The sequence below is a fragment of the Pseudomonas sp. PDM15 genome (genome assembly GCF_014851565.1).
In the GTDB taxonomy this organism is placed as follows: Bacteria; Pseudomonadota; Gammaproteobacteria; order Pseudomonadales; family Pseudomonadaceae; genus Aquipseudomonas.
This window is the reverse complement of sequence record NZ_JACVAA010000004.1, coordinates 167,094-392,558: the sequence shown is the minus strand read 5'-3', so window position 1 is coordinate 392,558 and position 225,465 is coordinate 167,094. Positions and strand designations below refer to the sequence as shown.

Here is a 225,465-nt window from a genome sequence, read left to right as displayed (position 1 = left end):
CCCCTATGCAGAAGTGCTGCGCCTGTCCGACATCGCCGCGATGGAGCCCGCCAGCGGCCCCCACGAAGAAGTGATCCCCTGCGATCTGGCCGACAAGGCTGCCGTGCATGCCCTGGTCAAGGGCGTGGATGCCATCCTGCATTTCGGCGGCGTCTCGGTGGAGCGGCCGTTCGAAGAGATTCTCGGCGCCAATATCGCCGGCACCTTCCACATCTACGAAGCGGCGCGCCTGCATGGCGTGAAGCGCATAGTCTTCGCCAGCTCCAACCACGTGATCGGCTTCTACAAGCAGGACCAGCACATCGACGCCGCTGCCGCGCGCCGTCCGGATGGCTATTACGGCCTCTCCAAGTCCTACGGCGAAGACATGGCCAGCTTCTATTACGACCGCTACGGCATCGAGACCGTGAGCATCCGTATCGGCTCGTCCTTCCCCGAGCCGGCCAATCGCCGAATGATGCACACCTGGCTCAGCTACGACGACCTCACCCAGCTGATCGAGCGCTGCCTGTTCACCCCGAACGTCGGCCACACCGTGGTCTACGGCGCCTCGGCCAACCGCGACGTCTGGTGGGACAACCACCTGGCCGCCCATCTGGGCTTCCAGCCCAAGGACAGCTCCGAAGTGTTCCGCGCCAAGGTCGAGGCCCAGCCGCCGGTGGCGCCGGATGATCCGGCCGCTGTGTACCAGGGCGGCGCCTTCTGTGCCCAGGGCCCATTCGACTGAAACCTCCTGTTCTTGCAGCCAAGCGAACAACAACAAGAGAGATCGCCATGCAAGCCGAACTGATTTTCGATGCCCGCAACGGCGTCGGCGAGAGCCCGGTGTGGAGCGCCAGCGAACAGGCGCTGTACTGGGTCGATATTCCCGCAGGCCGCCTGCATCGCTGGAGCGCCCCCGACAGCCGCGTGGACAGCTGGCAGAGCGACGAGATGATCGGTTGCGTCGCCCGCCGCGCAGACGGCCAGGGTTGGATCGCCGGTCAGGAGAGCGGCATCTTCCAGTTGCTGCCCCAGGCCGACGGCCGCCTCGCCGGCACCCGGCTGGCCGCGGTCGAGCACCGCGCCGAGGGCATGCGCTTCAACGATGGCCGTTGCGACCGCCAGGGTCGCCTGTGGCTGGGCAGCATGCTCATGGACATGGCCGCCGGCGCAGCCCTCGGGCGCCTCTATCGCTTCGGCGACGGCCAGCTGGAAGCCCAGCTCGGTGGGCTGATCGTGCCCAACGGCCTGGCCTTCAGCCCGGACGGCCGCACCCTGTATCTGTCCGACTCACACCCCGACGTGCAGGCCATCTGGGCCTTCGATTACGACATCGACTCCGGCACGCCCCACCATCGCCGGTTGTTCGTCGACATGCGCCAGCATGCCGGCCGACCCGACGGTGCAGCCGTCGACGCTGATGGCTGCTACTGGATCTGCGGCAACGACGCCGGCCTGATCCACCGCTTCACCCCGGACGGTCGCCTCGACCGCTCCCTGGCCGTACCGGTAAAGAAACCGGCCATGTGCGCCTTCGGCGGACCGGGCCTGGACACCCTGTTCGTCACCTCCATTCGCCCCGCCGGCGATCTCTCCGACCAGCCACTGGCTGGCGGCGTGTTCGCCTTGCAACCGGGTGTGCGAGGTATCGAGGAGCCGTTATTCAACGGCTGATCGTCAGCCATCGCTTCACGCTGTTCGCAGTACTGCACTCCAACAAAAACAAAACCGGAGAACCGTCATGAACTTCAAACGCAAATTGCTCGCCGCCGCCCTGCCCTTGGCCTTCTGCCTGTCAGGCACCGCCCACGCCCTGAACATCAAGTTCGCAGAAGTGCATCCCGCCGGCTACCCGCCGGTGGTGGCCGAGCAAGCCATGGGCAAGAAGCTGGAAGAGCAGACCAAGGGCGAAATCACCTTCAAGATGTTCGCCGGCGGCGTGCTCGGCTCGGAAAAGGAAGTGGTGGAGCAGGTTCAGCTCGGCGCCATCCAGATGACCCGCGTCAGCCTGGGCATCGTCGGTCCGGTCGTGCCGGACGTTAACGTGTTCAACATGCCGTTCATCTTCCGCGACCAGCAGCACATGCGCGCCGTGATCGACGGCCCGATCGGCCAGGAGATCCTCGACAAGATCACCAACTCCGACTTCAACCTGGTGGCCCTGGCGTGGATGGATGGCGGCACCCGCAACCTCTACACCAAGGCCCCGGTGCGCAACATGGCGGATCTCAAGGGCATGAAGATTCGCGTGCAGGGCAACCCGCTGTTCATCGACACCATCAACGCCATGGGCGGTAACGGCATCGCCATGGCCACGGGTGAGATCTTCAGCGCCCTGCAGACCGGCGTGATCGACGGCGCGGAAAACAACCCGCCGACCATGCTCGAACACAACCATTACCAGAACGCCAAGTTCTACACCCTGACCGGCCACCTGATCCTGCCGGAGCCGGTGGTGATGTCGAAAACCACCTGGGAAAAACTCACCCCCGGGCAGCAGGCCCTGGTGCAGAAGCTCGCCCGCGAGGCGCAGTTCGAAGAGCGCAAACTGTGGGATGAAAAATCCGCCAGCGCCGAAGCCAAACTCAAGGAAGGCGGCGTGGAGTTCATCGCCCTGAGCGATGCCGAGAAGAAGGAGTTCGTCGACGCCACGGCCCCGGTCCGGGCCCAGTACGGCGCGCCCTACGCCGACCTGATCAAGCGCATCGAAGCCGTCCAATAAGCCCGTCATTCTGATAGCGCCGCAGCACGGGACCACCCTGCTGCTGTGGCCGTGGTGAGTCCCATGAGAAATACGCTGTTGCTGATCAATGACCAGATCTACCGCGCCTGCATCGGCATTGCCGGCCTGTCGATTCTGGTCATGACCCTGATCATTCCCTGGGGCATTTTTGCCCGTTACGTGCTCGGCAGCGGTTCCAGCTGGCCCGAGCCCATCGCCATTCTGCTGATGGTGGTGTTCACCTTCTTCGGTGCCGCCGCCAGCTACCGTGCCGGCGCCCATATGGCCGTCACCATGGCGACCGATCGTATGCCGCCGGCCGTGCGCAAGGTGCTGGCAATCGTGGTGCAACTGCTGATGGCGCTGATCTGCGTGTTCATGATCATCAAGGGCGCCAAGCTCTGCGCCGGCACCTGGAACCAGTTCCTCGGTGAGCTGCCGTCGCTGCGGGTGGGCATCTCGTACCTGCCGATTCCCATCGGTGGCGTGATCACCCTGATCTTCGTGCTGGAAAAACTGCTCCTCGGCGACCAGAGCAAGCGCCGCGTCATGAGCTATGACGTCGAAGAAGCCATGGAGGCCAAATAAATGGATGCGCTGATACTGTTGGGCAGCTTCATCGTGCTGATCCTGATCGGCATGCCAGTGGCCTATGCCCTGGGCCTGTCGGCGCTGATCGGTGCCTTCTGGATCGATATCCCCTTCGATGCCCTGATGATTCAGGTGGCAGGCGGGGTCAACAAGTTCTCACTGCTGGCCATCCCCTTCTTCGTGTTGGCCGGCGCGATCATGGCCGAAGGCGGCATGTCCCGGCGCCTGGTGGCCCTGGCTGCGGTGTGCGTGGGTTTCGTGCGCGGCGGTCTGTCGCTGGTGAACATCATGGCCTCGACCTTCTTCGGCGCCATCTCCGGCTCGTCGGTGGCGGATACCGCCTCGGTGGGCTCGGTGCTGATTCCGGAAATGCAGAAGGCCGGTTATCCGCGCGACTACTCCACCGCCGTCACCGTTAGCGGCTCGGTACAGGCGCTGCTGACGCCGCCCAGCCACAACTCGGTGCTCTACTCGCTGGCCGCCGGCGGCACCGTGTCGATCGCCTCGCTGTTCATGGCCGGTATCGGCCCCGGGCTGCTGCTGAGCGCGGTGATGATGGCGCTGTGCATGGTCTTCGCGCGCAAGCGCAATTACCCCAAGGGCGAAGTGATCCCGCTGCGCCAGGCGCTGAAGATCGCCGGCGAAGCCCTGTGGGGCCTGATGGCCATGGTGATCATTCTCGGCGGCATTCTTTCCGGCGTGTTCACCGCCACCGAGTCGGCGGCGATTGCCGTGGTGTGGTCGTTCTTCGTCACCATGTTCATCTACCGCGACTACAAGTGGCGCGACCTGCCCAAGCTGATGCACCGCGCGGGACGAACCATCTCCATCGTGATGATCCTGATCGGCTTTGCCGCCAGCTTCGGCTACATCCTCACCCTGATGGAGATTCCGACCAAGATCACCGGCGTCTTCCTGACCCTGTCGGACAACCGCTACGTGATCCTGATGTGCATCAACGTGATGCTGCTGATGCTCGGCACGGTGATGGACATGGCGCCGCTGATCCTGATCCTCACGCCGATCCTGCTGCCGGTGATCACCGGCCTGGGTATCGACCCGGTGCACTTCGGCATGATCATGCTGGTCAACCTGGGCATCGGCCTGATCACCCCACCGGTGGGCGCAGTGCTGTTCGTCGGCTCGGCGGTGGGCAAGGTCACGATCGAAGCCACCGTCAAAGCCCTGCTGCCGTTCTACGTGGCGCTGTTTGCGGTGCTGATGGCCGTGACCTACATCCCTGCCATCTCCCTCTGGCTGCCGAGCGTCGTGCTCTGAGGCCACAACAGCTGCAAGCCGGTGCCGCCCTCGGGCGGCGTCGGCGTTGGCGCAGCGAGAGCTAGTGCATGTCGCAACCCTTTCCCCGTCTGCTGGCGGTGCTGATCCTGGTATTCACCTCGAGCAGCTTCGCCGCCAACCATATCGCCGCGCGCATCGCCTTCGATCAGGGCACCGGCCTGCTGCTGGCGATCCTGTTCCGTTCCGGGCTGACCCTGCTGGTGCTGCTCGGCCTGCTGCTGATCCGCCGCGAGTCGCTGCGCCTGCCCAGTGGCACCGGCGGCTGGCAGCTGCTGCTCGGCCTGCTGATCGCCGCGCAGAGCTTCTGCGTCTACTCTGCCGTGGCGCGCATCCCGGTGGCGGTGGCGCTGCTGGTGGTCAACCTGGCCCCGCTGTTCCTCGTGCTGCTCAGCTGGGCCCTCGGCGGGCCGCGTCCGACGCCCCGCACTGCCGCACTGATGGGCGTGATCCTGGTCGGCCTGACCCTGGTGCTGGATGTGCCGGCACGCCTGGCCGGTGGCGACGATGCGGCCTGGGGCCCGGGCATCGCCTTCGGCGTGACGGCGGCAGCGGTGTTCGCCGTGGCGTTGTGGATCACCGAACACAAGCTGTCCAAGGTACCCGGCACCCTACGGAGCATGCTGACTATCGGCGTGGTGTTTCTCGCCGCGGCGGCGGCCGGCTTCGGCGCCGTGCCGGGCGGCATCACGCCACCGACGCAGACCAGCGGCTGGGTCGCCCTGGGCTGCCTGGCCCTGCTCTACGGCACGGCGTTCTCGGTGCTGTTCATCTGCATGCCGCGCCTGAACCTGGCCCGCAATGCGCCGGTGATGAACGTCGAGCCGGTGGCCAGTCTGCTGTTCGCCTGGGCCATCCTCGGCCAGGCGCTCGGCGCCCTGCAGCTGCTCGGCGGCGCGGTGGTGGTCAGCGGCATCGTGCTGCTGGCCCTGCGCCGCGGCTGAGACCTCAGCCTTGCTGCTGCTCCGCTTCCTCGTGGGCCTGGCGCAGCCGCTCGCGGCTGTTGGTCAGGTGCAGGCGCATGGCAGCACGCGCGGCGTCCGCATCCTGGCGGGCAATCGCTTCGTAGATATCCTCGTGCTCGCGGCTCAGGCGCGCCAGGTAGCGCTTCTCGTCGTCATGGGCCAGGCGTGCCGAATTCAGCCGCGTGCGCGGAATGATGCTGGTACCCAGGTGGGTCATGATGTCGGTGAAGTAGCGGTTGCCGGTGGCGATCGCGATCTGCAGGTGGAACTGGAAGTCCGAGGCCACCGCATCGCTGCGGTGCGCCGCACTGAGGAAGCTATCCAGCGCCGCACGCATCGCCGCCAACTGCTCCGGGGTACGCCGCGCCGCGGCCAGGCCGGAGGACTCCACCTCGAGGCTGATGCGCAGCTCGAGCAGGGAAATCACCTCGCGCAGGGTCACCACGGTGGCCGGGTCGATGCGGAAGCCCGGCGTCGGCGTGTCCAACACGAAGGTGCCGATGCCGTGACGGGTCTCGACCAGACCGGCGGCCTGCAGCCGCGAGATGGCTTCGCGCACCACGGTACGGCTGACGCCCTGCGCCTCCATGATCGCCGACTCGGTCGGCAGCTTCTCGCCGCGCTTGAACACCCCGTCGCTGATCTGTTGCGACAGTTCGCTGACCAGTTCCTGGGCCAGGCTGCGCTGCTTGCGGCGCGCACGCGGGGGAGTAGTGATCGGTTCCATTTGTCGAGTCGGTCTCTGCTGGCAACCGCGCCATCATATCCCAGGCAGTTGTACGATGACACTTCCCGGAGTTTTCCATGCTGATCCTGCAGGATGCCCTCAGCCACCTCGAAATTTGCCCCGAACTCGGGGGCGCCATCGCCAACTGGCGCCTGCGCAGCAGCGGCCTACCGCTGCTGCGTCATGCCGACAGCCAGGCCCTGGCCGCCGGCAGTGCCCGCCGCCTGGGCTGCTTCCCGCTGCTGCCGTGGTCCAACCGCATCGGCGCCGGCGGCTTCGCCAATCCGCACGGCTGGCTGCCACTGGCGGCCAATTGCGAGGACCCGCTGCCGATCCACGGCAGCGCCTGGCAGCAGCCCTGGCGCGTGGCCGAGCAGGATGTACAGGGCGCACTGCTGACTCTGGAGAGCGAGCTGCCGTTCGCCTACAGCGCGCGCCAGCGCTTCGATCTGCGCGACGGCCAGTTGAGCATCACCCTGGAAGTCACTCACCGCGGCGACAGTCCCGCCTGGTATGGCCTCGGTCTGCACCCGTACTTCCCACGCACCGCCAACACCAGCCTGCAGGTAGCCGCCGAGGCCGCGTGGTTGTGCGACGAGCAGCGCCTGTCCCGCGAACTGGTGCCGTTGCCGACCGAGTGGGACTTCGCCGCAGCGCGACCGTTGCCGGCAACCTGCATCGACCACGCCTTCGCCGGCTGGAATGGCCGCGCCTGTATCCACCAGCCGGACCTCGGCTACCGCCTCGACTGCGTGGCCAGTCACTGCAGCCACTACCTGCTGTTCACCCCGCAGGAGCGCGGCTTCTTCTGCATCGAGCCGGTCAGCCACCCGGTCAACGCCCATCATCTGCCGGGCCGTCCCGGCCTGCGCCTGCTGGCCAACGGCACCAGCGCGCGCCTGGGCTGGAGCATGCGCTGCCAGCCGACCTGCTGAGCCGCCGACCCGCTGCAGGAGAAAAGGAGTCGAACTACCCGAGGCTTCGCGCCTTCCAACGCTCAGGCCATCTCGACAGGAGCCAGCCATGCGACTCTCCACTCCCTGCACCCTCCTCGCCCTGCTCTGCGCCTCCGGCCCGGTCATGGCGGACGCCGACTTCTGGCGCGACGTTCTCTCCTCCGGTGCCACCACCGCCTCCACCTACGTGACCTTCAAGGACGACAAGCAGCTGCTGGCCGCCCGCGACGACGCCAGCGCTTTCGTCGCCAGTGGCGGGCAGATCCGTGGCGCCCACCTGGAAGCGGCACTGCAGCGCGTGCGCAGCGAGCACCCGCAGCTGCAGGCCAGCGACGCGGAACTGGCCCAGGCCCTGCTGATGCGGCCGACGCTGCACCAGCCCGCACGGTAGAAGCGCAGCGGCTAAACTCCAGCCCTACATCAGGGCTGGAGAACAGGGATGTCGAAGTCATTACTGCTATTGGCGCTGGCCAGCTTGCTCGGCGGTTGCCAGCTGTTGGCGCTGGACCGGCAGATGCAGCAGGCCCAGCACACCCAGGTGCTGATCCCCGGCAGCCTGGATGCAAGCGCCGGCCAGGAGGCGCTGGTCGCACTTTTCTCCGGCGAGCGGCTGGTGGGTTATCGCAGCGTGCAGCCCGGTGGGCTGTTCTACTTCAGCATGGCGGTCGGCGACTATCAGCTGCTGGCCTTCGAGGATCGCAACGGCAATTTCCGCCTGGACGCCGACGAACCACGCCACTGGCTGCCCCAGCCACGCACCGCACCCTTCCAGCTGCAGCCGACGGCCGAGCAACGCGCAGAACTGGGCCAACTCAATCTGTTGCAACCGGCAGCTGCCGACGGCACGCCGCTTCCCGCTTTGGACCTGAGCCTGGAAAGGCTGCTGCGTGATCTGCCGCGGGTGCGCCACAACTACCTGCGGGAGGTGAATTTCGACGACCCGCGCTTCTCCGCCCAGCGCACCGCACAGGGCGCCTGGCAACCCCTGGATTTCCTCAGCGAGGTCGGTTACGGCCTGTATCTGCTGCAGCCCTGGGACCCGGACAAGGAGCCGATCTTTCTGGTCCACGGCATCAACAGTTCGCCCGACGTGTGGCGCGAACTGGCCGCCAGCATCGACCAGGAGCGCTACCAGCTGGTGCTGTTCCACTACCCCAGCGGCCTGCCGCTGAACAACAGCGCCTACCTGCTCAGCGAGGCGATCCGTGATGTGCGCCTGCGCCTGCGCCCCGCTCGCTTTCACCTGTTCGCCCACAGCATGGGCGGCCTGGTGGCGCGGCGCACCGTACAGCTGCTGGAGCCGGGCGGCGGTGATCAGGAGCTGTGCCTGTTCCTGACCCTGGCAACGCCCTGGGGCGGGCACCCTTCGGCGGCGTCCGGGGTGAAGAACGCCCCGGTCAACGTGCCGGTCTGGCGTGACATGGCACCGGGCAGCCCCTACCTGCGCAGCCTGTTCGCCGCGCCACTGCCGGAGCACCTGCGCCAGTGGCAGCTGGTGGCCTACACCGGCAACAGCCGGATGATCGCCGAACCCAACGACGGCACCGTGCCGCTGGCCAGCGAGCTGCTGCCGGCCGCCCAGGACGAGGCCGAGCGTCTGTATCTGATCGAGGCGAATCACACCGGCATCCTGCACAACGCACGCAGCGTGGCGCTGTTGCAGCGGGCGCTGGACTCGCTGCCGGCGAAAGGCTGCGCGCCCGAGGAATGATCCACCCTGAAAACAAAAAGGCCGCCCATCGGGCGGCCTCTTTTTAGCGCGATGAACTACTCGCGGTAGTCGTCCATCGGCACGCAGGCGCAGAACAGGTTGCGGTCGCCGTAGACGTTGTCCACGCGGTTCACCGCCGGCCAGTACTTGTGCGCGCGGGTGTGGGCGGACGGGGTCACCGCTTCCTCAATGCTGTACGGACGCTCCCACACGCCGATCACGTCGGCCAGGGTGTGCGGGGCACGCTTGAGCGGGTTGTCCTCGGCCGGCCACTCGCCGGCGGCGACCTTGGCGATCTCGGCGCGGATGCTCAGCATCGCCTCGATGAAGCGATCCAGCTCTTCCTTCGACTCGCTCTCGGTCGGCTCGATCATCAGCGTGCCTGGCACCGGGAAGCTCATGGTCGGCGCGTGGAAGCCGTAGTCCATCAGACGCTTGGCCACGTCTTCCTCGCTGATGCCGGTCTCGGCCTTGAGCGGGCGCAGGTCGAGGATGCATTCGTGGGCGACGCGGTCGTTGCGGCCGCTGTACAGCACCGGGAAGGCACCGGCCAGCTGGCTGGCCAGGTAGTTGGCGTTGAGGATCGCCACTTCGGTGGCGGTGGCCAGCTGCGGGCCCATCATGGCGATGTACATCCAGCTGATCGGCAGGATGCTGGCGCTGCCCCAGGGCGCGGCGCTGACCGCGGTGTTCTGCGGGTTCGGGCCCTGCAGCTCGACCACCGGGTGGTTGGCGACGAAGGGTGCCAGGTGTGCGCGCACACCGATCGGGCCCATGCCAGGGCCGCCACCGCCGTGCGGGATGCAAAAGGTCTTGTGCAGGTTCATGTGCGACACGTCGGCACCGATATCGGCAGGACGTGCCAGGCCGACCTGGGCGTTCAGGTTGGCGCCGTCCATGTAGACCTGGCCGCCGAAGCCGTGGACCACCTCGCAGATCTCGCGGATGCCTTCCTCGTACACGCCGTGGGTCGACGGGTAGGTGATCATCAGGCACGACAGCTTGTCGCCGGCCTCGGCGGCCTTGGCCTTGAGGTCGTCCATGTCGACGTTGCCGGCGGCGTCGCACTCCACCACCACCACGCGCATGTTGAGCATCTGCGCCGAGGCCGGGTTGGTGCCGTGGGCCGAGGCCGGGATCAGGCAGATGTCACGGTGACCGTCGTTGCGGCTCTCATGGTACTTGCGGATCGCCAGCAGGCCGGCGTACTCGCCTTGGGCGCCGGAGTTGGGCTGCATGCAGATGGCGTCGAAGCCGGTGATGGCGCGCAGCCAGGCTTCCAGCTCGTCGATCATCAGCTTGTAGCCGGCGGCCTGCTCGCGCGGGGCGAAGGGGTGCAGAGCGCCGAACTCCGGCCAGGTGACCGGGATCATCTCGCTGGTGGCGTTGAGCTTCATGGTGCAGGAACCGAGCGGGATCATGGCCTGGTTCAGGGCCAGGTCCTTATTCTCCAGGCGCTTGAGGTAGCGCAGCATGTCGGTTTCGCTGTGGTGGCTGTTGAATACCGGGTGGGTCAGGTAGGCCGAGGTGCGGCGCAGGTCGGCCGGGATACCTTCCGGCACGCTGCCGGCGTCCAGCTCGGCCACGCTCAGACCGTGGTCGGCGCCGAGGAAGATCGACAGCAGCTGCTCGACGGTCTGCGCGCTGCTGGTCTCGTCCAGGCTGACGCCCAGCTTGCCGCGACCGAGGATGCGCAGGTTGATGCGCGCGGCCTTGGCCGACTCGAGGATGGCGGTCTGCATGCCGCCGACATCCAGGGTCAGGGTATCGAAGAAGAACTGGTTGTCGCGCTTCAGGCCTTTCTGCTCCAGGCCGGCGGCCAGTACGCAGGTCAGGCGGTGCACGCGCTGGGCGATGCGCTTGAGGCCTTCCGGACCATGGTACACGGCGTAGCAGCTGGCCATGTTGGCCAGCAGCACCTGCGAGGTGCAGATGTTGGAGTTGGCCTTTTCGCGGCGGATGTGCTGCTCGCGGGTCTGCAGGGCCATGCGCAGCGCGGTGTTGCCACGGGCATCCTTGGACACGCCGATGATGCGGCCAGGCATGGCGCGCTTGAAGGCGTCGCGGGTGGCGAAGAAGGCTGCGTGCGGGCCGCCGTAGCCCATCGGCACGCCGAAGCGCTGGGCCGAGCCGAGCACCACGTCGGCACCGAGCTCGCCGGGCGGGGTCAGCAGCAGCAGGCTGAGCAGGTCGGTGGCGACGCAGGCCAGAGCGTTCTTGGCGTGCAGCTGTTCGATCAGCGGCTTGATGTCACGAATCTCGCCGTGGGTGTCCGGGTACTGCAGCAGCGCGCCGAACACGTCGAGGCCGGCCAGCTGGTCCAGCGCGCCGACCTGGACTTCGATGCCGAAGCCTTCTGCACGGGTCTGCACCACCGAGATGGTCTGCGGGTGGCAGTTCTCGTCGACGAAGAACACATTGCTCTTCGACTTGGCCACGCGCTTGGCCAGGCCCATGGCCTCGCCGGCGGCGGTGGCTTCGTCGAGCAGCGAGGCGCTGGCCAGGTCCAGACCGGTCAGGTCGATGGTCAGCTGCTGGAAGTTCAGCAGCGACTCCAGACGACCCTGGGCGATTTCCGGCTGGTAGGGGGTGTAGGCGGTGTACCAGCCCGGGTTTTCCAGCAGGTTACGCAGGATCACGGTCGGGGTGATGGTGCCGTGGTAGCCCATGCCGATCAGGTTGGTCCACAGCTGGTTCTGCTCGGCATAGCCGCGCAGCTTGGCCAGGGCGCCCTGCTCGTCCAGCGCCGCCGGCAGGTCCAGCGGGCGGTTGAGGCGGATGGCCGGCGGCACGGTCTGCACGATCAGCTCTTCGCGGCTGGCGACGCCGAGGGCGTCGAGCATGGCCTGTTCTTCACGGGCGTCCGGGCCGAGGTGGCGGCGGAGGAAGGCATCGGGCTGTTGCAGTTGATCGAGACGGGGCGTGGACATAGCAGGGCTCTCGGAAAATGACAGAGCCTCGACGGATCGAGGCTCGACAGCGGGAATCGTGATTCTTGATGGCGGGCCGCGTGCTAGACGCGGCCATCAGCCTCAGGCGTCGGCGGAGCAGACGGCTTCGTAGCCGGCGGCGTCGAGCAGCTCTTCCAGCTCGGCCGGGTTGCTCGGCTGCAGCTTGAAGAACCAGGCGGCGTAGGGGTCGCCGTTGACCTGCTCGGGAGCGTCGGCCAGGGCCTCGTTGACGGCGAGGACTTCGCCGGCGAGCGGGGCGTAGATGTCCGAGGCGGCCTTCACCGACTCGACCACACCGGCTTCCTGGCCGTTGGCCAGCTGCTTGCCGACTTCCGGCAGCTCGACGTAGACCACGTCGCCCAGGGCTTCCTGCGCGTGGTCGGTGATGCCCACGGTGACCGAGCCATCGGCCTCCAGGCGGATCCACTCGTGGCTGGCAACGTAACGCAGGTCGGCGGGGATATTGCTCATGTCGGTACCCTCGAAATCAGTGGGGGCGGAAGACCCGCCCGGAAAATTTAGCAGTCTTAAAAAGGCAAGCTTGAGCGAGCTAGAGCCAGGCTAGGCGAAAGCGGGCGAAGAAGCGCAGTTTACTTGTGTAAATGAGCATTCTGAGCCCGCTTTCAACAACGCCTGGCCGACGCGCAGCCAAGCGATTTTCAAATCACAGCCTTGCCGTTGCGGACGAAGTTGGCCTGCACGACGCGTACCGGGTACCACTTGCCGCGAATCTCCACCTCGGCGCGATCGCTGGTGGCGGCCGGCACGCGGGCCAGGGCGATGGACTTGTTGAGGGTCGGCGAGAAGCTGCCGCTGGTGATCTCACCCTCCCCCACGCCTTCCACCCGCACCACCTGGTGGGCACGCAGCACGCCGCGCTCTTCCAGCACCAGACCGACCAGCTTCTGCTGATCACCGGCGGCACGCTGGGTTTCCAGGGCGCTGCGGCCGACGAACTGGCGCTCGGCCGGTTCCCAGGCGATGGTCCAGCCCATGTTGGCGGCCAACGGTGAAGTCTCTTCGTCCATGTCCTGGCCGTACAGGTTCATGCCGGCTTCCAGACGCAGGGTGTCGCGGGCGCCCAGGCCGATCGGGGCGATGCCGGCGCCGACCAGTTCGTTGAGGAAATCGGCAGCCTGGGCGGCCGGCAGCATGATCTCCAGGCCGTCCTCACCGGTATAGCCGGTGCGGGCGATGAACCAGTCGCCTTCCGGCAGGCCCTGGAACACCTTGAGCTCATGGATCAGCGCGGCGCGGGCGGGGGACACCAGCTCGGCGGTCTTGGCGCGGGCGTTGGGGCCCTGGATAGCGAGCATGGCCAGCTCGGCGCGCTCGTTCAGCTTGACCTCGAAACCGGCGGTCTGTGCCTGCATCCAGGCCAGGTCCTTGTCGCGGGTGGCGGCGTTGACCACCACGCGGTAGCCCCAGTCGGTGAGGTAGACGATGAGATCGTCGATCACCCCGCCACGCGGGTTGAGCATGCCGCTGTACAGCGCCTTGCCAGGCGTCTTCAGGCGATCAACATCGTTGGCCAGCAGGTGCTGCAGCCAGGCCTTGGCCTGGGCGCCGGTGACGTCGACCACGGTCATGTGGGAGACGTCGAACACGCCGCAGTCGCGGCGCACCTGATGGTGCTCCTCGACTTGCGAGCCGTAGTGCAACGGCATGTCCCAGCCGCCGAAATCGACCATCTTGGCGCCGAGCGCCAGATGTTGTTCATACAGAGGTGTACGCTGTCCCATGGAAAACTCCTCAAACGGGCCCCGCCCTGGTGGGCGCGAGCTCATGGACGGCTGCGTCAGCAGGCGCGCATTGTAGCCCCGACGCGTCGCCCGGTCACCTCGATAGCCGACCGACCAGTCAATGTCGAGCGGATCGCGCCAGCCAGAGCCTGGCAGCCTGCTCTAGTGCCCCGGCTGGCGGGCGGAACGGCGGATCAGACCGATCACCGGCAGCAGGCCGACCAGCACCAGGGTCAGCGCCGGCAGCGCGGCGCGGGCCCACTCGCCCTCGCTGGTCATCTCGAAGATGCGCACCGACAGGGTGTCCCAGCCAAAGGGGCGCATCAGCAGGGTGGCCGGCATTTCCTTGAGCACATCGACGAACACCAGTAGCGCGGCGGACAGTGCGCCCGGCACCAGCAGCGGCAGGTAGACGCGCAGGAACAGTGCCGGCCCGCCGACACCCAGGCTGCGCGCGGCCTGCGGCAGCGACGGGCGGATGCGCGCCAGGCCGCTTTCCAGCGGGCCATAGGCAACCGCCATGAAACGCACCAGGTAGGCCAGCAGCAGCGCCGCCAGGCTGCCCAGCAGCAGGGGCTTGCCGGCACCGCCGAGCCAGGTGGATAGAGGGATCATCAGCTCGCGGTCGAGGAAGCTGAAGGCCAACATGATCGACACCGCCAGCACCGAGCCGGGCAACGCGTAGCCGAGATTGGCCAGGCTCACCGCGCTGCGGATCGGCCGGGTCGGTGCCTGGCGGCGAGCGAAGGCCAGTAGCAGCGCTACGGCCACGGTGATCAGCGCCGCCAGGGCGCCGAGGGACAGGGTGTGCAGAATCAGGCCGGCATAGCGCTCGTCCAGGTCGAAGCGGCCTCGCTGCCAGAACCACACCAGCAACTGCAGCAACGGCACGACAAAGGCGCAGACGAATACCAGACCGCACCAGGTGCAGGCGGCGAGCGCCTTCCAGCCATGCAGGCGGTACAGCGCCTTGCCCCGTGGCCGTTCGCTGGCCGGGCGGCTGGCGCCGCGGGCGCGACGCTCGCCATAGAGCACCAGCATCACCGCCAGCAGCAGCAGGCTGGCCAGCTGGGTAGCGCCGGACAGGCTGTAGAAGCCGTACCAGGTCTTGTAGATGGCGGTGGTGAAGGTGTCGAAGTTGAACACCGCCACCGCGCCGAAGTCGGCCAGGGTTTCCATGATCGCCAGCGCCAACCCGGCGCCGATGGCCGGCCAGGCCATCGGCAGGGCCACGCGCCAGAATGCCTGCCAGGGCGACTGGCCGAGCACCCGCGCCGCCTCCAGTAGCCCCCGGCCCTGGGCCAGGAAGGCACTGCGCGCGAGCAGGTAGACGTAGGGGTAGAACACCAGCACCAGCACGGTGATCACCCCGCCGGTGGAGCGCACGCGGGGCAAACGGATACCCGTGCCGAACCACTCGCGCAGCAGGCTCTGCACCGGCCCCGAAAAATCAAATAAACCGATGAAGACGAAGGCCAGCACGTAAGCGGGAATGGCGAAAGGCAGCATCAGCGCCCAGTCCAGCCAGCGCCGTCCGGGGAACTCGCAGAGGCTGGTGAGCCAGGCCAGGCTGACACCGAGCAACGTCACGCCGACGCCGACGCCGAACACCAGCACCAGGGTGTTGCCCAGCAGGCGCGGCATCTGGGTATCCCACAGATGGCGCCAGATCTCGCCATCGATCTCGTGCCAGGACAGCACCAGCACCGACAGCGGCAGCAGCACCAGGGCGGCGATGGCAAAGGCGATGGGATACCAGCGGCGCTGGACGGGATGACTCACGCGAACTCCTGGCGGGCGGAAACGATACGCCCCGGGCGGGCCGGGGCGTCGAGTATAACGATTGGCGTAGAACGGGGCTTGGTAGGGTGGAAAACCGCACGGCGTTTTCCACCAGGCGGCCACTCTGCCGTCAGTCGGTGGATGGGAAAAGCGCCATCCACCCTAAGTCCGCTTTAATTCCAGCCGACTCGATCCATCATCCTGATCGCCTCAGCCTGACGCTTGCCGGCCACTTCCACCGGGATGCTGTCGGCCTTGAACTCACCCCAGGCCGCCACTTCCGCCGACGGCTTGACCGCCGGGTTGGCCGGGAACTCCTGGTTGATTTCGGCAAACAGGCCCTGAGCCTCCGGCGTGGTCATCCACTCGACCAGCTTCTTCGCCGCTTCCGGATTCGGCGCGTGCTTGGTAAGGCCGACGCCGGACAGGTTGACGTGCACGCCGCGATCACTCTGATTGGGCCAGAACAGCTTGGCGCGCAGTTGCGGGTTTTCCTTGTGCAGGCGGCCGTAGTAGTAAGTATTGACGATGCCAACATCGCACTGGCCGGCATCCACGGCGAGGATCACTGCGTTGTCGTCGGCGAACACGTCGGTGGCCAGGTTGTTCACCCAACCCTGCAGGATCTGCTCGGTCTTCTCGGCGCCATGGGTTTCGATCAGGGTGCCGGTGAGCGACTGGTTGTAGACCTTCTTGCTGGTACGCAGGCACAGACGACCTTCCCACTCGGGGCCGGCCAGCGCTTCGTAGGTGGTCAGCTCGGCGGGCTGCACGCGCTCGGTGGAGTAGACGATGGTCCGCGCACGCAGCGACAGGCCGGTCCAGGCATGGTTGCTGGAGCGGTACTGGGCCGGGATGTTGGCGTCGATCACCGGCGAGGTGAAGGGTTGCAGGATGCCCATCTGCTCGGCCTGCCACAGGTTGCCGGCATCCACGGTGATCAGCAGGTCGGCCACGCCATTCTCGCCCTCGGCCTTGATGCGCTGCATCAGTGGCGCTTCCTTGTCGGTGATGAACTTGATGTTCACCCCGGTCTTGGCGGTGTAGGCGTCGAAGACCGGCTTGATCAGCTCGTCGATGCGCGAGGAATAGACCACCACTTCCTCGGCGGCCGTGGCGGAACCGGCGGCGGCGCTCAGAGCCAGGACGGCGAGCAGGCGTTTGGACAGCGACATGGCGAAGGCTCTCGTGACTGCGGAAAGATCACAAATGATAGTGACTCGCAGCTGAGAGCTGTAGCGTTTTTATGTCGCAGTGTTTCGCCAGCTGCAGCCACGGCCGGCGCTGGAGTCTCAGGCGCTGGCCAGTTCGGGCAGATCGCCGACCAGGCCGAGGGCGCGGCGGACGAACAGCGCCTTGGCATCCGGCAACTCGTCGATCCAGTTGAGGCCGCTGTTGCGCAGCAGGCGGATCGGCAGCGGGTCGGCCTGGAACAGACGCTCGAAACCTTCCATGGCCGCCATCATCGCCAGGTTGTGCGGCATACGCCGACGCTCGTAGCGACTGAGTACACGCACATCGTTGGGCTGCTCGCCACGCTGCAGCGCATGTTGCAGCACCTCGGCCAGCACCGCGGCGTCGAGGAAACCGAGATTGACGCCCTGGCCGGCCAGCGGGTGGATGCTGTGGGCGGCGTCGCCGATCAGCGCCAGGCCGCTCTCCACGTAGCGCTTGGCGTGACGCTGGCGCAGCGGAATACAGACGCGCGGATCGACCGCGGTCACCGGGCCCAGGCGCCACTCGAAGGCCTTGCCCAGCTCGTGGCGGAAGGCCTCGTCGTCCAGCGCCATCAGGCGCTCGGCCTCGGCAGGCACGGTGGACCAGACGATCGAGCACCAGTGTTCGTCGCCCTGGCGATTGAGCGGCAGGAAGGCCAGCGGGCCATCGTCGGTGAAGCGCTGCCAGGCGGTGAGCCGGTGCGGCCGCTCGCAGCGCACGCTGGTGACGATGGCGTGGTGCAGGTAATTCCATTCGCGGGTGGCGCAACCGGCCAGACGGCGTACCGCCGAATTGGCGCCGTCGGCGGCCACCAGCAGCGGCGCGCGCAGCTCGCGGCCGTCGGCCAGGGTCAGCAGCCAGCCGTCACCGGAGCGGCGCAGCTGCTCCAGGCGGGCGTTGCCGAGCAGGCCGATCTGGCTGTCGTGCAGGCGCTCGAGCAGGGCGTCCTGGACCACACGGTTCTCGACGATATGACCGAGCACCTCGGCATGCACGCTGGCCGCCGAAAAGTGCACGCTGCCGGTGCCGGAACCGTCCCACACCTGCATGTCGCGGTAGGGCGAGGCGCGCCGGGCGGCGATGCCGTCCCACACGCCGAGGCGTTCGAGAATGCGCTGGCTGGCGGCGGACAGGGCGCTGACCCGTGGCTCGAAGGCACCCTGCGCATCGAACGGCTTGACGCTGAGCGGGCTGCCATCGACCACCAGGATTTCCAGGCCGCTGTGTTCCAGGGCCAGGGCCAGTGCACTGCCGACCATGCCGGCGCCAACGATGATCAGGTCCGCTTGCATCTCGCTTCCTTAGGCCGCAGCCGGCCGCGCACGCGGCTTGAGACGGATATAGAGGGTCTTGTGGGCGGTGGCGACCAGGGTGCCTTCGCCGTCGCGAATCTCGACTTGCAGCTGCGGCAGGTACTTGTCGCCGCCCGCCGTGTGCTCGCGAATGTCGGCGAGCAGGGCGTCGTCGATACGGAAATCGGCATACACCGGGCCCTTGCCGGGGCTGACGAAGTCGATGCTGGCAGCCTTGTCCCAGACGATGTAGTTGTCGCCCAGCAGCGGCATCAGCAACAGCATGAAGAAGGGATCGACCATGCTGTACAGCGAGCCGCCGAACTGGGTGCCGACGAAGTTGCGGTTGTACCAGCGCAGAGCCAACTTCACCCGCGCATGACGGCAGTCCGGGCTGATCTGCTGCACTCGGATGCCGGCGCCGAGGTAGGGCGGGTAGCAGTTGAGGCCAATGCGCAGCAGGCGCGCTCGACGCGCCAGTTTACGGTCACTCATGTACAGCTCTCATAAGGATCGGGTGCCCAGGCCCATGGCCTGGCGGGCGAACCAGCGCTTGGCTGGCGGCAACAGATCGAGACCGAGCAGGCCGAGGGTACGCCCGGCCACCAGCAGCGACTCGTCGCGGCCGAACAGGCGGGTGACGCGGTCGGAGAAGCCGACGGTCAGCGCCTGGTCCTGGCTCTGCCGCGCCAGGTAGCGCTGCAGGCCGGCGAAATCGCCGGGTTGCTCGCCGCCTGCCAGCAGGGTCTCGGCCAGGGCCTGGGCGTCGCGCAGGGACAGGTTGAAGCCCTGCCCCGCCACCGGATGCAGGCTGTGGGCGGCGTTGCCAAGGATCACCAAGTGCGGGCGCACCTGCTCGGTGGCCTCCACCAGCGCCAGCGGGTAGACATGCCGCGCGCCGACCTGGCGCAGGCTGCCCAGACGGTAGCCGAAGGCCTGCTGTAGCTCGGCGAGGAATTCGCGGTCGGGCAGTTGCTGCAGGCGCTCGGCGTCCACCGGCGGGCGGGTCCAGACCAGTGCGCAGCGCTTGTCCGGCAACGGCAGCAGGGCCAGCGGCCCCTGCTCGGTGAAACGCTCGAAGGCCTGTCCGGCATGCGGTTCGGCCGGGCTGATATTGGCGATCAGCGCGCACTGGTCGTAGGGCGTGTGGCGCACGGCGATGCCGAGCTGCTCGCGCAGGCCGGAGCGGCCGCCGTCGGCCAGCACGGCCAGGTCGCAATCGAGGCTGGAGTCATCGCTGAGGAACAGGCGGTAGCCGTCGTCCAGCGCCTCCATGCGGGTCACTTCCGCCGGGCAGCGCCACTCGACTACTTCGGGGTCCAGCGCACGCCACAGGCAATGTCCCATCCAGGCGTTTTCCAGCACGTAGCCCAGGGCCGGCACGCCTTCATCGGCTGCAGACAGGCGGGTAGCGCCGAAGCGGCCCTGGTCGGACACCTGGATCTGGGTGATGGCCTCGGCCCGCTCGGCCAGCGCCGGCCACAGGCCGAGGCGCTCGAAGATCTGCCGGCTGCCGTAGGACAGCGCACTGGACCGCGCGTCGTAGCTCGGCTGCCAGGCATTGCCCGGGGCGAAGGGCTCGACCAGCACGATGCGCCAGCCGCGCGCCCGCGCCCCGGCCTGCAGGGCCAGGGCCAGGCTGGCACCAACCAGGCCACCACCGACGATGGCCAATTGCACACGACTCAACTCAGGCAGCCTGCTCGCGGGCGGCGGCCATCAGCGCCTCGATCTCGGCGACAGTCTTGGGCACGCCGTTGGTGATGACTTCACAGCCGGTCTTGGTCACCAGCACGTCATCCTCGATGCGCACGCCGATGCCGCGCCACTTCTTCGCCACCTTGTCGTTGTCGGTGGCGATATAAATGCCCGGTTCCACCGTCATGCTCATGCCTGGCTCGAGCACGCGCCACTCGCCGCCGACCTTGTAGTCGCCGACATCGTGCACGTCCATGCCCAGCCAGTGGCCGGCGCGGTGCATGTAGAAGGGCTTGTAGGCCTCGGCGGCGATCAGCTCGTCGACGTCGCCTTCGAGCAGGCCCAGCTCCACCAGGCCGGCGGTGATCACCCGCACGGTGGCCTCGTGGGCCTCGTTCCAGTGCTTGCCGGGCGCGATGTGCTTGAACGCCTCCTCGTTGGCCTTGAGCACCAGCTCGTAGATGGCCTTCTGCTCGGGCGAGAACTTGCCGTTGACCGGGAAGGTGCGGGTGATGTCGCTGGCGTAGCAGTCGATCTCGCAGCCGGCGTCGATCAGCACCAGGTCGCCATCCTTCAGCGGCGCGTCGTTCTCGCGGTAGTGCAGGATGCAGGCGTTCTTGCCGGCGGCGACGATGGAGCCGTAGGCCGGCATCTTCGCCCCGCCCTTGCGGAACTCGTAATCCAGCTCGGCTTCCAGATGGTATTCGTAGAGCCCGGCGCGGCTGGTCTGCATGGCGCGCACATGGGCGCGCGCGCTGATCTCGGCGGCCTCCTTCATCACCTTGGCCTCGGCCGCGCTCTTGTACAGGCGCATGTCGTGCAGCAGGTGATCGAGGGCGACGAACTCGTTGGGCGGCGTCGCGCCCTGACGTGCCTTGGAGCGGATCACGTTGATCCAGTCCATCAGCCGGTGATCGAACTCCTGGTTGGTACCGATCGCGTAATAGACGCGCTCGCGGCCTTCGATCAGGCCGGGCAGGATGTCGTCGATATCGCCGATGGGGAAGGCGTCGTCGGCACCGAACTGCGTCACGGCGCCATCCTGGCCGGCGCGCAGTCCGTCCCACAGCTCGCGCTCGGGATCACGCTCGCGGCAGAACAGCACGTACTCGCCGTGCTCGCGACCGGGAATCAGCGCCAGCACCGCCTCCGGCTCGGGGAAGCCGGTGAGGTACTGGAAGTCGCTGTCCTGGCGGTAGACGTGCTCGACGTCGCGGTTGCGGATATACACCGGCGCCGCCGGCAGGATGGCGATGCTGTTGGGTTCCATCTGCTCCATCAGCGCCTTGCGCCGACGGGCGTATTCCGCGCGGGGGATGCTGACCATGGCTGAACCTCAGTGCAGAGAAGGTTTGGGGGCGGGCGACGCGGCCTTGCCGCACTCGGCGAACAGCAGCAGCGGGGCCACGCGCAGGTATTCCATCACTTCCATATAGTCACTTTCGCCGTCCTCGGATTCCTCCAGCGCGCTCTGCACCTGAGCGATGGCGGAAAGATCCTGCAGCACTTCCATGGCCTCGGCGCTCAGCGCAGCATTGCCGAGAATCATGCCGAAACCGTCGAGGAAGCCCTGGCACCACTGGCCGAGAGCCTTGGCGCGCTCACCCAGCGGCGCATCGTCGCCGGGCAGCAGCAGGACCACGGTGACGTCACTGCCGCCGAGTTCGCCCTTGACCATATCCTGCAGGCCGACCAGGGCCTGGCGCACGTTGTCGGCCGGCTCGGCACCGAGCAGTTCGACGGCGTCGGCGATCCAGGCATCGGCCTCGAAACCGGCCCCGGCGCAGCTGCGACCGAGCAGCAGGCCGTGCAGCTCGGCAGGGGAAACGGGTTTGCCAGTGCTCGCCAGGAGAGCGGCGAAGGCGGCGTAGGGGGAATTCGAAATGGACATGGCAACTAGGCGCTGAATCGCGCAATCTCTAGAATGGAGGCCTCGTATCGTAGGGCCTGCGCGCCACGGTTTCCACCGCCTCGTTGCCGCACAGCGCTTGCCGCCCCCTCCCCGCAATCCTTTATAGTGCTGAGATCACTGCCCAGGTATGGAGCCGATGGAAGACGCCGAACTGCAAGCCCTCACACGCAAGCTGGAACTGCTGATCCAGCGCGTCGAGCAGCTGAAGATGCAGAATCGCTCCCTGCTGGCCAGCGAGAAGGCCTGGCGCGAGGAGCGCGCCCATCTGATCGAAAAGAACGAAATGGCCCGGCACAAGGTCGAAGCGATGATTTCGCGCCTGAAAGCCCTGGAGCAGGACTCATGACCCAGTCGAACACCGTAACCGTGCATATTCTCGACAAGGAATATTGCATCGCCTGCCCGGCGGACGAACGTGCCAACCTGGAGAGCGCTGCGCGCTATCTGGACGGCAAGATGCGCGAGATCCGCTCCGGCGGCAAAGTCATAGGCGCCGACCGCATCGCCGTGATGGCCGCGCTGAACATCACCCATGATCTGCTGCACAAGCAGCAGCGCCTGGATCAGGAAGCCAACTCCACCCGCGAGCGCGTGCGTGACCTGCTGGATCGGGTCGACACTGCCCTGGCCGCCGATCCGGATGGCCAGACACTCTGATTGCAGAGCGGTCGAATGGGGTATACTCGCCCCGAGCTCCCTGGTGTGTTGGCCAGTCGGTGATGTCCCTGAGCCGATACGCACAACCACGGGGGTTGCCAGCGGGGCCGGTGTGCATGTCCGCCTGACGGAAAGCCTTAACGCCTCCTGCAATCTCCACCTTGAACTTTCGGGTTCAAGGGCTAACCCGACAGCGGCATGACCGGGGAGTCCAGAATTCCATGATCCTGGCTGGTGATCTATCCCGCGCGGCGCTACGCCGCCAGCTCCGCCAGGCTCGCCGCAACCTCTCCCCTCAGCAACAACAGCGCGCCGCCCACGCGCTGTACCGGCAATTGGCCCAGCATCCGCTGTTCCGCCGCGCCCGCCACATTGCCCTGTACCTGCCCAGTGACGGCGAGATCGACCCGCGCCCGTTGCTGCGCGAGGCCCAGCGCCGTGGCAAGGCGACCTATCTGCCAGTGCTCAGCGACTGGCCACGCACCAAGATGAATTTCCAGCGCGTGCGCGCGCACGAGGCGCTGGCACGCAATCGTTTCCGCATCGAGGAACCGCCGGCCCGGCGCGCGCGGCAGCGCAAGGTCTGGGCACTGGACCTGGTGCTTTTGCCGCTGGTGGGATTCGATCTGTATGGCGGGCGCCTGGGCATGGGCGGCGGTTTTTACGACCGCAGCCTGGCCTATCGGCAACTGCGCAAAAATTGGCACAAGCCGACGCTTTTAGGAGTGGCGCATGAGTGTCAGCAGGTGGACAGGCTGGCCCTGGCCAGCTGGGATATTCGCCTCGGCGCGGTGGTCACCGACCGCCGCTGGCATGGCTGAGACCGCCGCGCTCCCTGCGGCGATGTCAGTCGGTCATTGCTGAATCTGGCTGGAAGACGAGTCACCCTGACGATCCCAGAGACCCTGGGTGTAACCCGTGGTAACCATGCCCAGGCTGAATAGAATGACCAGGACCCACAATATATCTGGCTTGCGCTTCATCGAGTTGCCTCCCCCTTTCGGCACACTACTGTTCTCTACCGGTGGCGGTGTTGTTATTGGCCGTTACGGCGGCGCCTAGCCTGGGCCATCGGCCGCCAGGAAGCGGTGAAGACCCACACATTTTTTGACGCCATCCGGCAGTCATCCGCGGGAACGATTTTCAGTCCCGCGCAAAGACCGGCAGACAGGAGCAAAGTTCATGCCTTATTGGCTGATGAAATCGGAACCCGACGAACTGTCCATCCAGCACCTGCGGCAGCTCGGTCGGGCGCGCTGGGACGGGGTGCGCAACTACCAGGCGCGCAACTTCATGCGCAGCATGCAGATCGGTGACGAGTTCTTCTTCTATCACTCCAGCTGCCCGGAAGCGGGCATCGCCGGCATCGCACGCATCGCCGGACCGGTCTACCCGGACCCCACCGCCCTGGACCCGAACAGCCATTACTTCGATGCCAAGGCCAGCGCCGAGAAGAATCCCTGGAGCGCCCTCGACGTGGAGTTCGTCGAGGCCTTCCCGCGCGTGCTGCCGCTGGCCAGCCTGCGCGACCAGCAGGCACTGGCCGAACTGGCCCTGGTGCAGCGCGGCAGCCGCCTGTCGGTGATGCCGGTGAGCGCAGAACAGTGGCAGGCCATTCTCGCCATGCGTTGAGTCGCCACCGGCGCTGTGCTATCACCACGGCATAGCCTCGCGGAGCCGATAATGCGCGCACGCCCCGTCTGGCCCGCGCGCCTGGCGCTGGCCTTCCTTTTCCTGGTGCTGTGCCTGGCCAGCCTCATGCTCTGGCGCCAGCTGGAGCAGGACCAGCAGGAGCGCGTTAAGGAACGGGTCGACTACCAGGCGCGCAGCCTGGCGCGCCAGCTGGAAGGCACGCTGCACTCCGAAGTCGAGAGCCTGGGCCGCATCGCCCGCCTGTGGAACAACCTGGGTCGCCTGTCGCGCGACGACTGGGAGCAGGAAGCCGAACTGGCGCTGACCGACTTCCCCGCCTACCAGTCGGTGCAGTGGATCGGCCCCGACCTGCAGATGCGCTGGCTGCTGCCGTTGCGCGGCAACGAGGCCGCCGCCAACTTCCGCCTCACCGCCGACCACCCCAACTATCCGCTGGCCATGCAGGCCAAGCAGACCGGCGAGCAGCGCTTCTCCAACAGCTTCCAGCTGGTCCAGGGCGGTCGCGGCTTCGTGCTCTATACCCCGCTGTACCTGGAAGTGGGCCCGGACCAGAATCGCTTCGACGGTTTCCTGCAGGGCGTGTTCCGCGTCGAGCCGCTGATGGACGAGCTGCTCGCCCAGCTCGACAGCGACAGCTTCAGCGTGCGCCTGCGGGAAAAAGGCCAGAGCCTATACAGCCGCGAGCGCCCGGGCACGCTGCCGCAGATGGCCAGCGAAGTGCCGCTGCGACTGCTCAACAACGACGCCTTCAGCCTGCAGCTGAGCCCCACCGCCAAGTTGCTGCAGAGCCTGGCCACGCCGCTGCCACAGGTGGTACTGGGCGCCGGGCTGGCCATCAGCCTGCTGCTGGTGGCGGCCCTGGCCCTGGCCCTGGAGAACACCCACCGCGCCGGCGCCCTGCAGCGCACCAATCGCAGCCTGAAGGTGGAAGCCACCCGCCGCGAAGAGATCGAGCGCCACCTGCGCGACAGTCGCGAGCGCCTGCAGCTGGTGCTCGACCTCACCGACTCCAGCCACGACAGCCTGTTCATCTTCGATACCCGCAGCCGCGAACTGCTGCACATGAACCAGGCCACCTATGCCGGCCTCGGCTACCGCGCCGAGCAGTTCGCCCAGCTCCTGCGCGACGCCCCCGAACAGTTGCTGCCAGGCTTCCATACTTGGCTGGAAGAGGTACGCACGGCCCAGCGGGACAACCAGTCACGGATCTTCCAGCGCGAGCTGTGCCGCCGTGATGGCAGCCGCCAGCCGGCGGAAATCAATACCCAGCTGGTGCAACTGGGCGAGCGCGAGTACGTGATCGCCGTGTCCCGCGACAACAGCGAGCGCCTGGAGCTGGAGGCGCGCCTGCAGCGCCTGTCGCAGCTGGACGGGCTGACCGGCATCTACAACCGGCGCTTCTTCGACCAGCAGCTGCACAGCGAATGGCGCCGCCTGCGCCGGATCGACGCGCCGCTGGCCCTGCTGATGCTGGATATCGACCACTTCAAGGCGTTCAACGACAACCTAGGCCACCTGGCCGGCGACGACGCCCTGCGCAAGGTCGGCGAGGTCCTGCAGAACAGTCTGCAACGCGAGGGCGACGTGGCCTGTCGCTACGGCGGCGAGGAATTCGCCATCATCCTGGCCAACACCGGTCTCGAGGGTGGAGAGCATGTGGCGGCGCGGGTCCACGACCTGGTCGCAGGGCTGGCCATCGCCCACCCGGGCAGCCCGCAGGGCCGTTTGACCCTGAGCATCGGCCTGGCGGTGGCGGAGCCGGTCAGCGAGGAACAACCGGGCGGGCTGGTGGCGCGCAGCGACCAGGCCCTGTATCGGGCCAAGCACGAGGGGCGCAATCGCACCTGCGTGTGGAGCGCGGCCATGGCCGGCGAAGGGCGCGAGCGGCAGGCGCCGCCCGCCTGAATTACTGAATGATCAGGTTATTGAACAGCAGGTCCTCGACGATAGGCTTGCCCTCCTCCTGATTCAGCACATCCTGCACCTGCTTAAGCGCCTCCTGACGCAGCTTCTCCTTGGCTGCCTCGTCGGCCATGCCGGCCTCGGTCTGCTGGGCGAACAGCATCACCAGCTGGTTGCGGATCAGCGGCTCGTGGTGCTCGACCTTCTCCTCGGCCTCGGTACCGGTGACCCGCAGGGCGATGTCGGCCTTGAAGAACTTCAGCTTGGGCCCGGCGCCGAAGTTGCCCACCAGGGCTGGCACCAGACTGACGTAGGCGACCTTGGGCGCGGCGTTCTCTTCCTCGCCGCCGCCACTGGCCAGGGCGGTGCAAGGCAGGATCAGGGCCAGCAGCAGAGCGATGCGGTTTTTCACGGACGATTCCTCAATGAAATATGCCGCCTAGCATAGCCATAGCGGCCCGCGCGCCCAAGCCCGACGCTTATAGGCCGCCATCAGATGCGGGCATGCTCGTTGACCCACCGGGCGCGCCTCCTACACTGCCGGACAGTCACGAACCCGAGGAAAGTGCGATGAAAGCCCTGCTCTGCAAAGCCTTCGGCCCGGCCTCCAGCCTGGTCCTGGAAGACCTGCCCAGCCCCGAACCGAAAAAGAACGAGGTGCTGATCGAGGTGCATGCCGCCGGCGTCAACTTCCCCGACACCCTGATCATCGAAGGCAAGTACCAGTTCAAACCGCCCTTCCCCTTCGCGCCGGGCGGTGAAGCGGCGGGCGTGGTCAAAGCGGTTGGGGAGAAGATCAGCCACCTCAAGGCCGGCGACCGGGTCATGGCCCTTACCGGCTGGGGCAGCTTCGCCGAAGAAGTGGCGGTGCCCGGCTACAACGTGCTGCCAGTGCCCAAGACCATGGACCTGACCACCGCTGCGGCCTTCAGCATGACCTACGGCACCTCGATGCACGCGCTCAAGCAGCGTGCCAATCTGCAGAAGGGCGAGACCCTGCTGGTGCTGGGCGCCTCCGGCGGCGTCGGCCTGGCGGCCGTGGAGATCGGCAAGGCCATGGGCGCCACCGTGATCGCCGCGGCGAGCTCGGCCGAGAAGCTGGAAGTGGCGCGCAACGCCGGCGCCGACCACCTGATCAACTACAGCGAGCAGAGCCTCAAGGACGAGGTGAAGAAGCTCACCGGCGGCCAGGGTGTGGACGTGATCTACGATCCGGTGGGTGGCGAGCTGTTCGAGGAGGCGTTCCGCTCCATCGCCTGGAACGGCCGCTTCCTGGTCGTCGGCTTCGCCGCCGGCGGCGGCATTCCGGTCCTGCCGGCCAACCTGCCGCTGCTCAAGGGCGCCTCGCTGGTCGGCGTTTTCTGGGGCTCGTTCGCCCAGCGCCAGCCGCAGGACAACGCCGCCAACTTCGAGCAGCTGTTCGCCTGGCATGCCGAGGGCAAGCTCAAGCCGCTGGTGTCGCAGACCTTCCCGCTGGCACAGGGCGCTTCGGCCATCGATGCGCTGGGTCAGCGCAAGGCCGTGGGCAAGGTCGTGGTGCAGGTTAAGTAATAACCGCCGCCACCAGAAAGCCGCCCGAGGGCGGCTTTTTTCATGGTCGGGCGATCATTCCCGCGGCGCGTAGGCGAACACGTCGGCGCGCATCTGGTGGGCGTCCATGCCGGCCTCGACCAGGGCATCAAGGGTGCCGTATACCATGCCCGGCGAGCCGCTGGCGTAGAGGTGCAAGCTCTTGAGATCGGCGAAGTCCTGGCACACCACCTCGTGCAGCATGCCGCAGCGTCCTTCCCAGCCGCAGGCGTCGCTGACCACCTTGTGCAAGTGCAGGCCGGGTTGACCCTCCCAGGCCTGCCAGCTGTCCAGCTGATAGAAATCCTCCGGCTGACGCACGCCCCAGTACAGGTGCAGCGGATGGGTGAAGCCGGTGGCGCGGCAATGCTCGATCAGGCTGTGCATCTGCGCCATACCGGTACCGGCGGCGAGCAGCACCAGCGGCCCGTCCGGCAACTCGGCCAAATGGGTGTCGCCGAACGGCATCTGTACCCGTGCCAGGCGCGTGCGGCGCAGCTGCGCCACCAACTGACGAGCGCTGTCCTCACGAGTGAGGATATGCAGCTCCAGGTCACGGCCCTTGTGCGGTGCCGAGGCGAGGGAGAAGGCTGACCATTCGCCGTCGTCACGCTGCAGCAGCAGGTACTGGCCGGCGTGATAGCGCGGCGTCTTCCCCGCCGGAGCGCGCAGCAACACGCGGCAAACATCACCACCGACATCGACCAGGTCGAGCACCTGGCAGCCAAAGGTGCGTACCGGCAACTCGCCCGGGGCGAGCACGCCGTCCCAGTGCAGCACGCAGTCTTCCAGCGGCTCGGCCAGGCAGGTGAACAGCTCGCCGTGATCCAGCTCGGCGCCGGCCTGGCTCACCCGCCCTTCCACCAGCAGCGCCGCGCAGATATGACAGTTGCCGTTACGGCAGCTCTGCGGGCAGTCGTAGCCCAGGCGCCGCGCGGCATCGAGGATGCGCTCGCCGCCATGCACGTCGAGCACCGCGCCCGAGGGCTGCAGGGTGACCTTCATGACTTGCTCAGCAGGTGACGCACTCATCAGTCGATGCCCAGCTCTTTCCACATGTCGTCGATACGTGCGACCACGGCCGGGTCCTTTTCGATCACCCTACCCCACTCGCGGCTGGTCTCGCCCGGCCACTTGTGGGTGGCATCGAGGCCCATCTTCGAGCCCAGGCCGGAGACCGGCGAGGCGAAGTCGAGATAGTCGATCGGCGTGTTGTCGATCATCACCGTGTCGCGCTTGGGATCCATGCGCGTGGTGATGGCCCAGATAACGTCGTTCCAGTCGCGAGCGTTGACGTCGTCGTCGGTGACGATAACGAACTTGGTGTACATGAACTGGCGCAGGAAGGACCAGACGCCGAGCATCACGCGCTTGGCGTGGCCGGGGTACTGTTTCTTCATGGTCACCACCGCCATGCGATAGGAGCAGCCTTCCGGCGGCAGGTAGAAGTCGGTGATCTCCGGGAACTGCTTCTGCAGGATCGGCACGAACACCTCATTCAGCGCCACGCCGAGGATCGCCGGCTCATCCGGCGGGCGGCCGGTGTAGGTGCTGTGGTAGATCGGCTCGCGGCGACGGGTAATGCGCTCGACGGTGAACACCGGGAAGGTGTCGACTTCGTTGTAGTAGCCGGTGTGATCGCCGTACGGGCCCTCCGGCGCGGTTTCGCCCGGATGGATGTGGCCTTCAAGAACGATCTCGGCGCTGGCCGGCACCTGCAGGTCGGAGCCGATGGCCTTGACCAGCTCGGTGCGATGGCCGCGCAGCAGGCCGGCGAAGGCGTATTCGGAGAGAGTGTCCGGCACCGGCGTCACGGCGCCGAGAATGGTCGCCGGATCGGCGCCCAGAGCCACGGCCACCGGATAGGGGCGGTCCGGGTACTTCTGGCACCACTCGCGGTAGTCCAGCGCGCCGCCGCGGTGGCTGAGCCAGCGCATGATCACCTTGTTGCGGCCGATCACCTGCTGACGGTAGATGCCGAGGTTCTGCCGCTCCTTGTTGGGCCCCTTGGTGATGGTCAGGCCCCAGGTGATCAGCGGCGCCACGTCACCCGGCCAGCAGGTCTGCACCGGCAGCTTACCCAGGTCGACCGCGTCGCCCTCCTCGATCACCTCATGGCAGGGCGCGTCCTTGAGGACCTTGGGCGCCATGCTGATGACTTTCTTGTAGATCGGCAGCTTGCTCCAGGCGTCCTTCAGGCCCTTGGGCGGCTCCGGCTCCTTGAGGAAGGCCAGCAGCTTGCCGATCTCGCGCAGTTCGCCGACATCCTCGGCGCCCATGCCCAGCGCCACGCGCTCGGGGGTGCCGAACAGGTTTCCCAGCACCGGTACGTCGAAGCCGGTGGGTTTCTCGAACAGCAGCGCGGGACCGCCGCGGCGCAAAGTGCGGTCGCAGATTTCGGTCATTTCCAGCACGGGAGAGACCGGGGTCTGGATGCGCTTGAGTTCGCCACGCTTTTCCAGCTCGCGGATGAAGTCGCGCAGGTCGCGATACTGCATGCTTGGGCCTCACAGGTCGGGGCGCAAAGTTTAGCGCCGAACTGGGTTATTCAGAAGGCTGCACAAACGCAAAGGCCGGGTTTCCCCGGCCTCTGTAGCAACGCTCGAATCATTTCCGCTTCATGGAGAGGAAGAATTCTTCGTTGGTCTTGGTATCTTTCAGCTTGTCGGTGAGGAACTCGATGGCGGCGATCTCGTCCATCGGGTGCAGTAGCTTGCGCAGGATCCACATGCGCGCCAGCTCTTCCTCGCCGGTCAGCAACTCCTCGCGGCGGGTGCCGGACTTGTTGATGTTGATGGCCGGGAACACGCGCTTCTCGGCGATGCGGCGGTCCAGCGGCAGCTCCATGTTGCCGGTACCCTTGAATTCCTCGTAGATCACCTCGTCCATCTTCGAGCCGGTCTCGACCAGCGCGGTGGCGATGATGGTCAGCGAACCGCCTTCCTCGATGTTACGGGCGGCGCCGAAGAAGCGCTTGGGCTTCTCCAGGGCATGGGCGTCGACACCACCGGTCAGCACCTTGCCGGAGCTCGGGATCACGGTGTTGTAGGCACGCGCAAGGCGGGTGATGGAGTCGAGCAGGATGACCACGTCCTTCTTGTGTTCGACCAGGCGCTTGGCCTTCTCGATCACCATCTCGGCAACCTGCACGTGGCGGGTCGGCGGCTCGTCGAAGGTCGAGGCGACCACTTCGCCGCGCACGGTGCGCTGCATCTCGGTCACTTCTTCCGGGCGCTCGTCGATCAGCAGGACGATCAGGTAGCACTCGGGGTTGTTGCGGGTGATGTTGGCCGCGATGTTCTGCAGCATGATGGTCTTGCCCGCCTTCGGCGGGGCGACGATCAGGCCGCGCTGGCCCTTGCCGATCGGCGCGCAGAGGTCGATCACGCGACCGGTGAGGTCTTCCTTGGAGCCGTTACCGGCTTCCATGGTCAGGCGCTTGGTCGGGAACAGCGGCGTCAGGTTCTCGAACAGGATCTTGTTCTTGGCGTTTTCCGGGCGGTCGAAGTTGATGGTGTCGACCTTGAGCAGGGCAAAGTAGCGCTCGCCTTCTTTCGGCGGGCGGATCTTGCCGACGATGGTGTCACCGGTACGCAGGTTGAAGCGGCGGATCTGGCTGGGCGAGACGTAGATGTCGTCCGGGCCGGCCAGGTAGGAGGAGTCCGCGGAGCGCAGGAAGCCGAAGCCGTCCTGGAGAATCTCCAGCACGCCGTCGCCGGAAATCTCTTCGCCGCTTTTCGCGTGCTTCTTGAGCAGGGCGAAGATGATGTCCTGCTTGCGCGAACGGGCCATGTTTTCCAGACCAGCCTGGTCGGCCATGTCCAGCAGTTCGGCAATCGGCTTTTGCTTGAGTTCGGTCAGATTCATAGGAATGACGTAGGTATATATGAGGAGGGAAGGAAAGCCTTGGGCTTTGCTGGCCGCGCCGTGGGAAGGCGACTGGATCGCTCGATATTATCGGGAGGAGTGCATCGGCGGCGGCTTGGGGGGCAACGGGGAACCCGTTGCAGGCCCGAATGTAACACCGCGTTTATCGCGACGTCCAGCCTGCGCCCAAAGAAAAAGCCCCGCGATGTGCGGGGCTTCTACTACAGCGGCAAACGCCTCAGATGTTGGCGTCGAGGAAAGCAGCCAGCTGCGACTTGGACAGGGCGCCGACCTTGGTGGCCTCGACGTTGCCGTTCTTGAACAGCATCAGGGTCGGGATACCACGCACGCCGTACTTCGGCGGGGTCTCCTGGTTCTCGTCGATGTTCAGCTTGCAAACCTTCAGCTTGCCGGCATAGGTCTGGGCGATTTCGTCCAGTACCGGGGCGATCATCTTGCACGGGCCGCACCATTCGGCCCAGTAGTCGACCAGGACCGGACCTTCGGCCTTGATCACGTCGTCTTCGAAGCTGGTGTCGCTGACGTTGGTGATGAAATCGCTCATGTGAGTCTCCGTGATCGGAAGCAGAAAAGTGGCGCCATGATAGCCCGCATCCGCCCCTGCCGAAAGCCGCTGTCCATTGAGCTTGACTATCAATGGATTTCATACTGCTGATGAAAGACTACGGCAACCCGGCCACGGGCGGTTAACATGCTGCCATGCGGTGCCCGCTCGATCAGGACCGGCGCCAACGTTTTGCTAAGGGATAATTCTTCATGCCCAACACCGCCAAGCAGTTTCCTCTGATCGCCGCCATCGACCTCGGCTCCAACAGCTTCCACATGGTGCTGGCCAAGGCCGACCACGGCGAGATCCGCATCCTCGAGCGGCTCGGTGAAAAAGTGCAGCTGGCCGCCGGCCTGGACGACGGGCGCGTGCTCAGCGAGGAAGCCATGCAGCGCGGTCTGGATTGCCTGCGCCGCTTCGGCCAGCTGATCCAGGGCCTGCCCCAGGGCGCCGTGCGCATCGTCGGCACCAACGCCCTGCGCGAGGCGCGCAACCGCGCCGAGTTCATCCGCCGCGCCGACGAACTGCTCGGCCACCAGGTGGAGGTCATCTCCGGTCGCGAGGAAGCGCGCCTGATCTACCTCGGCGTGTCGCACAGCATCGCCGACACCCCCGGCAAGCGCCTGGTAGTGGACATCGGCGGCGGCAGCACTGAATTCATCGTCGGCCAGCGCTTCGAGCCGCTGCTGCGCGAGAGCCTGCAGATGGGCTGCGTCAGCTACACCCAGCGCTACTTCCGCGACGGCAAGATCACCCCGGCGCGCTACGCCCAGGCCTACACCGCCGCGCGCCTGGAACTGATGAGCATCGAGCAGGGCCTGCAGCGCCTGGGCTGGCAGGAATCGGTGGGCGCCTCCGGCACCATTCGCGCCGTGGGCCTGGCGATCAAGGCCGGCGGCCTGGGCAATGGCGAGATCAATCCCGAGGGCCTGGCCTGGCTCAAGCGCAAGGTGTTCAAACTGGGCGAAGCGGACAAGCTCGACCTGGAAGGCATCAAGCCCGACCGCCGGCAGATCTTCCCGGCTGGCCTGGCCATCGCCGAGGCCATCTTCGACGCCCTCGACCTGCAGCGCATGGACCACTCCGAAGGCGCCCTGCGCGAAGGCGTGCTCTACGACCTGCTCGGCCGCCACCACCACGAGGACGTGCGCGAACGCACTCTGGGCGCGCTGATGGAGCGCTACCACGTCGACCTGCAGCAGGCCGCGCGGGTCGAGGCCAAGGCCCTGCAGGCCCTGGAGAAGGTGACCGAGGCCTGGCAGCTGGACGAGGACTGGCACAGCGACCTGCTGCAATGGGGGGCGCGGGTTCACGAGATCGGCCTGGATATCGCCCACTATCAGTACCACAAGCACGGCGCCTACCTGATCGAGCACTCCGACCTGGCCGGTTTCTCCCGTCGCGACCAGCTGATGCTGGCCCTGCTGGTGCGCGGCCATCGCCGCAACATCCCCAAGGACAGATTCGCCGAGTTCGGCGAGGACGGCGTGCAGCTGCAGCGCCTGTGCGTGCTGCTGCGCTTCGCCATCCTGTTCCACCACATCCGCGGCACCCAGGAAATGCCCAAGGTGCAGCTCAAGGCCGGCCCGCAGAGCTTGGACCTGACCTTCCCCGACGGTTGGCTGGCAGCCAACCCGCTGACCCAGGCCGACTTCGAGCAGGAAGCCGAGTGGCTGACGCGGATCGGCTTCACCCTCAGCGTGCGCTGAAACGCCGGACATGAAAAAGGGAGGCCTAGGCCTCCCTTTTTCGTTGCAGCGCGGCGTTCTTAGAACAGGACGCGGCTGCGGATGGTACCGGTGACGTGCTGCAGCTTCTCGAGGGCCAGATCGGAGTACTCGGCGTCGACGTCGATCACCACGTAGCCGACCTTGTCGTTGGTCTGCAGGAACTGACCGGAGATGTTGATGCCGTTGTCGGCGAACACCTTGTTGATCTCGCTCATCACGCCCGGCACGTTCTGGTGGATGTGCAGCAGGCGGTGCTTGCCCGGGTGGGCCGGCAGGGCGACTTCCGGGAAGTTCACGGAGGACACCGAGGTACCGTTGTCGCTGTACTTGACCAGCTTCTCAGCCACTTCCAGGCCGATATTGGCCTGCGCCTCTGCAGTCGAACCACCGATATGCGGGGTCAGGATCACACGATCCAGGCCACGCAGCGGGCTTTCGAACTCTTCGTCGTTGGACTTCGGCTCGACCGGGAACACGTCGATGGCGGCGCCGATCAGGTGTTCATCCTTGATCGCGGCGGCCAGGTGCTCCAGCTCGACCACGGTGCCACGGGCGGCGTTGATCAGGATGCCGCCCTTCTTCATGGCGCGGATTTCCTTCTCGCCGATCATCCACTGGGTGGACGGCAGCTCGGGCACATGCAGGGAGACGATGTCGGCCATGCCCAGCAGGTCGTGCAGCTTGGCCACCTGAGTGGCGTTGCCCAGCGGCAGCTTGGTCACGGTGTCGTAGAAGAACACCTGCATGCCCAGGGCCTCGGCCAGGACCGAGAGCTGGGTGCCGATGGAGCCGTAGCCGACGATGCCGAGCTTCTTGCCGCGGATCTCGAAGGAGTTGGCCGCCGACTTGATCCAGCCACCGCGGTGGCAGGAGGCGTTCTTTTCCGGAATTCCGCGCAGCAGCAGGATGGCCTGGGCCAGTACCAGCTCGGCGACCGAGCGGGTGTTGGAATAGGGGGCATTGAACACGGCGATACCGCGCTCGCGGGCAGCGTCCAGGTCGACCTGGTTAGTGCCGATGCAGAAGCATCCGACGGCAACCAGCTTCTTGGCGCAGTCGAAGACTTCCTCGGTCAGCTGGGTACGCGAGCGGATGCCGATGAAGTGGGCGTCGGCGATCTTGCTCTTCAGCTCGTCGTCGGACAGGGCGCCCTTGAGGTACTCGATGTTGGTGTAACCAGCGGCCTTCAGGGTGTCGACGGCATTCTGGTGCACGCCTTCCAGCAGAAGGAACTTGATCTTGCTCTTGTCGAGAGAGGTCTTGCTCATCGGAGTACCTGTTGTCCCACAAAAAGGTGTCAGGAAAACGGCCGAAAACGCTGCCGGCCGGCCCCGCGGATCGGCTCGGGGGCACGATTGGCGGGGGGCGTATGCTAGCATACGAGCCCCGCGAAACCGCCACCCCTGACCGATGAAGCGTTCTCAGGGTGACCATGAATCGTTTGAGAGTTCCCAGATGACCAATTCTGCCCTGATCGATGAGCTGAAGACCCTGGTGGAACCCGGCAAGGTGCTGACCGACGCCGATTCCCTCAACGCCTACGGCAAGGATTGGACCAAGCATTTCGCCCCCGCACCGACCGCTATCGTCTTCCCCAAGACCACCGAGCAGGTGCAGGCCATCGTGCGCTGGGCCAACCAGCACAAGATCGCCCTGGTGCCGTCCGGCGGCCGTACTGGCCTGTCCGCCGCCGCCGTCGCCGCCAATGGCGAAGTGGTGGTGGCCTTCGACTACATGAACCAGATTCTCGAATTCAACGAATTCGACCGCACCGTGGTGTGCCAGCCGGGCGTGGTGACCAAGCAGCTGCAGATGTACGCCGAGGACAAGGGCCTGTACTACCCGGTGGACTTCGCCTCCGCCGGCTCCAGCCAGCTGGGCGGCAACATCGGCACCAACGCCGGCGGCATCAAGGTGATCCGCTACGGCATGACCCGCAACTGGGTGGCCGGCCTCAAGGTCGTCACCGGTACCGGCGAGCTGCTGGAGCTGAATCGCGACCTGATCAAGAACGCCACCGGCTACGACATGCGCCAGCTGTTCATCGGCGCCGAGGGCACCCTGGGCTTCGTCGTGGAAGCCACCATGCGCCTGGAGCGCGCGCCGAAGAACCTCACCGCCATGGTCCTCGGTACCCCGGACTTCGACTCGATCATGCCGGTGCTGCACGCCTTCCAGAACAAGCTGGACCTGACTGCCTTCGAGTTCTTCTCGGATAAGGCCCTGGCCAAGATCATGGCCCGCGGCGACGTGCCGCCAGCCTTCGAGACCGACTGCCCGTTCTATGCCCTGCTGGAGTTCGAGGCCACCACCGAGGAAGTCGCCGAGCAGGCCCTGGCCACCTTCGAGCACTGCGTCGAGCAGGGCTGGGTGGTCGACGGCGTGATGAGCCAGAGCGAGCAGCAGCTGCAGAACCTGTGGAAACTGCGCGAGTACATCTCCGAGACCATCAGCCACTGGACCCCGTACAAGAACGACATCTCGGTCACCGTCGGCCAGGTGCCGGCCTTCCTGCACGACATCGACCGCATCGTCGGCGAGAACTACCCGGACTTCGAGGTGATCTGGTTCGGCCATATCGGCGACGGCAACCTGCACCTGAACATCCTCAAGCCGGAGAACCTGTCCAAGGACGACTTCTTCGCCAAGTGCGCCATCGTCAACAAGTGGGTGTTCGAGACCGTGCGGAAGTACAACGGCTCGATCAGCGCCGAGCACGGCGTGGGCATGACCAAGCGCGACTACCTGCACTACAGCCGCTCGGAAGCCGAGATCGGCTACATGAAGGCGATCAAGCAGGTGTTCGATCCGAACGGCATCATGAACCCCGGCAAGATTTTCCCGGTTTAAAGCTGCTGCGCTCGACCAGGCGTTGTTGGCGCAGCCGAGAAAAAAGCTCATTGGCTACAGCCACTGCGCTTTTTCCCGACTACGCCGCCTAGCCTGGTCTTCGCTCGCGACGCTTTAAACTGCGCCCCGCAATTGGAGAAGCAGCAATGAGCTACCAGCACCAGTATACCGACGGCACGCCGATCCACTTCCCGCTGGGCAAAGTGGTCTGCGTCGGGCGCAACTATGCCGAACATGCCGCCGAGCTGAACAACCCGATCCCGACCGAGCCGCTGCTGTTCATCAAGCCGGGCAGCTGCACCGTGCCGCTGAACGACAGCTTCGCCATTCCGGCCGACCGCGGCGCCGTGCACTTCGAGGCGGAAATCGCCGTACTGATCGGCAAGCCGCTGTCGAAGAAGCCGTCCGAGGAAGAAGTGCGTGACGCCATCTCCGGCTTCGCCCCGGCCCTGGACCTGACCCTGCGCGACGTGCAGGCCAAGCTCAAGGAAAAGGGCCTGCCCTGGGAGCTGTCCAAGTCCTTCGACGGCGCGTACGTGCTGGCCCCCTTCGTGGTCGCCGACGCGGTGGAAGACGTGTGTGATATCGGCATCCGCCTGAGCATCGACGGCCAGGTTCGCCAGGACGGCAACAGCCGCGACATGCTCAACCCGATCATCGGCCTGATCCAGCACATCGCCGCTCACTTCAGCCTGCAGCCAGGCGATGTGGTGTCCACCGGCACCCCGGCCGGCGTCGGTCCGCTGAGCAGCGGCGAGAGCCTGGAGATCGAGCTGGTCGGCCTGTCGCGCTTCGCCACCCGCGTCCTCTGAGGGAGGTCGCAGCGGGAGCCTTTCCGCCGCCCTTCACAGAACTTTCACCGGCTCCGAGTAGTCTGAGAGGCTCGACTCCCCGAGCAGCATTCGATGCCCCTCAGCCTCTCCCTACCCCGCCAGCGCCGCCTGACCCTGGCGCTGGTCGTCACCCTAGCCTGCACCGCCGCCCTGACCCGTTACCTGCACTGGGATGACCGCGCCCTGCTGTGGTTCAAGGAGCAGAGTGTGCCGGCCGCCGAGCGCGCCGCCAGCATCTGGCTGCCGGGCTACAAGGCCAGCGTCGAAGGCAAGCCGCTGGCCGGCCTGGAGGAAGACGAGACCTCCGACCTGACCTACAACCCGATCACCGGCACCCTGTTCACCGTCACCGGCAAGCTACCGATGCTGGTGGAGCTGAGCCGCAGCGGCGAAGTGCTGCGGCGCATCGTGCTCAAGGGCTTCTCCAATCCGGAGGGCGTGGCGGTGCTGGAGAACGGCAATATCGCCGTGGCCGACGAGCGCCGGCGCAACCTGTCGATCTTCGAGCTGACGCCACATACCCGCGAGCTCGACCTGGCCGACGCCAAGCCCTTCGACCTGGGCTTCCCCGATGCCGGCAACAAGGGCTTCGAGGGCGTCGCCTGGGATCCCGCCCAGCAGCGCCTGCTGCTCGGCAAGGAGCGCACGCCGCGCATGTTCAGCCTGGGTAGCGACGGCCAGCACCTGCTCGACCAGGAACTGCAGCCGCTGCCGAGCTATGGCCTGGGCATGCGCAACCTGTCGGCACTGAGCGTCGACCCGCGCACCGGGCATATCCTCGCCCTGTCCGCCCAGTCGCACCTGCTGCTGGAACTGGACGAGCGCGGCGAGCCGGTCAGCTTCATCAGCCTGATCGGCGGCCAGAGCGGCCTGGACCGGCGCATCCCGCGCGCCGAGGGCGTGGCCATGGACGAGGACGGCACCATCTACATGGTCAGCGAGCCGAACCTGTTCTACGTGTTCCGCAAGGATGAGCCCTTCACCGCGCCTCAAGGCTAGGAAAGCGGTCGCGTCACCTCAACGGGTGACGCTGTCGAAGCCCTGCAACACGTTGATCGCATTGATGCCGATCTCCTCCACCGCATAGCCACCTTCCATCACGAACAGGGTCTGCAGGCCCAGCGCGCCGATGACTTCGCCCATGCGCAGGTAGTCCGGGCTGTCCAGCTTGAACTGCGAGATCGGGTCTGCCTTGAAGGTATCCACACCCAGCGAGACGACCAGCGCGTCCGGCGCATAGGCGGCGATCTGCCGGCAGGCGGCGGCCAGGGCCAGGCTCCAGGCCGACCAGTCGCTGCCGGCGGCCAGCGGGTAGTTAAAGTTGAAACCGCGGCCGACACCCTCGCCTTTCTCGTCGGCATAACCGAGAAAGAACGGGTACTCGAAGCGCGGGTCGCCGTGGATCGAGGTGAACAGCACGTCGGCGCGGTCGTAGAAGATGTCCTGGGTGCCGTTGCCGTGGTGGTAGTCGACGTCGAGGATCGCCACCCGGCTGGCGCCCTGGTCGAGCATGGCCTGGGCGGCGATGGCGGCGTTGTTGAAATAGCAGTAGCCACCCATGTAGTCGGCCGCGGCGTGGTGGCCCGGCGGACGGCACAATGAGAACACCCCGCGCGCGCCCTTGGCCAGCTCGGCCTGGCCGGTCAGCGCGACGTTCACCGAGCTGCTCACCGCCTGCCATGTGCCGGCGGTGATCGGCACGCCGGCGTCGAAACTGTAGTAGCCAAACTTGCCGTCGATGCAGTCCGGGATAGTCTGGCGCAGACGACGGTTGGGCCAGGTGAACGGCAGCATGTCGTAGTCGCGGCCCAGGGCCTGCCATTCGGCCCAGGCGTCTTTGAGGAAGTGCACGAAGCCCTCGTCGTGCACCCGCAGGATCGGCGCCAGGCCGAAGTCGCGCGGCGCCGCCACCTCACCCAGCTTCACCTTCTGCGCGCGCGCCAGGACCATGTCGGCGCGGCTGGGCTTCTCGAAGCAGGGCGTGAGCTGGCCGTCGATCAGCTCGTATTTACCGTGGTGCAGGTGATGGTCGTCGCTGTAGATCGTCAGCATGAGGGGCTCCCCGGACTCGCTAGGGTCCGTGAAATGCGGGGGATAAATCTTCCCGTCGGGAAATGGTTCAGGTGAGGCCGAAGCACCCTCACCCCTTAGCCCTCTCCCAATGGGAGGGGAGCCACGGGCCTACTTCTTGAGTTTCGTCCAGACCTTGCTGCGCAGCGCGAGGGCCTTGGGCGAGCAGAGCTTGAACGAACGCAGGCGCTCCAGCTTGTCCTGCGGAGTGTTGATCGCCGGATCCTCGAACAGCGCCTTGTCCATGAACTTCTCGGCGCCGGCGATGGCGTTGTTGTACTTGGCGAAGTTGGAGGCGGCGGCGATGTTCTCCGGCTGCATCATCCAGTTGATGAACACGTGGGCCTCGGCGACGTTGGTGGCGCCCTTGGGAATCACGAAGTTGTCGATGAAGGTGGACACGCCCTCCTTCGGATAGACATAGACCAGCGAACCACGCTGCTCCTTGGCGCGGTGGAAGGCGCCGTTCCACTGCTGATGCATGGCCACCTCGCCGGCCGCCATGCGCTCGATGGTGCCGTCGCTGTTGTACATGGCGAGCATGTCCTTCTGCTTGCTCAGCAGTTCCATGATCTTCTTCACCTCCTGCGGGTCCTCGGTGCAGCGGTCGATGCCAAGGTAGAAGGCGGCTGGCGGGAACAGGTCGTCCATCGAGTTGAGCGCCACCACCTTGCCCTTCAGCTCGGCCGGCGGGGCGAAGAACGGCCCCCAGCTCTCGTCGAGCTTGCCGCCCGGCACCTGGGCGGCGTCGTAGCTGTAGCCGGTGGTGCCCCACAGGTAGGGCACGCTGTAGTCATGACCCGGGTCGAAGTCGAGCTTCTGGAAGGTCGGCGCCAGGTTGGCCAGATTCGGCAGCTTGCTCTTGTCGAACTTCTGCAGCAGGTCCTCCTGGACCATGATCTGGATGAAGCTGTCTGACGGCACCACCACGTCGTAGTTGCCGCCACCGGCCTTGAGCTTGGCCAGCAGGGTCTCGTTGGAGTCGTAGGCGTCGAGGGTGGCCTTGATGCCGGTGTCGGCCTCGAACTTCTTCAGCAGCTCCGGCGGGTAGTAGTCCGACCAGTTGGCGAAGTTGAGGCTGCCGGCAGCCTGGGCGGCGCCGGACAGGCCGAGGGCGAGAACAACGGATAGCGCGAGCGGGGTACGACGGATCATGGTCTGGCTCCTAGCGTTTGCGTTGGCCGAGGTAGTACGACAGGGTGACGAACAGAATGGAAAGCACGAGCATGATCGAGGAAATCGCGTTGATCTTCGGCGATATGCCCATGCGGATGGAGCTGAAGATGTACACCGGCAGGGTGGTCGAACCGGCCCCGGCGACGAAGTAGGTGATGACGAAATCGTCCATCGAGATGATGAAGGCGAGCATGGCACCGGAGAGGATGCCCGGCAGCAGCAGCGGGAAGCTGATCCGCCAGAACGCCCGCCAGGGCGAGGCGTAGAGATCGGCGGCGGCTTCCAGCAAGCGCGGGTCCATGCCCTGCAGGCGGGCGCGGATCGGCAGGTAGGCGAACGGTGTGCAGAACACCACGTGGGCGATCAGGATGGTCAGCAGCGACAGCTTCAGGCCGATAAAGGCGAAGAACATCAGAATCGCCACGGCGCAGACGATGTCCGGCACCAGCAGCGGCAGGCCGAGCACGCCCTGCAGCGCACCCTGGCCGCGGAAGCGCCGGCCATGCATGCCCAGCGCCGCCAAGGTGGCCAGGCAGGTGGAGATCAGCGTGGCGCACACGGCGACGATCAGCGAGTTCTTCGCCGCCCGGAGGATTTCCGGGTCATTGGCCACCACGCCGTACCACTTGAAGCTGAAGCCCTGCCACAGGGTAGCCGACTGCCCGGCGTTGAAGCTCAGCGCCACCAGCACCAGGATCGGGATGTAGAGGAAGGCGAAGAACGCCCAGGCGGCCGGACGCACACCGGTGAAGCGCCACAGCGGGCCCTGCAGGTTCATGCGTGCACCTCCTGGCCACGCTGGCGCAGGCCGTTGAACAGCAGGGCCAGCAGCACCAGGCTGAACAGCGAGAAGGCCAGCGCCGAACCCAGCGGCCAGTTGTGCCCGGAGCCGAACTGCAGCTGCACCAGATTGCCGATCATCAGCGCCTTACCGCCCCCGAGCAGCTCGGGAATGATGTAGTTGCCCAGTGCCGGGATGAACACCAGCGTCGCGCCGGCCAACATGCCCGGCAGAGCCAGCGGCAGGATCACTCTTTTCAGTGCCTGCCAGCGGTTGGCGCCGAGGTCGAAGGCCGCCTCCACCAGGCGCCAGTCGAGCTTCTCCAGGCTGGTGTAGATCGGCAGCACCATGAACGGCAGGAAGCTGTAGAGCAGGCCGATCATCACCGCGCCATTGCTGTACAGCAGGCCGACGCTGCCCTCGGGCACGCCAAAAACGCCCAGCGCACTGTCCACCAGCCCACCGTTGCGCAGCAGCAGCATCCAGGCGTAGACCCGCACCAGCAGGTTGGTCCAGAACGGTACGGTCACCAGGAACAGCAGCAGGTTGCGTTTCTTCTCGCTCTGCAGCGCCAGGTACAGCGCGGTGGGAAAGCCGATCAGCAGGCAGCCGGCGGTGGTCGCCACGGCCAGCCAGAAGGAACGCTGGAAGATGCCCAGGTAGTCGGTATTGAACACCAGGCTGTCGTCGAAGTCGCGCTCGTAGAGGAAGCTGACGTAGGCCTCCACCGAGTACTCGCCCCACTTCACCCCGCCGTACTCGCCGGGCTGCAGGAAGGACACCAGCAGCATGATCGCCAGCGGCGCGACCAGGAACACCGCCAGCACCGCCATGCCCGGTGCGATCAGGCCGAGGCGGCGCAGCAGCTGGCGGCGCTCGGCCAGTTGCCTCGGCGTACTCATTCGCTCAGCACCCGAATGGCCGCAGCCGGCACGTCCAGGCGCACCGGGGCGCCGCGCTCCAGCACCTGGCGAACCCCGCAGCGATTCTGCTGGCGCACGCGGAAGCCCGACTGACCGGCGACCCGCAGCAGGTAGAGGGTGTCGGTGCCGATATACACCACCTCCTCCACCTCGCCCGCCAGGTTACCGGACTCGCTCAGCGCCACCCGCTCGGGGCGGATAGCCAGGGTCACCGCGCCCTGATTCGGGCAATGGCTGGGCAGCGTCTGACCGTCGGCCAGCTGCAGCCGCTCGCCAACCGCCTGGGCTTCGAGGAAGTTGGTCTCGCCGATGAAATCGGCCACGGTGCGGTTCACCGGGCTCTCGTAGATCTCGCTCGGCGTGCCGATCTGCAGGATGCGCCCCTTGCTCATCACCGCGATGCGGTCGGACATGGTCAGCGCTTCTTCCTGGTCGTGGGTGACGAAGATGAAGGTGATGCCGGTCTCGGCCTGCAGGCGCTTGAGCTCGATCTGCATCTCCTTGCGCAGCTTCATGTCCAGCGCCGAGAGCGACTCGTCGAGCAGCAGCACCTTGGGCCGGCTGGCCAGGGCGCGGGCCAGGGCGATGCGCTGCTGCTGGCCACCGGACAGCTGGTCGGCGCGGCGGTGGCCGACGTCCGGCAGCTTCACCAGCGCCAGCATGCGCTCGACCGTGGCGGCGATCTCTGCCTTGGGCTTGCCTTGCATCTCCAGGCCGAAGCCGATGTTCTGCGCCACCGTCATGTGCGGGAACAGCGCATAGCTCTGGAACACGGTGTTGACCGGGCGGCGGAAGGGCGGGAGGTCCTGCATCGGCTCGCCGTACAGGCGGATCACCCCGGCGCTGGGTTGCTCGAAACCGGCGATCAGGCGCAGCAGCGTGGTCTTGCCGCAGCCGGACGGCCCCAGCAGGGTGAAGAATTCGTTATCGCGGATTTCCAGGGAGACCTCGTCCAGGGCCTTCAGCCCCGTGCCGAACTCCATGCTCAGGGTTTCGATCGAGATCGCGCAGCTCATCCGCAATTAGCTCCTAACCAATTGTTTTTATTGGTGATTAAGAGGCAGGAAGACTCCAGGGGCGTACTGGATCGATTCTAGGCAGCGCGGCGCGGGCGGCAGAACGATAGATGCGGTCAAAAAGGGATAGATGTGGCCAAGTTGTGAGCGCCTAAACCAGCGGATACGCTGCGCACCACCCACGAGCACAGGGAAGTACTCATGAAATACCTCTGCATCTTCATCGCCATACTGACTTCGCAGGCCTATGCCAGCAGCTTCTACACGGCTGAGCATGCGAAGGAACCAGACCACCTACTTCCTCTCGACTATCCATCGAGCGACTACGACGCCTTAATAGACAAGCTCCTTTGCCAAGAAGGGCGTATCGCAACGTATATTGCGCGGCCATCCTTTTCTCCTGAGAGCTGCCTAGTGGTGCAGGAGGAAATCCCCAAGGAAGCGGTGCAAAAGCATAGGGGCCACTGGATGGTTCCCGATGAAGAAAAGAATTACCTCATCATCGTCAGGCGAGCCAAGCAAAGCCTCTGGTACTCAATGGCCCAGAACAATGATGAGAAGAAAGACAAAGCAGTCGAAATCTCGGAGTCGCGTCGGAAAATAAGCCCGGCGTTCGCCATTGCAATTCAACGGGTGTGGGCTCGCATACTCTTGCAGACCCGGTATCCGCAAGGCTCAACAATCGCCCTAGATGGCACGACGCTGCAGTTCTCGACCTGGGTGAAAGGTCTTGGCACTCTGCATGGGCAAACTTGGAGCCCAGAGGCCGGCCTGACTGCTGAGCTGGCCTCATTAGGAGGGGCCTTGGTTGACTTCACCGAGAACGGGAGCATTGACGCAGATCCCTTGGTTCAGCGCCTGCAAGCCTTCGAAGCCAAAGTCGCCAAATCGCAGCTGCGATAAGACGCTACCTCAAATTCCCCCAGTGAGATGCTGCGCAAGCCCCTTCTTCAGCGGCAATAACCCCTGAGCTACCCGCAGCCCTGCCCCACGTAGCAGCCTCACCGGAAAACGATCGTCGGTATACACATCCACCAGCAAGTTGGTGGTCTGGTAAAGCGGCCAGGTCGCCAGGCGGTGCTGGCGCTCGTAGCGGGCCAGCACCGTCGGTGCGGCGATATCTTCGTGACGGGCATGGGCGGCCAGCACCGCCTCGGCCAGGCGCTGCACGCTACCCAGGCCGAAGTTGAAGCCGTGGGCGGTGACCGGATGCATGCCGACGGCGGCATCGCCGATCAGTACGCAGCGCGGGCCGACCAGCCTCTCGGCGTAGGTGCCTATCAGCGGATAGGCGTGGCGCTCGCTGGCTAGCCGCATGGCGCCCAGGCGACGGTCGAAGCGCTGTTCCATCTCGCGGGCGAAGACCTCTTCGTCCAGCCCACGCAGGCGTTCGATTTCACGCGGCGGCAGGGTCAGCACCACCGAGGACTGGTTGCCATTGAGCGGCAGCAGGGCCAGGGTCTGGCCGTAGCCGAACCATTCCCAGGCGGTCTGCCGGTGCGGCTTATCGTGGTCCATGCGGCACACCAGCATGGTCTTGCCGAAGTCCTTGAGCCGCGCACCGATGCCCAGCTGGCGGCGGGTCTCGGAGAAGCGGCTGTCGGCGGCGACCAGCAGGCGCGTGCGCAGCACCTCGCCGTCGACCAGCTCCAGCTCTACCTCGCGCTCACGATGGCGAATCGCGCCTACCTTCACCCCGCAACGCAGCTGCACTTCGGCGCACTCGCTCAGCGCCTCGAACGCGGCACGACGGATCGCCCGGTTGGCGACCAGATGGCCGAGACGCTCGGCACCGGCCTGCTCGGCGCGAATCTTCAAAGCGAACAGCGAGGGACCATTGAGCACCTGGGCATCGCGCAGCACGGCGACCTCGTCGGCAGGCAGCCGCTGCCACAGGCCGAGTTTTTCCAGCAGCGCCTGGGAGGCGTGGGTCAGGGCGATCTCGCGGCCGTCGAAGGCCGGCTCGGCCAGGTCCTGCTCGGCCTGACGCTCGAGCAGGACGATGGATAGGCCGTGCCCTGACAGGGCGCGGGCCAGGCACAGACCGGCCGGGCCGGCGCCGATGATGGCGACATCGTGGATCATGCAATGGGCTCCGCGCAGGTGAATGCGCGGCAGTCTAGAACCGCGGCGGCGGCTGCTTCTTGTCCCCGGTCAATCAGCGGCGCAGTTCGCTCGGCGCCAGGCCACTCCAGCGCTGGAAGGCGTGGCGGAAGCTGGCCGTCTCGCTGTAGCCGAGCTGCTCGGCGATCAGGTAGATCGGCAGATCGGTGTGCAGCAGCAGCTGACGCGCCTCGTCGTAGCGCACTTCGTCGAGCAGGTGCTGGAAGCTGGTGTTGAGCTGCTGCAGATGGCGGCGCACGGTGCGCTCGGAACGGTGCAGGCGTGTGGCGACACGTTCCAAAGTGGAGCATTCGGTCAGGTCGCCGGACAGCTGCTGGCGGATCAGGTCGCGCAGGTCATGACGGTTGTACAGCTGCGCCTCCAGCTGCATGCACTGCTGCAGGCCGTGCTGGTGGCTGACCGGGTCGGCCAGCGGCAGCGCTCGCTCCAGCAATATCGGGTTGAAGCACAGGGCGTTGCAGCCGGCATCGAACTCCACCGGGCAGCCGAGCTTCTCGCTGTAGCTGGCGGCATGCGCTGGCGCGCGGTAGGCCAGCAACAGGCGGCGCGGGCGCACCGACTCGCCGAGCAGGTCCTGCACCACGGTAAGCATCGAGGTCAGGCACAGCTCGGTGTTGAACAGGCTCAGCGCCGGGTCGTAGCGATAGCCGCTGGCGCTCAGGCGGACCTCGTCGCCGACCGCCTGCAGCTCCAGGCGGAAATAGGTGCCGAGCAACGCGGGATGCGCGATGGCCAGGCACAGGGCCTCGCCGAGATTGCGGCTGGCCAGCAGGGTGTAGCCGAGCATGCCGTACGCCGACACATGCATGCGCTTGCCCAGCAGCAGGCCGAGGGCGGGGTCGGCGCTGGCCGCCAGGGCGTTGGCCAGCACGCGCAGTTCCTGGGCGTGGCTGACCAGGCGCGTCGGGCTGGCCAGGTCGGCGACCGGGATGTCGCTGCCTTCCAGTACCCGCTCGGCATCGACCCCCATGCGCTGCAGACTTTGCACGGCCAGGGCGACCGTGTGCAGGGTGGTCAAGATGCGTTCTTCCGGTAACACTGACATGACTGCCGTTCCGCTGGGGTGGTATTCGGTAACTGCGTCTGGCGTTTCGCTTAAGGCTTCTTAAGCTTCAATTCAGCTGCACCTGTTTTGATGCAGCACCTCTGACTCGGAACCTCTTCCATGCGCCGCCTGACTCAAGCTCGCGTTCTGTTGCCCACCCTGGCATTGCTCGTTCTCGTGGCCCTGCTGGTGGTTGCCCAGCAATGGCGCCTGCTCGAACGTGGCTGGTTCGTGGTGCAAGAATGGCGCCATGCAGCCGAGTGGCGGGACAAGTCGATCTGGCTGCCGGACTATCGAGTGACCGTGCAGGCCAAGCCGATCCAGGGCCTGAGCGCTGATGTCTCGGCCCTGACCTTCGATCCGGACCGTCGCAGCCTGTTTACCGTGACCAACAAGAACGCCGAGATCATCGAGCTGTCGCTGGACGGCGAGATAGTGCGCCGCGTGCCCCTGGTCGGCTTCGGCGACCCGGAAGCCATCGAGTACATCAGCCGCGACCTCTACGTGATCACCGATGAGCGCCAGCAGCGCCTGTTCCGCGTGCATCTGGGCGACGACACCGACTTCGTCGATGCCGCCGACTCCGAGCAGCTGTCACTAGGCATCGGCCTCAACGGCAACAAGGGCTTCGAGGGCCTGGCCTACGACGCCGCCAACCACCGCCTGTTCGCCGCCAAGGAGCGCGATCCGGTGAGCATCTACGAGATCCACGGCTTCCCCCATACCAACCCGGACAAACCCTTCGCCGTGCACGTGGTGGACGACCCGGAACGCGACGCCCGTCTGTTCGTGCGCGATCTTTCCAGCCTCGACTACGACGCCCACACCGGACACCTGCTGGCGCTGTCGGACGAGTCGCACCTGGTGATCGAGATCAACTCCGACGGCCGACCGATCAGCACACTGTCGCTGATCGGCGGCCAGCACGGCCTGGAGAAGAGCGTGCCGCAAGCCGAGGGCGTGGCCACGGACGACCGGGGCCGGCTGTACGTGGTCAGCGAGCCCAACCTGTTCTATGTGTTCGAGAAGCAGGCGACAGAGTAGCGGCGCCGAGTCGCTTTGCCCGAAAGAAAAAACCCGGCCATTGCCGGGTTTTCTTCGCAGTACGGCTGTCATCCGCACAAATGAGCCACGCGAGGTTCGCCCGCCCTACGCTCGGGCCGTAGCCCGGACTTCAGTCCGGGACTGACACGGCAGGCGCCCCGGACTGAAGTCCGGGCTACAGGCTTAGGCCTTGAGGGTCTTTACGCCTTCAGGAGTGCCGAGCAGCAGCAGATCGGCCGGGCGAGCGGCGAACAGGCCGTTGGTGACCACGCCGACGATGGCGTTGATATCGGCTTCCAGCTTCACCGGGTCAGTGATCGACATGTTGTGCACGTCGAGGATGATGTTGCCGTTGTCGGTGACCACGCCCTCGCGGTACACCGGGTCTCCGCCCAGCCTCACCAGCTGGCGCGCCACGTGGCTGCGGGCCATGGGGATAACTTCCACCGGCAGCGGGAAGGCGCCTAGCACCGGCACCAGCTTGCTGCCGTCGGCGATGCAGATGAAGGTCTTGGCCACGGCCGCGACGATCTTTTCGCGGGTCAGCGCGGCGCCGCCGCCCTTGATCAGGTTGAGGTGCTCGTCGCTCTCGTCGGCGCCGTCGATGTAGAACTCCAGGCCGTCCACCGCGTTCAGGTCGTACACCGGGATGCCGTGCCCCTTGAGGCGCGCGGCGGTGGCTTCGGAGCTGGCCACGGCGCCGTCGAAGGCCATCTTGTGCTGGGCCAGGGCGTCGATGAAGCAGTTGGCGGTGGAGCCGGTGCCGACGCCGATCACGCTCTTGCTGTCGAGGAAGGGAAGGATATGGTCGACGGCGGCCTTGGCCACCGCCTGCTTGAGCTGATCCTGGGTCATCGCGGAGTTCTGCGCCTGGGGAATACGGGAAGGGCCGAATTATAGCCTCCTGCCCGGCGCAATCGGCTGCGTTTTATCGCCACAGCCCTACTGATATGCGGCTTTTGCCGCGGACTGTCGGTGGCCGTCGGTCAAAGCGCTGGGGTAGACTCCAGAATCCTTGAAAAGCCCGCCAGTGAAGCCCGTGATGCTCGAACAGTACGTCAAGAAGATCCTCACCTCGCGCGTCTACGACGTCGCGGTGGAAACCCCGCTGCAACCCGCCCGCCAGCTCACCGAGCGGCTGGGTAACCAGATTCTGCTCAAGCGCGAGGATCTGCAGCCGGTGTACTCATTCAAGATTCGCGGCGCCTATAACAAGCTGGCCCAACTGACCGCCGAGGAGCTGGAGCGCGGTGTGGTCACTGCTTCCGCTGGCAACCATGCCCAGGGTCTGGCCCTGGCGGCCAAGCACATGGGCGTGAAGGCGACCATCGTGATGCCGCGCACCACTCCGGAGCTCAAGGTGCAGGGCGTGCGCTCGCGCGGCGGCAAGGTGGTGCTGCACGGCGACGCCTTCCCCGAGGCCCTGGCGCATTCGCTCAAGCTGGTGGAAGAGAAGGGTTACACCTACATCCATCCCTATGACGACCCGCTGGTGATTGCCGGGCAAGGCACCGTGGCCATGGAAATCCTGCGCCAGCAGCCGGGCCAGCTGGACGCCATCTTCGTGCCGGTCGGCGGCGGCGGCTTGATCGCCGGCATCGCAGCCTACGTCAAATACCTACGCCCGGAGATCAAGATCATCGGCGTCGAGCCCGACGACTCCAACTGCCTGCAGGCCGCCATGGCAGCCGGCGAGCGCGTGGTGCTACCGAGCGTTGGCCTGTTCGCCGACGGCGTGGCCGTGGCGCAGATCGGCGCGCACTGCTTCGACGTGTGCAAGCAGTATGTCGATGAGGTGATCACCGTCAGCACCGACGAGATCTGCGCGGCTATCAAGGACATCTACGACGACACCCGCTCGATCACCGAGCCGGCCGGCGCCCTGGCCGTGGCCGGGATCAAGAAGTACGTGGAGCGTGAAGGCCTGCGCGACAAGGTGCTGGTGGGCATCGACTCGGGCGCCAACATCAACTTCGACCGCCTGCGCCACGTCGCAGAGCGTTCCGAGCTGGGCGAGAAGCGCGAAGCGATCATCGCCGTGACCATCCCCGAGCGGCCAGGCAGCTTCAAGGCCTTCTGCGAGGCGATCGGCAAGCGCCAGATCACCGAGTTCAACTACCGCTATCACACCGACCGCGAGGCGCACATCTTCGTTGGCGTGCAGACTCACCCGGAGAACGACCCACGTCAGGCGCTGGTGGAGAACCTGCGCGAGCAGGGCTTCCCGGTACTGGACCTGACCGACAACGAGCTGGCCAAGCTGCACATCCGCCACACCGTGGGCGGCCACGCGGCAGCCGTGGCGGACGAGGTGGTGTTCCGCTTCGAGTTCCCCGAGCGGCCGGGCGCGCTGTTCAACTTCCTCAACCGCCTGGGCGGGCGCTGGAACATCACCATGTTCCATTACCGCAACCACGGCGCCGCCGACGGCCGCGTGCTGGCCGCCCTGCAGGTGCCGGCGGAGGAGCGCGAGCAGATTCCGGCAGCCTTCGACGCCATCGGCTATCCCTACTGGGACGAGACCGACAACCCGGCCTACAAGCTCTTCCTCGGTTAAGGAACGCTGATGGAACACTACCAGCTGCTGAAGTACGCCCACCTGATTCCCGCCGTGCTGATCCTGGCGGGCTTCATCGCCCACGCCTTCATGCTGTGGAAGGCGAACAAGTCCGGGGATGCTGTGGTGCTGACCCGCAAACTGCGCATCACCCGCCTGTACAGCATGCCGGCTATTGGCCTGGTCACCCTGAGCCTGCCTGTCAGCGGCTGGTGGCTGGTGCACACCGTGGGCCTGTCGCTGGGCGCCAGCTGGCTGCTGTTCAGCGCCAAGCTGTTCGGCCTGCTGGTGCTGCTCGGCCTGCTGCTGCACAACCGCCTCGGCGCCTGGCAGACAGCCGTCGCCGCAGGCAACGTGCCGGTCAAACTGCTGCGCTTCGTGATCGCCTACGCCGCGCTGGTGCTGATCCTGCTGCTGGCGATCTTCGCCCTGATGGGGGCCAAGCCGGCCTGATGCGCATCCTGCTGGTCGGCGCCGGCGGCTTCATCGGCCGCCACCTGCTCGATGCCCTGAGCCTGGCCGGACACTCCGTGGTCGCCACCCGCCGCCAGGCCGCAGGACTCGCGTTGCCTGGCGTGGAGTGGCGCGCGCTGGATCTGCTGCAGTTGGCGGACCGGCCCGACAGCTTCGCCTGGCCGGACGGCATCGAGCTGGTGATCAACGCCAGCGGCGAACTCTCCACCGATAGCGACCACATGCAGCGCCTGCAACGCGACGGCGCCTGCACCCTGTTCCAGCTGGCCAAACAGCACGGCGCCGCCGTGCTGCAGATTTCCGCCCTGGGCGCCGACGAGCATCCCGACATTCCCTTCCTGGCCAGCAAGGCCGAGGCCGATGGGCATCTGCTGAGCCTCGGCGTCCCGGCCGTTGTGCTGCGGCCCTCGCTGGTCGTCGGCCCGGGTGGCACCAGCAGCACATGGCTGCAGCGTCTGTCACCCCTGCCACTTATACCGCTGCTGGGCAACCGGGCGCGGCTGCAGCCACTGCATGTCGACGATCTCTGCGCAGCCATCCTGGCGTTGCTGCGCAACTGGCCGGCACAGCCGAGCGTACTGCCACTGGGGGGCCCGCAAGCACTCACCCAGGGTGAGCTGATCGATATGCTGCGCCAGGCCCAAGGTTGGCGCCCGGCTCGTTACTTCCAGGTACCGGCTCCGCTCGCGCGGTTAGGTGCGGCACTGGGCGAGCGACTGGGCTGGCAGGCACTGAACGGCCAGACCCTGCGGCTGAGCGCCCACGACAACCTCGCCGCCCCCGCTCCGCTGGAGCAGGCCTGCGGCTACCGCGCAGCGCCGCTGGCGAGCCGCCTGCAGCACTGGCCGCAACCGGCGCAGAGCCTGGCGATGGCGCTGCAACCCCTGGTTCTGCTGGTGCTCGTGCTGATCTGGCTGGGGACCGCGGCGGTCTGCCTGGGGCCGGGCTATGAGTGGGGCCTGCGGATCATGGCCGAGGCTGGTATCGAGGGTCTGCCGGCGCGCCTGGCCGTGATCGGCGGTGCCCTGCTGGACGGTGTGCTCGGCCTGGCGCTGCTGTTCCGGCGCTGGCGCAGCCGTGCCCTGCAGGCTCAGATCGTTCTGATGCTGGTCTACAGCCTGGTGATCAGCCTGCTGCTGCCTCACTACTGGTTCGATCCCTATATGGCGGTGGGCAAGAATTTCGCGGTCCTGCTGCTGAGTGTTTGGCTGCTGGGACTTTCCGCTTCGACGACGAGATCACGATGAGTCTGTACCTGCTGCTCAAGACCCTGCACATCCTCTCCTCCACCCTGCTGTTCGGCACCGGGCTGGGCTCTGCTTATTACGCCCTGCGTGCCTGGCGCAGCGGCGAGGTACAGGTGATCGCCACCACCTTCCGCCACCTGGTCACCGCCGACTGGCTATTCATCGCCACCACCGCCGTGTTCCAGCCGCTCTCCGGCCTGGCCCTGGCCAAGCTCGCGGGCTGGCCGCTGAGTCAGTCGTGGCTGCTGTGGAGCGCAGGGCTGTTCGTGCTGGCGGGGCTGTGCTGGCTGCCGGTGCTGTGGCTGCAGATCCGCGTGCGCGACATGGCCGCCGCGGCATTGCGCGACGGCGGCGCGCTGCCCGAACGGGCCAACCGCTATATGCGCATCTGGTTCGTGCTGGGCTGGCCGGCCTTTATTGCCTTTATCGCCATCTTCTGGCTGATGGTGGCCAAGCCGCTGTGAGGATCAGTCGCGCAGGCTGATCACCGGCCAGCCGCGTTCGACGGCGATGGCGCGAAGGGTGTCGTCCGGATCCACCGCAACAGGATGCGAAGCCGCCTGCAGCAGCGGCAGGTCGTTGCGCGAGTCGCTATAGAAGTAGCTGCCGTCCAGGCTCAGGCCGGTCTCCGCCAGCCACTGGTTTATCCGCGTCACCTTGCCCTCCTGGTAGCAAGGCACACCGGCAACCTGGCCGGTGTAGCGGCCGTCCTGCATGCCGCACTCGGTGGCCAGCAGCGTGTCGACCCCCAGGCGCGCGGCGATCGGCGCAGTGATGAAGCGGTTGGTGGCGGTAATGATCACCAGTTTGTCACCCGCCTCACGGTGCTGCTGCAGCAGCGCCTCGCCCTTGGCCAGGATGATCGGCTCGATCACCTCCGTCATGAACTCGGCCTGCCAGCGCGCCAGCTCGGCGGCATCGGTGCGGCTGAGGATGGCCTGGGTAAAGCTCTGGTAGGCCACCACGTCCAGCTTGCCGGCGCAGTAGTCGGCATAGAAGGCATCGTTGCGCGCGCGGTACTCGACGGCATCGACCCGGCCGGTGTCGCAGAGGAATTCGCCCCAGCTGTGATCGCTGTCGCCGGCGAGCAGGGTGTTGTCGAGGTCGAAGAGGGCAAGGCGCACGTGGGATTACCTGGTTCGGTGGGTCATGAGGGGCGTCAGAATAGCCGCTTTCACCGCCACTGCCCATTAGCCGAGCCGCGCGTTTGCTGCGCCCGCGGCCTTTGTGGAACAATGCCGAAACATGCGTTTTCGAGGTGCTGTGCCGTGATTGATTCCGATGGTTTTCGCCCTAATGTCGGCATCATCCTGACCAACGATGTTGGTCAGGTGCTGTGGGCACGGCGGATCAACCAGGACGCCTGGCAGTTTCCCCAGGGCGGCATCAACCCCAACGAGTCGGCCGAGCAGGCGCTGTACCGCGAGCTGAACGAGGAAGTCGGCCTGGAACAGCAGGATGTGAAGATTCTCGCCTGCACCCGGGGCTGGTTGCGTTATCGTCTGCCCCAGCGCCTGGTGCGCACCCACAGCCAGCCACTGTGCATCGGGCAGAAGCAGAAGTGGTTTCTCCTGCGTCTGACCGGCGACGAGAGCCGGGTGCGCATGGACCTGACCGGCAAGCCGGAGTTCGATGGCTGGCGCTGGGTGAGTTACTGGTACCCGCTGAACCAGGTAGTGACATTCAAGCGCGAGGTCTACCGTCGCGCCCTGAAGGAATTAGCCCCGCGCCTGCTGGCGCGCGACTGACGGAGTTCGATAGCGAGCCATGCTCAACACCCTGCGCAAGATCGTCCAGGAAGTAAACGCCGCCAAGGATCTCAAGGCGGCGCTGACGATCATCGTGCAGCGGGTGAAAGAGGCCATGGGCAGCCAGGTCTGCTCCGTCTACCTGCTCGACTCCGAGACCAAGCGCTTCGTGCTGATGGCCACCGACGGACTCAACAAGCGCTCCATCGGCAAGGTCAGCATGGCGCCCAACGAAGGCCTGGTCGGCCTGGTGGGCACCCGCGAGGAGCCGCTCAACCTCGAGCACGCCTCCGAACACCCGCGCTACATGTACTTCCCCGAGACCGGCGAGGAGCGCTACGCCTCCTTCCTCGGCGCGCCGATCATCCACCACCGTCGGGTGATGGGCGTACTGGTGGTGCAGCAGAAGGAGCGCCGCCAGTTCGACGAGGGCGAAGAAGCCTTCCTGGTCACCATGAGCGCCCAGCTCGCCGGCGTCATCGCCCACGCCGAGGCCACCGGCTCGATCCGCGGCCTGGGCAAGCAGGGCAAGGGCATCCAGGAGGCGCGCTTCGTCGGCGTGCCCGGCGCCCCCGGCGCAGCCGTGGGTACCGCCGTGGTGGTGCTGCCGCCGGCTGACCTCAACGTGGTGCCGGACAAGGCCATCGACGACATCGGGGCCGAGCTGGAAGTGTTCGGCAAGGCCCTGGAATGGGTACGCGAGGACATGCAGGAGCTGTCCGCCAAACTCGCCAGCCAGTTGCGCAAGGAAGAGCTGGCGCTGTTCGACGTGTACCTGATGATGCTCGACGACAACGCCCTCGGTAACGAGGTGCGCAAGGTCATCAAGACAGGCCAGTGGGCCCAGGGCGCCCTGCGCCAGGTGGTCAACGAGCACGTCTCGCGCTTCGAGCTGATGGATGACGCCTACCTGCGCGAGCGCGCCAGCGACGTTCGCGACCTCGGCCGCCGCCTGCTCGCCTACCTGCAGGAAGAACGCAAGCAGACCCTGGTCTACCCGGACAACACCATTCTGGTCAGCGAGGAGCTGTCGCCAGCCATGCTCGGCCAGGTGCCGGAAGGCAAGCTGGTCGGCCTGATCTCGGTGCAGGGCTCGGGCAACTCCCACGTGGCCATCCTCGCGCGCGCCATGGGCATTCCCACGGTCATGGGCGTGGTCGACCTGCCCTACTCCAAGGTCGATGGCATCCAGCTGATCGTCGACGGCTACCACGGCGAAGTCTTCACCAACCCCAGCGAACTGCTGCGCAAGCAGTACGCCGAGGTGGTCGAGGAAGAGCGCCAGCTGGCCCAGGGCCTCGATGCCCTGCGCGAGCTGCCCTGCGAGACGCTGGACGGCCAGCGCATGCCGCTGTGGGTCAACACCGGCCTGCTGGCCGATGTGAAGCGCGCCCAGGAACGCGGCGCCGAAGGCGTAGGCCTGTACCGCACCGAAGTACCGTTCATGAATGGCGAGCGCTTCCCCAGCGAGAAGGAGCAGCTGGCCACCTACCGCGAACAGCTGGCCGCCTTCCACCCGCTGCCGGTGACCATGCGCACCCTGGATATCGGCGGCGACAAGGCCCTGTCCTACTTCCCGATCAAGGAAGAGAACCCCTTCCTCGGCTGGCGCGGCATCCGCATCACCCTCGACCACCCGGAAATCTTCTTGGTCCAGGTGCGCGCCATGCTCAAGGCCAGCGAGGGCCTGAACAACCTGCGCATCCTCCTGCCGATGATCTCCGGCATGCAGGAGATGGAAGAGGCGCTGCACCTGATCCACCGCGCCTGGGGCGAAGTGCGCGACGAGGGTGTGGACATCCCCATGCCGCCGGTGGGGGTGATGATCGAGATTCCCGCCGCCGTCTACCAGGTGCGTGATTTGGCGCGCCAGGTCGACTTCCTCTCGGTCGGTTCGAATGACCTGACCCAGTACCTGCTGGCGGTGGATCGCAACAACCCGCGGGTTGCCGATCTCTACGACTTCCTCCACCCGGCCGTGCTGCACGCACTGAAGCTGGTGGTCGACGGCGCCCACGCCGAAGGCAAGCCGGTGAGCATCTGCGGCGAGATGGCCGGTGACCCGGCGGCCGCCGTGCTGCTGCTGGCGATGGGCTTCGACAGCCTGTCGATGAACGCCACCAACCTGCCCAAGGTGAAGTGGCTGCTGCGCCAGATCAGCTCGACCCGCGCCAAGGAGCTGCTCGGCCAGTTGATGACCATCGACAATCCGCAGGTCATCCACAGCACCCTGCACCTGGCCCTGCGCAACCTCGGCCTGGGCCGCGTGATCAACCCGGCGGCGACCATCCAGAGCTGATTCCGCTGCACGAACAAGGACAGTTCATGCGCGCCCTCTTTCTTCTGTTGATCTTTCTCGGCCTGCCAGCGCTGGCCGGTGAAACGGTCAACGACGTCACCGGCCTCAATCCGATCGAGGTCGCGCAAGTCATCGCCCCTACCGAGTTGGAGCAGATAGTCGCCGCGGTGAAGCAGCATTCCGGCCCCATCAGCATCGGCGGCGGGCGCTTCAGCATGGGCGGCCAGACCGCCACGGACGGCGCCCTGCAGATCGACATGCGCGATTTCGACCAGGTCCTGGAATTCTCCGCCGAGCGCCGCGAGATTCGCGTACAGACCGGCATCACCTGGCGCGAGATCCTCGAATACATAGACCCACACGGCCTGTCGCCACAGATCATGCAGTCCTACGCCAACTTCACGGTCGGCGGCTCGCTGTCGGTCAATGTGCATGGCCGCTACGTCGGCGAAGGCCCGCTGATCGGCTCGGTGCGCAGCATCCGCCTGGTGCTTGCCGACGGCAGCCTGGTGGACGCCAGCCCAAGCCAAAACAGCGAACTGTTCCATGCCCCCATCGGCGGCTATGGCGGCCTGGGCGTCATAGTCGAGGCCACGCTCGGCCTGGCCGAGAACAGCCGCATCGCCCGCGAATCCAAGGTCATGCCGCTCGCCGAGTACCGCGCCTGGTTCGACCAGGAGGTGCGCGACAAGACCGATCTGGTCCTGCACAACGCCATTCTCTATCCGGGCTCCTTCGACAAGGTCCGCGCCGTTTCCTATCGACGCACCGAGGCGGCCCTGACGGAACTGCAACGTCTGACTCCGGCCGACCGCAGCTATTACCTGCAGCATGCCGGCATTCGCCTGACCAGCTCGTCCCGCACCGGCCGCGCCCTGCGCGAGGCGGCGCTGGACCCGCTGCTGTTTCGCGGCGAGCTGGTGCAATGGCGCAACCGCGAGGCCAGCCTGGACGTGCGCGAGCTGGACCCCATCTCCGGGCCGGACTTCAGCTTCGTGCTGCAGGAGTACTTCGTACCGCCACACCAGTTGGAACGCTTCGTCGGCGAGCTGGCACGCCTGACCCGGCAACACGACGCCAACCTGATCAACATCTCGATCCGCCACGCCAAGGCCGATCCCGGCACCCTGCTGGCCTGGGCCCCGGAAGAAGTGTTCGCCCTGGTGCTCTACTATCGCCAGGGCAGCTCTGCCGCCGACCGCAACCGCGCCGCGGCCTGGACCCGCGACCTGATCGACGCCGCACTGGCCTGCGGTGGTCGTTATTACCTGCCTTACCAGATTCACGCCAGCCGCGAGCAGTTCCTCGCCGCCTACCCACGCGCCCCCGAGTTCTTTGCCCTCAAGCAGCGACTCGACCCAGGCTACAAGTTCCGCAATCGACTGTGGGACACCTACTACTCGCCCTTCTCCAGCAGCAGCTTGGCCCGATAGGCATCCGGGGCGATGCCGTACCAGCGGCGGAAGGCCCGGTAGAACGGCGATAGCTCGGCGAAGCCGCAGGCGCGCGCCACTTCGCGGATCGCCTGGCCGTCCTGCAGCAATGCGTGGGCGCGGGCCTGCTGGATCGCTTCGCGCACCTGGCGCAGGTGGCTGCCCTGGGCGGCCAGGCCGCGCTGCAGGGCGGCGGCGGGCATGCCCAGCTCAGCCGCGCAGGCCTGCAGCGAACAGTCGGCGCGGCCCAGGCGCACACCGATCAGGTAGCTCAGGCGATTGAGCAGATCGTTCTCCACCAGCGCAGCCAGCTCCACCTCGGCGTGCTGCCAGAGCACCCGATGCAGGCTCGGGTTGGCATTGCGCGACGGGCGCTTGAGCAGCGCAGCGGGGAACCACAGGGCGTCATGCTCGCAGGCGAAGTTCGGCAGCAGGCCGAACAGCCGGCGGTGCTCGGTCACCCGTGTTGGCCGTGCATGACGGAAGTCGAGGCCGTCGAAACGAAACTCGTCGTCGGTGACCAGCCGCAGCAGCTTGATGAACAGCAGGGCCAGGCATTCCATCTGCTGGCGCAGCGGGCCGAAGCCACGATAGTTGAGGTCCAGCACCAGGCAGGCGCGCTCGCCCTCGACCCGCAGCTGGGCGACGAAGCCGCCGGCCAGGATGTGCTGGAAGTGCAGGAAGCTGTCGATGGCCTGCTGCAGATCGCGGCTGGCTAGCTGCAGGTAGCCGACCACGTCGAGCAGGCGCGGCTTCATCACCTCACCCAGGTGCAAACCGATGTCGGCATCGCCGGTCAGCGCATCCGCACCCAACCAGAACAGCGGTGCCTCGTCGTGGCTGAGACGGCCCTCTGTGGGTGGCGGCACCAGCCGCCGGTGCTGGTTGGTGCGCCGGTAGATCGCAGCCGGATCGTGGCCGAGCTCGGCCAAGGCCTCATAGAGCAGGCGGCGCAGGGTAGCGGAATGGGTCAGCGGCGCGGCGCCGGCAAGCGGGTTCATGGTGGCTCCTTGTTTGACCGGAGAATTCCAGCCACGAGGTCTACGGTCAATGCCGTTGACCGAAGCGCTGCGCAGAATGGCCGCACAACAACAAGGAGCGCGTCATGAAACGCAGTCTGACCTTCCTCGCCGTGGCCATTGCCACGGCTGCCGCCGGCGCCATCTGGTATAGCCAGAGCAAACTTCCCGTGCGCGACGGCACATTGCCCCTCGCCGGCCTGCAGGCCCCCGTCGCGGTGCGTTACGACGAACGCGGCGTACCACATATCCAGGCGCAGAACGAAGCCGACATGTACCGCGCCCTGGGCTTCGTGCATGCCCAGGACCGCCTGTTCCAGATGGAGATGCTGCGCCGCCTGGCCCGTGGTGAGCTGGCGGAAGTGCTCGGGCCGAAGCTGGTCGATACCGACCGTCTGTTCCGTACCCTCGGCATTCGCGAGCATGCCGACCGCTACGCCAAGACCCTCGACCACAACAGCCCTGCCGTCAAAGCACTGCAGGCCTATCTGGAGGGCATCAACCAGTTTCAGGACAGCCGACCGGCACCGGTGGAGTTCGATCTGCTGGGCATAGAACCGCGCCCGTTCACCCTCGAAGACACGGTGTCCGTTGCCGGCTACATGGCCTACAGCTTCGCCGCCGCCTTCCGCACCGAGCCAGTGCTGACCTATGTGCGCGACCAGTTGGGGGGCGACTACCTGAAGGTGTTCGACCTCGCCTGGCACCCCGGCGGCGCTGTCGCCCAGAACCTCAGCGGCGCCGACTGGCAAGCCCTCAACGGCCTAGCCCACCTCAGCCAGCAGGCGCTGGTGGAAGCCGGCCTACCGCAGTTCGAAGGCAGCAATGCGTGGGCCGTGGCCGGCAGCCGCACCGCCAGCGGCAAGCCGCTGCTGGCCGGCGACCCGCATATCCGCTTCGCCGTACCGGCGGTGTGGTACGAGGCGCAGCTGGGCTACCCGGGCTTCGAGCTATACGGCCACCACCAGGCGCTCAACCCCTACGCCTCGCTCGGCCACAACCAGCAGTTCGCCTGGAGCCTGACCATGTTCCAGAACGACGATCTCGACCTGATCGCCGAGAAGGTCAATCCCGACAACGCCAATCAGGTGCAGATCAACGGCCAGTGGGTCGATCTGCAGATCCGCGAGGAGACCATCAAGGTCAAGGGCGGCGAACCGGTCAAGCTGACCCTGCGCCGCTCGCCCCACGGTCCGATTATCAACGACGCCCTCGGCGCCAACGCTGGCAATACACCGATCGCCATGTGGTGGGCCTTCCTCGAAACCGAGAACCCGATCCTCGAGGCCTTCTACCAGCTCAACCGCGCCGACAGCCTGGACAAGGCCCGCGCCGCCACCGCGAAGATCCATTCACCGGGCCTCAACGTGATGTACGCCAACGCCGGCGGCGACATCGGTTGGTGGGCCGCAGCCAAGCTACCGCAGCGCCCGGCCGGAGTGAACCCGAGCTTTATCCTCGACGGCACCAGCGGCGAGGCGGACAAACCCGGCTACCTGCCGTTCAGCGCCAACCCGCAGGAAGAGAATCCGCCACGCGGATATATCGTCTCCGCCAACTACCAGCCAGCCTCGCCGACCGGAGTGAGCATCCCCGGTTACTACAACCTAGCCGACCGCGGCGAGCGCCTGAACCAGCGCCTGGCCCAGCCGGACGTGAAGTGGGACACCCGGAACAGCCAGGCCCTGCAGCTGGACGACGGCACCGGCTATGGCCCGCGCCTGCTGGCGCCGATCCTCGCCGATTTACGCGCTGCGGCAGCGAGTGACGAGGAGCGCGCCCTGGTCGAACAACTGGCAACCTGGGACGGCGGCCACCCGCTGGAGTCCACCGCCGCCACCCTGTTCAACCAGCTGACCTTCGAGCTGGCCAACCAAACCATGTGCGACGAACTGGGCGACGCCTTGTTCGACAGCCTGCTGCAGACCCGCGTGCTCGATGTGGCTTTGCCGCGCCTGACCGCCGAGGCCGGTTCTGTCTGGTGGGACAAGCGCGGCACTGCAGCCGTGGAGAGCCGCGCCGACACGGTCAAGGCCGCCTGGCAGGCCAGCCTCACCCATCTGCGCCAGAGCTTCGGCACGGACAGCAGCCAGTGGACCTGGGGCAAGGGCCACACCCTGACCCACGAACATCCGCTGGGTGCGCAGAAACCACTGAACCTGCTGTTCAACGTCGGCCCGTTCGCCGCACCGGGCGGCCACGAAGTGCCGAACAACCTGTCGCACCGGGTCGGCCCGGCGCCCTGGTCGGTGGTATACGGCCCCTCGACCCGCCGCCTCATCGACATGGCCGATGCCAGCAAGGGCCTGGGCATCAACCCGGTCGGCCAGAGCGGTGTGCCCTTCGACCAGCACTACGCCGACCAGGCCGAGGCCTATATCGACGGGCAGTATGTGCCGATGCACTTCAGCGACGAGGATGTGCAGGCCAATACCCGCGGCACCCTGCAACTACAGCCGGCAGACTGACAACGCCGGCAATGAAAAAGGCCACCCGAGGGTGGCCTTTTTCTTGAGCGGGAAACAGTCAGGCAGCCTGAGCCGGTTTCCAGTTGGAGCTGGTGACTTCCTCGGCCATCGACTCCATCGCCTGCTGGATCGCACGCTTGCGGCGCTCTTCGGCGCGGCGGGCGAAGAACCAGGCGAAGAAGGTGAAGATCGACACGGTCAGCAGGATCAGGCTGGCGATCGCGTTGATCTCCGGCTTCACACCCAGGCGCACGGCGGAGAACACCTCCATCGGCAGGGTGGTGGAGCCGGGGCCGGAGACGAAGCTGGCCAGCACCAGGTCGTCCAGCGACAGGGCGAAGGACATCATGCCGCCGGCCGCCAGGGACGGTGCGATCATCGGAATGGTGATCAGGAAGAACACCTTCCACGGCTTGGCGCCCAGGTCCATGGCCGCTTCCTCGATGGACAGATCCAGTTCGCGCAGGCGTGCCGACACCACCACCGCCACGTAGGCCGAGCAGAAGGTGGTGTGGGCGATCCAGATGGTCATGATGCCGCGCTCGGCGGGCCAGCCGATCAGCTGAGCCATGGCCACGAACAACAGCAGCAGCGACAGACCGGTGATCACTTCCGGCATCACCAGCGGCGCGGTGACCAGGCCACCGAACAGGGTGCGGCCCTTGAAGCGGGTCACGCGGGTCAGCACGAAGGCGGCCAGGGTACCCAGCGCCACCGCGGCGACCGCGGTGTACAGGGCGATCTCCAGGGAGCGCAGCACCGAACCCATTAGCTGGCTGTTGTCGAGCAGGCCGGCATACCACTTGACCGACCAGCCACCCCAGACGGTGACCAGCTTGGAGGCGTTGAACGAGTAGATGACCATGATGACCATGGGCAGGTAGATGAAGGTCAGTCCCAGCCACAGCATGACGGTGGAGAAATTCAGCTTTTTCATGCGCGGCCCTCCATCTCTTTGGCTCGGCTTGGGGATTGAGAGCCGGTTGAACCCAGGGCCCCGCAAGGCAGCTTGAGGATGCTCATGCGCGCCCCTCCATCTCTTTAGCCTGGTTACGGTTGAACCAGATGATCGGGCCCATGAGGATCAGCAGCATGATCACCGCCAGGGCGGACGCCACCGGCCAGTCGCGGTTGTTGAAGAACTCCTGCCACAGCACCTTGCCGATCATCAGGGTCTCCGGGCCGCCGAGCAGTTCCGGAATCACGAACTCGCCCACCACCGGGATGAACACCAGCATGCTGCCGGCGATGATGCCGTTCTTGGACAGCGGCACGGTGATCTTCCAGAAGTTGTTGAAGTTGCTCGAACCCAGGTCCGATGCCGCCTCCAGCAGGCTCATGTCGTGCTTCACCAGGTTGGCGTAGAGCGGCAGGATCATGAACGGCAGGTACGAATAGACGATGCCTATGTACACCGCCAGGTTGGTGTTGAGGATCTGCAGCGGCTCGCTGATCACCCCGATGGACAGCAGGAAACCGTTGAGCAGGCCGTTGTTGCTGAGGATGCCCATCCAGGCGTAGACGCGGATCAGGATCGCGGTCCAGGTCGGCATCATGATCAGCAGCAGCAGGGTGGTCTGCATTTCCTTGCTGGCGCGGGCGATGGCGTAGGCCATCGGGTAGCCGATAAGGATGCACAGCAGGGTGCTGACGAAGGCCATCTTCAGCGAGCCTAGATAGGCCGCCAGGTACAGCTCATCCTCGCTGAGGAAGATGTAGTTGCCCAGGTTGAGCACGATCGACAGCTGATTGTCGGCCCAGCTGTAGATCTCGGTGTAGGGCGGAATCGCCACGTCGGCTTCGGCGAAGCTGATCTTCAGCACGATGAAGAACGGCAGCAGGAAGAACAGGAACAGCCAGAAGAAGGGCACACCGATCACGGCATGCCGCCCGCTGGGCAGGTAGCGTTTCAGTTTGCCGATTTTCATGATTGCAGTACCACGCCGCTATCGTCTTCCCAGTACACCACCACGGCGTCGTCCCAGGTCGGACGCTTGCCGCGACGCTCGGCGTTGGCGATGAAGCACTGCACGATCTGCCCGGAGGTGAGCTTGACGTGGTACACCGAGTGGCCGCCCAGGTAGGCGATGTCGTGCACGGTGCCGTTGCACCAGTTGTACTCGGGGTGCTCGTGGTCGGCCGGCAGGGCGGTGGCCATCAGCAGCTTTTCCGGGCGCAGGGCGTAACTGACCGCCTTGCTCTCGGCCCGGGTGGAGACGCCGTGGCCGATGTAGATCGGCTTGTCCAGCTGCGGGCAGCTGATGATGGCGTGGTCGGTCTCGTCGGTGGTGATCTGGCCGTCGAACAGGTTGACGCTACCGATGAACTCGCAGACCAGGCGGCTGGCCGGGGTCTCGTAGATGTCCACCGGGCTGCCGGTCTGGGCGATCCAGCCGAGGTGCATGATGGCGATGCGCTGGGCCATGGTCATGGCCTCTTCCTGGTCGTGGGTCACCATCACGCAGGTCACGCCGACGCGCTCGATGATCTCCACCAGCTCCAGCTGCATCTGCGAACGCAGCTTCTTGTCCAGGGCGCCCATGGGTTCGTCGAGCAGCAGCAGCTTGGGACGCTTGGCCAGCGAGCGGGCCAGGGCCACGCGCTGACGCTGGCCACCGGACAGCTGGTGCGGCTTGCGGCGCGCGTACTGGGTCATGTGCACCAGCTTGAGCATCTCGGCCACGCGCTCGTCGATCTCGGCCTGGGGCAGCTTGTCCTGCTTGAGGCCGAAGGCGATGTTCTGCGCCACGGTCATGTGCGGGAACAGGGCGTAGGACTGGAACATCATGTTGATCGGCCGCTCGTAGGGCGGCATGTCGGTGATGTCGACGCCATCGAGCAGGATGCGCCCTTCGGTGGGACGTTCGAATCCGGCCAGCATGCGCAGCAGGGTCGACTTGCCCGAACCGGAGCCACCGAGCAGGGCGAAGATCTCGCCCTTGTTGATGGTCAGCGAGACGTCGTCGACGGCGATGGTCTCGTCGAACTTCTTGGTCACGCGATCGATCTTGACCAGCACCTCTTTGGGTTGCTGGTTGCCCTCTAGGGCTTTCTTGTAGGCGCTGGAGGCAACAGCCATTTCCAAAACTCCCGGGAAAATAAGGTCAGAGACCCGAACGATAATCTGCCGCGCCAGGCGCAGCGGTCCCGTACGGTCAGGCCCGGCCCGCCGTACGGTGTAGTGCTGATACTGCTTACTTGCCCGACTTGACCTTGGCCCAGCTACGGGTGACCAGCCGCTGAATCTTCGGCGGCAGCTCGGTGGAAACGTAAAGTTTGTCCAATACCGCCTGCGATGGATAGACCGAAGGATCGTTGCGCACTTCCTGGTCCATCAGCTCACCGGCCTTGGGATTGGGATTGGCGTAGCCGACGTAGTCGCTGACCTTGGCGATGACCGCCGGGTCGAGCAGGTAGTTGATGAAGGCGTGGGCCTCCTTGACGTTCTTCGCATCGGCCGGGATGGCCAGCATGTCGAACCACAGGTTGGCGCCTTCCTTGGGGATGCTGTAGGCGATCTCGATGCCCTTGCCGGCCTCTTCGGCACGGGAAGCGGCCTGGAACACGTCGCCGGAGTAGCCGAAGGCCACGCAGATGTCGCCGTTGGCCAGGTCGCCGATGTACTTGGAGCTGTGGAAGTAGGTGACGTACGGGCGCAGCGCCAGCAGCTTCTCTTCGGCCTTCTTGTAGTCGTCCGGGTTGATGCTGCGCGGGTCGAGGCCCAGGTAGTTGAGCACCGAGGGGAACATCTCGTCCGGCGAGTCCATGAAGGCCACGCCACAGGCGCTGAGCTTCTTCAGGTTTTCCGGCTCGAACAGCACGGCCCAGGAGTCGACCTTGTCGATGCCCAGCACCGCCTTGACCTTCTCGACGTTGTAGCCGATGCCGTTGGTGCCCCACAGGTAGGGCACGGAGTAGAGGTTACCGGCGTCGTTGGCCTCGAGCTGCTTGAGCAGCGCCGGGTCGAGGTTCTGCCAGTTGGGCAGCAGGGAACGGTCGAGTTTCTGGAACGCGCCGGCCTTGATCTGCTTGCCGAGGAAATGGTTGGACGGCACCACGATGTCGTAGCCGGAACGGCCCGCCAGCAGTTTGCCTTCCAGGGTTTCGTTGGAGTCGAACACGTCGTAGACCGGCTTGATGCCGCTGGCCTTCTCGAAGTCGGCCAGGGTGGTCTCGCCGATATAGTCGCTCCAGTTGTAGATGTGCACGGTCGATTCGGCCTGGGCAAAGCCGCTCAGGCCCAGCGCCACGGCGGCGGCGGTCAGGGTTCTGCGGAAAGAAATTCGCACACGTCAGTCCTCTTTCTTGTTGATCTTGCAGGCCGCAATGCGTCCTGGGGTGGTGGAAAATCTGGCTGTCCTATCCCTGACGCCCATGCCGTTCGCCCAGCCGCCCGCGCACGGAGCTGTGTGGGGCTCGTGTGTAACGGTAGTCGAGGTGGGTCATGGGACCTCCTGGCGGTGGCTCCGGCGGGAGCACCCGCCGGAGGGTGTCGCTGTTTGGCTTACTTGCCGGACTTGATGGTGGTCCAGCTGCGAGTCATGGTGCGCTGCACTTTCGCCGGCAGATCCGGGAAGGTGTAGATCTTGGCCATGGTCGCGGCGTCCGGGTAGATGCCCGGGTCGTTGCGGATCGCCTCGTCAACCAGCGGAGTGGCCGCCGCGTTGCCGTTGGGGAACTGCACGAAGTTGGTGATCTCGGCCATGATTTCCGGCTTCATCAGGAAGTTCAGGAAGGCATGGGCGCCCTCGACGTTCTTCGCGTCGGCCGGTACGGCCAGCATGTCGAAGAAGCTGCCGGCACCTTCTTTCGGGATGCTGTACAGGATGTTCACGCCGTTCTTGGCTTCTTCGGCGCGGGACTTGGACTGGTACAGGTCGCCCGAGTAGCCGATGGCCACGCAGATGTTGCCGTTGGCCAGGTCGCCGATGTACTTCGAGCTGTGGAAGTAGGCGGTGTCCTTGCGCACGGAGAGGAACAGTTCCTCGGCCTTCTTCAGCTCATCCGGCTTCTCGCTGGTGGGACTGAAGCCCAGGTAGTTGAGGGCGGCCGGCAGGATCTCGGTTGGCGAGTCGAGGAAGGACACGCCGCATTCCTTCAGCTTGGCCATGTTCTCCGGCTTGAACACCAGGTCCCAGGAATCGACCGGGGCGTTTTCGCCCAGCACGGCCTTGACCTTGTCGACGTTGTAGCCGATGCCGATGGTGCCCCACATGTAGGGGATGGAGTACTGGTTGCCCGGGTCGCTCGGATCGAGGGCCTTGAGCAGGTTGGTATCGAGGTTCTTCCAGTTCGGCAGCTTGGACTTGTCCAGCTTCTGGAACACGCCGGCCTTGATCTGCTTGGCCAGGAAGGGGTTGGACGGTACGACGATGTCGTAACCGGAGCTGCCCGCAAGCAGTTTGGCTTCCAGCACTTCGTTGCTATCGAAGACGTCGTAGACGACCTTGATGCCGGTTTCCTTGGTGAACTTCTCCAGGGTTTCCGGGGCGATGTAGTCGGACCAGTTGTAGACGTGCAGTACCTTGTCGTCGGCCTGGGCCACGCCGGCCACGGCGCCTGCCAGGGTCATGGCAAGGAGAGTCTTGCCGAAGGTCTTGATCATGCGGGTTAGCTCCATTGTCGTTTGAAGTATCCGGGGCTGCGTCGCCTGAGCGACGCACCCTCCGGTGAGCCTGGCCAACGCACCCCGCAGTCTGGCAAGGTCTGGCCCGTCACTCAAGCCTTACACCAGCACTGCCCGGGCGGTCAGATCGAGACACTTGCGTGCCTTTTCGACCAGCTCGTCGATCTCGCTTTTACTGATCACCAGCGGTGGCGCGATGATCATGGTGTCGCCAACGGCGCGCATGATCAGCCCGTTCTCGAAGCAATGGCCGCGGCAGATCATGCCGACGCCCATCTCGCTCGGGAAACGCTCGCGGGTCTGCTTGTTCTTCGCCAGTTCAATAGCGCCGAGCATGCCCACACCGCGGACTTCGCCCACCAGCGGATGATCCGCCAGCTCACGCAAACGCTTCTGCAAATAGGGTGCCGTTTCGCTCTGCACCCGCTCGATAATCTTCTCTTCCTTGAGAATGCGCAGATTGGCCAGGCCGACGGCGGCGGCCACCGGGTGCCCGGAGTAGGTGAAGCCGTGGTTGAAGTCACCGCCGGCGTTGATCACCTGGTACACCTTGTCGCTGACGATCAGGCCACCCATGGGCACGTAGCCGCTGGTCATGCCCTTGGCGATGGTGATCAGGTCCGGCTTGTTGCCGTAGAACTCGCTGGCGAACCACTCGCCGGTACGGCCGAAACCGCAGATCACTTCGTCGGCGACAAATAGAATGTCGTACTTGGCGAGGATCTCGCGGACGCGCGGCCAGTAGCTGTCCGGCGGAATGATCACGCCGCCCGCGCCCTGGATCGGTTCGGCAATGAAGGCCGCGACGTTATCTTCGCCGACTTCGAGAATCTTCTTCTCCAGCTGGTCGGCGGCCCAGAGACCGAACTCTTCCGGGCTCATGTCGCCGCCTTCGCCGAACCAGTACGGCTGCGGGATATGCACGATGCCGGGGATCGGCAGGTCGCCTTGCTCGTGCATGTACTTCATGCCGCCCAGGCTGGCGCCGGCCACGGTGGAGCCGTGGTAGCCGTTGTGTCGGCTGATGATCACCTTCTTGCTCGGCTGGCCCTTGCTCGCCCAGTAGTGGCGGACCATGCGCAGCATGGTGTCGTTGCCTTCCGAGCCGGAGCCGGTGAAGAACACGTGATTCATGCCAGCCGGCGCCACATCGGCGATGGCCTTGGCGAACTCCAGCGCCGGCGGGTGGGCGGTCTGGAAGAAGGTGTTATAGAAAGGCAGCTCGCGCATCTGCGCGGCAGCAGCCTCGACCAGCTCTTCGCGGCCGTAACCGACGGCGACGCACCAGAGACCGGCCATGCCGTCGAGAATCTTGTTGCCTTCGCTGTCCCACAGGTAGACACCGTCGGCCTTGGTGATGATGCGCGGGCCCTTCTCGTGCAGCTGCTGATAGTCGCTGAACGGCGCAAGGTGGTGCTCACGGCTCATGGCCTGCCACTCGCGGGTTTTCGGGTTGTTCGCTTGGTTAGTCATTCTTCACCTCAGATTACGCATCCGGTCGGGGCGCCGGGCGGATACCCGACGCCCTTCCCCATCAGACGGAGAGCAGCAGGAACTCGCGTTCCCAGGAGCTGATCACCCGCTTAAAGTTTTCGTGCTCGGCGCGCTTCACCGCGACATAGCCGCGGACGAACTTCTCGCCCAGGTATTTCTCGGCGGCCTTGCAGGCCTCCATGCGCTCCAGCGCGCTTTCGATGGTCACCGGCAGACGCAGGTTGCGCCGCTCGTAGCCACGCCCCTTGACCGGTGCGCTGGGCTTGAGGCCCTCGACCATGCCGATGTAGCCGCACAGCAGCGAGGCCGCCAGCACCAGGTAGGGGTTGGCGTCGGCACCGGCCAAGCGGTTTTCCACGCGGCGGTTCTGCGGGCCGGCTTCCGGCACGCGCAGGCCCACAGTGCGGTTCTCCTCGCCCCATTCCACGTTCACCGGCGCCGAGGTATCGGGCAGGAAGCGGCGGAACGAGTTGACGTTCGGCGCGAACAGCGGCAGCACCTCGGGGATGTACTTCTGCAGGCCGCCGATGTGGTGCATGAATAGCTCGCTCATGCTGCCGTCGTCGTTGGAGAACAGGTTCTTGCCGGTCTTGATGTCCACCACGCTCTGGTGGATGTGCATGGCGCTGCCCGGCTGATCGGTGATCGGCTTGGCCATGAAGGTGGCCGCCACGTCATGCTTCAGCGCGGCCTCGCGCATGGTGCGTTTGAACACGGTGATCTGGTCGGCCAGGTGCAGGGCGTCGCCGTGACGGAAGTTGATTTCCATCTGCGCCGGACCGTCTTCGTGGATCAGCGTGTCGAGGTCCAGCTCCTGCAGCTCGCACCAGTCGTAGACGTCTTCGAACAGCGGGTCGAATTCGTTGGCCGCGTCGATGGAGAACGACTGGCGACCGACTTCCGGGCGCCCGGAGCGGCCCATCGGCGCTACCAGCGGGAAGTCCGGGTCGCTGTTGCGCTTGGTCAGGTAGAACTCCATCTCCGGCGCGACGATCGGCTTCCAGCCCTTGTCGGCGTAGAGCTTAAGGATGTTCTTGAGGATGTTGCGTGGCGACAGCTCGATCGGGTTGCCCTGCTTGTCGAAGGTGTCGTGGATCACCATCGCAGTAGGCTCGATGGCCCAGGGCACGAGGAACACGGCGTTCTCGTCCGGACGGCAGAACATGTCGATGTCCGCCTCGTCGAGCAGCTCGTAATAGATGTCGTCCTCGACGTAGTCGCCGGTCACGGTCTGCAGCAGCACACTCTCGGGGAGGCGCATGCCCTTCTCGTCGAGGAACTTGTTGGTCGGCGAGATCTTACCGCGTGCAATGCCGGTAAGATCGCTGATCAAGCATTCAACTTCGGTGATTTTGCGTTCTTTCAGCCAGCTGGTGAGCTGGTCTAGCTTGGTACTCATAGAGACCTCAGGGTTGTAGAGCGGCTACTGCGGACCGGTTAAAGCCTAGCGAAACCTCCGAGTTTCACCGACCGGTTGCTCACCTACTCAGCGTTGTCCCGCCCTCTTCCTGCAAGCCTCACCAAAGGCCTGGAAGATGGCGAGATAATTCGGGTTGGATCGTACTTGCCACTCCGGGTGCCACTGCACACCGAGAGCGAAGCTTGGCGCACCTTCGACGGAGAAGGCTTCGATCAACCCGTCAGGCGCCAGTGCTTCTACGCGAAGGCCCGGCGCCAGACGCTGAACGCCCTGGCCATGAATGGAATTGACACTGATCTCGTCCGGCAAGCCGAGGCCGGCGAGCACCCCACCCGCTTGCACACGCACGGTGTGACGGGGGGCATATTGCACCTCGACCGGCTCGTCGGCCGGCTCGCGGTGGTCCATCAGCCCGGCCACTTCCTGCACGCGCTGGTGCAGGCTGCCGCCAAAGGCCACGTTCATTTCCTGGAAGCCGCGACAGATGCCCAGCACCGGAATGCCGGCAGCGATGGCCTGGCGGATCAGCGGCAGCGTAGTGGCGTCGCGAGCGATATCGTGGGCTGTGCCTGGCGCACTGGCCGGGCCACTATAATGATGAGGTTCGACATTGGACGGCGAACCGGTGAACAGCAGGCCGTCGATGCTGGCCAGTAGAGTGGGTTGATCGATCAGTTCGCCCAGGGCGGGGATCACCAGAGGCAGACCCTCCGCTCCGACCGCCACCGCGCGGACATATTTGTCGCCGACGATGTGGTTGGGGTGAAGTCCGACCTGCTTGGTGCAGGCGGTGACGCCGATCAACGGCAGGCGCAACATGGGACACCTTGTTTTATTGCTGTTGTTAGGTTGAGGCCGAGATTAGCCTTGTTCAATTTTTTACACAATAGGGCTGTAAAAAATTGAACACAGGCAACTGAGCAGCAGGCCGCACAAGGCTGACCGGCGGGTCGAAAAACCCTGGAGCGCCCCAAAACTGGCCATCGAGCCCCGTTTCAGGGCAAAATGGCCCGCTATTGACAGCCCTGGGTGTTTGAGATTGACTCACAGCTGCACAATTACATGATTGAAATTTTTAACAAAAAAGGTGTTGCATCATGTCGGTACCCCCGCGTGCCGTTCAGCTCAACGAGGCGAACGCGTTCCTTAAGGAACATCCTGAGGTCCAGTTCGTTGACCTTCTAATTGCAGATATGAATGGGGTGGTGCGCGGCAAGCGCATCGAAAGGAACAGCCTGCACAAGGTGTATGAAAAGGGCATCAACCTGCCCGCTTCGCTGTTCGCCCTTGATATCAACGGCTCCACTGTCGAAAGCACCGGCCTCGGCCTGGACATCGGCGACGCCGACCGCATCTGCTTCCCCATCGCCAATACCCTGTGCAACGAGCCTTGGCAAAAACGCCCGACCGCACAGCTGCTGATGACCATGCACGAACTGGACGGCAAGCCGTTCTTCGCCGACCCGCGCGAAGTGCTGCGGCAGATCGTGAGCAAGTTCGACGAGATGAACCTGCGCATCTGCGCCGCCTTCGAGCTGGAGTTCTACCTGATCGACCAGGAGAACGTGAACGGCCGTCCGCAGCCGCCGCGCTCGCCGCTGTCAGGCAAGCGTCCGATCTCCACCCAGGTGTACCTGATCGACGACCTCGACGAGTACGTCGACTGCCTGCAGGACATGCTCGAAGCCGCCAAGGAACAGGGCATCCCGGCCGACGCCATCGTCAAGGAAAGCGCCCCGGCGCAGTTCGAGGTCAACCTGCACCACGTCGAAGACGCGATCAAGGCCTGCGACCATGCGCTGCTGCTCAAGCGCCTGATCAAGAACATCGCCTACGACCATGAGATGGACACCACCTTCATGGCCAAGCCCTACCCGGGCCAGGCGGGCAACGGCCTGCACGTGCACATCTCGCTGCTCGACAAGACCACCGGCAAGAACATCTTCACCAGCGATGATCCCCAGGAGAACGCCGCACTGCGCCATGCGATCGGCGGTGTCCTGGAGACCATGCCGGCGTCCATGGCCTTCCTTTGCCCCAACGTCAACTCGTACCGCCGCTTCGGCGCGCAGTTCTATGTTCCCAATGCGCCGAGCTGGGGCCTGGACAACCGCACCGTGGCCGTCCGCGTGCCGACCGGCAGCGCCGATGCCGTGCGCATCGAGCACCGCGTGGCCGGCGCCGATGCCAACCCGTACCTGATGATGTCGGCGATCCTCGCCGGTATTCACCACGGCCTGACCAATAAGGTCGAGCCGGGCGAGCCGATCGAGGGCAACTCGTACGAGCAGCTGGAGCAGAGCCTGCCGAACAACCTGCGCGATGCCCTGCGCGAGCTGGACGACAGCGAAGTACTGAACAAGTACATCAGCCCGGACTACATCGACATCTTCGTCGCGTGCAAGGAAGCCGAGCTGCAGGAGTTCGAGACCACCATCTCCGACCTCGAATACAACTGGTACCTGCATACCGTTTGACGCAACACCCGACGCCGGCCCCAGTGCCGGCGTTGTTTTTTCTACTGCCCCGGTTCTGCCTGCCCGCCCGCCCCGGCGCGCGGATTGGCGAAGCCTTGCCCATCATTCGCCAAGGAGGTCGTCATGTTTCGCGTTCTTGCTCCGCTGCTGCTGGCCCTCGCTCCCGGACTGGCGGCCGCCGCCGACAGCATCCGGGTCTACAACTGGAACGACTACATCGCCCCGCAGGTGCTGGAGGACTTCACCAAGGCCACCGGCATCGCCGTCGAGTACCACACCTTCAGTACCGACGAGGAACTGGACAAGGTGCTGGCCAGTGGCGAGAGCATCGATGTCGCCGTGCCCTCGCATGACGAGCTGCCGGCGCTGATCGCCGCCGGCAAGCTGCAGCCGCTGGACATGAGCCGCCTGCCCAACCGCAAGCACCTGGACAAGCAGCTGCTGAGCAAGCTGGCCGCCGTCGACCCGCAGAACCGCTACGCCAGCCCGTACCTATGGGGCGCCGTCGGCCTGGCGATCAACACGCCGCAAGCCGAAGCGGCCTTCGGCGGCCCGCTGCCGCACAGCTGGAGTCTGCTGTTCGACCCGGCGCAGAGCGCCAGGCTGGCCAGCTGCGGCATCAGCGTGCTGGATGCCCCGGACGAGCTGCTCTACAGCCTGCTGAGCTACCAGGGCCGCAGCTTCTCCAACAGCTCGCCGGGGCGCATCCGCCGCGCCGGCGAAGCCTTGCAGAACCTGCGACCGAACCTGCGCTACGTGAACAGCGAGCGCTACATCGAGGACCTCAACCAGGGCAGGCTGTGCATGGCCGTGGCCTGGGTCGGCGACGCCCTGGGCGCCAGCGATGCCGGCCAGCCGGTGCAGTTCGTGGTGCCGGACGAAGGCTCCACCCTGTTCATCGACAGCCTGGTGATCCCGGCCAGCGCGCGTCGCGCCGACCTGGCGCACCAGTTCATCGACTACCTGATGCAACCGCAGGTGGCCGCGCAGATCACCAGCGAAACGCTGTACCCCAGCGCCAACGTCGCCGCCCGCGAGTTCCTCGAGCCGGACCTGCGCGAGCAGCTGAACCGCGACCTGGAAGCCGCCAAGAGCCGCCTGTTCGCCCTGGTGCCGCTGCCGGACAAGCTCAAGGCACCGCGCGACGAAGTGTGGAACCGCTTCCGCGACGGCAGCTGAGCGCCGGGTCACCAGCTCGGCCCCTCCCTTGGAGCGGCTTGCCTCACCTGTCCGTCTGGCGTCCAATAGCGCCTGCCACGGACAGGAGACCGGCATGACCCGCACCGCAAGCCCCCGCAAGCCCCGCGCCAGCAGCCAGGCGCGCATCGACCTGATCCTCGGGGCGGCGCGCGACCTGCTCAGCAGCCAGGGCTTCGCCGGCCTGACCATCTATGCGGTGGCCGAGCGCGCGGACATCCCGCCCTCCTCGGTGTATCACTTCTTCGCCAGCGTGCCGGCGCTGCTCGAGGCACTGACCGCCGACATCCACGCGGCCTTTCGCGACTGCCTGCTGCAGCCGGTTGAGCACGCCTCGCTGCACGACTGGCGCGACCTGTCGCGTGTCATCGAGGAGCGCATGCTGGCGATCTACGCCGGCGACAGCGCCGCACGCCAGCTGATCCTGGCCCAGCACGGCCTGGCCGAAGTGATCCAGGCGGACCGCCAGCACGACTTGGAACTCGGTCGCCTGATGCAGGCGGTGTTCGACCGCCACTTCCCGCTGCCGCAATTGCCCAGCGACATCGACGTGTTCGCCCTGGCCATGGAGCTGGGCGACCGGGTCTACGCCCGCGCCATGCAGCTGCACGGCGAGATCACCCCGCGCATGGCCGAGGAAGGCATGCGCGTGTTCGATGCCTACCTGGCCCTGTACCTGCCGCCTGCCCTACCCAAGCGCGAAAAGCCCCTGTCATAAGCCGATATCCATCGGCCAACTCTCGCCTGCTCATTTCCTCCTGCGGCGGGCAATCACCCTGCCTTTCAGGCTTTGGCTGCGCTTTCTAAGCCAAATATTTATCCGCAAAGCTTGGGAAATTTCCGATAGAGATCGGTTGTTTTTCTTTTAAAGTCGATTTTTATCGGATATAAATTGACCCATCCACCGTCCCGCCAACCCAGCAGCGGGGCGTAGCCATGGGGTCTCTGCTAGTGTCAGAAGACCTCTTTGCATGCTCCACCGAGGTGCTTCATGTCGCGTATCGTCACCGTCGCCGCCACCCAGATGGCCTGTTCCTGGGACAGCGCCGCCAATATCGCCACAGCCGAGAAACTGGTGCGCCAGGCAGCCGCCAACGGGGCGCAGATCATCCTGATCCAGGAGCTGTTCGAGACGCCCTACTTCTGCCAGAAGCCCAACCCCGACTACCTGCAGCTGGCCAGCCCGACCGAGGATAACCCGGCGATCCTGCACTTCCAGAAAGTCGCCAAGGAGTTGCAGGTGGTGCTGCCAATCAGCTTTTACGAGCGTGCCGGCCGCGCCCGCTTCAACAGCATCGCGATCCTCGACGCCGACGGCAGCAACCTCGGCGTGTACCGCAAGAGCCACATCCCGGATGGTCCCGGCTATCACGAGAAGTACTACTTCAACCCGGGCGACACCGGCTTCAAGGTGTGGAACACCCGCTACGCCACGATCGGCGTGGGTATCTGCTGGGATCAGTGGTTCCCCGAGGCCGCGCGCAGCATGGCCCTGCTCGGTGCCGAGCTGTTGTTCTATCCGACCGCCATCGGCAGCGAGCCGCACGACCCGAGCATCAGCTCGCGCGACCACTGGCAGCGCGTGCAGCAGGGCCACGCCGGCGCCAACCTGATGCCGCTGATCGCCGCCAACCGCATCGGTTGCGAGGAACAGGACGGCTACCACATCACCTTCTACGGCTCCTCGTTCATCGCCGACCAGTTCGGCAAGAAGGTCGCGGAACTGGGCGAGACAGAGGAAGGCGTGCTGGTGCACAGCTTCGACCTCGACCAGCTGGAACACATCCGCAGCGCCTGGGGCAGCTTCCGCGATCGCCGACCGACCCTGTATGGTCCGCTCAAGACCCTCGACGGCCACCTGGCCTCCGAATGATTCACCGACGCCGGCTCCCACAAGGGCCCGGCGCAGCAGCCCGGATGTGATCCGGAAATCCCTGACACACGCCCCCGGGACCATCTCCGGGTTACAGGAGCAGGACATGACCACCCTCAACAGCACCCCGCGCGCCGACGGCTTCCGCATGCCCGCCGAGTGGGAGCCCCACAGCCAGACCTGGATGGTCTGGCCCGAGCGCCCGGACAACTGGCGCCTCGGCGGCAAGCCGGCGCAGGCCGCCTTCACCGCCGTGGCCAAAGCCATCGCCGAGTTCGAACCAGTGACCATCTGCGTCTCCGCCAGCCAGTATGAAAACGCCCGCGCGCGCCTGGAAGGCAGCGGCATCCGCCTGGTGGAAATCACCACCGACGACGCCTGGGTGCGCGACACCGGGCCGACCTTCGTGATCAACGCCAGCGGCGAAGTGCGCGGCGTGGACTGGACCTTCAACGCCTGGGGCGGCTTCGACGGCGGCCTGTACTGGCCGTGGCAACGCGACGACCAGGTGGCCAGCAAGATCCTCGGGATCGAGCGCTGCGAGCGCTACCGCACCGAGGGTTTTGTCCTGGAAGGCGGCTCCATCCACGTCGACGGCGAAGGCACCCTGATCACCACCGAGGAGTGCCTGCTCAACAAGAACCGCAACCCGCACCTGTCCCGCGAACAGATCGAGCAGATCCTCAATGAGCACCTGGCCATCGACACGGTGATCTGGCTGCCGGACGGCCTGTTCAACGACGAGACCGACGGCCACGTCGACAATTTCTGCTGCTACGTGCGCCCAGGCGAAGTGCTGCTGGCCTGGACCGATGATGTGAACGATCCCAACTACCCGCGCTGCCAGGCGGCGATGAAGGTGCTGGAATCGGCGCGCGACGCCAAGGGCCGCCAGCTGGTGGTGCACAAGATGCCGATCCCCGGCCCGATCCACGCCACTGAAGAAGAGTGCGCCGGCGTCGACGCCGCCGATGGCAGCCAGGAACGTAGCCCCGAGGTCCGCCTGGCCGGCTCCTACGTCAACTTCCTGATCGTCAACGGCGGCATCGTCGCGCCGAGCTTCGACGACGCCAAGGACGAGGAAGCCCGCGCCATCCTCCAGCGCGTGTTCCCCGAGCACCGCGTGGTGATGGTGCCCGGCCGCGAGATCCTCCTCGGCGGCGGCAACATCCACTGCATCACCCAGCAGCAGCCGGCGCCGCAAGGGCACTGATCGCCGCCCATAAAAAAGCCCGCCAATCGGCGGGCTTTTTTGTTGTGCCTCACTGGGCCTGGAGCTGCATCTGCGGCTTCGGCGGTTGAGGCTTGGGCTCGACGGCCTTGATCTGCAGGCTCGGCTTCGGCGGCTCGGGTTGGGTCTGCGGCGCTTGCAGCTTCATCTCCGGTTTCGGCTGGGGCTGCGGGGCCTGCAGTTTCATCCCCGGGTTGGGTTGCGGATGCGGCTCCGGCTTCACGGTGTCCATCTGCAGCTGCTTGCCCTGCTCGCCGATATCGATGTTGAGGGTGCTGGTGCACAGCACTTCCACGGCCACCACGCTCGACTGCTTCTTGTTCGGCGCGATGACGTTGAGGCGGTAGCTGCGCTTGACCAGAGTGCCCTGGCCCTGAGTGTTGGCCTTAAAGCCGCCGATGCCCTGCTGCTGCGGTTGCGGATCGGGCTTGATGCTGACCTTCTGGCTGATCACCCGCTGGGTAGCCTCGCCGACCTTGCCCGGCAGGTTGCTGGTCATCTGCACGGCCGCGCCCTTGCCGCCGACTTCTTCCAGCCAGTACTTGATCTGGCCACCGCCAGAACCCTTGATGGTGGCCTTGAGGGTGATCTCGGCCGGGCACACGCCCTTCAGCTTGGCTGGCTGGGCGACCAGCTCGACGCTGTTGACCTGGAAGCCGGCCGCCAGACCCTGCGGGCCCTTCGGCGGAGCCATCTTGTCGGCGATGGCCGGGTTGCCCAGGCACTGGATGGTCACCGGCGCGGTCTTGTCCCACAGGTGGTACTGGTGGCTGCTGGCCGGCCGCGAGGTACCCGGGCCACCGCCCAGCTGGTAAAAGCCGGCCATCTTCAGCGGCACGTTGAGCTTGACGTTGAAGCCCTGGCGCAGCACCTGGTTGAGGCCCTTGCCCTGCTTCAACCGGTTGCTCTTCTCGAAGCCGCAGTAGAGGGCGATATCTGCTCCCGGGATACCGTCCGCCACCAGTAGCTTGAACGGCAGGTTGGCGTTCAGGTAGCCGCTGCTGGCCAGCACCTTGCTGGCGCCCAGGTCGAACATCTGCGACTTCTCGAAGTAGTTCTCGCCGCCCTTGGGAATCTTCGCCTCGCCGACATAGATGCGCGCCCAGGGCTTGTTCGGCTGCTGCGACCACTGGTGGGTGTACTGGAAGCGCATCTTCACGGTAGTGCTGGGGATCACCGTCCACTCGCCCTTCTGGTCCAGCTGCACCTTGAGGGTATGCGACTGGCTGGCATCCGGCATGGCCTTGATGCTGGCCTTGGCCGCCGGGTTGTCATCGACGGCCAGGGCCTGGCCGGTGGCCAGCAGCAGGGCCAGACCGAGGGTGTTGAGGGTGAAGATGGAGTTGGACGCTTTCATGGGGTTGCTCCTGGTGGGGCGTGATTGGTTGCCTTACGCCCCTCTGTCGTTGGCAGCCCCGGCAACGGTTCAAAAAATTTTCAGCGGCATTTTTTTCTTTCTGAGTAAAGCGTGCCGGCACCTGCCCGCAAGGCCGCAGCACACTCAGCGACAGGCCGCCAGGCGCGGCAGGCCGGAACCATATTGCTCGTCGCGGCCAGGCTCCCCGAGATCGCGGGCCTGGGCCAGCAGAGCCTCGGTGGACGGTGCCAGCACCAGAGCGGCGGTGACAAAGGGCGCGGCGAAGGAGGTGCCGCTGGCGTAGAAGCCCTGGCCGTCGCCGTCCAGGGTCCAGATGTCCTCACCCGGCGCCACCAGCGCCAGGTGGCGGCCGAAGTTGGACTGGCGTATGCGGCGCAGGCGCGCATCCACCGCGCCAACTGCCAGCACATCGAGATAGGCCGCCGGGTAGCGCACGCCGGCCTGGCTATCGTTGCCGGCGGCGGCGATGAATGTCAGGTTCTCACCGAGGCGTTCGAACAATCCCTCGAGCAGCTGGCTGCGCGAACCACCGAAGCTCAGGTTGACCACCTGCGGCGGTGGCTGCACACCGGCCACTCGATCCAGCGCCGCGATCACCCAGTCGCTACGGGTATGCAGGCCGGCTGCGCGGTCCTCGCCGAATACGCCGAAGGCATGCAGGCGCGCCCCCGGCAGCAGGCCAGCCACCTGCTGGCGGCCGACCAGCAGCGCGGCTAGTGCGGTGCCATGCCGCCGGGCCTCGGCGCTGGTCGCGGCATACTGCTCGGGTGGCAGGTTTTGATAGTGCAGGTCGGCCCCGCTGAATTCCGCCAGGGCGGTGTTCACCGGGCCGTCGAGCAGTGCCAGCACCTTGCCCCGCCCGCAGTCCGCGGCGGCTGGCTGGCCGCGGCCCATGGCCCGTTGCCCCCAGTTGCGCAGCTGCAGCTCGGCGCCATCCGGCTGCTGCAGCGGGCGATAGCGCAGGTTGAGCTCCTGCTGCCAATCGGGAAATTTGCCGCGCAACTCGCTCTCCAGCGTCGGCAGATCGACCTCGGCGGGAATGCGGAACACGCTGAGCACCAGGCCCAGGTTGAGCAGGCGCTGGCGCCGCAGGATGCTCAGGCCGAAGGGTTGCAGGGCCTGGTGCTGCTGCTCCGCCTGTTGCAGGTCGCGGCCGAACACCAGCCATTCGCGCAGCACCGGCAGAGCGTCCACCGGTGGTTGCACCACGCCACGCCATTGCGCCGGAGGCGCCTGCAGGGTCGGCCTGTCCAGCAGGCTGCCACCACTGCGCCGCGGCGGCGCAGGAACCACCTGCCCAGGCGGGAGAGATGGAGGTGGTGTTGCCGCCGGCACGGTCGGTGCCGGCGGGGGGGCTGCAGGCGGCAAGGCAGAGCTGCCTGGCGGCGGCGGAGCACTACCCGGTGGCGCAGTACTGGAGGGCGGCGCAGCCCCGGGAACGGTGGGCGCCGTGGCCGGATCGCTGCTGGCCTGCTGAGACAGGCTCAACAGCAGCGCCAGCAGCAGCGCCCAACGCTTCACGGCTGCGCCCGCGCCAGCAGCGCCGCGTGCTGGACCACGACCTGCTGCTGCAACAAGCGCAACAGGGCCTGGCCATCAGCAAAGCGCTCGTTGGCCGGCACATGCACCTGCACCACGCCGAGTGCGGAAGGCCCATCCACCAGCACGGCATCCAGCTCAAGCAGCAGGGCGCGTATCTGCTGCCACTGGGCATGCTCGACGAAGCGCAGCTGCACCCGGTAGCCCCCGCTCAGCACCTGCTCCTGGCCGCCACTGAGCATGCGCCAATCGCTATCGGTCTGCGTCGGACGCGTGAGGATGCCCACCTGCAGCGCCACCACCAGGGCGGCCGCCACGGCCAGGCCAGGGCGCCACCAGTCACGCTTCTGCAGCACCGGCTGCTCCTGCTGCAGGCTGCGCTGCAGGCGAGCCCAGCCCAGCTCGAAGGGCGGCGTCTGTCCGGCGGACTGCACCTTATCCTGCTCGCGCACGGCGGCGGCCAGGCGACGCAGCACTTCCAGCTCTTCGCGGGCCTCGGCCGAGCGCAGCAGCAGGGCCTCCACCGCCGCCAGCTCTTCACCTTCCAGGGTGCCGTTCAGGTACCAGGGCAGCAGTTGCAGCAGCGCCCCGTCGTCGATTTCAGTGTTCATCTTTCACCTCCGCGGTCTGTGCCACTGAGTCGCCCCGCGGTGGGCTGGCGGTTCAGTCTTTTCATGCCGACGCGCTCCCGAGCAAACGGCGCAGGCACTGCAGCAATTGCTGCTTGGCATGCAGCATGCGGGTCTTCACCGTGCCGTTGGGGATGTCCATGATCGCGGCGATCTCGGGGTAGGAGAGCTCCTCGAAGAAGGTCAGGTAGACCACCTGGCGGTGGCCGTCCTTGAGCCTGTCCAGGCACTGGCGCACCTGTTCGCTCTGCTGGCTCAGCTCGATGGCCAGGCTGGCCGGGCAGGCCTCTTCGCTCGCCTCGTCCTCCAGGTTGGACTCGTCCAGCATCTCGCTGGGGCGCTTGCGACGCAGCAGGTCCACCGACTTGTAGCGGGTGATGCTGAGCAGCCAGGTGCGTACCTGCGACTGGCCGGCGAAAGTCGCCGCGCGGCGCCAGACCTCCAGCATCACCTCGTTGAGCACCTCGGCGGCATCCGCCGCGTTGTTCACCGTGCGCAGGGAGAAGTGGTAGACCACGCCGTGGAAGCGCTCGTAGAACTGCCGCAGCGCACGCTGGTCGCCGCCAGCGATGCGTTGCAGCAACTGCACATCCGTGTCGTCGATCATGGCTGGTAACGCACCCTCCATTCCTGGCTGCGGCCGATCATGGCACCGCCCTGGTCGTGGGCGGTGACCCGCCACAGATAGTAACTCCCCGGCTGCAGCTTGCTGCGTAACAGGGTCGACAGTGCGCTGCGGGTCACGCTGGCGGGCAACAACATGCCGGCGACGAAGTTGGGCGACTCGCCGAGCACCTCGCTCTCGCCGGTGCGCTGGGCATTGGCGGTGAACAGCTGCAGCTGATAGACCACCGCCCCGGCCACCGGCTGCCATTGGAACTGGCTGGCGCTGCCGACATCGCCATCCTGGGGACCGGCCTCGATCAATGGCTGGCGCGCGGGGTCGCTGCCGCCGAGCACCTCGTACACCGTCTCCACCGTCAGGCTGTCGAGCGGGCATCCGGCATCCAGCACCAGAGCATCGGCCGGCACCAGCTCGCGATTGGTCACGCAGAAGCGCACCCGGTATTTGCCAGCCTTGTCGCTGGGCAGCGGCGGGCTGTTGATAGTGCTCTGCTGCGCGTCGCGCAGGTAGCTGCGCACCAGGGTCAGGGTGCGGTAGATCGGCTTGCCTTCGGTGCTGCCCGGCTCCGCCACCTGCCAGCGCCCTTCGAGCAGGCCGTTGCCGCTGTAGGCCAGCAGCACCTTGGCCATCAATCCCTCACCCGGCGGCACCACCTTGATCCGCTGGTTGTCGGTGAAACTCAGGCTCAGGCGCTGCACCAGCAGCTCGCCGGCGCGATTCTCGCGTGGGGCGCGCAGGCCGCTGCTGACCAGGTTGAGGGTGATCTGGCCGCGCAGGCGCGAGGCACCACCGATGAATTCGCGCTGCAGGACCAGCCGCCGCAAACCACGCTCGTACCAGCCCTGGACGATGCCGGCCGGCAGCTCCAGCTGCTCGTTGAGCAGGAACGGCCCACCACCGGAGGCGCTCAGGCGCGAGCCCAGGCTGGTCAGGATCGAGCCGCTGGACGGGTCGATTACCTGTGCCTGCACCGAGGTCACGCCGCCGCTATAGCCGTCGCTGGCTACCACCTGCCAGGCCAGCGACAACGGGTTGTTCTGGCTGGCCAGCAGCTGGCGCTGCGCCGGCTGGATCTTCACCGCACGCAGGGAGCCCGCCACCGGGATGGTCAGCACCTGCTGGCCGCGCACCACGCCGCCACCGGACAGGTCGGCGAAGTCGCGCACCAGCAGCACCCGGCGCAAGCCGCTGGCCTGCCAGGCCTGCACGGTGGCCTGGGGTAGGGCGATGAATTCGCCGAACATGAAGGGGCCGCTGCCGCCCTGGCTGAGGGTGCCGCCGACCGTGGCCAGGGTAGCGCCGCCGGATGGATTGACGATCCGCGCCTGGGTCGACACCGCGCCACCGCTATGGGACGAGTCGCTGGTGACACGCCAGTTCACCGCCCAGTTGTTGTCCTGGGTCGCCAGCAACTGGCGCTGGGCCGGCTGCGCGCTGGCATTCAGCAACACCGCCTCGGCGGCCATGGGCAGCGCCGGCAGCAGTACCAGCAGGGCGCGCAGGATGAGCTTGTATGAAGCGTTCATGGTTCACCTTCCGCCCACGCCTTTGCGCGGGGCTGCCTGTCAGTAATTGTGGGTATCCCAGCGCAGGTCGAAGCCCAGCAGCAGCTGCCAGTCCTCCAGCGCCTGGTCGTAAAGCTTGCTGTCCTGCTGCGCGTAACTGCTCTTGAGGAACCAATCGAGGCCCGGGCGCATTCCTTGCGGCTGCGCCACGGTCCAGGTCAGCTGCAGATTGGCGCTCTGCTGCAACACGCTGTCGCCGAGGAAATCGCCATCGCCGAGGTGGCTGGTGTCGCGGCCGCGGTAGTAGGAGGCGTTCAGCCGCCAGCGCTCAGGCACTATCTGCCACGCCACATCCAGGCCACGACTGATGCCGCGGTAGACGTTGTCGTCGTCGGTTTCCTGCAGCTTGTTCCATTGCCAGCTGGTGGAAAGGCTCAGCGAATCCAGCGGCATGTAGCCGATCTGCAGGGTAGTGAAGCGGTTGCGCTGATCCGACGGTGGCTCGTAGATCAGGTAGCCGTTCTGCTCCACTTCGCGGGAATAGTCGTCGGTGCTCTGCAGGGTATGCTGCACCGACCAGTTCCAGCGCGCGTGATAGAAGCTCACGCCAAACAGGCTTTCGCGCGTGCGGTCGTCCAGATCGAAGCCGACCCGCCGGGCGTCCTCGTCGTCCTGCCGGCGGCGGGTGTCGTTGAAGCCGGCGTTCAGCGAGGGCATGCCGAGCAGACGCCAGGGCAGCGCCTCGCCATCCACCGTCGGGTAGTAGTAGAGGTTGAGCACGCGTCGCTCGGCGATCTGGTCGGCCACCTCGTCCTGGTCGTCGAGGTTGTTGGTCTCGCGCGCCAGCTCGGCGTCCATCTGCAGGTTGCCCAGGTAGCCCTGCCAGTTGAGGCGATCCATGCGCAGGTCGCCGGGCAGCGAGAGGTTGCCCAGGGTGAAGAAGTCCAAGCCCACCTCGCGCCGCTGCAGGGTCAGGTTCCACTGATCGAAGGGGCCGGAGGGGAACCACTGGCCGGAGCTGAACTGCGCCTGCAGGTCGTGGGAGCCATCGCTGCTGGCATCCTCGCCGCGCCCCAGGCCGTCGCTGTCGAAGCTCGACCAGGCGTAGTCGGCGTGCAGCCAAAGGCTGTTCTCGCCGAAGCGCGAGTCCGCCGCCAGGTTCCAGCTGTCGCCGCCGTAGCGGGTCTGCTGGTCGGTGGCCAACCAGGCGGTGCCGCTGTCGGTGGTCTCGCCGCTGATATAGGCGGCGCTCAGCTGCAACAGCTGCGGGTCGTCCTGCAGCGGTGTGAAGGTCAGCAGGCCACCGCTGCTGCGCTCGCTGCCGCTGCTGGGGTAGCCCAGGTGCCGGTTGTAGTCGGTCAGCGGTTCGCTCTGCAGACCGAACACGTCCAGCTGCAGCGGTCCCTCCAGCGCATCACCCAGGGTCACCACGGCGCCGCGGCGCTGGTAGGCGCTGAACAGCAGGTCCTCGCGCAGCACCCCGTAGTTGCCCAGGGCCAGGCCCTGGCGGCGCAGGCCGCTGCCACGGGAAGCGGCCAGGCGGTAGTTGGGCAGTTCCCAATCGTGGCCGCTGGGGTTGTTGTCGCTGAGGTTGTCGTACAGCGCGTCCACCTCGGCCTGCCACTGCCAGTCGCCGGCGGCGCCCTCGCCGCGATAGCTGACGCCACCGTTACTGGCGTAGCGCGGGGTCCCCGTGTAGCTGGCGGCATCCTTCTCGTCGACCCGGTAGCTGTTGCTGAGCAGGCCGTACAGGGTGTAGCGATGCGCCGCCGGAGCCGGCGCCTGGGCCAGCTCCTCGGCACTCGCCGGCAGCGGGCCGACGAAATCGCTATCCACCAGAGCCGAGTCGGCGGCAGCGGCATCGCTCGCTACCGGCTCGTCCGCAGCGCCTTCCAGCGCTACCTCTGCATCGGTGCTGCCGCTGACCTGGACTTCGGCCTCCAGCAGCGTGGCGACGTTGCCGTCGGCGTGGAACACCATCACCAGCAGCGGGTGCTTGCCGCTCGCCAACGGGCTAGGCATATCGAGGATGAACTCGCTCTCGCTGCGGCTGATCAACGCGGTCACGTCGTAGCCGTCCAGTTCGACGGCCAACTGATCGCCTTCGGCGAGTATCTCCAGCCCCTGCACGCTGAAACTCAGCTGGGTCTGGCCGGGCTCGGCGCTCAGCAGCTCCTCGGCTGCCACCGGGCCGATCAGGCCCGCGAGCAGCAGGACGCAGCAGCTACGAATAGGCTTCAGGATGTTCATGGCCTGTTCCTGACATTCACCCCGGCCGCCCGCACGCAACAGGCGGCCGGAGCGACTCACTGGGGCAGGACCGGAGCGCGCAGCGGCGCCCGGCCGGGTTGGGTTTGGCCACAGTTGCGTACTTCCACCGTGACCCGTGCTTTGTTATTGCTCTCGTTGCTTTCCCCAACCTGCTGCTGGTCATCGACCGACAGGCCCAGCAGGTGCGTGCCGTTACCCAGGTAGATCAGGCCGGACACCTTGTGCTGCGCCCCTCCGGCCAGGCCGGGCAAGGAGGCGTTATGCAGCAGCTCCTGGTCCTCGCGCAAGCGGCTGACGAAGGCGCCCGCCGCGGCTTGGCCCAGATTCTTCACATCGTAGACCAGGCGCAGCTCGCAGCGCCCCTCGCGTTGCCGCCCGGTCTGGCTGGCGTCCACCTTGAGGCTGCCGCCCCACTGCCCGCCGGCATTGCCGATGGTCAGCGCCGGTGCGTAGGACAGGTCGATCTGCGCCGGCTTGGGCTGTGGCGCGGTGAAAGTATCCGGAGCAGGCTTGGGCGCCTCCTTGCAGGTCACCTGGTAAGCGGCGGCGGCGCTCTTGGCCTTGCTCCAGTTGCTCTCGCCCATCGCCAGCACCTTCAGCTCCACCTGGCCGCTGTGCACATTGGCGGCGTGGCCCTTGAGCTGCAGACCGGGCTGCCCCTTGGTCTGGTTCGGCAGGGCCAGCTTGGCGTTGGGGCCGGCCTGCTTGCCGATGTCTTTCAGCTGCATGGCGACGCTGCGCCAGCCGCTGGTGTTGAGGGTAGTGGTGTACACCGGACCCAGGCCGCCGTTGTGCGCCCAGCGGTACTGCACCTGCTGCTGGCCCTTGTTGGCCTTGAGCGTGCCTTCCACCTTGAGGGTCACCGGGCAGGTGCCGCTGTAGGGCGTAGGCTCGACCTTGATCTTGGGCTGCTCCAGGGCGAAGGCGGCGGCCAGATCGAGCCCCTGGGGTTTCGGGGCAACATTCGGGAAGTCATAGCCCTCGCAGATCGTCTCGATCTTCACGTGCTGCCAGGCGTGCGCTTCCTTGTCGTCCAGGCCATTGCACTGCAGGTAGACCACGCCGGCCAGCAGCGGCTTGTCGGTCGCCGGCAGGCGCTTGTCCTCGGCCAGGATCTGCTTGAGGTCACGGCCCTTGGCCTGCTCGGCCTTGAGGTAGCTGTTGCAGGCCTGCTTGGCCGCGTTGGCCAGCTTGGCACTCACCGGCACGTTGATGCTGCCGCTGGTGCTGTGCGAGTTGTGCTTGGACTTGCTGGTGATCCAGTCCTTCTGCAGCAGGCGCTGGTGATGGATGTGGTAGCTGCGCGGGCCGACCTGGCTGTTGTCGTTGATCCACCAGATCAGCCGATCGATCTTGCGCACGCCACGGCACTCGACCTGGCTGCTGGCTTGCCAGACGACCTGCTGTCCCGGCTTGACCGCCGTGTAGCTGGTGCCGTCGGACTGCACACGGATCACCGGTACCGGCCCGGTCTGCTTGACCTCGATCCGCTTGATGCCGGACAGCATGGTGCTCGGCGTGACGTTGTCGGGGGCGTAGGTGTCTTCGGCGCTGGCGGCGCCGCTGCAGGCCAACAGCAGGCCGAGGAACAGGGGGTTGAGGTTGCGTTGCATGACCGGGCTCTCCTGCCGGGTGAATGACACCCCTCAGTCGTGGCCAGCAGGTCCGGCGGTTCAAACTTTTTTGTGCCCAAGAAAAAGCCCGCCGAGCGGCGGGCTTTTTTCAGGTGACTGCTACTCAGGCAGCGGTCGGGCGCAGCGAGTAGGTCTTCAGCTGCTCGGCGAAGTCGCGCAGGGACTGGATGCCGCTGGCCTCGGCCTCGTGCACCCACTGCTTGATCGCTTCGAGCATGTCGTGGCCGTTGCTGCTGGTCTTGACCCAGATCTGCTGCAGGGCGATGCGTTTCTCGTAGATCACCTTGAGCGCCTGGCTCTGCTCCAGCATCGCGGCGATGCGCTGCTGGTGGCTTTCGTCGAGCAGGCTGGTCTCGCGCGACAGCAGGCGCTTGGCGCGGCGGAACAGGTGGCGGACCGATTCGTCGGCCTTGGCCAGCTCCTGCTTGACCAGCGGCTTGATCACCAGCTTGCGGTACTGCGCCATGATCTGGAAACGGTTGTTGAGAATGGCCATGGCGGTGTCCATGTCCAGGCTGCGCTTACCCTCGACGCGGTGGGCGATGGGCGCCACGCGCTGCACCTTGGCCAGGCGCAGGAAGCTGAACAGCTGGATCCAGGCCCAACCCATGTCGAACTCCCACTTCTTCACCGACAGCTTGGCGCTGTTGGGGTAGGTGTGGTGGTTGTTGTGCAGCTCCTCGCCGCCGATCAGGATGCCCCAGGGCACCAGGTTGGTGGCGGCGTCGCGGCACTCGAAGTTGCGGTAGCCGACGGCATGGCCGAGGCCGTTGATCACGCCCGCCGCCCACACCGGAATCCACATCATCTGCACCGCCCACACGGTCATGCCGAGCACGCCGAACAGGGCCAGGTCGACGACTGCCATGAAGATGATGCCGCCCATCGGGAAGCGGCTGTAGACGTTGCGCTCGAGCCAGTCATCGGGGCAGTTCTTGCCGTAGATGCGCAGGGTCTCCTCGTTCTTCGCCTCTTCCTGGTACAGCTCGGCGCCTTTGCGCAGCACGGTACCCAGGCCCTTGATCACCGGACTGTGCGGGTCGTCGACGGTCTCGCATTTGGCGTGGTGCTTGCGGTGGATGGCAGTCCACTCGCGGGTGTTCTGGCCGGTGCTGATCCACAACCAGAAGCGGAAGAAGTGCTTGAGCGCCGGGTGCAGCTCCAGAGCGCGGTGCGCCGAGTAACGGTGCAGATAGACGGTGACGCTGACGATGGTGATATGGGTCATTACCAGGGTGACTGCCACCAGTTGCCACGGCGACAGGTCGAGAAAACCGTTGTACCACATGAAGGGTGTTGCCTCGCGGGGGAGAGAACGACTGTAAACCCAGCCTCCCCGGCATTATCCCCAAGCCGCGAGATAAAGCCAGTGCACCCTTAGACGAGAATGCACTGGATGGTCCCTTATCTATAATGTGCGGCAGCTCACATCCGCCATGGCCAGCCCCACTGATGAAATTCCAGCGCAGCCCTCTGCAGCTCGCCCTCGTCTATCTGATCGTCGCCGTCCTGTGGATTCTCTGCAGCGACGCCTTGCTGCTGTGGCTGGGTCTCGACCGCGAGGCGCTGGCCAACTATCAGACGCTCAAGGGCTTTGCCTTCGTGCTGGTCACCGGTTTCGTCCTGTACTGCGCGCTGAGCCAGCACCGACTGGAACAGCGGCGCATACGCAGCGCGTTGAAGCACAGCGAGGGGCGTCTGGCCCTGGCCCTGGACTCGGCCCAGGAGGGTCTGTGGGACTGGGACATGAAGAGCGGCCAGGTGTACTACTCGCCTCGCTATTGCGACATGCTTGGTTACACACCCGAGGAGTTCGGTGCCACCGGCGAGTCCTGGCTATCGCGCCTGCACCCCGAGGACCGCGCCCTCGCCGGAAAGCGTCTGAAGACGTTGGTGGAGGAGCGCATACCGCACTACGAGAGCAGCTTCCGCCTGCGCCACCGTGACGGCGCCTACCGCTGGCTGCACTTCCGTGGCCGGATGCTGCTGGACGAAGCCGGCCAGCCCAGCCGCTTCATCGGCACCGCCAGTGATATCAGCCAGCGCCGCGCCGACGAGGACAGCCTGCGCCAGGCCGCCGCCGTGTTCGACAGCACCCAGGAAGGCGTGCTGGTTACCGACCGCGAGCAGCACATCGTCCACGTCAACCCCGCCTTCAGCCGCATCACCGGCTACAGCGCCGACGAGGTGTTGGGCAAGCTGCCCAGCATGTTCAAGTCCGGGCGCCACGACGACGCCTTCTACCAGAGCCTGTGGCACGCCCTGGACAGCCGCGGCACCTGGAGCGGCGAAGTGTGGAACCGGCGCAAGGACGGCGAGGTGTTCCCCGTGTGGCAGTGCATCCGCAGCATCCGCGACGAGAACGGCAACCTCAGCCATTACGTGGCGGTGTTCTCCGACGTCAGCGCGATCAAGCACTCGCAGCACGAGCTGGACTACCTGGCCCACCACGACGCGCTGACCGCCCTGCCCAACCGCTTGCTGTTCGGCGAGCGCATCGAGCAGGCCATCCAGCGCGTGCGCGGCGAGCAGCGCCGTGGCGCCCTGCTGCTGCTCGACCTGGACCACTTCAAGATCGTCAACGAGAGCCTCGGCCACAACACCGGCGACCAGTTGCTCAAGCTGATCGGCGAACGCCTGGGCGAAGCCGTCGGGGCCAACGTCACCCTGGCGCGCCTGGGCGGCGACGAATTCGGCCTGCTCAGCAGCGACTGCGCCGAGGCCGACCAGGCCTCGCAGCTGGCCCTGGAGCTGCTGGACAGCCTCAGCCAGCCATTCACGGTCGATGGCCAGACCCTGTTCATCGGCGCCAGCATCGGCATCAGCCTGTTCCCCGACGACGGCGACAGTGTCGAGCAGCTGCTGCGCAATGCCGATTCGGCGCTATTCCGCGCCAAGAGCAGCGGCCGCCAGACCTTCAGCTTCTACAGCCAGGACATGACCGCCCAGGCCCAGCAGCGCGTGCGCCTGGAGGCCGAGCTGCGCCAGGCCCTGGAGCAGGGCGAGCTGTGCGTGCACTACCAGCCGATCCACCGCCTGGACGACCGGCGAATGATCGGCGCCGAGGCCCTGGTGCGCTGGCAGCATCCCGAGCGCGGCCTGGTGCCGCCCGGCGAATTCATTCCGGTGGCCGAGGACAGCGGGCTGATCGGCGCCATCGATGCCTGGGTGCTGGAGCAGGCCTGCAATCAGATGCGCCGCTGGCAGGCCCAGGGACTGCTACTGGAGTTCATCGCAGTGAACGTCTCCAGCCGCCTGTTCAGCCGCGGCGAGCTGGACCTGCGCGTGGAGCGGGTACTGCACGAAACCGGACTGAACCCGGCGCAACTTGAACTGGAAGTGACCGAGAGCGCGGTAATGGACGATCCGCAGCGGGCCGAAGAGCTGCTCACCCAGCTACATCACCTGGGCGTGCGCCTGGCCATCGACGACTTTGGTACCGGCTACTCCTCGATGGCGCGCCTGAAGAGCCTGCCGGTGCACAAGCTCAAGCTCGACCAGAGCTTCGTCCGCGGCCTGCCACGGGACAGCAAGGACGCGGCGATCGCCCACGCGGTGATCACCCTCGGCCAGAGCCTGGGCCTGCGCGTGCTGGCCGAAGGCATCGAGACCGAGGAGCAGGCCACCTATCTGCGCGAGATCGGCTGCCTGTTCGGCCAGGGCTACTGGTTCGGCCGCCCGCAACCGGCGGAGCTGTTGCTGGCGACGGCCCAGGCAAGCAGCTGACAGACGCCTGCCCGGAGCGCGCGGGTCCGTCCCTGCCCACTTAAAGCTTGGCGATCGACACTTCGGTGGATTTAACGAAGGCGATCACTTCGCTGCCCACCTGCAGGTCCAGCTCGCGCACCGAGCGGGTGGTGATCACCGAGGTGACGATACCGGCGGCGGTCTGCACGTCGATTTCCGACAGCACGTCGCCGATCACGATCTCCTTGATGTTGCCCTTGAACTGGTTGCGCACGTTGATGGCTTTGATGGTCATGGTGTTGCTCCTTGGTCGTTTAACGGTCAGGTTTACAGCGCCCAGCGCAGTTGCGTGGGCAGAGGGGACAGGGGTTCGGGTTGCGGCGGCAGCTCGGGCAGCGCCAGCACCCGGTTGAGCACTTCGGCCTCCAGCGCGGCCAGGCGCGCCGAGCCGCGCTGACGCGGGCGGGGCAGGTCGACGGCGAGGTCGAGGCCGATCTCGCCGTCCTCGATCAGGATCACCCGGTCGGCGATGGCCACGGCCTCGGCCACGTCGTGGGTCACCAACAACACGGTAAAGCCATACTGCTGCCACAGACGCTCGATCAGCTGCTGCATCTCGATGCGGGTCAGCGCGTCCAGGGCGCCCAGCGGTTCGTCCAGCAGCAGCAGGCGCGGCTGGTGGATCAACGCGCGGGCCAGGGCCACGCGCTGCTTCTGTCCGCCTGACAGGGCCGCCGGCCACTCCTGGGCGCGCTCGGCCAGGCCGACGGCGGCCAGCGCCTCGCGAGCCCTGGGCTTCCAGTCGCCGGACAGGCCGAGGCCGACGTTGTCGATCACCCGCTTCCACGGCAGCAGACGCGAGTCCTGGAACATCAGCCGGGTGTCGTCGCGCACCGCTGCCAGCGAACCTTTGCCGGCCAGCAGCGCGCCGCTACTGGGCGCATCGAGGCCGGCCAGCAGGCGCAACAGGGTGCTCTTGCCGCAACCGCTGCGGCCGACCACGGCGACGAATTGGCCGGCCGGGATATGCAGGTCGATGCCCTTGAGCACCTCGCGCTCGCCGAAGGCCTTGCGGATGCCCTTGATGCTCAACGGGACGCCGCGGTGAATGCTGTGCAGGGCGGTCATTGCGCACCTGCCTTGGCCTGGTAGGCCGGGTGCCAGCGCAGCCACAGGCGTTCGAGCAGGCGCGCGGCGACGTCGGCCAGCTTGCCGAGTACCGCGTACAGCATGATCGCCAACACCACCACATCGGTCTGCAGGAACTCGCGGGCGTTCATCGCCAGGTAGCCGATGCCGCTGCTGGCGGAAATCGTCTCGGCCACGATCAACGTGAGCCACATGAAGCCGAGGGCGAAGCGCACGCCGACCAGGATCGACGGCAGCGCGCCGGGCAGGATCACCTGACGGAACAGGGCGAAGCCGGACAGGCCGTAGCTGCGCGCCATCTCCACCAGGGCCGGGTCGACGTTGCGGATGCCGTGGTAGGTGTTCAGGTAGATCGGGAACAGGGTGCCGAGGGCGACCAGGAAGATCTTCGCCGCCTCGTCGATGCCGAACCACAGGATCACCAGCGGGATCAGCGCCAGGTGCGGCACGTTGCGGATCATCTGCACAGAGCTGTCGAGGAAGCGCTCGCCCCAGTTGGACAGGCCGGTGATGAAGCCGAGCAGCAGGCCCAGGCCGCCACCGATGGCGAAGCCGATGGCCGCGCGCTGGCCGCTGATGGCCAAGTGGGTCCAGATCTCTCCGCTTTCCAGCAATGCCCAGCCGGCTTCGATCACCGCGCTGGGCGCCGGCAGGATGCGTGTGGACAGCCAGCCGGCTACCACCGCGCCCTGCCAGATGGCCAGCAAAACCACGGGTAGCGCCCAGGGCGCCAGGCGGCGACCGATGTTGTGTAGCGTGTGCGTCGACATGGCAACGCTCCTTCTCGTATTGCAGGGAACCGGGGCGGTGGGCCGCCCCGTTGTCGGCTCAACTGGCCGAAGCGGCCTTGGGCAGGATGTCGCTGGAGATCATTTCGCCGAATGGGCTGACGTAGCCACGCGACTCCGGGCGCTCCGGCTGGGCCACGTCGATGTGCGGGAACAGCAGCTCGGCGACCCGGTACGACTCTTCCAGGTGCGGATAGCCGGAGAAGATGAAGGTGTCGATGCCCAGCGCGGCGTATTCCTTGACCCGCGCGGCCACGGTCGGGCCATCGCCGACCAGCGCGGTACCGGCGCCGCCACGCACCAGGCCGACGCCGGCCCAGAGGTTGGGTGACACTTCCAGCTTGTCCTTCTTGCCGCCGTGCAGGGCGGCCATGCGCTGCTGGCCGACCGAGTCGAAGCGCGCCAGGGACGCCTGGGCGCGGTCGATGGTGTCCTGGTCCAGGTGGCTGATCAGGCGATCGGCGGCGGCCCAGGCTTCCTCGTTGGTCTCGCGCACGATCACGTGCAGGCGGATGCCGAAGCGCACTTCGCGGCCCTGGGCAGCGGCTTTTTCGCGCACGGCGGCGATCTTCTCGGCCACCGCGGCTGGCGGTTCGCCCCAGGTCAGGTACAGCTCGACCTGCTCGGCGGCCAGGTCCTGGGCAGCCTCGGAGGAGCCGCCGAAGTACAGTGGCGGACGTGGTTGCTGGATCGGCGGGTAGAGCAGCTTCGCGCCCTTCACCTGCAGATGCTTGCCGTCGTAGTCGACGGTCTCGCCCTCCAGCACGCGGCGCCAGATGCGGGTGAATTCGACGGAGGCCTCGTAGCGCTCCTCGTGCGACAGATGCAGGCCGTCGCCGGCCAGCTCGTCCGGATCGCCACCGGTGACCAGGTTGAACAGCGCGCGGCCGCCCGACAGCCGATCCAGCGTCGCCGCCTGGCGCGCAGCCACGGTGGGCGAGATGATCCCGGGGCGCAGGGCGACCAGGAACTTCAGGTTCTGCGTCACCGGGATCAGCGAGGCGGCCACCAGCCAGGAGTCCTCGCAGGAACGCCCGGTGGGGATCAGCACGCCGCCGAAACCGAGACGGTCGGCGGCCTGGGCGATCTGCTGCAGGTAGCCGTGGTCGACGGCGCGTGCGCCTTCGCTGGTGCCGAGGTACTTGCCGTCACCGTGGGTGGGCAGGAACCAGAAGATATTGAGGCTCATGGAGTGGTCTCCTTGGTCAGGCGTAACCCGGAGCAATCCGGGACTGGATTTCCCGGATTGCTCCGGGCTACTCGAATCGTTCGGCGCTCCCACCCCTTCTCCCGCGCGCAGCTAGGAGAAGGGCTGGAAGGCTTCTGGTTACTGCTGGGCCACCTTGGCCGAAGCCGGCGGATTCCAGATCACGTCCTTGATGGTCAGGCGCTTGGGAATCAGCTTGAGGTCGCTGAAGGTGTCGGCGATCTTCTGCTGCGCCGCGATCACGTCCGCGCCGATGAACTGGGCGCCATAGGCCTGGCGCTCGACCGCCGTGCGGGTGATCTCCGGTGCCAGGCCGAGCAGCGGTGCTACCTGCTGGGTCGCCTCGTCGCTGTTCTCGCGGATCCAGCCACCGACCGAGCGAATTTCCTCGACCAGTACGCTGACCACTTCCGGGTGCTTCTCGGCGTAAGGCTTGGCGGCCAGGTAGAACTGGTGGTTGGCGACCAGGTCCTTGCCGTCGCGCAGGGTGCGGGCCTGCAGCTGATGTTCGGCGGCGGCCTGGAAGGGGTCCCAGATCACCCAGGCGTCGACGCTGCCGCGCTCGAAGGCGGCGCGGGCATCGGCCGGTGGCAGGTACACGGGCTGGATGTCGCTGTACTTCAGGCCGGCGTCTTCCAGGGCCCGCACCAGCAGGTAGTGCACGTTGGAGCCCTTGTTCAGGGCGATCTTCTTGCCCTTCAGCTCGCTCACGGATTTGAGCGACGAGTCCTTGGGCACCAGGATCGCTTCGCTGGTCGGCGCTGGCGGCTCATGCGCCACATACAGCAGGTCGGCACCGGCGGCCTGGGCGAAGATCGGCGGTGCCTCACCGGTGGTGCCGAAGTCGATCGAGCCGACGTTCAGCCCTTCCAGCAGCTGCGGGCCGCCGGGGAATTCGGTCCACTGCACCTCGATGCCCTGCTCGGCCAGGCGCTTCTCCAGCGAACCCTTGGCCTTGAGCAGCACCAGGGTGCCGTATTTCTGATAACCGATACGCAAGGTCTCGGCTTGAGCTTGAGTGATGGCGCCGAACGAGATGGCCGCGGCAAACAGGGCGACCAGACTCCGACGCAAAGTAATGGTGCGCATGGCGCTCTCCTTTGCTGTGGTTTCTTGGTTGGCTACCTGCTGGCCCGTTGGCGGGCGAGTAAGGCGGGATATAGCGAGTTGGTTCAGATACTCCAGCGGGCATTCACCAGCCGGTCGTTCAACAGTTGCGGGTCGATCGGCTTGGGGCGGCGCGCCAGGGCGGCGAGCAGCTGGTCCAGTGATTCGTTCAGGCGCTGTTCCAGATCGGGCACCAGCCGGACGCACTCCTCCAGGTACTGGATCTGGCTGTCGTCGGCGAACACGCCCTGCAGCACCTCCTGAGCCTTGAGTGCGGCCAGTACCGGCTTCAGCGCATAGTCCACCGCCAGCATGTGTGCCGGAGTACCACCGCTGGCGATGGGCAACGCCACCTTGTGCTGCAGGGCGCGTTCGGGCAGCAGATCGAGCAGGGTCTTCAGCGCCCCGGAAAAGGAGGCCTTGTACACCGGCGTCGCCACCAGCAGGCCATCGGCACGCGATACCTGCTCGATGAACTGGCGTACCTGCAGGCTGGCGAAGTTGGCGTGCAGCAGGTCTTCGGCGTGGAAGTCACGTACCTGATAGGAGATCACCTCCACACCGCGCAGCTCCAGACGCCGCCGGGCATATTCGAGCAGGCCGTTGGAGCGCGATTTCGCGCTCGGGCTGCCACCCAGGGAAACTACCAGCATGATGACTCCTTAGCGGTTCGGCTGCGGCGTCAGACGCAGGTAGGGCTTCACCGCGCGATAGCCTTTCGGGAAGCGGCGGGCGATTTCCTCCTCGTCCTTCAGCGACGGCACGATCACCACTTCATCGCCGTCCTGCCAGTTGGCCGGGGTGGCGACCTTGTGGTGGTCGGTGAGCTGCAGCGAGTCGATGACCCGCAGGATCTCGTGGAAGTTGCGTCCGGTGCTGGCCGGGTAGGTGATGATCAGGCGTACCTTCTTGCTCGGGTCGATGATGAACAGCGAACGCACGGTGAGGGTGTCGCTGGCGTTCGGGTGAATCAGGTCGTACAGGCCGGAAACCTTGCGGTCGGCGTCGGCCAGGATCGGGAAGTTGACCCTGGTGCTCTGGGTCTCGTTGATGTCGTCGATCCACTTGATGTGCGAGTCCACCGGGTCCACCGACAGGGCGATGGCCTTCACGCCGCGCTGGGCGAACTCATCCTTCAGCTTGGCGGTGAAGCCCAGCTCGGTGGTGCACACCGGGGTGAAGTCGGCGGGATGGGAAAACAGCACGCCCCAGCTGTCGCCCAGCCAGTCGTGGAAACGGATGCGACCCTCGCTGGAGTCCTGCTCGAAGTCGGGGGCGATGTCGCCCAGGCGAATGCTCATGGTGCTGCTCCTTGGCTGTTCGTTGCGTGGAGCCACTATGCTCAGGAACGAAATGGAATAAAAAGAATAAATAACGATTTATTTATTCCATATAGAGCTATAAAGGACAGCAACACAAAGGCATAAGCATCTAATCAATTATTCTTTCAAAGAATAAAAATCTCTTCCTATAGTCGGCGGCGCTATCTACATTCCAAGGACGTCAGATGAAACGCCTATTGCCCCTCTCGCTGTTGGCCGCCGGCTTCGCTCTTGCCACCTCCGCCCAGGCGGCGAGCCTGCTCAACGTCTCTTACGACGTGATGCGCGACTTCTACAAGGACTACAACGCCGCCTTCCAAAAGCACTGGCAGGCCGAGGGCGGCAAGCCGCTGCAGATCCAGATGTCCCACGGCGGTTCGAGCAAACAGGCCCGCGCCGTGATCGACGGCCTGCAGGCCGACGTGATCACCATGAACATGGCCACCGATATCAACGCCCTGGCGGACAACGGCGGCCTAGTGCCCAAGGACTGGGCCGAGCGCCTGCCGAACCACAGCGCGCCCTTCACCTCGGCCACCGTGTTCATCGTGCGCAAGGGCAACCCCAAGGCGCTAAAGGACTGGCCGGATCTGCTCAAGGATGGTGTGCAGGTCGTGGTGCCGAACCCCAAGACCTCGGGCAACGGCCGTTACACCTACCTCTCCGCCTGGGGCTACGTGCTGCAGAACGGCGGTGACGAGACCAAGGCCAAGGCTTTCGTCGGCAAGCTGTTCAAGCAGGCACCGGTGCTGGACACTGGCGGCCGCGCCGCCACCACCACCTTCATCCAGAACCAGATCGGCGACGTGCTGGTGACCTTCGAGAACGAGGCCGAGATGATCGCCCGCGAATTCGGCCGCGGCAGCTTCGAGGTGGTCTACCCCAGCGTCTCCGCCGAAGCCGAGCCACCGGTCACGGTGGTCGACAAGGTGGTCGACAAGAAAGGCACCCGCGCCGAGGCCGAGGCCTACCTGAAGTACCTGTGGTCACCGGAAGCCCAGCGCATCGCCGCCAACAACTACCTGCGCCCGCGTGATCCGCAGATCCTCGCCGAATTCGCCGATCGTTTCCCCAAGGTCAGCTTCTTCAGCGTGACCAAGACCTTCGGCGACTGGCCGCAACTGCAGGCCACCCACTTCAAGGACGGCGGCGTGTTCGACCAGATCTACACCGCTCAGTAAGCCACACGTGCAAACAAAGCCCGGCCTGCGCCGGGCTTTTCCATTGGCCCTCAGGCCAGCACCGGCTCCGAGCGTTTCAGGCCGATCAGTTCCAGTTCCAGGAACAGCAGCACCAGTGCGGCCTGGCCGATGACGAAGATCTGGCCGAGCAGGTTGGGCGAGATCCAGCCGGAGAACAACAGCACCAGGCTGTCGATGGCCCACATCGCGTTGATCGCCAGCACCACCCACACCAGGCGGCGACTGACCGTCTCCTGGCTACCCAGCCACATGAGGAACAGGCCGAGTGGCAGCAGGGTCAGCCCTGCGGCCAGCAACAGATCACCGGGCAGGGCCAGCAGATTGGCGTACCAGCTGTTGAGCAGGATCAGCAGCGAACCGCTGGCGATCCCCATCAGGCCATCGGCGAGCAGGGCGCGGCGCAGCAGCGGAGAAGCGTTCAGGGTAGTCATGGCAAAACCTCCAGTTGGCAGCGCCGGATTGGCGCCTGGCCATAGAGTTCTCCCTGCGTGGGATGGCAGTCGATTACCTGCCAGGTAATGGCCGCGATGACGCCCCTGGGCTATCGTCGGCACCATGAACACAGCCAATCACCCCGTCGGCGCCCTGTTGCGCCAGTGGCGCCAGCGCCGCCGCCTGAGCCAGCTCGACCTCGCCTGCGAAGCGGACATCTCCACCCGCCACCTGAGCTTCATCGAGACCGGCCGCGCCCTGCCCAGCCGCGAAATGCTGCTGCACCTGGCCGAGCAGCTGGAGATTCCCCTGCGCGAGCGCAATCGCCTGCTCAGCGCCGCCGGCTACGCCCCGCTGTACAGCCAGCATGGCCTGAACGACCCGGCCCTGGCCGCCGCCCGCGCCGCCATCGAGCAGCTGCTCAAGGCCCACGAACCCTACCCGGCGCTGACCATCGACCGTCAGTGGAACCTGCTGGCGGCCAACGGCTCGGTGGCGCCCTTCCTCGCTGGCGTGCCGGCCGAGCTGCTCGGCCCGCCGCTCAATGTGCTGCGCCTGTCGCTGCACCCGGACGGCCTGGCCCCACGCATCCTCAATCTGGCCCACTGGCGCGCCTACCTGCTGATGCGCCTGCAGCACGACATCGACATCAGCGGTGACCCGCAGCTGATGGCCCTGCAGGAAGAACTGCTGAGCTACCCGGCCCCCGCCGAAAAGGCCGAGCCGATGCCGGACAGCGTGCTGATGCCGCTGCAGTTCCGCACCGAGCACGGAGTGCTGAGCATGATCAGCACCACCACGGTATTCGGCACGCCCAACGACGTGACCCTGGCCGAACTGGCCCTGGAGACCTTCTTCCCGGCCGATGAAGAGAGCGCGGAATATCTGCGCCAGCTGGCCAAGAGCTGACTCGGGCTTGCAGGCCGGCGCGCCTGCCCCCATCTTGAACGCCCTATCAGGAAAGCGGACTGCGCCATGCTCGAACTCGTCTCGGTCGTCACCATCACCCTGCTTGCCGTGATCAGCCCCGGCGCTGACTTCGCCATGGTCAGCCGCAACAGCATGTTCCTCTCGCGCCGCGCCGGCCTGCTCACGGCGCTGGGCATCAGCCTCGGCGTGCTGGTCCACGTGACCTACTCGATGCTTGGCATCGGCCTGCTGATCTCCCAGTCGATCCTGCTGTTCAACCTGGTCAAGTTCGCCGGCGCCGCCTACCTGATCTGGCTCGGCATCGGCATGCTGCGCAGCCGCAAGGCGGACCCGCAGCAGGTGGTCACCGCGCCGCAACTGAGCGACTGGCAGGCCCTGCGCATCGGCTTCCTGACCAATGCACTGAACCCCAAGACCACGCTGTTCGTGGTCGCCCTCTTCACCCAGGTGATCAGCCCGGACACCGCCACCCTGACCCAGCTCGGCTACGGGCTGTTCATGTCCGCCGCCCACCTGTTCTGGTTCGCCCTGGTGGCCTATGGCTTGTCCTCGGAGGCGGCACGCGGCTTCGTCGCCCGCAGCCGCCATCTGATCGAGCGAGCCATCGGTGGTGTACTGGTCGCCCTCGGACTGGGCCTGGCGGCCTCTTCGCTGCAGCGTAGCTGATAAAAAAACCGGGCCACGCGGGCCCGGAAATAGCTTCCACCTTGAGGTTCGTTTACAGCGTCAGCTCGGTCAGCGCCTCACCGCGCAGGTAGGCCAGCTCCACCGCGCGGCGATCACGCGGGTGGGGTAGCGGCACGGCGAGTTCGCGCTGGATGCGGCTGGGGCTGCCGCCGAGGATCAGCACCCGATCGCTGAGGTAGAACGCCTCGTCCAGGTCATGGGTGACTAGCAGCAGGGCGATGCCATAGCGCTCGGCCAGGCTCACCACCAGGTCCTGCAGTTTCATGCGGGTGAAGGCGTCCACCGCGCTGAACGGCTCGTCCAGCAGCAGCACTTGCGGGCGCTGGTACAGACCGCGGGCGATGGCCACGCGCTGGGCCATGCCGCCGGAGAGTTGCTTGGGCAGTTTGCCGCCCTGGCCGGCCAGGCCGACATCCTCCAGCAATTGCTCGATCCACTGCGCATCGGCACCACGGCCATCGGCAAAGCCGACGTTCTGCGCCACGTTCAGCCAGGGCAGCAGGCGCGGCTCCTGGAACACCACGCCGATACCGCTGCCACCACCGAAATCCAGCAACGGGTTGCGCGCCAGACCACCGCTGAAGTCTTCATCCAGACCAGCGGCGATGCGCAGCAGGGTGCTCTTGCCGCAACCGCTGGGGCCGAGCAGGCTGACGATTTCGCCCGGTGCCAGGCTCAGGTCGATATTGTCCAGCACGCGCTGGCCGGCGAAGGCCTTGCGGATGCCACGTAGTTCCAACAGTGCGCTCATCTCAGCCCTCCCCACCGACAAAGCTGTCGCGCCAGTGCAGCGCACGGGTTTCCAGCCGTTTGAGCAGGCCGTCGCTGAGCTTGCCGAGCACGGCCAGCAGCAGGATGGCGGCGATCACCAGGTCGGGACGCGAAGTCTCGCGACCATCGCTAAGCAGGTAGCCGAGGCCCTGGGTGGCGGCGATCAGTTCGGCCGCAACAAGGAACATCCAGCTCAGGCTGAGTGCCCCGCGCAGACCGGTGAACAGGCTCGGCAACGCCGCCGGCAGGAGAATGCGCCGGGTCAAGGCGACGCCGGAAAGGCGATGCAGGCGGCCGACTTCGACCAACTTGCGGTCGACATTGCGAATGCCGGCGAGCAGCGCCAGGTACACCGGGAAGAACGCGCCGAGGGCGATCAGCACGATCTTCGGCGTCTCGTCGATGCCCAGCCACAGCAACAGCAGCGGCACCCAGGCCAGGCTGGGAATCGCCCGCAGGGCTTGAAAGGTCGGCTCCAGATAGCTCTCGGCGCGCCGGCTGAGGCCCACCCAGGCACCGATCAGCACGGCCAGAGCCGCGCCGATGGCGAAACCGGCGGCAACCCGCGCCAGGCTCACGCCGATATGCCGCCACAGCTCGCCACCGGCGGCCAGCCACCAGAGGGTCTGGCCGATCTGGCTGGGCGCCGGCAGCTGGTGTGCCGGTATCCAGCCCACGCGCACCAGCGCTTCCAGCAGCACCAGCACGGCCAGCGGCAGCAGCAGTCCGCGCCAGTGGCCCAGCCATGGGCGCCGGACGATCAGCGCGGCGTCGGTCCTGACGCGCGCGCCGAGCAGGCTACTCGCGGGCATGGCTCACTACTCCGTCTTGGCCAGCGGCTGGCCGATGATGGCAGCCGCTACCTGCGGGCTGATCAGCTGGTCGACCACCGCGGCCACGTCGGTGCCAGGACGGACCAGTTGCTCGTCGAGCAGGATCGGCGCGGCGACCTTGAGCGCAGTCACGTGTTCGGCACCCGGCTGCGAGTTGCTGAAGTCGGTACGCGACAGCTGCAGCTCAGCCACTTCCAGCGGCAGCTTGGCCTCCCGCGCCAGCAGCGCGGCGGTTGCCTGTGGGTGGGCCAGGGTCCACTGACGCGCCTCTTCATAGGCGGCGATGACCTTGCCGATCAGCTGGGGCTGCTCCTTGAGGAAGCTGTCGCTGACGTTGAGCACGCCGTAGCTGTTGAACTCGACGTTGCGATAGAGCAGGCGCGAACCGGCCTGCAGCTGGCTGGCGGCCAGGTGCGGATCGAGGCCGGACCAGGCATCCACATCGCCGCGCTCCAGGGCCACGCGGCCGTCCGGGTGCTGCAGGTGGACGATCTCCACGTCGCCCTTGCTCAGGCCGGCGCTGTGCAGGCTGCGCAGCAGGAACAAATAGGGATCGGTGCCCTTGGTGGCGGCGACCTTCTTGCCCTTGAGGTCGGCCAGGGTCTTGATCGGCGAATCCTTGGGCACGGCCAGGGCCGTCCACTCCGGGCGGCTGGCGATGTACACGGTCTTCACCGGGCTGCCGTTGGCGCGGCTGAGCACGGCGGCCAGGCCGGCGGTGGAGGCGAAGTCGATGCTGCCGCCGTTGAGGTATTCGAGGGAGCGGTTGCTGCCCTGGCTGAACACCCATCTGACCGCGATGCCATCGGCGGCCAGGCGTTTCTCCAGAATGCCCTGGTCCTTCAGCACCAGGCTGGTGGGGGCGTAGTAGGCGTAGTCCAGGCGGACTTCCTTGGGCTCGGCGGCGTGCGTGGTGACCGGCAGGGCGGCGGCCAGCAGGGCGGCGAGCAGATGACGGGGCTTGAAGCTTTGCATGGGGAATCTCCTTGGACTCGGGGTGAGGCCTTCCCAGCCGTTGGCGGCCGGGTCAGGAGAAGGCGGGGTTGCAACCCCGCTCATTGCCGGTCAGAGGATCGGCAGGCTGTAGCTGACGATCAGGCGGTTCTCGTCCTGGTCCGCGGCGCTGGTGTTGCCGCGCAGGGTGGCGTTACGCCAGGAGAAGCCGAGGCCCTTCAGGGCGCCGTCCTGCAGCACGTAGTCGAGGCGGAAGTCGCGTTCCCATTCCTTGCGCTCACCGTCGGCGGCATCGATGTTGTCGCCGGACAGATAGGTGACGGTGGCCTTCAGACCCGGTACGCCGACCTTGGTGAAGTCGTAGGCGTACTCGGCCAGCCAGGTGCGTTCGCCGGCGGAGAGGAACTTGCCGATCTGGCGATCGGTGATCAGGTAGGCGGTGGCGCCGTCACCCTGGTTGAGGAACGGGAAGTTGCTGTCACTGCCGACCTGCTGGTAGCCGGCGCTGAGCGCATGGCCGCCCAGGCTGTAGGTGAACAGAGCGCTCCAGGTATTGTTGTCGACCTCGCCCTTGTCGGTGTCGCCGGCATCCCAGTAGCCGCTGCTGACGTAGCCATCGGCGCGCCCGGCTGCACTGCCGTTCTTGCCGTCGGAGCTGCTGTTGAAATAGCGCAGGTCGGTTTTCAGAGCGCCCGGACCGATGGCCCAGTTATGGGTCAGGCCGAGGAAGTGCTGTTTGTAGAAATCTTCCAGGTTGCCGTAGTAGTACTGCAGCAACAGATCCTTGCCGATCTTGTAGTCGGCGCCGCCGTAATAGAACTTGTTGCTGAACTGGCCGGTTTGCGCGTTGTTCGCCCCACCGATGGACAGGCTCTCGCTGCTGCTGGAACTGCGGCCCTTGGCGTGCTCCAGCTGGCCGCCGATCAGGGTCAGGTTATCGATCTCTGCGGAGGTGACCTGCCCCCCCTCGAAGGTCTGCGGCAGCAGACGACCGTCGTTGAAGGTCACTACCGGCAACTTCGGTTGCAGGGTGCCGATACGGGCTTCGGTCTTGGAAATGCGCACTTTGCCAGTCAGGCCAAGGCTGCTGAATTCGTCTTCCGCACGGCCATTCTCGTCAGTGGGGAACACGGTGCCGCTGTACTTGCTCGAGTCGGGGTTGTAGTGACGGCCCTTGCCGGAATCCAGCTTGACGCCCAGCAGGCCTAGAGCGTCGACGCCGAAGCCGACGGTACCCTCGGTGTAGCCGGAGATGTAATTGAACTGGAAGCCCTGCCCCCACTCTTCCTGGGTGTTGGCGTCCTGATTACGGGTGTCCTGATTGATGTAGAAATTGCGCAGGCCGATGGTGGCCTTGCTGTCCTCGATGAAGCCGGCGGCGGAAGCCTGCTGCGCGATCACGCCGAGGGCGACGGCCAGGGCCAGGGACGACTTGTTCATGCTCGATGCTCCAGATGCTGTTCTAGTTGTCTGGGGCTCGGGTTGGCAGAAGGAGCCCCTTAGAATGTCGGGCTCGGTGCGGTGGTCCGCTGGCGGCTTGGCGGCCAATCTAGGGGATTTTCATAATCTCCAAAAAGAACTGTTTTTCACTTTTATGTAACTAAAAAGAATATAAATCGTCATCCGACAAACCCATAAGCTAATTCCTGAAAAGTATTTGCAGGCTGTTTTTTAGATCGACTAGCTTTGCCCTACCGGATCACCGGACTTCGCCCTGTTTCTTTTGAAGTTTCCGTGTTCCGCCGCCTCGTACCGTCGGGACGCGCCCTGACAAGAGGCCTGTCATGTCCCGTCATCTGCTCTCCCGCCGGACCCTGCTCGGCCTCGGCCTGAGCCTCGGGCTGTTCGCCGCCCTGCCCGCCCACGCCGAAACCGCCCTGCGCATCGGCTACCAGAAATCCTCCACCCTGATCAGCCTGCTGAAGAGCCAGGGCACCCTGGAAAAAGCCCTGGCCGGTCAGGACATCAAGGTCAGCTGGCACGAGTTCGCCAGCGGCCAGCCACTGCTCGAGGCACTCAACGTCGGCAATATCGACCTGTCCGCCGATGTCGCCGACACCGTACCGGTATTCGCCCAGGCTGCCGGCGCCAAGCTCGCCTACTTCGCCCAGGAAGCGCCCTCGCCGGCAGCCCAGGCCATCCTGGTGCGCGATGGCTCGCCGCTGCAGGCCCTGGCCGACCTCAAGGGCAAGAAGGTGGCGGTGACCAAAGCTGCCGGCGCCCACTATCTGCTGATCGCCGCGCTGGCCAAGGCCAATCTGAAATTCAGCGACATCCAGCCGGCCTACCTGACCCCGGCCGACGGCCGCGCTGCCTTCGAGAACGGCAAGGTCGACGCCTGGGTGATCTGGGAACCCTTCCTCAGCGCCGCCCAGCGCCAGCTGCCGACCCGCACCCTGACGGACAGCCAGGGCCTGGCCAGCTACCAGCGTTACTACCTGACCAGCAACCGCTTCGCCGCCGAGCACCCGCAGGTGCTGCGGACCGTGTATGGCGAGCTGGTCAAGGCCGGCGAATGGCTGCGCGCCAACCCGGCCGACGCGGCGAAGATCCTCCGTCCGCTGTGGGGCAACCTCGACTCGGCCATCGTCCAGCAGGCCAACGGCCGCCGCAGTTATCAGGTGCGCGCCGTGCAGCCGGGCAGCCTGGCCGAGCAGCAGAAGATCGCCGACGCCTTCTTCGCCGAGGGCCTGCTGCCCAAGCGCGTGGACGCCAGCCAGGTGGCCATATGGCAACCGGAGCCACGCGATGGCCAGTGAAGCCCGCCACCTGCATCCACAGGCCGAACCACTGCTGGATGCGCGGCTGTTCCCCGCCGACTTCGGCAACCTCACCGCGCGGGTCGAACGCCTGGCGCGCAAGCTGGCGGAAAGCGCCGTGGAGCGTGACCGCCGCGGCGGCCATGCGCGCACCGAGCGCGAGCTGATCCGCGACAGCGGCCTGCTGAGCCTGGCCATTCCGCAGCGCTTCGATGGCCAGGAACGCTCTTGGCCGGAGATCTACCGCATCGTCCGCCACCTGGCCGCGGCAGACAGCTCGCTGGCCCACTTGTTCGCCTTCAACCACCTGCAGGTGGCGACCATCCTCCTGCATGGCAGCGCCGAGCAGCAGCGCCACTGGCTGACCCGCGCGGTGCGCGAGCGCTGGTTCTGGGGCAACGCCACCAATGGCCGCGACCTCGGCCTGAGCCTGGCGCAGCGTGAGGAGCACTTCGAGCTGAACGGGCGCAAGTCGTTCTGCTCCGGCGCCCTCGGCTCCGATGCCCTGGTGGTCAGCGCGCCGCGCGGCAGCAGCACCACGGAGCGGGTGTTCCTGGTGCTGCCGGCGCAGCGCGAAGGCCTGGCGATCAACGATGACTGGGATGCCTTCGGCCAGCGCCAGACTGACAGCGGCACGGTGCAGTTCGAGAGCGTCTTCGTCGACCGCGACGAGCTGCTGGTGTCCGGCGGCCAGAGCCCGCGTAGCAGCCTGCGGGTCTGCGTGTCGCAACTGATCCTCACCCAGCTCTACCTGGGCAACGCTCAGGGCGCGCTGGACGGCGCCCTGCGTTACACCCGCGAGCAGGCGCGCCCCTGGCCCGGCGCCGGGGTCGATGAGGCACGCGAAGACCCGTTCATCCAGAAACGCTACGGCGAATTCTGGTTGCTCTATCGCGGCGCCCTGCTGCTGGCCGAGCAGGCAGCCGAGCGTCTGCAGCGGGCCTGGGACAAACCGGCCCTGGGCGCCGCCGAGCGCGGCGAGGTGGCACTACTGATCGCCGAGGCACGGGTCGCTTCGGCCCGTGCGGCACTGGAGATCACCAGCCAGGTGTTCGAGGCCATGGGCGCCCGCGCCACCGCCTCGCGCTACGGCTTCGACCGCTTCTGGCGCAACGTGCGGGTGCACAGCCTGCACGACCCGCTGGACTACAAGGTGCGCGACATCGGCCAGTGGCTGACCAGCGGCGTAGCGCCGACGCCGTCGCTGTACTCCTGATCGCTGTTTTCGCGGGAGCCGTTACCAGGCAGGGCGGCTCCCGTTTTTTATTCCCGCCTGACAGCACCCCTCGCCTGGACTAGGGTTCATTACCCGACCAGACCGGAGGCTGTCATGCAACAGGACCGCCGCATCACCTTCTTTCACTCGCCGCGCAGCCGCTCCACCGGCACCGCCATCCTGCTCCAGGAGCTGCACGCCGATTACCGCCCGCGCCTCCTCAGCATCAAGCAAGGGCAGACGCGCCAGGCGGAGTACCTGGCGATCAACCCGATGGGCAAGGTGCCGGCCATTCTGCACGGCAACACCCTGATCACCGAGCAGGGCGCGGTGTTCATCTACCTCAGCGACCTGTACCCGGAAGCCGGCCTCACCCCGCCGTTGGGCGACCCGCAGCGCGGCGCCTGGCTGCGCTGGCTGGTGTTCTACGGTTCGAGCTTCGAGCCGGCCATCGCCGACCGCGCCCAACAGCATGTGCCGCCGCAGTCGATGAGCCCCTATGGCGACTTCGACACCATGCTCGACACCCTGGTGCAGCAGCTGGAGCAGGGGCCATACCTGCTCGGCGAACGCCTGAGCAGTGCCGACATCCTCTGGGGTACGGCGCTGAAATGGACGGTCGGCTTCGGCGTGGTGCCGGAGCTGCCGGTGATCCAGGCCTACGTCGAGCGCATCGCCGCGCGCCCCTCGGTGGTCAAGGTCGCCGAGCTGGAAGCGCAGTGGCTGGAGCAGCTCGGCGACTAGCTCGCCAGGCGCTGGCGCAGCAGCTCGCGCTCCTCGTCACTGAGCAGCACCAGCTGGCGTTCGATGGCCTGCAGCAGTGAGCCCGCCGGCAGGTTGAGGTGCTGCGGCAGGATCTCAGCCCCGCTGCTCACCAGCAGGGCGAAGTGGATGACGTTCTCCAGCTCACGGGTATTGCCATGCCAGGGGTGGCCCTCCAGCGCCGCCTGGGCGGCCGCGCCGATCTGCGGGATATCCAGGCCCAGGCGCTGGGCGTAGATGCCGAGGAAGTACTCGGCCAGCGGCAGGATGTCGCCCGGCCGCTCACGTAGCGCCGGCAGCTCCAGGCGCCCCTCGTTGAGGTAGAGAAACAGCCGCTCGTTGAACTTGCCAGCGGCCACCGCCTGGGCCAGGTCGATGCTGGTGGCGGCCACCAGGCGCGCGTCCACCGGCGTCGCCTGCTGCCCGCCGACGCGCTGCACCTCGCGGGTCTCCAGGGCGCTGAGCAGCTTGCCCTGCAGCGCCAGCGGCAGGTCGCCGATCTCGTCCAGGTAGAGGGTGCCGCCATTGGCCGAACCGAACCAGCCGGCGCGGCTGCTGGCGGCCCCGGAATAGGCGCCGGCGGCATGGCCGAAAAGCTCGGCCTCGCCCCACTGCGGGCTGATGGCGCCGCAGTTGACGGCGACGAACAGGCCGCCGCGCTCGCTCTCGCGGTGCACGTGGCGGGCCAGCAGCTCCTTGCCGGTGCCGGTTTCACCGAGGATCAGCACCGGCAGCTCGGCGGTGGCCAGGCTATTGGCCTGCTCGCGCAGCTGGCGCGAGCGCGGGTCGACGAACACCAGCGCCTTGGCGCGGATGCTCAGCGGGCTCTTCTCGGTGTCGGCAAAGGTCAGCAGGGCTTGCTGGGGGAAGTCTGGGCGGCTCATTGCGAAATCTCTTGTCACGGCGAGCCGCCGACTGGCGGCTCAGATGGGAATGGGCTGGACGTGGCGCCGCGACGGGCACATTCGTGGCGCACGGCAACCGGTGTTCATGCGCGCAGGCGTTCCTGCTGCTCGATCTGACGTTGCAGGCGGTACAGGTAGGCGAAGCCCTGCTCCCAGCGCTGGTGGCCGGACTTCACGTTGATGTGCCCGACTCCCGGCAGGATGGCGGCCTGGGCGCCCCAGGCGCGGGCCAGTTCGAGGGCGCGCGGTGCGCTGGCGGCGTGGTCGTTGTCCGAGCCGACCAGCAAGCTGGGGAACGGCAGCAGCTCGCGGGAGATCGGGGCAAAGCCGCGCAGCGCCTCGGGACAGCCGGCACGCTCGACATCGGCCGGCGCCACCAGCAAGGCGCCGCGCACCTTGCGCAGGGATGCCAGCGGCGCCTGGGCGGCCCAGCGGGCCACGGTGACGCAGCCGAGGCTGTGCGCCACCAGGATCAGCGGGCCGCGGGCGGCGGCCACCTGCTGTTCCATGGCGGCGACCCAGCTGTGCGGGTCGGGGTTGTCCCAGTCCGCCTGTTCGACTCGGCTGGCGTGCGGCAGGTTGCGCTGCCAGTGACTCTGCCAATGGTCGTCCGGCGAACCCTGCCATCCTGGCAGGATCAGGTAACTGATGGTCTGGCTGGCCATGACGGGCCTCCTCGATACGTTCCGGAGGCCAGTCTAGGCAGGGATGAACTACAAGTTAAGGAATAAGAATTCATTTACTTATTCCATTTATACCAATACTCGTCTGCCGAACGGCCTGGCGACGGCCAGCATGCTCGGCTTTGCTTGAGTCTGTTCGCATCGTCCCGATGTCGTTCCAGTGGCGCCCTCCGGTCTTGCTCGCTCACTCCAACGTAGGACCGTTTCCACTCACGGAGGAGGCGCCGCCATGCCCGATGCCGCGGCCATCGCCTGGTTCAAGCAAGAGTTCCGCCCGCGCATCGAGCCAATGCTGCGCGGCACGCCCTTCACCCTCGACTTGCTCACCGCCATCGCCTGCCAGGAGACCGGCTACCTGTGGAACCGCCTGCGCAAGCAGATGCCGGTGGCGCGGGTGCTGCAGCTATGCGTCGGCGACACGCTGGACGCCAGCGCCGGGCGCCGCGCCTTCCCGCAGACCAAGGCCGAGCTGCTGAGCAAGCCCAACGGCCAGGCCATGTTCGACCTGGCGCGCCAGGCCCTGGTGGAGATGGCCGAGCACATACCCGACTACCGCAAGGCGGCCGCCAATCCGAACAAGTTCTGCCACGGCTTCGGCATCTTCCAGTACGACCTGCAGTTCTTCCTGCAGGAGCCGGACTACTTCCTGCAACGCCGCTACGCCGACTTCGACGCGGCCCTGGACAAGGCGGTCGGCGAGCTGCGCACCAAGCTGCGCCGCCTCGGCTGGGAGGGTAAAAGCAGCCTCAGCGACTTCGAGATGGCGGCCCTGGGCATCGCCTACAACCGCGGCAGCTTCACCCCGTCTAAGGGCCTCCGGCAGGGCTATTTCGACGGCACGCGCTACTACGGCGAGGCGCTGTTCGACTTCATCCGCCTGTGCCATACGGTCGATCCGGATGGTCCGAGCACACCAGCGACACCAGGCCAGGCGCCGCTGCCGCGGGTGGCCGAGCCCAGTGCGGCCGGCAAGCTGTTCGAGGTACAGGTCAGCAGCGGCATGCTGAACCTGCGCGCCAGCCCGGAGATACCCGCTAGGCCGGCAAGCAACCTACGCGGCTCGCTGCCGGATGGCCAGCTGGTGCAGGCCGTGGGCAGGCGCCAGGAGAACGGTTTCCTGGAGATCCAGACCCAGCTCAACGGCGCCCTGTTGCAGGGCTTCGTAGCGGCGCGCTATCTCAAACCGGCGCCCGACGGCAGCGTGCTGGCGCCACCGGCGAGCGCGCCGCAGGGCCTGCCCGAGGCGCATATGCCGCGCAAGGCCGGCGGCCTGACCAAGCGCAGCGAGGCGGCCAACGCCCACTCGCTGAACGAGAAGAACCAGCCCGGCCGCCAGGGCGAGAGTGCAGAGCAACGCCGCGCCGAACTGGCGACGATCATCGCCTGGCTGGCGGTGGATGAGCCCATTCACCTGCGCTACCAGCCAGGTAACGGCCGAACCTACTGCAATCTGTACGCCCACGATTACTGCCACCTGGCCGGTGCCTATCTGCCGCGGGTCTGGTGGAGCGCCGGCGCGCTGCTGCGCATGGGCCATGGCGAGACGGTAGCGGCGCACTACGGGCAGACCATCGAGGAGCAGCGGGCCAACGACCTGTTCCGCTGGCTGCGCGATTTCGGCGAGGGCTTCGCCTGGCGTCGCGCCGCCGACCTGGATGAACTGCAGCTGGAAGCCAACCAGGGCGCCATCGGCCTGATCGTGGCGCGGCGCAAGGTCGACGGCAAATCCGGACATATCGTCGTGGTGGTGCCAGAGTCGGGCGAGCTGCATGCCCGTCGCGACAGCGCTGGGCGAATTACCGCTCCACTGCAGAGCCAGGCAGGGGCGAGCAACTTCCGCTATGGCAACGGCAGGAGCGGCTGGTGGCGCGACGAGCAGTTCGCCGAGTTCGCCTTCTGGTTGCACCCTTAGGCGCGGCTCAGCCGAGGACGATACAGTCCTTGCCCTGGCGCTTGGCCTGGTACATGGCGGCGTCGGCGCGGGCGTACAGGTCTTCCAGTTCGTCACCTTCGCGCAGGCTGGTAATCCCTTGGCTGATGGTCACGCCGAAGCCCTGGCCATCGTTGTGGAACTGCAGGCGCTGCACCTCGCGCTGCAGACGCTCAGCCACCTGGCGCGCCTGCTCGCTGTCGCAGCCGGGGAAGACGATGGCAAACTCCTCGCCGCCGATGCGCCCGAACAGGTCGTCACGCCGCACCACGTAGGCGCCGCAGTGGGCCACGCGCTGCAGCACACGGTCACCCATCTGGTGGCCGTGACCGTCGTTGATCTTCTTGAAGTCGTCGATATCCAGCAGCAGGAACGACAGCGGCCGGCCGTTGGCGACCGCCTCGTCGAACAGCGTGCCGGCCTGCTCGAAGAAATGCCGGCGGTTGCTCGCGCCGGTCAGCACATCGCTGGTGGCCAGGCGATGCAGCTCGCTCTGCAGCACCTTCTTCTCGGTGATGTCCTCGGCGATGCCGACGATCAGGGTCTGCCCGCCGAACAAGTTGGGCGGGCTGATGAAGCACTTGTCGCTGAGCCAGCGCACCTCGCCGTCGCCACGGATGATGCGGTACTCACGCTGCTCCACCGAGCCTACTTCCAGCACCGACGCCAGGCTCTGCGCGGCGTACTCCATGTCGTCCGGATAGATGCTGTTGATCCACTCGTTGTAGTCGGCCAGCAGCAGCGCGGCGCTGCGGCCGAAGATCTGCTCATACGCCGGGCTGACGTAGACCACCTTCTGCTGCTCCCAGTCGAAGGCCCACAGCACGGCGTTGAGGCCGGCCAGCAGACTGCTCACCAGCAGCTCGCGCTCACGCAGGCGCTCGACCTCGCCCCGGCTGTGCAACAGCGCCAGGGTCAGGGTTTCCAGCTCGCTGGGAGCCTGCTCGTTGTCGTCCATCGGACGTCGCCTTGTCACGTTCATGTACTGAAGACTATGCGCCCTGCCGACCCGCTGGCGAGGGTGGCAGCCGGGCGTTGTGACGAGTGGCAGAAATTTCGACTCCGCAGTCAGGAAGCGGGAACCCGGAGCGGATTCTGCGGTATATCGAAGCCAAATAGATCATCAAGGAATAAATAAATGATTAAACATTCTTTTTAAGAATATATATCTCACCCCTACTATCCGCTCCACGCCCAACCCCGGGCCCCATCCAAGGAGCAGAGTCATGAGCGCAACTCTCAGAAGCGTCGAAGGCCAGGACGAAGCCGGCATCCTGCGCGAAATCCAAGTAGCCCTGCAGAACCTGCGTTTCGGTTCGGTGGAAATCACCGTGCACAACGGCCAGGTGGTGCAGATCGAGCGCAAGGAAAAATTCCGCCTGCAGGCGCAGAACGCCAAGCAGGCCTGAACACCGCGAAACCCGACTGGACAACCGGAGGGCGCCACCCATGAAAGCCAGCACACCCGCCACGAGCATGCCCATGCAGCGGCCCGGTCGTTGCCCAGCGCGAATGCGTCAGTGAGCGCCACGGCACCTCCGCAACGCCCCTAAGCCAACACAGAACAACATTCGAGATTCAGGAGCTGCACCATGTCCATTCGTCGTTTCGCCCTGGCCGCACTGGCCTCCGCACTGACCTCTGTCCTGGTCGTCGGCCAAGCCGCCGCCGCTGCGGAAATCCTCAACGTGTCCTACGACCCGACCCGCGAGCTGTATCAGGAGTACAACGCCGCCTTCAACAAGCACTGGACCGCCCAAGGCAAAGAAGCCGTGACCATCCAGCAATCCCACGGCGGCTCGGGCAAACAGGCCCGCGCCGTGATCGACGGCCTCAAGGCCGACGTGGTGACCCTGGCCCTTGCCGGCGATATCGACGAGCTGAACAAGCTCGGCAAGCTGATCCCCGCCGACTGGCAGAGCCGCCTGCCGCAATCCAGCACGCCGTACACCTCGACCATCGTGTTCCTGGTGCGCAAGGGCAACCCGAAGGGCATCAAGGACTGGGGCGACCTGACCAAAGAGGGCGTGGAAGTCATCACCCCGAACCCGAAAACCTCCGGCGGCGCACGCTGGAACTTCCTGGCCGCCTGGGCCTGGGCCAAGCAGACCTACGGTAGCGATGCCAAGGCGCAGGAATACGTGAAGAACCTGTACCAGCACGTACCGGTACTGGACACCGGTGCCCGCGGCTCGACCATCACCTTCGTCAACAACCAGATCGGCGACGTGCTGCTGGCCTGGGAAAACGAAGCCTTCCTGGCCCTGAAGGAACAGGGTGGCGACCAGTTCGAGATCGTCGCACCGAGCCTGTCCATCCTGGCCGAGCCGCCGGTGGCCGTGGTCGACAAGAACGTCGACAAGAAAGGCACCCGTGAAGTAGCCACCGCCTACCTGCAGTACCTGTACAGCGAGGAAGGCCAGCGCATCGCCGCGAAGAACTTCTACCGTCCACGTGACGAGAAGGTCGCCGCCGAATACGCCAAGCAGTTCCCGCAGCTGAAGCTGGTGACCATCGACAAGGACTTCAACGGCTGGAAGGAAGCCCAGCCGAAGTTCTTCAACGACGGCGGCATCTTCGACCAGATCTACCAGGCGCAGTAAGCGGCTGAAAGCAGCCACAGGCCGATGACCTCGACCTGTGGCTTCCTGGTGCTCAGGACGGAGCGATCCGCGTGATAACCGCAACACCGGCTCACGCGGGCGGCCTCCGCCCCAAGGCGCTTCACAACGGAATAAGGGACAGACAATGTCACGCCGCATTTCCCCCGTCATACCCGGCTTCGGGCTGACGCTGGGCTACACCCTGGTGTACCTCAGCCTGTTGGTGCTGATTCCCCTGGGTGCCATGTTCGTCCACGCCGCCCAGCTCAGCTGGGAGCAGATCTGGACCATCATCAGCGCGCCGCGCGTGCTCGCTGCGCTGAAACTGAGCTTCTCCACCGCCCTTGCCGCCGCCGTTGTCAACGGCATCATCGGCACGCTGCTGGCCTGGGTGCTGGTGCGCTACGACTTCCCCGGACGCAAGCTGATCGACGCCATGATCGACCTGCCGTTCGCCCTGCCCACCGCCGTCGCCGGTATCGCCCTCACCGCGCTGTACGCCCCGGCCGGCCTGGTCGGGCAGATCGCCACCTGGCTCGGTTTCAAGATCGCCTACACCCCGCTGGGCATCACCCTGGCACTGACCTTCGTCACCCTGCCCTTCGTGGTGCGCACCATCCAGCCGGTGCTGGCGGACATTCCGCGCGAAGTCGAAGAGGCCGCCGCCTGCCTCGGTGCTAAGCCGCTGCAGGTGTTCCGCCACGTGCTGGTGCCGGCGCTGTTACCGGCCTGGCTGACCGGCTTCGCCCTGGCCTTCGCCCGCGGCGTCGGCGAGTACGGCTCGGTCATCTTCATCGCCGGCAACATGCCGATGAAGACCGAGATCCTGCCGCTGCTGATCATGGTCAAGCTCGACCAGTACGACTACCACGGCGCCACCACCATCGGTGTGCTGATGCTGGTGGTCTCCTTCATCCTGCTGCTGCTGATCAATCTGCTGCAGCGCCGCATCGAACGCCCGTAAGGAGGCCGCCATGACGACTACAACCCTGTCGGCCAGCGCCGCCGCCAACGCCGCACGGCGTGGCAGCGCGGCCGGGCGCATCGCCCTGATCGTCGGTGCCTGGCTGGCCTTTACGATTTTCCTGCTGCTACCGCTTCTGGTGGTGCTGCACGAGGCGCTGAAGCTCGGCCTGGGCACCTTCTTCACCGCGCTGATCGAGCCGGATGCGATCAGCGCCCTGAAGCTAACCCTGCTCGCCGTGGGCATCTCGGTGCCGCTCAACCTGGTGTTCGGCGTGGCCGCCGCCTGGTGCGTGAGCAAGTACGAGTTCACCGGCAAGAGCATCCTGGTGACGCTGATCGACCTGCCGTTCTCGGTCTCTCCGGTCATCGCCGGCCTGATCTATGTGCTGCTGTTCGGCGCCCAGGGCTTCTTCGGCGAATGGCTGCAGGAGCGTGATATCCAGATCATCTTCGCCCTGCCCGGCATCGTCCTGGCCACCGTGTTCGTCACCGTGCCCTTCGTCGCCCGCGAACTGATCCCGCTGATGCAGGAACAGGGCACCCAGGAAGAGGAAGCCGCGCGCCTGCTCGGCGCCAACGGCTGGCAGATGTTTTGGCACGTGACCCTGCCCAACATCAAATGGGGCCTGATCTACGGCGTGGTGCTGTGCGCCGCTCGGGCCATGGGCGAGTTCGGCGCGGTGTCGGTGGTGTCCGGTCACATCCGTGGCTACACCAACACCCTGCCGCTGCATGTCGAGATTCTCTACAACGAATACAACCACGTCGCCGCGTTCAGCGTGGCCAGCCTGCTACTGGCCCTGGCCCTGATCATCCTGCTGCTCAAGCAGTGGAGCGAAGCGCGTCTGTCCCGCCTCAAATCGAATGCCGACGAGGAATAAGCCATGTCCATCGAAATCCGCAACGTCAGCAAGCATTTCGGCGCCTTTCGCGCGCTCAACGACATCAACCTGGACATCAACAGCGGCGAGCTGGTGGCCCTGCTCGGCCCGTCCGGCTGCGGCAAGACCAGCCTGCTGCGCATCATCGCCGGCCTGGAAACCCCGGACACCGGCAATATCGTGTTCCACGGCGAGGACGTGTCGCGCCATGACGTGCGCGATCGCAATGTCGGCTTCGTCTTTCAACACTATGCGTTGTTCCGCCATATGACCGTGTTCGACAACGTCGCTTTCGGCCTGCGCATGAAGCCCAAGGGCGAAAAGCCCAGCGAGCAGGAGATCGCCGAGCGCGTGCATGAGCTGCTCAACATGGTGCAGCTCGACTGGCTCTCCGACCGCTACCCCGAGCAGCTGTCCGGCGGCCAGCGCCAGCGCATCGCCCTGGCCCGCGCCTTGGCGGTGAAGCCCAAGGTGCTGCTGCTCGACGAACCCTTCGGCGCCCTGGACGCCAAGGTGCGCAAGGAGCTGCGCCGCTGGCTGGCACGCCTGCACGAAGAAGTGCATCTGACCAGCGTGTTCGTTACCCACGACCAGGAAGAAGCCATGGAAGTGGCCGACCGCATCGTGGTGATGAACAAGGGCGTGATCGAGCAGATCGGCTCGCCGGGTGAGGTCTATGAGAAGCCGGCCAGCGACTTCGTCTACCACTTCCTCGGCGACTCCAACCGCCTGCACATCGGCGAGGACCAGCACCTGCTGTTCCGTCCGCACGAAGTCTCACTGTCGCGCCAGGCGGTGGAGGAACACCGCAGCGCCGAGGTTCGCGACATCCGCCCGCTCGGCGCGATCACCCGGGTGACCCTGAAGGTCGACGGCCAGGACGAGCTGATCGAGGCCGAGGTGGTCAAGGACCACGACAGTCTTACCGGATTGGCCCGCGGCGAGACGCTCTACTTCAAGCCCAAGGTCTGGCAGCAGCAGCCGTCCCTCTGAACCCGCTAGCACAGGCGGAGCCGCGTCGGCTCCGCGACGCCAAAAATGCGATGCAAATCACTCTTTTGGCTCATCCTTTGCTATGGCAAGCGCAGTAGGCTGTTGCGACTGCGCTGACGGCCATCTGGCCAACCCATACATACGCGCCGACAAGAATAATAAGGAGCGACCGGGGATGAATCGTAATCCTTTGATTCGATTGATTTTTTCCATCACGCTAGGGATTCTGACGACGGTTTCAGCCGTGGCTCAGGCCGCCGCCATGACCGCGGCCGAACAAGTACAGGTGTACGCTAGCCGCGCCACCAGCAGCCTGCTTCTGATCCGTGGCGAGGGCTTCCAGGAGGAGTATCTGACTCGTCTGGAGAAGGATATCGCCGATCTGGAGACTGCCTCCCAGGCCGCCATGAGCGCCAGCTCGGAAATTCCCGGATTGACCACCAAACTTGTTACCCAGTTACGCCTAGGTGTTTCCTTTGGCCCCAAAGAAGACGACATGCCCTGGAGCTATCCGCAGGATCTGGCGCAATCCCTGCGCGATCTGCTGACCGTGGCGCGTGCCGTTCCGAATGCCGATCCGGTCGGCGAACTGCCGGCCCAGGTCGAATATCTGGCCGTGCAGTACCTCAGCCGCTCCTACATCGGCAGCTTCGAAATCGCCCGTGAACAGCCGGACAACTACGTTGGCCAGGACGAGCGCGTTCTGGTGCCGCAGATCGACAAGGAACTGGGCGCCCTCGACGGCAAGGCCAACCCGGTGGTGGCCAAGCTGCAGACCCGCTGGAAGTTCCTGCGCGCCGCGCTGATGGACATGAACAGTGGCAGCAACGCCCTCGCCAGCACCTCCGGCCGCGCCTTCGCGCCGACCACGGTGGACCGCCACACTCGCTCCATGACCGGCCAGTGGATGTCGCTGGGCCAGGTCGCCGGTTCGCCGTAAGCGAGACGGCAAGTTATCAAGCCGGGCCAGTGCCCGGCTTTTTTATGCGCGCCAATCGGCCCCGCTCACGCCTCGCGATATTCGCCCGCCGCCTGCAGCAGCCAGTCGCGGAACGCGCGCAGGGCGGCGGACTCGGCCTTGCGCTCGGGAATCATCAGGTAATAGGCCTTGTCGCTGCTATGCAGCGCCGCCGGATACGCCGGCACCAGCCGCCCCTCGGCCAGCTCGCGCTGGATCAGGAAGGGCGGGATCAGCGCCACCCCCATGCCATGGCTGGCAGCCTGGGCCAGCATGGAAAACAGCTCGTAGCGCGGCCCGCCGAGATCGTGCGGCACGCTCAGGCCTTGGGCCGCGAACCACTGGCGCCAGGCATAGGGCCGGGTGGTCTGCTGCAGCAGCGGCAGGCGGGCCAGCTCGGTAGCCTCGAACTGCCCACGGCCGTCTAGCAGCTCCGGACTGCACACCGGCACAGGCTCCTCGGGCATCAGGAAATGCGCCTCGGTGCCTGACCATTCGGCATCGCCGAAGTAGATCGCCGCATCGAAGGCGGTATCGGCGAACAGGAAGGGTCGGGTGCGGTTGGTCAGATGCACCGTCACTTCGGGATGCAGGCGCTGGAAGTCCTTGAGGCGCGGCACCAGCCACTGGGTGGCGAAGGTCGGCACCACCGCCAGCTCGATGGCCACCGCGCCCTGCTGGCCCATGGCGGCCAGGGTGTCGCGTTCCACCGCATCGAGCTGCGCCGCCACCTTGCGACTATAGGCCAGGCCCGCCTCGGTCAGCTTGACCCCGCGCCGCGAGCGGCGGAACAGCTCGATACCGAGGAATTGCTCGAGCCCGGCGATCTGCCGGCAGATCGCGCTCTGGGTCAGCACCAATTCGTCGGCGGCCTTGGTGAAGCTCTGGTGGCGGGCGGCCGACTCGAACGCCACCAGGGCGGCGGTACTGGGAATCCTGCGGCGCATCTATGCCATGACCTCACTCGCAAACGAATAAATTGCCTGTTCAGGCTATCTCGGAGTGAGTTATTCGCACAACAGCGTGCAAAAACCTCGTTTGCCCGCAGCCGTCCCTGGGCCTAGTCTCTCTCCATCGCCCGGCCAAGCGCCGGTTTTCACTGCCCACCGTTTCGAGGAACCGCCCATGGCCGCCAAGGCAAGCTTCAACTGGATCGACCCGCTCCTGCTGGACCAGCAGCTGACCGAGGAAGAGCGCATGGTGCGCGACAGCGCCCAGCAGTTCGCCGCCGACAAGCTGGCCCCCCGCGTGCTGGAAGCCTTCCGCCACGAGCAGACCGACCCGGCGATCTTCCGCGAGATGGGCGAGACCGGCCTGCTCGGCGCCACCATCCCCGAGGCCTACGGCGGCAGCGGCCTGAACTATGTGTGCTACGGCCTGATCGCCCGCGAAGTGGAGCGCATCGACTCCGGCTATCGCTCGATGATGAGCGTGCAGTCCTCCCTGGTGATGGTGCCGATCTTCGAGTTCGGCAATGAGGCTACCAAGCAGAAGTACCTGCCCAAGCTGGCCAGCGGCGAATACATCGGCTGCTTCGGCCTGACCGAGCCGAACCACGGCTCCGACCCGGGCTCGATGATCACCCGCGCCAAGAAGGTCGACGGCGGCTACCGCATCAGCGGCAGCAAGATGTGGATCACCAACAGCCCGATCGCCGATGTGTTCGTGGTCTGGGCCAAGGATGACGCTGGCGAGATCCGCGGCTTCGTCCTGGAGAAGGGCTGGGAAGGCCTGAGCGCCCCGGCGATCCACGGCAAGGTCGGCCTGCGCGCCTCGATCACCGGAGAGATCGTTATGGACAACGTGTTCTGCCCGGAAGAGAACGCCTTCCCCGATGTGCGCGGCCTGAAAGGTCCGTTCACCTGCCTCAACTCCGCACGCTACGGCATCAGCTGGGGCGCCCTGGGCGCCGCCGAGTTCTGCTGGCATACCGCGCGCCAGTACACCCTGGATCGCACCCAGTTCGGCCGCCCGCTGGCGCAGACCCAGCTGATCCAGAAGAAGCTGGCCGACATGCAGACCGAGATCACCCTGGCCCTGCAGGGCTGCCTGCGCCTGGGCCGGATGAAGGATGAAGGTACCGCCGCGGTGGAAATCACCTCGATCATGAAGCGCAACAGCTGCGGCAAGTCCCTGGAAATCGCGCGTATGGCCCGCGACATGATGGGTGGCAACGGCATCAGCGACGAGTTCGGCGTGGCCCGTCACCTGGTCAACCTCGAGGTGGTCAACACCTACGAAGGTACCCACGACGTGCATGCGCTGATCCTCGGCCGCGCCCAGACCGGCCTGCAGGCGTTCTTCTAACCTAACGGTCCTCTCCTGGAAGGAGAGGGAGCTACCAATCCTTATCAGTTCGTAGGGTGGAAAACCGCGCAGCGTTTTCCCCCACAACCGGTGGATGGATAGAGCGCCATCCACCCTACAAAGGAACTTCGCCATGCCCGGCGCCCTGTCCCATATCCGCGTCCTCGACCTTTCCCGCGTGCTGGCCGGCCCTTGGGCCGGGCAGATCCTCGCCGACCTCGGCGCCGAGGTGATCAAGGTCGAGCGTCCCGGCAGCGGCGACGACACCCGCCACTGGGGCCCGCCCTACATCAAGGATGCCGACGGCAACGACAGCCGCGAGGCGGCGTACTTCCAGTGCGCCAACCGCAACAAGCAGTCGCTGACCCTGGACTTCACCCAGCCTGAGGGCCAGCGCCTGGTCCGCGAGTTGGCGGCGCAGTGCGACGTGATGCTGGAGAACTTCAAGGTCGGTGGCCTGGCCGCCTACGGCCTCGACCACGACGCGCTGAAGGCGGTCAATCCACGGCTGATCTACTGCTCGATCACCGGCTTCGGCCAGGACGGCCCCTACGCCAAGCGCGCCGGCTACGACTTCATGATCCAGGGCCTGGGCGGGCTGATGAGCCTGACCGGCAAGCCCGATGGCGAGGACGGTGCCGGACCGATGAAGGTCGGCGTGGCACTGACCGACATCCTCACCGGCCTGTACGCCACCGTCGGCGTGCTGGCCGCTTTGAGCGCCCGCGAGCAGAGCGGCCAGGGCCAGTACATCGATGTGGCCTTGCTCGACGTGCAGGTGGCCTGCCTGGCCAACCAGGCGATGAACTACCTGGCCACCGGCAGCGCGCCCAAGCGCCTGGGCAACGCCCACCCGAACATCGTGCCGTACCAGGACTTCCCCACCGCCGACGGCGATTTCATCCTCGCCGTGGGCAACGACGGACAGTTCCGCAAGTTTTGCGAGGTCGCCGGACTCCCGGCTTTGCCCGACGACTCGCGCTTTTCCACCAACAAGGCGCGCGTGGCGAACCGCGCCGAGCTGATTCCGCTGCTGCGCCAGACCACGGTGTTCAAGAGCACCGCCGAATGGGTCGCGCTACTCGAGGAAGCCGGGGTGCCGTGTGGGCCGATCAATGACCTGGCCCAGGTGTTCGCCGACCCGCAGGTGCAGGCCCGCGGCCTGCACATCGACATGCGCAACGGCATGGGTAGTGTCACTCCACAGGTGGCCAGCCCGCTGCGCCTGTCCGCCACCCCGGTGGACTACCGCCTGGCTCCGCCACTGCTCGGCGAGCATACCGACGCATTGCTGCGCCGCTTGCTCGGTCTGGACGACGGGCAGATCGCCAGCCTGCGCAACGCCGCGGTGATCTGACCCCCCGACGAGAACGGCCGGGGTCGGCTCCGCAGCCTAATCGCCTGTCAGGCCGAAGCCGGTCTCGATCAGGCGGATATGGTCGAGCATGCGCCGCCGCGCCAGGCTGGCATCGCCGGCCAGCACCGCGGCGCCCAGACGCGCCTGGTGCTCGCCGAGGCGCTGCAGAATCCATTGCGCCACGTCACCGCTGGGGTAGCTCTCCGCCACCGCGCTGAGCACCCGGGCGAACAGGGCTAGGGCACGGTTGCCACTGAGCTCGGCGATGCAGCGATCCAGCTCGCCGCTGCGGCGCAGACGCTCGGCGTCACTGGCGGAATGCAGCACTTCCATCACCGCCTGCAGGCGCTGCCGGCCAGCCTCGTCAAGACGCGCGGCGGCGAAACCGGCCACCGCCGGCTGCAGGGTCTTCCACACCGCATGAAAGTGTGGGCCGAGGGTGTCGGTCTGGCCCAGGTACTCCACCGCCAGGCGCACCGTGTAGCTGGGATCCGGCGTGTCCACCAGCAAGCCGCCGCCGGGACCACGGCGGCTACGCAGGATGGCGTGCAGCTCGAGAGTGCGCACAGCTTCGCGCAACACCGCCCGGCTGACCCCGTGCAGCGCCTGCAGGTCCGGCTCGGCGCCGATGCGCGAACCGGGGCCGAGACCGGAGGCGGCAATATTGCGCGCGATGACCACAGCCAGGCGGTGGCCGCTCTTGTCGTAGACCTTGCCGAAGGCGAAGTCCGGCGCCGCCGCCAGATGGCTCATAGCCGAGGTGGGGCCACGCTGCAGGCTGCCGCGCAGCTCGATGATCAGTTCACGGGTCAGCCGCAGCTTGTCGTAAACCCGCTCGCGCGCTTCCAGGCCGTTGCCGGCGATCAGCGCCTCCAGCAACTGGATCTTCAGCCGCCGCACCTGGCCGAACACCTCCTGCACCCGCAGCCAGGCATGCGGATCACGCGGCGTACGGCCACTGACGGTGACGCACTGCAGGGCCTCGAACAGCAGGCTGATGGCCGGGTTGCCGGCCACCTGGCAGATGAACTCGCGCACCTTGGTCAACAGTTGAAGCTCGGTGTTGAAGCAGCCGGGCTGCTCCTCGCCCAGCTCGGCGATCAGCAGGCGCGCCCGGGGAATCTCGGGCTCGTCCAGGCGTTCGGCTGCCAGCATCACCGCCTGTGATTCGACCAGTTCGCGTGCCTCGTACAGCTCGTCGAAACTGACGTCGGTCAGCTCCAGGTAGGTGGCCAGCGCCAGCGCCGCCGAGTCCCGTGCCGGGCGACTGATCACCAGGCCGCCGCCGCTGCCACGGCGCATGCTGACCACGCCGTGGCGCTCCAGCTGACGCACCGCCTCGCGCAGGGTGGAACGACAGACCCCGTAGCGCTCCATCAATTGCGCCTCGGAGCCGAACACCCGACCCACCGGCCAGCCAATGGCGGCAATGTCGCGCTGCAGCGATTCGGCCACCCGCTCGGCCAGCTTGGCTGGCCGTACGGCATCGATACCTGATGTACCCGACATGTTTGCCGCCCAATCCGTGGAGAAGGCGACACATTAGTCCAGTTTTTCCCGATTTAATACGGCACCGGCGCACAGATATTCGTCATAGGGCATCAGCCCGATTCAGCTCACTGATAACACCTTCGAGCGATATTAAGCCGCGCTTATACGGACCTAAGCTGGGATCACACCCGTCACCCCCAACGCGCGCCAGGAAGGCGCCGCGGAGAGCCTTGACCCCATGTCTAATAACAACAACGGTTATCCCTCCAGCCTTTCTGCCTGGATCACCGTGACCATCCTGATGGTCGCCTACGTGCTGTCATTCATCGACCGGCAGATCCTCAACCTGCTGGTGGGCCCGATCCGCCGCGACCTGGTGATCAGCGACACGCAGATGAGCCTGCTGATGGGCCTGTCCTTCGCCCTGTTCTACACCATCTGCGGCATTCCCCTCGGGCGTCTGGCCGACACCAAGAGCCGCCGTGGCCTGATCGCCATCGGTGTGCTGTTCTGGAGCGCCGCGACCGCCGCCTGTGGCATGGCCAAGCTGTACTGGCAGTTCCTCATCTGCCGCGTCGGCGTTGGCGTCGGCGAAGCGGCGCTGTCGCCGGCCGCCTATTCGTTGATCGCCGACAGCTTCCCGCCCAATCGCCGCGCCACCGCCATGGCGGTGTACGGCATGGGCGTGTACCTGGGCTCAGGTATCGCCTTCCTGCTCGGCGGCCTGGTGATCCAGTTCGCCTCGGCCCAGGGAGACGTGCATCTGCCGGTGCTCGGCGAAGTGCGCCCCTGGCAGCTGATATTCCTGATCCTCGGCGCTGCCGGCGTGCTATTCACCCTGCTGATGCTGGCCGTGCGCGAACCGGCCCGCCGCGGCGTGGGCGCCGGCGTGGCGGTACCGCTGGCCGAAGTCGGCCGCTATATCCGCAGCAACCGCCGCACCGTGCTGTGTCACAACCTCGGCTTCGCCGGCCTGGCCTTCGCCGGCTACGGCAGCGCCGCCTGGATCCCCACCTTCTACATCCGCACCTACGGCTGGGACGCCGGCCAGGTCGGTATCATCTACGGCTCCATCGTCGCCGTGTTCGGCTGCCTCGGCATCGTCTTCGGCGGGCGCCTGGCGGACTGGCTGGCCAAGCACGGGCGCAGCGACGCCAACATGCGGGTCGGCCTGTACGCCGCCATCGGCGCCCTGCCCTTCGTCCTGGCGTTCCCGCTGATGGATACCGCGTTCTGGTCCTGCGTGCTGATGGCGCCGACCGTGTTCTTCCTCAGCATGCCGTTCGGCGTGGCGCCGGCGGCGATCCAGGAGATCATGCCCAACTCCATGCGCGGTCAGGCCTCGGCGCTGTACCTGTTCGTCATCACCCTGATCGGCCTGGGCCTGGGCCCGACCGCCGTGGCCCTGGTGACCGACTTCGTGTTCGCCGACGACAACGCCCTGCGCTACTCGCTGCTGATCGTCACCGGCATCGCCGTGAGCGCTTCCGTGCTGCTGCTATGGCGCGGCCTGCATCCCTACCGCGAGAGCCTGCAGCGCCTGAAGCAGTGGTCGTTGAACCCGGCCTGAAGCGCGACGCCGCGTGACACCGCAAGCCCCGCCTCGGCGGGGCTTTTTCATTGTCCATGGGGTTTCGCTGATGACCCTGCATTCAGCCCGCTTCTGCACAGCGCCAAAGGCCGCTGCAGGGGCCTATTAATCCCTTCGAGCGACAGCGCAAATACGTCCTTGGTGCGCTTATGCGCCTGTCATCCGCTGGGTAGTGTGCGGCCAGTTGCACCCCCATTCACGGAGAGCCTCATGACAAAAACAACAAGGCCCGGAATCTTCCAGCCGCACACCCTCGCCCTGGCCATCGCCCTCGGCACCATTGCTCCGGCGCATGCCGTCAACTTCAACATCGGGGAGATCGAAGGCCAACTCGACTCGTCCATCTCGGTCGGCGCCAGCTGGTCGATGCGCAGTGCTGATCGGGACTACATCGGTGAAGCCAACGGCGGCACCGGCTTCACCCAGACCGGTGACGACGGTCGCCTGAACTTCAAGAAGGGCGAGACCTTCTCGAAGATCTTCAAGGGCATCCACGACCTCGAACTGAAATACGGCGACACCGGCGTATTCGTTCGCGGCAAGTACTGGTACGACTTCGAACTGAAGGACGAGCAGCGCCTTTGGAAGGACATCGACGACTCCAACCGCAAGCAGGCCGCTCAGTCCTCCGGCGCCGAGATCCTCGACGCCTTCGTCTACCACAACTACTCGATCGGCGAGCTGCCGGGCTCGGTGCGTGCGGGCAAGCAGGTGGTCAGCTGGGGTGAGAGCACCTTCATCGGCAACAGCATCAACTCGATCAACCCGATCGACGCCGCCGCCTTCCGCCGCCCCGGCGCGGAGATCAAGGAAGGCCTGATTCCAGTCAACATGTTCTACGTCTCGCAGAGCCTCACCGACCAACTGTCGGCCGAAGCCTTCTACCAGATCGAATGGGACCAGACGGTCGCCGACAACTGCGGCACCTTCTTCGCCAGCGCCGACGTGGTCGCCGACGGTTGCGACAACAACTACACTATCCTTGGCCCAAGCTCGATCGCCTCGATCCAGGCTGCCAAGGCCGGTGGCTTTGGCCCCGGCGCACAGGCTGCCATGGCTGAGGTGAACGTCACCGACGAGGGCCTGATCGTGCCGCGCGGTGGTGATCGCGACGCCAAGGACAGCGGCCAGTTCGGTACCGCGCTGCGCTGGATGGGTGACGAGGCGGAATACGCCGCCTACTTCCTCAACTACCACAGCCGCACGCCCAACCTGAGCATGCAGAACGCCAGCGCCGCGGACATCACCGCCGCCCTGACCACCCTCGGCGGCGCCCTGGCCCAGCCGATCCTGCTCGGCCGTGGCAGCTACTTCCTCGAGTACCCCGAGGACATCCGCCTGTATGGCCTGAGCTTCTCCACCTCGCTGCCCACCGGCACCGCCTGGTCCGGCGAGCTCAGCTACCGCCCGAACATGCCGCTGCAGATCAACACCACCGACATGACCGGCAAGCTGGCCACCAGCGTATCCGGCGGTCTGGCGGAAGGCGGCTTCGCTGGCGCACTGGCCCAGGCCAATGCCATCAGCCGCGGCTACAACCGCAAGGAAGTGACACAGGCGCAGACCACCCTGACCCACTTCTTTGATCAGGTCATGGGCGCCGATCGCCTGACCCTGGTGGGTGAAGCCGGCATCACCCGTATCGGCGGTCTGGAGCGTCAGAGCGAAGTGCGTTATGGCCGCGACTCGATCTACGGCTCGCCCTACGGTACCGCCGCTTCCAACATCGCCTCCGCCAATGAATACGGCTACCACGGCTTCTACACCAGCACCTCCTGGGGCTATCGCGCCCGTGCGGTGTGGGACTACAGCAACGTGTTCGCCGGCATCAACCTCAAGCCGAACCTCTCCTGGTCGCACGACGTGGACGGTTACGGTCCGGTGTTCAACGAAGGCGCCAAGGCGGTCAGCGTCGGCCTCGACGCCGAATACGCCAACACCTACACCGCCAGCCTGTCCTACACCGACTTCTTCGGTGGCGACTACAACCCGATCGAAGACCGCGACTTCCTCGCGTTCAGCGTCGGCGTGAACTTCTAATTCGGCTCCACAGAGAATCAGTCCCATGAAAACAACAAGACAACTGATCAGCGCCCTCACCCTCTCCCTGCTGGCAAGCAGTGTGCTCGCTGCCGTGTCGCCGGAAGAGGCCGCCAAGCTCGGTGACAGCCTCACCCCGGTGGGCGCGGAGAAATCCGGCAACGCCGACGGCAGCATCCCGGCCTGGACCGGCGGCCTGGCCAAGAACGCCGCGGCCGTGCTGCCCGGCGGTTTCCTCGGCGACCCGTTCGCCAACGAACAGCCGCTGTTCACCATCACCGCGCAGAACGTCGAGCAGTACAAGGACAAGCTGGCCGAAGGCCAGATCGCCATGTTCAAGCGCTATCCCGAGACCTACAAGATGGTGGTCTACCCCAGCCACCGCAGCTCGGCGATGCCTGCGGAGATCTATGAGGCGGCCAAGAAGAGCGCGACCAACACCAGCCTGATCGAGGGCGGCAACGGCCTGGCAGGCTTTGCCGACAGCCGCTACTACGCCTTCCCGATCCCGCAGAACGGCCTGGAAGTGGTGTGGAACCACATCACCCGCTACCGCGGCGGCAACCTGCGTCGCAGCACTGTGCAGGCCGCTCCGCAGACCAATGGTGCCTACACCCTGGTGCACTTCGAGGACGAAGTGGCGTTCCCCAGCCAGACCAAGGGCCTGGATCCGAAGAAGGCCGAGAACGCGCTGCTGTTCTTCAAGCAGCGCGTGACCGCTCCGTCGCGCCTGGCCGGCAACGTGCTGCTGGTGCACGACTCGCTGGACCAGATCGCCGAGCCGCGCATGGCCTGGCTGTACAACGCCGGCCAGCGCCGCGTGCGCCGTGCACCGCAGGTGGCCTATGACGGCCCAGGTACCGCCGCCGACGGCATGCGTACCTCGGACAACTTCGACATGTACAACGGCGCCCCCAACCGCTACGACTGGAAGCTGGTGGGCAAGCGCGAAATGTACATCCCCTACAACAGCTACAAGCTGCAGTCGCCGGACGTGAAATACGACGACATCATCAAGGCCGGTCACACTAACCAGGACCTGGCGCGCTACGAGCTGCACCGCGTATGGGAAGTCGAGGCGACCCTGAAGTCCGGCGAGCGCAACATCTACGCCAAGCGTCGCTTCTTCGTCGACGAGGACTCCTGGCAGATCGCCGTGTCCGAGCACTATGACGGCCGCGGCCAGCTGTGGCGTGTAGGACAGGCCATGCTGGTCCAACAGTTCGAACAGCAGGTCCCGGTGTACGCCTTCGAGGCCCTGTACGACATCATCGCCGGCCGCTACATCGCCGTAGGCTTGGCCAACGAAGAGAAGAGCGCCGTGCAGTACGGCATCCAGGCCTCGGCGGTGGACTTCACCCCGGCGGCTCTGCGCAACGCCGGCGTCCGCTGAGTTCCATCGCAACGCTGCTCCAACTTGAGGCGACCCCAGTGGTCGCCTTTTTTGTCTGCACCGGCCAACTGCGCGGCGCGATTGGGTAACATCGACCCCATCCCGACGCCCCACAATCACAACAAAAAGCCGAGGCCACGACCATGCAAGACAAGGTTCGCGCCCTGCATCCGGCCGCCATTACGCGTCAACCGGAGCACCCCCTGCCGCGCTTGCCGGCGGCCCATATCGCCCGCCCGCGTCTGACCCAGGCGCTGCTCGCCGGCGACTGCCGACTGACCCTGGTCTGCGCCCCCGCCGGCTTCGGCAAGAGCGTGCTGCTCAACGAATGCGCGCGCCAGGCTCCCCATGGTACCCAAGTGGTCTGGCTCGACCTGCTCGGCCATCCGCATAGCCCCGCCGAGCTGCTCGCCCGCCTGGCTGCCGCCCTGCACCTGCCTCATGGTGACGGCGAACCCTGCGCCGAGCTCGGCCTGCTGCTCGGCCGCGTCGAGCAACCGCTGTGGATCATCCTCGACGACTATCCACGACAGCCCTGTGCCGAACTCGACGCTTGTCTCGACCGCCTGCTGGAACGCGCCCCCCACACCTTGCGCTGGTGGATCGGCGGACGCCGCCGCCCGGCCTGGAACCTGCCGCGCCTGCTTCTGCAGGGCGATCTGCAGGAGCTCGATGCGCACGCCCTGGCCCTCGATCAGGATGAGCTCGGCCGTCTGCTGCAACAGCGCCAGCAGACCCTGCCCGAGGAACTCACCGCCCAGTTGCTGCACCACAGCGAAGGCTGGCCGGCCGGTGTCTGCCTGCTGCTGATCGGCGGCCACGCCGACAACCTCGGCCAGCGCCTGGCCGCCGGCACACCGCTGCTGCTGGAGTATCTCGAACGCGAGGTGCTGGCCACGTTGCCACCGCCGCTGCAGCACGCGCTGTTCGTGCTGGCGCACATGCCGCGCTTCTCCGCCGCCCTGTGCGAACACCTGCTGGAAGAGCACGGCGGCGCCCAGGTGCTGGAGCAGTTGCGCCAGCGCCAGCTGTTCCTTCATGGCCTGGACAGCTGCGGCGAATGGTTCCGCCTGTGGCGCCCGCTGGCGGCCATGCTCAAGCGCATGCCGGGTGGGCAGACGCCGCTGCAGGCCCATGTGCGCGCCTGCCAGTGGTTCGCTGCCCGCGAAGCCGTGCGCGAGGCGGTGGAGCACGCCCTGTGGGCCGCACAGCCGGACGTGGCGGCCAACTACCTGCAACGCTACGGCCAGGACCAGTTGCTGATGGGCCAGAGCGTCGCCCAGTTCCTGCATTGGCGCGACGGCCTGCCGTCAACGCTGTTCAACAGCACGCCGCGTCTGATCATGCTGCAGGCCTGGGCCCTGATCATCTGCGCGCGCCTGGACGAGGTGGACGCCTGCATCGCCGAGCTGACCCGTTTCCTGCCGCAGCCCGATGCCCGCCGCCAGCAGCAGCTGATCGCCCAGTACCAGGCGGTGCTCGGCGTGCTGCAGCGCCAGCGCGGCCAGGCCAGCGCGCGCCAGCACTGCCTGGAGGCCCTGGAAGTACTGCATGAGTCGGCCTGGTCGCAGCACATCCTTTGCAACCAGGCCCTGGCCCAGCAGGCCATGGCCGAGCTCGACCTGGCCAGCGCCCAGCACTACAGCCACGAAGGCCTGCGCCTGGCGCGCCTGCGCGGCAGCGTGCTGTTCGAGTCGCTGCTCAGCGTCGACCATATCCACCTGCTGGCCATGCTCGGCGAGCGCGAACGCGCCCTGGAGCAGACCGGACAATGCCTGCAGCTGCTGCAGGGCGCCGACCAACGCGGCCCGGTACTGGCCAGGCTGTTGCTGCTACGCGGCACCCTGCTGGCCAGCCGTGGTGACACCGAAGCCGCCCAGGGCGCACTTAAGCAAGGCATCCAGGAGGCCGAGAGCTGCGAGGACGCCTACATGCTGTATGGCTATCTCGGCCTGGCCGAACTGGCCGGTGCTCAGGGCGATGCCGAAACCGCCCAGCACCTGCTGCGCCGTGCCGAGCGGCAGATGCAGCTGTCCCATGTGCCGGAGGTGCGCTATCGGGAAATGCTGCAGCTGGCCCATGGCTGCCTGTGGTTGCGCCAGGGTGAGGCCGAGCAGGCCCGCGACGCCTTCCTGCGCGTGCGCCAACGCCTGCAGAGCGAGCGCCTGCTAGCTCCTTCCGGCTTCTACGACCTGTTGCCACGGGCGCGCCTGTATCTGGCCCAGGCCGAACTGGCCCTGGGCGAAACGACCAAGGCGCTGAACGATCTGCAGGAGCTGCACGACGACTGCCGGCGCAGCGGCCATCACAGCCTGGCTACCCATGCCCGCCTGTGCCAGGCCGAGGCCCTGCACCTCAGCGGCCGCGCCGCCGAGGCCGAGGCCATCCTGCGCATCGCGGTTGGCGAGGCCGAACGCCAGCAGCAACTGCTGCCGCTGCTGAGCCTGCAACAGCGCCAGGCGGAGTGGCTTACGGGCAACCCGGCCTGGCCGCAACAGTTGCTGCAGGGCGCCGATGGCGGTAGCGCACAACTGCCCAGCGAGTCGCTGCTGAGCAAGCGCGAGCTGGCAGTACTCGGGCTGATCGCCCAGGGCCACTCCAATCAGCAGATCGCCGAGCAGCTGTACATCTCCCTGCACACGGTGAAGACCCATGCGCGACGGATCAACGTCAAGCTCGGCGTCCAGCGCCGCACCCAAGCCGTCGCGCGAGCCAAGGCGGAGGGCTGGCTGGGCTGAGCGGCGCTAGCGCGTCTCGGTGGCGGCGGCCAGCCGCACCAGGCGTTCGCTCATGCCGCGCGCGTGGCGGCCGACCATCAGTGGCGCCAGCGGGCGCCCTGATCGGCCCAGACGCGCACGGCCGGCGCGGTCGAAGTCGCCAAGGGCCATGCGTAGGTAGCGCCAGTCGGCACTCGCCCGACGGCCCTAGTCCGCGGCGCTGGCCGCCATCAGCGGCAACAGCTGCGCCATGGACGTATCCAGCTCCGCCAACAGCTGTTGCTCACCCTGGCTGACGTAGGAACCGTCCGCCCCCGGCGTGGCCTCGAAGTGGCCCAGGTAGGCCTGGGCAGCGTACTGGGTAGCGAGCAGCTCCAGCTTGATCGCGCTCATTAGCGGAGCATCGTGCCGATCACCGTCCAGACCGTCGGCCGCTCGCAGCAGATCGACCAGCGCGCGACTGAGCTGCTCTGGGTAGCGCCAGGGCAGATCGTCCTCGGACGGCCCGTAGCTCAGACCCTCCTCCAGGCTGACCAGCAAGCGCGCATAGGGTTGCTGCAACGACTCGTGCTGCGCAGGATCGATAGCGGCGAAGCTGGCCTGCAGCTGCTCGGTATCGCGCCGCAGCAACTGCTGATGTTCGGGCTGCAGCCCCTCGCCACGCAGACTCAGAAAACTGCCGACGCTACGGCAGGCATGCAGCTGCAACAGCTCCAGCTGGACATTGCCTTGCGCTTGCAGCGGCAAGCTCAGGACCAGGGCGCAACCGATCAACAACAGGCGAAATACACGCATGCCGGCTCTCTTCACTGAGGGAGGAAGCGACGACCGCGACACGCGGCGACCAGCCGATTCTATGGCCAAGCCCTCAGTCGGCTGACTTCCGATCTCTCATGGCCATGCACAGCGGTAATCGCCAGGCAAAGAAAAGGCCCCAGGTCTTCACCTTGGGGCCTTCGTTCCCGGCAGCTGTATCCAGATGCCTGCGCTATTTATTTTTCCCGGGAATCGGGAAATGCTTGAACGCTTCGCGCAGGATCTTCTTGGCCACATCTTCCGGCAGGGACGGCGCGATATCGTTCAGCGCATCAGGCTGCCCGGCTTCGTCGGCCTGGGTGGGCTCCTTCGATTCGCGCTGCAGCCGCTCTTCGGCCTCGCGTAGTTCTTCGTCCGAACCCATCATTTTCTGCGCCGCCCATTTCCTGTCTGCTGTGACGGAATCCTATAGCGAAGCGCCCTGCTTGACGAGCCATGCGGATGCACCGGCATTGGCCCCTCGGCGGCGTTCGAAGCCCTTGGATCAGAGGGCGCGCAGGCCTTTGCGCCGGCGCGGTGGCAAAACGCAGAAACAACAAAGCCCGCATCAGGGCGGGCTTTTTCGCGGGGTTTCCAGCGGAGAGGGAAACCTGTGTTTGGCGCATCCGGCGGGATTCGAACCCACGACCCCTGCCTTCGGAGGGCAGTACTCTATCCAGCTGAGCTACGGATGCGTTGCGGGGCGCAATCATACGCATACGCCTCGCGGGCGTCCATGCGGCCTGTCGCTCAGAGCTCCTGCATGTCGAAGTCGGCCTTGCTCACCCCGCAGTCGGGGCACAGCCAGTCGTCCGGCACTTCGGCCCAGGGCGTGCCGGCGGGGATACCGTCGTCCGGCCAGCCCTTGGCCTCGTCATAGATCAGGCCACAGATGATGCAGATCCAAGTCTTCATGCCGGCACCTCCTGCCGCAATGGATGCAGGCCACGGTCGAAGTCGGCCAGCGAGGGGAAGCTCAGCGGCTCGGCGAACTCCAGCTGCAGCAGGTAGTCGCCGTAGCGGCGCAGGATCTCCTCGCGCGCTTCCTGGCTGATGTAGGGCACGTGACAGGCGGCGAAGGGCGGTAGCACGCTCATGCCGACGTAGGCCAGCGTGCCGCGCTGCAACGGCCGCAGCATCGGCTCCCAATCGCCGTGCACGGCAGCCTCGTCGGCGAACATGTGTGCCTGTCCGCCGAGGGTGAAGCTGAGCAGTGCACGCTTGCCGGCCAGGCCGCCGCGGTCGTAGAAACGCAGGCCGCCGTAGCACACGCCGGAGACCAGCACGCGGTCGATCCAGCCCTTGAGCATGGCCGGCACCGAGCACCAGAACAGCGGGAAGTTGAGGATCACCAGGTCGGCCCGCAGCAGCTTGTCCAGCTCGGCGGCGATGTCCGCGGCGATGGCGCCGGCCTTGACCGCCTCGCGCTGCTCCAAGGCGTAGACCAGGTAATCGGGGTTGCTGCGCCGCGGGAAGTCGGCGGCCGAGGCCACCGGGTTCCAGTTCATCGCATACAGGTCGGAGACCTGCACGCTGTGGCCGGCGCCGCCGAGGGTGGCGACGGCCAGGTCTTTCATCGCCGTGCAGAAGGACTGCGGCTCGGGATGGGCGTGGACGATCAGGATGTTCATGAAGATTTCCGCAGAAAAAGCGGGGCCCGCAGGCCCCGGAGGCGCCCCGGCACGCCGGGGTTCACGAGGACGATCAGGCGGTCTGCTGGACGGGCGCGGCGGCCTCTTTGCTCGGCGCATCCCAGCGGTTGGCGCGGGTGAAGGTGCCGAAGTCGTTGAAGCGCACGCCAGCCTCGCGCATCACCCGGTGCGCCAGCGGCGCGGTCATTTGGCGGATGTAGAACGGCTCCTTGACCACGAAATGGTGGATCGCGTGGGTGCTGCCGAAGTTGAAGCAGAAGGCCTGCAGCGGCCACAGCCACCAGGGATTGAGCACCTGGGTCTGCTGGATCACGTTGCCCAGCTCGACGTCACCGTAGTAGTGCATGTTGGAGCTGACGAAGTGCAGGCAGAAGGTGCGCAGCACGTTGGGGCCGACCAGCACCACCACGGCGAAGGTCACGCCATCCATCACCGCCAGGGTGGTGGTCGACCAGGCGATCGGTGCTCCAGCGACAGAGGCCACGAAGTCGATCAGGTGGAAGCCGAGGAACACGTACCAGGTGCCCCAGTTGAGCAGGCCCAGCGGCGCGTAGCCCTTGAGCGTGCGGCTGACGATCATCTTGCGGCGCTCCCAGGTCGGCGCACGCAGGAAGCGGATGAGCGAGGACATCACGTTGTCGCCGACCATCAGCAGACGGGCGAAGCCCCAGGGCTCGCCGTTGGTAATGGCGCGCTCTTCGAGGTCGGTCTCGGTACCGGAGACCTTGTGGTGGTTCAGGTGCAGATGACGGCGGATCCATGGGTTGATCGTGCTCGGCCGCGCCATCCACACCAACGCCATCATCAGGTTGTGCGGCACGCGCTGCTTGCGGAAGTACATCGAGTGGATCAGGTCGTGTTCCAGCTCGTGGGTCAGCGAGGCGAAGAAGGCATTGGCCAGCAGGCACGCCCACCAGGCGATGGCGCCCTCGGCATAGAGCCAGGCACTGCCGATCATGCCGGCCAGGGCGAAGGCCAGGATGCCGGCGCCGAGGGCATCCTGGTGCTGCAGGATCGGGTAGCGCTGGCGCAGTTCGTCACCACGCGCCATCACCACGGCGCGGATATGCGCCGAGCGTTGCTGGTGGGTTGCAGGAGTCGGGGTCATGCACGCATCCTCTTGTGGCGGCGCCATGCGGGGCGCCACGGATCGTTGTTGGAATCAGGCCAGGCTAGAGTGCGCGCCCCAGCGCCGTGCCGCCTGACCGACAACGCCAACCTGTTGACCGAGAATGCCAACCTGCATGACTGAACCCTCCACCCTGGCCAGCTGGACCCGGGCCCTGCGCCGCCAGCTCGATGCGCTCGGCCTGGACAGCGCCGCCCTGTGCCGCGAGGCCGGCCTCGACCCGGCACTGCTGGACGACGCCAACGCGCGCTACCCGCTGCACGCCACCACGCGCCTGTGGCAACTGGCGGTGGCCGCCAGCGGTGACCCGACCCTCGGCCTGCACACCTCGCGGCACGTGGCACCGACCACCTTCCACGCTCTGGGCATGGCAGTGATGGCCAGCGGCACCCTGCGCGAAGTGTTCGAACGCATCGTGCGCTACCACCAGGTGGTCAGTGATGCCCTGGAGCTGGAGCTGCGCGAGACGGATGAAGTGTGCGAGCTGCACCTGCGCCTGCCGCCCGGCTCGCCCGCGCCGGCACCCGAGGCCATCGACGCCTTCGCCGCCATCTATGTACGCACCTGCCGCAATCGCCTGGGCCGCGACTACGCGCCACTGGCCGTGCACCTGCGCCGGCCGCTGCCGATTGATCCGCGCCCCTGGCAGGAAGTGTTCCGCGCGCCGGTGCACTTCGCCGCCAGCGAGGACGTACTGTGCTTCGCCCGGGCCGATCTCGACCGCCCGCTGGGTGACGGTAACCCCGAGCTGGCTGCGCACAACGAAGCGGTATTGCGCAAACGCCTGGAAGCGCTGCAGCCGGACACCGTGGCGCGCCGCCTGCGCCGCGCCCTGGAGCAGTGCCTGCCGAACGGCGAACCCTCGGCCGAGGCCCTGGCCCATGGCCTGCACCTGAGCCTGCGCAGCCTGCAACGGCACCTGAGCGACGAGGGCAGCAGCTACGAGCAGGTCCTGGCCGACACTCGCCGCGACCTGGCGCTCGATCACCTGCGCGAGGCCGACTGCTCGATCAGCGAAGTCGCCTACCTGCTCGGCTTCGCCGACAGCAGCAGCTTCAGCCGCGCCTTCAAGCGCTGGACCGGGCAAAGCCCCAGTCAGTACCGCGATTCGCTACAGGGCTGACCTGTAGCGCGTGGCGAATAGGACTACAGGCCATTCGACACAAACGTTCTTTATATCGAACACAAGAAGCATCGGCTGACAATAAGCGCCCAGCATCTGGAACGCGCGCGCCATCTCGTCTCCCTTGAGGTTGCCGACGAAACAACCGCGACTCGCCCGGCATTCATTCTTTTTGGTTATTTTGTTGGTTTTATCGAACATAGCTCTTGCCCTTTGTCGACGTCGGCCCTAGGATTCGTTTGACATTTCAAACGCCGGACAGCGCAATCGGCTGCCCGCTATTTGCTTGATCCGCCTGCCCCGTCGGCGCCGCGCACCTGGAGAACACCATGCAACTGAAAGACGCCCAGCTGTTCCGTCAGCAAGCCTTCATCGACGGCCAGTGGCTGAACGCCGACAGCGGCCAGACCCTCGCCGTGAACAACCCGGCGACCGGCGAGATCCTCGGCAGCGTGCCGAAGATGGGCCGCGCCGAGACACGCCGCGCCATCGAAGCTGCTGAGCGCGCCCTGCCGGCCTGGCGTGCGCTGACCGCCAAGGAGCGCGCAGGCAAGCTGCGCAAGTGGTTCGACCTGATCATGGCCAACCAGGACGACCTGGGCCGCCTGATGACTCTGGAGCAGGGCAAGCCGCTGGCAGAGGCCAAGGGCGAGATCGCCTACGCCGCGTCCTTCATCGAGTGGTTCGCCGAGGAAGCCAAGCGCATCTACGGCGACACCATCCCCGGTCACCAGCCGGACAAGCGCATCATCGTGATCAAGCAGCCGATCGGCGTGACCGCGGCCATCACCCCGTGGAACTTCCCGGCGGCGATGATCACCCGCAAGGCCGGCCCGGCCCTGGCCGCCGGCTGCACCATGGTGCTCAAGCCCGCCTCGCAGACTCCCTACTCCGCCCTGGCCCTGGCTGAGCTGGCGCAGCGTGCCGGCATCCCCGCCGGCGTATTCAGCGTGGTCACCGGCAGCGCCGGCGAAGTCGGCGGCGAGCTGACCAGCAACCCAATCGTGCGCAAGCTGACCTTCACCGGCTCCACCGAAATCGGTCGCCAGCTGATGGCCGAATGCGCCCACGACATCAAGAAGGTATCCCTGGAGCTGGGCGGCAACGCGCCGTTCATCGTGTTCGACGACGCCGACCTGGACGCCGCCGTGGAAGGCGCGCTGATCTCCAAGTACCGCAACAACGGCCAGACCTGCGTGTGCGCCAACCGCCTGTACATCCAGGACGGCGTGTACGACACCTTCGTCGAGAAACTGAAGGCCGCCGTGGCCAAGCTGAAGATCGGCAACGGCCTGGAAGACGGCACCACCACCGGCCCGCTGATCGACAACAAGGCCGTGGCCAAGGTCCAGGAACACATCGAGGATGCCATCAGCAAGGGCGCCAAGCTGGTCGCCGGCGGCAAGCCGCACGCCCTGGGCGGCAGCTTCTTCGAACCGACTATCCTGATCGACGTGCCGAGCAACGCCGCGGTGGCCAAGGAAGAGACCTTCGGCCCGCTGGCGCCGCTGTTCCGCTTCAAGGACGAGGCCGAAGTGATCGCCAAGGCCAATGACACCGAGTTCGGCCTGGCCTCCTACTTCTACGCTCGCGACCTGGGCCGCGTGTTCCGCGTGGCGGAAGCGCTGGAGTACGGCATGGTCGGCATCAACACCGGCCTGATCTCCACCGAGGTGGCGCCGTTCGGCGGCGTGAAGGCTTCCGGCCTCGGCCGCGAAGGCTCCAAGTACGGCATCGAGGATTACCTCGAGATCAAATACATGTGCCTGGGCGGCGTATAAGCCGCCAGGTAAAGATTCCGTGGGTGTCGGGTGACAGGCAGGAGTCGTGGTCACCCGGCGTCGGCGTTTCCGGTGGTGGCACCGGCTAACCCAGCCGACGGCCAGCGGGTAGGCGACAGTTCGATCATCGTTAGCTGTCACGCCCACCCAGCCCCGTCATCATCCTTGGACCGGGCCGCCATAAGCGGCTTATGAGGACAACATGAGTAAGAACGAATCCCTCCTGCAACGTCGCCAGGCCGCCGTGGCCCGTGGCGTCAGTCAGATCCACCCGATCGTCGCCGAGCGCGCCGAGAACGCCACCGTGTGGGACGTCGACGGCCGCGAGTACATCGACTTCGCCGGCGGCATCGCCGTGCTCAACACCGGCCACCTGCATCCGAAGGTGATCGCCGCCGTGCAGGAGCAGTTGACCAAGCTGACCCACACCTGCTTCCAGGTGCTGGCCTACGAGCCCTACATCGCCCTGTGCGAGCAGATCGCCAAGCGCGTGCCGGGCAACTTCGCCAAGAAGACCCTGCTGGTCACCTCCGGCTCCGAAGCGGTCGAGAACGCCGTGAAGATCGCCCGTGCCGCCACCGGCCGCGCCGGCGTGATCGCCTTCACCGGTGCCTACCACGGCCGCACCATGATGACCCTGAGCCTGACCGGCAAGGTCGTGCCCTACTCCGCCGGCATGGGCCTGATGCCCGGCGGCGTGTTCCGCGCCCTGGCACCCTGCCCGCTGCACGGCATCAGCGAAGACGAGTCGATCGCCAGCATCGAGCGTATCTTCAAGAACGACGCCCAGCCGCAAGACATCGCCGCGATCATCATCGAGCCGGTGCAGGGCGAAGGTGGCTTCTACGTCAACTCCAAGCCGTTCATGCAGCGCCTGCGCGCCCTGTGCGACCAGCACGGCATCTTGCTGATCGCCGACGAAGTGCAGACCGGCGCCGGCCGTACCGGCACCTTCTTTGCCACCGAGCAGTTGGGCATCGTCCCGGACCTGACCACCTTCGCCAAATCGGTCGGCGGCGGTTTCCCGATCTCCGGCGTGTGCGGCAAGGCCGAGATCATGGACAGCATCGCCCCGGGCGGCCTGGGCGGTACCTATGCCGGCAGCCCGATCGCCTGCGCCGCGGCCCTGGCCGTGATGGAAGTGTTCGAGGAAGAGAAACTGCTGGAGCGCAGCCAGGCCGTGGGCGAGAAGCTCAAGGCCGGCCTGAATGCCATCGCCGCCAAGCACAAGGTGATCGGTGACGTGCGTGGCCTGGGTTCGATGGTCGCCATCGAGCTGTTCGAAGGCGGCGACCACAGCAAGCCGGCCGCCGAGCTGGTCGGCAAGATCGTCGCCAAGGCGCGCGACAAGGGCCTGATCCTGCTGTCCTGCGGCACCTACTACAACGTACTGCGCTTCCTGATGCCGGTCACCATTCCCGACGCCCAGCTGGAAAAAGGCATCGCCATCGTCGCCGAGTGCTTCGACGAACTGGCCTAAGCGTCACGGCCCCGCCTTTGCGGGCGGGCCCACGTCCTGCGTGCCGTCCCTAGTGCATGGGGGCGGTCCAGATTCGCCCGCGGTCTCACCAGGCCGGGCGACTCCCTCATGACCCGCTTCGGCGGGTCTTTTTTTGCCCGCGCCATGGGCTAGGCTGCTTGGGTAACGGTCGCTGTTCGGCCATCCCCCAGGGAAGACTTGCCATGCCCCAGTCGCAGCGGGTGCCCCGCGTGATCATCGGCGAAGCGGACCGCTGGACCGCCGACCTGATCTGTCAGCTGGTACGCAGCGCCCGCTGCGACGCCGACATAGTCACCCTGGGCGACGGCGCCAGCGTGCTGCAGCAGTGTCGCCAGACCTCGCCGCAATTGCTGATCGTCGACTTCGGCCTGCCCGGCATCGGCGGCCTCGACCTGCTGCGCGAAGTGCGCCGCCAGAAGGCGCAGCCGCCACTGCCGTTCTTCCTGATCACCGAGAAGATCGACGCCAGCAGCGTGCGCGCGGCAGCGCCGCTGGCGCCCACCGCCTACCTGGCCAAGCCATTCGACGCCGAGGACCTGCTGCGCCGCCTGCGCCAGGTGCTGCTGCAACCCGGCGAAGAAGTCAGCTGCCCGCTGCCCGAGCTGGCCCCGCATGAGTCCCTCGACCAGTACCTGGACAAGGCCCGCGAGACGGCCGCCGGCGCCCCGCTGCTGAGCCAGGTGCACGAGACCCTGGAACTGCTGCAAGGACCAGCGACGCCCGACCTGGACGAACTGGAGCGGCGTTTCCACGACGATCCGCAGCTCACCGCCCAGCTGATCGCCGCCGCCAACAGCGCCGCCGAACACCGCGGCAGCGGCTGCCAGAGCCTGGCCCAGGCCCTGCATCGCCTGGGCACCAAACACAGCCTCAACCTGGCCTTGGGCCTGGCCCTGCAGCGCGGCGCCAGCCTGGACGATCCGCTGTTGGTGGCCGCCGGCCTGAAGATCTGGGCGCAATCACAGCGCCTGGCCGAGCTGGCCCACTGGCTGGCCTGCCGCCTGGGCGCCGATGCCGAGCGCTGCTTCACCGCCGGCCTGCTGCACCGCCTGGGCGACCTGGCCTTGCTGCGTACCCTGCAGGATTGGCATGGCCGCGGCGGCACACTCGATGAGAAGCAGCTGGAGGCGGCGCTACACAAGCATGCGGCGCCGTTCGGCTCGGCCCTGCGCACGCGCTGGCGCCTTCCGCTGGAACTGCGCCAGCTGATTGCCGCGGTCTACCAGCTGGGCAGCGGCGTGTATTCGCGCGAGGCCCTGGTGCTCAACCTGGCCGCCCAGGCCGCGCCGCTCGACGCCGAGCAGCCATTCGCGCCACTGGCCGAGCACAAGAGCGCGCGCATGCTGCACGTGGATGCCGCGACCCTGGAGCAGATGCCGCGGCTGACCGACGTGCGCTGAGTCAGGCCTCCAGGGCCTCGCGCACGAAGTCCAGGCGGTCCTGGCCAAAGAACAGCTCGCTGCCGACGAACATCGCCGGCGCGCCGAACACGCCGCGCTTGATCGCCTCGTCGGTGATGGCCTTGAGGCCGTCTTTCACTTCCTGCTCGGCGATCAGCGCCAGCAGCTGCTGCGGCTCGAAACCACCGCCAGCCAGCACCTCACCCAGCACAGCCGGGTCACCGAGATTGCGCGCCTGCACCCACATGGCCTCGAAGATCAGCTTGAGGAAAGCCTCGAAACGCTCCGGCATGCGCTGCTGCACGGCCACGGCGGCACGCATCAGCGGCAGGGTATTGATCGGGAAATGCGGGTTGAACTGCATCGGCACCTGGTAGCGGCGGGCATAGCGCGCCAGGTCCTGGATCATGAAGCGGCCCTTGGCCGGAATGGTCACCGGCGAGGCGTTGCCGGTGGCCTGGAACACGCCACCCAGCAACATCGGCTTGTACACCAGGGTCGCGCCCGTCTCGGCACACAGCGCCGGCAACTGGGTCCAGGCCAGGTAGGTGGTGGGGCTGCCGAAATCGAAGTAGAACTCGACGGTCTTGCTCATGAATGACTTCTCTCTTTCTTGATTGTTCTAACGAGGTTTCGCGACCCTGCGAGCGGCGCTCAGGCTAGGCGGCGCAGCGGGGAGAAAGCGGAGTTGGCTGCTGCCAATGAGCATTTCGCACCGCTGCGCCAACAACGCCTGGGCGGCGCGTAGCGGGTCGGAGCACATCACCACTTTTCCATCCAGGGGCGGAGGTCGAGTTCAAAGGTCCAGGCATCGCGCGGCTGGCTGTGCAGGAACCAGTAGTTGTCGGCGATATGCTCGGGGTCGAGGATGCCGTCCTGGTCCTTGCGCGCGTACATGTCGGGGAAGGTATCTCGGATGAAGGCGGTGTCGATGGCGCCGTCCACTACAACATGGGCCACGTGGATGTTCCGCGGGCCCAGCTCGCGCGCCATGCTTTGCGCCAGGGCGCGCACACCATGCTTGGCACCGGCGAAGGCGGCGAAGTGCGAGGCACCGCGCAGGCCGGCGGTGGCACCGGTGAACAGGATGGTTCCGCGCTCGCGCTTGACCATGCGCCGCGCCACGGCCTGGGCGGAGAGGAAGGCGGCGAAGCAGGCCATCTCCCAGATCTTGAAGTACTTGCGCGCGGTCTCGTCGAGGATGCTGCACGGCACGTTGGCGCCGATGTTGAAGACGAAGGCCTCGATCGGACCGATCGTGCTCTCGATCTGCTCGACCAGCGCCGTCACCTCCTCTTCCTTGCGCGCATCGGAGGCGAAACCGTGGGCATCAAAGCCCTCGGCGCGGATGCTGTCCACCAGCGGCTGCAGCTTGTCGGCGCTACGCCGGGTGACGCAGGCGATGTAGCCCTCGCGGGCGAAGCGCCTGGCGATGGCGCCACCGGTGGCGTCGCCGGCGCCGATCACCAGCACCACCTTCTTGTTGTCGCTCATATCGTTCACCTCTTTGATAAACGCTCGTTTAGTAAACGGACGTTATGCTAACCTCCGAACATCCGTCAAGCAGGAGTTCTGCCATGCGCTATTCCGCCGAACACAAGGCCCAGACCCGCGAGAAGCTGCTGCTCAGCAGCGGCGCGCTGGCCAAGCGCGGCGGCTTCGCCGGCACCGGCGTGGACGGCCTGATGAAGGCCATCGGCCTGACCGGCGGCGCCTTCTACGGGCACTTCTCGTCCAAGGACGAACTGTTCGCCGCCATCGTCGAGCGCGAGCTGAGCCAAAGCCTGGAGCTGCTCGGCAGCGGCGTGGCCAGCCGCGACAAGCTGCAGCGCTGCCTGGCCATCTACCTGAGCATGAAGCACGTGGAGCAGCCGGACAGCGGCTGCGCCATTCCCACCCTGGGCGCCGAGATCGCCCGTGCCGACATCGCCGTGCGCGAACTGGCCGAGCACTGGCTGGTGCGCCTGCAACAGGCTTGGGCCGAGGAGCTTAAAGACCCGCAGCTGGCCTGGGCGATCCTCGCCCAGTGCGTCGGCGCGCTGGTGGTGGCGCGCATGCTGGCCAGCCCGCAGCGCCAGGAAGAAGTGCTGGAATCGAGCAAGGCGCTGATCGGCGCCAGCCTGACCTAACGCGCCAGCGGCTGCTCGACGGCCAGGGCGTCGGCCAGCTCACCCAGCGGGCGCGGGCGGTCGATGAAGTAGCCCTGGGCGTAGTCGATGCCCAGCTCGCGCAGGCAGTTCTGCGCCGCCTCGCTCTCGACGAACTCGGCCACCGTGCGCAGGCCCAGCTGGCGGGCGATCTGCACCATGGAGCCGACCATCGCGCGGTTGATTGGGTCGCGCTCGATGCCAAGGACGAAGGTGCCGTCGATCTTCAGCAGGTCCAGCGGCAGGTGACGCAGGTAGGCGTAGGAGGCGAAGCCGCTGCCGAAGTCGTCCAGCGCTACCCTGAGGCCGCGCTGTCGCAAACGCTCGATCCAGCCGGCCGAGCTGCCCAGCTCGGCCAGGGCGACCATCTCGGTGATTTCGATGCACAGGCGGTCGGCCGGCAGGCAGTGGGTGTCGAGCAGTTCGTCGAGCAGTGCGTGGAATTCCGGATCGAGCAGCGACGGCGCGCTGAGGTTGATGTTGACCTGGGCCAGAACCGTCTGGTGGCGCGGATTGGCCGCCAGCCACTCGCAGTAGCGGCGCAGCACCCAGCGGTCGATCTCGGCGAGGAAGCCGTAGCGTTCCGCGGCGGAGAAAAACTGCCCCGGCGCCACCCACTCGCCGGAAGCCGGGTCGCGGTAACGCAGCAGCACTTCGTAGTGCGCACCCTCTTCCTCACCCTGCAGCGGCCGCACCGACTGGTAGAACAGCTCGAAGTGCTGCTGCTCGATGGCCTCGCGCAGGCGGGTGATCCATTGCAGCTGGCGCTGGTGCTCGACCAGCGCGCCGTCGGCCGGGTTGAACAGGTGCACGCGGTTGCGCCCCTGGGCCTTGGCCATGCTGCTGGCGTTGTCCGCCCAGTTCAGGGCCTCTTCCCAGTCGCGCACGCCGGATTCCAGCTCCAGCACACCGATGCTGACGCACAGGCGGAACGGCCGGCCGCCGTAGCTGAACACGAACTGCTCCACCGCCAGGCGCAGGCGCTCGGCCTGCTCCAGCGCCTGTGGCCGGTCGTAGCCGGCCAGCAGCACGGCGAACTCGTCGCCACCGATGCGGGCCAGCTCGGCCTGGCTCGGCAGGCAGCCGAGCAGGTGGCCGGCCAGCTGGCGCAGCAACTGATCGCCGGCCGAGTGGCCGCAGAGGTCGTTGACCTGCTTGAACTGGTCGAGGTCGAGGAACAGCAGATGGCTGAAGTGCCGCCCGCCGCCTTCCAGGCTGCCCTGCAGCAGGCGCTCCAGCTCGCGGCGGTTGACCAGTCCGGTCAGCGAGTCGTGCGCGGCCAGGCGCGCCAGGCGCTGCTCCAGGGCACGGCGTTCGCTGAGGTCGACGACTATGCCTTCGATGCAGTGCAGGTTGGCCTGCTCGTGCAACGACAGATGCACCCAACGGTGGCGCCCGTCGGCCGTCTGCAGCTGCACCTCGCCGCTGGCGGTGGGCTGCGCAGCACTGAGCTGACCACACAGGCGCTGCCAGTCGCCGGGCGCCAGCAGGCCCTGGATCGGCTGCGCCTGCAGCAGCTCGGCATCGGCCTCCTCGCGTCCGAGCAGGCGCAGGAAGCTGGGGTTGGTCTCCAGCAACAGGCCCTGGCGGTTGCAGCGGAAGATGCCTTCGGCGGCATTGCGGAACAGGCCGCGGTACTGCTCCAGGTTGACGATGGCCTGCTCGCGCGAGGCCAGCAGGGCCTGGCGCACATCGTCCAGCTGGCGACCGTTGAGCACGCCGAAGAGGAACACGCAGACCACCGGCAGCCAGGCGTGCAACACGTCGACCCAGGCGTTGCGCGGCACCAGGCCGGCGCGACTGAGGGCGAGCATCAGCATGAGCAGGATGGCGGCGCTCCAGAACAGCGCGAACCAGCCGGCGTAGGGCCGGCGCAAATGCAGGGCGAGCAGGGTCAGGCCGAGCTGGAACAGGCCGGTGGTCAGCATCATCAGGTTCATCACCTGCGCCGCCTGGCTGTGCGTCGGGCTCAGCAGTACCCAAGCCAGCACACCCACCAGCATCACAATCAGCAACTCGCGCAGGCGCCGCGGCAGCCCTTCGTCTAGGCGCAGCGAGGAGCTGATGAACAGGGTGCTGAAGATCAGCGTGAGCGCGCCGAACAGGTTGGTCTCGAACTGCATGGCCGGCGGCCAGTTGTGCCACAGCAGCAGGTTGGTCAGATCGTTGATCGCGGCGTTGTACCAGGCCACGCTGAGGATCGTCGCGCAGTAGTAGCCCAGACGCCGGTCCGGGGCGACGGCGAACTTGAGCAGATGGAACAGCGCCATCACCAGCAGCGCACCGACGATCAGGCCGTTGTTCAGCCAGGTGGTGGCCAGCAGGCGGTCCTTGTCGGCGGCCGGCAGCAGCTTGATCGGAAGACTGATCGAGGAGGTGCTGCGCACCCGCAGGATGACTTCCTGCGCGCCCACGCCCAGAGTCGGCAGCGGGACCAGGAAGGCCCGCAGAGGCTCGTCGCGGCGGGCGAACGGCAGGTGGTCGCCGACCTGGCGATAGAGTTGCAGGCGCTCGTCGACGAACACCCAGACCTGCACGTCGTCGAGGTAGGTGTGGTCGAGCCACAGGTAATAGCGCTCGCCGGAGCGGCCCTGCAGACGCAGTCCGAACCACCAGGCGCTGTCGCTCCAGCCCAGCGAGGGAATGCTCTGCAGGTCGTGGCCATCGGTGAACAGGCGGGCACGGGCCTGGTGCAGCGCCAGCTGCTCGGGGGCGTCCTCCAGCAGGCGCACGCCGGGCACCGTATCGATATCGGCGTGGCGCAGGTCGAGCAGTGGCAGCTCCGCTCGCGCGGCGCCGCAGAACAGCAGCAGGCACAGCAGGGGCAGGAGCCGGCGGAGGACAGACAACATCGACACGACCTGGGAACGGGAGGGAAAATGCTGGCGAAAGGCCTCCTGCCAGCTTAGCCCAAGGCTCAGGCCATGCCTGCGGCCTGGCGCAAAGTCCCGAGATCGGTGATCTCGATTTCGCCGTAGGTGAGACGCAGTGCACCGCGCGCCTCCAGGTCCTTGAGGATCTGGTTGGTGGTCTGCCGCGACAGGCCGAGCATCAGCGCCAGCTGTTCCTGGGCCAGATGCAGCACCCGCCGTGGCCCGGTCTCGCCGTAGCCCTCGGCCATCATCAGCAGGCGCCGGGCCAGGCGCGGGGCGGCTGGGAGCAGGCTCATCTCCTCCAGGGCGATGAAGGCGAGGCGCAGCTTCTGGCTCATCAGCAGGGCGAAGTCGCGCCAATGGCCGGGCTCGCGGGCGAGCAGGGCCCGCAGCGCCGCCTGCGGTATCTGCAGCAGCCGCGCCGGACCCTCGGCATAGGCGTCGTGGGTGCGCGGCTGGCCATCGAACAGGGAGATCTCGCCGAACCAGTAGGGCGGCTCGACCAGGGTCAGCAGTGCCTCCTTGCCGTCACGGCTGACCGCGCCGACCCGCATCATCCCCTCCAGCACGGCATACAGGCCGCAGGGCGGATCGCCGCGGCGGAAAAGGCGCTGCCCCGGCTCCAGTTGCAGCAGGCGCGCCTCGCCCAGCAGCTCGTCGCGCAGGGTAGCGGGCAGATGGCTGAACCACTGGCCGCTTTCCAGCAGGGGGCGATAGAGGGAGGGGGATTCGGACATGGCTTTGTCGCCTAACTGACAGTCGTGCACTGGGGGCTGGCGTGATCATGCCACCAACCCTGCCTTGCTGAGACTCTAACAATGAAAACCCTCGTCGATCATCTCGGCCAGTACGCGGAATACCACCGCGACCGGCGCAATATCCTCAGCCACTTCATCGGCATTCCGATGATCGTGGTCGCCGTCGCCGTGCTGCTGTCGCGACCGGGCTGGGACATCGCCGGCCTGTGGCTGTCGCCGGCCCTGCTCACCGCACTGGCCGCCGGCGTCTTCTACCTGCGCCTGGACCTGCGCTTCGGCCTGCTAATGAGTGCCTTGCTCGGCCTGTGCCTGTGGGCCGGCGCCGCGCTGGCGCAGCAGAGCACCCTGATATGGCTGAGCGGCGGCCTCGGCCTTTTCGTGGTGGGCTGGATCATCCAGTTCATCGGCCACTACTACGAGGGCCGCAAGCCGGCCTTCGTCGACGACCTGATGGGCCTGGTGGTCGGCCCGCTGTTCGTGGTCGCCGAACTGGGCTTCCTGCTCGGCCTGCGCCCGGAGGTGCAGGAGGCGGTCGAGCAGCGCGCCGGCCCCACCTGCATTCGTCAACCCAAGGCCATCGCCTGATCTTCCCTCCGCGATAGGATCTGCTGGTCGCAACGCCCGGCGCACAGGCGTAGTCCTGTAGCGCCGGCTACTACATGGCGTCGCCTCCTCGACCGTTTCTGCCGCGCCCCTTCCGCACCCAGCCATACATGGGCAAATCGACGAACGGCCATTCACGTCCCGAATGCCGCTCTGCGCCGTGATCTGCGGCAAATTCGCTCTCATCCTAGCAACAACGGCAGTTTGCGAACGTCAACAGGAACTACGAGTCACGCCATGACTTGTAGTTATCACCGAGTATCGCTTCAGAATTTCTTGATGGCCTCGGCATTCGCCTGCAAAATGCCGCGCCCGCCCTCTTCCGGTGCGGCTTTGTGCTGATCCCACACACCCGCGTGCCATACGTAGTGCGCCGGTTCATCAGAACGATCACGCAGGAGATTTTGAAGTGCACATTGGTGTTCCTCTCGAGACCCACGCCGGGGAGACGCGGGTTGCCGCGACGCCCGAAACCGTCAAGAAACTGGTTGGCCAAGGCCATCAGGTGACTGTCCAGACCGGTGCCGGCGTCAGCGCCAGCATTCCGGACAGCGCCTATGAAGCCGCCGGCGCGACCATCGGCAACGACGCCTCCGCCTTCGGTGCCGACCTGGTATTGAAAGTGGTCGCCCCGACCGAGGCCGAACTGGCCCACATGAAGTCCGGCGCCGTGCTGGTCGGCATGCTCAACCCGTTCTGCAACGACACCATCGCGCGCATGAATGCCCGCGGCGTTACCGCCTTCGCCCTGGAGGCCGCCCCGCGTACCTCCCGCGCGCAGAGCCTGGACGTGCTGTCGTCGCAGGCCAACATCGCCGGCTACAAGGCCGTGCTGCTGGCCGCTCACCACTATCCGCGCTTCATGCCGATGCTGATGACCGCCGCCGGTACCGTTAAGGCCGCCCGCGTGCTGATCCTCGGCGCCGGCGTGGCTGGCCTGCAGGCCATCGCCACCGCCAAGCGTCTGGGTGCGGTGATCGAGGCCTCCGACGTACGCCCGGCCGTTAAAGAACAGATCGAATCGCTCGGCGCCAAGTTCGTCGACGTGCCGTTCGAGACCGACGAAGAGCGCGAGTGCGCCCAGGGTGTCGGCGGTTACGCCCGCCCGATGCCGGCTTCGTGGATGGAGCGCCAGGCCAAGGCCGTGCACGAGCGCGCCAAGCAGGCCGACATCGTCATCACCACCGCGCTGATTCCGGGCCGTAAGGCCCCGACGCTCCTTCACGAGAGCACAGTGGCTGAGATGAAACCGGGCTCCGTGGTCATCGACCTGGCCGCCGCTCAGGGTGGCAACTGCCCGCTGACCGAGGCCGATCAGGTCGTGGTCAAGCACGGCGTGACCATCGTCGGCCACACCAACCTGGCCGCGCTGGTGCCGGCGGATGCCTCCGCCCTGTACGCCCGCAACCTGCTGGACTTCCTCAAGCTGGTCATCGACAAGGAAGCCCAGTTCCAGCTCAACCTCGAAGACGACATCGTCGCAGCCTGCCTGATGTGCAAAGGCGGCGAAGTCGTGCGCAAGAACGGCTAAGGAGTAGAGACATGGAACTGATTTCCCCCAGCATCTACAACCTGATCATCTTCGTGCTGGCCATCTACGTGGGCTACCACGTGGTGTGGAACGTCACCCCGGCCCTGCACACCCCGCTGATGGCCGTGACCAACGCCATTTCCGCCATCGTCATCGTCGGCGCCATGCTGGCCGCCGCCCTGACCGAGACCGTGCTCGGCAAATCCATGGGCACCCTGGCCGTGGCCCTGGCCGCGGTCAACGTGTTCGGTGGCTTCCTGGTCACCCGCCGCATGCTGGAAATGTTCAAGAAGAAGGCGCCCAAGGCGGCGGCGGAGAAGCACTGATGAGCATGAACCTGATCACCCTGCTGTACCTGGTGGCGTCCGTCTGCTTCATCCAGGCGCTAAAAGGCCTGTCCCACCCGACCTCGTCCCGCCAGGGCAACGCCTTCGGCATGGTCGGCATGGCCATCGCCGTGGTCACCACCGTGTTCCTGGTGTTCAAGCTGGGCGCGGAAATGGCCGAGGGCGGCGCTGCCAAGGGCCTGGGCTTCGTGCTGGTCGGCCTGCTGGTCGGCGGCACCGCCGGCTCCATCATGGCCAAGCGCGTCGAGATGACCAAGATGCCGGAACTGGTCGCCTTCATGCACAGCATGATCGGCCTGGCCGCCGTGTTCATCGCCATCGCCGCCGTCGTCGAGCCGCAGTCCCTGGGCATCGTCGCCACCCTCGGCGATCCGATCCCGGCCGGTAACCGCCTGGAGCTGTTCCTCGGCGCTGCCATCGGTGCCATCACCTTCTCCGGTTCGGTGATCGCCTTCGGCAAGCTGTCCGGCAAGTACAAGTTCCGTCTGTTCCAGGGCGCCCCGGTCGTGTTCAAGGGCCAGCACCTGGTCAACCTGGTGTTCGGCCTGGCCATCCTCGGCCTGGGCCTGTACTTCACCTTCACCGGTGACATCCGCGCCTTCGCCGTGCTGGTGGCTCTGTCGTTCATCATCGGCGTGCTGATCATCATCCCGATCGGCGGCGCCGACATGCCGGTCGTGGTGTCGATGCTCAACAGCTACTCGGGCTGGGCGGCGGCCGGTATCGGCTTCTCGCTGAACAACTCGATGCTGATCATCGCCGGTTCGCTGGTCGGCTCAAGCGGCGCCATCCTCTCGTACATCATGTGCAAGGCGATGAACCGCTCGTTCTTCAACGTAATCCTCGGCGGCTTCGGCGGCGCGGCAGATGCCGGCGGCCCGGCTGGCGCCCAGGAAGCCCGTCCGGTGAAGTCCGGCTCGTCCGACGACGCCGCCTTCCTGCTGACCAACGCCGACACCGTGATCATCGTTCCGGGTTACGGTCTGGCGGTAGCCCGTGCCCAACACGCGCTGATGGAGCTGGCCGAGAAGCTGACCCACCGCGGCGTGACCGTGAAGTACGCGATCCACCCGGTTGCCGGTCGTATGCCTGGCCACATGAACGTCCTGCTGGCCGAGGCCGAAGTGCCTTACGAGCAGGTGTTCGAGATGGAAGACATCAACTCCGAGTTCGGCCAGGCCGACGTGGTGCTGGTGCTGGGTGCCAACGACGTGGTCAACCCGGCCGCGAAGAACGATCCGAAGTCACCGATCGCCGGTATGCCGATCCTCGAGGCCTACAAAGCCAAGACCGTGATCGTCAACAAGCGCTCGATGGCCAGCGGCTACGCCGGCCTGGACAACGAACTGTTCTACCTGGACAAGACCATGATGGTCTTCGGCGACGCCAAGAAGGTCATCGAGGATATGGTCAAGGCGGTCGAGTAACACGCCTTCCAAGCTATAAAAAACCCGGCCTAGTGCCGGGTTTTTTATAGGAGCGCCTATTAACGCACCTCGCATTCTTGGTCACACTGCCCAACCACCAATCAGCCCAGTCAACCCCATGCTCGGTATCCTTCGCTTCGTCCTCGCCCTGATGGTTCTGCTCTCCCATATTCCGGGGCTGGGCATGCCGCTGAACCCGGGAGTCAGCGCCGTGATCCTGTTCTACTTCATCAGCGGCTACCTGATGGGGCGTAGCTATCAGCGCTTTCAGCGCCATAGCACACAGCCGATACGAGACTTCTACTTCGACCGACTGCTCAAGCTGATGCCACAGTACAGCGTGGTGGTTCTGCTGACCTTCCTGCTGATCTACTGGCTCGGCCCCGCCCAGCACACGATGTTCCTCAATCAGCCAGTCGAGCCACTGAAGATCCTGCTGAACCTGGCGCTGCTTCCAGCCAACTATGTATTCGAGCCACTGAGCATCACCACCCTGCTGCCGCATCCGATAGTGCCGCCAGCCTGGTCGCTGTCCAGCGAGTTCCACTTCTACCTGCTGCTTCCGCTGATTCTTTTACTGGGGCGCTGGGGCTTCGCGCTGGTTTCCGCAGGTGCCGCCGTGATCCAGATCGCCGCCCTGTTTCACGCAACCGGAGAGTTCAATAGCGACAACTTCGGCTACCGCTTCATTTTCGGGGTCCTGGTCTTCTTCCTGGCCGGGCTGGCGTATGGCCGACGTGAGGAAGTCTTCTATCGCCGAATCGTACAGGCCTATCTAGTGACCTATCTGCTGATGCTGTTGGTGGTTGCACCGAGCCTGGGTCTCTATGCCAAACCACGCGTGCAGGAGCTGTTGCTTGGAGCAGTGGTAGCCCTGCCGCTGCTCAGCGCATCGCTTCACGCCAGAAGCGCTGCCGACTGGCAGCAGCGGCTGGATGAACTGCTGGGTCGCCTGGCCTACCCAATTTTCATCAGCCATTTCCTGGTGTTCTTCTGCTGCGAGAAGCTGTTGGGACTGACCTTGGCCAAGGACGGTGGCGGCTTTGTGCTAGCCAGCATCCTGGGCAGTCTTGCAGCATCCCTGTTGCTGATTCGCCTGCAGGCCCAGGTCGAGCGTTATCGCATTGCACGGCGGGGCTTCGAGTCCATGGCCCCACACGCCACACCATAGATCAGAGCAGCGGACTTTCTCGAATCGCCTGGTTTTGCCCGCCAGGCACGTGCCAAAATTCGCCCACGCCCAATACAACAAGAACTCCTCCGCAGCCACGCCACACAGACACAAATGGCTTCTGCGGCACCTACCCAAGGTATGAGTACTAGATGAAGATCGACTTCCTGGTTCCCGGAATCAACAAATGCGGCACCACCACGCTCTGCTATTTACTGGGCGAGCATCCGCAGATATTTATCCCGGAAATGAAGGAGCCGCACCACTTCAACCGTTCAGACGTGGTCGAGCACCGCACTGCCTACGAGGGTTTATTCCGCGAGGCGCAGGCGGGTCAGTTACTGGGAGAAGGCTCGCAGATGTACTCCACGGAGGAGTTCGGCGAGCTGGTCAGCGAGCGACTGGCCGTGGAAAACCCGCAGATGAAGCTGATCTTCTGCGTACGCAATCCACTGAAGCGCATCGAGTCGAGCTATCGTGAGTTCCACCATAGTGGCCCGCACTACGCAGTGAATGCCCCCTTCGGCATTGCCAATGCAATTGCGGGCCTTCCGGCATTGCTGGCGGACTCCCACTACTGGACGCGCCTGCAGTGTTTCCGCAAGCACTTCCGCGACGAGCAGATTCTCGTGGTGTTCCTGGAGGATCTGCAGAAGAATCCGCAACAGGAGCTGGCGCGCTGCTATGAGTTCCTGGGGGTCGATTCGAGGTACCACAACCCTTCCGCCGGTGCCCAGCTCAACTCGCGGGACGAGAAGCTCTATGACACCCGCCTGCTCAGGTTCCTGCGCACCAACAACTTCACCGGCTACAAGCTGGCCAAGATCAGCGTGCCGAAGCAGAATCGACTGTTCAGCCGCCTAGGTTTGCGCCGTCCCTTCACCAAGCCGCTGGAGTGGGAAACCGCCACCAGGCAACAGGTAGTAGGTGCACTCAGGGACGATATCCAGCAGTTCCTGCAGTACAGCGGCAAGCCGGCGGACTTCTGGAAAGAGTTCGCCTGACAGCAGGCCAGGGTAGGCGATCTACCTTCCGGCGAGTTCTTCGTAGAGCTCTGCCATTTGTTGGCCCATGCGGGCGGCGGTAAACAGCTCCTCATAATGCGCGAGCGCATTGCGCCCCATGCGGGCGCAGCGCTCCGGATCGCCCCACAGCTGATCCATGGCAGCCCGAAAGGCCTTGGCGTCGTTGGGCTGCACCACCAGCCCGGTCTCGCCGTGCAGGTTGATGTAGCTGGTCCCCGTACCTATCTCGCAGGAGATCATCGGCTTGCCGTACATGGCGCCCTCCAGCAGGGAGATGCCGAAAGCCTCCGAGCGCAGGTGCGAAGGGAACGCGACGGCCAGGCACAACTGCAGCAAGGCGACCTTGTCTTCGTCGTCCAACTGCCCGAGAAACTGCACGTTGCCCAGCCCCAGACGCTCGGCCTGCGCCTTGAGCTCAGCCTCCAGCGGCCCCGAGCCAACAATAACCACCGGGTAGTCGCTGTCTTTCACCGCTTCGAGCAGGACATGCAGCCCCTTGTAGTAGCGCATCACCCCCACGAACAGGAAGAAGCGCTCACCGCAGCGCTCTCGCCAGTGCTGCATGCGCTCAGGAGAGGGTTGCGGATAGCCCTGCTTGTCCAGGCCAATCGGTATGGTCACCGCCTTGTGTCGATAGCGACGCAGAACCTCGCTGGTCTCCAGGTAATTGGGGGAAGTGACGACAATGCGATCCGCACGCGCAAGGAAGCGATGCATCAGCGGACTGTAAAGGCGCAGCAGGAACTTCTGACGCACCACATCCGAGTGGTAGGTGACGATCACCGGCTTGCGCACCCCAACAAGGAAGTGCAGCAGGTCCATGAGTGGCCAGGGGAAGTGGTAGTGGATCAGGTCGGCCTGCTCGGCAAGCTCGCGAAATTGCCTGATCACGCTGTAGGACAATCCTGTGGAGGCAACGTGAAGATCGAGCTTGGCGCGATGCACCCGATGATCGGCGATCGCCAGCTCGGCCGGATAAGGGTTGCTGCTGAGCGTCAGGACTTCACCGCGGATCCCGTGGGGCAATGTGCTCTGACACAGCTGGAAGATCACCCGCTCGATGCCTCCCATGGTGTCGGGCATGTAGGTCTTGAAGAAGTGCAGTACGCGCATTAGGAGCCCACGAGTTCGCGATAGGTGTTCGCTGTAATCTGTGCACAGCGTGCCCAGCTGAAATCCTGCGCACGCAGCAAACCCGCAGTGCGGCGCGCTTGCCAAGCCGCTTCGTCCTCCAACAGATTTTGCAGGGCCGAGGCACAACCGTGAATATCCTCTGGGTCGATGTAGAGCCCAGCATCGCCGGCCACTTCCGGCAGGGCTGCGCGACGACTCAGAATCACCGGCGTACCACTGGCCATGGCCTCCAGCACCGGCAAACCAAACCCTTCATAAAGAGAAGGGAAGAGCAGCAGGCGAGCTCCAGCGAGCAACTCGGCCAAAGCATTGTCCTGCAGGTATCCCAGCAAACGCACCTGGCCACTGGCCAAAGCTCGCTGCAGGCTTCCTTGCAGCTGCTCATTGCGCCATCCAGGCATCCCAGCAATCAGCAGTGGGTATTGGCGGCGCAGCGCCTCGGGCAACGCCAGATAGCCATCGATCACCAGCTGCAGATTCTTGCGCGGTTCCACAGTGCCGATGCAAAGCAGGTACTCCCGTGGCCTCACCGCATGCTCGGCCAGTGGCACGTTCAGTTGCTCGAAGGAACGCGGATAGAAGCGGCGAGAATGGCCTAGAGGAGCGACCACTACCTTGTCGGCAGACACGGAGTAGTGGCGGACGACTTCGCTGGCAATGAACTGCGAGTCGACCAGTATCTTGGAGGCGCGCTCCAAACCGCCGTTGACCTGCCGTTCAATCTCGCGCAGTCGATCAACTGGCTGGGTTTGGGGGTAATGTACATGGGCCAGATCATGCACGGTCATAATCATGGGCCCATCGAAGTCGAAGGGCCACAAACTTGGTTCATGATAAAGCGCCGGACTCACTCGGCGAGCGCCACGGTCGAAGCGGTGCTGCTGCATCAACCGGCGAAGCTGATAAGCATTCGGTAGCAGTAGCTTGACCGCCCCACTTAGCTTTGAGTAGCCCGGCAGCGATGCGCTAGGCAAACCCTCTTGCCAACTCCAGCCATCAAATAGCTCTAGATCTATCCCCCCGAGATTCCGCAACGCGCTGAAGAGCTCAGCAACATAGTGGCCGATGCCCGTACGTGGCGCGCGCAGAATGCTCGCATTAAGCGCTATGCGCATTGCCCACGGGAACCCCGGCACCATTTCTCACGCCATCCAAACTGCGCTCAATCAGTTGCAGGCTCGCTTGCTGCCAATTGACCCAGCGCCAATCCCGTACATTCTCTTGAGCCGGGAAAATCCCAGTTTGATCGAACTGATTAATCAGATGAGCGAGAGTAGCCGGCTGTGATAGATCGAAGTAAGCCATGAAGCCCCCTCCAATCTCACGAAAGACTGGAATATCACTACCGAAAGCTGGCAATCCACGCTGCATAGCCTCGACCAACGGCAAGCCAAAGCCTTCAACGTATGAAGGAAATACCAATGCCTGCGCATTGGCGTATGCGTATTCAAGACTCCGATCATTAACGCCATTGAACATGAACAAACGCTTCTTCCACTCGGGGTGCTTGGTGATCCTCTCAACCAGATCCTCGCACTTCCAACCTATCTTTCCAATGATGCATAGGCGAGCGGAACTGCCCTGCTGCCAAAGCAGCTCGAAAGCATCCAGCAAATAGGCGTGGTTCTTCCGAGGCTCAATAGTGCTAACCATAAGATAAACCGGAGCAGAAACTCGAAACATCTTCAGCATCGTGGGTAGAAGTCGAGCATTTCCGCGGATTAAATCGAGTTCAGAGCCCAGATGAAAATGCCCATACCAGCGCTTCTGCGCCTCGAGCGGGCCGAGGCGCCGAGTAACTTCGGCCTCCACCTGCTCGCTGATAGTTTGAGAGATGGCCATGAAGCCATCAGCCGTCCTAGAAATCCACTCGAACCACCGGTCAAATACCTTCACCAGTCCCTCGTCACAGAATTGAGGGTGGGTGAGCGGAATCAAGTCATAAATTACCGAGATGATGCCAACTCCTTGAGCCTTTAACTTCTCAGCCAAAGGAAAGAAATCGGCGTGCCACGAGGAGTCCAATAACAATAGTTGGTCATCTGCTTTGACCTCCAGTGGAGTCGCTCGCTCAGGTGCAGGCTCAGCCCTTTTGTTGAAATGCAGCAATGCGCGCAATGGCAAGGTGATGCCTAGGCTAGCTACCTTGCAACCGACCCAGAGCACTCGACGCAACTGCTTAGATGCTCGGAAGGGCCATAGGCGAATAAGTCGAGAATGCCACCACCAATACCGATTGCGTGCATGATCAAGCTTAATAATCAGCGCATGGCGGCGCGGTGTTCTTTTATCAACCTTGAGCGGTGCGAGACTGTTGACGCGATACAGCTTCCCACCACTCATCATGACCGGTACGCACTCCACCTCTAGCTCAATGCTCGCAAGCTGTTTGATTACATTGCGCACAACCCTCTGGATACCAGAGTTATCTTTGGGGTGCTCATAAACATAGGTGCATTCAATCAGAAAGCGCATGACGCTCAATCCTTGGCTATACGATCAATCTGTAACACCGCATCCAAGGAGGCGCTGCCTACAAAATCAGGCTTACGAGTATTGACCACATGAAAAATCAAGGCGAAATCGCGCCACTCGTAATTGGTATCTATATGCGAGTCGAAACGCGACAAACTAGTTGCGATGGAGTAGTTACCTTTGCCAATGTTGGCTGAAAATGTATAGCGAAATACCACCTCATCTCCAGATCTAAGATCCTCCAACGCCTGGTTGATACGGTGTGTATTGATACCGTAGATAGCCTGCCCCAGACGATCCTTAATCAGAAAACCGAGAATCAGCCGTGGAATATCTACATTGATAGCAACGCGAATTTCTAAAGTAACCGCCATACCGACATCGAGAAGCTCTATGCGCTGTCCCTTGGCGTTAATAAGCGCGATATCTATTACTTCGGCCTCACTAGTGCCGGAAATAGTCCTCACTTTACCGCCTGGCAGACGCTCCTGCCGGATGGTATCCAGCGCGCGCTCCGCAAGCATTGCACTATAGAAATCCATGACTTCTTCCGGCGACCCTTCCAGAGCCATACGCCCTCGATCCAGCAATATGGCTCGGTCGCAAATGGACTGAATGGCATCTCTACTATGAGAAACAATCAGCAGTGTCGTACCGGCCTTGCGGAACTCGCGAATACGATCAGAACTCTTGTGCTGGAAATAGGCGTCGCCAACAGAAAGCGCCTCGTCAACGATCAGAACATCTGGACGCCGCGCAGTAGCCACGCTGAACGCCAGGCGCATCTGCATGCCACTGGAATAGGTACGCACCTGCTGGTCGATATAGTCGCCAATCTCGGCAAACGCCTCGATCTCGGGCATCAGCCGGTTAAGCTCGTCGACAGTCAACCCCAGCAACTGTCCGGCCATAAAGACATTCTGTCGGCCGGTAAACTCGGGGTGAAAACCCATGCCCAACTCGAGCAGCGCGGCGACGTTCCCGGTAACTGCTATCCGCCCGGTGGTCGCCTGGGTGGTGCCAGTAATCATTTTGAGCAGTGTGCTCTTGCCCGCCCCGTTGACACCAATGACACCTACAGCCTCTCCCGGACGGACGTGGAAGCTGATGTCCTGCAACACCCACTTGAGGCTGTGTCGAGGGCGGGAAAACGGCGTGATCCACTCACGCAGACGAGCCCAGCGGGTGGGGTATTGCTTATAGGCTTTGCCTACACCATCAATAACTATCTCGCCCATCAGAGCTCATCCACCATCTCACCAGCACGCTTGCGAAACAAGGCTAAAGCCATCATGCAAAACAGCAGCGCCAAGACAGCGCTGGGCCAGAAACTCTGCCACGATGGCCACTGCCCATGGATGAAAACACCTTGATACGCTCCGGCCAGCTGCGCCATCGGATTCAGCTGGACTAACGCCTGCAACTTTTCTGGCAACACCGATACGGGGTAAACAATTGGCGTGAACCAGAACCAGAACTGCAGCACTACTCCTGTTAGATGACCAACGTCGCGGAAGAAGACATTCAGTACGCCCAGGCTGATACCGAGCCCGAGGGCGAGCAGAATCTGAATGGCCAGTACCGGAATAACCCCAAGGACAACCCAGCCAGGGAAGTTATCAGTAAGCAGGAGAAATCCGATGAACAACCCGAAGATGATGGTGAAGTTCAGCAAGGCATTGAACAACACCACAATCGGCAGGCAGATTCGCGGAAAGCTGAGCTTCTTCAGCAGCCGCGCATGCTCCAGGAACATCGACTGACCTTTGCCGAGCATCTCCGCGAAAAGGCCCCATGTCAGCACACCGGAGCAAAGGTAGATGCCGTATGCCAATCCATTATCGACGCCAGGCAAGCGCGCCTTCATCAACTGCGAGAAAACCAGCGTGTATACCAAAATCATGGCAAGCGGATTGATGATGGTCCACAGCGCCCCCAAGAGCGAGTTCTGATAGCGCGCCTGAAACTCCCTTTTCACGCTGCCTAGAATGAAGCCTCGGAACTGCCAGGCAGCGCGGGGAAGTGACAACAACATCAACAGCCTGCCCTACCGTACTTGTCGTCGAAACGGACGATATCGTCTTCGCCGAGATATTCGCCGCTCTGTACCTCGATCATCACCAGATCGATAACCCCCGGGTTCTCCAGGCGATGCTTATGCCCTGCCGGGATGAAGGTCGACTCGTTGGTGTTGATCATGCGCGGCTCGTCACCGCCGTTGATGACCTTGGCCATGCCCTGCACGACGATCCAGTGTTCGCTGCGATGGTGATGCATCTGCAGAGACAAGGAAGCGCCTGGCTTGACCACGATGCGCTTGATCTTAAAGCGAGGGCCTTCCTCGAGGACGGTATAGGTACCCCAGGGACGAGCCACGGTACGATGCAGGCGATAGGCGTCATGGTTCTGCAGCTTGAGCTGCTTGGCGACTTGGCGTACTTCCTGGGCCCGGTCGGCATGAGCGACCAGAATGGCATCGGCCGTATCGACGACGATCAGGTCATCGACCCCCACGGTCGCGACCAGGCGGCTCTCACCCAGCACGAAGGTGTTGCGGGTATCGACAAGTATCGCATCGCCCTGGACACGGTTGCGCTGGGCGTCTTCCGGCACCAGGCGGGAGAGCGCGCTCCAGGAGCCAATATCGCTCCAATCGAAAACGGCTGGCACCACGGCAACCGAGGACGAGCGCTCCATCACCGCATAGTCGATGGAAATGTCCGGTAGCTCGGCAAACAGATCGGCATGCAACTCCTGCATGAGCACGCCTGCGCTGTCGTGAGCAGGGCTCTGCTCGACACACTCATCCGCGAGTCGGACGATCTCTGGCGCGTGCTCGCGCAGCTCGCGCAGCACGCTGCCGACGCTGAAGCAGAACATGCCGGAGTTCCACAGGAAGCGGCCACTGCGCAGGTATTCCTCGGCGGTAGCCAGGTCCGGCTTCTCGACGAAACGAGCAACCTCGCAGCCACCTTCTTCGTCCAGGCCGCGGCCCGATTCGATGTAGCCGAAACCGGTCTCGGGAGCCGTCGGACGGATGCCATAGGTCACCAGATGGCCCTGTTCGGCCAGCCGAATCGCATGCTCGGTGGCCTGCTTGAAACCAGTCAGATCCTCAATCAGGTGGTCGGCCGCCATGACCACCATGATCGCATCCTCGCCATGTGCCTTGGCTACGGCAATGGCCGCCGCAGCTATCGCCGGGGCGGTGTTGCGCCCCTCCGGCTCGAGAAGGAAATGCGACCGGTGGTGCGGCAGCTTGCACTCGGAGAAATGATCTTTGCTCGCGAAGTAATGCTCGCGATTAGTCACGGTGAGAATCACCCCGCCTTGGGGAATCAGGGCGGCTGCGCGGCTGTACGTCTTGCCCAACAGTGACTGACCGTCGGGCAGGCGCATAAAGGGCTTGGGATGACCTTCACGGGAGACCGGCCACAGGCGAGTGCCCGCACCTCCCGACATGATGACGGGGATGATGGTGGTCACTGGCTCACTCCCGGCCGACACGGCGCAGGTCGGCGTCCACCATCATCTGGATCAGCTCGCTCAGGCTGGTCTTGGGCTTCCAGCCGAGCTGGCGCTGCGCCTTGTCTGGATTGCCCAGCAGAATGTCCACTTCGGCCGGACGGAAGAACTGCGGATCGATGACAACATGATCCTCGTAGTTCAAGCCAACATGCTCGAAAGCCAGCTTGCACATGTCGCGCACCGTCGTGGTGATGCCAGTCGCGACCACATAATCGTCGGGGCGATCCTGCTGCAGCATCAGCCACATGGCTTCCACGTAGTCACCAGCGAACCCCCAGTCGCGCTTGGCGTCGATGTTGCCCAGGCGCAGCTCTTTCTGCTTGCCGAGCTTGATGCGGGCAACTGCATCGGTGACCTTGCGGGTCACGAACTCGATGCCGCGCAGGGGAGATTCGTGGTTGAACAGAATGCCGCTGGAGGCATGCAGGTTGAAGCTCTCGCGATAGTTGACAGTGATCCAGTGACCATAGAGCTTGGCAACGCCATAGGGGCTGCGCGGATAGAAGGGGGTATTCTCATCCTGACGCTCGGCTTGGATCAGGCCGAACATCTCGCTGGTAGAGGCCTGGTAGAAGCGGGCCTCGGGGCTGAACTGGCGGATGGCTTCGAGCAGGTGGGTCACTCCCAGGCCATCGACTATGCCGGTGGTAACGGGCTGATCCCAGGAACTGCCTACGAAGCTTTGCGCACCGAGGTTATAGACTTCCTGCGCCTTGCTCTTGATGACCGCGCGTTGGATCGAGCAGGCATCGGCAAGATCCCCCTCGTGATAGCGAATCTGGCCCTCGATGCCCAGTTCACGCAGACGCCAGCGCGTATCGCTGCTTCTACGGGCCACCAGGCCGTGGACCTCATATCCCTTATCGAGTAGTAGTCGGGCCAGATAAGCGCCGTCCTGGCCAGTTACACCCGTGATCAAAGCAGTTTTTGTCATTTTTCTACTACTCGTGCTTCCCAGTCAGACAGCACGGCCTGCAGGGTTTTCGTGATTGAAACGCCGGGATTCCACCCAGTCTCTTTATGTAGTTTTTTTGCACAGCCCACTACACGGCGCTGTTCTGCTTTGCGGAAACGGGCAGGGTCCTGGCGAATTTCCACATCCAACCCGCTCAAGCCGATCATTTGCTCGATCATTTCCCGTACGGAGCGCTCTACACCGGAGCAGACGTTATAGGTCTGCCCGCTGCGCCCATGCTCCAGCAAAGCCAGGTACGCGGAAATTACATCCTGAACATCGAGAAAGTCACGAGTTACATCAATATCGCCGACGTTCAGCACTGCATCCTGGCGACCTAGCTTGATCTGAGCCAGCTGCATGGCCACTCCGGGGACAACAAAGCTGTCCGCCTGGCCAGGGCCTATATGATTGAAAGGGCGGGCCGTCATGATGCGCCAGTCCTCACAATAACTCCACTGCTCGCACAGCAGCTCGCTGGACAGCTTGCTGACCGCGTAGGGGTTCCGGGGATGCGCTACAAGCCCCTCGGAAATCGGTAGCGCCTCTTCGGCCACCTGGCCATATACATCGCCACTGCTGACATACAGAAAGGCACCGGTAAACCCCTGTCGCTTCAGGGCCTGGAGGATATTGAGAGTTCCCAGCAGATTCACTTCCAGCGTGCGCTGCGGGTTCCGGAATGCTTCGGGGACAAATGTCTGTCCAGCCAGGTGAATGACCGCATCGGGACATTCGCTTTCCAGCCAGCGATCCAGCGACGCGGGATCGAGCAAGTCATGGGGCTGCGGCTCGATCAGCGTCCAACCGGTATCTCCGCCAGCCAGCCGTTGGCGCAGATGGCCTCCGACGAAGCCACTCAATCCCGTTACCAGAAGTCTGTTCATGACCAGTAGTCCTTGCTGGAAGAAGTATCGCGATCAGGGCTTGCGAGCGACTATGACCTGGCTCTTCGGTAGCGTCTCGTCCAGCGCCTGCTTGGTCCGCAGCCCGTCCGGCAGCTCCAGCAAGGTGGCCCAGGTGGCGGCCCATTGCTCCAGCAGGGGGTGCCATGGTGGGGACAGCGACTGGTTCTCGCAGGCCCAGAAGAACGACCACCACAGTGCGTGATAAAAACCGTACTGGGTCTCGCACTCGATGACCAGACCGGCCTCGGTCACCAGATCCGCCAGCTCGCCTCGCTTGAAGATCCGGATATGGTTGGGCCTCTCGAAGTAGACCGGAGGCGCCACCTTCTTCTGGATGCCCTCGTTCAGTTCATCCGGCACGGTCAGCAGCAGCAGGGCACCGGGCATGGCGACGCGCTTCAGCTCGGCGATGAACTGCTGCGGGTCGTCCACGTGCTCCAGCACTTCCATGGCCACCACGCGACTAACGCTGTTTTCGGGCAACGGAATGGGCGCAGCATCAGTCACCAGCGTCTGCACACTCCGTGCGCCCTGATTCTCCAGGCGCTGACGCGCGGTCTCGAGCTTGGGGGCGTCCATGTCGGCGAGGATGATGGAAGCACCGCGTCGTGCACTGAACAGCGCATAGCCGCCCTCGCCACAACCGATATCCAGGACGGTATCGTTGCCATCAACAGGGAAGCCGGTCATCAGCTCACCGTCTTCCTTGTTCATCCAGCCACTCAGAACCATATCCTTGAGGCCGATCATCGAGGCTCCAGGACGAGGCGTCGTTGCCTCGGCGATCGATGGACCTTCCGGCACCTGCCTTACGGAAAACAGGCGTTTCAACTGGTTGAACATGGTGCGTTCCCCGCCAGCATGTGGCTTTCCGTTTCTCTTGATTGGCTACTTACAGAGGCTTGCGCGCGATAATCGCCTGGCTCTTGGGCATGGTCTGATCCAGGGCCTGCTTGATTCTCGGGCCATCCGGAAGGGCCAGCAGCTGACTCCAGGTCTGGCTCCAGCTCTCCAGCAACGGATGCCAGGGCGGCGAAAGATCCTGCTTACAAGCCCAGAACAAGCACCACCAGATGCTCCAGTAGAAGCCGTAGCTGGTCTGCCGCTCGATGATCAGACCGGCGTCCAGCACCAGTTGCTCAAAGGCCTCAGCGCTGAAGATGCGAATGTGGTTGGGATGCTCGAAATAGGAGGCCGGCGCCAGCTTCTGTTGCACGCTCTCGCCCAGTGGGGCCGGCACCGTGAGCAGGAACTGCGCTCCCGGACGGGCAACACGTACCAGTTCTCGCATGAACTGCGCAGGGTCCGCAACGTGCTCCAGAACTTCCATGGCCACTATCTTGTTGGCGCGCCCATCCGGCAACGGTATCGGATTGGCATCGGTCACCAGCGGCACGACGCCGCGTGCCGGGGAGTCCTGAAGCAGCGCCTGCACCGCCGCCACCTTGGCCGGATCTATGTCCGCGAATATCACCTCTGCGCCACGCTCGGCACAGAAGCGGGCAAAGGGACCGTCGCCGCAGCCGATATCGAGCACGGTGTCCTCGGCATTCACGGGGAAGCCTTCGAACAGCTCTCCGCTGTCACGACGGAACCAACCGCTGAGATAGGCCTCGGTGCGATCGGGCGGCAGAACCGGCGCAGCGGGCGCAACCGATATGGCACTGGAAGGCTGCGCAGGCACAGGACCGGATAGTAGGCGTTTGATGGCGTCCAGCATGTAGAGACTTATCCAGGATGGCGAGTTGCGGGCGGCATGATAATCGGGTTGCCGTCCGAGCTGTGGTTGGAGGAAAGCAGTCGCTGCGACAAGCCCGCACCATAACGCCGCAGGGGCATCTCGACCAGGCGGAAGTTCAGCTCGGTGACGACCAGCAAGACCAGCAAGGCGCTGACCCCATAGGCAGTGGCCAGCCCGGCGGAAAAGGGCTGCCCAGGATCCATGCGATGGAAGAGCTCACGAACCAGAAAGAACGCCGGAACGTGGATGAGGTACAGGGCGTAGGAGCGCTCACCGATCCACATCAACAGGCTCTTCGACCGTCCCGGCCGCAGTAGCAGATCGCGGTCATGCGCGGCGATGAGCACTAGCAGGGCAGAAAGAATGGCGATGATGCCGACGGCGTATCGGCTCGGCGAACCCGGCGTGCTAAGCACCGCCATACCGGCCACGCTGATCAGGAATATCAGCTGACATGCACGTCGTCCGAGCAGGGCCAGGTATTTTGCCGCGAGCTGCCAGGAGGCACGCTGGCTCCAGATAGCCAGCAAGATGCCCAGCGCCAGGGCATCCGTACGAAACATCATCAGGTAAGGGTGCTGTCTGGGCGTGACTATCTGCAGCAGCGCAACGGCCAGGAGCAACCAGGCGAGATGCTTGCGAAAGAGCAAGATCAGCAACGGGAACAGCAAGTAGAACTGCTCCTCCAGCGACAAGCTCCAGTAGACGAAGCTGGCCCCGTACTCGCTGCGCATGAAGGTCTGGGCGAACCTGATGTTGGCGAAGTTGAAGACGCCGGCAACGGTCGCATCCAGATTGGCGGCCAGCGTGCCGAAGGCGCCGCTCTCGTTCAGGAACACCACTGCCAGCAGTATCAGCGCCAGCCACAGCCATGCAGCCGGCCACAAGCGCCAGACTCGCCGCAACCAGAAAGCGGCCATGACCCTGCCCTTCTCCGGCAAGCTGCCCGCCGCCAGCAGGCGGGGTATCAGATCCCTGGCGATGACGAAACCGGAGACCGCGAAGAACAGGTCGACGCCGAACATGCCGCCCGCCACCCCGTAGAGCTCATTGAGGCCAGGTATCTGCCAGGGGAAGAGGTTGCGCAGATGCTGGAAGACCACGAACAGCACCGCTACGGCTCGCAGCACCTCAATGTCGCTGATTCGGTTAGTGGCGCGCATGGACTCAGGGCTTACGTGCAATGATCACTTGGCTCTTGGGCAGCAGTTGATCCAGCGCCTGTTTCATGGGGGCCGCCTCCGGCATCTGGATCAGGTTTTGCCAGAGCTTGGCCCAATCGTTCAACAGCGGCGGATAAGGCGGCTGCACGATGTCGTGCGAGGCCCCCTCGAGCTCAGCCCCGGCATGCTTGGCGAGAACCCAGTACATAAACATCCACACGGTCCAGAAGAAGCCGAAAGACGAGCGCTCGACTATCTCCAGCCCTGCATTCAGGACCAGCTGGCCGAACTGCTCGCGCTCGAAGATATGGATATGATTCGGCGACTGAAAATAGGAGTCAGGAGCGAATCCCCGCTGCATCTGCTCTCCCACAGGATCCGGCACGGCAAGCAGGTACAGCGCCCCGGACTGGCCCACTCGGGCCAGTTCGCACATGAAGGCCTGGGGATCGTCCACATGCTCCAACACCTCCATGGAGATGACCCGCGTCATGCAGGCATCCGCCAGCGGAAGTCGGGTGCTGTCGACCACCAAACCCTCCGAGTGGCGCGCCGGCGTGCGCGCTACCCGCTGGCGCAGCGACTCGATCTTCTCGGCCACAACGTCAGTGAAGGTAACTGCAGCGCCGCGGTTGGCGCAGAACAGAGTCGCGCCTCCCGCACCGCAACCGACATCGAGCACCGAGTCTTCCGCGCCGACGGGAAAGCCCTTGAACAACTCGTCACTCTGGCTCTGGTACCAGCCACTCTGCACCGCATCGATCAAACCGCAGTTTCGCGAGTCGACAAAGCCTGGGGCCTGCTTGGCCTCGCGCCAGATCGTCTCATCGTCCCGAGGGTCGCCCTGCAAACCGGCTAGGCGGCGGAATAGCTCGAATTGGTTCATGAACTCACATCTTCAATATTCAGGAATTGCTGAAGGCGCGTCTTGGCGACGGCCTGTGAACAATGGTCGCGCATACGCCGAACAGCCGCAGCCGACATCTCCTGATATCGCTCTGGGTTGTCCTTAAAGCAGCGATATGCAGCCTGATATTGATCGACCAAAGAACTCCAGTTGATCTGGTGGCGACAAGTTCTGTAAGCCAGTCGCGGATCATGAGGCCAGGCCGTGGCGTCCAGCCAGCTATCGACGACAAATGCGACTTCGTCATCGATGTAGTCCAGCATCGCCGAATTGCGGGGAGCAATAGCTGGCTTACCGCATGACATCAGCTCCATTAGCGGAAGGCACTGCCCCTCGCCATGAGAGGCGTTGACGACAAATGTGCTGGCAGCGATCAGATTGTCAAACTCCGCCTTTTCAAGATAGCCATGTACCAAGAGGACACGACATTCGAACTTTGGCAGCCTGGCAATGCACATGAGCATTCCGTTGAGTGCCGCCTGATATTCACGATGTCCAAGTTTGAATACCAAGGTGGCATCAGGATTTTCTCTGAATGCGGCACAAAACGCAGTCAGCATATCAACCCAGTTCTTGCGGCCATCATAGGGATTGAATAGTGTGGTAAAGACCACTCCGGTTAGTTCGAAGTGACAAGGAGCCGGCACCCATTCCGTCGCAGATGGTTTTACGCCTTGCTTCGGCAGAGAATATGGCTCCACTTGATTTCGCGGTTCCAAGTGCTGACTTTCCTGCTCGCTTTCCAACTCAACAGTGATTAGCGTGGCGGAGCTTACGACCGTTGTTATTTTCCGCCGACGGCCTGGCAGCCAAGGAAGCAAGCCACGAAGCACCTGCAAATACCATGCACCCAGATAGCGCCGCGTGATTCTGAGAGAACTCTCTACGGGAGCTGACTCAGCGAGGGGGGCCTTTTCCACCGAGTCGGTTTCCGCCTTAAATGGCGCACGAGCATTTGCGACAGCCTTGGCCACTGCGTCCAACCCAGGCATATATGGCTCAAGGGCAACATCATGAGTATCCAGCACTATGCCGGAAGATATTCGAATTAAGAAATTGCCTGGGAAGTGCGAAGAATTATCGCGCAGTGTGGAAAATTTATCCCAAACCGGGGAGGGAACAGAAAGAATAGGGAAATCATCACCCAACACCCGCTTTACCGCCTGAACTGTAAGTTCCGAGTGAGTTATCCCTGCCCCACAAGCACGTAAGACGTTGCGCCAATCCTGGTTGACTTCATCCAGCCAATGCTCCGTTGGAACCGTGTCAAACTCCCATGCAAATACCGGCAAGGTTGGACAGCGTAAACCCACGGGGGTCTTATGGGGCGGGGAGAAGGAGAGAAACACACATTGTTCACCATCCTCCTGAGCCGATGCATAATATGCATCCACCTCACTATGCGGGTCGTCCACGACAATAACTTCACCTAGCTCCCGAAGTATCGGTAGAAAATCCCGCAAAACAAAGTAATAACTATATTCAGGCAAACCCAAATTGCTGGAAATAGTTGCAGCCGTCACCTCTGAGTACACTAGGAACTTCATAGAGGCACCCCCTGCTGGGCAGCGCTATGGCGGGCGGCAACATCGCTCAGAAAGCTCTCAAGCGGCCCCGCCACCCGGGAGATCGAAGCGAAATCCCGCATGTGACTATATGCTGCGCGTGACATGCACTGATAGTGATTCGGCTTGCTGAGCGCCACGTCGTAACTGTCACGGAAGGCCTCCATCAGAGACTGCCAGTCCAAACGATGTTTATGAGTGAACAACATGCCCGTAGGATCATGAGGCCAGCAAGCGGGCTCCAAACTGGTTCGTAGAACAAAAGCCAACTGACTATTCAGATAATCCGCCATGGCTGTATGCGCCGGCGCAATTGCAGGTTTTCCGCTCGCCAAAAACTCCATCAACGGCAGGCATAGTCCTTCGCCCGTCGATGCATTGACGTAGTACGTACTAACGTCGATTAGCGCTTGGTACTGCACATCCTCCAGAAACCCGTGCAGTACCAGTACTCGGCATTTGAAGGGCGCCAAGCGTGAGAGCAGAGTTATAAGAACAATGCGATAATATTCAAGATCGTGGTGAGTCATCTTGATAATCAGAGTCGCATCTTCAGTGCGCTTGAACGCCCAACAGAACGCGGTCACAATATCTACCCAGTTCTTGCGGCCATCTGCAGGGTTCAGAACGGTACAGTAGACCACTCCGCGAACGCTAATATGTTGCGGCTCGTAGACAATCTCCTGCGAAACCATTGTCGCCTGCAATGCCTCAGCGTCCACTTGTGTTGCACTCGCCGGGGCAATTGCTTTATCTATATGACGAATCTCTCGCCACCATCCGCTCGCTAAAGCGCAGCTGAGCTGCCAGGCACTTTTCAGATTCATTGCCAACACTGGGGAAGATACAACAGGTGCATCTGATAGGGGCTGCTGTATTTCAGCCATATCTGACTCAGGCTTTCGTACCAGTCCATCCGCTGAAAGCCCAAGGAGCGGACTATCAATCACAATGCCGGAGAACTCGAAGCTCCGCGCTACCAATAGAGCAGGCCAACCTTCATTTGATCCCAGGTGCGCATAGCGATCCCAAATCGGGGCCGGCAAGGAAATAACCGGAAAACCATCTTGAGCCGCCGCGCTAACGAGCTGAGCAGTTTCGCAGCTGGTGCAGATCGCTCCCTGTATCTTGGAAAAGACATAGCGCCAATCGTTATGCTGATCCGCGTCCCATGCCAAAGTCGGAAGGCTGTCAAACTCCCAAGCAAAAAGGCAAACCGTTGGGCAGGAAATATTCAATGGAGTTTGGTGCGGAGGGCTGACACTTAGGTGCACCACCTGCTCGCCTTGAGCCAAGAAATCAGCGTGCAGCGCGTCTACTTCTTCCAAACCTTGGATCTGAATGACTGTCCCAATGCGTTCCAGCACGGGCAAGAAATCCTTCATCAAGAAGAAGTAACTATATTCAGGTTTGCCTAGAGAGGCTTGGATGTTCTTGTGCGTGATTTTTGAACTGACGAGAATTATCATGTGACTGCGATATCGAGCTTGTACAAGACACAAGCAGCGTGAATGTTAGGAGCAGTTCCAGTTCTGGTTCAGCGCCAGTTTTTGCCGGGCAGGCGAATTGTTCTTCTGCAGCATCGGCCCCGAGTTTAAGGTTGGTTATCCCATCCAACAAGGGATGTGTGCGCCGTTGGCGTCGGGACTGCTCTCCAGCGCACACCACAATCGCAAATGAGCCACGACCACCGGAGCGCTCGGCTATTAGCCGTGCTTCGTACTAAAGCCACTCAATGCAAACTGCCCTCCTGATGCTCCTCACCTCCACGCTATTGACCACTGAGGCCCATATCACCAGTTTCGTGGTCACACTGGTGCGATCGGTGCAGCCATGGTCGGCCAACGACGCCAGCTGTGTATTCATGGGGCAGCGACCTGCGACTGCCCCAAGCTATTCTCAGCCGGTAACCACGTGATCGGCCTCGCGCTCCGGGCCATGCGGGCTTGAACTGGCGCCGCCGAATTTCGTCCAATAAGCAATCCCATCCGTTCCGCTTGCCTGGAGCCGCCATGCGCCGCCTATTCCCTATCCTTCTCGCCACCACCCTCTGCCTTGGTGCCAGCGCCCAGGCGCAGACTCTGGTAGCCACCAGCAACATCATCGTCCGCGCGCTGGATCGCAGCTTCGACTTCACCTCCGACACCACCACCTCGGTGCGCGACATGAAGGTCGTCCGCGCCGCCCGTGATGATGCCGCCAGCTTCGTCGCCAGCCAGGGCGAGATCCGTGGCGTGCAGCTGGAAGCGGCCTTCGCCACCCTGCGCGAGCGCCTGCCGGAAGCTCGCCAGGCCGATGACCAGGTGCTTGCCGAAGCCATTCTCGCCCTGTGATTCCCCGCGCCGCGCGCTGGCTGGTCGCGCTGCTGCTGGCCGGCGCCAGCGCCGGCCTTCAGGCCGAGCTGCGCCTGGACCTGGACCACGAGGGACTGTCCTCCGCCGAAATCCAGGCCAGCCAGGCCCTGCTGGATCAGGCCGTGGCGGCGCTGCCGCCGAGCTTTGTCCAGCGCCTGGATCGCCGGGTGGAAGTGCGCTGGTCCGCTGACCTGCCGCACGACGTCTACGGCCGCACCACCCGCCTCGACGCCCTCAGCCTCAACGCCCGGCTGTTGCCGCGCCTGCTCGATCCCACCCTGGCCGAGGCCGCCAGCGGGCGTGCCCACGGCAGCCTGCGCCGCGAGCTGCTGGCCACCGTGCTGCACGAACTGACCCACCTGTATGACCGCGCCCGCCTGTGGCCGGCCAGCGAACGCCTGCAGCAATGGCGCTGCCGCAACGAATTCGCCAGCAGCGGCCTGGTCGGCCAGCGCGACCTGTGCCGCGGGCAGACTGAGCGGCGCTTCAGCCTCAGCGACGACCCGCAACTGCTCGACCTGGCGGGCTGGCAGCAGCAGGTCGGCAAGCGGGGCACCCGCGAGCAGGACAACGGCCAGGTGGCGCGCAGCCCCGACCCCTATGAGCTGAGCAATCCGCGCGAGTTCGTCGCGGTGAACATGGAGTATTTCCTGCTCGACCCGACCTACGCCTGCCGCCGCCCCACCCTGCAGCGCTACCTGCGCCAGCACTTCGCCTGGCAGCCGGCACAGCGGGCCGAGTGCGCCGCCGACTATGCCTACCTCAACGCCGGTCGCGACTTCGCCCGCCAGCCCCTGGGCCGGCTCGATCCCGAGCGGGTCTACGAGGTCGACTACCTGCTCGCCGAACCCAACCAGCAGTGGGCCAGCCGCTGGGGCCACAGCATGCTGCGCCTGGTGGTATGCGCCCCTGGCCGACCACGCGGCCCGGCCTGCCGGCTGGATCTGGACCAGCACCTGGTGCTGTCCTACCGCGCCTTCGTCGGCGACGTGCAGCTGTCCAGCTGGGACGGCCTGACCGGCGCCTATCCCTCGCGCCTGTTCATCCTGCCGCTGGCCCAGGTGATCGAGGAATACACCAAGGTCGAACTGCGCGGACTGTCCTCGATCCCCCTACGCCTGACGCGCGAAGAGACCGAGCAGTTGGTGGCGCGCGCCGCCGAACAGCACTGGAGTTACGACGGCGACTACTGGTTCCTCTCCAACAACTGCGCAGTGGAGACCCTCAAGCTGCTACGCGGCGGCACGGGGCGCAACGAGCTGCAGGGACTGGACAGCATCATGCCCAACGGCCTGCTCGATCTGCTGGAGGCGCGCGGCCTGGCCGACCGCAGCGTGTTGGCCGATCCGCGCGAGGCGCTGCGTCTGGGCTATCGCTTCGACTCGTTCCGCGACCGCTACCAGGCCATGTTCGTGATCCTGCGCGAGCGCCTGGCGGTGCCGCAGCAGGAGGTAGAAGACTGGCTGGCCCTGCCGCCGGAACAGCGCCGCGCCTGGTTTGCCAAAGCCGACCTGCGCGCCAGCGCCGCCCTGCTGCTGCTGGAACAGGCCGCGCTGCGTCGTCAGCTGCTGCTGGCTCAGGAACAGCTCAAGCAGCGCTATCTGGGCGCCCGCGACAACCCCGGCGAACGCCGCTTCGCCGAGGCCGATGCCACCTTGCGGCAGATCCTCGACAACAGCGGCTTCCTCAGCCGCCCGGCGGAGCTGCTGGATGCCGGCTACGGCCTGCCGCAGCCCGGTGAATGGCAGCAGCTGGAAGCTGCCAGCAGCGCGCGCCAGCTGAAGCTGCGCCAGCTCAGCGACGATCTCGACCGCGAAGTCCGTCTGCTGCTGGAGCCCGAGCTGTTGGCCGAGATCGAAGCCGGCGAGGTCAATCTGGAACAGCTCGGCCAGCACCTGCGCGCGCTGCACAAGGCCAGCGGCGGCCTGGTCCTGCCGTAGGCAGACCGCCTATAGCTGTTCTTCATCCTCCTCGGGCAACTGCTCGTCCAGATGCAGCCAGGGCAGGCGGCTCTTCACCCAGATATGCCGATCGGCCGGCGCCAGTTCGGGCTGGTCGAGGCTGGCGACCGTCAGGTCCAGGCTGTTCGGACTGCGATCGGTGAACAGGCTCAGCTGGCAGCCGCAGCGCCCGCAGAAGTAGCGCGTGCAGCTGGCCGACGAGGCATAGGCCGCCGGGCTGCCGCAAGTCCACTGGAAGCTGTCGCGGGGCACCGTCAGCCAGGTGACCACTATGCCGCCGCTGGTGCGCCGGCACACCGAGCAATGGCAGTGGGCGATGTCGCGCAGCGGCGCGCGGATGCTGTAGCGCAGCTGCCCGCAATGGCAGCCGCCGTGGTGCAGCTCGCTCATGACGCCCTCCGCAAAGTCCCTTCATCGCCAAGCTAGCACGCCGAAAGCTGCCTGAAAGCTTCGCCGCCTAGCATCCGTCCACCATCGTCCCCGGACCGATGGCCCGACAACAACAAGATGGGTGCCCGCCTTGCCTCGCCACCGCCTGCCCGTGGCCTCGCCGCGATGCCGCCGTGCGCCCGTCCGGAGATAGCCATGCTGACTTTCCTCGGCTTCGCCATGGTCATGACCTTCATGTACCTGATCATGAGCAAACGCCTGTCCGCCCTGATCGCCCTGATCATCGTCCCCATCAGCTTCGCCCTGATCGGCGGTTTCGCCGCCGGCATCGGCCCGATGATGCTCGAAGGCATCGGCAAGCTCGCCCCCACCGGGGTGATGCTGATGTTCGCTATTCTTTACTTCGCCCTGATGATCGATTCCGGCCTGTTCGACCCGGCCGTGCGCGCCATCCTGCGCCTGGTCAAGGGCGACCCGCTGAAGGTGTCGATGGGCACCGCCGCGCTGGCCCTGATCGTCTCCCTCGACGGCGACGGCGCCACCACCTACATGATCTGCGTCGCCGCCATGCTGCCGCTGTACAGCCGGTTGGGCATGAGCCCGCTGATCATGGCCGGACTGATCATCCTCGCCGGCGGCATCATGAACATGACGCCCTGGGGCGGCCCCACCGCGCGCGCCGCCAGCGCCCTGCACGTCGACCCGTCGGACATCTTCGTGCCCATGATCCCGGCCATGATCGCCGGCTGCATCGCCCTGTTCGGTGTCGCCTGGATCTACGGCAAGCGCGAGCGCGCCCGCCTCGGCGTGCTGCACCTGCCGGACGAGCAGGACAACCACGCCGAGATCAGCGTCTCGCAGTACCCGGAAGCGCGTCGACCCAAGCTGCTGTGGATCAACGGCGCACTGACCGCCGCGCTGATGGCGACCCTGATCGCCGGCCTGCTGCCGCTGCCGGTGCTGTTCATGATCGCCTTCAGCATCGCCATGATCATCAACTACCCCTGCCTGCAGCAGCAGAAGGAGCGCATTGCCGCCCACGCCGGCAACGTGCTGGCGGTGGTCGGGCTGATCTTCGCCGCTGGCATCTTCACCGGCATCCTGTCCGGCACCGGCATGGTCGAGGCCATGTCCAAGAGCCTGCTGGCGGTGATTCCCGAAGCGATGGGGCCGTACCTGGCGGTGATCACCGCCTTGGTGAGCATGCCGTTCACCTTCTTCATGTCCAACGACGCCTTCTACTACGGCGTACTGCCGGTGCTGGCCGAGGCCGCCAGCCACTACGGCATCAGCCCGGTGGAAATGGCCCGCGCCTCGATCGTCGGCCAGCCGGTGCACCTGCTCAGCCCGCTGGTACCCTCGACCTACCTGCTGGTTGGCCTGGCCAAGATCGAGTTCGGCGACCACCAGCGCTTCACCCTCAAGTGGGCAGTACTGATCTGCCTGGCCATACTGGTGGCAGCGTTGCTGCTCGGCGTGTTCCCGATGTTCGGCGGCTGAGCCGACGGTAGACGCAATTTTCACCCAAAGCCGGATAGAATCACGCCGCCCGCGCGGCCTTCGCCTACCACCGTACAAAGGAATCGATAATGGAATGGCTCACCAACCCGGAGATCTGGGTTGCCTTTCTCACCCTGACGGCCCTGGAAATCGTCCTCGGCATCGACAACATCATCATGATCGCCATCCTGGTCGGTCGCATGCCGCCGCACATGCAGGCGCGCACCCGCTTCTTCGGCCTGGCGCTGGCGATGGTCACCCGCATCGGCCTGCTGCTGTCGATCACCTGGATCATGCGCCTGACCAACGACCTGTTCGAACTGTTCGGCCAAGGCATCTCCGGGCGTGACCTGATCCTGTTCTTCGGCGGCCTGTTCCTGCTGTGGAAGAGCAGCACTGAGATGTACCACAGCCTGGAAGGCGAGGACGAAACCGGCGAGCAGCCCAGCGGCGCCGCGCGCAACTTCATCGGCACCATCATTCAGATCGCCATCATCGACATCGTGTTCAGCCTGGACTCGGTGATCACCGCCGTCGGCATGGTCTCCCACGTACCAGTCATGGTCGCCGCGATCATCGTCGCCGTGCTGGTGATGATGCTGGCCGCCGGCACCATCAGCGACTTCATCGAAAGGCACCCGTCACTGAAGATGCTGGCCCTGTCCTTCCTGGTGGTGGTCGGTACCGTGCTGATCGCCGAGAGCTTCGAAGTCCACGTACCAAAGGGCTACGTCTACTTCGCCATGGCCTTCTCCCTGGCCGTGGAGGCGCTCAACATCCGCATGCGCATCGCCCGCGGCCGCAAGGAAGATCCGGTCAAGCTGCGCAAGGACATGCCGGGCGAGTAAACCGGAAGCTGTGCATAAAAGAACGGGGCCGAATGGCCCCGTTTTTCATTTCACTCGACGAAGCGCTCGCCGCGGAAGGTGCGCCGCGGGTTGCCGCGCTCCAGCCGATGGTGGCGCAGGCGCCGCTCGGCACGCAGCTGATCATCAGCTGCCTCAGCGCGCTCGGCCAGGCGCCGGGCGATCAGCAACACGGCCAGACGCTTGTTGGCATGCTGGCTGCGCTCGCTCTGCACCTTGACGCTGATGCCGCTGGCCAGGTGAGTCGCCCGCACCGCCGAATCGGTGGTGTTGACGTGCTGGCCACCAGGGCCGGACGAACGCAGTGTCTCGAAGCGGATCTCGCTCTCCAGGCTGGCCGACGGCGCGGCAAAGCACGCCCCGCCGAAGAACCAGTTCTTGCGCCCATGGCTCGGCCGGTAGCTACTGGCACAGACCCACAGCAGCGAACCGCTCCAGGCCTCGGCCAGTACTTCGGCTTCCTCGCCCTGCAGCGCCACCAGCACGGAGCGCAGGGTGCCGCGCGCCACTCCGGCTTCCTCTTCCAGCACACGCACCTCGACCCGCGCCGCCTCGGCTTCCGCCAGCAGCCGGCGCAGCGCCTTGGCCACCGCCAGCGCGCATTCCTCTGGGCCCTGGCCCGCCGACAATTGCAGGAGGATCATCAGCAGCACCCTCCCCGCGTCTTGTAGGTCAGCACCGGCTTCAGCCGCGCCAGTACCCGCACCAGCCCGGCTTCCCGCAGGGCGCCTACCACCGAATCGATGGCCTTGTAGGCCTCCGGCGCCTCCTCGTAGATCAATGTCCGGTCGGCACAGATCACCCGGCTGCCCAGCGCCGTGCGAGCCAGCTGTTCGACGCTGTAGCGCGACGCCAGGCGCTCCTTGCACTCGCTGCGCATCCATTTGCGCCCGGCCCCGTGTGCCAGGGACAGCAGGCTGCGCTCGTCGGCAAGCGGTTCGACCAGGTAGCTGAAGTCGCCACGCGAACCAGGGATCATCATCACCCCCTGGTCCGATGGCGTGGCGCCCTTGCGGTGCAGCCAGCCGTCGCGACCGACGATGCACGCCGGCGACACCAGGTTGTGGTTGACGTCCAGCAGCGGCTCACCGTCGGCGCGCAGGCGCTCCAGCATGCGCCGGGCGATCAGTTGGCGGTTGGCCTCGGCAAAACGCAGGGCGCCGTCGTGGCGCGCCAGGTAATGCGTGCAGGCCTCGCTGCCAGCCTCCAGCCCGGCATGGCCGAACAGGTCGACCTGCTCACGCAGGATCGCCTCGCCCAGCCCACGCGAGCCGCTGTGTACCAGCAGAAGCAGGCGGTTGAGGGCGATGCCGAGCCGCTCCAGCGCGGCATCGTCATAGCTCAGGTCGAGCTGCTGCAGCTCGGCGAAGTGGTTGCCGCCGCCGATGGTGCCCAGCGAGCGCTCGTGACCGCAGGCTGGCAGGCCGAAGGCGGCAATCGCCTCGGCCCAGTCCTCGTCGAGCGGCGCATCTAGGTTGCCCAGGCGCTTCTCGAGCTTGTCCAGGTGCAGCTTGGCCGTCGATATATCGGTACGCCACAGAGCCATGCCGCAGCCGATGTCGTTGCCGACCAGCGCCGGGTACAAGCGACCGATGGAAAAGAACGCCGCGCCGACCGGATAGCCGCGCCCCGGGTGCAGGTCCGGCATGCCGGCCACCCGTTGCATGCCCGGCAGGCGAGCGGTGGTTTCGAGTTGTTGGATCGCTTTTCCTTCGATCCAGGTGTCGTCCGCGGCGATCAATATGACGCCGTCGGACAGATTGCGGATGCAATTGCCCATGGTCCAATCCCTATGGGTTGAAATGAAAATGTTGGGAGTGGCAGGACCGGGCCGGGTGACGCGCGCCGCAGCGAAAGCGGCGGAGAGAATCAGACCAGACGCGACCTGCAAAGGGTGATCAGCTGCTGCATGATGTGCCTCCTTTGCTGTCGGTTGAGGGGGAGAAGGCGCGCATCCTAGGCCGATGGCGCGCGCCACGCAATCCCTGCGTCTACTTCGGCTGCGCCACTGCAGCCGCTTCTTCGCGCGGGCCCGCAGGCAACAGCGGCCTGCCAGCACAGTGAAAAACACCGGCGCTGCGCCGGTGTTTTTGCTCTGACTATTCGTGCGGCGCTGGCTGCAAGCCAGGCACCGCCTCAGCCCGTCACTCCAGGGTGAACCACTGCACTTCGACGCGGCGGTTCTGCTCGCTGTCCTGGCCGATCGGCTCTTCCCAGCCGCGACCGACCAGCTCGATGCGGTCTTCGGCGATGCCGGTGTGACGGGCCAGCAGGGCATCCTTGACCGACTGGGTGCGCTGGCGCGACAGCTCCATGGCCTTCAGCGCCATGCTCTTGACCAGCGCCGGGCCGCCCTGGCGTTCGAAGTCCGGCACCATGGCGTTGTCCACGTGGCCGCGCAGCAGGACGATGGAGCCGGGGCTGACCTGGAGGAATTTCTTGATGGTGTCCAGATAGTCCTGGTTGGCCTTGGCATCCTTGTCCAGCTCGGCCGAGTTGGCCTCGAAGAAGAAGCGGATGTCCTTGCTCAGCAGCGCGTCGCCTTCCAGCGCCACCTTGCCGGTGGTGCGGATCGGCGCGATGGAGATGGTCTGGCCCTTGAACGTACCGCCGGCATCCAGCGCCTTGAGGTGCTGCAGGTTGGCGAAGCGTGCCGGGTCGGCCGGATTCTTGATCAGCGCGCCATAAGCCAGCACCGAGGACTGGAAGATGCCCTGGAAGGAGCCGGCCGAGTCGATGCTGCCATCGAAGAAGGCCAGGTTCTCCGGCAGGTTGCTCAGGTGCACCTTGCTCAGCTCATCGAGGGTTTCCTGGGCGGTCCAGCCGAACGCCTGGGCGACCACGCCGGCATTGGCCTGGGGATCGTCGCGCAGCAGGCGGTTGCCTTCCAGCAGGCCGTTGACCAGGCCCTTGACCTTGTCCGGGTGGGCGTTGGCGAAGCCCTTGTTGACCACCAGGATATCCGCCACCACCAGCAGGTTGCGGTTGGACACCAGCATCTTCGCGGCACCGGCGGACTCGGCCACCACCTCGTCGGTACGCGGCGACCAGCCCACGCAGCCATTCAGCCGGCCATTGCCGCCCAGCTCGGCGGCGTAGGCATCACAGGCGATGAAGGCGTCCTCGTAGAACACCAGGCCCAGCTCATTGGGCGCCGGGCGGCTGTTCAGGTCGCGCAGCACCTTGACCGGCACGCCGGCCTCGGAGGCCAGGTAACGGATGAAGAACTCGCTTTCGTTGAACTGGCTGGCGCCGAGCACCTTGCCCTTGAGCTGGTTGATGCTGGCGATATCGCTGTCCACCACCACCTGGTCGGCACCACGGGAAAAGGCGATTTGCGCCGGCACCGTGACTTCGAACTGGCGACCGAGCACAGCCAGCACGTCAGCCGTGGTGGCCACGGCGGCGATCTGGCCATTGTTCAGCGCCGACCACTCCTCGCTCTCGCCCTTGTTCAGGCGCACCTGGAAGCCGTACTGCTTGGCGAAGATCGAGTTCGGGTTGGGCGCCAGGCCTCCGTTGGCGACGATCAGGCCGCCGTAGCCGGCGTACTCGCTGATGTCGATATCGATGATGTTGTTCTTCATCTCGTAGGGCGCTGCCGACTGCAGCACCGGCGTGCCGGTAACCGGTTCGGCCGGCTCAGGCGCGGCAGAGCCGCCACCGAGACTGCTGGGCAGGCTGCTCAGCGGACTGTCGCCGCCCTTGAGCATGTCCTTGCTGACCAGCCAGCCGCCCAGGCCGAGCAGGCCCAGCACCAGCACTATGGTGATCAGCTTGCCGGCAGCGCTACCGCGCTGACGGTGGAAAAGATTCGGGTGCATGACTTGTCTCCCTGTCGATGAATTATTGTTTTTCGGTAACGGCCTGAGGCTTGCTGCCCTGTCCCTGCAGCACGTAGCTGGGCAGGCCCTGTTGTTCGTTGAGTTCGAGCACGCCGAGCAGATCGCGCTGGTCGTTGAGCCAGCGGCTGGCCTCGTTGAACGAGGAGGTGAGGGCGTTGAGCGCCGTGCCGATCTGCTCCTCGTCGGTAGCCAGCAGGGTTTGCTCGCGGATCAGCGCGATCTGCTGGTCGATGCGCGCCAGTTCGGCATCCACATGTTCCTTGCGCCGCAGCCCCTCGGCGTGCGCCGCCTGGCGGGCGTCGATTACTTGCTTCTGCTGCTCCAGGCTGCGGCGCAGCTCGGCGCCCAGGTCGCTGGCGGCCAGGCGCTGGTCGATCTGGTCTTCCTGCTGCTGCAGCTCGGCGCTATCCGCCGCGGCGGTGTCCACCACCACGCTGAGTGCCTGGCCGGCCACCAGCAGGCGCAGATTGAGCCACACCAATTGCTCCAGGCTGTCGGCATGGGCGCTCATCAGCGGCGAGCGCGACAGCAGCTGCAGCACCTCGCGGGCACGCGTCTCTATGCGTTGCTGACGTTGGCGCTGGCTATCGCCGAGCAGGGCCAGCGTCGCCTCGTAGCGCTGCTCGGCAGGGTCGATGTGCACCTCGCCAACATCCACCGCCGTGCGGAAGCGCTTGTTGCTGGCCAGCAGGCCCAGGTAGGCCAGCTCCAGGCCGGCGCCGAGCACCCAGAAGCCGGGACTGACGAATAAGCCGAGCAGGCCGAAGGCGGCCAGGCCAAACCAGTTCGGCGGCAGCGGCATGCCCAGCGGACGGGCCGTGAAGGCGGCCCACAGATAACGCCCGGCACTCATGGGTCGACAGCCTCCTGACCAAGGGCACGCAGCACTTCGGGAACGAAGGCCATGTCGGTGGCCTCGCGAATGGCCAGCTGCATCTGCAGGCGCAGCACCTGCTCAGGCACCGGCGGCTGGTAGCCCTGCAGGCAGTGCTGCAGCGCCTCCAAAGCCGGCAGTTGGGCGGTGCGTACCTGGCGATAGACCTTGACCGCCAGGGCCTCGGCCGCACCCGGCGTGAGCAGCAGCGGCAGCGCCTGCTGCTCCAGCTGCGCCTGCTCCAGTTGCAGGTCGAAGCGCTTGAGCAGGGCCCGCAGCAATGCCGCGCTCTCCGCCACGCTGGTGGTCGGCAGCAGGGGAATCTTCACGTCGACCCGGCCGGGGCGCTTAAGATCCACCTCGATCAGGTCGGGACGCGAGGAGGCGAGAATCCAGATGACTTTGCCGCGGTTGTCGGCGCTGCCCATCTCCTGGGCGATCATCGAGTACAGTCGTCCGGACAGGCCGCTGTCGCCACTGCCACCATCGCGCTTGCCGAGGGTCTGGTCGGCCTCGTCGATAAATACGATGCAGCGACCGAGGCCCCGGATCAGACGGAAGATTTTCTCCAGGTTGCCTTCGCTGGAACCGACCCAGCGATCGCGGAAGTTCTTCAGTTTGACCACCGGCACACCGGCCTCGCCGGCCAGGCACTCGACCAGGTAGGTCTTGCCGGTGCCCACCGGGCCGCAAAAGATGTAGCCCTTGGGCAGCGCGCGCAGGTCGGCGGCCTGCCACAGCGCCATGTCCTGGCGCAGCCAGGTCTTCAGCGCCTCTTGGGCGTGGTAGTCGTCGAGGGTGCGGGCGGACTCGATGAACTCCACCAGTCCGGCGCTATCGGCCTCCACCAGTTCCTTCTTGGCCTCGGCCCAGTCGCGCGCGCCGAGCACCTTGCCCTCGTGGGCACGGCGCTTGACCAGGCTGGCCAGGGCACTGAGGCTGACTCCGGCCAGCGCCTGCTCGGCACCGTCGTCCTGGGCGGCGAAAGCCTTGGGGTGATCGATGCGCAGCTGCGCCAAGCACTGGCGCAGGTCGTCGACGTCCGGTAGCGGCACCTGGATGCGGTCGATGCGCGGGTTGTTTGCCACCAGCGGATGCAGGTCGTTGAGGTTGTCGGCCAGCAGCAGACTGGCGAAGGCCATGTCGCTGAACGGCGGCTCGGCGGCCCAGTCACGCACCAGGCTGGCCAGGCTCGCGGTGGCGAAGTCGCCCGGCTGGCCGGCCGGCAGCACCAGATCGGCGCCGCGCAGTATCACCGCCACATGCTGGCTATCGCCGCGACCCAGCGCGCGTAGGTTGGCGCGGTAGCGCAGGTAGCGGCTGATCAGTTCCACCGCCGCGCGCGGCTCGTGCGGCCAGGGCTGCACCTGCGTCGCGGCCGGCCATTCGGCGAAGCGCTCGCCGCCGCGCAGCAGGCTAAGGCCATTGCCCGGATCGTAAAGGAAGACCACGTCGAAGGCGGCCAACAGGCGCGCATCCAGATAGCGGGTCAGGCTGACCAGGCGGCCGTCCAGCGGGAAGCGGTCGGCGACATTGCCGTACAGCACGAACTGGCCATGGGCGCCGCTCTCGTAGGCCAGGCGCAGCTCCTCCAGCCAGGCGGGCGCCTGCGGGGCTTGAACCGCGGCCATGGCTTACTGGCTTTCCGACTGCGGGTTGCCGCCCATGCTGCGGTTGGCCTCGGGCGCGGCCGCCTCGGCGCCGGGCAGGGCGATACCTTCCTTGGCGGCGAACTCGGCCAGGGCCTGGTCGGCCAGGGCGTCCATCTCCGCTTCCTTGAGGTTCACTTCGCTCATGTCCATCGAGTCGCGAGCCATGCGCGCGCGGCCGGCGGCCTTGGTGCGCTCTTCCTCGACCATCTCGTGCAGGCGGTTGAGGGTATCGCCGGAGCCACCGATGGTGCTGACCATGCCGGCAGCCATCTCGTTCATCTCGGCCATCGCGGTCTTCATGCGCATGTCGTTGATCGCGCCCTTGAGCGCCTCGATCTTGGCGCGCGCGGCGTTCACCGCCACTTCGCGGGCCTTGGTCAGGTTCTGGTAGGTCTCTTCGGCCTGGGCCAGCTGGCGACGGTTCTCTTCCAGCTCGCGGGCCAGGCTCTGCAGACGCAGGGCGTTCTGCGCAGCAGCCGACTTGTTGCCGGCGCGCAGGTGGGCGGTAGTGCGGGCATGCAGCTCACGCTCCTCGGCCTCCTGCTTGCGTACCTGGCTCATCAGGCGCTCGGCCAGACCGGCGTGGGCAGCCAGGCCCTGGTTGAAGTTGGCGATCTGCTTGCGCAGGTTCTCCTGCTCCAGCTCCAGCAAGGCTTCCGGGTTCTTCCGCTCCAGATCCTTGATGAACAGCGAGAGGATGCCTTTGAAGACGTTGGCGAGGCGGCTGAACATGAACAACTCCTTGCGATCTGCGTGCAATCCATCGTGCACCGGCGCCACGGCCGGCAGGGCTTGGCGCATTCTTCGCGAGCGGGCGGGCAGATGCAACCTCGCTGCATGATTGTGCGAAACAGGGCCCCACAGCCTGCGCTATTCGCACCCCCTACTTACCCGCTCCTCATCACCGCCCGCCCAATCCGCGGTCAACAATCCTTCCCGCACATAGCGGTGAAAACTCGACCAGGGCCAATCGACCACCCGCTGTACCAGGCCATGCTTGAGCGGGTTGATATGGACGTAGTCGACGTGCGCGGCGAAGTCCCGCTCATCACGCAGCACATGCTCCCAGTAGCGCGGTTGCCAGATCCCGGCCTCGCGCCGGCTATTGGTAGCGACCGCCATGCCGCCTGCCCGCAGGCCTCTGGTGAACAGTACCTTGAGCTGGCCGATTCGCGCCGCGTAGTCCTGGTCGCCAGCAGGCAGGCTCATCACCAGATGCAGGTGCTCCGGCAGAATCACCACCGCATCGATATGAAAGGGCCGGCGCAGCTGCGCCTGGCGAAAGCACTCGCGGAGCAGATCGACATGGCGCGTCAGCAGATCCTGGCGGCGATCCGTCAGGGCCAGGGTGAAGAAATAGCTGGCGCCCGCTACCCGGGCGCGCCTGTAGAGCACCATTGCCTGAACCTCCTTGTTCAGCCACTTTTCCCCGGACTAAAGTCCGGGCTACCCGATCAGCCTAGCGCCGAACCGTCACCCGTAGCCCGGACTTCAGTCCGGGAGCCCTGGCAGCATCAAAACAGACTGAGCTGGTCGGTTGCCGACGACACCACAGGTGCTACTGGCTCACTGGCGACTGTCTGCGGGCCGGCTACCAAACGCTGCGCCAAGCCCGCCGCCCGCTCCGCCTTGCCGTTAACTGCCTCGCTCAGGCGCGCCGGCAGGCCCCAGATTTCCACCTTCTGCTTGGCACGGGTGATGCCGGTGTAGAACAGCGCGCGGGTCAGCAGCGGGCTTGGGCTTTCCGGCAGGGCCAGCAGCACTTCGGCGAACTCGGAGCCCTGGCTCTTGTGCACGGTCATGGCGAAGGCGCTGTCGTGGCTGGGCAGGCGTGCCGGAGCGAAGGCGCGGAAGCCGTCTTCGCCTTCGAAATAGACACGCAGGCCATACTCGCCGGCCAGGCAGATGCCGATATCGCCGTTGAACAGGCCCAGCGCGTAGTCGTTCTGCCGCACCATCACCGCGCGGCCGGGGTACCAGCGTTCGCGCTCGGCCAGCGAGTAGCGGCGCTTGATGCGTGCCTCCAGTGCCTCGTTGAGGCCGCTGACGCCCCAGGGGCCCTCGCGCTGGGCGGTGAGGGCACGGAAGGCGTTGAAGGCAGCGAAGGCTTCGGCCGGGTCGCCCTTGCGCGCGGCCTGCAGGTAGGGCCGATAGCCCAGTTCCAGGCGCTCCAGCAGCGCGGGCTGGCTCGGTTCGGCCTGCCAGGCCAGGTCGGCGCGGCCTTCGCGCAACAGGTTCAAAGTGCCGGCGGCATCGCCGCCATTGATTCGCCGTGCCAGTTGGCCGATGCCGCTGTCGCCGGCGAAGCGGTGGCTGTGGGTGAGCAACACCACAGCGTCGCCCAGCGCCGAGCGCGGTGTCTCGACCGGCACACTCTGGCCGGTGATGCGTTGCAGTTCGGCGGCGGCCGCGGCGTCGAAGCCACGGCCTTCGCACAGCTCGGCGAACACGGCGCCGGCCTCCACCGCCGCCAATTGATCCTTGTCGCCGAGCAGGATCAACCGCGCCTGCGGCGGCAGCGCGGCGACCAGCTTGGCCATCAGCGCCAGGTCGACCATAGACGCCTCGTCCACCACCAGCACATCCAGCGCCAGGGGCCGCGCCGCATCGTGGCGCACGGCCGGGCTGTCGCCGCGACTGCCGAGCAGGCGATGCAGAGTGCGCGCCTCTTCCGGCAGCAGCGCCTTGAGTTCATCGGCCAGCGGCAGGTCGGCCTTGGCATTGCGGATCGCTTCGGCCATGCGCGCCGCCGCCTTGCCGGTTGGCGCGGCCAGGCCGATGGCCAGTCTGTCGCCGCCAGACGGATGGCCGCCCCGCTGTTCCAGTAGCGCGGCGAGCAGGCGTACCACGGTGGTGGTCTTGCCGGTGCCGGGACCGCCAGAAATTACCGCCAGGCGCCGGCGTACTGCCTGGGCGGCGGCCAGGCGCTGCCAGTCCGGCTGTTGCTGGTTGAAAGCGAACAGCCGCGCCAGGCTCTCGGCCAGCTGCGCCTCGTCCACCTCGGGGCGGTCGGCGGCGCGGGCTAGTAGCTGCGCGGCCAGTTGCGCTTCGTAGGCCTGGTAGCGCGCCAGGTACAGACGCTCGCCCTCCAGGATCAGGGGGGCGAAGGCACCAGGCCCGGCGACCAGCGCAGAACGCTGCAGGCGGGTACGCAGCTCGCTCAGCGGCGGCAGGACGAAATCGAATTCCGCCCAGGGACGCTGTCCCGCCACCCGCGCCAGCGGCAGGCAAACGTCGCCCGCAGCCAGAGCCTCGCTGCACAGGGCGGCGCAGACCAGCACGGCCGCATCCGCCTGCGGCTCCAGCCGTTGCAGGCTGGCCAGCAGGGCGCGTTCCAGCGGGCCGAGGGGCAGGTCGGCGAGGTTCATCGCGCAGTCCCCCTCCCCCCAACCCTCGGCCTCGGCTTCCTGCGTCGCCCTACCTCCTGCATCCATGCAGTCGTCTCTCCAAGGGAGAGGGAACGGTTTCTCGATGCTTCTATGGCGGACGTAGCCCGGATGCAATCCGGGAAGGCCCGCCCCCGGATTGCATCCGGGCTACTGCCTGAGCACATTACTGCCCCTCCGCGAACAATCGGTCCAGCGCATCCAGCAGGGCATCGTCCGGGCGGGCGAAGTACACCCCGGCCTCCGGCATGCCGCGCAGAAACAGGTAGAAGGCGCCGCCCAGCTGCGCGTCGGTGAAGCCGGCCAGGCGCGTACGCAGGAAGCGCCGCAGCGCCACCAGGTATATGAGGTACTGCAGGTGGTAATGCTCGCCGGCAATGGCCTGTTCCAGACGCTCGGTGCCGTAGTGGTCTGCGGTCGGGCCGAGCCAGTTGGACTTGTAGTCGAGGATGTACCAGCGCCCGTCGTGCTCGAAGGTGAGGTCGATGAAGCCCTTGAGGAAGCCCTGCAGCTCGTCGAACTGCAGGCGCTCGGCAGCCTGGCGCATAGCCGCCGGCAGGCCGTACGCCGGATCGGCGAGCAGCACGCGCAGGCGCTCCACGTCCAGGCGTTCAACCGGAAAGGTAAAGCCCAGCTCGGGCAGGCGGCGGGTCGGGTCGAGGGTGGCCAGGCTCAGGCCCTGGCCGTCCAGGTCACAGTCCAGCACGCGCTGCAGCTGCGCGGTGGCGGTCTCGGTCCAGGTCGCCGCGTCGATGCCGTGGTCCTGCAGGGCGGCCGGCACCAGTTGTTCCAGGCTGCCCTTGCCGCGCATCCAGTCTTCGAGGATGGCGTGCAGGCAGGTACCGGCGCGGGCGCCGCGAGGGAAGGCGAAGAAGCCGGCGCCGGGTTCGCTGGCGTCTGGCATGGCCAGACCGTCGCGGTCCGGCGCCTCCATGTGCATGCCGGCGGACAGGCCGGAGAAGCTGCCGATGCGCCAGGCGCTGTGCAGGCTGCGGGCGAAATGCTGCAGAGCCTGCGGCGGCTCGGCACGGCTCTCGCCAGCGGCGCTGGCCTCTTCCAGCAGCAGCGGCAGGCGAGCGATCAGGCTGCCGCTTGCCTGCGCCAGGTCGTCCAGCTCGGCAGCCAGCGCCAGGCCTTCACGGCCGCAAAGATGCGCCGCCAGCTCGCCCAGGGCGTCGGTACCTGGCAGCTCGCGGCCGTGCAGCAGCCAGGCCAGGGCACTGCTGTGCAGGCCCTCGTCGGGCAGCGAGCCATCCTTCTTCGGCTTGGGCAGGGCGGGCGGGCCCCAGTGCAGCCACAGGCGATCACGGGCGCGGGTCAGGGCCACGTAGGTCAGGCGCAGCTTCTCGGCAAAGCTTTCGCGCCGCGCCACCTGTAGGCGCTCGTCCAGGCGCGCGCTGCCCAGGTCGAGCAGCGGCTGGCCGTGCTCGTCGTGGCAGCGCGCGCTGTCGGTGTGCTGGCCGAGCAGGCGGCCGTCCCACAGGAAGGGGCAGAACACCAAGGGATATTCCAGGCCCTTGGAGGTGTGGATGGTGACGATCTGCACCCGCTCGGCATCGCTTTCCAGGCGCAGCAGGGCGTCCTCGCCGGCGCCCTCGCTGCTGCGCTGGCCGTCGAACCAGGCGAGCAACGCCTCCAGTCCCGGACGCTGCAGGCTCTCAGCCTGCAGCAGTTCAGCCAGATGCAGCAGGTTGGTCAGCCGCCGCTCGCCGTCGATGCCGGCCAGCAGGCGTTCGGCCACCCGCTCCTGGTCCAACCACGCTCTAAAGACGCGCATAAAGCCGTGCTGCCGCCACAGCTGGTGGTACTGCTCGGCGGCGGCGCGCTCCTCGTCCCAGGCGCGTTCGTCGTCCTGGCAACGGGCGATCTGCGCCGCGTCGCGCCCTAGCAGGCGGGTGGCCAGGGCGTAGCGCAGCACGCCTTCGCGGCCCGGCTCGGCGTAGGCCGCCAGCACCGCCGCCAGCTCGCCGGCCTCCTCGCTGTGCCACACGCTGTCGCGACCACGGCGTACGCTGGGTACGCCACGCGCGGCCAGCTCGGCAGCGACGCTGGCGGCCTCGCGATGGTTGCTGACCAGCACGGCGATATGGCCGCCCTGCAGCGGCTTCCTGTCGTCGCCTTCGGCGAAATAGGCATCGCCTTGCGCACTGGCGGCGAGCAGCGCGGCAATCCTGCGCGCCGTATCCGTGGCGGCCAGCTCGCCGGCGCGGGCCTTGCTTATGCCCTCGTCACCGAGCCAGACCAGGCCCAGCGGCGCGCTGCCATCCTGCTCGGGCAGCACCAAGGTGGCCCGCGACTTCTTGCCGGCGCTGACCGGCGGGTAGTTCAGCCCGTCTTCGGCGAACGGCTGCGGGCGGGCGAACAGGCAATTGAGCGCGGCGATCAGCTCGGGGGTGGAGCGGTAGTTGAAAGGCAGGTCGTACTGTCGCTCGGCCGCGTCGCGGGCCTGCAGGTAGGTGGCCAGGTCGGCGCCGCGGAAGGCATAGATGGCCTGCTTGGGGTCACCCACAAAGCAAAGGTCACCACCGTCGCGGTAGATGCGGTCGAAGATGGCGTACTGGATCGGGTCGGTGTCCTGGAATTCGTCGATCAGCGCCAGCGGGTACTGCTCACGCAGGCGCGCGCCCAGGTCCTCGCCGGCCGGCCCGTGCAGCGCCTCGTGCAGACGATTGAGCAGGTCGTCGAAGGCCAGCAGGCGCTGGGCCGCCTTGCGTTTCGGCAGCTCGACGTTGAGCCGGTCGAGCAGCTCGACCTGCAGGGCGATCAGCTTCTGCCTTCCCGCCGGCTCGGCGGCGGCCAGGGCCTCGGACAGCACATCGAGTGCATCGGCCAGCTCGCACTGCGGCGCGTCGAAGCCCTTCTTGCAGGCCTTGCCCAGTGCGGCGGCGCCTAGCTTGAGCAGTCCGTCCGGAGCCTCGAACAGGGCCGCCGGGTCGGCGAAGTAGGCGTCCAGCTCGGCCGACCACAGCGGCAGCTTGGAGACCTTGTGGGTGGTCTGGCTGAGGCCGCCGTGCCCCCGCAGGGTCTCGATCCAGCCGTAGCCGGCGTCGTGCCACAGTGTGGCGGCGCGCTGCCAGGCGGCGCTGGCGGCGCTCAGCTCGACACCGCTGGCCGCCTCGCGCGGCTCCACCCGCAGGTAGGGTTTGCCCAGGTGGCTGCGCAGGGCCTGCCGCAGGGTCGATGGGGTGATCCTGGCCTTGGCCAGGAAGCGCGCCCAGGCCGGATCGGCCTCGGCCAGCACATGACGCCAGGCATCGCCGAGCAGGGCGTCGAGCACCTCGCGGTCGTCCTGGGTCAGCTCGGCATCGAAGTCGCCGCCGGCCTCGAAGGCCGAGTCCTGCAGGGCGCGCTGGCAGAAGCCGTGGATGGTGAAGATCGCCGCCTCGTCGAAGCCGTGCACGGCCAGCAGCAGACGGCGGCGCGCCGCCTCACCGGGATGGCGACGGTGCAGCTCGATCAGGAAGTCATCGTCGCTCTCGCCACCTTCATACAGCGCCAACAGCTCGGCCAGGCGCGCGCGGATACGCTCCCGCAGTTCGGCCGTCGCAGCGGTGGTATAGGTCACCACCAGGATCTGCCCCACGCTCAGTTGCTGCTCTAGCAGCAGGCGGGCATACAGGGCGGTGAGGGTCCAGGTCTTGCCGGTACCGGCGCTGGCCTCGATCAGCGAGCGGCCGGCGAACGACGAATCCTGCAGGTTCAGGTCGTTCATTCGGCCTCCTCGTCGCCACTGGCCAGCGCCTTGAGCGCCGGGCCCAGCAACTGCTCGGCGAGCTGCTCGAAGCGCCCGCCGAGCGGGTCGCGCTCGCGGAAGGCGAGGGCGTACCAGGGATCGAGAACCTCGCCGGGCACAGGGCTGAACTCGGCGCCTAGCCAGGCGGCCTCGGCCTTGTCGCGGGCGGCGTCGCGTGGCTCCTTGCGGCTCTTGGCGCTGGGCGTACACAGGGCCTTGGCGAACTCGTAGCTGCTGCGGGTGATGAAGGGCAGCGGCGCGCTCAGGGCCTCGCGGTAGGCCAGCAGCCAGGGTTCCAGCAGCGCGCGGGCATCCACCTGCGGGCCGAGTTGCCAGTCACCGGCCGGCGAGACCAGCAGGCTCTCGCGGGCGATCTCCGCGGTGGCGCCGCCCGCTGTCCAGGCACAGTTGAGCAGCAGGTGGCGCAGCCAGAAGCCGGGCAGGTCCCAGGCGCCGGGCGCGGCCAGGCGCCAGTCGAACAGGCCGTGGCTGGTCACGCCGTCCAGCCAGCCGTGCACGCGCACACCGGCCAGTTGGATATCCACCAGCAGCGGCTGCGGCGTCTCCCCCGGGCGTGCCTCGAACAGGCGTGGGGCGAAGGCGCGCACCGGGCCGCGCTGCTTGCCCCACAGGGCATGCCCCAGCTCGCCGGGCGGCAACCAGCCAGCGGCGCGGGCAATACGCCGCTCCTGCTCCTCCGACCAGCCACGCTCCACGGCGTGCAGGGCCAGCTGGCGCAGACCACGACGCGCCGGGCCTTCGAGGGCGAAGGGCTCGTCGGCGGCGATGGCCTCGTCGGCATCGGCCAGGCGCAGGCCCAGGCGTTGCTCCAGGAGAAAGCGCGCCGGATGGCGGAAGCACTGCAGCAACTGGCTCGGCTCGATCACCAGCGGATCGCCGCCCGACCTATCGGGGCCCGGCTCGGGCAGCCGCTCGATAAAGGCTGGCGGGGTCAGCAGCGGCGCCTCGGCCAGGCGCCGCGCGGCGCGGAACCAGGCGGGGGCGAAGCCCTGGCGCGCGCCGACGGCCGCGAAGTTGCCGGGAGCGAAGGGCTGCAGCGGGTGTTCGACAGTGATGCGCGCGCTGGCATTCTGCTCCTGTGGGAGCGGCCTTGGCCGCGAAGCTTCTGCGCTGGCGTATTCGCGGCCAAGGCCGCTCCCACCTGATTTAGGCTGGCCGGCCACGGCGGTCAGATCGACCGCCTCCAGCAGTTCGCTGACCAGCACCGAGGGAGGCAGCTCGGCGTTGTCGCGCGGGTCGCGGCCGACATAGCTCAGGTACAGACCATCGCGGGCGCTGAGCAGGGTTTCGAGGAACAGGTAGCGGTCATCCAGGCGCCGCGCCCGATCACCGCGGCGCGGACGCCTGGCAATCAGGTCGAAACCGGCGGCCGGCGTGCGCCGGGGCAGGGCGCCGTCGTCCAGGCCGAGCAGGCAGACCAGGCGGAACGGCAGGCTGCGCATCGGCACCATGGTGCAGAAGGTCACCGCGCCGGTGAGGAAACCCGAAGCGCCGCTGCCGCTCTCCAGCGCCGCGCCGAGCTGCTGGCGCACCAGCGCCAGTTGCAGCGGGCGCGCGATGCCGGCGTCCAGAGCCTGCCGACCCAGCGCCGCACAGGCCTGGCTGAGCAGGAGCAGGGTGTCGCCGGATTCGCGTTCGTCGAACAGCACGTCGATCAGGCCCTGCAGGTCCAGCGCCCAGTCGGCCAGCGGGCGGTCACGCTGCAGGCGCTCGGCCAGGCCGGCGAGCAGCTCGACGAAGGCGCACAGGCGGCCGAGCAACTGGCCGCGGGCACCTTCCAGGGCATCCAGTGGCAGGCTGTCGCCGAGCAGCGGTACGCCGTCGCCGGCCAGTTGCGGTGGTGCGGCGAAGCCCAGCAGCAGGCGGTCCAGACCCTGGCGCCAGGTGAAGGCATCGTCGGCCGGCAGGTCCAGCGCCTGGCGGTGACCAGCGTCGCGGCCCCAACGCACGCCGGCCTGGTGCAGCCAGTCGCGCAGCAGCGGCAGGTCTTCGGGTTCGATGCCGGCGCGGCGGGCAATCGCCGGCTGCTCCAGCCAGGCGAGGATCTCCTCGGCGGCAAAGCGGCTCTCGGGCAGGCTGAGCAGGCCGAGGAAGGCCTCGATCAGCGGCGTTTCGGCGCGCAGGCTGCGGTCGGCCAGGCTGTAGGGAATATGCGGCGCGCCTTCGCGGCGGGCGAAGACGGCCTCGATATAGGGCGCGTAGCGCTCGATGTCCGGGGTCAGCACCACCACCTGATCCGGGCTCAGCTGCGGGTCGGCGGCGAAGCGCGCCAGCAGCTGGTCATGCAGGATCTCCACCTCGCGCAGGGGCGAGTGGGCGATATGCAGCTCCAGCGAGCGGTCGTCGTCGCGCAGGGCCAGGCGCTCGTCCGGGGTGCGGGTGCGCAAGCGCAGGATGTCCTGCTGCAGCGCATGCAGCAGGCTGTCGTCGGCCAGCTCATTGTCCTGTGGGTAGATGCCGTTTTCCTCGGCGATCTGCCCGAGCAGGCTGTCGAAGAAGTCGCGGCCCTGCTTGCCCAGGCTGGCCAGCAGCGGGTGGCCGACGTCGAGATACCAGTCGTCCGGGCTGACCTCGGACTGGGCCAGCTCGCGTACGTCGCGAATCTCGCCCCAGGCCTCGCGGCACGGGTTGAGGGCGAAGATCACCACGTCGGCGTGTCGCGCCAGCCCCTCCAGCACACGCAGGTGATGCGGCGGCAGCGAGCTGATGCCGAACACCAGCAGGCGCTCGGGCATCCCGGCGATGGGAGCATCCGCATGCAGGCGCGCCAGCAGCTCGCCGAGCAGGCGCGCGCGGTGCGGGTGGCCGTCACGGGTCAGCTCCTGCCACAGCAGCGCCTGCCAGGTTTCGTCCGCGCCCAGGTCGCACAACTCGCCGCGCTCCCAGGCGGCCAGCCAGTCGTCGCGATAGAGCAGGTATTGGTCGAACACGTCGGCGATCTTCGCCGCCAGGGCCTGGCGGCGGCGCTCGTCGCCACCTTCCAGATAACGCTGTAGGCGTTCGGCACGGGCCAGGTTGGCCGGCTCGCACAGCCAGTCGTAGAGGCGCCAGGTCATCGCCTGTGGATTGAACGCCGACTGCTCCGGCAGGGCACCGAGCACCTGGCGCGCCAGGCCCCAGACGAAGCTGGACGGCAGCTGCACCTCGAGGTGCATGGCGATGCCCTGCTCGCGCGCCAGCTGCAGGGTCAGCCAGCGGCCGATGCCCTGGCTCGGCACCACCACCCGCGCCGGCGCCAGCACGTCCGCCTGCGGCTGGGCGAGCAGCCGACAGGCCAACAGGCCGAGGGTTTCCAGGTCGGGGGCGTGGTACAGGCTGAGCATGGGCGGCGCTGGCGGATGGACTGCCGGCAAGGTTAACAAGAAGCGCCGGCGGCGCGGATTTTTTGCTACCGTGCCGGCGCCAACATAACAACGACGCAAGGAGCGCACCATGGCATCTGGCAACCCCTCGCTTTCCGAGAAAGCTTTCAGCAATCTCGATGTATCCGCAGACCCGATGACCCTCGGCGGCACCGTCAACAAGACGGCCATGCTGCTGGCCCTGACGCTGATCTCGGCGACCTGGGTATGGGGCAGCTATTTCAGCAATCCCGAGGCGGCCGCCGGCCTGATGCCCTGGGTGCTGGGCAGCGCCATCGGCGGCTTCCTGCTGTCGCTGATCATCATCTTCGCCAAGCGCAGCGCGCCCTACCTGGCACCGCTGCATGCGCTGGTCGAGGGCGTGTTCGTCGGCGCCATTTCGGCTTTCTATGAGGCCAAGTACCCGGGCATCGTCGTACAGGCCGTGGCGCTGACCTTCGGCACCCTGTTCTGCCTGCTGGCCGCGTACCGCAGCGGACTGATCCGCGCCACCGAGAACTTCAAGCTCGGCGTGGTCGCCGCCACCGGGGCCATTGCTCTGCTGTACCTGGTCAACCTGGGTCTGCGCCTGTTCACCGACCTGTCGATCCCCTTCATCCACGAGAGCGGCGTGCTCGGCATCTGCTTCAGCCTGTTCGTGGTTGTGATCGCCGCGCTCAATCTGGTGCTGGATTTCGACTTCATCGAGCAGGGCGTCGAGCAGCAATGCCCGAAATACATGGAGTGGTATGCCGCCTTTGGCCTGATGCTGACCCTGGTCTGGCTGTACCTGGAAATCCTCCGCCTGCTGGCCAAGCTGCGCCGCTGACATACCCGCGCACGGAGCACCACTCGGCTGCTCCGTGCCGCTGCAATCTGCAGGGCGAATCGATCCTCTCCAGCGAGGCTGAACGCCTGGCGCCTTCACCGATCTACAACTAAAGCTAAACAGGAGGGCGGCGGAAAACCGCACCCATCGAAGAAGAGCGAGCCCCGAGGCTGCGCCATGCTTACCCTGCTCAATCTGCTATCCGCCATCGCCCTGCTGGTGTGGGGCACCCATATCGTGCGCACCGGCATCCTGCGGGTGTACGGCTCGCAGCTGCGGCGCATCCTCAGCCACAGCGTGGCGCGGCGGCCGCAAGCATTCGCCGCCGGCATCGGCGTCACTGCCCTGGTGCAGAGCAGCAACGCCACTGCACTTCTAGTCACTTCCTTTGTCGCCCAGGACCTGATGGCGCTGGCCCCGGCCCTGGCGATCATGCTCGGCGCCGATGTCGGGACAGCGCTGATGGCGCGGGTGCTGACCCTCGACCTGTCCTGGCTGTCGCCGCTGCTGATCTTCGTCGGCGTGGTGCTGTTTCTCTCGCGCAAGCAGAGCCGCCTGGGCCAGATCGGCCGGGTGGCGATCGGTCTCGGCCTGCTGATCCTGGCCCTGCAGCTGATCGTCCAGGCCGCCCGGCCGATTGCCGAATCCCACAGCATCGAGGCGCTATTCGCCTCGCTGACCGGCGACCTGCTGCTGGATGCCCTGGTCGGCGCGCTGTTCGCCCTGATCACCTATTCCAGCCTGGCCGCCGTGCTGCTCACCGCCACCCTGGCCGGCAGCGGCATGATCAGCCTGCCGGTGGCCATCGGCCTGGTCATCGGCGCCAATATCGGCAGCGGTGTGCTGGCGCTGATCAACAGCAGCATGCAGTCGGCGGCCGGGCGCCGGGTGGCCGTGGGCAGCCTGCTGTACAAGCTGCTCGGCCTGCTCCTGGTGTTGCCCGTGGTGGAACCGCTGGTGCACTGGATGGAACAGCTGGACTGGTCCGCCGCGACCCTGGTGATCGGTTTCCACCTGGCCTACAACAGCCTGCGCTGCCTGCTGCTGTTGCCCACGGTAGGCTGGATGGCGCGCCTGTGCACTCTGCTGCTACCGGAGCGGGCGCGTGACGAAGGCGTGGCCCGGCCGCGCCATCTCGACCGCACCGCGCTGGAGACGCCGAGCCTGGCACTGGCCAATGCAGTGCGCGAGACCCTGCGTATCGGCGACCTGGTGGAGCAGATGCTGGTGCACCTGCGCGAGGTGCTGCGCGGTGGCTCCAGCGAGGCCAGCCAGCAGGTGCGCCGCCTGGACGACGACGTCGACGCGCTGTACGGCGCGGTCAAGCTGTACCTGGCGCAGATGCCGCGTGACGACCTGCCGGCCCACGACAGTCGGCGCTGGGCGGAGATCATCGAACTGGCGGTGAACCTGGAGCATGCCGGCGACCTGATCGAGCAGATGGTCGGCAAACTCGACAACCACAAGCGCGCCCGCCACTACAGCTTCTCCGACAGCGGCCTGGAGGAACTCAGCGGCCTGCACGAGCTGCTGGCCAACAATCTGCGCCTGGGCCTCAACGTGTTCCTCAACGGCAACCGCGACAATGCCCAGCGCCTGCTGCAGGAGAAACACCACTTCCGCCGCGAGGAGCGCAAGCTGGCCCACGCCCATGTCGGCCGCCTCAGCCGCCAGGTGGTGCAGAGCATCGAAACCAGTGCCCTGCACCTGGAGCTGATCGCCGACATGAAGCGCCTCAACTCGCTGTTCTGCGGCAGCGCCTATGTGGTGCTGGAAGGCGCCGACAGCCACGGCGCGCAGGACGAGGAAAACGGCACCGCGCTGCATCCGGACAACGGCGAGGCACCGCCGGCCGGCTGAGGCTCAGTGCTTCAGATAGCCGGTCTTGATCCGCTCCAGGCTGCCGTCCTCGCGCATCCCCTGTACCGCCGCGCCCAGGCGCTTCACCAGGTTCGGGTCGCAACGCCGCGAGCAGGCCAGATACTGGGTAGTGGAGCCGAGCAGCTCACTCTGCACTAGGTGCAGGCCGCCCTCCTGGTGCTGCAGCAGCTCGGCCTCCAGCACTGGGTTGTACCAGGCATCGACCCGCCCGGCGCGCACCATGTGCAGCGCCGAGGGCCCCTGGTTGACCTCGACAATCTGTGCCGGCACGAAGCCGCGGGCGAGCAGGATGCTGTGCCCGGCGGAGCCACGCGACACGGCGATGCTGCGCAGTCCGCGCGCTTCGGCGAAGGAGCCGAGCCTGCGCGCACGGGTGTAGAAGGCGCGCTCTACCTGCATGAGCTCGGCGATCCAGGTGAAGTCGGCCTCGCGCTCAGGCAGTCGCGCCAGGGGGATGATCAGGGTGTCCCGCAGCTCCGGCACCATGGCCAGGGCGCGCGGACTGGGCACCACCACCAGCTGGTAGGCATAGCCGGCACGCTGCAGAGCCTCGAGGGTGATGTCGCCGACTATGCCCTTGCGCTCGGGCTGGTTGATAGTGATCGGCGGTACCTCCATCAGGTACAGCGGCAGCTGTTCGGCCGCCTGACCCGTCATCGCCAGCGACGCTGCCAGAACGCCCCAGGCCGCTCGCCACACCGAGATTCGTCGCCAACATGCCATCCACTGCCCTCCATCCAAGCACTCAGTGTTGACCCGGCCATCGCGTCGCGCCAGCGCGGCGGCAGTCCTGCTGGTATCCTGCCGCCCCCGATCACCGCCCGCCGCCAAGCCTCCGATGCCGCACTGGAAACCCCACCTGCTTCGCCTGCTCGCCCTGCTGCAACGCTACCCCGGCCTGATCGCCGCGTTCGGCTTCTGCTCGGGTGTGGCCAGCTTCATCCTGGTCGATCGCCAGGCGGGCGTGGGCAAGGTGATCGCCGTGCTGATGCTGCTGAGCTGGGCCTGGCTGCTGCTGGAAGGCCTGCTGACCCGCAGCGCGGCGCGCTGGCTGGGCATCGAGGTGCCGCCACTGCTGCTGCGCTACCTGACCCAGCTGATCCACCAGGAAAGCCTGTTCTTTGCCCTGCCGTTCTTCTTCATCACAACCGCCTGGAACAGCGGCCAGGCGCTATTCACCGGCCTGCTCGGCGCGGCGGCGCTGCTGGCGATCATCGATCCGCTCTACTACAAGTGGCTGGCCGCGCGGCGCTGGCTGTACCTGAGCTTCCACAGCCTGGCGCTGTTCGCCGTGCTGCTGGTGGCGCTGCCGCTGATCGTTCACCTGACCACCGCCGAAAGCTACCGCCTGGCCCTGGGCATCGCGCTGGTGGTGACCCTGCCGAGCCTCGGCAGCAGCCTGCGCATCCAGCGTGGCTGGCGCTGGGCGACCCTGGCCGGCCTGGTCGCCGCCCTCGGCGCCGGCGCCTGGCTGGCGCGCCCCTGGGTACCGCCAGCGACCCTGTGGCTGACTCAGGTGGCAGTTACCGAACAGCTGCAGGAACGCAAACCCGGACGCAGCCTCGAGCAGGTTTCGGCCGCCCAGCTGCAGACCGCCGGGCTCTACGCCTACACCGCGATCAGCGCGCCGCGCGGGCTCAACGAGCGCATCTACCACGTGTGGAAACAAGACGGTGTGGAGATGGACCGCATCGCCCTGGATATTCACGGCGGGCGCAAGGCCGGCTACCGGGCCTGGACCCACAAGCGCAACTTCCCGGGTGAACCAGCCGGCGACTGGCAGGTGCAGGTGATGACCGAGACCGGCCAGCAGATCGGCGTGCTGCGCTTCCGCGTCGACTAGTCGCTAGCCAGCGCCGGGGCGCTGGGGCAAGCTGCGCCCAGGCACATCGCAAGGAACGCACCATGCTCAGAACCATCACCTGCCTGCTGCTGGCCCTGCTGCTGGGGGGCTGCAGCGACGATTCGCAACCCAGCGCGGCGGAGCGCCAGCTGCTGCTCACCGGCGCCGACTTCGGCTATGGCGAGGACGCCGGCTACTTCGGCAAGACCACCACCTACTGGACCCGCACCACCGACCTGAGCTACGACTCCGAGCCGCTCAGCGGCCTCTACCTGCACAGCACCGTGTCGCTTACCCCCAGCGCCGGAGAGGCGCTGATGGCCAGCTACAGCTCGCTGCAGGGCGCCGGCATCGCCCTGGGGTTGCTGGGTGAAGGGGTGACCGAGGAAGAGATCGAGCTGACCCGCAAGCTCGGCAGCCACGCCAAGCTGGTCCTGCTGCGCAAGGACGGCGAGCCGATCGGCAACATGTTCTCCGTCAGCATCGGCAAGAAAATACTGTTCACCGTGTTCACCGGCGGTCACTACTTCGACTCAGGCGCTGAGTTCGAGGCCTTTATCGCCCCCAAGCTGGCCGCCCTGGAGGCGCACCAGTACGACGACCCCATCGTTGGCTGGGGCAAGGGCCTGTTCGCCGACGAGGACGACGGCGAACAGGAAGTTCACTGAGCCGCTACAGCCGGAAGCGCTGCACCATGCCGTTCAGCTCGCTGGCCAGGCGCGCCAGCTGGTCGCTGGCCACCGAGGTTTCCTGGGCGCCGGTGGAGTTCTGCTCGGCGATGTCGCGGATCGCCACCAGGTTGCGGTCCACCTCACGCGCCACCTGAGCCTGTTCCTCAGCGGCGCTGGCGATCACCAGGTTCATCTCGTTGATCTGCCCGACCCGCTCGGCAATCAGCGCCAGCGCGCCGTCCGCCTGGCTGGCCATCTCGCTGCTGCGGCTGGCGTACTCGCTGCTGGCACCCATGGCGTCCACCGACTCCTGACTGGCGCTCTGGATCGCGCTGATCATCCGCTCGATCTCCTGGGTCGAACTCTGCGTGCGCTGGGCCAGCGCCCGCACCTCGTCGGCCACCACGGCGAAGCCACGACCCTGGTCGCCGGCCCGCGCCGCCTCGATGGCGGCGTTCAGTGCCAGCAGGTTGGTCTGCTCGGCGATGGTGCGGATCACCTCCAGCACCCGGCCGATGGCGATGGCCTCGTCGGCCAGGCGGGCGATGGTGCCCGAGGTGATCTGCAGGCGCTCGCTGAGCTGCTCGATGGTGCTGCGTGTGGTACTCACCTGCTGGCGCCCGGCCTGAGCGGTCTGCTCCGCCTCGCGAGAAGAGTCCGAGGTGTGGTTGGCGTTGCGCGCCACCTCGTCCACCGCCGCCGACATCTCGGTGACCGCGGTGGCGGCCATCTGAATCTCGTCGTTCTGCCGGTTGATGCCCTGGGCCGACTGCTCGGTAACCGCGTGCAGCTGCTCGGCCGCCGAAGCCAGCTGGGTAGCGGCGCCCTGGATGCCCTGCAGGGTATCGCGCAGGTTCTCCTGCATCAGCTTGAACGAGGCCTGCACCTCGGTGATCTCGTCACCACCGCTGCACTGCACCGGCTGGCTGAGATCGCCGGCAGCGTTGCGCGCCACCACCTCGCGCAGCTCGGTGAGACGCAGGTTGATGCCGCGGCTCATCATCCAGGCCTGCAAGCCGCCGCCGAGCAGCAGCAGCACCAGCAGCCCGGCGACCAGGTTGAAGTTGCGCTGGTACAACGCCAGGCCCTGTTCGTACTGTCGCTCCGACTCTTGCAGCTGCACCTCGATCAGCTTGCCGAACTGCTCGGACAGCGGATCGATATAGGGGTACAGCTCCTTGGCGGTGAACGCCGCGAGGGCCTCGCCGTCGTCGGCACGCAGGATCGCCTTGAGTCGTTGTATCGGCTCATGAGCCTTCTGCATCAGGGGCTGGATCTGCTCGATCAGACGCTTCTCGTCGTCGATCAGGTGGGTGGCCAGGTAGGCCTTCCAGATCTGCTGGATCTTGCCTTCCGCCTGCTCCACCTGACTGGCCGCCTCGGCGGCGGGGATACCGCCGTTGCGCGCCTTGTGGCTGGCATCGACTATGTTCACCGCGTAGAGATCGGCGATCACCTTAAGGTCGCGCAACGGCACCACACGATCCAGGTAAACGCTGTTGAGGCCGTCGAGTACGCCGCGCAAGCCGGTGAGGCCGGCGACGCCGATAACCAGGCTGCCCGCCATCATCAGGACGATGAGGACGAACAACCTTGTCCGAATGGTCCAATTCTTCATGGTAGGTCACCTACTGCAGACGCTATGCCTACCAGAACCATAGCCGCGTTTTGCCAGCATTGCCGGTCGACGCCATGCCCCGATAAGCATGGCGCCGACCGCTGGTCTCACGCCTCCAGCGCGGAAGCCGGTCCGAAGAACTCGTAGCGTGTCTGCGCCTCCGGCACGCCCAGCTCGCGCAGGTTGCGCTTGAGCGCGGCCATGAACGGCTTGGGCCCGAGGAAGTAGGCATCCAGGTCGCGCTCGGCCGGCAGCCAGGCCTTCAGGCGCTCCAGGGAGAGGCGGCCATGGGCGTCGGCGCCGTCGTCCGGGCGCGCTTCGTCGAAGCAGTAGAAGCGCTGCAGCTGCGGATGCGCCGCCGCCAGCTCATCCACCCGTGCGGCGAAGGCCTGCACCCCGGCATGCCGCGCGCAGTGGATGAAGCGGATCGGCCGGCCGCTGTGCACCGCCGCCTCCAGCATGGTCATCAGCGGGGTGATGCCGACGCCGGCGCTGATCAGCACCAGCGGCTTGCTCGAAGGGCTGAGGGTGAACTCGCCGGCCGGGATGAATAGCTCCAGCTCGTCGCCTTCGCCAACCCTGTCGTGCAGGTGGTTGGACACCCGGCCGCCCGGCTCGCGCTTGACGCTGATGCGGTACTCGCGGCCATCGGGACCGGCGGACAGCGAGTAGTTGCGGCGTACTTCCTCGCCCTCCAGCTCGAGGCGCAGGCCGATGTACTGGCCGGGGATGAAGTCGAGGATCGCGCCGCCGTCGACCGGCTGCAGGTGGAAGGAAGTGATCTCCTCGCTCTCGCGCACCTTGCGCGCCACGCGGAAGGCGCGGCCACCGCGCCAGCCGCCGGGGGCCCGCTCGCTGGCGGAGTAAACCTCTTCCTCGGCGCCGATCAGCAGGTCAGCCAGCTGGCCGTAGGCGGCGGCCCAGGCGGCGATCACTTCATCCGTGGCGATTTCGGCGCCGAGCACCTCGCGAATGGCGCGCAGCAGGCAGCTGCCGACGATCGGGTAGTGCTCGGGAAGGATCTGCAGCGACACGTGCTTCTGCACGATCTGCCCCACCAAAGGGCCGAGGGCCTGCAGGCGGTCGATGTGCTTGGCGTACATCAGCACGCCATTGGCCAGGGCCCGCGGCTGGTCGCCGCTGGCCTGGTGCGCCTGGTTGAACAGAGGGCGCACCTGCGGGTACTCGCTGAGCATCATGCGGTAGAAGTGGGTGGTCAGTGCCTCGCCGCCACTTTCCAGCAGGGGCACGGTGGCCTTGACGACAGCGATGTGTTCGTTGGACAACATAGGGGTATTCCTCTGCACGCAGGGTTTTTCTGCCGAGGAACTATCAGTATTCGTGCCAGATTTTTTATCTTTCTAAATCATATACTTAGTCATTTGAGTGTCGATAAGACAGCGGGTCATATCGACATCACGGAGTCATGATGACCACACATCCATTGCTGCAGGCTCTGCTACCGCTGGTCGACGACCTCAGCCGCGAACTGGCCGAGGACGAGCGCTATCGTCGCCTGCTCAGCGCCCTGCGCGCGCTGATTCCCTGCGACGCCACCGCGCTGCTGCGCCTGGACGGTGAGCAACTGATTCCGCTCGCGGTGGACGGCCTCAGCGCCGATACCCTGGGGCGGCGTTTCGCCCTGGCGGAGCACCCGCGCTTCGAGGTGCTGTTGGGTGATCGCCGGCCGACCCGCTTCGCCGCCGACAGTGACCTGCCCGACCCCTACGACGGCTTGGTCGAAGAGCACGTCGGCCACTTGGAGGTGCACGACTGCCTGGGCTGCCCGCTGTTCATCGACGACCGCCCCTGGGGCCTGATCACCCTCGACAGCATGGAGCCCGGCAGCTTTGCCCAAAGCGACCTGGACAACCTGGAAGCCTTTGCCCGCCTGGCCGCCGCCTCGGTGAAAGCCAATGATCGCCTGCTCAGCCTGACTCAGCGTGCCGAGGCCGAGCGCCAGCTGGCCGCGCGCTTCCGCGAGGTGGCCGGCCAGGCCGTGCACGCCGAGCTGATCGGTCAGAGCTCCGCGCACAAGCGCCTGCAGGCGGAGATCGACACGGTGGCCGGTAGCGACCTGACCGTGCTGATCGCCGGGGAGACCGGCGTCGGCAAGGAGCTGGTGGCCCAGGCCATCCACGGCCGCTCGGCGCGGGCGCGCAAGCCGCTGATCAGCATCAACTGCGCGGCGCTGCCGGACCAGTTGGTGGAGAGCGAGCTGTTCGGCCACGTGCGCGGTGCCTTCACCGGGGCCAGCGGCGAGCGCAGCGGCAAGTTCGAACTGGCCGACGGCGGCACCCTGTTCCTCGACGAGGTCGGCGAGCTGCCCCTGCCAGTGCAGGCCAAACTGCTGCGCGTGCTGCAGAGCGGCCAGCTGCAGCGCCTGGGTTCGGACCGCGAGCACCGGGTGGACGTGCGCATCCTCGCCGCCACCAACCGCGACCTGGCCGAGGAGGTGCGCGTCGGGCGCTTCCGTGCCGATCTCTACCACCGCCTCAGCGTCTACCCGCTGCAGGTGCCGCCGCTGCGCGAGCGCGGCCGCGACGTGCTGCTGCTGGCCGGGCACTTCCTCGAACAGAACCGCGCGCGCCTGCACCTGCGCGGCCTGCGCCTGGCCGGCGAGGCGCAGGCGGCGCTGCTCGGCCACGCCTGGCCGGGCAATGTGCGCGAGCTGGAGCACCTGCTCGGCCGCGCCGCACTCAAGGCCCTGGCGCGCCAGCCGGAACGCCCGCGCATCCTTACGCTCGAGGCCTGTGACCTGGATCTGACGCCGCAGGCGCAGGCGCCGGCCATGCCGGTGGTCGCCGCTCAGACAGACAATGGAGCAGGGCAGGAAGTGGTGGGCGATCTGCGCCTGGCGGTGGATGCCTACCAGCGCCAGCTGATCCAGGCGTCCCTGCGCCGCCAGCAGGACAACTGGGCGGCCGCCGCCCGCGAGCTGGGCGTGGATCGCGCCAACCTGCATCGCCTGGCGACGCGCCTGGGTCTGAAGTAGCCGCCATCTATAGGCGGAAGCGCTGCACCATGCCGTTCAAGGTGCTGGCCAGGCGCGCCAGTTCGTCACTGGCCACAGAGGTCTGGTGGGCGCCGGTGGCGTTCTGCGCGGCGATGTCGCGGATCGCCACCAGGTTGCGGTCTACCTCGCGCGCCACCTGGGCCTGTTCCTCGGCGGCGCTGGCGATCACCAGGTTCATTTCGTTGATCTGGCTGACGCGCTGGGCGATCAGCTCCAGGGCGCTGTCGGCCTCGCTGGCCATCTCGCTGCTGCGGCTGGCGTACTCGCTGCTGGCGCCCATGGCGTCCACCGACTCACGGCTGGCGCTCTGGATCGCGCTGATCATCCGCTCGATCTCCTGGGTCGAGGTTTGCGTGCGCTGGGCCAGCGCGCGTACCTCGTCGGCCACCACGGCGAAGCCACGACCCTGGTCACCTGCCCGCGCCGCCTCGATGGCGGCGTTCAGTGCCAGCAGGTTGGTCTGCTCGGCGATGGTGCGGATCACTTCCAGCACGCGGCCGATGGCAATGGCCTCGTCGGCCAGGCGGGCGATGGTGGCAGAGGTGTTTTCCAGTCGCGCACTCAGCTGCTCGATGGTGCTGCGCGTGGTGCTCACCTGCTGGCGCCCGGCCTGAGCGGTCTGCTCCGCCTCGCGGGAGGAATCCGAGGTGTGGTTGGCGTTGCGCGCCACCTCGTCCACCGCCGCCGACATCTCGGTCACCGCCGTAGCCGCCATCTCGATCTCGTCGTTTTGCCGGGTGATGCCCTTGGCCGAATCCTCGGTCACCGCATGCAGCTGCTCCGCCGCCGAGGCCAACTGGGTAGCCGAGCCCTGGATACCCTGCAGCGTCTCGCGCAGGGTGTTCTGCATGCCACCAAGCGAACGCTGCACACGGGTCACTTCGTCGGCGCCTTCGGCATGCACCGGCTGGGTCAGGTCGCCGCCGGCGATGCGCTGGGCCGATTCGGCCAGCTGGGCCAGCGGCTGGGTGATGCTGCGGCTGAGCAGCCAGGCGGCCAGCATGGTGAACAGCACGCTCGCGGCGAGGATTGCACTGAAGATCCAAGTGGCGTTGTGGGCGTTCTTCTCGGCCCGTGCACCGGCGTCAGCGGCGCCCTGATTGTTGAGATCGATCAGCGCATTGAGCGCGGCCATCAGCTCGTTGAAGCGCAAGTCGGACTCTTGCGCCGCGGTCTGATCCAGTTGGCCGGCGCGCACGCTCTCTACCACCTTGCTCAGGGATGCCTCGTAGGCCAGGCTTTTGGCGTGGTAGATGTCGTACAGGCGGCGGTCTTCATCGAGGATGATGGTGTCCTCGTAGGCCTTGTCGTAGCCGGCGACGCGCTCGCGCATCGCGCTGGCTTCGCCGCTCAGCGCCTCGTCCTGCTCGGGATGGAGGATCAGCTCGTACTCGGTCAGGCGCAGCGACTGGCGCTCGGACTTGATCTTGGCCATCAGGTCGAGGCCGAGCATCCACACGTCCTTGACCTCCAGCAGGTCGCTGCGCAGGCTGGACAACTGGCCGAGGGCGACCCCGCCGGTGATTAACAGACTCAGGGTCAGCGCCCCGAAACCGATCAAATTACGCAATCCAACACTGACTGAGCGCAGAACCATGGCGGACTCCGAAGCCGAACGAGTGCCTTGAGTCTAGCGCCCGACCATCACCCAGCAAGCCAAGCCGCACGCGGCCTGGGGCTCAGCCGAAGAACCAGTAGCAGATCAGGATCGAGGCGATCACCCCGACCAGGTCGGCGAACAGGGCGCAGCCCACCGCGTGACGGGCGCGCTGGATGCCGACCGAGCCGAAGTACACGGCCAGCACATAGAAGGTGGTCTCGGTGCTGCCCTGCATGGTCGCCGCGATCAGCGCCGGGAAGCTGTCCACGCCCTGGGTCTGCATGGTTTCGATCAGCATGGCCCGCGCTGCGCTGCCGGAGAACGGCTTGACCAGGCCGGTGGGCAGCGCCTCGACGAAACGGCTGTCCCAGCCCAGGCCCTCGACGCACCAGCGGATGCCGTCGAGCAGCACGTCCAGCGCCCCCGAAGCGCGCAGCACGCCGACCGCGCAGAGCATGGCGACCAGGTAGGGCAGCAGGTTCTTGGCCACCTCGAAACCTTCCTTGGCGCCCTCGACGAAGCTCTCGTACACCGGCACCCGTTTCAGTGCGCCAAGCAGCAGGAAGCACAGGATCAGGCCGAACAGGGTGAGGTTGCCGAGCAGCGACGACAGCGCGGTCAGCGCCGTGGCGGAGAGGCCGGCGAGGATCGCCATGAAGCCGCCGATCAGCAGCGCGGCACCACCGAACCAGGCCAGCAGCACCGGGTCCCACAGCCGCAGGCGCTGCATCACGCCTACCGCCAGCAGGGCGCTGAGGGTGGACACGGCGTTAGCCAGGAGGATCGGCAGGAACACCAGGGCCGGGTCTTCGGCGCCCTGTTGCGCGCGGTACATGAAGATCGACACCGGCAGCAAGACGAACGACGAGGCGTTCATCACCATGAACAGCACCTGGGCATTGGTCGCCGAGGTGGGGTTGGGGTTGAGCTCCTGCAGCGCCTTCATCGCCCGCAGGCCGATGGGCGTGGCGGCGTTGTCCAGGCCCAGGCCGTTGGCGGTGAAGCTGAGGGTGACCAGGCCGAGCGAGTGATGGCCGCGCGGCACATCCGGCATCAGCCGGGCAAACAGCGGGCCGAGCAGGCGCGCCAGCACCTCGACCAGCCCGGCCTTCTCGGCGATGCGCAGAAAGCCCAGCCACAGCGTGAGTGTACCGAACAGCAGGATCATCACATCGACGGAGGTCTTGGCCATGGTGAACAGGCTTTCCACCATGGACGCCCACACCGTGGCGTCCCCGCCGATCCAGCGCACCAGGGCGGCCAGCGCGGCCACCACGAAAAACCCCAGCCACAGGCCGTTGAGCATGCTTCATCTCCCCACAGGTGCAGGGATGATAGCGCGCCCGCCCCCCCGTCAGGCCAGCGCCTGCCGGGCTTTGTTACAGACACGCGCCAGCGCCGGGTGCTCGGGCCACCCGGCGCTGGCGATCACATCACGGGCGCGGTCGGCGGCCGAGGATGAAGGACAGGATGAACATCACCAGGAAGACCAGGAACAGAATCTTGGCGATTCCCGCTGCGGTACCAGCGATTCCGCCAAAGCCCAGTACGCCCGCGATGATGGCGACGATCAGGAAGGTGATGGACCAACTAAGCATGATGTTTCTCCTTGGTGGGACCCCGCCGCAAGGCACGGATCGTAAGCGGCTGTGCTGCGACCACAATGGTCCGCGGCGTGGCCGTTAATCTTCAGAACACCCAGCGCTGGCGCTGGTTCAGCTGTAATTCGGAATGCCGTACGGTGGGCAGGTCCGCCGCCACTTGGCGGATTTGCGGTTCGGCGGGCGGAGTCTGCGCCTGGCCAGCCTGGCCGGTGGCTACGCCGAGGGCGAACAGAATGGCGGCCCGAGCGAGTAGATCGAGGTTGCTGCGAAGCGATGGCGAGCGGAGAACATTCATCCTGGTTCCTCCTGACGAGCTCACAGAGAGCTCTTCAATTCCTGCATCCGCGCATGACAGGCGCGTATCTGGGGCAGTTCACGATCCAACAGCTGTTGCAATTGCGGCGTGGCTTCTGCGCGGGCTTCGGCAAAGGCCCGCAGGATGCGGTCCTCGGCGTCGGCCAGCTGGGCCACGTAAATGGCGTCTTCGTTGCGGGAGAACCTGGCGCGGGTGTCGACGTACAAGCGTTGCAGCGCACCGAGTAAAGTGCCGCCACGTGCCGGCTCCTCGTCCTGCGCGGCAGCGGCCAGGGCCAATGCCTCGACCAACTGCTGCTTGGCCCGGGCCAGTTCGCCGAACAGATTGCGCAGGCTTGGCTCACCAACTTCCTGCGCCGCATGCCGGTAGAACTGTTCGCCGTCGCGAGTGATCTCAATCAGCTCGTTGAGGTGGGCCGTTTCGCTGGACATGGACTTTCTCCCTTCTGCGCGTCGGCTCACGAAACAGGGATTCGCCGACCGCTCCTGCGACTGATATCGCAAGCCTCGTGCCAGTCTTTTTAAAGGTATATTTGCTATTAATTTCAACAACTTATGCAACAAACCAGGGAGCTTTCACCTTGCAATCTGCAAGTAAGCCTTGCCACAGCCGTGCAACTTGCACGACTTTTCCTGGCCTAAGCTGAGCTACCGCCTTGGAGAACCTCATGGATACAACTGGACAGAACAGCGGCCGCATCCTGCTGGTGGATGACGAAGCAGCCATCCTGCGCACGTTTCGCTACTGCCTGGAGGACGAGGGCTATCAGGTAGCCACCGCCAGCAGCGCGACTCAGGCGGACGCTCTGCTGCAGCGCCAGGTCTTCGACCTGTGCTTCCTCGACCTGCGCCTGGGCGAGGACAACGGCCTGGAAGTGCTGGAGCGCATGCGCATCCAGGTGCCATGGATGCGCGTCGTGGTAGTCACCGCCCATTCCGAGGTGGACGTGGCGGTAGACGCCATGCAGGCCGGCGCCGCCGATTACCTGGTAAAACCCTGCAGCCCCGACCAGCTGCGCCTGGCCGCCAGCCAGCAGCTGGAAGTGCGCCAGCTGGCGGCACGCCTGGAAGCGCTGGAAGGCGAGGCGCGGCGCAATCAGGGTCAGCTGGACTCGCACAGCCCGGCGCTGAAAGCCGTGCTGGAGACTGCGCGCCAGGTAGCCGATACCGACGCCAACGTGCTGATCCTCGGCGAATCCGGCACCGGCAAGGGCGAAGTGGCGCGCCTGATCCACAGCAACAGCCGCCGCGCGAAGAAGCCCTTCGTCACCATCAACTGCCCGTCGCTGACCGCCGAGCTGATGGAGAGCGAGCTGTTCGGCCACAGCCGCGGCGCCTTCACCGGCGCCAGCGAGAGCACCCTGGGCCGGGTCAACCAGGCCGATGGCGGCACGCTGTTCCTCGACGAGATCGGCGACTTCCCGCTGCCGCTGCAATCCAAGCTGCTGCGCTTCATCCAGGACAAGGAATACGAGCGGGTCGGCGACCCGGTGACCCGCCAGGCCGATGTGCGCATCCTCGCCGCTACCAACCTGGACCTGGCCGAGATGGTCCGCGCCGGCACCTTCCGCGAGGACCTGCTGTACCGCCTCAACGTCATCACCCTGACCCTGCCGCCCCTGCGTGAGCGCGCCGAGGACACCCTGACCCTGGCCGAGGGCTTCCTCGCCCGCTTCGTCAAGGATTACGCGCGCCCTGCCCGCGGTTTCAGCGAGGCCTCGGTGAACGCCCTGCGCAGCTACAACTGGCCAGGCAACGTGCGCGAGCTGCGCAACGTGATCGAGCGGGCCAGCATCATCTGTCCTGGCGAGTGGGTGGAGCCCAGCCACCTCGGTCTGGATACCCGCGACGATGGCGGCGTGGCGCGCGTCGGCTCGGACATGACCCTGGAGAACCTGGAGAAAGCCCATATCGCCGCCGTGCTGGGTAATAGCCCGACGCTGGAACAGGCCGCCACCACCCTCGGCATCGACGTCTCCACCCTGTACCGCAAGCGTAAGCAATACGGCCTATGAAGCTGCGCAACCAGCTATTCCTCAGCATCAGCGCGCTGATCACCCTGGCCCTGCTCGGGCTGCTGCTAGGCATGCTCAGCGTGCTGATGCTGGCGCGCGCGCAGAGCGAGGCGATGGATCGCAACCTGCAGATGCTCGACGCCGGCCTGGCCATGCGCCAGGAACTGGGTGCCCAGCTGGTATTGATCCTGCGCGACAAGCTTGACCAGCAGGCGCTGGCGGACTCCTCCAGACGCTTCCATCGGGCGCTGACCAGCGCCGGGGAAGGCGCCCTGGACGACGCCGACCGACAAGCCCTGCAGGAGATCGAGCGTGCCTACGCGAACTTCGAGAAGCGCCTGCACGATCCCCATGAAGTGCGCAGCCACCTGCTCGACGACGACAGCTTCCTGCTGGTGCTGGAGGCCGTGCGCAACCGTCTGATGGCGACCCAGGCACGCTATGTGGAGGCGGTGGAGCTGGCTCAGGAAGAGTCGCGTCAGCACGCCTGGATGATCACCGCGCTGCTCGGCCTGATCGGCGTGGCCCTGCTGCTGATCGGCTTCATCACCGCCCACAGCATCGCCCGGCGCTTCGGCCGACCGATCGAGGCCCTGACCGAGGCCGCCGACCAGATCGGCCTGGGCAATTTCCAGGTCACTCTGCCGATCACCCGCGAGGTCGAGCTGGCCTCGCTGACCCGTCGCTTCGGCTTCATGGCCGAGGCGCTGAGCCAGTTCCGCGCCAGCAACGTGGCCGCCCTGCTGGCCGGGCAACGGCGCCTGCAGGCGGTGCTCGACGGCATCGATGACGGCCTGCTGATCCTCGACCGCGAGGGTCATCTGGAACACGGCAACCCGGTGGCGCAGAACCAGCTCGGCTGGGAGGAGCTGCCATTGGGCCAGCACCTCAGCCAGCTGCTGCCGCAACCGGCATTGCAGGCGCAGCTGGAGCAGGCCCTGGAAGGCCAGCATCCGTCGCGCCACGGCGAGGACCTGCAGATCGGCGAGCGCCTGTTCAGCTACAGCCTGACATCGGTCAGCGACGACAGCGGAACGATCATCGCCGCGGTGATGGTGCTGCACGACGTGACCCGCCTGCGCGCCTTCGAACGGGTGCGCAGCGAGTTCGTCCTGCGCGCCTCCCACGAGCTGCGCACCCCGGTCACCGGCATGCACATGGCCTTCGAGCTGTTGCGCGAACGCCTGCATTTCAAGCCCGACAGCCGCGAGGCAGACCTGCTGCACACGGTGGGCGAGGAGATGCACCGCCTGCTGCGGCTGATCGACGACCTGCTCAATTTCTCCCGCTACCAGAGCGGCCTGCAGAAGCTCGAGCTGCAACCCTGCAACCCCGCCGAGCTGCTGGAGAAGGCCGCGCGACGCTTCGCCCACAAGGCGGAGGAGCAGCAGGTGGAACTGCGCGTGGAGCTGGCCGAGGACCTGCCGCAGCTGCAGCTGGACTGCATGCAGCTGGACCGGGTGATGGACAACCTGATCGGCAACGCCCTGCGCCATTGCCACCCGGGCGGGCTGATCGTGCTGCAGGCGCGCTGCCAGGGAGATCGCCTGTTCATCAGCGTCGAGGACGATGGCGAGGGTATTCCCCAGGGCCAGCAGGCGCGCATCTTCGAGCCCTTCGTCCAGGTCGGCCGGCGCAAGGGCGGTGCCGGGCTGGGTCTGGCCCTGTGCCAGGAAATCGTCCAGCTGCACGGCGGGCGCATCGGGGTGAAATCGCAGCCCGGGCAGGGCGCGCGCTTCTACATGGCCTTGCCGTTGTAACGGCGTGCTGCGTTGCCGCAGGGAAGCGGCGCGCCGGCCTACGAATAAGTTCTAAGCAGTCAGGCGAGAGTCACAAATCCATACTAGGATTGCTGCCAACCGTCCCGCTTAGGAGTGTCAAGGATGCATCGTTCCAGCCTGCTGTCCCTCGGCTTGATCGCCGGTCTGCTGCTTGCCGGTTGCGCCAGCAAGACCACCCAGCCTTCCCAGTATTCCGGTTTCCTCTCCGATTATTCGCAGCTGCAGCCGGCCACCTCGGCCAGCGGCGCCCCGGTGCTGCGCTGGGTCTCGCCGGATTACAACGCCGGCAACTACCGCTCTGTGTACATCGAGAAGCCAGTGTTCCACCCCGAGCCCAAGCCCAGCGACGAGGTCAGCCAGGCCACTCTCGACCAGATCACCGGTTACCTGCAGCAGGCCATGCGCCGCGAGCTGTCCAGCCGCATGACCGTGGTCGACCAGCCCGACACCGACAGCCTGGTGTTGCGCAGCGCCATCACCGGGGTGAGCACTTCGGCCGAAGGCCTGAAGTTCTACGAGGTGATCCCGATCGCCCTGGTCGCCGCCGCCGCCAGCACTGCCGCCGGCACCCGCGACCGCAACACCGATATCTACGTCGAGCTGGAGGCGCTCGATGCCCGCACCAGCCAGCCGATGGTCCGGGTAGTGCGCAAGGGCCACGGCCTGCAGTTGGAAAACAGCAGCACCCAGCTGACCCTGGATGATCTCAAGCCGGCGCTGGATGTCTGGGCCCGCGACGCCCGCGCCTTCCGCCCCTGATATAACGGGCCATGCGGCCCGCTGATGGCGATTGACCGCTGCGGCCAGCCCCTCCAGGCTGGCCGCAGTCATTTGCGGAGATCGCCATGTCCAGCATCAACCCCAGCCGCGAGCAACTGGCCGCCTTCGCCGCCGACATGCCCGCGGACCAGCCGATCCTCATGCTCAACCTGCTGCGTTACCACGCCGACGCCCGCTACCCCGCGGACAGCCCGCATGCACCCTGCAGCGGCCGCGAGGCCTATGCGCGCTACAGCCGCACAGCGCTGACCAAGGTGCGTGGCGTGGGTGGCAACGTGCAGCTGCTGGCCCAGGCCAGGGCGGCGCTGATCGCACCGGCCGGCGAGCAGTGGGACGAGGTGCTGCTGGTGCGCTATCCCTCACCCCGGGCTTTTCTCGGCATGCTCGACGATGCCGAGTACCAGGCCGCCACCGTGCACCGCACGGCGGCCCTGGCCGACTCGCGGCTGATCGGCTGCATGGCGCCGCCGGCCTAGCCGGACTGACGCTCCAGCAACCGGCGGAACTGCCGGGCCGTCAGCGGCTTGGCGAACAGCCAGCCTTGCCCGCACTGGGCGCCCTGGGCGGCGAGGAACAGCGCCTGGGCCTCGTGCTCGATGCCTTCGGCCACTACCTTGAGCTGTAATGCGGCGGCCATCTGGATGATGTGCGGCGCCACCCCGCTGCTGGCCGCGTCATGGCCGAGGGCGTCGACGAACGACTTGTCGATCTTCAGCACGTCGGCCGGCAGCTCCTGCAGGTAGGCCAGGCTGGAATAGCCGGTGCCGAAGTCGTCGATCAGCACCCGATGGCCACTCTCGCGCAGTTGCGCCAGCACGCCCTTGGCCGCCTGGATATCGGCCAGGCCGGACTCGGTGACCTCGAAGGCGATCTGCCCCGCCGCGACCCGGTGCTGCAGCAGCAGGCGGGCGGCCAGCACGCTGATGCGCGGTTCGGCGATGTCGCAGGCGGCCAGGTTGATCGAGATGTACAACCCCGGCTGCTGGCGCAGCAGGTCGCCGAGCTGCACCAGCACCTGCTCCAGCATGTAGTCGGTGATCTCGCGGATCTGCCCGCTGCTCTCGGCCATGGGAATGAAGTGGTCAGGGCCGAGCAGCTTGCCGTCGGCCCGGCGCCAGCGCACCAGGGCCTCAGCTCCGACGCAGCGGCGGCTCTCCAGATCGAAGATCGGCTGGTAGCGCACGCGCAGCGCGCGCCGGCGCAGGGCCGAGGTCAGCGAGCCACCAAGGGACTGCCGGTAACTGACCAGGTGATAGGTGGTCAGGCCAGCGAGCAGGGCCAGCAGCAGAGCCACCGGTAGCCAGCCGAACAGGCCCTCGCGCAGGCGCTGCTGGAGCAGGCTTCGGTCAGCGAACAGCACCAGGTCGAAGTCCGGGCTGTTGGTCGGCATGCGGTAGATCAGCTGGCTCGGCGTCAGCTGCAATTCCTGGCCCTCCGGCCATTGCGTGGCCGGCGGCCAGAGCTGCGCCGCGCCGAGGATCGGCAGAGCCTTGGCACCATTGCGCGGCACGATCATCAGGCTGCCACCGGCCGGCAGTTCGACCATGTCGGCCAGGTGCCCGCGCGAGGTGGACAGGCGGAAATAGCCGCGGCCGACCACCAGCGCGGCCAGGTCGTCGTCGGGCTGGGCGGTGGTGTTCAGCCAGTAGCGCTGGCGCTCGCCCTCCAGATCCGGCGCCCGCTCCGGCCCCAGCGAGCTGCGCCGCGGCGAAGAGGAGCAGCGCTGGTCGCCGCCGATAAAGGCCGCCTCGTAGACGAAGCGGTGCTGGAACACCACGCGGCGCAGGGTCTCCACCATGGCCAGGTCGCAACCGCGCAGGGGCTGCTGCTCCAGCTCGTCGAGGGCGGCGCCGAGCTGGCCGAAGATCTGCTCGATGCGCTGCAGAAAACGCTGGCCCTGCACCTGCAGGCGCTCGGCCTCGGCGCGCTGGGCCTGGTTGTTGGCCAGCCACAGGCCGGCCATGCCGAACAGCAGGACGCCGAGGCAGGTTGCCAATAGCGCCGCCGGCCAGGGGCGGAAGAGCAGGCGGCGCAGGCTGAGGGACATGGGCTGGGGCTCCGCTGGGAACCCTTCAGGTATAGCGCAGCGGCTGCGCCTGGCGCGGCTTCGCTGGCTTGTGCGCAGCGCACGCGACAGACGGCGTACGCCGCTCTCAGAACCTATTCACGATCTCGCGAGCTAGAGAAAAACAAGGCAAAAGCGGCTGAGGAACGGACTGGGCCCGCACTCGGGTTTACAGACGGTAAATGAGCATGACTCGCTCCGCTCGCCCTCCGGGCCGCGCTAAAGCGCGTTAGCAGCAAGCTGCTTTCCGAAGCCGCTTTTAACGCAGTTTTTCCGACGCGCAGCAGATCGTGGAAGGTTCTCAGCGCTGGTTGAGCACTTGCAGGATGGCCGCGCTCTCGGCATCCGCCTCGCCGTCATAGCGGGCCGGGCGGTACTTCATCTGGAAGGCGATCAGCACGTTGCGGGTGGCCGTATCGAGCAGGCCGGTGCGTGGCACCTGGTAGCCAAGCTCATGCAGCTGCGCCTGGAACCAGAAGATATCGGGCAGCGCGGCGGTGAAGCGCGCCTGCTCGCGGGCCACGGCGGCGGCTTCCGGCCAGCGGATCAGGCCGGCATCGGCCAGGCGCTTCCAGGGGAACAGCGGGCCCGGGTCAACCTTGCGCTGGGGGGCGATGTCGCTGTGGCCGATGATGCTGTCGATCGGCAGGTCGTGGCGCTTGACCAGATCCTTGAGCAGGGCGATCAGCGCCTGGATCTGCGCCTCGCCGTAGGGCTGCCAGTAACGCCCGGCCGGGCCCTGGTAGTAGCCCTGGTTGACCAGCTCGATGCCGATGGTGCTGGCGTTGAGCCAGGTGCGCCCTTGCCATTGGCTGTCGCCGGCATGCCAGGCGCGGCGATCTTCGTCGACCAGGCGATAGACCTTGGCGGCGCCATCGTCGATCAGGTAATGGGCGCTGACTTCGCCCTGGGTCAGCAGCGCCAGCGAACGCGCCAGGTCGGTGGAGGTGTAGTGCAGCACGATGTACTGCACGCGGCTGCTCTGGCCCTGGGCACGCAGGCTGTCGTCAATCTGCGGGCCGCTGGCGCAGCCGGCGAGGAGCAGGGCGAACAGGGCGAGGGCGGCGAGTCTCATCGGGGTCGGCACGGCAGGTCGGGGCGGCAGTGTACCTCAGGGGGCGATGTGCAGAACGCTCTGCAGGTTGTCCAGCAACATGTCGACACTAAGCATGATCAGCAGCATGCCGGTCAGGCGCTCCACCGCGGTGAGGCCACGGGGGCCGAGGAACTTCTGCAGCCAGGAGGCCTGCAGCAGGATGCTGGCGGTGGCCAGCCAGGCCAGGCCGACGGCCAGGTACAGCTCCCATAGCGGCCCCTCGTAGGTGCTGCGCAGGGTCATCAGCACGGCCAGGGCCGAGGGCCCGGCCACCGCCGGCGTGGCCAGCGGCACCAGCAGCGGTTCGCCGTCCGGCAGATCGCCCAGCACGCCCTCGGGACGCGGGAAGATCAGGCGCATGGCGATGACGAACAGGATGATGCCGCCGGCGATGGCGGTGGCCTCGCGCGACAGGCCCAGGCCGCTGAGGATCTTGTCACCGAAGGTGAGGAACACCATCAGCAGCACCAGGGCCAGCAGCAGCTCGCGCAGGGCCACGCGCATGCGTCGCTCGGGAGCCACGTTCTTCAGCGCGGCGAGATAGATGGCGATATTGCCGAACGGATCGGTGACCAGAAAGATCAGCACGGCGATGCCGAAAATGTCCATGTAGCGCTCCTCGGGGAATGCTCACAGTTTATCCGCCACCGTCCCGCTCGTCTGCGCGCCCAGAAAACGTGATATTCGTCACAATCGCTCGACACTTCGGACTCAGGGAAGCGGTGCGGGGACAAACGGCCATGCGTTGCGGTCATAGCAGTCGTATCGTCAATTCATGCCTCCTCGAGGATGACGCCATGCGCCGCGTGCTGCTCTGGTTCAAGCAGGATCTGCGCCTCGACGACCACCCGGCCCTGCAGGCCGCCATGGACGCCGACCGGGTACTGCCGCTCTACGTGTTCGACCCCGACCTGCTGCAACCCGGCCCCCTCGGCTGCCGACGCCTCGGCGTGCACCGGGCGCGCTTCCTGATGGAGAGCCTGGCCGCCCTTGACGGCGAGCTGCGCCAGCGCGGCTCCGGCCTGCTGGTGCTGCAGGGCCACGCCGAGCAGCTGATCCCGCGCCTGGCCGAGCAGCTCGACCTCGACGAGGTGCTGACTCTGGAGGAGATCGCGCCACAGCAACGCGCCCAGCTCGATGCCTTGCGCCAGGCCCTTGGCCCGGTGCAGCTGCGCGAACTGCCGGGCAACCATCTGCTGCATGCCGCCGACCTGCCCTGTGCGCCCAGCGAGCTGCCGCAGGTGTTCAGCCAGTTCCGCGAGCGCATCGAGCAGCGCCTTCCGGTTTTCCAGCCGCGCCCGGCGGCGATGCGCCTGCCGCCCCTGCCGGACAACGCCAGCGCTTATTTCGCCGCCTTGCCCAGCCTGTCCCAGCTTGGCCTCGGCGAGCCGCTCAGTGTGCCGAACAGCGCCTTTCCCTTCTCCGGCGGCGAGCCGGCGGCCCAGGCGCGCCTGCGCGACTACCTGTGGTTGACCCAGGGCGTGCGCAGCTATCGCGAGATGCGCAACGGCATGATCGGCAGCGAGTACTCGTCCAAGCTCTCACCCTGGCTGGCCAACGGCGCACTCTCGCCACGGCGGGTGGTGGCCGAGCTGCGCCGCCACGAGTCGCAGTACGGGCAGAACGATTCGACCCTCGCCCTGTGGCAGGAAATGCTCTGGCGCGAGTTCTTCCGCTGGACCCTGGTGCGCCACGGCGACGCGCTGTTCCGCGCCGACGGGCTGAAGGCCACCGCACGCGCGCCACAGCAGCTGGACGAGCGCTTCGAACAGTGGTGCCAGGGCCGCACCGGCATGCCGCTGGTGGACGCCAACATGCGCGAGCTGGCCGCCACCGGCTTCATGTCCAACCGCGGCCGGCAGATAGTCGCCAGCTACCTGGTCGGCAACCTGCAGCAGGACTGGCGGCACGGCGCCGCCTGGTTCGAAGAGCATCTGCTGGACTACGACCCGGCCAGCAACTGGGGTAACTGGGCCTACCTGGCCGGCGTCGCCAGCGACCCGCATCGCCAGCACCTGGCCAACGCCCTGCGCCAGGCCCGCCAATACGACCCCAGCGCAGCCTATATCAGCCTCTGGCTGCCGGAGTTGCGCGACGTGCCGCAGCACCTGCGGCACACGCCGTTCCTGCTGCCACACTTGGAGCTGGATGCCATGGGCTATCCGCGCCTGGAGCGCATCCCCGAGGACTGGAAGCCGTATCTGCCGAGCGCCGCCTAGCGCCCGACCACCGCGCGTTTGGCGCTAGCCCAGCAGGACGCGGTTGCGCCCCTCGCGCTTGGCCTTGTACAGCGCCTGGTCGGCGCGGCCGAAGGCGGTCTCGCCGCTCTCGCCAGGGACGAAGGCGGTCAGGCCGCCGGACAGGGTGATGGTCACCGGCTCGCCACGGAAGTGGAACGGGCAGGACTCGACGGCACTGCGCAGGGTCTCCAGCAACTGTTGCCCACCTTCCAGCGGCGTGCTCGGCACCAGCAGGACGAACTCCTCGCCGCCGAAGCGAGCGAGGAAGTCGGTCTTGCGCAGGCGCTTGACCAGCTCGCCGGCAATGATCTTCAGCACCTTGTCGCCGGCCAGGTGGCCATAGCCATCGTTGATGCGCTTGAAGTGGTCGATGTCGAGTACCGCCAGCAGCAGCTCGCCGCCGTAGCGGCGCCAGCGGGCCACCTCCAGGTCAAGGCGCTCGGCCCAGCCGGCGCGGTTGGCCAGGCCGGTGAGCGGATCGGTCAGGGCCTTCTGCCGCTGCTCCTCGAGGTGATCGCGGAAGCCCTGGGCCTCCTGCTCCATCTCGGCGACCCGCTGTGACAGGGCCTTCAGCCGCACGGCTACTTCCTCTTCGCGCCCCTCACGCTGGCGCTGGTGATCGCCCACCGTGCTGAGCAGGCCATCCAGGCGCTGTTCCAGGGCGCGCTTGAGGCTGGGCAGGTCGACCGCTTCCTGCACACTGGCCTGCAAGCCGCTGACCTGCTCGCGCAGCTCCTGATTGAAGTTGCGCGCGCTCTCCACCGACTCGCTGTAGCCCTCGTGGGCCTCGGTCAGGGTGCCGAGGAAGGCGGCCAGGCGCTCGTTGAGTTGCTTGAGGTAGCCGGCGAACTCGCGCTGACCGCTGTCGGTGACCGCCAGCACCAGGACCGCCAGGTCGTCCAGCAGCGGCACCAGCTCATACCAGTTCAGGCCGCCGTGCAGGCGCTCGCGCAGGGCCTCGCCCTGGGGCTGGTGGTGCTCCGGCAGCTCCAGCTCGTCGAGCAGGCCCAACAGGCTATCGGCGATATGCGGTGCCACGGCGCTGTAGCCCGGCTCCGGACGCTCGGGCAGGGCGAAGGCGGGGTCTCCGCCGTCGCCGGTGATGATGCGTGCGTCCAGCGGCAGGCTGTCCAGGCTGGCAACCGAAGGCGCGACGCGGGATGCCAAGGGAGCAACGGCTGGCTGCGGCTGGCCGGGATCGGTTCGCGCGACCGTCTGCTCAACGGGGACAGGGCTGGGAGAGGCTGCCGGCTGGCTCGCGGCAGGAGCTGTCGGCGCAGGTTCGGCGACAGGCGCCTGAGCCGGCGCGGCGGCAAGTGGCGCTGGCGGCTCGTCGTCCTCGAGTTCGAAGTCCTGCTCGGTGGCGGGTTGTGCCTGGGGCTGTTCGACCGGTGCATCGCCGGGCGCCTCGTCGCGCCCGCTGCCGAACAGGCGCTGCAGCAGGCCGGGACGCTCCACCGGCTCGCTGCCCAGCACGCTCAGCGCCTTGCCCTGAAGACTGCTCAATTCGGCCAGCAGCGCCGGCAATTCGCGCGGCTGGCTGGCGCGCTCCTCGATGCGCTTGGAGAACTGCTTGAGTGCCTTGCGCACTTCGCGCGGCGGGTCGAGGGCCAGCAACTGCTGGGTCAGCCCGGTGATGCCGGCGATGTTCTGTTCGATGCGCAGCTGGCGGCGCTGCTCGGAGTCCAGCACCGCCTTCTCCAAGCGCGGGATCAGCGCCGAGAGGCCGTTGTCCATCTGCTCGCCACGGATCAGGTCACGCAGCTCCTGCATGCACTGGTCCACCGCCTTGTCGCTGCCCTCGGCCGCCAGCGAGCTGCGCACCAGGCCGCGACGCAACAGGTCGAGACGCTCGTTCCAGCGCTGCTCCTGCACCTCCTGTTGTTCCAGGCTCTCCAGGTATTTGGCTTTCCAGCGCTGGGCATCATCGGTCATGGTGGCGATCCAGTGGCAAAACCACTACAGCATAGGCAGATTGAGGCCGGTCGGCAGGCGGATGTCCACCGCCACCGGCAAATGGTCGGAGATCGGCTGGCTGAGCACGGCGACCCGTTCCAGCACCAGCTCCGGACTCAGCAGAATATGATCCAGACAGCGCTGCGGACGCCAGCTGGGAAAGGTCGCGTCGATCTGCGGAGCGACCAGGCCGAGGTCGCGCAGCGGCGAGTGCTGCAGCAGGTCAATGGCGTGGGTGTTCATGTCGCCCATCAGCACCACGTGGCGAGCGCCATCGATCAGCTCGCGCACATAGGCCAGCTGGCGCGTGCGGGTACGCGGCCCCAGGGCCAGATGCATGTTGATCACCACCAGCGCATCCGCCCCCTCACCGAACTTCAGCAGCACGGCGCCGCGACCTGGCGGGCCGGGTAGCGGGTGGTCTTCTAGCAGGTCGGGACGCAGCCGGCTGAGCACGCCATTGCTGTGCTGGGCCAGGCGGCCGAGGTTGCGGTTGAGCTGTTGGTACCAGTAGGGGAAGGCGCCCAGTTCGGCCAGGCGCTCGACCTGGTTGACGTAGCCCGAGCGCAGGCTGCCGCCATCCACTTCCTGCAGGGCGACCAGGTCGTAGTCGCCGAGCAGTGCGCCGATCCGTTGCAGATTGCCGGCCCTGCCGGGGTGCGGCAGCAGATGCTGCCAGCCACGGGTCAGGTAGTGGTGGTAACGCTCGGTGCTGATGCCGACCTGGATATTGAAGCTGAGCAGGCGCAGGCGACCATCGCCACAGTGGCCGCCGGAGTCCGCGCAAAGACCGTTGACCTGCGTCTGGCGCAGGCCCGCGGAACGCCCGGAATTCCAGCGGCGCAGCATGGTTAGATACTCAGTTGGCGGAACGCTCTTTCTGGATCAGGAAGTCGGCGACCTGCAGCGCTTCCTGCGGTCCGCCGGAGCTACGGATGTCGAAGCGATACTTGCCGCCAACAATCAGCACCGGTACGCCGGTGATCTGGTAGGACTTCGCCAACTGCTTGGCCTTGGCCATCTGGCCCTTCACGGCAAAGGAGTTGAAAGTGCTGAGGAACTTGCCCTTGTCCACGCCCTGGCCAGCGAGGAACTCGGCCATTTCTTCAGGCGTTTCCAGCTTGCGCTTTTCCTTGTGGAGAGCGTTGAACACAGCTTCGTGGACCTGCTTCTCTACACCCATGGACTCGAGGGTGATGAACAGCTGGCCATGCACGTCCCACACGCCGCCGAACATGGCTGGGATGCGCACGAAGTTGACGTCTTCCGGCAGCTTCTCGACCCAGGGGTTGAGGGTCGGCTCGAACTGGTAGCAGTGCGGGCAGCCGTACCAGAACAGCTCGACCACCTCGATCTGGCCCGGCTGGGAAACCGGTACCGGGCTGCTCAGCTCGACGTACTGGCGGCCGGCTTCGATGCTCTCTGCCTGGGCGCCCAGGCCCAGCAGGCTGAGGCTGGCGAAGGCGGCGCTGAGAATCAGGTTACGCATGCAGAACTCCTTGACGATGGGAACCGCGCAGGCGGGCGCGGCTCGGTTCGACCGGCGGCGCAGCGGCGGGTTCCGGCATTGTAGCGGCAGCACCAACGAAAAAGGGTGGCCGTGGCCACCCTTTTGTTTCCGCTTGTCAGCGCTGCTTAGTGCAGGCCCTGGATGTAGCTGGATACTGCTTCGATGTCCTTGTTGCTCAGCTTGGCGGCGATGGCGCGCATGATCATGGCGTCGCCGTCGTTGGTGCGATTGCCTTCGCGGAAGTCGGTCAGCTGCTTGGCCACGTATGTCGCATGCTGGCCGCCCAGTTTGGGGAAGCTTGCAGCGGCCAGGCCGGCGCCATTGGGCGAGTGGCAACCAGTGCAGGCCGGCATGCCCTCGGCGATCTTGCCACCGCGGAACAGCGCCTCGCCACGCTCGACCAGCTTGGGATCGGCGGCGCCGACGCTCATCTGCTGGCTGGCAAAATAGGCGGAAATGTCGGCCAGATCCTGCTCGCTGAGGTTGTCCAGCAGGCCGGTCATCTCCAGTACGGTGCGCTTGCCGCCCTTGATGTCATTCAGTTGCTTCAGCAGATAACGCTCGCCCTGGCCGGCCAGCTTGGGGAAGTTCGGCGCGGCGCTGTTGCCGTCGGCACCGTGGCAGGCACCACAGACAGCCGTCTTTGCCTTGCCGGCTTCGGCATCGCCGACGATCTTGCCAGCGTCGGCGGCTTGCGCTGCCACGGAGACACCCAGGCTCAACAGGAGACTCACGAGTACTTTGTTCATCAGCTAATCCAATAACGGCTAGAGGTAATTAGGTTTCTTACGGGACTACTCGCTCATCAACTTGATGACGGCCTGGTAGTCCTCGGCACTGCAATCCATGCACAGGCCACGGGGTGGCATGGCATTCAAACCGTTGGTGACGCTCAGCACCAGCGCGTCCATACCCTTGGCCACGCGTGGTTCCCAAGATGCCTTGTCGCCTCGTTTGGGCGCCATCGGCAGTTGACCATTGTGGCAGGCCGCACAGGCCTTGGCATAAACCGCTTCCGGATCCTGCGCCGCATTCGCGGCACCCGATAACCACAGCAACGCCGCGCCGACGATCAGCACTTTATTCATAGCCTAAACCTCATCAGGGAGGGAACGGCCTGCGTCTAGTCGCGCAGCGTGTTCTGTCTCGTTCCCGGCGGAAGGACAAAGCGCACACAAAATCTGCGGCATTATATACTGGCGTCGCTGAAACGGAAGCGACAGCATGCCGCGCCCCGGGGCCTCCCGGGCCGTCGCCGAGCGCTCCGGCTCCCCGCCCATACGGACTCCCCATGTCATCCAAGAATCCCATTCTCGGCCTGTGCCAGCAGGCAACCTTCCTCATCAGCGCCGCCAAGGTCGACCAGTGTCCGGACGACCAGGGCCTGGAAGTGGCCTTCGCCGGCCGCTCCAACGCCGGCAAGTCGAGCGCGCTGAACACCCTTACCCACGCCAGCCTGGCGCGTACCTCGAAGACGCCGGGGCGCACCCAGCTGCTCAACTTCTTCCGCCTGGACGATGAGCGCCGCCTGGTCGACCTGCCTGGCTACGGCTACGCCAAGGTGCCGATCCCGCTCAAGCAGCACTGGCAGAAGCACCTTGAAGCCTACCTGGGCAGCCGCGAGAGCCTGTGCGGGCTGGTGCTGATGATGGACATCCGCCACCCGCTGACCGAGTTCGACAGCATGATGCTGGACTGGTCCAAGGCCAGCGGCATGCCGCTGCACATCCTGCTGACCAAGGCCGACAAGCTGACCTTCGGCGCCGCCAAGAATGCCCTGCTCAAGGTGCGCCAGGAGATCCGCAAGGAGTGGGGCGACGATGTCGCCAGCATCCAGTTGTTCTCGGCGCCCAAGCGCATGGGCGTGGAAGAGGCGCAGCTGGTCCTGGCCCAGTGGTTGGGCCTGATCGAGAACGGAGAAGAGGCCGGCGAAGAGGCTTGATCGCGGGCAATTTTTGCCGCCGCTGCGCCGGTCAGCGTGGCCGCCACGTACAAATCGCGGACAAAAAAAACCCCGGGCTTCGTATGGGGAGGGAGAAGACCGGGGTTCAATTCTGAACCGCTAGGGCGGGGTTCAGAGATCTGCCAACACTAAAACACAGCTAGGAGCATCGAAAGGCACGCATGCCATTCGTGATCTCTGACTGGCCAATCTGGCGGTTAGTTCAGTTTTTCTTAAATCGCATTGCCATAAGCATTCGGTAATAAGGCTAAAAACAGCATAAGGCATGCGACCTTATGCCGCAGCCGCTCAATGCGCCTCGTCCCAGTTGTCGCCCACCCCGGCTTCCACCACCAGCGGTACATCGAGCGCGGCGGCGCCGCTCATCAGCGGCAGCAGACCCGCCCTGAGCGCATCCACCTGATCCTCGCGCACCTCCAGCACCAGTTCGTCGTGTACCTGCAGGATGACTTTCGCATCCAGCCCGGACTTCGGCAGCCACTGGTCCACGGCGACCATCGCGCGCTTCATGATGTCCGCCGCCGTGCCCTGCATCGGCGCGTTGATCGCGGTGCGCTCGGCGCCCTTGCGCAGCGCCGGGTTCTTCGCGTGGATATCCGGCAGGTACAGACGGCGGCCGAACAGGGTCTCGACATAGCCCTGCTGGGTGGCCTGCTCGCGAGTGCGCTCCATGTAGGCCAGCACCCCCGGATAGCGGGCGAAGTAGCGGTCGATATAGGCCTGGGACTGCTTGCGGTCGACGCCGATCTGCTTGGCCAGACCGAACGCGCTCATGCCATAGATCAGGCCGAAGTTGATCGCCTTGGCGCTGCGACGCTGGTCGTTGGTCACCTGCTCCAGCTCGACCCCGAACACTTCGGCGGCGGTGGCGCGGTGCACGTCGCGGTCGTGGCGGAAGGCATCCAGCAGGCCCTCGTCCTTGGCCAGGTGGGCCATGATGCGTAGCTCGATCTGCGAGTAATCCGCCGACATCAGCTTGTAGCCCTTGGGCGCGACGAAAGCCTGGCGGATGCGCCGGCCCTCGGCGGTGCGGATCGGGATGTTCTGCAGGTTCGGATCGGTCGATGACAGCCGCCCGGTGGCAGCCACCGCCTGGTGGTAGCTGGTGTGAATGCGCCCGGTGCGCGGATTGATCTGCTCCGGCAGGCGGTCGGTGTAGGTGCTCTTCAGCTTGCTCAGCGAGCGGTACTGCATGATCACCTTGGGCAGCGCGTAATCCTGCTCGGCCAGCTCGGCCAGCACGTTCTCGGCGGTGGACGGCTGGCCGGTGGCAGTCTTGCTCAGCACCGGCAGGCCGAGCTTTTCATAGAGGATGGCGCCGAGCTGCTTGGGCGAGCCGAGATTGAATTCCTGCTCGGCGATGGCATAGGCCTCGCGCTCCAGGCCGATCATCTTCTCGCCCAGCTCCAGGCTCTGCTGACCGAGCAGCTTGGCGTCGACCAGCGCGCCGTTGCGCTCGATGCGCGCCAACACCGGCACCAGCGGCATCTCGATCTCCTTGAGCACCTTGACCAGCGCCGGCGTCGCCGACAGTTTGGCCCACAGGGTCTGGTGCAGACGCAGGGTCACGTCGGCATCCTCAGCCGCGTAGGGGCCGGCCTGCTCGATGGCGATCTGGTCGAAGGTCAGTTGCTTGGCGCCCTTGCCGGCGATGTCCTCGAAACGGATGGTGCTGTGCTCCAGATACTTGAGCGCCAGGCTGTCCATGTCGTGGCGGGTCGCCGTGGAATCCAGCACATAGGACTCGAGCATGGTGTCGAAGGCCAGCCCCTGCACCTCGATGGGCGTGGTGGCGTTGGCCAGCACGTTCATGTCGTACTTGCCGTGCTGGCCGACCTTGGCCTTGGCCGGGTCCTCGAGGATCGGCTTGAGCGCGCGCAGAACCGCGTCGCGATCAAGCTGCTCGGGCACGCCCATATAGGAGTGCGCCAGCGGCACGTAGGCCGCCTCGCCGGCGGTGACAGCGAAGGATACGCCGACCACCTGGGCCTGCTGCGGGTCGAGGCTGGTGGTCTCGGTGTCGAAGGCGATCAGCTCGGCCTGCTCCAGCTTCTTCAGCCAGGCATCGAACTGCGCCTGCTCCAGCACCGTCTCGTAGTTGCTGGCCACGGCCGGCGTCTCGCTCAGCGGGCCCTCGTCGAACAGGCCGCCGCTGATCGGCGGAGCCGGCGGGTTCTTGGCCTTTTCGCGCATCAGCTCATCCTGCCAGCTCTTGAACTCCAGCTCGGTGTAGAGCTGCAGCAGCGCCTCGCGGTCCGGCTCACCGGGATGCAGGTCATCGATCTGGATGTTCAGCTCGACGTCGGTCTTGATGGTCGCCAGCTGATAGGAGAGGAAGGCCATGTCCTTGTGCTCGGCCAGCTTGGCCGGCAGGGTCTTGGCACCGCGGATCGGCAGCTCGGGCACCTTGTCGAGGTTGGCGTACAGGACGTCCAGACCACCACCGACGCCCACCAGCAGGCCCAGCGCGGTCTTCTCGCCGACGCCCGGCACACCGGGAATGTTGTCGACCTTGTCGCCCATCAGCGCCAGGTAATCGATGATCAGCTCGGGGCCAACGCCGAACTTGGCCTTCACCCCGTCGATGTCGTAGACGCTGCCTGTCATGGTGTTGACCAGAGTGACGTGCGGGCAGACCAGCTGGGCCATGTCCTTGTCGCCGGTGGAGATCACCACGTCGCGACCGAGCGCCGCGCACTGGCGCGCCAGGGTACCGATCACATCGTCGGCCTCCACGCCCTCGACGCACAGCAGCGGGTAGCCGAGGGCGCGCACGCTGGCGTGCAGCGGCTCAACCTGGCCGCGCAGGTCCTCCGGCATCGGCGGGCGGTTGGCCTTGTACTCGGCGAACATGGCGTCGCGGAACGTGCCGCCCTTGGCGTCGAACACCACCGCGAAGGGGCTGTCCGGGTATTGCTTGCGCAAGCTCTTGAGCATATTCAGCACGCCCTTCACCGCGCCGGTCTGCAGACCCTTGGAGGTGGCGAGCGGCGGCAGGGCATGGAAGGCGCGGTACAGATATGAGGAGCCGTCGACCAGAACCAGAGGGGCGTTGGACATACGCAAGATCAACCTTTTGCCGGGGGCGAGCGCTAGAATGTACGCATCAACCTGAAGAAAGGGACAAGGTTACCATGCGCCTGCTCACCCGCCTGACTCTGACCACCCTGCTGGCAGTCAGCCCGATGCTCGCCCTGGCCGAGGAAGAAGTCACCGGCGACCCGGACGTGACCATTCGCCAGGAAGACGACAAGACCATCACCGAATACCGGCAGAACGGCTTCCTCTACGCCATCAAGGTCACGCCGAAGAACGGCAAGCCGTACTTCCTGGTGCGCGCCGACGGCAGCGAGGGCAACTTCATTCGTTCCGACCAGCCGGACATGCTGATTCCCGCCTGGGAAATCTTCAGCTGGTAAGCGCCCATGTCCGTCTTCACGCCCCTCGAACGCCATGAACTGGAAACCTTCCTCGAACCCTACGGGCTCGGCCGCCTGAAGGATTTCCGCGGCATCGCCGCCGGCACCGAGAACAGCAACTTCTTCGTCAGCCTGGATGGTGGCGAGTTCGTCCTGACCCTGGTCGAACGTGGCCCGCGGGCCGACATGCCATTCTTCATCGCGCTGCTCGAGCGCCTGCACCAGGCCGGCCTGCCGGTGCCCTACGCGGTGCCGACGCAGAACGGCGAGGCTCTGCGCGAGCTGGCCGAGAAGCCAGCCATCCTGCAGCCTCGCCTGGCCGGCAAGCACGTCAGCCAGCCTAACGCCCATCATTGCGCGGAAGTCGGTACCTGGCTGGCGCGCCTGCATCTGGCGACTCGCGACAATATTCTGGAACGGCGCAGCGACCGCGGCCTCGACTGGATGCTGGAAGAAGGCCCGGTGCTGGCGCTGGAACTGCATGACGAGCAGTTGCCGCTGCTGCGCGACAGCCTGCACGAGGTGGGCGAGCTGAAGGCGCGTATCCTCGCCCTGCCGCGGGCCAACCTGCATGCCGACCTGTTCCGCGACAACGCGCTGTTCGACGGCAATCAGCTGGCCGGAGTGATCGACTTCTACAACGCCTGCTCGGGGCCGATGCTCTACGACCTGGCGATCACCCTCAACGACTGGTGCTCCCAGGCCGACGACGATCTGGACCTGGCCCGTGGCCGCGCGCTGCTCGGCGCCTACGCCGCGCTGCGGCCTTTCACCCGCGCCGAGGCCGAGCTGTGGCCGGCCATGCTGCGCATCGCCTGCCTGCGCTTCTGGCTCTCAAGGCTGATCGCCGCCCGCCGCTTCCAGGGCCGCGATGTGTTGGTCAAGGACCCGGCCGAGTTCCAGCGCCGTCTGGCGCACCGCCAGCAGGTCAAGCTGCCGCTACCGTTCGCCCTCTGAGGCCGGCTGCAGGTTGTACAGCCAGCGCTCGCCGCGCGGATTGTCCACCGGCTGCAGCCGCTCGAACTCGTGCTTGTCGATCAGCAACTCCAGCTGCGCCTGGGCGTTGTACTCGCAGAAGCGCACACGAAGGCGCGTGCCGGCCGGCAGTTGCAGGCCACCGCCATCGTGCAGAGCCACCTCGGTGCGGTAATCGTGGAAATCACCGGGGCACAGAATGTCCTGCAACCCGGCCTGCCAGCGCGCGGCCTGGTATCCCAGCAGTGCACTGACTGCCACCATCACCAGCGTCGCCGCCGACCAGCGCCATCCCTTGCGCATGTTCACTCCTCAGAGGCTTTCCAGGCAGCCGGCCAGGCCGCTACCCAGGTCGGTCAACAACTGCTCGTAGCTCGCGGCCTTGGCACCCAGCGCATCCAGCTCGGCCAGCTGCACCGGCAGGCCGGCGGACAAGGTGTCCGCCAGGCGCGGGCGCAGCGGCGGCTCGCTGAACACGCAGGCCGGACCGGTCGCCTGCAAGCGCTCACGCATCGCCGCCACATGGCGTGCCCCCGGCTGCACCTCGCTGGCGGCGGTGAAGACACCGGCGTGCTGCAGGCCATAGGCGGCTTCGAAGTAGTCGAAGGCCTGGTGGAAGACGAAGAACGGCTTGCTAGCCAGCGGCGCCAGGCGGGCCTTGGTCGCCGCATCAGCCGCGGACAGGCGCTGCTCGAAGGCCTGCAGGTTGGCCTGGTAGCGCGCGGCATTGGCCAGGTCGGCAGCGGAAAGGTCGGCCGCCATCTTGGCGGCGATTACCCGCGCATTGGCCGGCAGCAGCCACAGATGCGCATCCAGGCTGCCGGGGCGATGGTCGTGGTCGTGCTCGTCCTCGCCATGTTCGTCATGGTGCTGATGCTCACCTTCGCCGAAGTGGCGCAGGGTCAGGCCCGGCAGGTCCTGCACGGCTACGCTAGGCCGCTCGCGGCCGCTAAGCACTCGCGGCAGGAAGCTTTCCATGTCCGCGCCGATCCAGTACAGCAGGTCGGCGCTCTGCACCCGGCGCACGTCCGACGGACGCAGGGCGAAGTGGTGCGGCGAAGCCCCCGGCGGCAGCAACACCTCGGGCTGGCCGAGGTCGCCCTGCACGGCGGCGGCGATCAGCTGCAGCGGCTTGATGCTGGTCAGTACGCGCACCTCGGCCTGGGCGGCCAGGCTGAGCAGGGAGAAAGCGAGAACAACGAACAGACGCGACACGACGGCAAGACTCGGCAGAAAAAGAGTTATAGAATAACGTCTCTTCACCCGGACGTCCTCGTCATGTTCAAGCCGCTGACCGATAACACCCCGCTGGCCTGCCTGCCGCACGACCATTCGCGCTGCGTGGCCGCCGCCCTGGCCGAGGCCGAGGCACTGTGCGCCAAGCAGGGCACGCGCCTGACCGCGCTGCGCAAGCGCGTGCTGGAACTGGTCTGGGCCAGCCACAAGCCGCTGGGCGCCTACGATATCCTCGGCGTACTCAGCGATGAGGACGGCCGCCGCGCCGCGCCGCCCACCGTGTACCGCGCCCTGGATTTCCTCCTGGAAAACGGCCTGGTGCATCGCATCGCATCGCTCAACGCCTTTATCGGTTGCGTGCACCCGGGCGAGCTGCACCAGGGCCAGTTCCTGATCTGCCGCAGCTGCCACACCGCCATCGAGCTGGAACAGGCGTCGATCAGCCAGGCCATTGTCAGCGGTGCCAGCCAGGTCGGCTTCACCGTGGAGAGCCAGACCGTCGAAGTGGTCGGCCTCTGCGCCGGCTGCCAGGGCCCGCGATGAGCGAGGCACTGATCCGCCTCGACGGCGTCGGCGTCGGCTTCTCCGGCCAGGCGGTGCTGCAGGACGTGCAGCTGACCGTGCGCCCCGGCGAAATCGTCACCCTGATCGGCCCCAACGGCGCCGGCAAGACCACCCTGGTACGCACCGTGCTCGGCCTGCTCAAGCCTGATCGCGGCAGCGTGCAGCGCAAGGCGCGCCTGCGCATCGGCTACATGCCGCAGAAGCTGCACGTCGAGCCGACCCTGCCGCTCTCGGTGCTGCGCTTCCTGCGCCTGGTGCCGGGCGTGGATCGCGCCGCCGCCATGGCCGCGCTGGCCGAAGTCGGCGCCGAGCAGGTGCTGGACAGCCCGCTGCAGAGCATCTCCGGCGGCGAGCTGCAGCGCGTGCTGCTGGCCCGCGCCCTGCTGCGCGAACCGCAGCTGCTGGTGCTCGACGAGCCGGTGCAGGGCGTCGACGTGGCCGGCCAGGCCGAGCTGTACCGCCTGATCACTCGCCTGCGCGACCGCCACGGCTGCGGCGTGCTGATGGTGTCCCACGACCTGCACCTGGTGATGAGCACCACCGACCAGGTGGTCTGCCTGAATCGCCACGTGTGCTGCTCCGGCCACCCGGAACAGGTGAGCAACGACCCGGCCTTCGTCGAGATGTTCGGCCAGGACGCCAAGAGCCTTGCCATCTACCACCACCACCACGACCACAGCCATGACCTGCACGGCGCGGTGGTCGAGGCGCCAGGCCTGACCATTCACGGCCCGGCCCACGTGCACGGTCCGGGGTGCAAGCACTGATGCCCGAATTCCTCCTCAACGCCCTGCTCGCCGGCCTCGCCCTGGCCCTGGTGGCCGGCCCGCTCGGCTCCTTCGTGGTGTGGCGGCGCATGGCCTATTTCGGCGATACCCTGTCCCACGCCGCCCTGCTCGGCGTGGCCCTGGGCTTCCTGCTCGACCTCAATCCGACCCTGGCGGTCACCGTCGGCTGCCTGCTGCTGGCCGTGTTGCTGGTGACCCTGCAGCAGCGCCAGGCACTGGCCTCGGACACCCTGCTCGGCATCCTGGCGCCGACCACCCTGTCGCTGGGACTGGTGGTACTGAGCTTCATGGATGAGGTGCGCATCGACCTGATGGGCTACCTGTTCGGCGACCTGCTGGCCGTCGGCAGCACCGACCTGGCCTGGATTCTCGGCGGCTGCGCCCTGGTCCTGGCCCTGCTGCTGCCGTTGTGGCGGCGTCTGCTGGCGATCACCGTGCACGAGGAGCTGGCGCGGGTCGAAGGCCTGCCGGTGGCGAGCCTGCGCCTGGCGCTGATGCTGCTGATCGCGGTGGTCATCGCCGTGGCCATGAAGATAGTCGGGGTGCTGCTGATCACCTCGCTGCTGATCATTCCGGCCGCCGCCGCCCAGCGCCATGCGCGCACCCCGGAACAGATGGCGATCGGCGCCAGTTTGCTCGGCATGCTCGCGGTAGCCGCGGGCTTGAGCCTTTCCTGGTTCCAGGACACGCCAGCCGGGCCTTCTATCGTGGTATCAGCGGCAGCAATTTTCCTCATAGGCTTTGCTCTGCCCCGTCGGGCTCGTTAGCATTGGGCGTTTTTTGCCCAATCCAAAACGCACCAAAACCAACGGGTCACATGATGAACAAGGGAAGCTATCGTTATCTCGCCGCACTCGGCCTCGGCCTGCTGCTGAGCGAAGCCCGTGCCGAATATTGGACCGTGGATACTCTGGTAAAGGACTTCAGCCAGGTCTCCGCACTGATCGCCCGCGGCGAGCTGCAGGCCGCCGAAAGCAGCCTCAACACCCTGCGCCAGCATACCGCCAGCAACGATGTGCGTATCGGCCAATACCAGCGCGAGCTGGCCAATGCCTACCTGAAACAGGGCCGCCAGCAGCTGCAGGCCGGCAACGCCGCCGCGGCCAACGCCACCTTGAGCCAGGGCCAGCAGCACCTGAGCGCGGCCTCCCCGGCGCTGAAGCAGGAATACCAGGCCAGCCTGGCCGCCAGCGCCGCCGAGAGCGGTACCAAGCCAGCAGCAGTGGCCGCAGCCAAACCGCAAGCGCAGCCAGCTCCGGCTCCGGCTCCGGCTCCGGCCAAGGTCGCGGCCAAACCGGCGGTGGCCGCCGAGAACCCCGCAGAGCGTCGCGAGGACGTTGAGCGCCGCCTGCAGGAAGCCGAGGCGATCATCGCCAAGAAGGAAGCCGAGCGCGCCCGCCAGCAGAAGCTGGCCGAGGAAAAGGCCGCCGCGGAACGTGAAGCCCGAGCCCAGCAGGCCGCCGCCGCGCAACCTGCCGCAGCCCCAGCACCTGCAGTCGCCAAGGTGGAAGCCGCCGCGCCGGTCGTGGCCGCCGCGCCCCGTGCACGCCTGATCGATCCGGCGGCCGCCAGCAGCAGCGTGCCCATGCCGATGCTCGATGCCAATGACCGCGAAAGCCTGCGCAATCTGCTGGACCAGGTAGCGGCCGACGTGGTGGCCTTCGACTGCGCGGTGCGCCTGGAAGTGCGCGAGGCCAAGGACTATCCCTTCGTCGCCGCCCTGCTCTCGGCGCGGATCAAGAAGCTCGACCCGGCCTTCGCCCCGCAGTTCTCGCCGGTACTCAAGCCGGATCAGGAACCGCGCCTGGTGCTGAGCCCGCAAAGCAACGGCTGATTCCTCACTGTGTGACCACGGCCGCCCACGAGGCGGCCGTTTCGCTCTTATTCCCTTCTGAAAACAATTCAGGCCAATAAAGACTAAGAGCGCATAAACAAAGCGGCTAAAATGCGCGGCTTTCGGCCAACCGCCTACGCTTGCTGAAATCGCCGGCCCCACCTCCATGCCGGCAGACAGCCTTCA

199 protein-coding genes, 1 tRNA gene, 1 other RNA gene and 2 pseudogenes (1 of these 203 cut by a window edge) are annotated in these 225,465 nt (G+C 65.9%); 87 read left to right on the top strand and 116 right to left on the bottom strand.

Going from position 1 to position 225,465, the window contains the following annotated elements; translation table 11 throughout:
* The 6 genes from IB232_RS13255 to IB232_RS13230 form a co-directional block, all read left to right on the top strand.
* A protein-coding gene (locus tag IB232_RS13255; RefSeq protein ID WP_192399093.1) for an NAD-dependent epimerase/dehydratase family protein crosses the window boundary here: on the top strand, nt 1-727 show its 3' portion. It extends 83 nt beyond the left edge of the window; the window shows 727 of its 810 coding nt (coding positions 84-810); its start codon lies off the left edge, out of view; it ends in the stop codon at nt 725-727.
* Between the two features lie 47 nt (nt 728-774).
* Complete coding sequence (locus tag IB232_RS13250) at nt 775-1,656, top strand: SMP-30/gluconolactonase/LRE family protein (protein ID WP_192399092.1); 882 nt, start codon at nt 775-777, stop codon at nt 1,654-1,656.
* Nucleotides 1,657-1,723: 67 nt separating this feature from the next.
* Nucleotides 1,724-2,704 carry a TRAP transporter substrate-binding protein gene (locus IB232_RS13245; protein ID WP_192399091.1) on the top strand — a complete coding sequence of 327 codons (981 nt, stop codon included), beginning with the start codon at nt 1,724-1,726 and terminating at the stop codon, nt 2,702-2,704.
* A 63-nt stretch (nt 2,705-2,767) separates the two neighbouring features.
* Nucleotides 2,768-3,292: a TRAP transporter small permease gene (locus tag IB232_RS13240; protein ID WP_192399090.1), complete on the top strand. Its 525-nt coding sequence runs from the start codon at nt 2,768-2,770 to the stop codon at nt 3,290-3,292.
* The gene (locus IB232_RS13235) at nt 3,293-4,573 is read left to right on the top strand and encodes a TRAP transporter large permease (protein WP_192399089.1); all 1,281 of its coding nucleotides are present in this window, start codon (nt 3,293-3,295) and stop codon (nt 4,571-4,573) included.
* Between the two features lie 68 nt (nt 4,574-4,641).
* On the top strand, nt 4,642-5,535 hold the full coding sequence (locus tag IB232_RS13230; RefSeq protein WP_192399088.1) for an EamA family transporter: 894 nt from the start codon (nt 4,642-4,644) through the stop codon (nt 5,533-5,535).
* A 4-nt stretch (nt 5,536-5,539) separates the two neighbouring features.
* On the opposite strand, the gene IB232_RS13225 is transcribed toward IB232_RS13230, so the two are convergent.
* Entirely contained in the window at nt 5,540-6,283 is a 744-nt protein-coding gene (locus IB232_RS13225; RefSeq protein ID WP_192399087.1) for a FadR/GntR family transcriptional regulator, read from the bottom strand.
* Between the two features lie 77 nt (nt 6,284-6,360).
* Between IB232_RS13225 and IB232_RS13220 the strand changes: the two genes are divergently transcribed.
* From IB232_RS13220 to IB232_RS13210, 3 genes are all read left to right on the top strand, one after another.
* The gene (locus IB232_RS13220) at nt 6,361-7,218 is read left to right on the top strand and encodes an aldose 1-epimerase (RefSeq protein WP_192399086.1); all 858 of its coding nucleotides are present in this window, start codon (nt 6,361-6,363) and stop codon (nt 7,216-7,218) included.
* A gap of 88 nt (nt 7,219-7,306) precedes the next feature.
* Entirely contained in the window at nt 7,307-7,630 is a 324-nt protein-coding gene (locus IB232_RS13215) for a DUF2388 domain-containing protein (protein WP_192399085.1), read from the top strand.
* Between the two features lie 48 nt (nt 7,631-7,678).
* A complete protein-coding gene (locus tag IB232_RS13210) occupies nt 7,679-8,950 on the top strand; it encodes an alpha/beta fold hydrolase (protein ID WP_192399084.1) in 1,272 nt (423 codons plus the stop codon).
* A gap of 56 nt (nt 8,951-9,006) precedes the next feature.
* Here the strand turns inward: IB232_RS13210 and gcvP are convergent, their stop codons facing one another.
* The 10 genes from gcvP to IB232_RS13160 form a co-directional block, all read right to left on the bottom strand.
* Nucleotides 9,007-11,880 carry an aminomethyl-transferring glycine dehydrogenase gene (gene gcvP, locus IB232_RS13205; protein ID WP_192399083.1) on the bottom strand — a complete coding sequence of 958 codons (2,874 nt, stop codon included), beginning with the start codon at nt 11,878-11,880 and terminating at the stop codon, nt 9,007-9,009.
* A gap of 102 nt (nt 11,881-11,982) precedes the next feature.
* Nucleotides 11,983-12,372, bottom strand: a complete 390-nt coding sequence (gene gcvH / locus IB232_RS13200) for a glycine cleavage system protein GcvH (protein ID WP_192399082.1) — start codon at nt 12,370-12,372, stop codon at nt 11,983-11,985.
* A 188-nt stretch (nt 12,373-12,560) separates the two neighbouring features.
* Entirely contained in the window at nt 12,561-13,643 is a 1,083-nt protein-coding gene (gcvT, locus tag IB232_RS13195) for a glycine cleavage system aminomethyltransferase GcvT (RefSeq protein WP_192399081.1), read from the bottom strand.
* Nucleotides 13,644-13,805: 162 nt separating this feature from the next.
* The gene (locus IB232_RS13190) at nt 13,806-15,425 is read right to left on the bottom strand and encodes an ABC transporter permease (RefSeq protein WP_192399080.1); all 1,620 of its coding nucleotides are present in this window, start codon (nt 15,423-15,425) and stop codon (nt 13,806-13,808) included.
* 173 nt (nt 15,426-15,598) lie between these two features.
* Nucleotides 15,599-16,600, bottom strand: a complete 1,002-nt coding sequence (locus IB232_RS13185; RefSeq protein ID WP_192399079.1) for an extracellular solute-binding protein — start codon at nt 16,598-16,600, stop codon at nt 15,599-15,601.
* A gap of 117 nt (nt 16,601-16,717) precedes the next feature.
* Entirely contained in the window at nt 16,718-17,935 is a 1,218-nt protein-coding gene (locus tag IB232_RS13180) for a 2-octaprenyl-3-methyl-6-methoxy-1,4-benzoquinol hydroxylase (RefSeq protein WP_192399078.1), read from the bottom strand.
* A 9-nt stretch (nt 17,936-17,944) separates the two neighbouring features.
* On the bottom strand, nt 17,945-18,430 hold the full coding sequence (locus tag IB232_RS13175; protein WP_192399077.1) for a DUF4442 domain-containing protein: 486 nt from the start codon (nt 18,428-18,430) through the stop codon (nt 17,945-17,947).
* A gap of 9 nt (nt 18,431-18,439) precedes the next feature.
* Nucleotides 18,440-19,624 (bottom strand): 2-octaprenyl-6-methoxyphenyl hydroxylase, encoded by a 1,185-nt coding sequence (gene ubiH / locus IB232_RS13170; RefSeq protein WP_192399076.1) that lies wholly within the window; start codon nt 19,622-19,624, stop codon nt 18,440-18,442.
* A 1-nt stretch (nt 19,625) separates the two neighbouring features.
* Nucleotides 19,626-20,960 carry a Xaa-Pro aminopeptidase gene (gene pepP / locus IB232_RS13165; RefSeq protein WP_192399075.1) on the bottom strand — a complete coding sequence of 445 codons (1,335 nt, stop codon included), beginning with the start codon at nt 20,958-20,960 and terminating at the stop codon, nt 19,626-19,628.
* A gap of 9 nt (nt 20,961-20,969) precedes the next feature.
* Nucleotides 20,970-21,524 carry a YecA family protein gene (locus IB232_RS13160; RefSeq protein WP_192399074.1) on the bottom strand — a complete coding sequence of 185 codons (555 nt, stop codon included), beginning with the start codon at nt 21,522-21,524 and terminating at the stop codon, nt 20,970-20,972.
* A gap of 157 nt (nt 21,525-21,681) precedes the next feature.
* On the opposite strand from IB232_RS13160, the gene IB232_RS13155 reads away from it, so the two are divergent.
* The 6 genes from IB232_RS13155 to IB232_RS13130 all read left to right on the top strand — a co-directional run bounded on the left by IB232_RS13155 (nt 21,682) and on the right by IB232_RS13130 (nt 25,760).
* Nucleotides 21,682-21,891 (top strand): TIGR02449 family protein, encoded by a 210-nt coding sequence (locus IB232_RS13155; RefSeq protein ID WP_192399073.1) that lies wholly within the window; start codon nt 21,682-21,684, stop codon nt 21,889-21,891.
* Entirely contained in the window at nt 21,888-22,202 is a 315-nt protein-coding gene (locus tag IB232_RS13150; RefSeq protein WP_137973690.1) for a cell division protein ZapA, read from the top strand. The genes IB232_RS13155 and IB232_RS13150 overlap by 4 nt, the downstream gene beginning before the upstream one ends.
* Nucleotides 22,203-22,236: 34 nt before the next feature.
* Nucleotides 22,237-22,415, top strand: a non-coding RNA gene (ssrS, locus tag IB232_RS13145) — 6S RNA.
* 8 nt (nt 22,416-22,423) lie between these two features.
* Complete coding sequence (locus IB232_RS13140) at nt 22,424-23,023, top strand: 5-formyltetrahydrofolate cyclo-ligase (RefSeq protein ID WP_192399072.1); 600 nt, start codon at nt 22,424-22,426, stop codon at nt 23,021-23,023.
* Nucleotides 23,024-23,384: 361 nt separating this feature from the next.
* The gene (locus tag IB232_RS13135) at nt 23,385-23,834 is read left to right on the top strand and encodes an EVE domain-containing protein (protein ID WP_192399071.1); all 450 of its coding nucleotides are present in this window, start codon (nt 23,385-23,387) and stop codon (nt 23,832-23,834) included.
* Between the two features lie 51 nt (nt 23,835-23,885).
* Complete coding sequence (locus IB232_RS13130; protein ID WP_192399070.1) at nt 23,886-25,760, top strand: diguanylate cyclase; 1,875 nt, start codon at nt 23,886-23,888, stop codon at nt 25,758-25,760.
* A 1-nt stretch (nt 25,761) separates the two neighbouring features.
* Here the strand turns inward: IB232_RS13130 and IB232_RS13125 are convergent, their stop codons facing one another.
* Complete coding sequence (locus IB232_RS13125; protein ID WP_192399069.1) at nt 25,762-26,169, bottom strand: flagellar basal body-associated protein FliL; 408 nt, start codon at nt 26,167-26,169, stop codon at nt 25,762-25,764.
* A 158-nt stretch (nt 26,170-26,327) separates the two neighbouring features.
* Here IB232_RS13125 and IB232_RS13120 point away from each other — a divergent pair, with 158 nt between their 5' ends.
* A complete protein-coding gene (locus IB232_RS13120; protein WP_192399068.1) occupies nt 26,328-27,308 on the top strand; it encodes an NADPH:quinone oxidoreductase family protein in 981 nt (326 codons plus the stop codon).
* A gap of 54 nt (nt 27,309-27,362) precedes the next feature.
* On the opposite strand, the gene IB232_RS13115 is transcribed toward IB232_RS13120, so the two are convergent.
* From IB232_RS13115 to trxA, 4 genes are all read right to left on the bottom strand, one after another.
* Nucleotides 27,363-28,331, bottom strand: a complete 969-nt coding sequence (locus IB232_RS13115) for a CDP-6-deoxy-delta-3,4-glucoseen reductase (protein WP_192399067.1) — start codon at nt 28,329-28,331, stop codon at nt 27,363-27,365.
* A gap of 26 nt (nt 28,332-28,357) precedes the next feature.
* A complete protein-coding gene (ubiD, locus tag IB232_RS13110) occupies nt 28,358-29,824 on the bottom strand; it encodes a 4-hydroxy-3-polyprenylbenzoate decarboxylase (RefSeq protein WP_192399066.1) in 1,467 nt (488 codons plus the stop codon).
* Between the two features lie 109 nt (nt 29,825-29,933).
* Nucleotides 29,934-31,193, bottom strand: a complete 1,260-nt coding sequence (rho, locus tag IB232_RS13105) for a transcription termination factor Rho (RefSeq protein WP_137973698.1) — start codon at nt 31,191-31,193, stop codon at nt 29,934-29,936.
* 238 nt (nt 31,194-31,431) lie between these two features.
* Nucleotides 31,432-31,758, bottom strand: a complete 327-nt coding sequence (gene trxA / locus IB232_RS13100) for a thioredoxin TrxA (protein ID WP_137973699.1) — start codon at nt 31,756-31,758, stop codon at nt 31,432-31,434.
* A 212-nt stretch (nt 31,759-31,970) separates the two neighbouring features.
* Here trxA and ppx point away from each other — a divergent pair, with 212 nt between their 5' ends.
* Nucleotides 31,971-33,470, top strand: coding sequence for an exopolyphosphatase (gene ppx / locus IB232_RS13095; protein WP_192399065.1), 1,500 nt, complete (start codon nt 31,971-31,973; stop codon nt 33,468-33,470).
* Between the two features lie 59 nt (nt 33,471-33,529).
* On the opposite strand, the gene serA is transcribed toward ppx, so the two are convergent.
* The gene (serA, locus tag IB232_RS13090) at nt 33,530-34,759 is read right to left on the bottom strand and encodes a phosphoglycerate dehydrogenase (protein ID WP_137973701.1); all 1,230 of its coding nucleotides are present in this window, start codon (nt 34,757-34,759) and stop codon (nt 33,530-33,532) included.
* A 187-nt stretch (nt 34,760-34,946) separates the two neighbouring features.
* On the opposite strand from serA, the gene IB232_RS13085 reads away from it, so the two are divergent.
* From IB232_RS13085 to IB232_RS13075, 3 genes are all read left to right on the top strand, one after another.
* Nucleotides 34,947-36,341, top strand: coding sequence for an FAD-binding oxidoreductase (locus tag IB232_RS13085; RefSeq protein WP_192399064.1), 1,395 nt, complete (start codon nt 34,947-34,949; stop codon nt 36,339-36,341).
* Between the two features lie 146 nt (nt 36,342-36,487).
* Nucleotides 36,488-37,153, top strand: coding sequence for a fumarylacetoacetate hydrolase family protein (locus IB232_RS13080; protein WP_192399063.1), 666 nt, complete (start codon nt 36,488-36,490; stop codon nt 37,151-37,153).
* A 93-nt stretch (nt 37,154-37,246) separates the two neighbouring features.
* Entirely contained in the window at nt 37,247-38,173 is a 927-nt protein-coding gene (locus tag IB232_RS13075; protein ID WP_192399062.1) for an SdiA-regulated domain-containing protein, read from the top strand.
* 18 nt (nt 38,174-38,191) lie between these two features.
* Here IB232_RS13075 and IB232_RS13070 read toward each other — a convergent pair whose 3' ends face one another.
* The 5 genes from IB232_RS13070 to IB232_RS13050 all read right to left on the bottom strand — a co-directional run bounded on the left by IB232_RS13070 (nt 38,192) and on the right by IB232_RS13050 (nt 43,140).
* On the bottom strand, nt 38,192-39,226 hold the full coding sequence (locus tag IB232_RS13070) for a histone deacetylase family protein (RefSeq protein ID WP_192399061.1): 1,035 nt from the start codon (nt 39,224-39,226) through the stop codon (nt 38,192-38,194).
* 129 nt (nt 39,227-39,355) lie between these two features.
* A complete protein-coding gene (locus tag IB232_RS13065; protein WP_192399060.1) occupies nt 39,356-40,399 on the bottom strand; it encodes an extracellular solute-binding protein in 1,044 nt (347 codons plus the stop codon).
* 10 nt (nt 40,400-40,409) lie between these two features.
* Nucleotides 40,410-41,198, bottom strand: coding sequence for an ABC transporter permease (locus IB232_RS13060; protein WP_192399059.1), 789 nt, complete (start codon nt 41,196-41,198; stop codon nt 40,410-40,412).
* Nucleotides 41,195-42,103, bottom strand: coding sequence for an ABC transporter permease (locus tag IB232_RS13055; protein ID WP_192399058.1), 909 nt, complete (start codon nt 42,101-42,103; stop codon nt 41,195-41,197). Before IB232_RS13055 ends, IB232_RS13060 begins: the two co-directional genes overlap by 4 nt.
* Nucleotides 42,100-43,140 carry an ABC transporter ATP-binding protein gene (locus IB232_RS13050; protein WP_192399057.1) on the bottom strand — a complete coding sequence of 347 codons (1,041 nt, stop codon included), beginning with the start codon at nt 43,138-43,140 and terminating at the stop codon, nt 42,100-42,102. The genes IB232_RS13055 and IB232_RS13050 overlap by 4 nt, the downstream gene beginning before the upstream one ends.
* A 201-nt stretch (nt 43,141-43,341) precedes the next feature.
* Between IB232_RS13050 and IB232_RS13045 the strand changes: the two genes are divergently transcribed.
* Entirely contained in the window at nt 43,342-44,043 is a 702-nt protein-coding gene (locus IB232_RS13045) for a hypothetical protein (protein ID WP_192399056.1), read from the top strand.
* A 9-nt stretch (nt 44,044-44,052) separates the two neighbouring features.
* On the opposite strand, the gene ubiM is transcribed toward IB232_RS13045, so the two are convergent.
* Together ubiM and IB232_RS13035 are read right to left on the bottom strand one after the other, a co-directional pair.
* Nucleotides 44,053-45,225 carry a 5-demethoxyubiquinol-8 5-hydroxylase UbiM gene (ubiM, locus tag IB232_RS13040; protein ID WP_192399055.1) on the bottom strand — a complete coding sequence of 391 codons (1,173 nt, stop codon included), beginning with the start codon at nt 45,223-45,225 and terminating at the stop codon, nt 44,053-44,055.
* A 73-nt stretch (nt 45,226-45,298) separates the two neighbouring features.
* On the bottom strand, nt 45,299-46,309 hold the full coding sequence (locus tag IB232_RS13035) for an AraC family transcriptional regulator (RefSeq protein WP_192399054.1): 1,011 nt from the start codon (nt 46,307-46,309) through the stop codon (nt 45,299-45,301).
* A 120-nt stretch (nt 46,310-46,429) separates the two neighbouring features.
* Here IB232_RS13035 and IB232_RS13030 point away from each other — a divergent pair, with 120 nt between their 5' ends.
* Nucleotides 46,430-47,353, top strand: a complete 924-nt coding sequence (locus IB232_RS13030) for an SdiA-regulated domain-containing protein (protein WP_192399053.1) — start codon at nt 46,430-46,432, stop codon at nt 47,351-47,353.
* Nucleotides 47,354-47,536: 183 nt separating this feature from the next.
* On the opposite strand, the gene rpiA is transcribed toward IB232_RS13030, so the two are convergent.
* A complete protein-coding gene (rpiA, locus tag IB232_RS13025) occupies nt 47,537-48,208 on the bottom strand; it encodes a ribose-5-phosphate isomerase RpiA (protein ID WP_192399052.1) in 672 nt (223 codons plus the stop codon).
* Nucleotides 48,209-48,395: 187 nt separating this feature from the next.
* On the opposite strand from rpiA, the gene ilvA reads away from it, so the two are divergent.
* The 4 genes from ilvA to IB232_RS13005 are packed head-to-tail and all read left to right on the top strand — an operon-like array spanning nt 48,396 to nt 52,095.
* On the top strand, nt 48,396-49,910 hold the full coding sequence (gene ilvA, locus IB232_RS13020) for a threonine ammonia-lyase, biosynthetic (RefSeq protein WP_192399051.1): 1,515 nt from the start codon (nt 48,396-48,398) through the stop codon (nt 49,908-49,910).
* A gap of 9 nt (nt 49,911-49,919) precedes the next feature.
* Nucleotides 49,920-50,363 (top strand): DUF2269 family protein, encoded by a 444-nt coding sequence (locus tag IB232_RS13015; RefSeq protein ID WP_192399050.1) that lies wholly within the window; start codon nt 49,920-49,922, stop codon nt 50,361-50,363.
* Nucleotides 50,363-51,631, top strand: coding sequence for an SDR family oxidoreductase (locus IB232_RS13010; protein ID WP_192399049.1), 1,269 nt, complete (start codon nt 50,363-50,365; stop codon nt 51,629-51,631). Before IB232_RS13015 ends, IB232_RS13010 begins: the two co-directional genes overlap by 1 nt.
* Nucleotides 51,628-52,095: a DUF2269 family protein gene (locus tag IB232_RS13005; RefSeq protein ID WP_192399048.1), complete on the top strand. Its 468-nt coding sequence runs from the start codon at nt 51,628-51,630 to the stop codon at nt 52,093-52,095. The genes IB232_RS13010 and IB232_RS13005 overlap by 4 nt, the downstream gene beginning before the upstream one ends.
* A gap of 3 nt (nt 52,096-52,098) precedes the next feature.
* Here the strand turns inward: IB232_RS13005 and IB232_RS13000 are convergent, their stop codons facing one another.
* Nucleotides 52,099-52,755, bottom strand: coding sequence for an HAD family hydrolase (locus IB232_RS13000; protein WP_192399047.1), 657 nt, complete (start codon nt 52,753-52,755; stop codon nt 52,099-52,101).
* A 144-nt stretch (nt 52,756-52,899) separates the two neighbouring features.
* Here IB232_RS13000 and IB232_RS12995 point away from each other — a divergent pair, with 144 nt between their 5' ends.
* Genes IB232_RS12995 through IB232_RS12985 form a run of 3 tightly spaced genes read left to right on the top strand, consistent with a single transcriptional unit; the run spans nt 52,900 to nt 57,111 of the window.
* Nucleotides 52,900-53,379 (top strand): RNA pyrophosphohydrolase, encoded by a 480-nt coding sequence (locus tag IB232_RS12995; protein ID WP_137973730.1) that lies wholly within the window; start codon nt 52,900-52,902, stop codon nt 53,377-53,379.
* A 19-nt stretch (nt 53,380-53,398) separates the two neighbouring features.
* Nucleotides 53,399-55,678, top strand: a complete 2,280-nt coding sequence (gene ptsP, locus IB232_RS12990; RefSeq protein ID WP_192399046.1) for a phosphoenolpyruvate--protein phosphotransferase — start codon at nt 53,399-53,401, stop codon at nt 55,676-55,678.
* A gap of 26 nt (nt 55,679-55,704) precedes the next feature.
* The gene (locus IB232_RS12985) at nt 55,705-57,111 is read left to right on the top strand and encodes an FAD-binding oxidoreductase (protein WP_192399045.1); all 1,407 of its coding nucleotides are present in this window, start codon (nt 55,705-55,707) and stop codon (nt 57,109-57,111) included.
* On the opposite strand, the gene IB232_RS12980 is transcribed toward IB232_RS12985, so the two are convergent.
* Nucleotides 57,075-58,112, bottom strand: coding sequence for an AraC family transcriptional regulator (locus IB232_RS12980; RefSeq protein WP_192399044.1), 1,038 nt, complete (start codon nt 58,110-58,112; stop codon nt 57,075-57,077). The two genes, IB232_RS12985 and IB232_RS12980, sit on opposite strands and share 37 nt — an antisense overlap.
* 104 nt (nt 58,113-58,216) lie before the next feature.
* On the opposite strand from IB232_RS12980, the gene IB232_RS12975 reads away from it, so the two are divergent.
* Nucleotides 58,217-60,598 (top strand): penicillin acylase family protein, encoded by a 2,382-nt coding sequence (locus tag IB232_RS12975; protein WP_192399043.1) that lies wholly within the window; start codon nt 58,217-58,219, stop codon nt 60,596-60,598.
* Between the two features lie 58 nt (nt 60,599-60,656).
* On the opposite strand, the gene IB232_RS12970 is transcribed toward IB232_RS12975, so the two are convergent.
* The 8 genes from IB232_RS12970 to IB232_RS12935 form a co-directional block, all read right to left on the bottom strand.
* Entirely contained in the window at nt 60,657-61,535 is an 879-nt protein-coding gene (locus tag IB232_RS12970; RefSeq protein WP_137973739.1) for an ABC transporter permease subunit, read from the bottom strand.
* 82 nt (nt 61,536-61,617) lie between these two features.
* Nucleotides 61,618-62,499, bottom strand: coding sequence for an ABC transporter permease subunit (locus tag IB232_RS12965; RefSeq protein ID WP_171016363.1), 882 nt, complete (start codon nt 62,497-62,499; stop codon nt 61,618-61,620).
* Between the two features lie 23 nt (nt 62,500-62,522).
* Complete coding sequence (gene potA / locus IB232_RS12960; protein ID WP_137973741.1) at nt 62,523-63,677, bottom strand: polyamine ABC transporter ATP-binding protein; 1,155 nt, start codon at nt 63,675-63,677, stop codon at nt 62,523-62,525.
* A gap of 115 nt (nt 63,678-63,792) precedes the next feature.
* Nucleotides 63,793-64,881 (bottom strand): polyamine ABC transporter substrate-binding protein, encoded by a 1,089-nt coding sequence (locus IB232_RS12955; protein ID WP_412547736.1) that lies wholly within the window; start codon nt 64,879-64,881, stop codon nt 63,793-63,795.
* A gap of 221 nt (nt 64,882-65,102) precedes the next feature.
* Nucleotides 65,103-66,203, bottom strand: coding sequence for a polyamine ABC transporter substrate-binding protein (locus tag IB232_RS12950; RefSeq protein WP_192399041.1), 1,101 nt, complete (start codon nt 66,201-66,203; stop codon nt 65,103-65,105).
* A gap of 120 nt (nt 66,204-66,323) precedes the next feature.
* Entirely contained in the window at nt 66,324-67,697 is a 1,374-nt protein-coding gene (locus IB232_RS12945; RefSeq protein ID WP_192399040.1) for an aspartate aminotransferase family protein, read from the bottom strand.
* Between the two features lie 61 nt (nt 67,698-67,758).
* Nucleotides 67,759-69,117: a glutamine synthetase family protein gene (locus tag IB232_RS12940; RefSeq protein WP_137973745.1), complete on the bottom strand. Its 1,359-nt coding sequence runs from the start codon at nt 69,115-69,117 to the stop codon at nt 67,759-67,761.
* An 87-nt stretch (nt 69,118-69,204) separates the two neighbouring features.
* A complete protein-coding gene (locus IB232_RS12935; protein ID WP_192399039.1) occupies nt 69,205-69,957 on the bottom strand; it encodes a gamma-glutamyl-gamma-aminobutyrate hydrolase family protein in 753 nt (250 codons plus the stop codon).
* Nucleotides 69,958-70,235: 278 nt separating this feature from the next.
* On the opposite strand from IB232_RS12935, the gene IB232_RS12930 reads away from it, so the two are divergent.
* The 5 genes from IB232_RS12930 to aguA all read left to right on the top strand — a co-directional run bounded on the left by IB232_RS12930 (nt 70,236) and on the right by aguA (nt 75,898).
* A complete protein-coding gene (locus IB232_RS12930) occupies nt 70,236-71,615 on the top strand; it encodes a glutamine synthetase family protein (RefSeq protein ID WP_192399038.1) in 1,380 nt (459 codons plus the stop codon).
* Between the two features lie 123 nt (nt 71,616-71,738).
* On the top strand, nt 71,739-72,794 hold the full coding sequence (locus IB232_RS12925) for an extracellular solute-binding protein (protein ID WP_192399037.1): 1,056 nt from the start codon (nt 71,739-71,741) through the stop codon (nt 72,792-72,794).
* A gap of 94 nt (nt 72,795-72,888) precedes the next feature.
* Entirely contained in the window at nt 72,889-73,530 is a 642-nt protein-coding gene (locus tag IB232_RS12920; RefSeq protein ID WP_192399036.1) for a TetR/AcrR family transcriptional regulator, read from the top strand.
* 273 nt (nt 73,531-73,803) lie between these two features.
* Nucleotides 73,804-74,685, top strand: a complete 882-nt coding sequence (gene aguB, locus IB232_RS12915; protein ID WP_192399035.1) for an N-carbamoylputrescine amidase — start codon at nt 73,804-73,806, stop codon at nt 74,683-74,685.
* 106 nt (nt 74,686-74,791) lie between these two features.
* On the top strand, nt 74,792-75,898 hold the full coding sequence (gene aguA, locus IB232_RS12910) for an agmatine deiminase (protein WP_192399034.1): 1,107 nt from the start codon (nt 74,792-74,794) through the stop codon (nt 75,896-75,898).
* Between the two features lie 49 nt (nt 75,899-75,947).
* Here the strand turns inward: aguA and IB232_RS12905 are convergent, their stop codons facing one another.
* The 8 genes from IB232_RS12905 to desA all read right to left on the bottom strand — a co-directional run bounded on the left by IB232_RS12905 (nt 75,948) and on the right by desA (nt 86,785).
* Nucleotides 75,948-77,273: a hypothetical protein gene (locus IB232_RS12905; RefSeq protein WP_192399033.1), complete on the bottom strand. Its 1,326-nt coding sequence runs from the start codon at nt 77,271-77,273 to the stop codon at nt 75,948-75,950.
* A 144-nt stretch (nt 77,274-77,417) separates the two neighbouring features.
* Nucleotides 77,418-78,587 carry a S8 family serine peptidase gene (locus tag IB232_RS12900; RefSeq protein WP_192399032.1) on the bottom strand — a complete coding sequence of 390 codons (1,170 nt, stop codon included), beginning with the start codon at nt 78,585-78,587 and terminating at the stop codon, nt 77,418-77,420.
* Nucleotides 78,588-78,811: 224 nt separating this feature from the next.
* Nucleotides 78,812-79,444, bottom strand: coding sequence for a hypothetical protein (locus IB232_RS12895; RefSeq protein ID WP_192399031.1), 633 nt, complete (start codon nt 79,442-79,444; stop codon nt 78,812-78,814).
* Nucleotides 79,445-79,505: 61 nt separating this feature from the next.
* Nucleotides 79,506-80,069 carry a sigma-70 family RNA polymerase sigma factor gene (locus tag IB232_RS12890; protein ID WP_192399030.1) on the bottom strand — a complete coding sequence of 188 codons (564 nt, stop codon included), beginning with the start codon at nt 80,067-80,069 and terminating at the stop codon, nt 79,506-79,508.
* The gene (locus tag IB232_RS23675; RefSeq protein ID WP_192399029.1) at nt 80,066-81,613 is read right to left on the bottom strand and encodes a hypothetical protein; all 1,548 of its coding nucleotides are present in this window, start codon (nt 81,611-81,613) and stop codon (nt 80,066-80,068) included. Before IB232_RS23675 ends, IB232_RS12890 begins: the two co-directional genes overlap by 4 nt.
* Nucleotides 81,614-81,652: 39 nt before the next feature.
* Nucleotides 81,653-83,842, bottom strand: a complete 2,190-nt coding sequence (locus tag IB232_RS12880) for a hypothetical protein (protein ID WP_192399028.1) — start codon at nt 83,840-83,842, stop codon at nt 81,653-81,655.
* A 56-nt stretch (nt 83,843-83,898) separates the two neighbouring features.
* Complete coding sequence (locus tag IB232_RS12875) at nt 83,899-85,476, bottom strand: CARDB domain-containing protein (RefSeq protein WP_192399027.1); 1,578 nt, start codon at nt 85,474-85,476, stop codon at nt 83,899-83,901.
* 124 nt (nt 85,477-85,600) lie between these two features.
* Entirely contained in the window at nt 85,601-86,785 is a 1,185-nt protein-coding gene (gene desA / locus IB232_RS12870) for a delta-9 fatty acid desaturase DesA (RefSeq protein ID WP_192399026.1), read from the bottom strand.
* A gap of 164 nt (nt 86,786-86,949) precedes the next feature.
* Here desA and dibA point away from each other — a divergent pair, with 164 nt between their 5' ends.
* Nucleotides 86,950-89,223 carry a phosphodiesterase DibA gene (gene dibA / locus IB232_RS12865; RefSeq protein WP_192399025.1) on the top strand — a complete coding sequence of 758 codons (2,274 nt, stop codon included), beginning with the start codon at nt 86,950-86,952 and terminating at the stop codon, nt 89,221-89,223.
* A 40-nt stretch (nt 89,224-89,263) separates the two neighbouring features.
* On the opposite strand, the gene IB232_RS12860 is transcribed toward dibA, so the two are convergent.
* From IB232_RS12860 to IB232_RS12830, 7 genes are all read right to left on the bottom strand, one after another.
* Nucleotides 89,264-89,479, bottom strand: a complete 216-nt coding sequence (locus IB232_RS12860; protein ID WP_043312198.1) for a TOBE domain-containing protein — start codon at nt 89,477-89,479, stop codon at nt 89,264-89,266.
* Nucleotides 89,480-89,511: 32 nt separating this feature from the next.
* On the bottom strand, nt 89,512-90,312 hold the full coding sequence (gene ssuB, locus IB232_RS12855; RefSeq protein ID WP_192399024.1) for an aliphatic sulfonates ABC transporter ATP-binding protein: 801 nt from the start codon (nt 90,310-90,312) through the stop codon (nt 89,512-89,514).
* Nucleotides 90,309-91,103 carry an aliphatic sulfonate ABC transporter permease SsuC gene (gene ssuC, locus IB232_RS12850; RefSeq protein ID WP_192399023.1) on the bottom strand — a complete coding sequence of 265 codons (795 nt, stop codon included), beginning with the start codon at nt 91,101-91,103 and terminating at the stop codon, nt 90,309-90,311. The genes ssuB and ssuC overlap by 4 nt, the downstream gene beginning before the upstream one ends.
* Before the next feature lie 58 nt (nt 91,104-91,161).
* Nucleotides 91,162-92,310, bottom strand: a complete 1,149-nt coding sequence (ssuD, locus tag IB232_RS12845) for an FMNH2-dependent alkanesulfonate monooxygenase (protein ID WP_192399022.1) — start codon at nt 92,308-92,310, stop codon at nt 91,162-91,164.
* 138 nt (nt 92,311-92,448) lie between these two features.
* Nucleotides 92,449-93,417: a sulfonate ABC transporter substrate-binding protein gene (locus IB232_RS12840; protein ID WP_192399021.1), complete on the bottom strand. Its 969-nt coding sequence runs from the start codon at nt 93,415-93,417 to the stop codon at nt 92,449-92,451.
* Between the two features lie 83 nt (nt 93,418-93,500).
* Nucleotides 93,501-94,088, bottom strand: a complete 588-nt coding sequence (ssuE, locus tag IB232_RS12835; RefSeq protein WP_192399020.1) for an NADPH-dependent FMN reductase — start codon at nt 94,086-94,088, stop codon at nt 93,501-93,503.
* A 9-nt stretch (nt 94,089-94,097) separates the two neighbouring features.
* Complete coding sequence (locus tag IB232_RS12830) at nt 94,098-94,736, bottom strand: peroxiredoxin (RefSeq protein WP_192399019.1); 639 nt, start codon at nt 94,734-94,736, stop codon at nt 94,098-94,100.
* Nucleotides 94,737-94,942: 206 nt separating this feature from the next.
* On the opposite strand from IB232_RS12830, the gene IB232_RS12825 reads away from it, so the two are divergent.
* Entirely contained in the window at nt 94,943-95,938 is a 996-nt protein-coding gene (locus IB232_RS12825) for a sulfate ABC transporter substrate-binding protein (protein WP_192399018.1), read from the top strand.
* Nucleotides 95,939-95,988: 50 nt separating this feature from the next.
* On the opposite strand, the gene IB232_RS12820 is transcribed toward IB232_RS12825, so the two are convergent.
* Nucleotides 95,989-96,390 carry a hypothetical protein gene (locus tag IB232_RS12820; RefSeq protein ID WP_192399017.1) on the bottom strand — a complete coding sequence of 134 codons (402 nt, stop codon included), beginning with the start codon at nt 96,388-96,390 and terminating at the stop codon, nt 95,989-95,991.
* 124 nt (nt 96,391-96,514) lie between these two features.
* Here IB232_RS12820 and IB232_RS12815 point away from each other — a divergent pair, with 124 nt between their 5' ends.
* Complete coding sequence (locus IB232_RS12815) at nt 96,515-97,300, top strand: helix-turn-helix domain-containing protein (protein WP_192399016.1); 786 nt, start codon at nt 96,515-96,517, stop codon at nt 97,298-97,300.
* A gap of 66 nt (nt 97,301-97,366) precedes the next feature.
* Nucleotides 97,367-97,987 carry a LysE family transporter gene (locus IB232_RS12810; protein ID WP_192399015.1) on the top strand — a complete coding sequence of 207 codons (621 nt, stop codon included), beginning with the start codon at nt 97,367-97,369 and terminating at the stop codon, nt 97,985-97,987.
* A 52-nt stretch (nt 97,988-98,039) separates the two neighbouring features.
* Here IB232_RS12810 and IB232_RS12805 read toward each other — a convergent pair whose 3' ends face one another.
* The 4 genes from IB232_RS12805 to IB232_RS12790 form a co-directional block, all read right to left on the bottom strand.
* Complete coding sequence (locus IB232_RS12805; RefSeq protein ID WP_192399014.1) at nt 98,040-98,759, bottom strand: ABC transporter ATP-binding protein; 720 nt, start codon at nt 98,757-98,759, stop codon at nt 98,040-98,042.
* A gap of 1 nt (nt 98,760) precedes the next feature.
* Nucleotides 98,761-99,591 carry an ABC transporter permease gene (locus IB232_RS12800; RefSeq protein ID WP_192399013.1) on the bottom strand — a complete coding sequence of 277 codons (831 nt, stop codon included), beginning with the start codon at nt 99,589-99,591 and terminating at the stop codon, nt 98,761-98,763.
* A gap of 6 nt (nt 99,592-99,597) precedes the next feature.
* On the bottom strand, nt 99,598-100,587 hold the full coding sequence (locus IB232_RS12795; RefSeq protein WP_192399012.1) for an aliphatic sulfonate ABC transporter substrate-binding protein: 990 nt from the start codon (nt 100,585-100,587) through the stop codon (nt 99,598-99,600).
* 90 nt (nt 100,588-100,677) lie between these two features.
* Nucleotides 100,678-102,006, bottom strand: coding sequence for an OprD family porin (locus IB232_RS12790; RefSeq protein ID WP_192399011.1), 1,329 nt, complete (start codon nt 102,004-102,006; stop codon nt 100,678-100,680).
* A gap of 344 nt (nt 102,007-102,350) precedes the next feature.
* Between IB232_RS12790 and IB232_RS12785 the strand changes: the two genes are divergently transcribed.
* From IB232_RS12785 to IB232_RS12775, 3 genes are all read left to right on the top strand, one after another.
* On the top strand, nt 102,351-103,325 hold the full coding sequence (locus IB232_RS12785; RefSeq protein ID WP_192399010.1) for an aliphatic sulfonate ABC transporter substrate-binding protein: 975 nt from the start codon (nt 102,351-102,353) through the stop codon (nt 103,323-103,325).
* Nucleotides 103,315-104,541: an acyl-CoA dehydrogenase family protein gene (locus IB232_RS12780; protein WP_192399009.1), complete on the top strand. Its 1,227-nt coding sequence runs from the start codon at nt 103,315-103,317 to the stop codon at nt 104,539-104,541. Before IB232_RS12785 ends, IB232_RS12780 begins: the two co-directional genes overlap by 11 nt.
* 114 nt (nt 104,542-104,655) lie before the next feature.
* The gene (locus tag IB232_RS12775; RefSeq protein ID WP_192399008.1) at nt 104,656-105,285 is read left to right on the top strand and encodes a glutathione S-transferase family protein; all 630 of its coding nucleotides are present in this window, start codon (nt 104,656-104,658) and stop codon (nt 105,283-105,285) included.
* Here the strand turns inward: IB232_RS12775 and IB232_RS12770 are convergent.
* Entirely contained in the window at nt 105,282-106,187 is a 906-nt protein-coding gene (locus IB232_RS12770; RefSeq protein WP_192399007.1) for a sigma 54-interacting transcriptional regulator, read from the bottom strand. The two genes, IB232_RS12775 and IB232_RS12770, sit on opposite strands and share 4 nt — an antisense overlap.
* 104 nt (nt 106,188-106,291) lie before the next feature.
* Entirely contained in the window at nt 106,292-106,873 is a 582-nt protein-coding gene (locus IB232_RS12765) for an RBBP9/YdeN family alpha/beta hydrolase (protein ID WP_192399006.1), read from the bottom strand.
* A 247-nt stretch (nt 106,874-107,120) separates the two neighbouring features.
* Between IB232_RS12765 and IB232_RS12760 the strand changes: the two genes are divergently transcribed.
* A complete protein-coding gene (locus IB232_RS12760) occupies nt 107,121-108,803 on the top strand; it encodes a hypothetical protein (RefSeq protein WP_192399005.1) in 1,683 nt (560 codons plus the stop codon).
* A 7-nt stretch (nt 108,804-108,810) separates the two neighbouring features.
* Here IB232_RS12760 and IB232_RS12755 read toward each other — a convergent pair whose 3' ends face one another.
* Complete coding sequence (locus IB232_RS12755) at nt 108,811-109,779, bottom strand: GGDEF domain-containing protein (RefSeq protein WP_192399004.1); 969 nt, start codon at nt 109,777-109,779, stop codon at nt 108,811-108,813.
* Between the two features lie 268 nt (nt 109,780-110,047).
* On the opposite strand from IB232_RS12755, the gene oscA reads away from it, so the two are divergent.
* The 6 genes from oscA to IB232_RS12725 all read left to right on the top strand — a co-directional run bounded on the left by oscA (nt 110,048) and on the right by IB232_RS12725 (nt 115,204).
* Nucleotides 110,048-110,230, top strand: coding sequence for a sulfur starvation response protein OscA (gene oscA, locus IB232_RS12750; protein ID WP_137973777.1), 183 nt, complete (start codon nt 110,048-110,050; stop codon nt 110,228-110,230).
* Nucleotides 110,231-110,413: 183 nt separating this feature from the next.
* The gene (locus IB232_RS12745; RefSeq protein ID WP_192399003.1) at nt 110,414-111,424 is read left to right on the top strand and encodes a sulfate ABC transporter substrate-binding protein; all 1,011 of its coding nucleotides are present in this window, start codon (nt 110,414-110,416) and stop codon (nt 111,422-111,424) included.
* A gap of 145 nt (nt 111,425-111,569) precedes the next feature.
* Nucleotides 111,570-112,388 carry a sulfate ABC transporter permease subunit CysT gene (gene cysT, locus IB232_RS12740; protein WP_192399002.1) on the top strand — a complete coding sequence of 273 codons (819 nt, stop codon included), beginning with the start codon at nt 111,570-111,572 and terminating at the stop codon, nt 112,386-112,388.
* A gap of 10 nt (nt 112,389-112,398) precedes the next feature.
* On the top strand, nt 112,399-113,271 hold the full coding sequence (gene cysW, locus IB232_RS12735) for a sulfate ABC transporter permease subunit CysW (protein WP_192399001.1): 873 nt from the start codon (nt 112,399-112,401) through the stop codon (nt 113,269-113,271).
* Nucleotides 113,272-113,274: 3 nt separating this feature from the next.
* Nucleotides 113,275-114,264, top strand: coding sequence for a sulfate/molybdate ABC transporter ATP-binding protein (locus IB232_RS12730; RefSeq protein WP_192399000.1), 990 nt, complete (start codon nt 113,275-113,277; stop codon nt 114,262-114,264).
* Nucleotides 114,265-114,439: 175 nt separating this feature from the next.
* Nucleotides 114,440-115,204: a hypothetical protein gene (locus IB232_RS12725; protein WP_192398999.1), complete on the top strand. Its 765-nt coding sequence runs from the start codon at nt 114,440-114,442 to the stop codon at nt 115,202-115,204.
* A gap of 65 nt (nt 115,205-115,269) precedes the next feature.
* On the opposite strand, the gene IB232_RS12720 is transcribed toward IB232_RS12725, so the two are convergent.
* Nucleotides 115,270-116,169: a LysR substrate-binding domain-containing protein gene (locus IB232_RS12720; RefSeq protein WP_192398998.1), complete on the bottom strand. Its 900-nt coding sequence runs from the start codon at nt 116,167-116,169 to the stop codon at nt 115,270-115,272.
* A 178-nt stretch (nt 116,170-116,347) separates the two neighbouring features.
* On the opposite strand from IB232_RS12720, the gene IB232_RS12715 reads away from it, so the two are divergent.
* Both IB232_RS12715 and IB232_RS12710 read left to right on the top strand, forming a co-directional pair.
* Nucleotides 116,348-117,529 carry an acyl-CoA dehydrogenase gene (locus tag IB232_RS12715; protein ID WP_192398997.1) on the top strand — a complete coding sequence of 394 codons (1,182 nt, stop codon included), beginning with the start codon at nt 116,348-116,350 and terminating at the stop codon, nt 117,527-117,529.
* A 133-nt stretch (nt 117,530-117,662) separates the two neighbouring features.
* Nucleotides 117,663-118,886 carry a CaiB/BaiF CoA transferase family protein gene (locus IB232_RS12710; protein ID WP_192398996.1) on the top strand — a complete coding sequence of 408 codons (1,224 nt, stop codon included), beginning with the start codon at nt 117,663-117,665 and terminating at the stop codon, nt 118,884-118,886.
* 36 nt (nt 118,887-118,922) lie between these two features.
* Here IB232_RS12710 and IB232_RS12705 read toward each other — a convergent pair whose 3' ends face one another.
* Nucleotides 118,923-120,395 carry a FadR/GntR family transcriptional regulator gene (locus tag IB232_RS12705; RefSeq protein WP_192398995.1) on the bottom strand — a complete coding sequence of 491 codons (1,473 nt, stop codon included), beginning with the start codon at nt 120,393-120,395 and terminating at the stop codon, nt 118,923-118,925.
* Between the two features lie 220 nt (nt 120,396-120,615).
* Between IB232_RS12705 and IB232_RS12700 the strand changes: the two genes are divergently transcribed.
* The 4 genes from IB232_RS12700 to IB232_RS12685 all read left to right on the top strand — a co-directional run bounded on the left by IB232_RS12700 (nt 120,616) and on the right by IB232_RS12685 (nt 128,139).
* Nucleotides 120,616-121,947, top strand: coding sequence for a spinster family MFS transporter (locus IB232_RS12700; protein WP_192398994.1), 1,332 nt, complete (start codon nt 120,616-120,618; stop codon nt 121,945-121,947).
* Between the two features lie 231 nt (nt 121,948-122,178).
* Nucleotides 122,179-124,008, top strand: coding sequence for a DUF1302 domain-containing protein (locus IB232_RS12695; protein WP_192398993.1), 1,830 nt, complete (start codon nt 122,179-122,181; stop codon nt 124,006-124,008).
* Nucleotides 124,009-124,033: 25 nt separating this feature from the next.
* Nucleotides 124,034-125,401, top strand: coding sequence for a DUF1329 domain-containing protein (locus IB232_RS12690; RefSeq protein ID WP_192398992.1), 1,368 nt, complete (start codon nt 124,034-124,036; stop codon nt 125,399-125,401).
* 143 nt (nt 125,402-125,544) lie between these two features.
* The gene (locus IB232_RS12685; RefSeq protein WP_192398991.1) at nt 125,545-128,139 is read left to right on the top strand and encodes a LuxR C-terminal-related transcriptional regulator; all 2,595 of its coding nucleotides are present in this window, start codon (nt 125,545-125,547) and stop codon (nt 128,137-128,139) included.
* A 6-nt stretch (nt 128,140-128,145) separates the two neighbouring features.
* Here IB232_RS12685 and IB232_RS12680 read toward each other — a convergent pair whose 3' ends face one another.
* The 7 genes from IB232_RS12680 to IB232_RS12650 form a co-directional block, all read right to left on the bottom strand.
* Nucleotides 128,146-128,289 carry a hypothetical protein gene (locus IB232_RS12680; RefSeq protein ID WP_192398990.1) on the bottom strand — a complete coding sequence of 48 codons (144 nt, stop codon included), beginning with the start codon at nt 128,287-128,289 and terminating at the stop codon, nt 128,146-128,148.
* Between the two features lie 36 nt (nt 128,290-128,325).
* Nucleotides 128,326-128,913 carry a hypothetical protein gene (locus IB232_RS12675; RefSeq protein ID WP_192398989.1) on the bottom strand — a complete coding sequence of 196 codons (588 nt, stop codon included), beginning with the start codon at nt 128,911-128,913 and terminating at the stop codon, nt 128,326-128,328.
* A gap of 193 nt (nt 128,914-129,106) precedes the next feature.
* Entirely contained in the window at nt 129,107-129,301 is a 195-nt protein-coding gene (locus IB232_RS12670; protein WP_192398988.1) for a hypothetical protein, read from the bottom strand.
* A gap of 230 nt (nt 129,302-129,531) precedes the next feature.
* Nucleotides 129,532-129,608, bottom strand: a tRNA-Arg gene (locus IB232_RS12665).
* Nucleotides 129,609-129,663: 55 nt separating this feature from the next.
* Complete coding sequence (locus IB232_RS12660; RefSeq protein WP_192398987.1) at nt 129,664-129,828, bottom strand: rubredoxin; 165 nt, start codon at nt 129,826-129,828, stop codon at nt 129,664-129,666.
* The gene (locus IB232_RS12655; RefSeq protein WP_192398986.1) at nt 129,825-130,544 is read right to left on the bottom strand and encodes an NAD(P)H-dependent oxidoreductase; all 720 of its coding nucleotides are present in this window, start codon (nt 130,542-130,544) and stop codon (nt 129,825-129,827) included. Before IB232_RS12655 ends, IB232_RS12660 begins: the two co-directional genes overlap by 4 nt.
* A gap of 73 nt (nt 130,545-130,617) precedes the next feature.
* Nucleotides 130,618-131,673 (bottom strand): fatty acid desaturase, encoded by a 1,056-nt coding sequence (locus IB232_RS12650; RefSeq protein ID WP_192398985.1) that lies wholly within the window; start codon nt 131,671-131,673, stop codon nt 130,618-130,620.
* Nucleotides 131,674-131,809: 136 nt separating this feature from the next.
* Here IB232_RS12650 and IB232_RS12645 point away from each other — a divergent pair, with 136 nt between their 5' ends.
* The 4 genes from IB232_RS12645 to IB232_RS12630 all read left to right on the top strand — a co-directional run bounded on the left by IB232_RS12645 (nt 131,810) and on the right by IB232_RS12630 (nt 137,499).
* Nucleotides 131,810-132,817 (top strand): AraC family transcriptional regulator, encoded by a 1,008-nt coding sequence (locus IB232_RS12645; RefSeq protein WP_192398984.1) that lies wholly within the window; start codon nt 131,810-131,812, stop codon nt 132,815-132,817.
* 329 nt (nt 132,818-133,146) lie between these two features.
* Entirely contained in the window at nt 133,147-134,598 is a 1,452-nt protein-coding gene (gabD, locus tag IB232_RS12640) for an NADP-dependent succinate-semialdehyde dehydrogenase (protein WP_192398983.1), read from the top strand.
* Nucleotides 134,599-134,800: 202 nt separating this feature from the next.
* Nucleotides 134,801-136,078 (top strand): 4-aminobutyrate--2-oxoglutarate transaminase, encoded by a 1,278-nt coding sequence (gene gabT / locus IB232_RS12635; RefSeq protein WP_192398982.1) that lies wholly within the window; start codon nt 134,801-134,803, stop codon nt 136,076-136,078.
* Nucleotides 136,079-136,281: 203 nt separating this feature from the next.
* Nucleotides 136,282-137,499 (top strand): HDOD domain-containing protein, encoded by a 1,218-nt coding sequence (locus tag IB232_RS12630; protein WP_192398981.1) that lies wholly within the window; start codon nt 136,282-136,284, stop codon nt 137,497-137,499.
* A gap of 1 nt (nt 137,500) precedes the next feature.
* Here IB232_RS12630 and IB232_RS12625 read toward each other — a convergent pair whose 3' ends face one another.
* Both IB232_RS12625 and IB232_RS12620 read right to left on the bottom strand, forming a co-directional pair.
* Nucleotides 137,501-138,094: a 2-hydroxychromene-2-carboxylate isomerase gene (locus IB232_RS12625; RefSeq protein WP_192398980.1), complete on the bottom strand. Its 594-nt coding sequence runs from the start codon at nt 138,092-138,094 to the stop codon at nt 137,501-137,503.
* Between the two features lie 167 nt (nt 138,095-138,261).
* A complete protein-coding gene (locus tag IB232_RS12620) occupies nt 138,262-138,993 on the bottom strand; it encodes an SDR family oxidoreductase (protein WP_192398979.1) in 732 nt (243 codons plus the stop codon).
* An 83-nt stretch (nt 138,994-139,076) separates the two neighbouring features.
* Between IB232_RS12620 and IB232_RS12615 the strand changes: the two genes are divergently transcribed.
* Nucleotides 139,077-139,628 carry a TetR/AcrR family transcriptional regulator gene (locus IB232_RS12615; protein ID WP_192398978.1) on the top strand — a complete coding sequence of 184 codons (552 nt, stop codon included), beginning with the start codon at nt 139,077-139,079 and terminating at the stop codon, nt 139,626-139,628.
* On the opposite strand, the gene IB232_RS12610 is transcribed toward IB232_RS12615, so the two are convergent.
* Nucleotides 139,625-142,498 (bottom strand): EAL domain-containing protein, encoded by a 2,874-nt coding sequence (locus IB232_RS12610; RefSeq protein WP_192398977.1) that lies wholly within the window; start codon nt 142,496-142,498, stop codon nt 139,625-139,627. The genes IB232_RS12615 and IB232_RS12610 overlap by 4 nt on opposite strands.
* Before the next feature lie 65 nt (nt 142,499-142,563).
* Complete coding sequence (locus IB232_RS12605) at nt 142,564-143,256, bottom strand: Crp/Fnr family transcriptional regulator (RefSeq protein WP_192398976.1); 693 nt, start codon at nt 143,254-143,256, stop codon at nt 142,564-142,566.
* Between the two features lie 81 nt (nt 143,257-143,337).
* Here IB232_RS12605 and IB232_RS12600 point away from each other — a divergent pair, with 81 nt between their 5' ends.
* From IB232_RS12600 to IB232_RS12575, 6 genes are all read left to right on the top strand, one after another.
* A complete protein-coding gene (locus IB232_RS12600; protein ID WP_192398975.1) occupies nt 143,338-143,862 on the top strand; it encodes a DUF962 domain-containing protein in 525 nt (174 codons plus the stop codon).
* 427 nt (nt 143,863-144,289) lie between these two features.
* Nucleotides 144,290-145,411 (top strand): Re/Si-specific NAD(P)(+) transhydrogenase subunit alpha, encoded by a 1,122-nt coding sequence (locus IB232_RS12595; protein WP_192398974.1) that lies wholly within the window; start codon nt 144,290-144,292, stop codon nt 145,409-145,411.
* Between the two features lie 11 nt (nt 145,412-145,422).
* Nucleotides 145,423-145,737, top strand: a complete 315-nt coding sequence (locus IB232_RS12590) for an NAD(P) transhydrogenase subunit alpha (protein WP_137973808.1) — start codon at nt 145,423-145,425, stop codon at nt 145,735-145,737.
* Nucleotides 145,737-147,185 (top strand): NAD(P)(+) transhydrogenase (Re/Si-specific) subunit beta, encoded by a 1,449-nt coding sequence (locus IB232_RS12585; protein ID WP_192398973.1) that lies wholly within the window; start codon nt 145,737-145,739, stop codon nt 147,183-147,185. Before IB232_RS12590 ends, IB232_RS12585 begins: the two co-directional genes overlap by 1 nt.
* 118 nt (nt 147,186-147,303) lie before the next feature.
* Nucleotides 147,304-148,356 carry an acyltransferase family protein gene (locus IB232_RS12580; protein ID WP_192398972.1) on the top strand — a complete coding sequence of 351 codons (1,053 nt, stop codon included), beginning with the start codon at nt 147,304-147,306 and terminating at the stop codon, nt 148,354-148,356.
* Between the two features lie 152 nt (nt 148,357-148,508).
* Entirely contained in the window at nt 148,509-149,360 is an 852-nt protein-coding gene (locus IB232_RS12575; protein ID WP_192398971.1) for a sulfotransferase family protein, read from the top strand.
* Between the two features lie 21 nt (nt 149,361-149,381).
* Here IB232_RS12575 and IB232_RS12570 read toward each other — a convergent pair whose 3' ends face one another.
* Genes IB232_RS12570 through IB232_RS12505 form a run of 14 tightly spaced genes read right to left on the bottom strand, consistent with a single transcriptional unit; the run spans nt 149,382 to nt 165,226 of the window.
* Nucleotides 149,382-150,494 carry a glycosyltransferase family 4 protein gene (locus IB232_RS12570; protein WP_192398970.1) on the bottom strand — a complete coding sequence of 371 codons (1,113 nt, stop codon included), beginning with the start codon at nt 150,492-150,494 and terminating at the stop codon, nt 149,382-149,384.
* Nucleotides 150,494-151,630, bottom strand: a complete 1,137-nt coding sequence (locus IB232_RS12565; RefSeq protein WP_192398969.1) for a glycosyltransferase family 4 protein — start codon at nt 151,628-151,630, stop codon at nt 150,494-150,496. The genes IB232_RS12570 and IB232_RS12565 overlap by 1 nt, the downstream gene beginning before the upstream one ends.
* Nucleotides 151,614-152,990: a glycosyltransferase family 4 protein gene (locus IB232_RS12560; RefSeq protein WP_192398968.1), complete on the bottom strand. Its 1,377-nt coding sequence runs from the start codon at nt 152,988-152,990 to the stop codon at nt 151,614-151,616. The genes IB232_RS12565 and IB232_RS12560 overlap by 17 nt, the downstream gene beginning before the upstream one ends.
* Before the next feature lie 5 nt (nt 152,991-152,995).
* Entirely contained in the window at nt 152,996-154,228 is a 1,233-nt protein-coding gene (locus IB232_RS12555; protein ID WP_192398967.1) for an ABC transporter ATP-binding protein, read from the bottom strand.
* Nucleotides 154,228-155,025, bottom strand: a complete 798-nt coding sequence (locus IB232_RS12550; protein WP_192398966.1) for an ABC transporter permease — start codon at nt 155,023-155,025, stop codon at nt 154,228-154,230. Before IB232_RS12550 ends, IB232_RS12555 begins: the two co-directional genes overlap by 1 nt.
* Nucleotides 155,025-156,452 carry a mannose-1-phosphate guanylyltransferase/mannose-6-phosphate isomerase gene (locus IB232_RS12545; RefSeq protein ID WP_192399351.1) on the bottom strand — a complete coding sequence of 476 codons (1,428 nt, stop codon included), beginning with the start codon at nt 156,450-156,452 and terminating at the stop codon, nt 155,025-155,027. Before IB232_RS12545 ends, IB232_RS12550 begins: the two co-directional genes overlap by 1 nt.
* A 28-nt stretch (nt 156,453-156,480) precedes the next feature.
* Entirely contained in the window at nt 156,481-157,452 is a 972-nt protein-coding gene (gene gmd, locus IB232_RS12540; RefSeq protein ID WP_192398965.1) for a GDP-mannose 4,6-dehydratase, read from the bottom strand.
* Nucleotides 157,449-158,360: a GDP-mannose 4,6-dehydratase gene (locus tag IB232_RS12535; protein WP_192398964.1), complete on the bottom strand. Its 912-nt coding sequence runs from the start codon at nt 158,358-158,360 to the stop codon at nt 157,449-157,451. Before IB232_RS12535 ends, gmd begins: the two co-directional genes overlap by 4 nt.
* A 33-nt stretch (nt 158,361-158,393) precedes the next feature.
* Nucleotides 158,394-159,224 carry a class I SAM-dependent methyltransferase gene (locus tag IB232_RS12530; RefSeq protein ID WP_192398963.1) on the bottom strand — a complete coding sequence of 277 codons (831 nt, stop codon included), beginning with the start codon at nt 159,222-159,224 and terminating at the stop codon, nt 158,394-158,396.
* Nucleotides 159,225-159,273: 49 nt separating this feature from the next.
* Entirely contained in the window at nt 159,274-160,101 is an 828-nt protein-coding gene (locus IB232_RS12525; protein WP_192398962.1) for a class I SAM-dependent methyltransferase, read from the bottom strand.
* A gap of 8 nt (nt 160,102-160,109) precedes the next feature.
* Complete coding sequence (locus IB232_RS12520) at nt 160,110-161,285, bottom strand: acyltransferase family protein (protein WP_192398961.1); 1,176 nt, start codon at nt 161,283-161,285, stop codon at nt 160,110-160,112.
* Nucleotides 161,286-161,289: 4 nt separating this feature from the next.
* Nucleotides 161,290-162,171 (bottom strand): class I SAM-dependent methyltransferase, encoded by an 882-nt coding sequence (locus IB232_RS12515; RefSeq protein ID WP_192398960.1) that lies wholly within the window; start codon nt 162,169-162,171, stop codon nt 161,290-161,292.
* Nucleotides 162,168-163,739 (bottom strand): glycosyltransferase, encoded by a 1,572-nt coding sequence (locus IB232_RS12510; RefSeq protein WP_192398959.1) that lies wholly within the window; start codon nt 163,737-163,739, stop codon nt 162,168-162,170. Before IB232_RS12510 ends, IB232_RS12515 begins: the two co-directional genes overlap by 4 nt.
* Nucleotides 163,736-165,226: a glycosyltransferase gene (locus IB232_RS12505; RefSeq protein WP_192398958.1), complete on the bottom strand. Its 1,491-nt coding sequence runs from the start codon at nt 165,224-165,226 to the stop codon at nt 163,736-163,738. Before IB232_RS12505 ends, IB232_RS12510 begins: the two co-directional genes overlap by 4 nt.
* Before the next feature lie 543 nt (nt 165,227-165,769).
* Here IB232_RS12505 and IB232_RS12500 point away from each other — a divergent pair.
* Complete coding sequence (locus tag IB232_RS12500) at nt 165,770-166,090, top strand: DUF2388 domain-containing protein (protein ID WP_192398957.1); 321 nt, start codon at nt 165,770-165,772, stop codon at nt 166,088-166,090.
* Nucleotides 166,090-168,051 carry a DUF4105 domain-containing protein gene (locus IB232_RS12495; RefSeq protein ID WP_318652270.1) on the top strand — a complete coding sequence of 654 codons (1,962 nt, stop codon included), beginning with the start codon at nt 166,090-166,092 and terminating at the stop codon, nt 168,049-168,051. The genes IB232_RS12500 and IB232_RS12495 overlap by 1 nt, the downstream gene beginning before the upstream one ends.
* Before the next feature lie 9 nt (nt 168,052-168,060).
* On the opposite strand, the gene IB232_RS12490 is transcribed toward IB232_RS12495, so the two are convergent.
* Entirely contained in the window at nt 168,061-168,462 is a 402-nt protein-coding gene (locus IB232_RS12490) for a GFA family protein (RefSeq protein ID WP_192398956.1), read from the bottom strand.
* A gap of 195 nt (nt 168,463-168,657) precedes the next feature.
* On the opposite strand from IB232_RS12490, the gene IB232_RS12485 reads away from it, so the two are divergent.
* Nucleotides 168,658-169,962, top strand: a complete 1,305-nt coding sequence (locus tag IB232_RS12485; protein WP_192398955.1) for a CitMHS family transporter — start codon at nt 168,658-168,660, stop codon at nt 169,960-169,962.
* 89 nt (nt 169,963-170,051) lie between these two features.
* Nucleotides 170,052-170,810: a TerC family protein gene (locus IB232_RS12480; protein ID WP_192398954.1), complete on the top strand. Its 759-nt coding sequence runs from the start codon at nt 170,052-170,054 to the stop codon at nt 170,808-170,810.
* A gap of 50 nt (nt 170,811-170,860) precedes the next feature.
* Here the strand turns inward: IB232_RS12480 and prfH are convergent, their stop codons facing one another.
* From prfH to recC, 10 genes are all read right to left on the bottom strand, one after another.
* Nucleotides 170,861-171,472, bottom strand: coding sequence for a peptide chain release factor H (prfH, locus tag IB232_RS12475; RefSeq protein WP_192398953.1), 612 nt, complete (start codon nt 171,470-171,472; stop codon nt 170,861-170,863).
* On the bottom strand, nt 171,472-172,608 hold the full coding sequence (locus IB232_RS12470) for an RNA ligase RtcB family protein (RefSeq protein ID WP_192398952.1): 1,137 nt from the start codon (nt 172,606-172,608) through the stop codon (nt 171,472-171,474). The genes prfH and IB232_RS12470 overlap by 1 nt, the downstream gene beginning before the upstream one ends.
* 364 nt (nt 172,609-172,972) lie before the next feature.
* Nucleotides 172,973-174,652: a phosphate ABC transporter substrate-binding/OmpA family protein gene (locus IB232_RS12465; RefSeq protein ID WP_192398951.1), complete on the bottom strand. Its 1,680-nt coding sequence runs from the start codon at nt 174,650-174,652 to the stop codon at nt 172,973-172,975.
* A gap of 22 nt (nt 174,653-174,674) precedes the next feature.
* Nucleotides 174,675-175,526, bottom strand: coding sequence for a hypothetical protein (locus IB232_RS12460; protein WP_192398950.1), 852 nt, complete (start codon nt 175,524-175,526; stop codon nt 174,675-174,677).
* The gene (locus IB232_RS12455) at nt 175,523-177,178 is read right to left on the bottom strand and encodes an AAA family ATPase (RefSeq protein WP_192398949.1); all 1,656 of its coding nucleotides are present in this window, start codon (nt 177,176-177,178) and stop codon (nt 175,523-175,525) included. Before IB232_RS12455 ends, IB232_RS12460 begins: the two co-directional genes overlap by 4 nt.
* Nucleotides 177,179-177,181: 3 nt before the next feature.
* Nucleotides 177,182-177,931 (bottom strand): PspA/IM30 family protein, encoded by a 750-nt coding sequence (locus IB232_RS12450; protein ID WP_192398948.1) that lies wholly within the window; start codon nt 177,929-177,931, stop codon nt 177,182-177,184.
* Nucleotides 177,932-178,069: 138 nt separating this feature from the next.
* Complete coding sequence (locus IB232_RS12445; protein ID WP_192398947.1) at nt 178,070-178,597, bottom strand: REP-associated tyrosine transposase; 528 nt, start codon at nt 178,595-178,597, stop codon at nt 178,070-178,072.
* Between the two features lie 116 nt (nt 178,598-178,713).
* The gene (gene recD / locus IB232_RS12440) at nt 178,714-180,567 is read right to left on the bottom strand and encodes an exodeoxyribonuclease V subunit alpha (RefSeq protein ID WP_192398946.1); all 1,854 of its coding nucleotides are present in this window, start codon (nt 180,565-180,567) and stop codon (nt 178,714-178,716) included.
* A 184-nt stretch (nt 180,568-180,751) separates the two neighbouring features.
* On the bottom strand, nt 180,752-184,297 hold the full coding sequence (gene recB / locus IB232_RS12435) for an exodeoxyribonuclease V subunit beta (RefSeq protein ID WP_192398945.1): 3,546 nt from the start codon (nt 184,295-184,297) through the stop codon (nt 180,752-180,754).
* Nucleotides 184,294-187,662, bottom strand: coding sequence for an exodeoxyribonuclease V subunit gamma (gene recC, locus IB232_RS12430; RefSeq protein WP_192398944.1), 3,369 nt, complete (start codon nt 187,660-187,662; stop codon nt 184,294-184,296). Before recC ends, recB begins: the two co-directional genes overlap by 4 nt.
* Nucleotides 187,663-187,771: 109 nt before the next feature.
* On the opposite strand from recC, the gene IB232_RS12425 reads away from it, so the two are divergent.
* Nucleotides 187,772-188,509, top strand: coding sequence for a Bax inhibitor-1/YccA family membrane protein (locus IB232_RS12425; protein WP_192398943.1), 738 nt, complete (start codon nt 187,772-187,774; stop codon nt 188,507-188,509).
* A gap of 177 nt (nt 188,510-188,686) precedes the next feature.
* Nucleotides 188,687-190,369 (top strand): Na/Pi cotransporter family protein, encoded by a 1,683-nt coding sequence (locus tag IB232_RS12420; protein ID WP_192398942.1) that lies wholly within the window; start codon nt 188,687-188,689, stop codon nt 190,367-190,369.
* Between the two features lie 3 nt (nt 190,370-190,372).
* Here the strand turns inward: IB232_RS12420 and IB232_RS12415 are convergent, their stop codons facing one another.
* Entirely contained in the window at nt 190,373-191,113 is a 741-nt protein-coding gene (locus IB232_RS12415; RefSeq protein WP_192398941.1) for a substrate-binding periplasmic protein, read from the bottom strand.
* Between the two features lie 115 nt (nt 191,114-191,228).
* Here IB232_RS12415 and IB232_RS12410 point away from each other — a divergent pair, with 115 nt between their 5' ends.
* Both IB232_RS12410 and IB232_RS12405 read left to right on the top strand, forming a co-directional pair.
* Nucleotides 191,229-192,233, top strand: a complete 1,005-nt coding sequence (locus IB232_RS12410) for a DUF5924 family protein (protein WP_192398940.1) — start codon at nt 191,229-191,231, stop codon at nt 192,231-192,233.
* 62 nt (nt 192,234-192,295) lie between these two features.
* On the top strand, nt 192,296-192,901 hold the full coding sequence (locus IB232_RS12405; RefSeq protein WP_192398939.1) for a hypothetical protein: 606 nt from the start codon (nt 192,296-192,298) through the stop codon (nt 192,899-192,901).
* A gap of 4 nt (nt 192,902-192,905) precedes the next feature.
* Here IB232_RS12405 and IB232_RS12400 read toward each other — a convergent pair whose 3' ends face one another.
* On the bottom strand, nt 192,906-194,522 hold the full coding sequence (locus IB232_RS12400) for a methyl-accepting chemotaxis protein (RefSeq protein ID WP_192398938.1): 1,617 nt from the start codon (nt 194,520-194,522) through the stop codon (nt 192,906-192,908).
* 107 nt (nt 194,523-194,629) lie between these two features.
* On the bottom strand, nt 194,630-195,811 hold the full coding sequence (gene hmpA / locus IB232_RS12395) for an NO-inducible flavohemoprotein (RefSeq protein WP_192398937.1): 1,182 nt from the start codon (nt 195,809-195,811) through the stop codon (nt 194,630-194,632).
* A 140-nt stretch (nt 195,812-195,951) separates the two neighbouring features.
* On the opposite strand from hmpA, the gene norR reads away from it, so the two are divergent.
* The gene (norR, locus tag IB232_RS12390; RefSeq protein ID WP_192398936.1) at nt 195,952-197,517 is read left to right on the top strand and encodes a nitric oxide reductase transcriptional regulator NorR; all 1,566 of its coding nucleotides are present in this window, start codon (nt 195,952-195,954) and stop codon (nt 197,515-197,517) included.
* Between the two features lie 7 nt (nt 197,518-197,524).
* Here the strand turns inward: norR and IB232_RS23945 are convergent.
* The 6 genes and pseudogenes from IB232_RS23945 to IB232_RS12365 form a co-directional block, all read right to left on the bottom strand.
* A pseudogene (locus IB232_RS23945) lies at nt 197,525-198,523 on the bottom strand (methyl-accepting chemotaxis protein); the annotation flags it as partial.
* An 87-nt stretch (nt 198,524-198,610) separates the two neighbouring features.
* Nucleotides 198,611-199,135 (bottom strand): annotated as a pseudogene (locus IB232_RS23940) (MCP four helix bundle domain-containing protein); the annotation flags it as partial.
* 82 nt (nt 199,136-199,217) lie between these two features.
* On the bottom strand, nt 199,218-200,444 hold the full coding sequence (locus IB232_RS12380) for a nucleoside recognition domain-containing protein (RefSeq protein WP_192398935.1): 1,227 nt from the start codon (nt 200,442-200,444) through the stop codon (nt 199,218-199,220).
* A gap of 127 nt (nt 200,445-200,571) precedes the next feature.
* A complete protein-coding gene (locus tag IB232_RS12375; RefSeq protein WP_137973827.1) occupies nt 200,572-200,736 on the bottom strand; it encodes a DUF1328 domain-containing protein in 165 nt (54 codons plus the stop codon).
* Between the two features lie 91 nt (nt 200,737-200,827).
* The gene (locus tag IB232_RS12370; RefSeq protein WP_192398934.1) at nt 200,828-201,037 is read right to left on the bottom strand and encodes a hypothetical protein; all 210 of its coding nucleotides are present in this window, start codon (nt 201,035-201,037) and stop codon (nt 200,828-200,830) included.
* A 20-nt stretch (nt 201,038-201,057) separates the two neighbouring features.
* Nucleotides 201,058-201,489: a PA2169 family four-helix-bundle protein gene (locus IB232_RS12365; protein ID WP_192398933.1), complete on the bottom strand. Its 432-nt coding sequence runs from the start codon at nt 201,487-201,489 to the stop codon at nt 201,058-201,060.
* Between the two features lie 236 nt (nt 201,490-201,725).
* On the opposite strand from IB232_RS12365, the gene algB reads away from it, so the two are divergent.
* The 4 genes from algB to IB232_RS12345 all read left to right on the top strand — a co-directional run bounded on the left by algB (nt 201,726) and on the right by IB232_RS12345 (nt 206,109).
* Entirely contained in the window at nt 201,726-203,072 is a 1,347-nt protein-coding gene (gene algB / locus IB232_RS12360) for a sigma-54-dependent response regulator transcription factor AlgB (protein ID WP_192398932.1), read from the top strand.
* Complete coding sequence (locus tag IB232_RS12355; RefSeq protein WP_192398931.1) at nt 203,069-204,832, top strand: ATP-binding protein; 1,764 nt, start codon at nt 203,069-203,071, stop codon at nt 204,830-204,832. Before algB ends, IB232_RS12355 begins: the two co-directional genes overlap by 4 nt.
* 123 nt (nt 204,833-204,955) lie before the next feature.
* Nucleotides 204,956-205,612: a DUF3313 domain-containing protein gene (locus IB232_RS12350; RefSeq protein WP_192398930.1), complete on the top strand. Its 657-nt coding sequence runs from the start codon at nt 204,956-204,958 to the stop codon at nt 205,610-205,612.
* 86 nt (nt 205,613-205,698) lie between these two features.
* Complete coding sequence (locus IB232_RS12345; protein ID WP_192398929.1) at nt 205,699-206,109, top strand: DUF1330 domain-containing protein; 411 nt, start codon at nt 205,699-205,701, stop codon at nt 206,107-206,109.
* Here the strand turns inward: IB232_RS12345 and IB232_RS12340 are convergent.
* The 3 genes from IB232_RS12340 to IB232_RS12330 all read right to left on the bottom strand — a co-directional run bounded on the left by IB232_RS12340 (nt 206,106) and on the right by IB232_RS12330 (nt 209,403).
* A complete protein-coding gene (locus IB232_RS12340; protein ID WP_192398928.1) occupies nt 206,106-207,680 on the bottom strand; it encodes an EAL domain-containing protein in 1,575 nt (524 codons plus the stop codon). The two genes, IB232_RS12345 and IB232_RS12340, sit on opposite strands and share 4 nt — an antisense overlap.
* Nucleotides 207,681-207,999: 319 nt before the next feature.
* Nucleotides 208,000-208,773, bottom strand: coding sequence for an N-acetylmuramoyl-L-alanine amidase (locus tag IB232_RS12335; RefSeq protein WP_192398927.1), 774 nt, complete (start codon nt 208,771-208,773; stop codon nt 208,000-208,002).
* 36 nt (nt 208,774-208,809) lie between these two features.
* Nucleotides 208,810-209,403 (bottom strand): MarC family protein, encoded by a 594-nt coding sequence (locus IB232_RS12330; protein WP_137973836.1) that lies wholly within the window; start codon nt 209,401-209,403, stop codon nt 208,810-208,812.
* A 188-nt stretch (nt 209,404-209,591) separates the two neighbouring features.
* On the opposite strand from IB232_RS12330, the gene IB232_RS12325 reads away from it, so the two are divergent.
* The gene (locus IB232_RS12325; RefSeq protein WP_192398926.1) at nt 209,592-211,013 is read left to right on the top strand and encodes a DASH family cryptochrome; all 1,422 of its coding nucleotides are present in this window, start codon (nt 209,592-209,594) and stop codon (nt 211,011-211,013) included.
* Nucleotides 211,014-211,037: 24 nt separating this feature from the next.
* Here the strand turns inward: IB232_RS12325 and IB232_RS12320 are convergent, their stop codons facing one another.
* The 5 genes from IB232_RS12320 to IB232_RS12300 all read right to left on the bottom strand — a co-directional run bounded on the left by IB232_RS12320 (nt 211,038) and on the right by IB232_RS12300 (nt 215,588).
* A complete protein-coding gene (locus IB232_RS12320) occupies nt 211,038-212,969 on the bottom strand; it encodes a GGDEF domain-containing protein (RefSeq protein ID WP_192398925.1) in 1,932 nt (643 codons plus the stop codon).
* Between the two features lie 24 nt (nt 212,970-212,993).
* Complete coding sequence (locus tag IB232_RS12315; RefSeq protein ID WP_192398924.1) at nt 212,994-213,839, bottom strand: endonuclease/exonuclease/phosphatase family protein; 846 nt, start codon at nt 213,837-213,839, stop codon at nt 212,994-212,996.
* Between the two features lie 10 nt (nt 213,840-213,849).
* Nucleotides 213,850-214,479, bottom strand: a complete 630-nt coding sequence (locus IB232_RS12310; RefSeq protein WP_192398923.1) for a thiol:disulfide interchange protein DsbA/DsbL — start codon at nt 214,477-214,479, stop codon at nt 213,850-213,852.
* Between the two features lie 146 nt (nt 214,480-214,625).
* On the bottom strand, nt 214,626-215,249 hold the full coding sequence (locus tag IB232_RS12305; RefSeq protein ID WP_192398922.1) for a c-type cytochrome: 624 nt from the start codon (nt 215,247-215,249) through the stop codon (nt 214,626-214,628).
* Between the two features lie 45 nt (nt 215,250-215,294).
* Nucleotides 215,295-215,588, bottom strand: a complete 294-nt coding sequence (locus tag IB232_RS12300) for a c-type cytochrome (protein WP_192398921.1) — start codon at nt 215,586-215,588, stop codon at nt 215,295-215,297.
* A gap of 203 nt (nt 215,589-215,791) precedes the next feature.
* Between IB232_RS12300 and yihA the strand changes: the two genes are divergently transcribed.
* Nucleotides 215,792-216,442: a ribosome biogenesis GTP-binding protein YihA/YsxC gene (gene yihA, locus IB232_RS12295; RefSeq protein ID WP_192398920.1), complete on the top strand. Its 651-nt coding sequence runs from the start codon at nt 215,792-215,794 to the stop codon at nt 216,440-216,442.
* 309 nt (nt 216,443-216,751) lie between these two features.
* Here yihA and polA read toward each other — a convergent pair whose 3' ends face one another.
* Nucleotides 216,752-219,523, bottom strand: coding sequence for a DNA polymerase I (polA, locus tag IB232_RS12290; RefSeq protein WP_192398919.1), 2,772 nt, complete (start codon nt 219,521-219,523; stop codon nt 216,752-216,754).
* Between the two features lie 74 nt (nt 219,524-219,597).
* Between polA and IB232_RS12285 the strand changes: the two genes are divergently transcribed.
* Nucleotides 219,598-219,882 (top strand): DUF2782 domain-containing protein, encoded by a 285-nt coding sequence (locus IB232_RS12285; protein ID WP_192398918.1) that lies wholly within the window; start codon nt 219,598-219,600, stop codon nt 219,880-219,882.
* A 6-nt stretch (nt 219,883-219,888) separates the two neighbouring features.
* On the top strand, nt 219,889-220,839 hold the full coding sequence (locus IB232_RS12280; protein ID WP_192398917.1) for a homoserine kinase: 951 nt from the start codon (nt 219,889-219,891) through the stop codon (nt 220,837-220,839).
* Here the strand turns inward: IB232_RS12280 and IB232_RS12275 are convergent.
* Nucleotides 220,822-221,160 carry a hypothetical protein gene (locus IB232_RS12275; protein WP_192398916.1) on the bottom strand — a complete coding sequence of 113 codons (339 nt, stop codon included), beginning with the start codon at nt 221,158-221,160 and terminating at the stop codon, nt 220,822-220,824. The two genes, IB232_RS12280 and IB232_RS12275, sit on opposite strands and share 18 nt — an antisense overlap.
* Nucleotides 221,161-221,169: 9 nt before the next feature.
* Nucleotides 221,170-222,072 (bottom strand): zinc ABC transporter substrate-binding protein, encoded by a 903-nt coding sequence (locus IB232_RS12270; RefSeq protein WP_192398915.1) that lies wholly within the window; start codon nt 222,070-222,072, stop codon nt 221,170-221,172.
* Between the two features lie 63 nt (nt 222,073-222,135).
* Here IB232_RS12270 and IB232_RS12265 point away from each other — a divergent pair, with 63 nt between their 5' ends.
* The 4 genes from IB232_RS12265 to IB232_RS12250 are packed head-to-tail and all read left to right on the top strand — an operon-like array spanning nt 222,136 to nt 225,279.
* A complete protein-coding gene (locus tag IB232_RS12265) occupies nt 222,136-222,636 on the top strand; it encodes a Fur family transcriptional regulator (RefSeq protein ID WP_192398914.1) in 501 nt (166 codons plus the stop codon).
* Complete coding sequence (gene znuC / locus IB232_RS12260; RefSeq protein WP_192398913.1) at nt 222,633-223,424, top strand: zinc ABC transporter ATP-binding protein ZnuC; 792 nt, start codon at nt 222,633-222,635, stop codon at nt 223,422-223,424. The genes IB232_RS12265 and znuC overlap by 4 nt, the downstream gene beginning before the upstream one ends.
* Nucleotides 223,424-224,212 carry a zinc ABC transporter permease subunit ZnuB gene (gene znuB / locus IB232_RS12255; RefSeq protein WP_192398912.1) on the top strand — a complete coding sequence of 263 codons (789 nt, stop codon included), beginning with the start codon at nt 223,424-223,426 and terminating at the stop codon, nt 224,210-224,212. Before znuC ends, znuB begins: the two co-directional genes overlap by 1 nt.
* A 50-nt stretch (nt 224,213-224,262) precedes the next feature.
* Nucleotides 224,263-225,279, top strand: a complete 1,017-nt coding sequence (locus IB232_RS12250; protein WP_192398911.1) for a hypothetical protein — start codon at nt 224,263-224,265, stop codon at nt 225,277-225,279.
* Nucleotides 225,280-225,465 lie beyond the last annotated feature (186 nt).

What these genes read in the sequence shown, in the direction of transcription:
- IB232_RS12365 (WP_192398933.1), bottom strand. Translation starts at nt 201,489, where the DNA reads ATGTCCAGCGAAACGGCCCACCTCAACGAGCTGATTGAGATCACTCGC.
- IB232_RS12685 (WP_192398991.1), top strand. Translation starts at nt 125,545, where the DNA reads ATGCAAGACAAGGTTCGCGCCCTGCATCCGGCCGCCATTACGCGTCAA.
- IB232_RS13060 (WP_192399059.1), bottom strand. Translation starts at nt 41,198, where the DNA reads ATGAACCTGCAGGGCCCGCTGTGGCGCTTCACCGGTGTGCGTCCGGCC.
- ssuC (WP_192399023.1), bottom strand. Translation starts at nt 91,103, where the DNA reads ATGTCGACGCACACGCTACACAACATCGGTCGCCGCCTGGCGCCCTGG.
- IB232_RS12420 (WP_192398942.1), top strand. Translation starts at nt 188,687, where the DNA reads ATGCTTACCCTGCTCAATCTGCTATCCGCCATCGCCCTGCTGGTGTGG.
- IB232_RS13120 (WP_192399068.1), top strand. Translation starts at nt 26,328, where the DNA reads ATGAAAGCCCTGCTCTGCAAAGCCTTCGGCCCGGCCTCCAGCCTGGTC.
- ubiM (WP_192399055.1), bottom strand. Translation starts at nt 45,225, where the DNA reads ATGATCCACGATGTCGCCATCATCGGCGCCGGCCCGGCCGGTCTGTGC.
- IB232_RS12485 (WP_192398955.1), top strand. Translation starts at nt 168,658, where the DNA reads ATGCTGACTTTCCTCGGCTTCGCCATGGTCATGACCTTCATGTACCTG.
- IB232_RS13030 (WP_192399053.1), top strand. Translation starts at nt 46,430, where the DNA reads ATGCGCCGCCTGACTCAAGCTCGCGTTCTGTTGCCCACCCTGGCATTG.
- gcvP (WP_192399083.1), bottom strand. Translation starts at nt 11,880, where the DNA reads ATGTCCACGCCCCGTCTCGATCAACTGCAACAGCCCGATGCCTTCCTC.
- IB232_RS12250 (WP_192398911.1), top strand. Translation starts at nt 224,263, where the DNA reads ATGATGAACAAGGGAAGCTATCGTTATCTCGCCGCACTCGGCCTCGGC.
- IB232_RS12630 (WP_192398981.1), top strand. Translation starts at nt 136,282, where the DNA reads ATGCCCCAGTCGCAGCGGGTGCCCCGCGTGATCATCGGCGAAGCGGAC.
- dibA (WP_192399025.1), top strand. Translation starts at nt 86,950, where the DNA reads ATGAAATTCCAGCGCAGCCCTCTGCAGCTCGCCCTCGTCTATCTGATC.
- IB232_RS12450 (WP_192398948.1), bottom strand. Translation starts at nt 177,931, where the DNA reads ATGTTCAGCCGCCTCGCCAACGTCTTCAAAGGCATCCTCTCGCTGTTC.
- IB232_RS12445 (WP_192398947.1), bottom strand. Translation starts at nt 178,597, where the DNA reads ATGGTGCTCTACAGGCGCGCCCGGGTAGCGGGCGCCAGCTATTTCTTC.
- IB232_RS13240 (WP_192399090.1), top strand. Translation starts at nt 2,768, where the DNA reads ATGAGAAATACGCTGTTGCTGATCAATGACCAGATCTACCGCGCCTGC.
- IB232_RS12520 (WP_192398961.1), bottom strand. Translation starts at nt 161,285, where the DNA reads ATGCGCGCCACTAACCGAATCAGCGACATTGAGGTGCTGCGAGCCGTA.
- IB232_RS13115 (WP_192399067.1), bottom strand. Translation starts at nt 28,331, where the DNA reads ATGAAGGTCACCCTGCAGCCCTCGGGCGCGGTGCTCGACGTGCATGGC.
- ubiD (WP_192399066.1), bottom strand. Translation starts at nt 29,824, where the DNA reads ATGCAGTATCGCGACCTGCGCGACTTCATCCGCGAGCTGGAAAAGCGT.
- IB232_RS12515 (WP_192398960.1), bottom strand. Translation starts at nt 162,171, where the DNA reads ATGAACCAATTCGAGCTATTCCGCCGCCTAGCCGGTTTGCAGGGCGAC.
- serA (WP_137973701.1), bottom strand. Translation starts at nt 34,759, where the DNA reads ATGAGCAAGACCTCTCTCGACAAGAGCAAGATCAAGTTCCTTCTGCTG.
- gmd (WP_192398965.1), bottom strand. Translation starts at nt 157,452, where the DNA reads ATGACAAAAACTGCTTTGATCACGGGTGTAACTGGCCAGGACGGCGCT.
- IB232_RS13055 (WP_192399058.1), bottom strand. Translation starts at nt 42,103, where the DNA reads ATGAGTACGCCGAGGCAACTGGCCGAGCGCCGCCAGCTGCTGCGCCGC.
- IB232_RS12920 (WP_192399036.1), top strand. Translation starts at nt 72,889, where the DNA reads ATGACCCGCACCGCAAGCCCCCGCAAGCCCCGCGCCAGCAGCCAGGCG.
- IB232_RS12875 (WP_192399027.1), bottom strand. Translation starts at nt 85,476, where the DNA reads ATGCAACGCAACCTCAACCCCCTGTTCCTCGGCCTGCTGTTGGCCTGC.
- IB232_RS12805 (WP_192399014.1), bottom strand. Translation starts at nt 98,759, where the DNA reads ATGAGCGCACTGTTGGAACTACGTGGCATCCGCAAGGCCTTCGCCGGC.
- IB232_RS13215 (WP_192399085.1), top strand. Translation starts at nt 7,307, where the DNA reads ATGCGACTCTCCACTCCCTGCACCCTCCTCGCCCTGCTCTGCGCCTCC.
- IB232_RS12600 (WP_192398975.1), top strand. Translation starts at nt 143,338, where the DNA reads ATGAAAACCCTCGTCGATCATCTCGGCCAGTACGCGGAATACCACCGC.
- IB232_RS12670 (WP_192398988.1), bottom strand. Translation starts at nt 129,301, where the DNA reads ATGATGGGTTCGGACGAAGAACTACGCGAGGCCGAAGAGCGGCTGCAG.
- IB232_RS12720 (WP_192398998.1), bottom strand. Translation starts at nt 116,169, where the DNA reads ATGCGCCGCAGGATTCCCAGTACCGCCGCCCTGGTGGCGTTCGAGTCG.
- IB232_RS13150 (WP_137973690.1), top strand. Translation starts at nt 21,888, where the DNA reads ATGACCCAGTCGAACACCGTAACCGTGCATATTCTCGACAAGGAATAT.
- gcvT (WP_192399081.1), bottom strand. Translation starts at nt 13,643, where the DNA reads ATGGGACAGCGTACACCTCTGTATGAACAACATCTGGCGCTCGGCGCC.
- IB232_RS13155 (WP_192399073.1), top strand. Translation starts at nt 21,682, where the DNA reads ATGGAAGACGCCGAACTGCAAGCCCTCACACGCAAGCTGGAACTGCTG.
- IB232_RS12330 (WP_137973836.1), bottom strand. Translation starts at nt 209,403, where the DNA reads ATGGACATTTTCGGCATCGCCGTGCTGATCTTTCTGGTCACCGATCCG.
- IB232_RS12840 (WP_192399021.1), bottom strand. Translation starts at nt 93,417, where the DNA reads ATGCGCACCATTACTTTGCGTCGGAGTCTGGTCGCCCTGTTTGCCGCG.
- IB232_RS12830 (WP_192399019.1), bottom strand. Translation starts at nt 94,736, where the DNA reads ATGAGCATTCGCCTGGGCGACATCGCCCCCGACTTCGAGCAGGACTCC.
- IB232_RS13045 (WP_192399056.1), top strand. Translation starts at nt 43,342, where the DNA reads ATGAAATACCTCTGCATCTTCATCGCCATACTGACTTCGCAGGCCTAT.
- IB232_RS12625 (WP_192398980.1), bottom strand. Translation starts at nt 138,094, where the DNA reads ATGAGCAAGACCGTCGAGTTCTACTTCGATTTCGGCAGCCCCACCACC.
- IB232_RS12660 (WP_192398987.1), bottom strand. Translation starts at nt 129,828, where the DNA reads ATGAAGACTTGGATCTGCATCATCTGTGGCCTGATCTATGACGAGGCC.
- IB232_RS12610 (WP_192398977.1), bottom strand. Translation starts at nt 142,498, where the DNA reads ATGTTGTCTGTCCTCCGCCGGCTCCTGCCCCTGCTGTGCCTGCTGCTG.
- IB232_RS12550 (WP_192398966.1), bottom strand. Translation starts at nt 155,025, where the DNA reads ATGTTGTTGTCACTTCCCCGCGCTGCCTGGCAGTTCCGAGGCTTCATT.
- IB232_RS13035 (WP_192399054.1), bottom strand. Translation starts at nt 46,309, where the DNA reads ATGTCAGTGTTACCGGAAGAACGCATCTTGACCACCCTGCACACGGTC.
- IB232_RS12460 (WP_192398950.1), bottom strand. Translation starts at nt 175,526, where the DNA reads ATGAGTGCCGGGCGTTATCTGTGGGCCGCCTTCACGGCCCGTCCGCTG.
- IB232_RS13185 (WP_192399079.1), bottom strand. Translation starts at nt 16,600, where the DNA reads ATGTCGCTGTCCAAACGCCTGCTCGCCGTCCTGGCTCTGAGCGCCGCC.
- IB232_RS12470 (WP_192398952.1), bottom strand. Translation starts at nt 172,608, where the DNA reads ATGGGCAATTGCATCCGCAATCTGTCCGACGGCGTCATATTGATCGCC.
- IB232_RS12775 (WP_192399008.1), top strand. Translation starts at nt 104,656, where the DNA reads ATGCAACAGGACCGCCGCATCACCTTCTTTCACTCGCCGCGCAGCCGC.
- IB232_RS12500 (WP_192398957.1), top strand. Translation starts at nt 165,770, where the DNA reads ATGCGCCGCCTATTCCCTATCCTTCTCGCCACCACCCTCTGCCTTGGT.
- IB232_RS12895 (WP_192399031.1), bottom strand. Translation starts at nt 79,444, where the DNA reads ATGAACACTGAAATCGACGACGGGGCGCTGCTGCAACTGCTGCCCTGG.
- IB232_RS12570 (WP_192398970.1), bottom strand. Translation starts at nt 150,494, where the DNA reads ATGCGCGTACTGCACTTCTTCAAGACCTACATGCCCGACACCATGGGA.
- IB232_RS12765 (WP_192399006.1), bottom strand. Translation starts at nt 106,873, where the DNA reads ATGGCCAGCCAGACCATCAGTTACCTGATCCTGCCAGGATGGCAGGGT.
- IB232_RS12940 (WP_137973745.1), bottom strand. Translation starts at nt 69,117, where the DNA reads ATGAGTACCAAGCTAGACCAGCTCACCAGCTGGCTGAAAGAACGCAAA.
- recB (WP_192398945.1), bottom strand. Translation starts at nt 184,297, where the DNA reads ATGAACGACCTGAACCTGCAGGATTCGTCGTTCGCCGGCCGCTCGCTG.
- IB232_RS12530 (WP_192398963.1), bottom strand. Translation starts at nt 159,224, where the DNA reads ATGTTCAACCAGTTGAAACGCCTGTTTTCCGTAAGGCAGGTGCCGGAA.
- ssuE (WP_192399020.1), bottom strand. Translation starts at nt 94,088, where the DNA reads ATGCTGGTAGTTTCCCTGGGTGGCAGCCCGAGCGCGAAATCGCGCTCC.
- IB232_RS12980 (WP_192399044.1), bottom strand. Translation starts at nt 58,112, where the DNA reads ATGAACCCGCTTGCCGGCGCCGCGCCGCTGACCCATTCCGCTACCCTG.
- IB232_RS12950 (WP_192399041.1), bottom strand. Translation starts at nt 66,203, where the DNA reads ATGATCAAGACCTTCGGCAAGACTCTCCTTGCCATGACCCTGGCAGGC.
- IB232_RS12350 (WP_192398930.1), top strand. Translation starts at nt 204,956, where the DNA reads ATGCATCGTTCCAGCCTGCTGTCCCTCGGCTTGATCGCCGGTCTGCTG.
- IB232_RS12580 (WP_192398972.1), top strand. Translation starts at nt 147,304, where the DNA reads ATGCTCGGTATCCTTCGCTTCGTCCTCGCCCTGATGGTTCTGCTCTCC.
- IB232_RS12565 (WP_192398969.1), bottom strand. Translation starts at nt 151,630, where the DNA reads ATGCGCATAGCGCTTAATGCGAGCATTCTGCGCGCGCCACGTACGGGC.
- IB232_RS13230 (WP_192399088.1), top strand. Translation starts at nt 4,642, where the DNA reads ATGTCGCAACCCTTTCCCCGTCTGCTGGCGGTGCTGATCCTGGTATTC.
- IB232_RS13245 (WP_192399091.1), top strand. Translation starts at nt 1,724, where the DNA reads ATGAACTTCAAACGCAAATTGCTCGCCGCCGCCCTGCCCTTGGCCTTC.
- IB232_RS12890 (WP_192399030.1), bottom strand. Translation starts at nt 80,069, where the DNA reads ATGATCGACGACACGGATGTGCAGTTGCTGCAACGCATCGCTGGCGGC.
- IB232_RS12275 (WP_192398916.1), bottom strand. Translation starts at nt 221,160, where the DNA reads ATGCGCAAGGGATGGCGCTGGTCGGCGGCGACGCTGGTGATGGTGGCA.
- IB232_RS12785 (WP_192399010.1), top strand. Translation starts at nt 102,351, where the DNA reads ATGTCCCGTCATCTGCTCTCCCGCCGGACCCTGCTCGGCCTCGGCCTG.
- gabD (WP_192398983.1), top strand. Translation starts at nt 133,147, where the DNA reads ATGCAACTGAAAGACGCCCAGCTGTTCCGTCAGCAAGCCTTCATCGAC.
- IB232_RS12285 (WP_192398918.1), top strand. Translation starts at nt 219,598, where the DNA reads ATGCGCCTGCTCACCCGCCTGACTCTGACCACCCTGCTGGCAGTCAGC.
- ssuD (WP_192399022.1), bottom strand. Translation starts at nt 92,310, where the DNA reads ATGAGCCTCAATATCTTCTGGTTCCTGCCCACCCACGGTGACGGCAAG.
- IB232_RS12415 (WP_192398941.1), bottom strand. Translation starts at nt 191,113, where the DNA reads ATGGCATGTTGGCGACGAATCTCGGTGTGGCGAGCGGCCTGGGGCGTT.
- IB232_RS12545 (WP_192399351.1), bottom strand. Translation starts at nt 156,452, where the DNA reads ATGTCGGGAGGTGCGGGCACTCGCCTGTGGCCGGTCTCCCGTGAAGGT.
- IB232_RS12730 (WP_192399000.1), top strand. Translation starts at nt 113,275, where the DNA reads ATGTCCATCGAAATCCGCAACGTCAGCAAGCATTTCGGCGCCTTTCGC.
- IB232_RS13050 (WP_192399057.1), bottom strand. Translation starts at nt 43,140, where the DNA reads ATGAGCTGCGCGATCTCGATCGAAACCCTGAGCATGGAGTTCGGCACG.
- IB232_RS12425 (WP_192398943.1), top strand. Translation starts at nt 187,772, where the DNA reads ATGGCATCTGGCAACCCCTCGCTTTCCGAGAAAGCTTTCAGCAATCTC.
- IB232_RS12300 (WP_192398921.1), bottom strand. Translation starts at nt 215,588, where the DNA reads ATGAATAAAGTGCTGATCGTCGGCGCGGCGTTGCTGTGGTTATCGGGT.
- IB232_RS12590 (WP_137973808.1), top strand. Translation starts at nt 145,423, where the DNA reads ATGGAACTGATTTCCCCCAGCATCTACAACCTGATCATCTTCGTGCTG.
- recD (WP_192398946.1), bottom strand. Translation starts at nt 180,567, where the DNA reads ATGAACCTCGCCGACCTGCCCCTCGGCCCGCTGGAACGCGCCCTGCTG.
- IB232_RS12490 (WP_192398956.1), bottom strand. Translation starts at nt 168,462, where the DNA reads ATGAGCGAGCTGCACCACGGCGGCTGCCATTGCGGGCAGCTGCGCTAC.
- IB232_RS13135 (WP_192399071.1), top strand. Translation starts at nt 23,385, where the DNA reads ATGCCTTATTGGCTGATGAAATCGGAACCCGACGAACTGTCCATCCAG.
- IB232_RS12690 (WP_192398992.1), top strand. Translation starts at nt 124,034, where the DNA reads ATGAAAACAACAAGACAACTGATCAGCGCCCTCACCCTCTCCCTGCTG.
- IB232_RS12725 (WP_192398999.1), top strand. Translation starts at nt 114,440, where the DNA reads ATGAATCGTAATCCTTTGATTCGATTGATTTTTTCCATCACGCTAGGG.
- IB232_RS13235 (WP_192399089.1), top strand. Translation starts at nt 3,293, where the DNA reads ATGGATGCGCTGATACTGTTGGGCAGCTTCATCGTGCTGATCCTGATC.
- IB232_RS12780 (WP_192399009.1), top strand. Translation starts at nt 103,315, where the DNA reads ATGGCCAGTGAAGCCCGCCACCTGCATCCACAGGCCGAACCACTGCTG.
- IB232_RS12715 (WP_192398997.1), top strand. Translation starts at nt 116,348, where the DNA reads ATGGCCGCCAAGGCAAGCTTCAACTGGATCGACCCGCTCCTGCTGGAC.
- ptsP (WP_192399046.1), top strand. Translation starts at nt 53,399, where the DNA reads ATGCTCAACACCCTGCGCAAGATCGTCCAGGAAGTAAACGCCGCCAAG.
- desA (WP_192399026.1), bottom strand. Translation starts at nt 86,785, where the DNA reads ATGTGGTACAACGGTTTTCTCGACCTGTCGCCGTGGCAACTGGTGGCA.
- IB232_RS13160 (WP_192399074.1), bottom strand. Translation starts at nt 21,524, where the DNA reads ATGTCCATTTCGAATTCCCCCTACGCCGCCTTCGCCGCTCTCCTGGCG.
- znuC (WP_192398913.1), top strand. Translation starts at nt 222,633, where the DNA reads ATGAGCGAGGCACTGATCCGCCTCGACGGCGTCGGCGTCGGCTTCTCC.
- IB232_RS12975 (WP_192399043.1), top strand. Translation starts at nt 58,217, where the DNA reads ATGAAACGCAGTCTGACCTTCCTCGCCGTGGCCATTGCCACGGCTGCC.
- IB232_RS12355 (WP_192398931.1), top strand. Translation starts at nt 203,069, where the DNA reads ATGAAGCTGCGCAACCAGCTATTCCTCAGCATCAGCGCGCTGATCACC.
- IB232_RS12340 (WP_192398928.1), bottom strand. Translation starts at nt 207,680, where the DNA reads ATGTCCCTCAGCCTGCGCCGCCTGCTCTTCCGCCCCTGGCCGGCGGCG.
- IB232_RS12280 (WP_192398917.1), top strand. Translation starts at nt 219,889, where the DNA reads ATGTCCGTCTTCACGCCCCTCGAACGCCATGAACTGGAAACCTTCCTC.
- IB232_RS12405 (WP_192398939.1), top strand. Translation starts at nt 192,296, where the DNA reads ATGCTCAGAACCATCACCTGCCTGCTGCTGGCCCTGCTGCTGGGGGGC.
- IB232_RS12465 (WP_192398951.1), bottom strand. Translation starts at nt 174,652, where the DNA reads ATGCACCCGAATCTTTTCCACCGTCAGCGCGGTAGCGCTGCCGGCAAG.
- IB232_RS13225 (WP_192399087.1), bottom strand. Translation starts at nt 6,283, where the DNA reads ATGGAACCGATCACTACTCCCCCGCGTGCGCGCCGCAAGCAGCGCAGC.
- IB232_RS12820 (WP_192399017.1), bottom strand. Translation starts at nt 96,390, where the DNA reads ATGACTACCCTGAACGCTTCTCCGCTGCTGCGCCGCGCCCTGCTCGCC.
- ilvA (WP_192399051.1), top strand. Translation starts at nt 48,396, where the DNA reads ATGCTCGAACAGTACGTCAAGAAGATCCTCACCTCGCGCGTCTACGAC.
- IB232_RS12880 (WP_192399028.1), bottom strand. Translation starts at nt 83,842, where the DNA reads ATGAACATCCTGAAGCCTATTCGTAGCTGCTGCGTCCTGCTGCTCGCG.
- IB232_RS12380 (WP_192398935.1), bottom strand. Translation starts at nt 200,444, where the DNA reads ATGCTCAACGGCCTGTGGCTGGGGTTTTTCGTGGTGGCCGCGCTGGCC.
- ssuB (WP_192399024.1), bottom strand. Translation starts at nt 90,312, where the DNA reads ATGACCGCCCTGCACAGCATTCACCGCGGCGTCCCGTTGAGCATCAAG.
- IB232_RS13005 (WP_192399048.1), top strand. Translation starts at nt 51,628, where the DNA reads ATGAGTCTGTACCTGCTGCTCAAGACCCTGCACATCCTCTCCTCCACC.
- IB232_RS12800 (WP_192399013.1), bottom strand. Translation starts at nt 99,591, where the DNA reads ATGCCCGCGAGTAGCCTGCTCGGCGCGCGCGTCAGGACCGACGCCGCG.
- potA (WP_137973741.1), bottom strand. Translation starts at nt 63,677, where the DNA reads ATGGCTGTTGCCTCCAGCGCCTACAAGAAAGCCCTAGAGGGCAACCAG.
- IB232_RS12925 (WP_192399037.1), top strand. Translation starts at nt 71,739, where the DNA reads ATGTTTCGCGTTCTTGCTCCGCTGCTGCTGGCCCTCGCTCCCGGACTG.
- IB232_RS13015 (WP_192399050.1), top strand. Translation starts at nt 49,920, where the DNA reads ATGGAACACTACCAGCTGCTGAAGTACGCCCACCTGATTCCCGCCGTG.
- IB232_RS12525 (WP_192398962.1), bottom strand. Translation starts at nt 160,101, where the DNA reads ATGCTGGACGCCATCAAACGCCTACTATCCGGTCCTGTGCCTGCGCAG.
- IB232_RS12935 (WP_192399039.1), bottom strand. Translation starts at nt 69,957, where the DNA reads ATGTTGCGCCTGCCGTTGATCGGCGTCACCGCCTGCACCAAGCAGGTC.
- IB232_RS12675 (WP_192398989.1), bottom strand. Translation starts at nt 128,913, where the DNA reads ATGCGTGTATTTCGCCTGTTGTTGATCGGTTGCGCCCTGGTCCTGAGC.
- IB232_RS12615 (WP_192398978.1), top strand. Translation starts at nt 139,077, where the DNA reads ATGCGCTATTCCGCCGAACACAAGGCCCAGACCCGCGAGAAGCTGCTG.
- IB232_RS12795 (WP_192399012.1), bottom strand. Translation starts at nt 100,587, where the DNA reads ATGCAAAGCTTCAAGCCCCGTCATCTGCTCGCCGCCCTGCTGGCCGCC.
- prfH (WP_192398953.1), bottom strand. Translation starts at nt 171,472, where the DNA reads ATGATCCTCCTGCAATTGTCGGCGGGCCAGGGCCCAGAGGAATGCGCG.
- IB232_RS12555 (WP_192398967.1), bottom strand. Translation starts at nt 154,228, where the DNA reads ATGGGCGAGATAGTTATTGATGGTGTAGGCAAAGCCTATAAGCAATAC.
- hmpA (WP_192398937.1), bottom strand. Translation starts at nt 195,811, where the DNA reads ATGTTGTCCAACGAACACATCGCTGTCGTCAAGGCCACCGTGCCCCTG.
- IB232_RS12310 (WP_192398923.1), bottom strand. Translation starts at nt 214,479, where the DNA reads ATGCGTAACCTGATTCTCAGCGCCGCCTTCGCCAGCCTCAGCCTGCTG.
- IB232_RS12770 (WP_192399007.1), bottom strand. Translation starts at nt 106,187, where the DNA reads ATGAGCCGCCCAGACTTCCCCCAGCAAGCCCTGCTGACCTTTGCCGAC.
- aguA (WP_192399034.1), top strand. Translation starts at nt 74,792, where the DNA reads ATGACCACCCTCAACAGCACCCCGCGCGCCGACGGCTTCCGCATGCCC.
- IB232_RS12695 (WP_192398993.1), top strand. Translation starts at nt 122,179, where the DNA reads ATGACAAAAACAACAAGGCCCGGAATCTTCCAGCCGCACACCCTCGCC.
- IB232_RS13140 (WP_192399072.1), top strand. Translation starts at nt 22,424, where the DNA reads ATGATCCTGGCTGGTGATCTATCCCGCGCGGCGCTACGCCGCCAGCTC.
- IB232_RS12825 (WP_192399018.1), top strand. Translation starts at nt 94,943, where the DNA reads ATGAAACGCCTATTGCCCCTCTCGCTGTTGGCCGCCGGCTTCGCTCTT.
- IB232_RS12905 (WP_192399033.1), bottom strand. Translation starts at nt 77,273, where the DNA reads ATGAAAGCGTCCAACTCCATCTTCACCCTCAACACCCTCGGTCTGGCC.
- IB232_RS13085 (WP_192399064.1), top strand. Translation starts at nt 34,947, where the DNA reads ATGACCAATTCTGCCCTGATCGATGAGCTGAAGACCCTGGTGGAACCC.
- IB232_RS13175 (WP_192399077.1), bottom strand. Translation starts at nt 18,430, where the DNA reads ATGAGTGACCGTAAACTGGCGCGTCGAGCGCGCCTGCTGCGCATTGGC.
- IB232_RS13070 (WP_192399061.1), bottom strand. Translation starts at nt 39,226, where the DNA reads ATGCTGACGATCTACAGCGACGACCATCACCTGCACCACGGTAAATAC.
- IB232_RS13250 (WP_192399092.1), top strand. Translation starts at nt 775, where the DNA reads ATGCAAGCCGAACTGATTTTCGATGCCCGCAACGGCGTCGGCGAGAGC.
- IB232_RS12985 (WP_192399045.1), top strand. Translation starts at nt 55,705, where the DNA reads ATGCGCGCCCTCTTTCTTCTGTTGATCTTTCTCGGCCTGCCAGCGCTG.
- IB232_RS12370 (WP_192398934.1), bottom strand. Translation starts at nt 201,037, where the DNA reads ATGAATGTTCTCCGCTCGCCATCGCTTCGCAGCAACCTCGATCTACTC.
- IB232_RS12650 (WP_192398985.1), bottom strand. Translation starts at nt 131,673, where the DNA reads ATGACCCCGACTCCTGCAACCCACCAGCAACGCTCGGCGCATATCCGC.
- IB232_RS12605 (WP_192398976.1), bottom strand. Translation starts at nt 143,256, where the DNA reads ATGTCCGAATCCCCCTCCCTCTATCGCCCCCTGCTGGAAAGCGGCCAG.
- IB232_RS12320 (WP_192398925.1), bottom strand. Translation starts at nt 212,969, where the DNA reads ATGACCGATGATGCCCAGCGCTGGAAAGCCAAATACCTGGAGAGCCTG.
- pepP (WP_192399075.1), bottom strand. Translation starts at nt 20,960, where the DNA reads ATGGTCAGCATCCCCCGCGCGGAATACGCCCGTCGGCGCAAGGCGCTG.
- IB232_RS12945 (WP_192399040.1), bottom strand. Translation starts at nt 67,697, where the DNA reads ATGACTAACCAAGCGAACAACCCGAAAACCCGCGAGTGGCAGGCCATG.
- IB232_RS12860 (WP_043312198.1), bottom strand. Translation starts at nt 89,479, where the DNA reads ATGACCATCAAAGCCATCAACGTGCGCAACCAGTTCAAGGGCAACATC.
- gabT (WP_192398982.1), top strand. Translation starts at nt 134,801, where the DNA reads ATGAGTAAGAACGAATCCCTCCTGCAACGTCGCCAGGCCGCCGTGGCC.
- IB232_RS12575 (WP_192398971.1), top strand. Translation starts at nt 148,509, where the DNA reads ATGAAGATCGACTTCCTGGTTCCCGGAATCAACAAATGCGGCACCACC.
- yihA (WP_192398920.1), top strand. Translation starts at nt 215,792, where the DNA reads ATGTCATCCAAGAATCCCATTCTCGGCCTGTGCCAGCAGGCAACCTTC.
- IB232_RS12645 (WP_192398984.1), top strand. Translation starts at nt 131,810, where the DNA reads ATGACTGAACCCTCCACCCTGGCCAGCTGGACCCGGGCCCTGCGCCGC.
- recC (WP_192398944.1), bottom strand. Translation starts at nt 187,662, where the DNA reads ATGCTCAGCCTGTACCACGCCCCCGACCTGGAAACCCTCGGCCTGTTG.
- IB232_RS12305 (WP_192398922.1), bottom strand. Translation starts at nt 215,249, where the DNA reads ATGAACAAAGTACTCGTGAGTCTCCTGTTGAGCCTGGGTGTCTCCGTG.
- IB232_RS12655 (WP_192398986.1), bottom strand. Translation starts at nt 130,544, where the DNA reads ATGAACATCCTGATCGTCCACGCCCATCCCGAGCCGCAGTCCTTCTGC.
- IB232_RS13180 (WP_192399078.1), bottom strand. Translation starts at nt 17,935, where the DNA reads ATGCAAGCGGACCTGATCATCGTTGGCGCCGGCATGGTCGGCAGTGCA.
- IB232_RS12680 (WP_192398990.1), bottom strand. Translation starts at nt 128,289, where the DNA reads ATGGCCCTTGGCGACTTCGACCGCGCCGGCCGTGCGCGTCTGGGCCGA.
- IB232_RS12700 (WP_192398994.1), top strand. Translation starts at nt 120,616, where the DNA reads ATGTCTAATAACAACAACGGTTATCCCTCCAGCCTTTCTGCCTGGATC.
- IB232_RS12455 (WP_192398949.1), bottom strand. Translation starts at nt 177,178, where the DNA reads ATGGCCGCGGTTCAAGCCCCGCAGGCGCCCGCCTGGCTGGAGGAGCTG.
- rho (WP_137973698.1), bottom strand. Translation starts at nt 31,193, where the DNA reads ATGAATCTGACCGAACTCAAGCAAAAGCCGATTGCCGAACTGCTGGAC.
- trxA (WP_137973699.1), bottom strand. Translation starts at nt 31,758, where the DNA reads ATGAGCGATTTCATCACCAACGTCAGCGACACCAGCTTCGAAGACGAC.
- IB232_RS13220 (WP_192399086.1), top strand. Translation starts at nt 6,361, where the DNA reads ATGCTGATCCTGCAGGATGCCCTCAGCCACCTCGAAATTTGCCCCGAA.
- IB232_RS12585 (WP_192398973.1), top strand. Translation starts at nt 145,737, where the DNA reads ATGAGCATGAACCTGATCACCCTGCTGTACCTGGTGGCGTCCGTCTGC.
- IB232_RS12760 (WP_192399005.1), top strand. Translation starts at nt 107,121, where the DNA reads ATGCCCGATGCCGCGGCCATCGCCTGGTTCAAGCAAGAGTTCCGCCCG.
- IB232_RS12335 (WP_192398927.1), bottom strand. Translation starts at nt 208,773, where the DNA reads ATGAGACTCGCCGCCCTCGCCCTGTTCGCCCTGCTCCTCGCCGGCTGC.
- cysT (WP_192399002.1), top strand. Translation starts at nt 111,570, where the DNA reads ATGTCACGCCGCATTTCCCCCGTCATACCCGGCTTCGGGCTGACGCTG.
- IB232_RS23675 (WP_192399029.1), bottom strand. Translation starts at nt 81,613, where the DNA reads ATGAACGCTTCATACAAGCTCATCCTGCGCGCCCTGCTGGTACTGCTG.
- algB (WP_192398932.1), top strand. Translation starts at nt 201,726, where the DNA reads ATGGATACAACTGGACAGAACAGCGGCCGCATCCTGCTGGTGGATGAC.
- IB232_RS12375 (WP_137973827.1), bottom strand. Translation starts at nt 200,736, where the DNA reads ATGCTTAGTTGGTCCATCACCTTCCTGATCGTCGCCATCATCGCGGGC.
- cysW (WP_192399001.1), top strand. Translation starts at nt 112,399, where the DNA reads ATGACGACTACAACCCTGTCGGCCAGCGCCGCCGCCAACGCCGCACGG.
- IB232_RS13010 (WP_192399049.1), top strand. Translation starts at nt 50,363, where the DNA reads ATGCGCATCCTGCTGGTCGGCGCCGGCGGCTTCATCGGCCGCCACCTG.
- IB232_RS13130 (WP_192399070.1), top strand. Translation starts at nt 23,886, where the DNA reads ATGCGCGCACGCCCCGTCTGGCCCGCGCGCCTGGCGCTGGCCTTCCTT.
- IB232_RS12790 (WP_192399011.1), bottom strand. Translation starts at nt 102,006, where the DNA reads ATGAACAAGTCGTCCCTGGCCCTGGCCGTCGCCCTCGGCGTGATCGCG.
- IB232_RS13075 (WP_192399062.1), top strand. Translation starts at nt 37,247, where the DNA reads ATGCCCCTCAGCCTCTCCCTACCCCGCCAGCGCCGCCTGACCCTGGCG.
- IB232_RS12315 (WP_192398924.1), bottom strand. Translation starts at nt 213,839, where the DNA reads ATGCTGCGCCGCTGGAATTCCGGGCGTTCCGCGGGCCTGCGCCAGACG.
- ppx (WP_192399065.1), top strand. Translation starts at nt 31,971, where the DNA reads ATGCCCAACACCGCCAAGCAGTTTCCTCTGATCGCCGCCATCGACCTC.
- IB232_RS12265 (WP_192398914.1), top strand. Translation starts at nt 222,136, where the DNA reads ATGTTCAAGCCGCTGACCGATAACACCCCGCTGGCCTGCCTGCCGCAC.
- IB232_RS12410 (WP_192398940.1), top strand. Translation starts at nt 191,229, where the DNA reads ATGCCGCACTGGAAACCCCACCTGCTTCGCCTGCTCGCCCTGCTGCAA.
- IB232_RS13065 (WP_192399060.1), bottom strand. Translation starts at nt 40,399, where the DNA reads ATGATCCGTCGTACCCCGCTCGCGCTATCCGTTGTTCTCGCCCTCGGC.
- aguB (WP_192399035.1), top strand. Translation starts at nt 73,804, where the DNA reads ATGTCGCGTATCGTCACCGTCGCCGCCACCCAGATGGCCTGTTCCTGG.
- IB232_RS12710 (WP_192398996.1), top strand. Translation starts at nt 117,663, where the DNA reads ATGCCCGGCGCCCTGTCCCATATCCGCGTCCTCGACCTTTCCCGCGTG.
- oscA (WP_137973777.1), top strand. Translation starts at nt 110,048, where the DNA reads ATGAGCGCAACTCTCAGAAGCGTCGAAGGCCAGGACGAAGCCGGCATC.
- gcvH (WP_192399082.1), bottom strand. Translation starts at nt 12,372, where the DNA reads ATGAGCAATATCCCCGCCGACCTGCGTTACGTTGCCAGCCACGAGTGG.
- IB232_RS12815 (WP_192399016.1), top strand. Translation starts at nt 96,515, where the DNA reads ATGAACACAGCCAATCACCCCGTCGGCGCCCTGTTGCGCCAGTGGCGC.
- IB232_RS12345 (WP_192398929.1), top strand. Translation starts at nt 205,699, where the DNA reads ATGTCCAGCATCAACCCCAGCCGCGAGCAACTGGCCGCCTTCGCCGCC.
- IB232_RS12535 (WP_192398964.1), bottom strand. Translation starts at nt 158,360, where the DNA reads ATGAACAGACTTCTGGTAACGGGATTGAGTGGCTTCGTCGGAGGCCAT.
- IB232_RS12325 (WP_192398926.1), top strand. Translation starts at nt 209,592, where the DNA reads ATGCGCCGCGTGCTGCTCTGGTTCAAGCAGGATCTGCGCCTCGACGAC.
- IB232_RS12505 (WP_192398958.1), bottom strand. Translation starts at nt 165,226, where the DNA reads ATGATAATTCTCGTCAGTTCAAAAATCACGCACAAGAACATCCAAGCC.
- IB232_RS13210 (WP_192399084.1), top strand. Translation starts at nt 7,679, where the DNA reads ATGTCGAAGTCATTACTGCTATTGGCGCTGGCCAGCTTGCTCGGCGGT.
- IB232_RS12755 (WP_192399004.1), bottom strand. Translation starts at nt 109,779, where the DNA reads ATGGACGACAACGAGCAGGCTCCCAGCGAGCTGGAAACCCTGACCCTG.
- rpiA (WP_192399052.1), bottom strand. Translation starts at nt 48,208, where the DNA reads ATGACCCAGGATCAGCTCAAGCAGGCGGTGGCCAAGGCCGCCGTCGAC.
- norR (WP_192398936.1), top strand. Translation starts at nt 195,952, where the DNA reads ATGACCACACATCCATTGCTGCAGGCTCTGCTACCGCTGGTCGACGAC.
- IB232_RS12510 (WP_192398959.1), bottom strand. Translation starts at nt 163,739, where the DNA reads ATGAAGTTCCTAGTGTACTCAGAGGTGACGGCTGCAACTATTTCCAGC.
- IB232_RS12930 (WP_192399038.1), top strand. Translation starts at nt 70,236, where the DNA reads ATGTCGGTACCCCCGCGTGCCGTTCAGCTCAACGAGGCGAACGCGTTC.
- IB232_RS12400 (WP_192398938.1), bottom strand. Translation starts at nt 194,522, where the DNA reads ATGAAGAATTGGACCATTCGGACAAGGTTGTTCGTCCTCATCGTCCTG.
- IB232_RS12970 (WP_137973739.1), bottom strand. Translation starts at nt 61,535, where the DNA reads ATGAAAAAGCTGAATTTCTCCACCGTCATGCTGTGGCTGGGACTGACC.
- znuB (WP_192398912.1), top strand. Translation starts at nt 223,424, where the DNA reads ATGCCCGAATTCCTCCTCAACGCCCTGCTCGCCGGCCTCGCCCTGGCC.
- polA (WP_192398919.1), bottom strand. Translation starts at nt 219,523, where the DNA reads ATGTCCAACGCCCCTCTGGTTCTGGTCGACGGCTCCTCATATCTGTAC.
- IB232_RS12745 (WP_192399003.1), top strand. Translation starts at nt 110,414, where the DNA reads ATGTCCATTCGTCGTTTCGCCCTGGCCGCACTGGCCTCCGCACTGACC.
- IB232_RS12810 (WP_192399015.1), top strand. Translation starts at nt 97,367, where the DNA reads ATGCTCGAACTCGTCTCGGTCGTCACCATCACCCTGCTTGCCGTGATC.
- IB232_RS13080 (WP_192399063.1), top strand. Translation starts at nt 36,488, where the DNA reads ATGAGCTACCAGCACCAGTATACCGACGGCACGCCGATCCACTTCCCG.
- IB232_RS12705 (WP_192398995.1), bottom strand. Translation starts at nt 120,395, where the DNA reads ATGTCGGGTACATCAGGTATCGATGCCGTACGGCCAGCCAAGCTGGCC.
- IB232_RS12560 (WP_192398968.1), bottom strand. Translation starts at nt 152,990, where the DNA reads ATGCGCTTTCTGATTGAATGCACCTATGTTTATGAGCACCCCAAAGAT.
- IB232_RS12620 (WP_192398979.1), bottom strand. Translation starts at nt 138,993, where the DNA reads ATGAGCGACAACAAGAAGGTGGTGCTGGTGATCGGCGCCGGCGACGCC.
- IB232_RS12480 (WP_192398954.1), top strand. Translation starts at nt 170,052, where the DNA reads ATGGAATGGCTCACCAACCCGGAGATCTGGGTTGCCTTTCTCACCCTG.